The organism is Azotobacter salinestris, assembly GCF_009363155.1.
In the GTDB taxonomy this organism is placed as follows: Bacteria; Pseudomonadota; Gammaproteobacteria; order Pseudomonadales; family Pseudomonadaceae; genus Azotobacter; species Azotobacter salinestris.
On the sequence record NZ_CP045302.1, the window covers coordinates 3098180 to 3321697 of the forward strand.

At 67.8% G+C, this 223518-nt stretch carries 211 protein-coding genes, 1 tRNA gene, 1 other RNA gene and 5 pseudogenes (2 of these 218 only partly in view); 107 read left to right on the forward strand and 111 right to left on the reverse strand.

The window, feature by feature from the left end; genetic code table 11:
• Together GCU53_RS14305 and GCU53_RS14310 are read right to left on the reverse strand one after the other, a co-directional pair.
• Positions 1-509, reverse strand: the 5' portion of a protein-coding gene (locus GCU53_RS14305) for a D-hexose-6-phosphate mutarotase (protein WP_152388208.1). Its footprint begins 406 nt before the window's first position; only the first 509 of its 915 coding nucleotides appear in the window; it begins with the start codon at positions 507-509; the stop codon falls past the left edge of the window.
• Positions 510-612: 103 nt separating this feature from the next.
• Positions 613-1011, reverse strand: coding sequence for an acyl-CoA thioesterase (locus GCU53_RS14310; RefSeq protein WP_152388209.1), 399 nt, complete (start codon positions 1009-1011; stop codon positions 613-615).
• A 260-nt stretch (positions 1012-1271) separates the two neighbouring features.
• Here GCU53_RS14310 and GCU53_RS14315 point away from each other — a divergent pair, with 260 nt between their 5' ends.
• The 6 genes from GCU53_RS14315 (at position 1272) to GCU53_RS14340 (ending at position 9265) form a co-directional block, all read left to right on the forward strand.
• The gene (locus tag GCU53_RS14315) at positions 1272-2240 is read left to right on the forward strand and encodes a PstS family phosphate ABC transporter substrate-binding protein (protein WP_152388210.1); all 969 of its coding nucleotides are present in this window, start codon (positions 1272-1274) and stop codon (positions 2238-2240) included.
• 240 nt (positions 2241-2480) lie between these two features.
• Complete coding sequence (locus GCU53_RS14320; protein ID WP_152389908.1) at positions 2481-4766, forward strand: ABC transporter permease subunit; 2286 nt, start codon at positions 2481-2483, stop codon at positions 4764-4766.
• A gap of 22 nt (positions 4767-4788) precedes the next feature.
• Positions 4789-6459 carry a phosphate ABC transporter permease PstA gene (gene pstA / locus GCU53_RS14325; RefSeq protein WP_152388211.1) on the forward strand — a complete coding sequence of 557 codons (1671 nt, stop codon included), beginning with the start codon at positions 4789-4791 and terminating at the stop codon, positions 6457-6459.
• Positions 6460-6535: 76 nt separating this feature from the next.
• Positions 6536-7369 (forward strand): phosphate ABC transporter ATP-binding protein PstB, encoded by an 834-nt coding sequence (gene pstB, locus GCU53_RS14330; RefSeq protein WP_152388212.1) that lies wholly within the window; start codon positions 6536-6538, stop codon positions 7367-7369.
• 64 nt (positions 7370-7433) lie between these two features.
• On the forward strand, positions 7434-8177 hold the full coding sequence (gene phoU, locus GCU53_RS14335; RefSeq protein ID WP_152388213.1) for a phosphate signaling complex protein PhoU: 744 nt from the start codon (positions 7434-7436) through the stop codon (positions 8175-8177).
• Between the two features lie 131 nt (positions 8178-8308).
• Complete coding sequence (locus GCU53_RS14340; RefSeq protein WP_152388214.1) at positions 8309-9265, forward strand: peptidoglycan DD-metalloendopeptidase family protein; 957 nt, start codon at positions 8309-8311, stop codon at positions 9263-9265.
• A 43-nt stretch (positions 9266-9308) separates the two neighbouring features.
• Here GCU53_RS14340 and GCU53_RS14345 read toward each other — a convergent pair whose 3' ends face one another.
• The 5 genes from GCU53_RS14345 to GCU53_RS14365 all read right to left on the reverse strand — a co-directional run bounded on the left by GCU53_RS14345 (position 9309) and on the right by GCU53_RS14365 (position 14345).
• Positions 9309-10649 carry a hemolysin family protein gene (locus GCU53_RS14345; RefSeq protein ID WP_152388215.1) on the reverse strand — a complete coding sequence of 447 codons (1341 nt, stop codon included), beginning with the start codon at positions 10647-10649 and terminating at the stop codon, positions 9309-9311.
• Positions 10650-10706: 57 nt separating this feature from the next.
• Positions 10707-12029 (reverse strand): phosphate regulon sensor histidine kinase PhoR, encoded by a 1323-nt coding sequence (gene phoR / locus GCU53_RS14350; protein WP_152388216.1) that lies wholly within the window; start codon positions 12027-12029, stop codon positions 10707-10709.
• 40 nt (positions 12030-12069) lie between these two features.
• Positions 12070-12759: a phosphate regulon transcriptional regulator PhoB gene (gene phoB, locus GCU53_RS14355; RefSeq protein WP_152388217.1), complete on the reverse strand. Its 690-nt coding sequence runs from the start codon at positions 12757-12759 to the stop codon at positions 12070-12072.
• A 117-nt stretch (positions 12760-12876) separates the two neighbouring features.
• Positions 12877-13764 carry a 4-hydroxybenzoate octaprenyltransferase gene (gene ubiA / locus GCU53_RS14360; RefSeq protein ID WP_152388218.1) on the reverse strand — a complete coding sequence of 296 codons (888 nt, stop codon included), beginning with the start codon at positions 13762-13764 and terminating at the stop codon, positions 12877-12879.
• Between the two features lie 29 nt (positions 13765-13793).
• The gene (locus GCU53_RS14365; protein WP_152388219.1) at positions 13794-14345 is read right to left on the reverse strand and encodes a chorismate--pyruvate lyase family protein; all 552 of its coding nucleotides are present in this window, start codon (positions 14343-14345) and stop codon (positions 13794-13796) included.
• A gap of 182 nt (positions 14346-14527) precedes the next feature.
• Between GCU53_RS14365 and rd the strand changes: the two genes are divergently transcribed.
• Positions 14528-14695, forward strand: coding sequence for a rubredoxin (gene rd, locus GCU53_RS14370; protein WP_152388220.1), 168 nt, complete (start codon positions 14528-14530; stop codon positions 14693-14695).
• A gap of 243 nt (positions 14696-14938) precedes the next feature.
• The gene (locus tag GCU53_RS14375; RefSeq protein WP_131252852.1) at positions 14939-15211 is read left to right on the forward strand and encodes an HU family DNA-binding protein; all 273 of its coding nucleotides are present in this window, start codon (positions 14939-14941) and stop codon (positions 15209-15211) included.
• 218 nt (positions 15212-15429) lie between these two features.
• Here the strand turns inward: GCU53_RS14375 and GCU53_RS14380 are convergent, their stop codons facing one another.
• The 3 genes from GCU53_RS14380 to GCU53_RS14390 form a co-directional block, all read right to left on the reverse strand.
• The gene (locus GCU53_RS14380; protein WP_152388221.1) at positions 15430-16827 is read right to left on the reverse strand and encodes an HDOD domain-containing protein; all 1398 of its coding nucleotides are present in this window, start codon (positions 16825-16827) and stop codon (positions 15430-15432) included.
• Between the two features lie 78 nt (positions 16828-16905).
• Entirely contained in the window at positions 16906-18981 is a 2076-nt protein-coding gene (recG, locus tag GCU53_RS14385; RefSeq protein WP_152388222.1) for an ATP-dependent DNA helicase RecG, read from the reverse strand.
• The gene (locus GCU53_RS14390; RefSeq protein ID WP_152388223.1) at positions 18978-19913 is read right to left on the reverse strand and encodes a hydrogen peroxide-inducible genes activator; all 936 of its coding nucleotides are present in this window, start codon (positions 19911-19913) and stop codon (positions 18978-18980) included. The genes recG and GCU53_RS14390 overlap by 4 nt, the downstream gene beginning before the upstream one ends.
• Before the next feature lie 88 nt (positions 19914-20001).
• Here GCU53_RS14390 and GCU53_RS14395 point away from each other — a divergent pair, with 88 nt between their 5' ends.
• Positions 20002-20862 (forward strand): SDR family oxidoreductase, encoded by an 861-nt coding sequence (locus GCU53_RS14395; protein ID WP_152388224.1) that lies wholly within the window; start codon positions 20002-20004, stop codon positions 20860-20862.
• A gap of 1 nt (position 20863) precedes the next feature.
• Here GCU53_RS14395 and GCU53_RS14400 read toward each other — a convergent pair whose 3' ends face one another.
• Positions 20864-21415, reverse strand: coding sequence for a DUF6436 domain-containing protein (locus tag GCU53_RS14400; RefSeq protein WP_152388225.1), 552 nt, complete (start codon positions 21413-21415; stop codon positions 20864-20866).
• Between the two features lie 111 nt (positions 21416-21526).
• On the opposite strand from GCU53_RS14400, the gene bipL reads away from it, so the two are divergent.
• Positions 21527-22465 (forward strand): phospholipase BipL, encoded by a 939-nt coding sequence (gene bipL, locus GCU53_RS14405; protein WP_152388226.1) that lies wholly within the window; start codon positions 21527-21529, stop codon positions 22463-22465.
• A 1-nt stretch (position 22466) separates the two neighbouring features.
• On the opposite strand, the gene GCU53_RS14410 is transcribed toward bipL, so the two are convergent.
• Positions 22467-23207: a DUF2059 domain-containing protein gene (locus GCU53_RS14410; protein ID WP_152388227.1), complete on the reverse strand. Its 741-nt coding sequence runs from the start codon at positions 23205-23207 to the stop codon at positions 22467-22469.
• Positions 23208-23564: 357 nt separating this feature from the next.
• On the opposite strand from GCU53_RS14410, the gene GCU53_RS14415 reads away from it, so the two are divergent.
• The 6 genes from GCU53_RS14415 to GCU53_RS14440 all read left to right on the forward strand — a co-directional run bounded on the left by GCU53_RS14415 (position 23565) and on the right by GCU53_RS14440 (position 30744).
• Complete coding sequence (locus GCU53_RS14415; RefSeq protein WP_152389909.1) at positions 23565-26135, forward strand: M10 family metallopeptidase C-terminal domain-containing protein; 2571 nt, start codon at positions 23565-23567, stop codon at positions 26133-26135.
• A 396-nt stretch (positions 26136-26531) separates the two neighbouring features.
• The gene (locus GCU53_RS14420) at positions 26532-27629 is read left to right on the forward strand and encodes an IS630 family transposase (protein WP_152386219.1); all 1098 of its coding nucleotides are present in this window, start codon (positions 26532-26534) and stop codon (positions 27627-27629) included.
• Positions 27630-27643: 14 nt separating this feature from the next.
• Complete coding sequence (locus GCU53_RS14425; protein WP_208845517.1) at positions 27644-28276, forward strand: 2OG-Fe(II) oxygenase; 633 nt, start codon at positions 27644-27646, stop codon at positions 28274-28276.
• 33 nt (positions 28277-28309) lie between these two features.
• The gene (locus GCU53_RS14430; RefSeq protein WP_152388229.1) at positions 28310-28813 is read left to right on the forward strand and encodes a 2-thiouracil desulfurase family protein; all 504 of its coding nucleotides are present in this window, start codon (positions 28310-28312) and stop codon (positions 28811-28813) included.
• 122 nt (positions 28814-28935) lie between these two features.
• Positions 28936-29793, forward strand: coding sequence for an AbrB family transcriptional regulator (locus tag GCU53_RS14435; protein ID WP_152388230.1), 858 nt, complete (start codon positions 28936-28938; stop codon positions 29791-29793).
• Between the two features lie 51 nt (positions 29794-29844).
• Positions 29845-30744 (forward strand): AEC family transporter, encoded by a 900-nt coding sequence (locus GCU53_RS14440; protein WP_152388231.1) that lies wholly within the window; start codon positions 29845-29847, stop codon positions 30742-30744.
• A 70-nt stretch (positions 30745-30814) separates the two neighbouring features.
• On the opposite strand, the gene serA is transcribed toward GCU53_RS14440, so the two are convergent.
• Positions 30815-32044 (reverse strand): phosphoglycerate dehydrogenase, encoded by a 1230-nt coding sequence (gene serA, locus GCU53_RS14445; RefSeq protein ID WP_152388232.1) that lies wholly within the window; start codon positions 32042-32044, stop codon positions 30815-30817.
• A gap of 205 nt (positions 32045-32249) precedes the next feature.
• Between serA and GCU53_RS14450 the strand changes: the two genes are divergently transcribed.
• The 3 genes from GCU53_RS14450 (at position 32250) to GCU53_RS14460 (ending at position 35507) form a co-directional block, all read left to right on the forward strand.
• On the forward strand, positions 32250-33641 hold the full coding sequence (locus GCU53_RS14450) for an FAD-binding oxidoreductase (RefSeq protein ID WP_152388233.1): 1392 nt from the start codon (positions 32250-32252) through the stop codon (positions 33639-33641).
• 184 nt (positions 33642-33825) lie between these two features.
• The gene (locus tag GCU53_RS14455) at positions 33826-34491 is read left to right on the forward strand and encodes a fumarylacetoacetate hydrolase family protein (protein WP_152388234.1); all 666 of its coding nucleotides are present in this window, start codon (positions 33826-33828) and stop codon (positions 34489-34491) included.
• Between the two features lie 107 nt (positions 34492-34598).
• Complete coding sequence (locus GCU53_RS14460; RefSeq protein WP_152388235.1) at positions 34599-35507, forward strand: SdiA-regulated domain-containing protein; 909 nt, start codon at positions 34599-34601, stop codon at positions 35505-35507.
• A 32-nt stretch (positions 35508-35539) separates the two neighbouring features.
• Here GCU53_RS14460 and rpiA read toward each other — a convergent pair whose 3' ends face one another.
• Positions 35540-36220 carry a ribose-5-phosphate isomerase RpiA gene (gene rpiA, locus GCU53_RS14465; protein ID WP_152388236.1) on the reverse strand — a complete coding sequence of 227 codons (681 nt, stop codon included), beginning with the start codon at positions 36218-36220 and terminating at the stop codon, positions 35540-35542.
• Positions 36221-36368: 148 nt separating this feature from the next.
• Between rpiA and ilvA the strand changes: the two genes are divergently transcribed.
• The 4 genes from ilvA to GCU53_RS14485 all read left to right on the forward strand — a co-directional run bounded on the left by ilvA (position 36369) and on the right by GCU53_RS14485 (position 40345).
• A complete protein-coding gene (ilvA, locus tag GCU53_RS14470; protein ID WP_152388237.1) occupies positions 36369-37883 on the forward strand; it encodes a threonine ammonia-lyase, biosynthetic in 1515 nt (504 codons plus the stop codon).
• Between the two features lie 43 nt (positions 37884-37926).
• On the forward strand, positions 37927-38436 hold the full coding sequence (locus GCU53_RS14475) for a DUF2269 family protein (RefSeq protein WP_152388238.1): 510 nt from the start codon (positions 37927-37929) through the stop codon (positions 38434-38436).
• A gap of 179 nt (positions 38437-38615) precedes the next feature.
• A complete protein-coding gene (locus GCU53_RS14480) occupies positions 38616-39881 on the forward strand; it encodes an SDR family oxidoreductase (protein WP_152388239.1) in 1266 nt (421 codons plus the stop codon).
• Complete coding sequence (locus tag GCU53_RS14485; protein ID WP_152388240.1) at positions 39878-40345, forward strand: DUF2269 family protein; 468 nt, start codon at positions 39878-39880, stop codon at positions 40343-40345. Before GCU53_RS14480 ends, GCU53_RS14485 begins: the two co-directional genes overlap by 4 nt.
• Before the next feature lie 57 nt (positions 40346-40402).
• Here GCU53_RS14485 and GCU53_RS14490 read toward each other — a convergent pair whose 3' ends face one another.
• Positions 40403-41056 carry a histidinol-phosphatase gene (locus tag GCU53_RS14490; protein ID WP_152388241.1) on the reverse strand — a complete coding sequence of 218 codons (654 nt, stop codon included), beginning with the start codon at positions 41054-41056 and terminating at the stop codon, positions 40403-40405.
• A gap of 168 nt (positions 41057-41224) precedes the next feature.
• On the opposite strand from GCU53_RS14490, the gene GCU53_RS14495 reads away from it, so the two are divergent.
• The 3 genes from GCU53_RS14495 (at position 41225) to GCU53_RS14505 (ending at position 45103) form a co-directional block, all read left to right on the forward strand.
• Positions 41225-41704: an RNA pyrophosphohydrolase gene (locus GCU53_RS14495; RefSeq protein WP_131338394.1), complete on the forward strand. Its 480-nt coding sequence runs from the start codon at positions 41225-41227 to the stop codon at positions 41702-41704.
• A gap of 23 nt (positions 41705-41727) precedes the next feature.
• Positions 41728-44007, forward strand: coding sequence for a phosphoenolpyruvate--protein phosphotransferase (ptsP, locus tag GCU53_RS14500; protein WP_152388242.1), 2280 nt, complete (start codon positions 41728-41730; stop codon positions 44005-44007).
• A 61-nt stretch (positions 44008-44068) separates the two neighbouring features.
• Complete coding sequence (locus GCU53_RS14505; protein ID WP_152388243.1) at positions 44069-45103, forward strand: GGDEF domain-containing protein; 1035 nt, start codon at positions 44069-44071, stop codon at positions 45101-45103.
• 59 nt (positions 45104-45162) lie between these two features.
• On the opposite strand, the gene GCU53_RS14510 is transcribed toward GCU53_RS14505, so the two are convergent.
• Positions 45163-45912 (reverse strand): NRDE family protein, encoded by a 750-nt coding sequence (locus tag GCU53_RS14510; RefSeq protein WP_152388244.1) that lies wholly within the window; start codon positions 45910-45912, stop codon positions 45163-45165.
• A 126-nt stretch (positions 45913-46038) separates the two neighbouring features.
• Between GCU53_RS14510 and GCU53_RS14515 the strand changes: the two genes are divergently transcribed.
• The 3 genes from GCU53_RS14515 to GCU53_RS14525 all read left to right on the forward strand — a co-directional run bounded on the left by GCU53_RS14515 (position 46039) and on the right by GCU53_RS14525 (position 48566).
• Entirely contained in the window at positions 46039-46821 is a 783-nt protein-coding gene (locus GCU53_RS14515; RefSeq protein WP_152388245.1) for a sulfite exporter TauE/SafE family protein, read from the forward strand.
• An 11-nt stretch (positions 46822-46832) separates the two neighbouring features.
• Complete coding sequence (gene lgt, locus GCU53_RS14520) at positions 46833-47660, forward strand: prolipoprotein diacylglyceryl transferase (RefSeq protein WP_152388246.1); 828 nt, start codon at positions 46833-46835, stop codon at positions 47658-47660.
• 111 nt (positions 47661-47771) lie between these two features.
• The gene (locus tag GCU53_RS14525; RefSeq protein ID WP_152388247.1) at positions 47772-48566 is read left to right on the forward strand and encodes a thymidylate synthase; all 795 of its coding nucleotides are present in this window, start codon (positions 47772-47774) and stop codon (positions 48564-48566) included.
• 321 nt (positions 48567-48887) lie between these two features.
• On the opposite strand, the gene GCU53_RS14535 is transcribed toward GCU53_RS14525, so the two are convergent.
• The 3 genes from GCU53_RS14535 to GCU53_RS14545 all read right to left on the reverse strand — a co-directional run bounded on the left by GCU53_RS14535 (position 48888) and on the right by GCU53_RS14545 (position 52803).
• Complete coding sequence (locus GCU53_RS14535; RefSeq protein WP_167520074.1) at positions 48888-50255, reverse strand: GTPase/DUF3482 domain-containing protein; 1368 nt, start codon at positions 50253-50255, stop codon at positions 48888-48890.
• Positions 50248-51639, reverse strand: coding sequence for a DUF2868 domain-containing protein (locus GCU53_RS14540; protein ID WP_152388248.1), 1392 nt, complete (start codon positions 51637-51639; stop codon positions 50248-50250). The genes GCU53_RS14535 and GCU53_RS14540 overlap by 8 nt, the downstream gene beginning before the upstream one ends.
• Positions 51640-51750: 111 nt before the next feature.
• The gene (locus tag GCU53_RS14545; RefSeq protein ID WP_244307186.1) at positions 51751-52803 is read right to left on the reverse strand and encodes a glycerophosphodiester phosphodiesterase; all 1053 of its coding nucleotides are present in this window, start codon (positions 52801-52803) and stop codon (positions 51751-51753) included.
• Between the two features lie 190 nt (positions 52804-52993).
• Between GCU53_RS14545 and GCU53_RS14550 the strand changes: the two genes are divergently transcribed.
• The gene (locus tag GCU53_RS14550) at positions 52994-53509 is read left to right on the forward strand and encodes a dihydrofolate reductase (protein ID WP_152389911.1); all 516 of its coding nucleotides are present in this window, start codon (positions 52994-52996) and stop codon (positions 53507-53509) included.
• 43 nt (positions 53510-53552) lie between these two features.
• Here the strand turns inward: GCU53_RS14550 and GCU53_RS26155 are convergent, their stop codons facing one another.
• The 3 genes and pseudogenes from GCU53_RS26155 to GCU53_RS14560 all read right to left on the reverse strand — a co-directional run bounded on the left by GCU53_RS26155 (position 53553) and on the right by GCU53_RS14560 (position 55153).
• Positions 53553-54059, reverse strand: a complete 507-nt coding sequence (locus tag GCU53_RS26155; RefSeq protein ID WP_167520115.1) for a GNAT family N-acetyltransferase — start codon at positions 54057-54059, stop codon at positions 53553-53555.
• Positions 54060-54113: 54 nt separating this feature from the next.
• Positions 54114-54521, reverse strand: a pseudogene (locus tag GCU53_RS26160) (SRPBCC family protein); the annotation flags it as partial.
• 71 nt (positions 54522-54592) lie between these two features.
• Positions 54593-55153 (reverse strand): hypothetical protein, encoded by a 561-nt coding sequence (locus tag GCU53_RS14560; protein WP_244306779.1) that lies wholly within the window; start codon positions 55151-55153, stop codon positions 54593-54595.
• A gap of 299 nt (positions 55154-55452) precedes the next feature.
• Between GCU53_RS14560 and GCU53_RS14565 the strand changes: the two genes are divergently transcribed.
• The 4 genes from GCU53_RS14565 (at position 55453) to GCU53_RS14580 (ending at position 61250) form a co-directional block, all read left to right on the forward strand.
• The gene (locus tag GCU53_RS14565; RefSeq protein WP_152388251.1) at positions 55453-56595 is read left to right on the forward strand and encodes an RNA-guided endonuclease InsQ/TnpB family protein; all 1143 of its coding nucleotides are present in this window, start codon (positions 55453-55455) and stop codon (positions 56593-56595) included.
• 154 nt (positions 56596-56749) lie between these two features.
• Positions 56750-59644: a hybrid sensor histidine kinase/response regulator gene (locus GCU53_RS14570; protein ID WP_152388252.1), complete on the forward strand. Its 2895-nt coding sequence runs from the start codon at positions 56750-56752 to the stop codon at positions 59642-59644.
• Entirely contained in the window at positions 59634-60707 is a 1074-nt protein-coding gene (locus tag GCU53_RS14575; RefSeq protein ID WP_152388253.1) for an HD domain-containing phosphohydrolase, read from the forward strand. Before GCU53_RS14570 ends, GCU53_RS14575 begins: the two co-directional genes overlap by 11 nt.
• A gap of 264 nt (positions 60708-60971) precedes the next feature.
• On the forward strand, positions 60972-61250 hold the full coding sequence (locus GCU53_RS14580) for a hypothetical protein (protein ID WP_152388254.1): 279 nt from the start codon (positions 60972-60974) through the stop codon (positions 61248-61250).
• 134 nt (positions 61251-61384) lie between these two features.
• On the opposite strand, the gene GCU53_RS14585 is transcribed toward GCU53_RS14580, so the two are convergent.
• Positions 61385-61840, reverse strand: a complete 456-nt coding sequence (locus GCU53_RS14585; RefSeq protein ID WP_152388255.1) for a metallophosphoesterase family protein — start codon at positions 61838-61840, stop codon at positions 61385-61387.
• A gap of 210 nt (positions 61841-62050) precedes the next feature.
• On the reverse strand, positions 62051-63889 hold the full coding sequence (gene ilvD, locus GCU53_RS14590) for a dihydroxy-acid dehydratase (protein ID WP_152388256.1): 1839 nt from the start codon (positions 63887-63889) through the stop codon (positions 62051-62053).
• 202 nt (positions 63890-64091) lie between these two features.
• Here ilvD and GCU53_RS14595 point away from each other — a divergent pair, with 202 nt between their 5' ends.
• The 3 genes from GCU53_RS14595 (at position 64092) to GCU53_RS14605 (ending at position 67491) form a co-directional block, all read left to right on the forward strand.
• Positions 64092-65528 carry an IS1182 family transposase gene (locus GCU53_RS14595; RefSeq protein ID WP_152388257.1) on the forward strand — a complete coding sequence of 479 codons (1437 nt, stop codon included), beginning with the start codon at positions 64092-64094 and terminating at the stop codon, positions 65526-65528.
• Between the two features lie 413 nt (positions 65529-65941).
• Positions 65942-66265 carry a helix-turn-helix domain-containing protein gene (locus GCU53_RS14600; RefSeq protein ID WP_152388258.1) on the forward strand — a complete coding sequence of 108 codons (324 nt, stop codon included), beginning with the start codon at positions 65942-65944 and terminating at the stop codon, positions 66263-66265.
• On the forward strand, positions 66265-67491 hold the full coding sequence (locus GCU53_RS14605; RefSeq protein ID WP_152388259.1) for a type II toxin-antitoxin system HipA family toxin: 1227 nt from the start codon (positions 66265-66267) through the stop codon (positions 67489-67491). The genes GCU53_RS14600 and GCU53_RS14605 overlap by 1 nt, the downstream gene beginning before the upstream one ends.
• 287 nt (positions 67492-67778) lie before the next feature.
• On the opposite strand, the gene GCU53_RS14610 is transcribed toward GCU53_RS14605, so the two are convergent.
• From GCU53_RS14610 to GCU53_RS14630, 5 genes are all read right to left on the reverse strand, one after another.
• Complete coding sequence (locus GCU53_RS14610; protein ID WP_152388260.1) at positions 67779-68972, reverse strand: class I SAM-dependent rRNA methyltransferase; 1194 nt, start codon at positions 68970-68972, stop codon at positions 67779-67781.
• Between the two features lie 48 nt (positions 68973-69020).
• Entirely contained in the window at positions 69021-69782 is a 762-nt protein-coding gene (locus GCU53_RS14615) for an ABC transporter permease (protein WP_152388261.1), read from the reverse strand.
• Positions 69779-70705 (reverse strand): ABC transporter ATP-binding protein, encoded by a 927-nt coding sequence (locus GCU53_RS14620; RefSeq protein WP_152388262.1) that lies wholly within the window; start codon positions 70703-70705, stop codon positions 69779-69781. The genes GCU53_RS14615 and GCU53_RS14620 overlap by 4 nt, the downstream gene beginning before the upstream one ends.
• A gap of 83 nt (positions 70706-70788) precedes the next feature.
• Positions 70789-72369, reverse strand: coding sequence for a methyl-accepting chemotaxis protein (locus GCU53_RS14625; RefSeq protein WP_152388263.1), 1581 nt, complete (start codon positions 72367-72369; stop codon positions 70789-70791).
• Positions 72370-72556: 187 nt separating this feature from the next.
• Positions 72557-73120, reverse strand: coding sequence for a type 1 glutamine amidotransferase domain-containing protein (locus GCU53_RS14630; protein WP_152388264.1), 564 nt, complete (start codon positions 73118-73120; stop codon positions 72557-72559).
• A 166-nt stretch (positions 73121-73286) separates the two neighbouring features.
• Between GCU53_RS14630 and mutM the strand changes: the two genes are divergently transcribed.
• The 3 genes from mutM (at position 73287) to GCU53_RS14645 (ending at position 76493) form a co-directional block, all read left to right on the forward strand.
• A complete protein-coding gene (mutM, locus tag GCU53_RS14635; RefSeq protein ID WP_152388265.1) occupies positions 73287-74099 on the forward strand; it encodes a bifunctional DNA-formamidopyrimidine glycosylase/DNA-(apurinic or apyrimidinic site) lyase in 813 nt (270 codons plus the stop codon).
• Between the two features lie 108 nt (positions 74100-74207).
• A complete protein-coding gene (locus GCU53_RS14640; RefSeq protein ID WP_152388266.1) occupies positions 74208-74555 on the forward strand; it encodes a multidrug transporter in 348 nt (115 codons plus the stop codon).
• A 108-nt stretch (positions 74556-74663) separates the two neighbouring features.
• The gene (locus GCU53_RS14645; protein ID WP_167520075.1) at positions 74664-76493 is read left to right on the forward strand and encodes a Na/Pi cotransporter family protein; all 1830 of its coding nucleotides are present in this window, start codon (positions 74664-74666) and stop codon (positions 76491-76493) included.
• A 15-nt stretch (positions 76494-76508) separates the two neighbouring features.
• Here GCU53_RS14645 and GCU53_RS14650 read toward each other — a convergent pair whose 3' ends face one another.
• Complete coding sequence (locus GCU53_RS14650; RefSeq protein ID WP_167520116.1) at positions 76509-77618, reverse strand: DUF1615 domain-containing protein; 1110 nt, start codon at positions 77616-77618, stop codon at positions 76509-76511.
• Between the two features lie 302 nt (positions 77619-77920).
• Between GCU53_RS14650 and GCU53_RS14655 the strand changes: the two genes are divergently transcribed.
• A complete protein-coding gene (locus tag GCU53_RS14655; protein WP_152388268.1) occupies positions 77921-79804 on the forward strand; it encodes a 3'-5' exonuclease in 1884 nt (627 codons plus the stop codon).
• Positions 79805-79878: 74 nt separating this feature from the next.
• Here the strand turns inward: GCU53_RS14655 and GCU53_RS14660 are convergent, their stop codons facing one another.
• The 9 genes from GCU53_RS14660 to GCU53_RS14700 form a co-directional block, all read right to left on the reverse strand.
• Entirely contained in the window at positions 79879-80973 is a 1095-nt protein-coding gene (locus GCU53_RS14660) for a hypothetical protein (RefSeq protein WP_244306781.1), read from the reverse strand.
• Positions 80974-81161: 188 nt separating this feature from the next.
• Entirely contained in the window at positions 81162-82517 is a 1356-nt protein-coding gene (locus GCU53_RS14665) for a (Fe-S)-binding protein (RefSeq protein ID WP_152388269.1), read from the reverse strand.
• Between the two features lie 172 nt (positions 82518-82689).
• Positions 82690-84405, reverse strand: a complete 1716-nt coding sequence (ggt, locus tag GCU53_RS14670; RefSeq protein WP_152388270.1) for a gamma-glutamyltransferase — start codon at positions 84403-84405, stop codon at positions 82690-82692.
• A gap of 3 nt (positions 84406-84408) precedes the next feature.
• Entirely contained in the window at positions 84409-84660 is a 252-nt protein-coding gene (locus GCU53_RS14675) for a YfhL family 4Fe-4S dicluster ferredoxin (RefSeq protein ID WP_152388271.1), read from the reverse strand.
• Between the two features lie 112 nt (positions 84661-84772).
• A complete protein-coding gene (gene coaD / locus GCU53_RS14680) occupies positions 84773-85252 on the reverse strand; it encodes a pantetheine-phosphate adenylyltransferase (protein WP_152388272.1) in 480 nt (159 codons plus the stop codon).
• 69 nt (positions 85253-85321) lie between these two features.
• On the reverse strand, positions 85322-86311 hold the full coding sequence (locus tag GCU53_RS14685) for a hydrolase (protein WP_152388273.1): 990 nt from the start codon (positions 86309-86311) through the stop codon (positions 85322-85324).
• A gap of 53 nt (positions 86312-86364) precedes the next feature.
• The gene (rsmD, locus tag GCU53_RS14690; protein WP_152388274.1) at positions 86365-86970 is read right to left on the reverse strand and encodes a 16S rRNA (guanine(966)-N(2))-methyltransferase RsmD; all 606 of its coding nucleotides are present in this window, start codon (positions 86968-86970) and stop codon (positions 86365-86367) included.
• Positions 86971-88449 (reverse strand): M16 family metallopeptidase, encoded by a 1479-nt coding sequence (locus GCU53_RS14695; protein WP_152388275.1) that lies wholly within the window; start codon positions 88447-88449, stop codon positions 86971-86973.
• Positions 88442-89788, reverse strand: a complete 1347-nt coding sequence (locus GCU53_RS14700) for a M16 family metallopeptidase (protein WP_152388276.1) — start codon at positions 89786-89788, stop codon at positions 88442-88444. The genes GCU53_RS14695 and GCU53_RS14700 overlap by 8 nt, the downstream gene beginning before the upstream one ends.
• A 125-nt stretch (positions 89789-89913) precedes the next feature.
• On the opposite strand from GCU53_RS14700, the gene ftsY reads away from it, so the two are divergent.
• The 4 genes from ftsY (at position 89914) to rpoH (ending at position 93904) form a co-directional block, all read left to right on the forward strand.
• The gene (gene ftsY, locus GCU53_RS14705; protein ID WP_152388277.1) at positions 89914-91275 is read left to right on the forward strand and encodes a signal recognition particle-docking protein FtsY; all 1362 of its coding nucleotides are present in this window, start codon (positions 89914-89916) and stop codon (positions 91273-91275) included.
• A complete protein-coding gene (gene ftsE, locus GCU53_RS14710; RefSeq protein WP_152388278.1) occupies positions 91272-91940 on the forward strand; it encodes a cell division ATP-binding protein FtsE in 669 nt (222 codons plus the stop codon). Before ftsY ends, ftsE begins: the two co-directional genes overlap by 4 nt.
• A complete protein-coding gene (gene ftsX, locus GCU53_RS14715; protein WP_152388279.1) occupies positions 91940-92947 on the forward strand; it encodes a permease-like cell division protein FtsX in 1008 nt (335 codons plus the stop codon). Before ftsE ends, ftsX begins: the two co-directional genes overlap by 1 nt.
• Before the next feature lie 102 nt (positions 92948-93049).
• Complete coding sequence (gene rpoH, locus GCU53_RS14720; protein WP_152388280.1) at positions 93050-93904, forward strand: RNA polymerase sigma factor RpoH; 855 nt, start codon at positions 93050-93052, stop codon at positions 93902-93904.
• 104 nt (positions 93905-94008) lie between these two features.
• On the opposite strand, the gene GCU53_RS14725 is transcribed toward rpoH, so the two are convergent.
• A complete protein-coding gene (locus GCU53_RS14725; RefSeq protein ID WP_152388281.1) occupies positions 94009-95586 on the reverse strand; it encodes an ABC transporter substrate-binding protein in 1578 nt (525 codons plus the stop codon).
• Positions 95587-95769: 183 nt separating this feature from the next.
• Between GCU53_RS14725 and GCU53_RS14730 the strand changes: the two genes are divergently transcribed.
• From GCU53_RS14730 to GCU53_RS14750, 5 genes are all read left to right on the forward strand, one after another.
• The gene (locus tag GCU53_RS14730; protein ID WP_208845269.1) at positions 95770-96567 is read left to right on the forward strand and encodes a class II aldolase/adducin family protein; all 798 of its coding nucleotides are present in this window, start codon (positions 95770-95772) and stop codon (positions 96565-96567) included.
• Between the two features lie 346 nt (positions 96568-96913).
• Positions 96914-97150 (forward strand): 50S ribosomal protein L28, encoded by a 237-nt coding sequence (rpmB, locus tag GCU53_RS14735; protein WP_012703271.1) that lies wholly within the window; start codon positions 96914-96916, stop codon positions 97148-97150.
• Positions 97151-97160: 10 nt separating this feature from the next.
• Positions 97161-97316, forward strand: coding sequence for a 50S ribosomal protein L33 (gene rpmG / locus GCU53_RS14740; RefSeq protein WP_003457707.1), 156 nt, complete (start codon positions 97161-97163; stop codon positions 97314-97316).
• A 133-nt stretch (positions 97317-97449) separates the two neighbouring features.
• Entirely contained in the window at positions 97450-98943 is a 1494-nt protein-coding gene (locus GCU53_RS14745; protein ID WP_152388282.1) for an aldehyde dehydrogenase, read from the forward strand.
• 65 nt (positions 98944-99008) lie between these two features.
• Positions 99009-100145, forward strand: coding sequence for an MFS transporter (locus GCU53_RS14750; protein WP_152389915.1), 1137 nt, complete (start codon positions 99009-99011; stop codon positions 100143-100145).
• A gap of 15 nt (positions 100146-100160) precedes the next feature.
• Here GCU53_RS14750 and GCU53_RS14755 read toward each other — a convergent pair whose 3' ends face one another.
• Genes GCU53_RS14755 through GCU53_RS14765 form a run of 3 tightly spaced genes read right to left on the reverse strand, consistent with a single transcriptional unit; the run spans position 100161 to position 103558 of the window.
• Positions 100161-101708, reverse strand: coding sequence for a phospholipase D family protein (locus tag GCU53_RS14755; protein ID WP_425278153.1), 1548 nt, complete (start codon positions 101706-101708; stop codon positions 100161-100163).
• Positions 101709-101742: 34 nt separating this feature from the next.
• Positions 101743-103059: an NAD(P)/FAD-dependent oxidoreductase gene (locus GCU53_RS14760; RefSeq protein WP_152388283.1), complete on the reverse strand. Its 1317-nt coding sequence runs from the start codon at positions 103057-103059 to the stop codon at positions 101743-101745.
• A gap of 10 nt (positions 103060-103069) precedes the next feature.
• Positions 103070-103558 carry an Lrp/AsnC ligand binding domain-containing protein gene (locus tag GCU53_RS14765; RefSeq protein WP_152388284.1) on the reverse strand — a complete coding sequence of 163 codons (489 nt, stop codon included), beginning with the start codon at positions 103556-103558 and terminating at the stop codon, positions 103070-103072.
• A gap of 133 nt (positions 103559-103691) precedes the next feature.
• Here GCU53_RS14765 and dadA point away from each other — a divergent pair, with 133 nt between their 5' ends.
• The 5 genes from dadA to GCU53_RS14790 all read left to right on the forward strand — a co-directional run bounded on the left by dadA (position 103692) and on the right by GCU53_RS14790 (position 107635).
• Positions 103692-104990 carry a D-amino acid dehydrogenase gene (gene dadA, locus GCU53_RS14770; protein WP_152388285.1) on the forward strand — a complete coding sequence of 433 codons (1299 nt, stop codon included), beginning with the start codon at positions 103692-103694 and terminating at the stop codon, positions 104988-104990.
• Positions 104965-105318, forward strand: coding sequence for a RidA family protein (locus GCU53_RS14775; RefSeq protein ID WP_152388286.1), 354 nt, complete (start codon positions 104965-104967; stop codon positions 105316-105318). The genes dadA and GCU53_RS14775 overlap by 26 nt, the downstream gene beginning before the upstream one ends.
• A 33-nt stretch (positions 105319-105351) precedes the next feature.
• Positions 105352-106437: an alanine racemase gene (gene alr / locus GCU53_RS14780; protein ID WP_152388287.1), complete on the forward strand. Its 1086-nt coding sequence runs from the start codon at positions 105352-105354 to the stop codon at positions 106435-106437.
• Between the two features lie 89 nt (positions 106438-106526).
• A complete protein-coding gene (locus GCU53_RS14785) occupies positions 106527-107075 on the forward strand; it encodes a helix-turn-helix domain-containing protein (protein WP_152388288.1) in 549 nt (182 codons plus the stop codon).
• Positions 107076-107197: 122 nt separating this feature from the next.
• Positions 107198-107635 carry a c-type cytochrome gene (locus GCU53_RS14790; protein ID WP_341873500.1) on the forward strand — a complete coding sequence of 146 codons (438 nt, stop codon included), beginning with the start codon at positions 107198-107200 and terminating at the stop codon, positions 107633-107635.
• Positions 107636-107687: 52 nt separating this feature from the next.
• Here GCU53_RS14790 and GCU53_RS14795 read toward each other — a convergent pair whose 3' ends face one another.
• Entirely contained in the window at positions 107688-108260 is a 573-nt protein-coding gene (locus GCU53_RS14795; protein ID WP_152388289.1) for a xanthine phosphoribosyltransferase, read from the reverse strand.
• On the opposite strand from GCU53_RS14795, the gene GCU53_RS14800 reads away from it, so the two are divergent.
• Positions 108259-108660 (forward strand): hypothetical protein, encoded by a 402-nt coding sequence (locus GCU53_RS14800; protein WP_152388290.1) that lies wholly within the window; start codon positions 108259-108261, stop codon positions 108658-108660. The genes GCU53_RS14795 and GCU53_RS14800 overlap by 2 nt on opposite strands.
• A 194-nt stretch (positions 108661-108854) precedes the next feature.
• Here GCU53_RS14800 and GCU53_RS14810 read toward each other — a convergent pair whose 3' ends face one another.
• From GCU53_RS14810 to GCU53_RS14840, 7 genes and pseudogenes are all read right to left on the reverse strand, one after another.
• The gene (locus GCU53_RS14810; protein WP_152388292.1) at positions 108855-109856 is read right to left on the reverse strand and encodes a catalase family peroxidase; all 1002 of its coding nucleotides are present in this window, start codon (positions 109854-109856) and stop codon (positions 108855-108857) included.
• A 92-nt stretch (positions 109857-109948) separates the two neighbouring features.
• Positions 109949-110650, reverse strand: a pseudogene (locus GCU53_RS26680) (formate dehydrogenase accessory protein FdhE).
• A pseudogene (locus GCU53_RS14820) lies at positions 110647-111338 on the reverse strand (formate dehydrogenase subunit gamma). The pseudogenes GCU53_RS26680 and GCU53_RS14820 overlap by 4 nt, the downstream one beginning before the upstream one ends.
• Positions 111335-111665, reverse strand: a pseudogene (locus GCU53_RS14825) (formate dehydrogenase N subunit beta transmembrane domain-containing protein); the annotation flags it as partial. The pseudogenes GCU53_RS14825 and GCU53_RS14820, both read right to left, overlap by 4 nt.
• Positions 111666-111708: 43 nt before the next feature.
• Positions 111709-112773: an SDR family oxidoreductase gene (locus tag GCU53_RS14830; RefSeq protein ID WP_152388294.1), complete on the reverse strand. Its 1065-nt coding sequence runs from the start codon at positions 112771-112773 to the stop codon at positions 111709-111711.
• 315 nt (positions 112774-113088) lie between these two features.
• Positions 113089-114186 carry an IS630 family transposase gene (locus GCU53_RS14835; RefSeq protein ID WP_152386219.1) on the reverse strand — a complete coding sequence of 366 codons (1098 nt, stop codon included), beginning with the start codon at positions 114184-114186 and terminating at the stop codon, positions 113089-113091.
• Positions 114187-114260: 74 nt separating this feature from the next.
• Positions 114261-114482, reverse strand: coding sequence for a hypothetical protein (locus GCU53_RS14840; RefSeq protein WP_208845271.1), 222 nt, complete (start codon positions 114480-114482; stop codon positions 114261-114263).
• Positions 114483-115193: 711 nt separating this feature from the next.
• Between GCU53_RS14840 and GCU53_RS14845 the strand changes: the two genes are divergently transcribed.
• From GCU53_RS14845 to GCU53_RS26170, 3 genes are all read left to right on the forward strand, one after another.
• Positions 115194-115376: a hypothetical protein gene (locus GCU53_RS14845; RefSeq protein WP_152388296.1), complete on the forward strand. Its 183-nt coding sequence runs from the start codon at positions 115194-115196 to the stop codon at positions 115374-115376.
• A 185-nt stretch (positions 115377-115561) separates the two neighbouring features.
• Positions 115562-115843, forward strand: coding sequence for a hypothetical protein (locus GCU53_RS14850; RefSeq protein WP_244306783.1), 282 nt, complete (start codon positions 115562-115564; stop codon positions 115841-115843).
• Positions 115844-116228: 385 nt separating this feature from the next.
• The gene (locus GCU53_RS26170; RefSeq protein ID WP_244306784.1) at positions 116229-116405 is read left to right on the forward strand and encodes a hypothetical protein; all 177 of its coding nucleotides are present in this window, start codon (positions 116229-116231) and stop codon (positions 116403-116405) included.
• 120 nt (positions 116406-116525) lie between these two features.
• Here the strand turns inward: GCU53_RS26170 and GCU53_RS14860 are convergent, their stop codons facing one another.
• From GCU53_RS14860 to GCU53_RS14875, 4 genes are all read right to left on the reverse strand, one after another.
• Positions 116526-117203: a thermonuclease family protein gene (locus GCU53_RS14860; protein ID WP_152388298.1), complete on the reverse strand. Its 678-nt coding sequence runs from the start codon at positions 117201-117203 to the stop codon at positions 116526-116528.
• Between the two features lie 169 nt (positions 117204-117372).
• Positions 117373-119382 carry a DNA helicase Rep gene (gene rep / locus GCU53_RS14865; protein ID WP_152388299.1) on the reverse strand — a complete coding sequence of 670 codons (2010 nt, stop codon included), beginning with the start codon at positions 119380-119382 and terminating at the stop codon, positions 117373-117375.
• 117 nt (positions 119383-119499) lie between these two features.
• Positions 119500-120228: a pirin family protein gene (locus GCU53_RS14870; RefSeq protein WP_152388300.1), complete on the reverse strand. Its 729-nt coding sequence runs from the start codon at positions 120226-120228 to the stop codon at positions 119500-119502.
• 48 nt (positions 120229-120276) lie between these two features.
• Positions 120277-120699 carry a DoxX family protein gene (locus GCU53_RS14875; protein WP_152388301.1) on the reverse strand — a complete coding sequence of 141 codons (423 nt, stop codon included), beginning with the start codon at positions 120697-120699 and terminating at the stop codon, positions 120277-120279.
• 117 nt (positions 120700-120816) lie between these two features.
• Between GCU53_RS14875 and GCU53_RS14880 the strand changes: the two genes are divergently transcribed.
• The 3 genes from GCU53_RS14880 to GCU53_RS14890 all read left to right on the forward strand — a co-directional run bounded on the left by GCU53_RS14880 (position 120817) and on the right by GCU53_RS14890 (position 123138).
• On the forward strand, positions 120817-121698 hold the full coding sequence (locus GCU53_RS14880) for a LysR family transcriptional regulator (protein WP_152388302.1): 882 nt from the start codon (positions 120817-120819) through the stop codon (positions 121696-121698).
• Positions 121699-121808: 110 nt separating this feature from the next.
• Positions 121809-122246: an NfeD family protein gene (locus tag GCU53_RS14885; RefSeq protein ID WP_152388303.1), complete on the forward strand. Its 438-nt coding sequence runs from the start codon at positions 121809-121811 to the stop codon at positions 122244-122246.
• 28 nt (positions 122247-122274) lie between these two features.
• Positions 122275-123138, forward strand: a complete 864-nt coding sequence (locus tag GCU53_RS14890; protein ID WP_152388304.1) for an SPFH domain-containing protein — start codon at positions 122275-122277, stop codon at positions 123136-123138.
• A 66-nt stretch (positions 123139-123204) separates the two neighbouring features.
• Here GCU53_RS14890 and GCU53_RS14895 read toward each other — a convergent pair whose 3' ends face one another.
• On the reverse strand, positions 123205-124698 hold the full coding sequence (locus tag GCU53_RS14895; RefSeq protein WP_152388305.1) for a YifB family Mg chelatase-like AAA ATPase: 1494 nt from the start codon (positions 124696-124698) through the stop codon (positions 123205-123207).
• Between the two features lie 31 nt (positions 124699-124729).
• Positions 124730-125005, reverse strand: coding sequence for an accessory factor UbiK family protein (locus GCU53_RS14900; protein ID WP_152388306.1), 276 nt, complete (start codon positions 125003-125005; stop codon positions 124730-124732).
• 365 nt (positions 125006-125370) lie between these two features.
• Here GCU53_RS14900 and glnK point away from each other — a divergent pair, with 365 nt between their 5' ends.
• The 4 genes from glnK (at position 125371) to sutA (ending at position 128088) form a co-directional block, all read left to right on the forward strand.
• The gene (gene glnK / locus GCU53_RS14905; RefSeq protein WP_012703245.1) at positions 125371-125709 is read left to right on the forward strand and encodes a P-II family nitrogen regulator; all 339 of its coding nucleotides are present in this window, start codon (positions 125371-125373) and stop codon (positions 125707-125709) included.
• 36 nt (positions 125710-125745) lie between these two features.
• Positions 125746-127062, forward strand: coding sequence for an ammonium transporter (locus GCU53_RS14910; protein ID WP_152388307.1), 1317 nt, complete (start codon positions 125746-125748; stop codon positions 127060-127062).
• A gap of 156 nt (positions 127063-127218) precedes the next feature.
• A complete protein-coding gene (locus GCU53_RS14915) occupies positions 127219-127644 on the forward strand; it encodes a secondary thiamine-phosphate synthase enzyme YjbQ (RefSeq protein WP_152388308.1) in 426 nt (141 codons plus the stop codon).
• A 123-nt stretch (positions 127645-127767) separates the two neighbouring features.
• Positions 127768-128088, forward strand: coding sequence for a transcriptional regulator SutA (gene sutA, locus GCU53_RS14920; RefSeq protein ID WP_152388309.1), 321 nt, complete (start codon positions 127768-127770; stop codon positions 128086-128088).
• Between the two features lie 66 nt (positions 128089-128154).
• Here the strand turns inward: sutA and GCU53_RS14925 are convergent, their stop codons facing one another.
• From GCU53_RS14925 to lptM, 7 genes are read right to left on the reverse strand one after another with little or no spacing between them, the layout of a single operon-like run.
• Positions 128155-128967, reverse strand: a complete 813-nt coding sequence (locus tag GCU53_RS14925) for a CPBP family intramembrane glutamic endopeptidase (protein WP_244306786.1) — start codon at positions 128965-128967, stop codon at positions 128155-128157.
• 5 nt (positions 128968-128972) lie between these two features.
• Positions 128973-129674, reverse strand: coding sequence for an HAD family hydrolase (locus GCU53_RS14930; RefSeq protein ID WP_152388310.1), 702 nt, complete (start codon positions 129672-129674; stop codon positions 128973-128975).
• Positions 129671-130570, reverse strand: a complete 900-nt coding sequence (gene xerC, locus GCU53_RS14935) for a tyrosine recombinase XerC (protein WP_152388311.1) — start codon at positions 130568-130570, stop codon at positions 129671-129673. The genes GCU53_RS14930 and xerC overlap by 4 nt, the downstream gene beginning before the upstream one ends.
• Before the next feature lie 3 nt (positions 130571-130573).
• The gene (locus tag GCU53_RS14940; protein ID WP_152388312.1) at positions 130574-131269 is read right to left on the reverse strand and encodes a DUF484 family protein; all 696 of its coding nucleotides are present in this window, start codon (positions 131267-131269) and stop codon (positions 130574-130576) included.
• Positions 131270-131282: 13 nt separating this feature from the next.
• Positions 131283-132113, reverse strand: coding sequence for a diaminopimelate epimerase (gene dapF / locus GCU53_RS14945; RefSeq protein WP_152388313.1), 831 nt, complete (start codon positions 132111-132113; stop codon positions 131283-131285).
• Positions 132114-132126: 13 nt separating this feature from the next.
• Positions 132127-133374: a diaminopimelate decarboxylase gene (gene lysA / locus GCU53_RS14950; protein WP_152388314.1), complete on the reverse strand. Its 1248-nt coding sequence runs from the start codon at positions 133372-133374 to the stop codon at positions 132127-132129.
• A 54-nt stretch (positions 133375-133428) separates the two neighbouring features.
• On the reverse strand, positions 133429-133563 hold the full coding sequence (lptM, locus tag GCU53_RS14955; protein ID WP_012703235.1) for an LPS translocon maturation chaperone LptM: 135 nt from the start codon (positions 133561-133563) through the stop codon (positions 133429-133431).
• Positions 133564-133737: 174 nt separating this feature from the next.
• On the opposite strand from lptM, the gene cyaY reads away from it, so the two are divergent.
• Entirely contained in the window at positions 133738-134070 is a 333-nt protein-coding gene (cyaY, locus tag GCU53_RS14960; protein ID WP_152388315.1) for an iron donor protein CyaY, read from the forward strand.
• A gap of 11 nt (positions 134071-134081) precedes the next feature.
• On the opposite strand, the gene GCU53_RS14965 is transcribed toward cyaY, so the two are convergent.
• Both GCU53_RS14965 and GCU53_RS26175 read right to left on the reverse strand, forming a co-directional pair.
• Complete coding sequence (locus GCU53_RS14965; RefSeq protein WP_152388316.1) at positions 134082-134324, reverse strand: TIGR02647 family protein; 243 nt, start codon at positions 134322-134324, stop codon at positions 134082-134084.
• A gap of 66 nt (positions 134325-134390) precedes the next feature.
• Complete coding sequence (locus tag GCU53_RS26175; RefSeq protein ID WP_244306788.1) at positions 134391-134858, reverse strand: hypothetical protein; 468 nt, start codon at positions 134856-134858, stop codon at positions 134391-134393.
• A gap of 109 nt (positions 134859-134967) precedes the next feature.
• Between GCU53_RS26175 and GCU53_RS14975 the strand changes: the two genes are divergently transcribed.
• Positions 134968-135942: a magnesium transporter CorA family protein gene (locus GCU53_RS14975; RefSeq protein WP_152388317.1), complete on the forward strand. Its 975-nt coding sequence runs from the start codon at positions 134968-134970 to the stop codon at positions 135940-135942.
• Positions 135943-135979: 37 nt separating this feature from the next.
• Here GCU53_RS14975 and argH read toward each other — a convergent pair whose 3' ends face one another.
• Positions 135980-137374 (reverse strand): argininosuccinate lyase, encoded by a 1395-nt coding sequence (gene argH, locus GCU53_RS14980; RefSeq protein ID WP_152388318.1) that lies wholly within the window; start codon positions 137372-137374, stop codon positions 135980-135982.
• A 229-nt stretch (positions 137375-137603) separates the two neighbouring features.
• On the opposite strand from argH, the gene GCU53_RS14985 reads away from it, so the two are divergent.
• The 8 genes from GCU53_RS14985 to GCU53_RS15020 all read left to right on the forward strand — a co-directional run bounded on the left by GCU53_RS14985 (position 137604) and on the right by GCU53_RS15020 (position 144699).
• Entirely contained in the window at positions 137604-138362 is a 759-nt protein-coding gene (locus tag GCU53_RS14985; RefSeq protein ID WP_152388319.1) for a LytR/AlgR family response regulator transcription factor, read from the forward strand.
• Positions 138363-138494: 132 nt separating this feature from the next.
• Positions 138495-139433, forward strand: coding sequence for a hydroxymethylbilane synthase (hemC, locus tag GCU53_RS14990; protein WP_152388320.1), 939 nt, complete (start codon positions 138495-138497; stop codon positions 139431-139433).
• A 14-nt stretch (positions 139434-139447) separates the two neighbouring features.
• Positions 139448-140218, forward strand: a complete 771-nt coding sequence (locus GCU53_RS14995) for a uroporphyrinogen-III synthase (protein WP_208845518.1) — start codon at positions 139448-139450, stop codon at positions 140216-140218.
• Positions 140219-140234: 16 nt separating this feature from the next.
• On the forward strand, positions 140235-141353 hold the full coding sequence (locus tag GCU53_RS15000) for a uroporphyrinogen-III C-methyltransferase (protein WP_244306790.1): 1119 nt from the start codon (positions 140235-140237) through the stop codon (positions 141351-141353).
• A complete protein-coding gene (locus GCU53_RS15005; protein WP_152388322.1) occupies positions 141350-142579 on the forward strand; it encodes a heme biosynthesis HemY N-terminal domain-containing protein in 1230 nt (409 codons plus the stop codon). Before GCU53_RS15000 ends, GCU53_RS15005 begins: the two co-directional genes overlap by 4 nt.
• Before the next feature lie 137 nt (positions 142580-142716).
• Complete coding sequence (locus GCU53_RS15010) at positions 142717-143208, forward strand: disulfide bond formation protein B (RefSeq protein ID WP_152388323.1); 492 nt, start codon at positions 142717-142719, stop codon at positions 143206-143208.
• 204 nt (positions 143209-143412) lie between these two features.
• Positions 143413-143880 carry a sigma D regulator gene (gene rsd, locus GCU53_RS15015; protein WP_152388324.1) on the forward strand — a complete coding sequence of 156 codons (468 nt, stop codon included), beginning with the start codon at positions 143413-143415 and terminating at the stop codon, positions 143878-143880.
• 141 nt (positions 143881-144021) lie between these two features.
• Entirely contained in the window at positions 144022-144699 is a 678-nt protein-coding gene (locus tag GCU53_RS15020) for an AlgP family protein (RefSeq protein WP_152388325.1), read from the forward strand.
• Between the two features lie 11 nt (positions 144700-144710).
• On the opposite strand, the gene GCU53_RS15025 is transcribed toward GCU53_RS15020, so the two are convergent.
• On the reverse strand, positions 144711-145160 hold the full coding sequence (locus GCU53_RS15025) for a TIGR02444 family protein (RefSeq protein ID WP_152388326.1): 450 nt from the start codon (positions 145158-145160) through the stop codon (positions 144711-144713).
• A gap of 50 nt (positions 145161-145210) precedes the next feature.
• Here GCU53_RS15025 and GCU53_RS15030 point away from each other — a divergent pair, with 50 nt between their 5' ends.
• The 5 genes from GCU53_RS15030 (at position 145211) to GCU53_RS15050 (ending at position 150157) form a co-directional block, all read left to right on the forward strand.
• On the forward strand, positions 145211-147121 hold the full coding sequence (locus GCU53_RS15030) for an ATP-binding cassette domain-containing protein (RefSeq protein ID WP_152388327.1): 1911 nt from the start codon (positions 145211-145213) through the stop codon (positions 147119-147121).
• Positions 147122-147250: 129 nt separating this feature from the next.
• Positions 147251-147550 (forward strand): FeoA family protein, encoded by a 300-nt coding sequence (locus GCU53_RS15035; RefSeq protein WP_152388328.1) that lies wholly within the window; start codon positions 147251-147253, stop codon positions 147548-147550.
• A 7-nt stretch (positions 147551-147557) separates the two neighbouring features.
• The gene (feoB, locus tag GCU53_RS15040; RefSeq protein WP_152388329.1) at positions 147558-149405 is read left to right on the forward strand and encodes a ferrous iron transporter B; all 1848 of its coding nucleotides are present in this window, start codon (positions 147558-147560) and stop codon (positions 149403-149405) included.
• Between the two features lie 16 nt (positions 149406-149421).
• Positions 149422-149568 (forward strand): FeoB-associated Cys-rich membrane protein, encoded by a 147-nt coding sequence (locus tag GCU53_RS26180; protein WP_152388330.1) that lies wholly within the window; start codon positions 149422-149424, stop codon positions 149566-149568.
• Positions 149569-149707: 139 nt separating this feature from the next.
• Positions 149708-150157, forward strand: coding sequence for a YaiI/YqxD family protein (locus tag GCU53_RS15050; protein WP_152388331.1), 450 nt, complete (start codon positions 149708-149710; stop codon positions 150155-150157).
• 4 nt (positions 150158-150161) lie between these two features.
• Here the strand turns inward: GCU53_RS15050 and elbB are convergent, their stop codons facing one another.
• Positions 150162-150815: an isoprenoid biosynthesis glyoxalase ElbB gene (gene elbB / locus GCU53_RS15055; protein ID WP_152388332.1), complete on the reverse strand. Its 654-nt coding sequence runs from the start codon at positions 150813-150815 to the stop codon at positions 150162-150164.
• A gap of 358 nt (positions 150816-151173) precedes the next feature.
• Between elbB and hemB the strand changes: the two genes are divergently transcribed.
• Both hemB and ppk1 read left to right on the forward strand, forming a co-directional pair.
• Positions 151174-152187: a porphobilinogen synthase gene (hemB, locus tag GCU53_RS15060; RefSeq protein WP_152388333.1), complete on the forward strand. Its 1014-nt coding sequence runs from the start codon at positions 151174-151176 to the stop codon at positions 152185-152187.
• 18 nt (positions 152188-152205) lie between these two features.
• A complete protein-coding gene (ppk1, locus tag GCU53_RS15065; protein WP_152388334.1) occupies positions 152206-154428 on the forward strand; it encodes a polyphosphate kinase 1 in 2223 nt (740 codons plus the stop codon).
• A 45-nt stretch (positions 154429-154473) separates the two neighbouring features.
• Here ppk1 and ppx read toward each other — a convergent pair whose 3' ends face one another.
• Positions 154474-155979, reverse strand: coding sequence for an exopolyphosphatase (gene ppx, locus GCU53_RS15070; RefSeq protein WP_152388335.1), 1506 nt, complete (start codon positions 155977-155979; stop codon positions 154474-154476).
• Between the two features lie 346 nt (positions 155980-156325).
• Between ppx and trxA the strand changes: the two genes are divergently transcribed.
• The 4 genes from trxA (at position 156326) to GCU53_RS15090 (ending at position 160853) form a co-directional block, all read left to right on the forward strand.
• Positions 156326-156652, forward strand: coding sequence for a thioredoxin TrxA (gene trxA, locus GCU53_RS15075; RefSeq protein ID WP_012703209.1), 327 nt, complete (start codon positions 156326-156328; stop codon positions 156650-156652).
• 331 nt (positions 156653-156983) lie between these two features.
• Positions 156984-158243, forward strand: a complete 1260-nt coding sequence (gene rho, locus GCU53_RS15080; RefSeq protein ID WP_152388336.1) for a transcription termination factor Rho — start codon at positions 156984-156986, stop codon at positions 158241-158243.
• 96 nt (positions 158244-158339) lie between these two features.
• The gene (ubiD, locus tag GCU53_RS15085) at positions 158340-159806 is read left to right on the forward strand and encodes a 4-hydroxy-3-polyprenylbenzoate decarboxylase (protein WP_152388337.1); all 1467 of its coding nucleotides are present in this window, start codon (positions 158340-158342) and stop codon (positions 159804-159806) included.
• A gap of 78 nt (positions 159807-159884) precedes the next feature.
• The gene (locus GCU53_RS15090) at positions 159885-160853 is read left to right on the forward strand and encodes a CDP-6-deoxy-delta-3,4-glucoseen reductase (RefSeq protein WP_152388338.1); all 969 of its coding nucleotides are present in this window, start codon (positions 159885-159887) and stop codon (positions 160851-160853) included.
• A 22-nt stretch (positions 160854-160875) separates the two neighbouring features.
• Here GCU53_RS15090 and GCU53_RS15095 read toward each other — a convergent pair whose 3' ends face one another.
• Positions 160876-161325, reverse strand: coding sequence for an EVE domain-containing protein (locus tag GCU53_RS15095; RefSeq protein ID WP_152388339.1), 450 nt, complete (start codon positions 161323-161325; stop codon positions 160876-160878).
• A 188-nt stretch (positions 161326-161513) separates the two neighbouring features.
• Here GCU53_RS15095 and GCU53_RS26565 point away from each other — a divergent pair, with 188 nt between their 5' ends.
• A complete protein-coding gene (locus tag GCU53_RS26565) occupies positions 161514-161648 on the forward strand; it encodes a hypothetical protein (protein ID WP_280115837.1) in 135 nt (44 codons plus the stop codon).
• Between the two features lies 1 nt (position 161649).
• Here GCU53_RS26565 and GCU53_RS15100 read toward each other — a convergent pair whose 3' ends face one another.
• From GCU53_RS15100 to GCU53_RS15115, 4 genes are all read right to left on the reverse strand, one after another.
• The gene (locus GCU53_RS15100; protein ID WP_152388340.1) at positions 161650-162309 is read right to left on the reverse strand and encodes a 5-formyltetrahydrofolate cyclo-ligase; all 660 of its coding nucleotides are present in this window, start codon (positions 162307-162309) and stop codon (positions 161650-161652) included.
• A gap of 76 nt (positions 162310-162385) precedes the next feature.
• Positions 162386-162563, reverse strand: a non-coding RNA gene (gene ssrS, locus GCU53_RS15105) — 6S RNA.
• Positions 162564-162592: 29 nt separating this feature from the next.
• Positions 162593-162907, reverse strand: coding sequence for a cell division protein ZapA (locus tag GCU53_RS15110; protein ID WP_152388341.1), 315 nt, complete (start codon positions 162905-162907; stop codon positions 162593-162595).
• Positions 162904-163113, reverse strand: coding sequence for a TIGR02449 family protein (locus tag GCU53_RS15115; RefSeq protein ID WP_012703202.1), 210 nt, complete (start codon positions 163111-163113; stop codon positions 162904-162906). Before GCU53_RS15115 ends, GCU53_RS15110 begins: the two co-directional genes overlap by 4 nt.
• A 190-nt stretch (positions 163114-163303) precedes the next feature.
• On the opposite strand from GCU53_RS15115, the gene GCU53_RS15120 reads away from it, so the two are divergent.
• From GCU53_RS15120 to gcvP, 9 genes are all read left to right on the forward strand, one after another.
• Positions 163304-163858, forward strand: a complete 555-nt coding sequence (locus tag GCU53_RS15120) for a YecA/YgfB family protein (protein WP_152388342.1) — start codon at positions 163304-163306, stop codon at positions 163856-163858.
• A 35-nt stretch (positions 163859-163893) separates the two neighbouring features.
• Positions 163894-165228, forward strand: a complete 1335-nt coding sequence (pepP, locus tag GCU53_RS15125) for a Xaa-Pro aminopeptidase (RefSeq protein WP_152388343.1) — start codon at positions 163894-163896, stop codon at positions 165226-165228.
• Positions 165229-165230: 2 nt separating this feature from the next.
• Positions 165231-166418 carry a 2-octaprenyl-6-methoxyphenyl hydroxylase gene (gene ubiH / locus GCU53_RS15130; protein WP_152388344.1) on the forward strand — a complete coding sequence of 396 codons (1188 nt, stop codon included), beginning with the start codon at positions 165231-165233 and terminating at the stop codon, positions 166416-166418.
• A gap of 65 nt (positions 166419-166483) precedes the next feature.
• Complete coding sequence (locus GCU53_RS15135; RefSeq protein ID WP_152388345.1) at positions 166484-167701, forward strand: 2-octaprenyl-3-methyl-6-methoxy-1,4-benzoquinol hydroxylase; 1218 nt, start codon at positions 166484-166486, stop codon at positions 167699-167701.
• A 108-nt stretch (positions 167702-167809) separates the two neighbouring features.
• Positions 167810-168814, forward strand: coding sequence for an extracellular solute-binding protein (locus GCU53_RS15140; RefSeq protein ID WP_152388346.1), 1005 nt, complete (start codon positions 167810-167812; stop codon positions 168812-168814).
• An 84-nt stretch (positions 168815-168898) separates the two neighbouring features.
• On the forward strand, positions 168899-170515 hold the full coding sequence (locus GCU53_RS15145) for an ABC transporter permease (protein ID WP_152388347.1): 1617 nt from the start codon (positions 168899-168901) through the stop codon (positions 170513-170515).
• A gap of 147 nt (positions 170516-170662) precedes the next feature.
• Positions 170663-171745, forward strand: a complete 1083-nt coding sequence (gene gcvT, locus GCU53_RS15150; RefSeq protein ID WP_152388348.1) for a glycine cleavage system aminomethyltransferase GcvT — start codon at positions 170663-170665, stop codon at positions 171743-171745.
• Positions 171746-171789: 44 nt separating this feature from the next.
• Complete coding sequence (gene gcvH / locus GCU53_RS15155; RefSeq protein ID WP_152388349.1) at positions 171790-172179, forward strand: glycine cleavage system protein GcvH; 390 nt, start codon at positions 171790-171792, stop codon at positions 172177-172179.
• A gap of 98 nt (positions 172180-172277) precedes the next feature.
• Positions 172278-175151 carry an aminomethyl-transferring glycine dehydrogenase gene (gcvP, locus tag GCU53_RS15160; protein WP_152388350.1) on the forward strand — a complete coding sequence of 958 codons (2874 nt, stop codon included), beginning with the start codon at positions 172278-172280 and terminating at the stop codon, positions 175149-175151.
• Between the two features lie 21 nt (positions 175152-175172).
• On the opposite strand, the gene GCU53_RS15165 is transcribed toward gcvP, so the two are convergent.
• From GCU53_RS15165 to GCU53_RS15175, 3 genes are all read right to left on the reverse strand, one after another.
• The gene (locus tag GCU53_RS15165; protein ID WP_152388351.1) at positions 175173-175862 is read right to left on the reverse strand and encodes a nitroreductase; all 690 of its coding nucleotides are present in this window, start codon (positions 175860-175862) and stop codon (positions 175173-175175) included.
• 316 nt (positions 175863-176178) lie between these two features.
• A complete protein-coding gene (locus GCU53_RS15170; protein ID WP_208845273.1) occupies positions 176179-176598 on the reverse strand; it encodes a nuclear transport factor 2 family protein in 420 nt (139 codons plus the stop codon).
• 406 nt (positions 176599-177004) lie between these two features.
• Positions 177005-177313: a PepSY domain-containing protein gene (locus tag GCU53_RS15175; protein WP_152388353.1), complete on the reverse strand. Its 309-nt coding sequence runs from the start codon at positions 177311-177313 to the stop codon at positions 177005-177007.
• Between the two features lie 345 nt (positions 177314-177658).
• Between GCU53_RS15175 and GCU53_RS15180 the strand changes: the two genes are divergently transcribed.
• On the forward strand, positions 177659-178471 hold the full coding sequence (locus GCU53_RS15180) for a DUF2780 domain-containing protein (protein ID WP_152388354.1): 813 nt from the start codon (positions 177659-177661) through the stop codon (positions 178469-178471).
• A gap of 45 nt (positions 178472-178516) precedes the next feature.
• Here GCU53_RS15180 and fecA read toward each other — a convergent pair whose 3' ends face one another.
• From fecA to GCU53_RS15195, 3 genes are all read right to left on the reverse strand, one after another.
• Positions 178517-180886: a TonB-dependent Fe(3+) dicitrate receptor FecA gene (fecA, locus tag GCU53_RS15185; protein WP_152388355.1), complete on the reverse strand. Its 2370-nt coding sequence runs from the start codon at positions 180884-180886 to the stop codon at positions 178517-178519.
• 85 nt (positions 180887-180971) lie between these two features.
• A complete protein-coding gene (locus GCU53_RS15190) occupies positions 180972-181907 on the reverse strand; it encodes a FecR domain-containing protein (RefSeq protein WP_152388356.1) in 936 nt (311 codons plus the stop codon).
• A complete protein-coding gene (locus GCU53_RS15195; protein ID WP_152389922.1) occupies positions 181904-182386 on the reverse strand; it encodes a sigma-70 family RNA polymerase sigma factor in 483 nt (160 codons plus the stop codon). Before GCU53_RS15195 ends, GCU53_RS15190 begins: the two co-directional genes overlap by 4 nt.
• 433 nt (positions 182387-182819) lie before the next feature.
• Between GCU53_RS15195 and GCU53_RS15205 the strand changes: the two are divergent.
• Positions 182820-183311, forward strand: a pseudogene (locus GCU53_RS15205) (sigma 54-interacting transcriptional regulator); the annotation flags it as partial.
• A gap of 103 nt (positions 183312-183414) precedes the next feature.
• The gene (locus GCU53_RS15210; protein WP_167520076.1) at positions 183415-185277 is read left to right on the forward strand and encodes a glycoside hydrolase family 15 protein; all 1863 of its coding nucleotides are present in this window, start codon (positions 183415-183417) and stop codon (positions 185275-185277) included.
• A 159-nt stretch (positions 185278-185436) separates the two neighbouring features.
• On the opposite strand, the gene GCU53_RS25530 is transcribed toward GCU53_RS15210, so the two are convergent.
• From GCU53_RS25530 to GCU53_RS15225, 4 genes are all read right to left on the reverse strand, one after another.
• Positions 185437-185613 carry a hypothetical protein gene (locus GCU53_RS25530; protein ID WP_167520077.1) on the reverse strand — a complete coding sequence of 59 codons (177 nt, stop codon included), beginning with the start codon at positions 185611-185613 and terminating at the stop codon, positions 185437-185439.
• A gap of 51 nt (positions 185614-185664) precedes the next feature.
• On the reverse strand, positions 185665-186201 hold the full coding sequence (locus GCU53_RS15215; RefSeq protein WP_167520078.1) for a DUF421 domain-containing protein: 537 nt from the start codon (positions 186199-186201) through the stop codon (positions 185665-185667).
• 28 nt (positions 186202-186229) lie between these two features.
• The gene (locus tag GCU53_RS15220) at positions 186230-187594 is read right to left on the reverse strand and encodes a DUF2254 domain-containing protein (RefSeq protein ID WP_152388359.1); all 1365 of its coding nucleotides are present in this window, start codon (positions 187592-187594) and stop codon (positions 186230-186232) included.
• 144 nt (positions 187595-187738) lie between these two features.
• Complete coding sequence (locus GCU53_RS15225; protein WP_152388360.1) at positions 187739-188737, reverse strand: SDR family oxidoreductase; 999 nt, start codon at positions 188735-188737, stop codon at positions 187739-187741.
• A 427-nt stretch (positions 188738-189164) separates the two neighbouring features.
• On the opposite strand from GCU53_RS15225, the gene GCU53_RS15230 reads away from it, so the two are divergent.
• A complete protein-coding gene (locus GCU53_RS15230; RefSeq protein ID WP_152388361.1) occupies positions 189165-190040 on the forward strand; it encodes a manganese catalase family protein in 876 nt (291 codons plus the stop codon).
• A gap of 156 nt (positions 190041-190196) precedes the next feature.
• The gene (locus tag GCU53_RS15235) at positions 190197-190688 is read left to right on the forward strand and encodes a CinA family protein (RefSeq protein WP_152388362.1); all 492 of its coding nucleotides are present in this window, start codon (positions 190197-190199) and stop codon (positions 190686-190688) included.
• Between the two features lie 49 nt (positions 190689-190737).
• On the opposite strand, the gene GCU53_RS15240 is transcribed toward GCU53_RS15235, so the two are convergent.
• The 10 genes from GCU53_RS15240 to rpsU form a co-directional block, all read right to left on the reverse strand.
• Entirely contained in the window at positions 190738-192060 is a 1323-nt protein-coding gene (locus tag GCU53_RS15240; protein ID WP_152388363.1) for a PQQ-dependent sugar dehydrogenase, read from the reverse strand.
• 124 nt (positions 192061-192184) lie between these two features.
• On the reverse strand, positions 192185-192802 hold the full coding sequence (locus GCU53_RS15245; RefSeq protein ID WP_152388364.1) for a TPM domain-containing protein: 618 nt from the start codon (positions 192800-192802) through the stop codon (positions 192185-192187).
• Between the two features lie 12 nt (positions 192803-192814).
• Positions 192815-193528 carry a TPM domain-containing protein gene (locus tag GCU53_RS15250; protein ID WP_152388365.1) on the reverse strand — a complete coding sequence of 238 codons (714 nt, stop codon included), beginning with the start codon at positions 193526-193528 and terminating at the stop codon, positions 192815-192817.
• Positions 193525-194139 (reverse strand): LemA family protein, encoded by a 615-nt coding sequence (locus GCU53_RS15255; RefSeq protein ID WP_152388366.1) that lies wholly within the window; start codon positions 194137-194139, stop codon positions 193525-193527. The genes GCU53_RS15250 and GCU53_RS15255 overlap by 4 nt, the downstream gene beginning before the upstream one ends.
• A 236-nt stretch (positions 194140-194375) precedes the next feature.
• Positions 194376-194452: transfer RNA gene (locus GCU53_RS15260), tRNA-Ile, on the reverse strand.
• 96 nt (positions 194453-194548) lie between these two features.
• On the reverse strand, positions 194549-194842 hold the full coding sequence (gene cowN, locus GCU53_RS15265) for a N(2)-fixation sustaining protein CowN (protein WP_152388367.1): 294 nt from the start codon (positions 194840-194842) through the stop codon (positions 194549-194551).
• Positions 194843-194918: 76 nt separating this feature from the next.
• Entirely contained in the window at positions 194919-195581 is a 663-nt protein-coding gene (locus GCU53_RS15270) for a Crp/Fnr family transcriptional regulator (protein WP_152388368.1), read from the reverse strand.
• 111 nt (positions 195582-195692) lie between these two features.
• Complete coding sequence (gene rpoD, locus GCU53_RS15275) at positions 195693-197549, reverse strand: RNA polymerase sigma factor RpoD (RefSeq protein ID WP_152388369.1); 1857 nt, start codon at positions 197547-197549, stop codon at positions 195693-195695.
• Between the two features lie 64 nt (positions 197550-197613).
• Positions 197614-199551: a DNA primase gene (gene dnaG, locus GCU53_RS15280; RefSeq protein WP_152388370.1), complete on the reverse strand. Its 1938-nt coding sequence runs from the start codon at positions 199549-199551 to the stop codon at positions 197614-197616.
• Between the two features lie 96 nt (positions 199552-199647).
• Complete coding sequence (gene rpsU, locus GCU53_RS15285) at positions 199648-199863, reverse strand: 30S ribosomal protein S21 (RefSeq protein WP_010795989.1); 216 nt, start codon at positions 199861-199863, stop codon at positions 199648-199650.
• 201 nt (positions 199864-200064) lie between these two features.
• On the opposite strand from rpsU, the gene tsaD reads away from it, so the two are divergent.
• Entirely contained in the window at positions 200065-201090 is a 1026-nt protein-coding gene (gene tsaD / locus GCU53_RS15290; RefSeq protein ID WP_152388371.1) for a tRNA (adenosine(37)-N6)-threonylcarbamoyltransferase complex transferase subunit TsaD, read from the forward strand.
• A 15-nt stretch (positions 201091-201105) separates the two neighbouring features.
• Here the strand turns inward: tsaD and plsY are convergent, their stop codons facing one another.
• On the reverse strand, positions 201106-201675 hold the full coding sequence (gene plsY, locus GCU53_RS15295) for a glycerol-3-phosphate 1-O-acyltransferase PlsY (RefSeq protein WP_152388372.1): 570 nt from the start codon (positions 201673-201675) through the stop codon (positions 201106-201108).
• A 65-nt stretch (positions 201676-201740) separates the two neighbouring features.
• Here plsY and folB point away from each other — a divergent pair, with 65 nt between their 5' ends.
• Both folB and folK read left to right on the forward strand, forming a co-directional pair.
• A complete protein-coding gene (gene folB, locus GCU53_RS15300; RefSeq protein WP_152388373.1) occupies positions 201741-202094 on the forward strand; it encodes a dihydroneopterin aldolase in 354 nt (117 codons plus the stop codon).
• Entirely contained in the window at positions 202085-202633 is a 549-nt protein-coding gene (folK, locus tag GCU53_RS15305) for a 2-amino-4-hydroxy-6-hydroxymethyldihydropteridine diphosphokinase (RefSeq protein WP_152388374.1), read from the forward strand. The genes folB and folK overlap by 10 nt, the downstream gene beginning before the upstream one ends.
• A 12-nt stretch (positions 202634-202645) precedes the next feature.
• On the opposite strand, the gene GCU53_RS15310 is transcribed toward folK, so the two are convergent.
• The 15 genes from GCU53_RS15310 to GCU53_RS15380 form a co-directional block, all read right to left on the reverse strand.
• Positions 202646-203026, reverse strand: coding sequence for a rhodanese-like domain-containing protein (locus GCU53_RS15310; protein WP_152388375.1), 381 nt, complete (start codon positions 203024-203026; stop codon positions 202646-202648).
• Complete coding sequence (locus GCU53_RS15315) at positions 203010-204821, reverse strand: SulP family inorganic anion transporter (RefSeq protein ID WP_152388376.1); 1812 nt, start codon at positions 204819-204821, stop codon at positions 203010-203012. Before GCU53_RS15315 ends, GCU53_RS15310 begins: the two co-directional genes overlap by 17 nt.
• Positions 204821-206563, reverse strand: coding sequence for a bifunctional protein tyrosine phosphatase family protein/NAD(P)/FAD-dependent oxidoreductase (locus tag GCU53_RS15320; RefSeq protein WP_152388377.1), 1743 nt, complete (start codon positions 206561-206563; stop codon positions 204821-204823). The genes GCU53_RS15315 and GCU53_RS15320 overlap by 1 nt, the downstream gene beginning before the upstream one ends.
• Before the next feature lie 21 nt (positions 206564-206584).
• Positions 206585-207451 (reverse strand): MBL fold metallo-hydrolase, encoded by an 867-nt coding sequence (locus tag GCU53_RS15325; RefSeq protein WP_152388378.1) that lies wholly within the window; start codon positions 207449-207451, stop codon positions 206585-206587.
• Positions 207452-207683: 232 nt separating this feature from the next.
• The gene (locus GCU53_RS15330; protein ID WP_152388379.1) at positions 207684-208946 is read right to left on the reverse strand and encodes a multifunctional CCA addition/repair protein; all 1263 of its coding nucleotides are present in this window, start codon (positions 208944-208946) and stop codon (positions 207684-207686) included.
• Positions 208947-209065: 119 nt separating this feature from the next.
• A complete protein-coding gene (locus tag GCU53_RS15335; protein ID WP_152388380.1) occupies positions 209066-210628 on the reverse strand; it encodes a SpoVR family protein in 1563 nt (520 codons plus the stop codon).
• A complete protein-coding gene (locus GCU53_RS15340; protein ID WP_152388381.1) occupies positions 210625-211899 on the reverse strand; it encodes a YeaH/YhbH family protein in 1275 nt (424 codons plus the stop codon). The genes GCU53_RS15335 and GCU53_RS15340 overlap by 4 nt, the downstream gene beginning before the upstream one ends.
• 105 nt (positions 211900-212004) lie before the next feature.
• The gene (locus GCU53_RS15345; protein ID WP_152388382.1) at positions 212005-213927 is read right to left on the reverse strand and encodes a PrkA family serine protein kinase; all 1923 of its coding nucleotides are present in this window, start codon (positions 213925-213927) and stop codon (positions 212005-212007) included.
• Positions 213928-214284: 357 nt separating this feature from the next.
• A complete protein-coding gene (glpE, locus tag GCU53_RS15350) occupies positions 214285-214623 on the reverse strand; it encodes a thiosulfate sulfurtransferase GlpE (protein WP_152388383.1) in 339 nt (112 codons plus the stop codon).
• Between the two features lie 70 nt (positions 214624-214693).
• Positions 214694-215527: a symmetrical bis(5'-nucleosyl)-tetraphosphatase gene (locus tag GCU53_RS15355; RefSeq protein ID WP_152388384.1), complete on the reverse strand. Its 834-nt coding sequence runs from the start codon at positions 215525-215527 to the stop codon at positions 214694-214696.
• A 1-nt stretch (position 215528) separates the two neighbouring features.
• Positions 215529-215909: a Co2+/Mg2+ efflux protein ApaG gene (gene apaG / locus GCU53_RS15360; protein ID WP_152388385.1), complete on the reverse strand. Its 381-nt coding sequence runs from the start codon at positions 215907-215909 to the stop codon at positions 215529-215531.
• Between the two features lie 40 nt (positions 215910-215949).
• Positions 215950-216768, reverse strand: a complete 819-nt coding sequence (rsmA, locus tag GCU53_RS15365) for a 16S rRNA (adenine(1518)-N(6)/adenine(1519)-N(6))-dimethyltransferase RsmA (protein WP_152388386.1) — start codon at positions 216766-216768, stop codon at positions 215950-215952.
• Positions 216769-216904: 136 nt separating this feature from the next.
• Positions 216905-217897: a 4-hydroxythreonine-4-phosphate dehydrogenase PdxA gene (gene pdxA / locus GCU53_RS15370; RefSeq protein WP_208845519.1), complete on the reverse strand. Its 993-nt coding sequence runs from the start codon at positions 217895-217897 to the stop codon at positions 216905-216907.
• A 2-nt stretch (positions 217898-217899) separates the two neighbouring features.
• A complete protein-coding gene (locus tag GCU53_RS15375) occupies positions 217900-219198 on the reverse strand; it encodes a peptidylprolyl isomerase (protein WP_152388388.1) in 1299 nt (432 codons plus the stop codon).
• Positions 219173-221932: an LPS-assembly protein LptD gene (locus GCU53_RS15380; RefSeq protein WP_152388389.1), complete on the reverse strand. Its 2760-nt coding sequence runs from the start codon at positions 221930-221932 to the stop codon at positions 219173-219175. The genes GCU53_RS15375 and GCU53_RS15380 overlap by 26 nt, the downstream gene beginning before the upstream one ends.
• A gap of 132 nt (positions 221933-222064) precedes the next feature.
• Here GCU53_RS15380 and GCU53_RS15385 point away from each other — a divergent pair, with 132 nt between their 5' ends.
• Together GCU53_RS15385 and murU are read left to right on the forward strand one after the other, a co-directional pair.
• On the forward strand, positions 222065-223087 hold the full coding sequence (locus tag GCU53_RS15385) for an aminoglycoside phosphotransferase family protein (protein WP_152388390.1): 1023 nt from the start codon (positions 222065-222067) through the stop codon (positions 223085-223087).
• A protein-coding gene (gene murU, locus GCU53_RS15390; RefSeq protein ID WP_152388391.1) for an N-acetylmuramate alpha-1-phosphate uridylyltransferase MurU crosses the window boundary here: on the forward strand, positions 223084-223518 show its 5' portion. It continues 234 nt past the right edge of the window; the window shows 435 of its 669 coding nt (coding positions 1-435); it begins with the start codon at positions 223084-223086; its stop codon lies beyond the right edge, outside the window. Before GCU53_RS15385 ends, murU begins: the two co-directional genes overlap by 4 nt.

Here is a 223518-nt window from a genome sequence, read left to right on the forward strand (position 1 = left end):
TGGCTCAGGGCGATCCGGTAGTTGCTGCGATTGTGGGTGGTCAGCCTGAGATCGAGGCGCTCGTCGAGGCGGATGGCCAGGCTCAGGTCGAGCGCATGGGGCCAGTCGGGCAGTTCGCCGGAGGCCGACTGCGGCAGGCTGAAGGTCAGGGTCACCGCGCCGTTCTCCTTGGCGATGTCCTGCAGCTGCCAGTCGCGGCCGCGCACCTCGCCGTGGGCTGGCGCCGCGCCATGCCCTTCGCGCATGGCGCGCACGCCGGCCGGATTGCGCGCCAGGTCGCCGAACCAGGGCCAGCACACCGGCACCCCGCCGCGCACCGACTGACCACGGCGAAACTCCGCCTGCTCGCTGAGCCAGATCAGCGGCTGTTCGTCGTTGCGCTGGTAGCTGAGCACCTGGGCGCCCTGTTCGGCGACCAGCAGTTCGGCCGTGTTGGTCCTGATCCGCCAGCAGGGCAGTTCGCCCATCTCGATCCGCTCGACCTGGGGGGCAGTGAAGTGTTCATTCATGACGAGATCCTCGCGAGGCAAATACTTTGTTATTAGAGCCTGCGCGACGGATAAAGCTCCATCGCGCACAAGGGGGGGCGCTCCGGCGAGGAGGACGGGTGGGCTAGCGGCGCGGCACTGCGCGGGTACGGCCACCGCCGTCGATGGCGACGAAGACGAACACCGCCTCGGTCACCTTGCGCCACTCGCTGGACAGCGGGTCGTCGCTCCAGACCTCGACCAGCATCTGGATCGAGCTGCGACCCTGCTGCAGGGGCTTGCTATAGAAGGAGAGCTGGGCGCCGACCGCCACCGGCACCATGAAGGCCATGCGGTCGATCGCCACCGTGGCCACCCGCCCGCCGGCCAGCCGGCTGGCCGTGGCGGTGCCGGCTAGGTCCATCTGGGCGACCAGCCAGCCGCCATAGATGTCGCCGAAGCCGTTGGCGTCGCGGGGCAGCGCGGTGATCTGCAGGGCCAGATCGCCCTGGGGAACCGGGTCGTCCTGTTCGAGTTCAGTCATGGGATGGGATCGTCTGGCGCGGGCTGCGGGAAGGAAGCCCGATTATAGCGGTAAGCTCCGGCGCCAGGCGAGCGGAGCCGGCGCGGGAATGTCAAGCGGCGGCATTGGGTCGCGTGCGGCCGTGTGTCGGGGGCGAGGGAAAAAGTTCCCTCGCAGGGCCTCAAGTCACAAAGTTGTCATCTTCCATTCATAGAGTGGTCACGCGGCCTCTCGATACTTGCCCGCGATCCGACCAACACCGTCCTGCTTGGGAGCAAGGCATGAAATTGAAGCGTTTGATGGCAGCCATGACTTTTGCCGCCGCTGGTGTGGCGACCGCGAGCGCGGTTGCCGCCGTCGACCCGGCTCTGTCGACCTACGAAAAGACCTCCGGCGTCTCCGGCAACCTGTCCAGCGTCGGCTCCGACTCCCTGGCCAATCTCATGACCTTGTGGGGCGAAGAGTTCAAGCGGCAGTATCCGAACGTCAACATCCAGATCCAGGCCGCCGGCTCCTCCACCGCGCCGCCGGCGCTCACCGAGGGCACCTCCAACCTCGGCCCGATGAGCCGCGCCATGAAGGACAACGAGCTGCAGGCCTTCGAAGAGAAGCACGGCTACAAGCCGACCGCCGTGCCGGTGGCCATCGACGCCCTGGCGGTGTTCGTGCACAAGGACAACCCGATCAAGTCCCTGGACATCGCCCAGGTCGACGCGATCTTCTCTAGCACCCGCCTGTGCGGCGGCGACAAGGACATCAAGACCTGGGGCGACCTGGGCCTGACCGGCGAGTGGGCGGCCAAGCCGATCCAGCTGTTCGGCCGCAACTCGGTGTCCGGCACCTACGGCTACTTCAAGGAAGAAGCCCTGTGCAAGGGCGACTTCAAGCCCAACGTCAACGAGCAGCCGGGCTCTGCCTCGGTGGTGCAGTCGGTGTCCAGCACCCTGAACGCCATTGGCTATTCCGGCATCGGCTACAAGACTTCCAGCGTGCGCGCCGTGCCGCTGTCGAAGAAGGGCGGCGAGCCCTTCGAGGCCAGCGAAGCCAACGCCCTGGCCGGCAAGTTCCCGCTGTCGCGCTTCTTCTACGTCTATGTGAACAAGGCGCCGAACAAGCCGCTGAATCCGCTGGAAGCGCAGTTCGTCAAGATGGTCCTGTCCAGGCAGGGACAGGAAGTGGTGGTCAAGGACGGCTACATTCCGTTGCCCAAGCGCGTCGTGGAAAAGACCCTGAAGGAGCTCGGCCTCTAATCCGGGCCTTCCGCCCGGCACGGACGCCGGGGCTTGAGAGCGGGAGCGCCATGCCCGTCACTCGTCTCGAGTGACGGGCCTTGGCGCGTCACCACTCTGTAATCTTTCTGTCATAGATGGCGATTAGAGTGCCGCCGGCCGACGGTCGTTGAAGTGACGGCGAACGCAGGCCACGCCGCCAAGCCGGTGCAGCCGCTCCTCGACGGCCAGCTGAACGCCCATGCAACCGAGCCCCGAACGATGACCGACATGGCCAAAGACCTCTCCGCCGCCGCTCCCCAGACGTCGCGCCTGGATTTCAATACGCCCGCCCTGCAGCGCAAGCGCCGGCGACGCGCCCTGCAGGACCGTCTGGCGCGCTGGTACGTCACCGTGGGCGGGCTGGCGGTGCTGGGCGCCATCACCCTGATCTTCTTCTATCTGGCCCAGGTGGTCCTGCCGATGTTCCAGGGTGCCGAGCTGAGCGCGCGCGGCGAGCCGCAGCGGCCGGCCTGGCTGGCCGAGCAGGGGCCGGCCCTGCTGATGGCGGTCGAGGAGCAGAACCGGGTCGCCATGCGCCTGGACGCCCGCGGCCAGGTGTCGTTCTTCGCAGCGGACGGCGGGCAGCCGCTCGATCGGGTCGGGCTGCCGATTCCCGAGGGCGCCGAGATCGTTTCCCTGGGGCAGGACCAGCCGGGCAGCAACCGTCTGGTGCTGGGCCTTTCCAACGGCCAGGCGCTGGTGTTCAGCCATGCCTATCGGGTGACCTATCCGGACAACCGCAAGACCGTCACCCCGCGCATCGAGTTCCCGTTCGGCGAGGCGCCGATCCAGCTCGATCCGCAGGGCCGCCCGCTGCATCAGGTAGCGATGAACGTCGGCAGCGACGGGCTGCTGCTGGCCGGCTCGACCGGCAATCAGGTGCTGGCCCTGGAGCTGAGCCGCGAGGAAAACCTGCTGACCGGCGAGGTCGCCCTGGACGAGCGGCGCCTCGAACTGCCGCAGCTCGCCGAGCCGGTCAAGGCGCTCTTGATCGATCCGCGCCAGCTGTGGCTGTACGTGATCAGCGGGCGTTCCACCGCCGACGTGTTCGATCTGCGCCGGCAGACGCTGAACGGCCGCTACAAGCTGCTCGCCGATCCCCAGGCGGAAGTGACCGAGGTGGCGGCCCTGCTCGGCGGCCTCTCGCTGATGGTCGGCGATTCCAGGGGCGGCATCCAGCAGTGGTTCATGGCGCGCGGCGAAAGCGGCGCCGAACTGAAGAACGTCCGCGGCTTCCAGCTGGGCGACAGCCCCATCGTGCAGATTCTCCCGGAGGAGCGCCGCAAGGGTTTCCTCGTCCTGGATGCCGCCGGCAACCTGGGCGTGTTCCACAGCACCGCGCACCGTACCCTGCTCGTCGAGCCGGTCGCGAAGGCCGGCGCCCTGGCCGCCCTGTCGCCGCGCGCCGACCAACTGCTGGTCGAGTCTGCCGGCCGGCTGCAGGGCTTCGAACTGGACAACCCGCATCCGGAAGTCTCCTGGAGCGCCCTGTGGGGCAAGGTCTGGTACGAGAGCTATGACGAGCCCAAGTACGTCTGGCAGTCGACCTCCGCCAACTCCGACTTCGAGCCCAAGCTGAGTCTCTCGCCGCTCGCCTTCGGCACGCTCAAGGCGGCCTTCTACGCCATGCTGCTGGCCGCGCCCATGGCCATCTGCGCAGCCATCTACACCGCCTACTTCATGGCCCCGGCGATGCGCACCAAGGTCAAGCCGGTGATCGAGCTGATGGAGGCGCTGCCCACGGTGATCCTCGGCTTCTTCGCCGGCCTGTTCCTCGCCCCCTACGTCGAGGCCCACCTGCCGGGCATCTTCAGCCTGCTGCTGCTGACCCCGCTGGGCATCCTCGCCGCCGCCTACGGCTGGAGCCGCCTGCCGGAAAGCATCCGCCTGCGCGTGCCGGACGGCTGGGAGGCGGCCCTGCTGATCCCGGTGATCCTCGCCGTCGGCGCCCTGGCCCTGGGCATAAGCGGGCACCTGGAGAACTGGTTCTTCGGCGGCGACATGCGCCTGTGGCTGTCCAACGACCTGGGCATCCCGTTCGACCAGCGCAACGCCCTGGTGGTCGGCCTGGCGATGGGCTTCGCGGTGATCCCGAACATCTACTCGATCGCCGAGGATGCCGTGTTCAGCGTGCCCAAGAGCCTCACCCTGGGCTCCCTGGCGCTCGGCGCGACGCCCTGGCAGACCCTGACCCGGGTGGTCATCCTCACCGCCAGCCCGGGGATCTTCTCGGCGCTGATGATCGGCATGGGCCGCGCGGTCGGCGAGACCATGATCGTGCTGATGGCCACCGGCAACACGCCGATCATGGAGGCCAACATCTTCGAGGGCCTGCGCACCCTGGCGGCCAACGTCGCGGTAGAGATGCCCGAGTCGGAGGTCGGCAGCACCCATTACCGCGTGCTGTTCCTCGCCGCGCTGGTGCTGCTGCTGTTCACCTTCGTGATGAACACCGCGGCCGAACTGATCCGTACCCGCCTGCGCAAGAAATATTCGTCGCTCTGAGCTCCGAGAAAGGTAGACGACCGTGAAACAGCAAAATCTGAAGACCTGGTTCAAGAGCGGCTCGCCCTGGGTATGGCTCACCGGCGGCGGCGTATCCATCGCCGTGATCATGACCATCGGCCTGCTGGCGCTGATCGCGGTGCGCGGCCTGGGCCACTTCTGGCCGGCCGACGTGCTGGAGGCCGACTACCGGATTCCCGACCAGCCGGCCCGGGTGCTCGCCGGCGAGGTGGTGGAGGCCGAGGAGGTGCCGCGCGCGCGGCTGGCCGCCAGCGGCCTGCCGGTGGACGCCGACGGCGGCGAGTTCATGACCCGCGAGCTGCTCAAGGTGGGCAACCGCGAGCTGTACGGCGCCGACTTCAGCTGGGTGGTCGGCGAATGGCTGGCCAATCCGCGCTGGCCGGAAAGCCTGATGGTGGTCGAGCGCCGCGAGTGGGGCAATTTCTACGGCTACCTGCTCGGCGTGAAGGAGAGCGGCCGGCTGGTGGCGGAGGGCGAGGGCGCCTGGGAGGCTTTGCAGCAGCGCATCGAGCGGGTCGCCGAGCTGCATGGGCAGCTGGCCCGCCTGGAGAAGAAGGATATCGGCCGCATCAACCACGCCCTCGAGCGACTGCGCCTGAAGACCCGCTCGCTGGAGCTCGACGGCCGGCTGGACGCCGCCGCCCAGGCCGACCTGGCCGCCGAGCGTGCCCAGTGGGATGCCGAATACCGGGAGCTGGAGAGCCGGCTGATCGCCCTGCAGCAGGAGTTCAACCGCGACAGCATGCTGGTGCGCACTGCCGACGGCCGCGAGCAGGAGATCAGCCTGGGCAAGGTGGTGCGCGCCTACCAGCCGAACGCCATGGGCCTCGGCGAGAAGTTCGGCTTCTACTTCGCCAAGCTCTGGGAGTTTGTCAGTGACGAGCCGCGCGAGGCCAACACCGAGGGCGGCATCTTCCCGGCGATCTTCGGCACTGTGCTGATGACCCTGATCATGGCTGCCATCGTCACCCCGTTCGGAGTGATCGCCGCCGTCTATCTGCGCGAATACGCCAGGCAGGGGCCGCTGACCCGGGTGATCCGCATCGCGGTGAACAACCTGGCCGGCGTGCCGGCGATCGTCTACGGCGTGTTCGGTCTCGGTTTCTTCGTCTACGTGCTGGGCGGCTCCATCGACCGCCTGTTCTTCCCCGAGGCCGCGCCGGCGCCGACCTTCGGCACCCCGGGCCTCTTGTGGGCCTCGCTGACCCTGGCGATCCTCACCCTGCCGGTGGTGATCGTCGCCACCGAGGAAGGCCTGGCGCGCATTCCGCGGGCCCTGCGCGAAGGCTCGCTGGCGCTCGGCGCGACCAAGGCGGAAACCCTCTGGAAGGTGGTGATCCCCATGGCAAGCCCGGCGATGATGACCGGCCTGATCCTCGCCGTGGCCCGCGCCGCCGGCGAGGTGGCGCCCTTGATGCTGGTCGGCGTGGTCAAGCTGGCGCCGAGCCTGCCGCTGGACGGCAACTATCCGTACCTGCACCTCGACCAGAAGATCATGCACCTGGGCTTCCACATCTACGACGTCGGCTTCCAGAGCCCCAACGTCGAGGCGGCCCGCCCGCTGGTGTACGCCACCGCGCTGCTGCTGGTGCTGGTGATCGCCCTGCTCAACATGAGTGCGGTGTACATCCGCAACCGCCTGCGCGAGAAGTACAAGGCGCTGGAACACTAAACACCGGCTGGAGGCCGTCCGGCCCGCGACCGACGCGCCGGGCGGCTTCGGGCTCCACGCTTGAACGGAGTGAGTCATGCGACACGAATCCCCCAGCCATGGCATCGACCTCGGTGCCATCGGCCGCAAGAAGCAGACCTTTGACCTCGCCAGCGAGCCGGTGGCCCTCGAGGTGCCCGGCCTCAGCCTGTTCTACGGCGACAAGCAGGCGCTGCACGACGTCCGGCTGAACATCCCGAAGCACCGCGTGACCGCCTTCATTGGTCCGAGCGGCTGCGGCAAGTCGACCCTGCTGCGCTGCTTCAACCGGATGAACGATCTGGTGGACGGCTGCCGGATCGAGGGCGCGATCAATCTCGACGGACAGAACATCTACCGCAAGGGCGTCGACGTCGCCGAGCTGCGCCGGCGGGTCGGCATGGTGTTCCAGAAGCCCAACCCCTTCCCCAAGAGCATCTACGAGAACGTGGTCTACGGCCTGCGCATCCAGGGCATCAACAAGAAGCGCGTGCTCGACGAGGCGGTGGAGTGGGCGCTCAAGGGCGCCGCGCTGTGGGACGAGGTCAAGGACCGCCTGCACGACTCCGCCCTCGGCCTCTCCGGCGGCCAGCAGCAGCGCCTGATCATCGCCCGCACCATCGCGGTCGAGCCGGAAGTGCTGCTGCTCGACGAGCCCTGCTCGGCACTCGACCCGATCTCCACCCTCAAGGTCGAGGAGCTGATCTTCGAGCTGAAGTCCAAGTACACCATCGTCATCGTCACCCACAACATGCAGCAGGCCGCGCGGGTATCCGACTACACCGCGTTCATGTACATGGGCAAGCTGATCGAGTACGGCGACACCGATACCCTGTTCACCAACCCGGCGCAAAAGCAGACCGAGGACTACATCACCGGCCGTTATGGCTAGTGGCCGGCTGACAGAAAACCGGGATTAAGCAGCTTGAGCCTTCAGCTTTCGTGCGGAGCGAACCATGATCGACAAAGACAATATATCCCTGCATATCTCCCAGCAGTTCAACGCCGAGCTGGAGGACGTGCGCAGCCACCTGCTGGCCATGGGCGGCCTGGTCGAGAAGCAGGTCAACGACGCGGTCACCGCCCTGATCGAGGCCGACTCTGGACTCGCCGTCCAGGTGCGCGAGATCGACAGCCAGACCAACCAGATGGAGCGCAGCATCGACGAGGAGTGCATCCGCATCCTCGCCCGCCGCCAGCCGGCGGCCTCCGACCTGCGGCTGATCATCAGCATCTCCAAGTCGGTGATCGACCTCGAGCGGATCGGCGACGAGGCCACCAAGATCGCCAAGCGCGCCATCCTGCTCTGCGAGGAGGGGGAATCGCCGCGCGGCTACGTGGAGATCCGCCACATCGGCGAGCAGGTACGCAGGATGGTCCAGGAGGCGCTCGACGCCTTCGCCCGCTTCGACGCCGATCTGGCGCTGTCGGTGGCGCAGTACGACAAGACCGTCGACCGCGAGTACAAGACCGCCCTGCGCGAGCTGGTCACCTACATGATGGAGGACCCGCGCTCGATCTCCCGGGTGCTGAACGTCATCTGGGTCCTGCGCTCCCTGGAGCGGATCGGCGATCATGCACGCAACATCGCCGAACTGGTGATCTACCTGGTGCGCGGCACCGATGTGCGGCATACCGGGCTGGCCCGCAAGAAGCCGGCCGGGGAGGAGGGCAGCGGCGAAACGCCTGCCCGTGACTGAAGCCGACGAACGGCGTGCCGCTCGTCGGCTCGGCTGCCATCCTCATCACAGCCTTGATCTTGCCGTCTCGCGATAAGCGGGCGGCGCTGGTAGTCTTCGCGCTCCGTCCACCAATCTTGAGCCATGCAACGATGCTGGGACGCCCGCTACTGTTCGCCGCTCTTTTTGCCCTGGCCGCACCGGCGACGGCCGTGACCATCTACAAGCATGTCGACGCCAATGGCATGGTCAGCTATGGCGACCAGGCCCGCCCCGGCGCGCGGGTCGTCCATATCATCCAGCCCGGTCGCGGCCTGCGCGACCTGCGCTCGGTCCCGGCCCGGCTGCCGGGGGCGACGTCGTCGCGCAGCGACGCACCGGATGACCGGGTACGCCTGGATACCCTCAAGCATGCCGGCGGGCACACCCTGCGGGTGCAGAACGACATGTTCGCGCCGGTGGAGGTCGAGCTGACTTTGGACGGGCTCGGCAACGTCAGTGGTGCACCGAATCGGCCGATCCGCTGGATCGTGCCGCCGCGCAGCCAGATCCGCCTGGCTACCCTGGCGCCGCGCGATCCGGACCAGCCGATGCGCTATACCCCCAAGCTGCGTCATGCCCTGGGCGATCCGCGCCTGCGGCCGCTGCCGCATCGCTATCCGCTGCCCTGGCGCGGCGGTCCGTTCCGCCTGACCCAGGGCGCCAACGGCCAGTACAGCCATTACACCCCGAAGGGCCGGCATGCCGTGGACATCGCCATGCCGGTGGGCACGCCGATCGTCGCCGCGCGCGGCGGAATAGTGCTGCAGACCGAGAACGATCAGCGCGGGCGCAGCCCCAATCCGGCCGGCAACCATGTGCGCATCCTCCACGAGGACGGCACCATGGGCGTCTATCTGCACCTGCAGGAGGGATCGGTGCGGGTGAGGGAGGGGCAGCGGGTCCAGGCCGGTACGCCGATCGCCCGCTCCGGCAATACCGGCCGCAGCACCGGGCCGCACCTGCACTTCGTGGTGCAGCGCAACGTCGGCCTGGCAGTGGAGTCGATTCCCTTCCAGTTCAATCAGCCGGTCAACTCCCTGCCGAACTTCGCCGTCGGCGGCGACTGATCGCTCCCCGGGGCGGGCCGGTCTCTTCCGGCACGCCCATTCCTCACGCCAGTCTCAGCACCTTGGCCAGGACGACCTTCGGGCCCTTCATCTTCTTGACGATGATGCGCAGGCCCTGGGTCTCCAGCACCTCGTCCTCTTCCGGCAGGCGCTTGAGGGTCTCGTGGATCAGTCCGGACAGGGTGTCGGCCTCGATGCTCGCCGGCAGGCTGATCTGCAGCAGGCGTTCGACCTTGAACAGCGGGGTGTCGCCGCGCACCAGCAGCTTGCCCGGCTGGTAGGCGACGATGCCGCGCTCGGCCTTGCGGTGCTCGTCCTGGATGTCGCCGACCAGCGCCTCGAGCACGTCCTCCATGGTCAGGTAGCCGACCACCTTGCCGTCGGCCTCCTCGACCAGGGCGAAGTGCGAGCCACCCTGGCGAAAGCGCTCGAGCAGCTCGGTCAGCGGCATGTGCCGGTCGACCCGCTCGATCGGACGGATCAGCTCGTCGAGCTTCAGCGCCGAGGGCAGCATTTCCAGCAGGGACAGGTGCATCAGCAGGTCCTTGATGTGCAGCACGCCGACGAAGCGTCCTGCAGCCTCGTCGTACACCGGGTAGCGGCTGTACTTGTGGCGGCGGAAGGTGCTCATGACCTCGTCCAGCGGCGCGCTGCGCTCCAGGTAGACCAGGTCCTCGCGGGAGTTGGCCCAGTCCACCACCTCCAGCTCGCCCATTTCCACCGCCGAGGCGAGCACGCGCATGTCCTGGTCTCCGGGGTCGTGGGCCCGGCTGGAGTAGAGGATCAGCTTCAGCTCGTCGAAGCTGTACTGGTGCTCGTGGTGGCCGTTCGCGCCGCCCTGGCCGACGATGCGCAGCATGGTGTTGGCGCTGGCGTTGAGCAGCCAGATCGCCGGGTACATCAGCCAGTAGAACAGGTACAGCGGCACCGCGGTCCACAGCGACAGCCGTTCCGGCTGGCGGATCGCCCAGGACTTGGGTGCCAGCTCGCCGACCACGATGTGCAGGTAGGAGATGATGAAGAACGCGGCGAAGAAGGACACCCCATGGACCAGCGCCGGCGCATCGATGCCGAGTTTGGCCATGAGCGGTTCGAGCAGGTGGGCGAAGGCCGGCTCGCCGACCCAGCCGAGCCCCAGCGAGGCGAGGGTGATGCCCAGCTGGCAGGCCGAGAGGTAGGCGTCCAGCTGGCCGTGCACGCGGCGCAGGATCTGTCCGCTCCAGCCGTGCTGGCCGGCGATCAGCTCCACACGGGTGGCGCGCAGCTTGACCATGGCGAATTCGGCGGCGACGAAGAAGCCGTTCAGCAGGACGAGGAGCAGGGCGAAGAGAATGAGGCCGAGGTCGGCGAAATAGGCAAAATCGGTACTAGGGGAGGGGTCCATGAAGTGTTCGCGAAATGACTGACAAGAGGAGGCATATTAGGGCCTCGGAACGCACTTTCAAGAGGCGTTGCCGAGTGCCCGGCGCGCCACCAGCTGGGTCGCCGGGAAATGGCAGGTGAACAGGCTGCCCTTGCCGGGCTCGCTGGCGATCTCCAGGTGGCCGTTGTGGTGGATCAGCGCATGCTTGACGATGGCCAGACCCAGTCCGGTGCCGCCGGTGCTGGCCGAGCGGCTGGCGTCGACCCGGTAGAAGCGTTCGGTCAGCCGGGTCAGGTGCCGGGACTCGATGCCGATGCCGGTATCCTGAACGCTCAGGTGCGCGCCGTCCGGGTCGCTCCACCAGCGGATGCGGATCTCGCCGCCGGCCGGCGTGTATTTCACTGCATTGAACACCAGGTTGGAGAAGGCGCTGCTCAGCTCCGCCTCGTTGCCCTTGAGGACCAGGCCCGGCTCGGCGTCGAGCAGGATGCGGTGGTCGTTCGTGCCGGAGAGGGCCTGGGCGTCCCTCACGATCGTTTGCAGCAGCGGCTCCACCGCTACCGGCTGCCTGACCTGCAGGTTGTCGCTGGCCTCCAGGCGGGCCAGCAGCAGCAGGTCGTCGAGCAGATTCTTCATGCGCTCGGCCTGCTGCTGCATCTGCTGCAGGGGGCGGCGCCAGCGCGGGTTCACCTCGTCGGCATGCTCCAGCAGGGGCTCCAGGTAGCCGGCGATCACCGTCAGCGGGGTGCGCAGCTCGTGGGAGACGTTGGCCACGAAGTCCTTGCGCATCTGCTCCAGCTGGCGCACGTGGGTCGTGTCGCGGACCAGCATCAACTGCTCGCCGTTGCCGTAGCGGGTGATCTGCAGTTGCAGGTGCAGGCGGTCGTTGAGCGGCGAGGGCAGTTCGAGGGCGTCCTTGAAGTCGCTCTGTTCCATGTAGGCCTTGAACTGCGGATGGCGGACCAGGTTGGTGATCGGCTGGCCGCTGTCCTGCGGCGTCTTCAGGCCGAGCAGGGTTTCCGCGGCGCGGTTCCACCACTCCAGATTGCCTTCGGCGTCGAGCATGATCACCGCGTCCTTGAGGGCGGCGGTGGATTCCTGCACACGGTCGATCACCGCCTGCAGGCGGCCGCGCACGCGCTGGTCGCGACGCTGGATGTTGTAGAGGCCGTCGAACACCTCGCCCCACAGGCCGTGGGCGTCCGGCGGCGGCTCGTCGGGCTGGTAGGTCTTCAGCCAGTGGTGCAGGCGGATGAGCTGGTAGAGATTCCAGGCGAGGTGGACGGCCAGTCCGCCGGCCAGCGACCAACCGTAGTCGCCGAGGAACAGACCGAGCAGCAGACCGGCCGCGACGGGCGGCAGCAGGCTGCGCAGCAGCGGACCGAGCCAGTTGTATTTCACGGGGACTTCCTTGACCTGGGGGCCTTGTGCGGCGCCGGGCTCAGCTCTTGGTGGAGAAGCGATAGCCGGTGCCGCGCACCGTCTGCACCAGGTTTTCGTAGGCTTCGCCGAGCGCCTTGCGCAGGCGGCGGATGTGCACGTCGACGGTGCGTTCCTCGACATAGACATTGCCGCCCCAGACCTGGTCGAGCAACTGGCCGCGCGTGTAGGCGCGCTCCTGGTGGGTCATGAAGAACTGCAGCAGGCGGTACTCGGTGGGGCCCATCTCGGCCGGCTTGCCGTCGATGGTCACCCGGTGGCTGATCGGGTCGAGCCGCAGGCCGCCGACCTCGATCGGCATCTCGTTGTCGCTGGGGCCGGTGCGGCGCAGCACGGCCTTCAGGCGGGCGACCAGTTCGCGCGGCGAGAAGGGCTTGGTGATGTAGTCGTCGGCACCGACCTCCAGCCCCTGGATCTTGTTGTCCTCTTCGCCCTTGGCGGTGAGCATGATCAGCGGAATGCCGGCGGTCAGCTCGTCGCGCTTCAGGCGGCGGGCCAGCTCGATGCCGGAGGTGCCGGGCAGCATCCAGTCGAGCAGGATCAGGTCGGGCTTGCGGTCGACGATGATGGCGTGGGCCTGCTGGGTGTTCTCCGCTTCGAGACACTCGTAGCCGGCCATCTCCAGGGCAACGGCGATCATCTCGCGGATGGGGGCCTCGTCGTCGACGATAAGGATTGTCTTGCCAGCCATGGGCAACTGTCCCGTTGTGGTTCCTGTCAGTGCAGCGCATTAGATAACGGAATTATTGCAGCCGTGTGACAGATAGAAGCGTCCGCGGGGCGGTCATGGGCCGCATGAAGCCCCGGGCTAGAGCCTGTAGTCGAGGACCAGGCCGATCAGGACCGCCAGACCGGCCCAATGGTTGTGCAGGAAAGCCCGGAAGCAGGCCTGCGGCTCGCGCCGGCGGGTGGCGGCGAATTCCCAGGCGAAGCACAGGGCGGCCGCCAGCAGGCCGAGGTGGAAATACAGGCCGAACTCCTGGCGCATTCCGACCACCAGCAGCAGGCCGAGGGTCAGGCCCTGCAGGGCGAGGATGATCGTCCGGTCGGCGGCGCCGAAGAGGATGGCGGTGGACTTCACGCCGATCCTCAGATCGTCCTCGCGGTCGGTCATCGCATAGTAGGTGTCGTAGCCCACGGTCCACGCCAGGTTGGCGAGGTAGAGCAGCCAGGCCTCGAGTGGCAGGCGGCCGGTCGCGGCGCTGAAGGCCATCAGGATGCCCCAGGAGTAGGCTGCGCCGAGCACCAGCTGCGGCAGGTGTGTGTAGCGCTTCATGAAGGGGTAGAGCGAGGCCACCGCCAGGGCGCCGAAGGACAGGGCGACGGTGGTCGGGTCGGTCAGCAGCACCAGGCCGAAGCTCAGCGCCACCAGCACGGCGAACAGCGCCCAGGCCTCGCGCGTCCTGATCCGGCCGGTCGCCAGCGGGCGCTGGCGGGTGCGGCTGACGTGGCCGTCGAAGTTGCGGTCGGCGAAGTCGTTGATCACGCAGCCGGCCGAGCGCATGAGAATCACGCCACAGGTGAAGATCAGCACATGCTTGAGGCTGGGCTGGCCGTCGGCGGCGATCCACAGCGCCCCGAGGGTCGGCCAGAGCAGCAGGTAGATGCCGATCGGCCGGTCCAGGCGCATCAGCTGGATGAAGTCCCAGGCGCGGGGGTGCAGGTGGTTCATCGATTGCAGCAGGGCGGTGTACATGGTCGGCTCTCCCGAACGGCTCCGGCGGATTATAAGGCGTCCGGATCGATTCCCTGGTGCCGCCAGAGATCCGGCAGGAAGACCTCCGCCACCAGCACCTTCAGGGTTTTGCGCTGGAAGCAGGAGCGCCGTCCCCAGAGTCCCGGGCGGCGTATACCGATCGGCAGCCAGGCCGCCGGATAACGCGTGGCCTGGAGCGGGCCGCGGGCGAAGGCCGGATCGCTGAACAGCAGCTCGCCAAGGGGGCGCCGCCCCAGCTCGGCGAGCACCGTGGTAAAGCCCTCCAGGGCCACGCGCGCTGCCACGCTGCGGGCGAATACCCAGGGCCGGTCCGCACCGAGCAGGTAGACCTCGCGCACCCAGCCTTCGCTGCCCGGCGTCACGCCGAGGGCGACGCACTCGTCGTCGCGCAGGACCTGCCAGCCTTCGGCCTGCGGCGTCACGGCGAAGCGGCCGGCGGAGAGGGCGGTCAGCCGGCGGGTCAGCGAGTCGGGGTCGAACAGCCAGTCGGCCAGGCAGGCCGGGGGGGCAGGGTGCAACTGGTCGGCGCCGAGCCAGTGAAAAGCGGGAACAGCGGTCACGGGAAGGCATTCCGGCAGAGTGGGCGGGGAAGCGAGTCTAGGGCCTGGCGCCGATTGTTGCCATGCTCGCATGGTGCTGGGCAGGGATCGGCAGGTACGGCCGTTCCAGCTTCTGCGCCGGTCTTGGCGTTGCCGGCGACTTGCAGTAGCGTGGGGCCCATCGCGACAGCGGGAGGTCAGCCATGCGCAAGTGGCAATGCATCGTCTGCGGGTTTGTCTACGACGAGGCCGGCGGTCTGCCGGAGGAGGGCATCGCGCCCGGAACGGCCTGGGAAGACGTGCCGTCCGACTGGCTGTGCCCCGTATGTGGTGCCAGCAAGCAGGATTTCGAGATGATCGAGATCGTTTGACCCATTCTGGCTGATTTTAAACGATTTTCCATGTTGAGTGAACGCCGTGTGCGCGGGCTCCGTTCCCGCCCGGCGACGAGACCGATCGTAGTGCTCCGTCATCCCGCGCCGCTCAAGGACGCGGGATGACTGGCGAAGAGCCGTAGGCCATGCCATTCTCCCAGTATCGGCTGCAGCAAGGAGCCGTTGCAGCCTCGGGAAGAGCGTACGGATACAACAACAAGAAACGTCAAAGAGGTAATCATGCGTAAACCGGAACTCGCTGCTGCCATCGCCGAAAAGACCGATCTCACTCGGGACCAGGCCAATCGGGTACTCAATGCGATGCTCGAGGAAATCACCAGCGCGCTGAACCGCAAGGACAGCGTCACCCTGGTCGGTTTCGGCACCTTCATGCAGCGCCATCGCGGCGCCCGGACCGGAAAGAATCCGCAGACCGGCCAGCCGGTCAAGATCAGGGCCAGCAACACGGTCGCCTTCAAGCCGGGCAAATCGCTCCGGGATGCGGTCAACTGATCGAGTGAGGTCCGTGTCGCCCGAACGGGAGGGGTTCGGGCGATTGCCTCTTGCGGCCGGCGGCAGGCCGCGCCTGTCCGGCGTACCGCGGAACCATCTGCAGTAGCCGATTCCGGCTGCGGCATTCCCTCATCTTCCTGCCTTTTTCGTTCCTGCCAGAAGCTCTGGCCGACCGCTCGAACAGCGCCCGGACGACCGAGGCCGCCCCGACCCACGCCTTATTCCGGATTCGCCAGCAGTGCGCGCAGTGCCGTTTCCGCGGCCAGCACCCGGTCCAGCGCCTCCTCGGCCCTGGCCCTGGTCAACCCCAGGCCGTCGAGCAGCCGCTGTGGAATCTCCTCCTGCGGCGTGCCGCCGATGCCGCGGTTGCGCAGCAGGTTGACCGCCAGGTAGACCAGGTTGGCATAGACCGCATGGCGACCGCGATAGTCGGGATCGTGCTGGTAGCTCAGCGCGACCGACAGCTCCTCGGGCATCCGCCAGTGCTCCATCAGCCAGGCGCCGATCTGCTCGCGGGTGATGCCGAGCAGATGGTGTTCGATCAGGGTGTGCGGCACGTGCGGGTTGATCTGCAGGTGCTGGCTCAGCAGCCTGAAGTAGGAGGGGAAAATGTGCGCGAGGGTCAGGTAGCCGAAGTTGTGCAGCAGTCCGGCCAGGTAGGCCAGGCCCGGCTCCGGCCGTTTGCCGCGCGGCATCGCCCGGCACAGGCCGTCCATCAGGGTGGCGGTGTAGAGGGCCTCCTCCCAGTAGGGGGTCAGGTCCTCATGGGGTGCGGTACGTTCGTCGGGCTTGCCCTCGGACAGGCCGAGCGACAGGTTGAGCACCACATCGGAGCCGAGCACCCGGACGATGGCGTCCTCCACCGAGAGCACGCGCTCCGGTGAAGGATGGTGGGCGGTGCCGGCCAGTCCGGCCCAACTGACCACCTGGGCGGCGAGAGCCGGATCGGTCTCGATCAGGTAGGTGACGTCGTCGTCGCTGCAGGCCCGCGGATTGCCGTGCAACTGGCGGATGCGACGCACGGTGTTCTGGCGCGGCGGAATCTCCACCCGGCGCTCCAGGCGCTGACGGATGCGCCGGGCAGTGAAGCCCTGCACGGCTTCCATCGGATCCTCGGCATGCATCTGCAGGTTGTGGCGCAGCAGGATCAGCGGCACGCCGAAGCGGGCACGGCTGGCATCGACGAGCAGGCCGCAGTAGACCTCGCTGTCGATCTCCAGGAGCACATGGGGCTGGCCGGAGTCGAGCAGCATGCTCGGCCCCTGCAGCAGTCGCTCGTCGTACAGGCAGGGGCTGTCGATCAGAGCTGGCAGGCCGGGGAGCGCGCTCAGCCGCTCGCGCTCGAACAGCTGCCGCAGGCGACCCTCGGCCGGGACGAGGCTGCGGCCGATGGCCGTCTTCAGGCGGTGGAGGTCGAGCAACTGGTCGCGGGGAAACAGCACCAGCAGGCTGCCGATCTCGTCCTCGAGCAGCACGGCCTGTACCCGTGGCTGGGAGGAGCCCGGTCGCTCATGGACGATGCGCACGGGAACGTCGAGCCTGCCCAGCAGATCCCGGAGAATCTGTGGCAACTGGGGTTGCAGCAACTCGGCGGCGTTCGGCATGGTCTCGGGCATTAGGCGTCTGCCGGATGGGGCGAAGTCGGAGCAGTATAACCAGTCGGCCGGGCGTCGCACTGACTTGCGCCAATATGCTCAGACTTGTCCGTATTGCTGGCCATGACGGAGCCAGCGTTCCAATAGCGGGCTGACATGTTGCGGCCAGCGAGCCAGAAGGGTCTGGGCCGCCTCGCGCACCGCCGGCAGCAGATCGGCATCGCGCATCAGGTCGGCGACCTTGAACTGCAGCAGGCCGGTCTGGCGGGTGCCGAGCATCTCGCCGGGACCGCGCAGCTCCAGATCCTTCTCGGCGATGACGAAGCCGTCCGAGGTCTCGCGCATGATCGCCAGGCGCTCGCGGCCGAGTTGCGACAGCGGCGCGTGATAGAGCAGCACGCAGTGGCTGGCCGCGCTGCCGCGGCCGACCCGGCCGCGCAGCTGGTGCAACTGGGCGAGCCCCAGGCGTTCGGGGTTCTCGATGATCATCAGGCTGGCGTTGGGCACGTCCACGCCCACCTCGATCACCGTGGTGGCGACCAGCAGCTGCAGCCGGGCAGCCTTGAACTCTTCCATCACCGCGGCCTTTTCCGCCGGCTTCATGCGCCCGTGGATCAGGCCGACGGCCAGCTCGCCGAGGGCCGCGGAGAGTTCCTCGAAGGTGGTTTCCGCGGCCTGGCAGGTCAGCTCCTCGGATTCCTCGATCAGCGTGCACACCCAATAGGCCTGGCGGCCCTCCAGGCAGGCGGCGCGGACCCGCTCGATCACTTCCAGGCGCCGGCTGTCGGCGATCACCAGGGTGTTCACCGGGGTGCGCCCGGGCGGCAGTTCGTCGAGGATCGAGGTGTCCAGGTCGGCGTAGGCGCTCATCGCCAGGGTGCGCGGGATGGGCGTGGCGGTCATGATCAGCTGGTGCGGGCAGAGGCGGCCGTCGACGCCTTTCTGGCGCAGGGCCAGGCGCTGCTGCACGCCGAAGCGGTGCTGTTCGTCGATGATCGCCAGGGCCAGGTTGCGAAAGCGCACCTCGTCCTGGAACAGCGCATGGGTGCCGACCACCATCGGGCAGCCGCCGGCGATCTTCTCCAGCGCCGCGGCGCGCGCCTTGCCCTTGAGCTTGCCGGCCAGCCAGGCGATGTCGATGCCCAAGGGCTCCAGCCAGCGGCTGAAATTGAGGTAATGCTGCTCGGCGAGGATCTCGGTGGGCGCCATCAGTGCCACCTGATAGCCGGCCTCGATGGCCTGCAGTGCGGCCAGCGCGGCGACCACCGTCTTGCCGGCGCCGACGTCGCCCTGCACCAGGCGCAGCATGGGCTCGCACTGACTCAGGTCGTGGGCGATCTCGAGGCCGACCCGACGCTGGGCGCCGGTGGGGGCGAAGCCGAGGTTGGCGAGGAACAGCCCCGGCAGCCTGCTGGCCGGCGGCAGGGCCGGGGCCTGCTGGCTGCGCAGGTTCTCGCGCAGACGCTGCAGGGACAACTGGTGGGTCAGGAGCTCCTCGAAGGCCAGACGGTGCTGGGCCCAGTGCCGGCCTTCGGCCAGCTCCTCGAGATCGGCGTCCGGCGGCGGCCGGTGCAGATAGCGGATCGCCTCGTCCAGCGCACCGAGCCGGTGGGCGCGGGCCAACTCCGCCGGCAGCCAGTCCGGCAGGCTGTGCGGGCCGAGGCGGGCCAGGGCCTGCCCGGTCAGGGCGCGCAGGCGCTGCTGGGTGAGGCCTTCGGTGGTCGGGTAGATGGGCGTCAGGGTCTGCTCCACAGGTGCCGGCTCGTCGCCATCCTGCGCGCGGTATTCCGGATGATAGATCTCCAGGCCCGAGGCGCCGGGGCGCACCTCGCCGTAGCAGCGCAGCAGGGTGCCGCGCTTGAGCGCATCCTTCTGCGCCGTGCTGAAGTGGTAGAAGCGCAGGCTGAGGGTGCCGCTGCCGTCCTGCAGGCGCACCAGCAGGCTGCGGCGCCGGCCCATGACGACGTCGGCGGCGGCCACCGTGCCCTCGACCACCGCATCCTGGCCCGGGCGCAGGGCGCCGATCGGGGTGATGCGGGTGCGGTCCTGGTAGCGCAGCGGCAGGTGGAACAGCAGATCCTGCAGGGTCTCCAGGCCGACCCGGGCGAGCCTCTCGGCCAGCGCCGTGCCGACGCCCTTGAGCGCGGTGACCGGAACCGCCGCCAGTCCGGTCATACGCTCTGCTGGGCGGGGCCGGCCGGCGAATGGGTCACCGAGCACAGGCGGATGGAGTCGGCCAGCACCTCGATCGCCTTGGGCCGCGGGAAGCTGGCGCGCCAGGCGATGGCCACGGTGCGGAACGGCACCGGTGAGGCCAGCGGACGGACCTCGAGCACGCCGGGAGCATAGTGATGGCTGTTCACCGCGGTGAACGGCAGCACCGAGATGCCGAGCCCGGAAGCGACCATGTGGCGGATGGTTTCCAGCGAGCTGGATTCCACCGTGGTGTGGCGGTGCGCCTCGTCGCTCTTGCGCAGCGACGGGCAGGCTTCCAGCACCTGGTCGCGGAAGCAGTGGCCCTCGCCGAGCAGCAGCAGGCTCTTGTCGTTGAGCATCTCGCTGTCGATGGTGCGCAGCGCGGTCCACGGATGGTCGGCCGGCAGCAGGGCGTAGAAGGGCTCGTCGTAGAGCGGCTTGGTCAGCACATCGGCCTCGTTGAACGGCAGGGCGACGATGATCGCGTCGAGCTCGCCGGTGCGCAGCTTGTCGCGCAGCACGTGGGTGAAGTTCTCCTCGATGTACAGCGGCATCTGCGGCGCCGCCTTGTGCAGCTGCGGGATCAGGTGCGGGAACAGGTAGGGGCCGATGGTGTAGATGGCGCCGACCTTGAGCGGCGCGGCCAGCTGGTTCTTGCCGGCCTGGGCCAGTTCGCGGATGCTTTGCGCCTGCTCCAGCACCTTCTGCGCCTGGGTGACGATGCCCTCGCCGACCGGGGTCAGGCGTACGGCGGTCTTGCTGCGCTCGAAGATCAGCACGCCGAGTTCGTCCTCGAGCTTCTTCACGCCCACCGAGAGGGTCGGCTGGCTGACGTGGCAGCGCTCGGCGGCGCGTCCGAAATGCTGTTCCTGGGCGAGGGTGACGATGTAGCGCAGTTCGGTGAGGGTCATAGCGAATATCCATTAGCTCGCCATCAAGAATAGCCTTTGCGTGGCCGAGAACCAACCATGCCTGCGGACGCCACAAGAGGAGATCTGCATGGGAACCACAGCGCCCGTTCTGCTGATCGCCGGTTGCGGCGACGTCGGCAGCCGCCTCGGCGAGCGGCTGGCCGCCGCCGGCTGGCGCGTGCACGGCCTGCGTCGGCAGGTGGCGGCCCTGCCGCCGTCGATCCTGCCGCTGCATGGCGATCTCGAAAGCGCGCAGTGCCCTGCGCACTGGCCGCCGGGACGGATCGACTACCTGGTCTACAGCGCGGCGGCCAGCCGTCACGACGAGGCCGGCTACCGCGCCGCCTATGTCGACGGCCTGCGTCATGTGCTGGATTGGCTGGCCCAGCACGGCCAGCGGCCGCGGCGGCTGCTGTTCGTCTCCAGTACCGGGGTCTACGGCCAGCAGGACGGCGAGTGGGTCGACGAAAGCTCGCCGACCGAGCCTTCCGGCTTCTCCGGGCAGGTGCTGCTGGAGGCCGAGCGCCTGGCCCTGGGCTGCGGCCTGCCGGCTTGCGTGGTGCGTCTGGCCGGCATCTACGGACCCGGCCGCGAGTGGCTGCTCGGCCAGGTTCGCCGCGGCACCCGAGTCGATCCGACCCCGCCGCTCTATGGCAACCGCATCCACCGCGACGACGCCGCCGGGCTTCTCGCCTTCCTGCTCGAGGCCGATGCCCGCGGCGTTCCGCTGGCCGACTGCTATCTGGGCGTGGACGATGCGCCGGCGCCGCTGCACGAGGTAGTGGCCTGGCTGCGCGGGCGGCTGGGCGTGGTCGGCGAGAGTGCGGAGAGCATAGGCCGGCGCGGCGGCAGCAAGCGCTGCAGCAACGCCCGCGCCCGCGCCCTCGGCTGGGCGCCGCGCTATCCCGACTACCGCGAGGGCTATGCGGCGCTGCTGGGCGAGGCCTGAGTCAGCGCCACTCGCAGAAGCAGCCTTCGGCCAGGGTGCCGCCGGCCCGTACCGGGCGGCCCTCGAGCAGGGCATCGAGGATCGGCTCGACGAAGCTGTTGGCCGAGGTGCAGGTTGCCCCTTCGCTGTAGGGGCCGAAGTAGGCCAGGCGGCCCTGGCGGTCCCAGATCGCCAGCGCCGGGCTGGCCGGCAGCCCCTCGCTGCCGGGGAGTGCCGCCAGCGGCTGCAGCGCGGCCAGTGCCGGCGGCAGGCCGCCGCGGCTGCCCGGTCGCTGCACGGCATGGAAGGTCACGCCCTTGGGGCCGTAGCGCTCGACCAGTTCGGCCAGATGCTGCTGGTTGCCGACGTTGCAGGGGCAGGCCGGGTCGTGGAAATGCACCAGGCGGATCGGCCCGGGACCTGCCAGGCCGGACGGCAGGCGCAGGTCGGCGGCATCGAACAGCACGGTCCTCTGGTAGCGTCCGCGGTACCAGTCGTAGGCGGCAGCGAGGACGGCGAGGCCGAGAATGCCGAGCAGTATGGCGAGCAGGGTCTTGCGCTTCGGGGAGGGCATGGCGTAAAGACGGGAAAAGGGTGCCCAAGCTTGCCATGCCGTGCCCGCCGGATGAAGGGTGCCGGCACGGCGAGCCGTCGGGCGTGGTTTCCTTCGCGGACGAGCCGTGCCATGTCAGAGTCCTTCCAGCCCGATCTCCTGCGGCCCCTGCTGCAGCCCCTGGCCGCAGCCGGCGACGAGTCGCCGCAGATCCGGGCCTACCGCCGCTATTACGGGCTCGACCTGGGCGAGCGGCGGCCGGGTGTACGGGGCCGTCTCGGCTGTTTCAATGTCGGCCCCTACCGGGTCGTCGCCCAGGTCTGGTGGCCGGAGCGGCCGCGCGCGACGCTGCTGCTGCTGCACGGCTACTACGATCATATGGGGCTCTACCGGCACGTGCTCGACTGGGCGCTGGGCATGGGCTTCGCCGTGCTGTCCTGCGACCTGCCGGGGCACGGGCTGTCCAGCGGCGCGCCGGCCAGCATCGACGACTTCGCCGAATACCAGGCGGTGTTCCAGGGCCTGTTGGCCGAAGCCGCCGCGCTCGATCTGCCCAAGCCCTGGCACCTGTTCGGACAGAGCACCGGCGGCGCCATCCTGCTCGACTACCTGCTGACCGGCGCGCCGCGCCCGGAGCTGGGCGAGACCATCCTCTTCGCCCCCCTGGTGCGGCCGCGCAGCTGGGCCCTGTCGAAGCTCAGCTACCAGGCGCTCCGGCCGTTCGTCGCGTCGATTCCGCGGCGCTTCACCGACAACTCCGGCGATCCGGCCTTCCTCGAGTTCATCCAGCGCGATCCGTTGCAGGCGCGCATCCTGCCGACCGCCTGGGTTGGCGCACTGGCGCGCTGGATTCCGCGGATCGAGGGGGCCGAGCGTAGCGAGCGCAGTCCGCTGATCATCCAGGGCGATGCCGACCTGACCGTCGACTGGCGGCACAACCTGAACGTTCTGCAGGGCAAGTTCCGCGATCCGCAGCTCCTGATGCTGCCGAGTGCGCGCCATCATCTGGCCAACGAGCGCGAGGCGCTGCGCGAGCGCTACTTCGACTTCCTGCGCGAGCGGTTGGGTTGACTCACTGCTGGCCGACCGCCAGGCCGGCGCGCAGGGCAGCCAGGGCGGCCTGGTAGTAGGCCTGGCCGGCGGGGGACTGGGCGAAGTCGACGAACTCCTCCAGCTCCGGGTCGGACAGGTCCCGGTAGACATACATCAGGGTGTTGTCGAGATCCTGCTCGATCTCCGTGCGGATGCGCTGGCGCTGGTTGTCGAGCATGCCGAGGGTCTGGCCGCCGCCGAACAGGCCGAAGCCGGGCACCATCTGGCTGAGGCTGTCGGCGGCCACGCCGGCCAGCGCCAGGCTGAGTTCGGCACCAGCCTCGCCGGCCGGGATGGCCTGCGCCAGATGGCGAATCAGCAGGCGCCGGGTGGCGTCGGCCTGCATGCGCGGCAGGCCGTTGGCATGCCTGGCCAACTGGTCGCTGCGGGTGGCGGCCAGTTCGGCGGCGACGATCTTGCGGCCCAGCGGACTCTCGAAGAAGGTCAGCGCCGGCCCCGGCTGGGGCAGGTGGGCGCGCAGCGCCGCCAGGGCGCGACGGTCCATGGCCTGGGGGGAGAAGCGCCGGTTGCTGTTGTCGACCAGGGTCTGGTAGATCGCCGGCGGCAGGTTGGCCCGGTAGCGTTGCTGGGCGGCGGCGAGGGCGGCGTGGAAGTGCTCGCGCTGCTCTGGCCAGCCTCCGCTCCGGTAGAGCTGCAGGTAGTCGTCGGCAAAGCCGGGCAGGCTGAGCAGGGCGAGGACGAGGAAGGCGAGGGCGCGCATGGGGTCTCCGGTCGTTCGAGGCGCTATTGTCGACGGCCCCGCGCGCAAAAGTCGAGGGCCGCACCGGCATGGAGACGGGGGCCGGGAGCCTCCAGAGACTTCGTCATGGCGAACCAATGCCGTTTGGCGCTGCCTGAGCTTGGCAGGTGCGTAGGCTGCCGCTCTGCCGGCGCATCCGCTACGCGCGGTGGGCTCCATCTCGCCTGCCCCGGGCTGGTCCAGGCGCCCGTCGCCCGGGGTCTTGTGCGAAGGCTTCGCCAGAGGCTGCAAACCGCCCGATGACAACAACACGGGACAACCCGAAAGGATCGTTGAATGGAAGCATCGACAGCGAGCACCGGTAAGCTGCTCATGGATATGGTCGGAGGGCACGATTACGGCTATGGCCTGGCTCTGCAATCCGATGGCAGGATTCTGATAGGCGGTCAGGGCTCATCGAACTTCGGCGTGCTCCGGTTGAGCTCCGACGGTATCCTCGACACCGGCTTCAGCGGCGATGGCAAGGCCACCTTCGATATCGCCGGCGACTACGATTACGGCCGAAGCCTGGCCGTGCAGCCCGACGGCAGAATCCTGCTGGCGGGATACAGCTTCAACCCCGGCACTGGCAATCACGATTTCAGCGCGATCCGGCTGAACGCCAACGGCTCCCGCGATACCAGCTTCAGCGGCGACGGCAGGTTTATCTTCGACAGCGGCGACGATTACGGCTATGACCTGGCCGTGCAGGCCGATGGCAGGATCCTGCTGGGCGGCAGCATCGATGGCGACTTCGGCGCGATCCGGCTGAATGCCGACGGCAGCCTCGATACTGGCCTCGGCAGCGCCGGCATGGTTGCCTTCGATATTGCGGGCGACTCCGATTATGTTCATAGCCTGGCCGTGCAGCCGGACGGCAAGATCCTGCTGGGGGGATTCAGCTTCAACCCCGGCAACGGGACTTACGATTTCAGCGTGGTCCGGCTGAACGCCGACGGTACTCTCGACACCGGCTTCGGCAGCGGTGGCACGGCCATCTTCGATGGGGGCGGCAATGGCGACGATCATGCTTATGGCCTGAGCGTGCAGGCCGACGGCAAGATCCTGCTGGGCGGCAGCATCAATGACGACTTCGGCGTGATCCGCCTGAACGCCGACGGCAGCCTCGATACCGGCTTCGGCAGCGGCGGCAAGGCCGTCCTCGATATCGCTGGAAGCGACGACCAAGGCTACAGCCTGAGCGTGCAGCCCGACGGCAGGATCCTGCTGGCGGGATCCAGCTTCAACCCCGCCAACGGGACTTACGATTTCAGCGCGCTCCGGTTGAACGCCGATGGCAGCCTCGACACCGGCTTCGGCAGCGACGGCAAGGTCGTCTTCGATATCGCAGGTAGCTATGACGAGGGCCAAAGTCTGGCCGTGCAGCCCGATGGCAGGATCCTGATCTCGGGCTCCAGCTACAACCTCGATACCCGCAGGTACGACATCGGTGCGATCCGGCTGAACGCCGACGGCTCGCTCGACACGACTTTCGGGGTGCCGGACGAGGAGGCCGTGACTCTCGAGGGCAGCGACGGCGACGACCTGCTGATCGGCAGCGACGGGCGCGACTCGATCCTCGGCAAGGACGGCAACGATGTCCTCGACGGCGGCGCCGGGCGCGACAGCCTGAGCGGCGGCACGGGCGCCGACCTGTTCCGCGTCTCGAGCCGCGATCATAGCTACCGCACCGCCAGCGAGGGCTCAACCGACCGCATCCTCGACTTCGATCCCGGCGAGGACCGCATCGACCTCTCGGCGCTCGGCTTCACCGGGCTGGGCGACGGCCACGACGGCACCCTGGCGGTGCAGGTGAACGACGCCGGCACGCGCACCTACCTCAAGAGCTTCGAGGCGGATGCCGAGGGGCGGCGCTTCGAGATTTCGCTGAAGGGCAATCTTGCCGGCCAGCTCGACAGCGGCAACCTGATCTTCGCGCCGCTCGTCCTCGAAGGCACTGCGGCCGACGACAGACTGACCGGTAGCCCGCTGGCGGAAATTCTCACCGGCGGGGACGGCGACGACCGCCTGCATGGCGCCGGCGGCGACGACCTGCTCGACGGCGGCGCCGGGCGCGACCGGCTGATCGGCGGCAGCGGCGCCGACCTGTTCCGCGTCTCGGCCCGCGAGGACAGTTACCGCACCGACAGCGAGAGCTTCGCCGACCGGATCCTCGACTTCGATCCCGGCGAGGACCAGCTCGACCTCTCGGCGCTGGGCTTCGTCGGGCTGGGCGACGGCCGCGACGGCACCCTGGCCGTGCGGGTGAACGAGGCCGGCACGCGGACCTATCTGAAAAGTTTCGAGGCGGATGCCGAAGGGCGGCGCTTCGAGCTCGTCCTGGAAGGCGACCTCGCCGGCCGGCTCGACAGCGGCAATCTGCTCTTCGTCCCGGTGGCCCTCGCGGGCGGTGCGGCCGGCGACCGCCTGATCGGCCGCGCAGCGGCGGAAAGCCTCGCCGGCGGGGCCGGAGACGACTACCTGCATGGCGGTGCCGGCGGCGACAGCCTCGACGGCGGCCTCGGGCGCGACACCCTGGCCGGCGGCAGCGGTGCCGACCTGTTCCGCTTTTCGAGCCGCGAGGACAGCCACCGCACCGATGGCGCGGGCTCAAGCGACCTGATCCTCGACTTCGAGGCCGGCGAGGACCGCATCGACCTCTCGGCGCTCGGCTTCACCGGCCTGGGCGACGGCCACGGCGGCACCCTGGCGGTGCGGGTGAACGACGCCGGCACGCGCACCTACCTCAAGAGCTTCGAGGCGGATGCCGAGGGACGGCGTTTCGAACTCGTCCTGAAGGGCGACTACGGCGACCGGCTCTCCACCGACGACTTTCTCTTCGCCACAGCAGCCGACCCGACCGGCCAGCTCCTGATCGTCGGCATCCCGCAGATCGAGCCGGCGGGTTGAGAAAACCCGGGGCGCGGCTCGCTGGATGAGAGCCTCGCCCTGCCGGGAGAATCCGGTCCCGGGATAACGCCCGGCCGGCATCTCTGCTTGTACCGCCTTGCCGCCTGCGCACTCGCTGCCTGGCGCTTCATCCGGCAGGCGTTCTCAGTCCATGAGCGCATCGTTTCGATGCCATCCTTGCTCGTCCATGCATTCCGCTCGACGTTTGGGAGGGCGCGACAAGGGCCTGTTCGGCACGGCAGCGTGGCTCGCGCCGAAACGCCAACGGATCCCTGCTTCAGGACATGTCGACGGTCTACTCCAAAATGTCGCCAGAATCTAGTGTGGTGAATCACAACTACTCAGGATAAGACTTGTCTACCGCGGAGCTGGCAGAGTTTTTTCGGAGGGCATGCGATGAAAACAGGCCGCCCAGCCGTTCGGATCGAACTGACCGAACACGAGCATGCCGAACTCACCCGCCGCCGAGCCAGGCACAAGGGGCCTGCCGATATGCAGCTGCGCGCCGAGATCATTCTGTCCTGCGCTCGAGGCGAGTCCGGCTCTTCCATTGCTCGACGGCTCGGCATTACGGCGCAAACCGTTTCGAGGTGGCGCCTTCGCTTCGCCCGTTTGGGCCTGCAAGGCCTCAATGACGAGCCGCGCTCAGGCCGCCCACGCAGCATCAGTGATGAAAAGGTCCAGGAAGTGGTCGACCGGGTGCGGCAGACCCGGCCCGACGATGCCAGCCATTGGAGCTCGCGCCGGATGAGCAAGGCCACCCATATTTCACCGGCGAGCGTACAGCGTATCTGGCGAGCCTTCGGGCTCAAGCCTCACCTGGAGCACACCTTCAAGCTGTCCACCGATCCTGCCTTTGTCGACAAGGTGCAGGATATCGTAGGGCTCTACCTGAATCCGCCGGATAAAGCGCTGGTACTGTGCGTCGATGAGAAAAGCCAGATCCAGGCGCTCAATCGAACACAGCCGGGGCTGCCGCTGGAGCCTGGGTATCCGGCGACCCGTACCCATGATTATCAGCGCCATGGCACGACGTCCTTGTTTGCCGCCCTGGATGTGGCCACCGGCGAGGTGATCGGACGTCTCAAGCGCCGTCACCGCAGCGCAGAATTCCTGGAGTTTCTCAGGGCCATCGAGGAAACGGTCGAGAGCGACAAGGCCATACACCTGATCATGGATAACTATGCCGTGCACAAGACCGACAAGGTGCGTGCCTGGCTTGTCGCACACCCGCGTTATCACGTGCATTTCACCCCGACGTCTGCGTCATGGCTGAATCTGGTGGAGCGCTTTTTCTCGATGCTCACCCAGAAGTGGATAAAGCGCCAGGCCCATACCAGCGTGAAGGATCTCGAGCAGTCCATCGAGTATTACCTGGCGACCTACAACCAGAATCCAAGGCCCTTCCGCTGGCGTAAGGGAGCAGGTGAAATCCTGGCCTCTGTCGGCAGGGCTGCTCGAGCCTTGCAAAGAAATAATGAAGCGAACTTGTGATTCACCACACTAGAATACCCGCCATGCATACCTCTCCCGATCATCCCCTGCTGCTGCGCATCGTCGACGACCTGGCCGGTCCCGGCTGGTCGCAGCAGAGCATCTTCCTGCCTCCGGCGCTGACCGCCGAACTGGCGGCGGAGTGCCGCGCGCGGGCCGCCGCCGGCGAACTGACCCCCGCCGCCATCGGCCGCGGCAGCCAGCAGCTGGTGCAGGAGGGTGTGCGCGGCGACTACACCGCCTGGCTGGAGCCCGGCCAGTGCGCGCCGGGCGATGCCTGGCTGGTGCTGATGGAGTCCCTGCGCCAGAGCCTCAACCGCGAGCTGTTCCTCGGTCTGGAGGAGCTCGAATGCCATTTCGCCCTCTATCCGCCGGGCGCCTTCTACCAGCGTCACCTCGACCGCTTCCGCGACGACGACAGCCGCACGGTGACCGTGGTGCTCTACCTCAACGCGGCCTGGCAGCCCGGCGAGGGGGGCGAACTGCGCCTGTACCTGCCCAATGGCCGGACGCACGACGTGATGCCACAGGGCGGCACCCTGGCCTGTTTCATGTCGGCGGATTTCCCCCACGAAGTGCTGCCGGCGTCCCGCGAACGGCTGTCGCTGACCGGCTGGTTCCGCCGGCGCGCCGACAACCCCCTGTAGGCGCGGTCCGTGCCGGCCCGGCAGAGTGCCGAGATGCAGAGGATCCTGGTCAGCCGCTGCCTGCTCGGCGAGCGGGTCCGCTACGACGGCGGCGCCCACGGCCCCTTCGCCCCGCTCGAGGAGTGGCGGCGCCAGGGCCGCCTGGTGGCGGTCTGTCCGGAGGTCGCCGGCGGCCTGCCGACCCCCCGCCCGCCGGCGGAGATCCCCGGCGGGCAGGGCGCCCGGGTGCTGGATGGCGAGTGCGGCGTGCTGACCGTCGAGGGTGCGGATGTCGGTACAGCCTTTCTCGCCGGCGCCCATGCCGCCCTGCAGCTGGTTCAGGAGCACGGCATCCGCCTCGCCGTGCTCAAGGCGCGCAGCCCCTCCTGCGGCAATCGCGAGAACTACGACGGCAGCTTCGCCGGCCGGCGGGTGCCCGGCGAGGGCGTCACCGCCGCGCTGCTGCGCCGCCATGGCGTGCAGGTGTTCAGCGAGGAGGAGCTGGCGGAGGCCGCCGCCGCCCTGGCAGCGCTGGAGGCGGACGGCGACGCGTCCTGACCATTGGTTGCCACCAATGGCTACCCGGCAGCGGATAGACCTGATCAATTGTGCGGTCAATAATCCTCCCGGACGTACGTTTTCGTACGGATGACACTCATCCTCGCCGTGGAGAATCCGAGGTGTCGCAGTCGCCGCGTTTTTCGCTCCGTACCTGGCCCGCTGCGCTGCAGTGGCTGGCCCTGCTGACCGCTGCCGGGACCGGCGGCTGGCTGCTCGGCCACCTGGGCCTGCCGGCTGCCTGGTTTCTCGGCCCCATGCTGGTGGCCGTGGCCTTCGGCGTCGGCGGCGCGACCATCCACATGCCCAGGCCGGCCTTCAAGCTGGGGCAGGGCTGCGTCGGCATCCTGGTCGCCCAGTCCATGACCCTGTCGGTGCTGCTGGCCCTGGCGCAGTCCTGGCACGTGATGCTGGTGGCGACGGCACTGACCCTGGCCCTCAGCCTGCTGGTGAGCCTGGGGCTGGTCTGGTTCGGCGGCATTTCCGGCAGCACCGCGGCCTGGGGGATGGCGCCGGGAGCGGCGTCGGCGATGGTCGCGATGGCCGAGGAGGACGGCGCCGACGGCCGCGTGGTGGCGACCATGCAGTACGTGCGGGTGGGCGGCGTGCTGCGTCTGGGGCTGCCGGAGTGGCTGCCGCCCTTGGCCTACGGGGCGATCGGATGCTATATCGGACTGCGTTTCGATCTCGCGACGCTGAGCCATGTCTGGCGCCGCCTGCCGGCGATGATCGTCGGCGCGGTGGTGCTGATCGTGCTCTGCGCGCTGTCGGCCTGGCTGATCGCGCTGCTGCTTGGCAAGGACTTCCTCTCGGTCTACCTGGCGACCACCCCCGGCGGGCTGGATGCCATGGCGATCATCGCCGTGGACACCCGCTCGGATGCCGGCCTGGTGCTGGCCATGCAGACCCTGCGCCTGTTCGGGGTGATTCTCACGGGAGCCTTCTTCGCACGGCAGATCATGCGCCTGGCGCAGCGCTAGCGGCCTGCCGGCCGCCGGTCCCCCTTTTCACGCTGCCGGAGTTCTTCTGTCGTGGCCGTCCTGCAAGCAATCCTGCCCATTTTCGCCCTGATCGTGCTGGGCTACGTCCTCGGCCGCCGCCAGTGGCTGGGCAACCAGACCGCCCGGGAACTGGGCAACCTGACCTTCAAGCTGTTCATGCCGATGCTGCTGTTCAGCGGCATCGCCAAAGCCTCGCTGGACGAAGGCTTTTCCCCCGGCCTGCTGGTGGCCTACTTCGTGCCGGCCCTGGGCATCTTCGCCGCGGTGAACCTGATCGGCCACCGGCTGCGTGGACGGCCCACGCCGTTCGGCCTGACCGCCGGCTTCTCCAACAACGTGCTGGTGGGCATCCCGCTGGTCGCCAGCCTGTTCGGCAGCCCAGGACTGGTCTACGTGTTCACCGTGCTGGCCTTCCACAGCCTGCTGCTGTTCTCCTTCCAGAGCCTGTACGGCGCGCTGGCCGCCAGGGAGGCCGTGAATGTCCGCTCCCTGCTGCTGAACCTGGCCAACCCGATGATCGTCGGACTGCTGCTAGGCGTGCTGCTGAACCTTTCCGGCCTGCAGCTGCCCGCGCCCCTCGAGCGCCTGACCCAGTGGCTGGGCCAGGCGGCGCTGCCCTGTGCGCTGATCGTGCTCGGGGTCAATCTCTCCGGCTACCGTCTGCTCCCCAGCCGCGAGGCGCTCGGCATCGTCTTCGCCAAGCTGCTGGTGTTCCCGCTGGCGGTGCTCGCCCTGTGCGCCGGGCTCGGGCTGGGACCGCTGGCCAGCTCGGTGCTGACCGCCATGGCCGCCTGTCCCAGCGGGGTGAACGTGTTCGGCTTCGTCCGCCATCCGGAGGACAGCGGGGTGGTCAGCTCGGCGATCACCCTGTCGACCCTGCTGGCGGCGCTGACCCTGCCGCTGTGGGTGTTCCTCAGCGCGCAGCTGTAGGGCCCGAAAAAGACGAGGCCCGTACCGGGGTACGAGCCTCGTCGTCAGGCGGCCTGCGGCTGCGGACCGATCAGAACAGCACGCGGCTGCGGATGGTGCCGTTGACCTGCTGGAGCTTCTCCAGAGCCATTTCCGAGTACTCGGCGTCGACGTCGATCACCACGTAGCCGACCTTCTCGTTGGTCTGCAGGAACTGGCCGGAGATGTTGATGCCGTTCTCGGCGAAGACCTTGTTGATCTCGCTCATCACGCCCGGGACGTTCTTGTGGATGTGCAGCAGGCGGTGCTTGCCCGGGTGCGAGGGCAGGGCCACTTCAGGGAAGTTGACCGAGGACACCGAGGTGCCGTTGTCGCTGTACTTGACCAGCTTCTCGGCCACTTCCGAACCGATGTTGGCCTGGGCCTCCATGGTCGAGCCGCCGACGTGCGGGGTGAGGATGACGTTGTCGAGGCCGCGCAGCGGGCTGACGAATTCGTCGTTGTTCGAGCGCGGCTCCACCGGGAACACGTCGATGGCCGCGCCGTTGAGGTGCTTGTCCTGGATGGCCGCGGCCAGGGCGTCGATGTCCACCACGGTGCCGCGGGCGGCGTTGAGCAGGATGGCGCCCTTCTTCATGGCGCGGATTTCCTTCTCGCCGATCATCCACTTGGTCGCGGCGGTTTCCGGCACGTGCAGGGTGACGATGTCGGACTGGCCGAGCAAGTCGTAGAGGTTGCCCACCTGGCTGGCGTTGCCCAGCGGCAGCTTGGTCACCACGTCGTAGAACAGCACCTGCATGCCCAGGCTCTCGGCCAGCACGGAGAGCTGGGTGCCGATCGAGCCGTAGCCGATGATGCCGAGCTTCTTGCCGCGGATCTCGTAGGAGTTGCTGGCGCTCTTCAGCCAGCCGCCGCGGTGGCAGACCGCATTCTTCTCGGGAATGCCGCGCAGCAGCAGGATCGCCTCGGCGAGCACCAGCTCGGCCACCGAGCGGGTGTTCGAGAAGGGCGCGTTGAACACCGCGATGCCGCGCTCGCGGGCGGCCTCCAGGTCGACCTGGTTGGTGCCGATGCAGAAGCAGCCGACCGCGACCAGCTTCTTCGCGCAGTCGAAGACCTCCTCGGTCAGCTGGGTGCGCGAGCGGATGCCGATGAAGTGGGCATCGGCGATCTTCTCCTTCAGCTGGTCCTCGGGCAGCGAGCCGGTCAGGTACTCGATGTTGGTGTAGCCGGCAGCCTTGAGCGTATCCAATGCAGTCTGGTGAACGCCTTCCAGCAGAAGGAAGCGGATCTTGCCCTTGTCGAGAGAGGTCTTGCTCATCTACGTAAACCTGTTTTCCTGGAGGTATGTGGCGATGTAGGCGGCAGCGAAGGTAGTGCTGTCCGAAAAAGGCTACAGCCGTTCCGGAAATCGGCGGGAGGCACGACTTACGGGGCGGCTATGCTAGCATATCGAGCTTGCCAAACCGCCATTCCTGGTACTTGAAGGGTACTCAGGACGGCCATGAATCCTTTGAGAGTTGCCCATGACCAATCCTGCCCTGATCGACGAGTTGAAGACCCTGGTGGAGCCCGGCAAGGTGCTCACCGACGCCGATTCCCTCAACGCCTACGGCAAGGACTGGACCAAGCATTTCGCCCCGGCTCCCCTGGCCATCGCATTCCCGAAGAGCATAGAGCAGGTCCAGGCCATCGTCCGCTGGGCCAACGAGCGCAAGGTTGCGCTGGTGCCCTCGGGCGGGCGCACCGGGCTGTCCGCCGCCGCCGTCGCCGCCCATGGCGAAGTGGTGGTGGCCTTCGACTACATGAACCGCATCCTGCAGTTCAACGAGATCGACCGCACCGTGGTCTGCGAGCCGGGCGTGGTGACCAGGCAGCTGCAGGACTTCGCCGCGGACAAGGGACTGTACTACCCGGTCGACTTCGCCTCCGCCGGCTCCAGCCAGATCGGCGGCAACATCGGCACCAATGCCGGCGGGATCAAGGTGATCCGCTACGGCATGACCCGCAACTGGGTGGCCGGCCTCAAGGTGGTCACCGGCAAGGGCGACCTGCTCGAGCTGAACAGGGACCTGATCAAGAACGCCACCGGCTACGACCTGCGCCAGCTGTTCATCGGCGCCGAGGGCACCCTGGGCTTCGTGGTGGAGGCCACCATGCGCCTGGACCGCGCGCCGACCAACCTCACCGCCATGGTCCTCGGCACGCCCGACCTCGACTCCATCATGCCGGTGCTGCACGCCTTCCAGGACAAGATGGACCTGACCGCCTTCGAATTCTTCTCCGACAAGGCGCTGGCCAAGGTGCTGGCCCGCGGCGACGTGCCGGCGCCGTTCGAGACCGACTGCCCCTTCTATGCGCTGCTGGAGTTCGAGGCCACTACCGACGAGCGCGCCGATCAGGCGCTGGCCACCTTCGAGCACTGCGTCGAGCAGGGCTGGGTACTGGACGGAGTGATGAGCCAGAGCGAGCAGCAGCTGCAGAACCTCTGGAAGCTGCGCGAGTACATCTCCGAGACCATCTCCCACTGGACCCCATACAAGAACGACGTCTCGGTCACCATCGGCAAGGTGCCGGCCTTCCTCAAGGAAATCGACACGATCGTCGGCGAGCACTATCCGGACTTCGAGATCGTCTGGTTCGGCCACATCGGCGACGGCAACCTGCACCTGAACATCCTCAAGCCCGATGCCATGGACAAGGACGAGTTCTTCGCCAAGTGCGCCACGGTGAACAAGTGGGTGTTCGAGATCGTGCAGAAGTACAACGGCTCGATCTCCGCCGAGCATGGCGTGGGCATGACCAAGCGCGACTACCTGGGCTACAGTCGCTCGGAGGCCGAGATCGCCTACATGAAGGCGGTCAAGGCGGTGTTCGACCCGAACGGCATCATGAACCCCGGCAAGATCTTCGCCTGATCCGCCTGCAGCCCGGACGCAGGCCCGGACGGCCTGCGCTTCCGTCCTTTCCCGCTCCCGGAACAAGGCCCGTGTCCGCTGCGCTCGTCCGGCGTCCGTACTCGGAAAGGCCTTCGACGCCGTGCGGATTTGCCGTAGAGTCGTCGCCATGGACTTCAGGCCAGAAAGACACGAGGAGCCTTGCATGAGTTACCAGCACCAATACCTCGACGGCACGCGCATCCACTACCCGCTGGGCAAGGTGGTCTGCGTCGGCCGCAACTACGCCGAGCACGCCCGGGAGCTGAACAACCCGGTGCCCAGCGAGCCGTTGCTGTTCATCAAGCCGGGCAGCTGCACGGTGCCGCTGGAGGGCGGCTTCGCCATTCCGCGGGATCGCGGCGAGGTGCACTACGAGGCGGAGATCGCCGTGCTGATCGGCAAGCCGCTGTCGCACCAGCCGAGCGCCGAGGAAGTGCGCGACGCCATCTCCGGCTTCGCCCCGGCCCTCGACCTGACCCTGCGCGAGGTACAGGCCAGGCTCAAGGAAAAGGGCCTGCCCTGGGAACTGGCCAAGGCCTTCGACGGCGCCTACGTGCTGGCGCCCTTCGTGTCCGGCGATGCCGTCGAGGATCTCGCCGACATCGGCATCCGTCTGACCATCAACGGCGAAGTGCGCCAGGACGGCAACAGCCGCGACATGCTCAACCCCATCGTCGCGCTGATCCAGCACATCGCCGGGCACTTCAGCCTGCAGCCGGGCGACGTGGTCTCCACCGGCACGCCGGCCGGCGTCGGTCCGCTCGCCTCCGGCGACCGCCTGGTGCTGGAGCTGAGCGGGCTGTCCCGCTTCGAAAGCCGCGTACTCTAAGGTAGCCGGCCGGGCGCGTCGCGTGCCCGGCCGGCTGGCCAAATTCATCTTCACGTAAGCCGGCCCTGGCACGCTTCCGGGCTGCCTTGTCCTGCGGAAGCCTCTCCATGCCCATTCCCTTCGCCCGCGCGCCCCGCCGGCGCCTGCTGCTCAATCTCGCCCTGCTGCTGCTGGGGCTGGCCGTGCTGGTGATCGGGCGCGAGTGGCGCTGGCTCGACCTGCTCAGGCTGTCCTGGAAGGAATGCCGGACGGCCCCGGCGGCGCGCGCCGCCGGCGTCTGGCTGCCCGGCTACCGGCTGGCACTGGAGGTCGAGCTGAGCGGCCTGGAGGAGGACGAAACCTCCGGCCTGACCTGGAGCCCACAGACCGGCACCCTGTTCACCGTCACCGGCAAGCATCCCCAACTGGTGGAGCTCAGCCCCGAAGGTGCGGTTCTGCGGCGCATCCGCCTGACCGGCTTCAGCGATCCGGAAGGGGTAGAGGCGCTCGGCGACGGGCGTCTGGCCATCGTCGACGAGCGCCGCCGCCTGCTGGCGCTGTTCCGGCTGCCGCCGGGCGCGGACAGCTTCGATCTGAAGGATGCGCAGCGCCACGATCTGGGCTTCGCCGATGCCGGCAACAAGGGCTTCGAGGGACTGGGTTGGGATGCGCGGACGGATCGCCTGCTGCTGGCCATGGAGCGCCCTCCGGCGCTGTTCGGCCTGGCCGTCGCCGAGGGCGGAGTCGCCGGCGACCTGCAGCCGCTACCCGGCGAGGGGCTGCCGGTGCGCGACCTGTCCTCGCTGACCGTCGATCCGCGCAGCGGTCATTTCCTGCTGCTGTCCGACGAGTCGCGTCTGTTGGTGGAGCTCGACCGCGAAGGGCGGCCGTTCAGCTTCGTCAGCCTGCTCGGCGGCCTCAACGGCCTGAATCGCGGCATCCGTCAGGCCGAGGGCGTGGCGATGGACGAGGCGGGCAACCTCTACGTGGTCGGCGAGCCGAACCGCTTCTACGTGTTCCGCAGGGCTGCCCTCTGAGTGCGGACAGGCGTCCGTTCCTGATTCCTGTCTCAGAGACGTGGGCGCTCGATGCGCTCCACGCCGTTGCGGGTTCCGAGCAGCAGCAGGTCAGCCGGGCGCGCGGCGAACAGGCCGTTGCAGACCACCCCGACGATGTTGTTGATGTCCGACTCCAACTGCCGGGGGTTGGTGATCTGCATGTTGTACACGTCGAGGATCACGTTGCCGTTGTCGGTCACCACGCCCTCGCGGTAGACCGGATCGCCGCCCAGCATGACCAGCTGGCGCGCCACATGGCTGCGGGCCATGGGAATCACCTCCACCGGCAGCGGGAAGTCGCCGAGAAAGTCGACCCGCTTGCTCTCGTCGGCGATGCAGATGAAGGTCCTGGCCACCGCGGCGACGATCTTCTCGCGGGTCAGCGCGGCGCCGCCGCCCTTGATCAGCTCCAGGTACTTGTTGCACTCGTCGGCGCCGTCCACGTAGAACTCCAGCTCGGCGACGTTGTTCAGGTCGTACACTTCGATGCCGTGGCCCTTGAGACGGGCAGCAGTGGCCTCGGAGCTGGCCACGGCGCCGTCGAAGTCCATCCGGTAGCGGGCCAGCAGATCGATGAAGTAGTTGGCGGTCGAGCCGGTGCCGACGCCGACGATGCTCTTCTGGGTAATATGCGGGAGGATGTGGTCGAGGGCGGCCTGGGCCACGGCCTGCTTGAGCTGATCCTGGGTCATGCGGGAATCTTCGTCGAGTGGGAGGGACGGACGTGATTATAGCCGCGCCCGGTCCGGCTTGGCGCCCGCCGGCCCGCCCACGGGTGGCCGGCCAGGACGGTGACGGGGTAGACTGGCCCATTCCTTTCCTGCTTCCCGATGTCCGCCGATGCTCGAACAGTACGTCAAGAAGATCCTCACCTCGCGCGTCTACGACGTCGCCGTCGAGACTCCCCTGCAGCCCGCCCGCCAGCTCTCCGAGCGTCTCGGCAACCAGATCCTGCTCAAGCGCGAGGACCTGCAGCCGGTGTTCTCCTTCAAGATCCGCGGTGCCTACAACAAGGTGGCCCAACTGAGCGAGGCCGAGCTGGCGCGCGGCGTGGTCACCGCCTCGGCCGGCAACCATGCCCAGGGCGTGGCCCTGGCGGCCAGGCACCTGGGCATCAAGGCGGTGATCGTGATGCCCAGGACCACCCCGGAGATCAAGGTCCAGGCGGTACGCGCCCGCGGCGCCAAGGTGGTGCTGCACGGCGACGCCTTTCCCGAGGCGCTGGCCTATTCGCTGAAGCTGGTCGAGGAGAAGGGCTACGTCTACATCCATCCCTACGACGATCCCGACGTGATCGCCGGGCAGGGCACCGTGGCCATGGAGATCCTCCGCCAGCAGCCGGGCCGACTGGATGCCGTCTTCGTGCCGGTCGGCGGCGGCGGGCTGGTGGCGGGCATCGCCGCCTACGTGAAGTACCTGCGCCCCGAAGTGAAGGTGATCGGCGTCGAGCCGGAGGACTCCAACTGCCTGCAGGCGGCGTTGGCCGCCGGCGAGCGGGTGGTACTGCCGCAGGTCGGGCTGTTCGCCGACGGCGTGGCGGTGGCGCAGATCGGCGCCTGCACCTTCGACATCTGCCGTCACCACGTGGACGAGGTGGTCACCGTCAGCACCGACGAGATCTGCGCGGCGATCAAGGACATCTACGACGACACCCGCTCGATCACCGAGCCGGCCGGCGCCCTGGCGGTGGCCGGGATCAAGCGCTACGTCGAGCGCGAGGGGGCGGCCGGGCAGACCCTGGTGGCCATCGACTCCGGCGCCAACGTCAACTTCGACCGCCTGCGCCACGTCGCCGAGCGCGCCGAGCTGGGCGAGAAGCGCGAGGCGATCATCGCCGTGACCATCCCCGAGCAGCCGGGCAGCTTCAAGGCGTTCTGTCAGGCCATCGGCAAGCGGCAGATCACCGAATTCAACTACCGCTACAACCGTCCGGACCATGCGCATATCTTCGTCGGCGTGCAGACCCATCCCGAGAACGATCCGCGCGAGCAGCTGGTGGCCAGCCTGCGCGAGCAGGGCTTCCCGGTGCTCGACCTGACCGACGACGAGATGGCCAAGCTGCACATCCGCCACATGGTCGGCGGCCACGCGGCCGGCGTCAGCGACGAGGTGGTGCTGCGCTTCGAATTCCCCGAGCGGCCCGGCGCGCTGTTCAACTTCCTCAGCAAGCTCGGCGGGCGCTGGAACATCTCCATGTTCCACTACCGCAACCACGGCGCCGCCGATGGCCGCGTGGTGGCCGGCCTGCAGGTGCCGGCGGGCGAGCGCCACCTGCTGCCGGCGGCCCTCGACGCCATCGGCTATCCGTACTGGGACGAGACCGACAACCCGGCCTACCGGCTGTTCCTCGGCTGAGTCACGAACGCCTCCCGCCTGACCTCACAAGGACGTGCAAGCGATGGAACACTTCGCGCTGCTCAGGATGCTCCACGGCGTGGCCGGCGTGCTGCTGTTCGTGGCTTTCTTCGCACTCGCCGGATTCTGCTGGCGCGGGCGTTCCCGCCTGATGAGAACGGCGCAGGTGATCGCCGAAACGGAAGCGGGCGTGGAGACGGCGCAGTCGGTGGCGGAAACGCCAGCGGAGGCGGAGGTGGCGGCAACGGCAGAGCCGGAGACGCCCCCGCGTACCTCGGCTTGGCCTGTGCTGTGTGCTGTCCTGCTGCTGCTCTGCCTGATCGGCCTGCCGGTCAGTGGCTGGTGGCTGGCGCACCTGGCCGGCTGGCCGCTGGGGCAACCCTGGCTGCTCGGCAGCTCGCTGCTGTTCCTGCCGGGGGCCATCTGCGGCCTGTGGCTGGCGGCGCGCGTCGCCGGCCGCAGCGCGGGCGCCAGGCTCGGCCTGGGACTGGCACTGGTCGGGGTGTCGTGCTTCGCCGCCATCCTCGGGCTGATGGTGATCAAGCCGGTCTGAGGCTCGGCGCACGCGATCGCCGGCCCTCCAGGTTGTGATGTCGGCCTCATTCGGACACTGGCTGGGCGATCTAGTGGCTACAGGCTATTTCGCCGGCTGCTGGCCGCTTGCAGGGAGGTGATCGCCATGCCCCCTCGACAGAATCCCAGTCGCCGAGCCCGGCTTCGGGCGCCGTGCTGATGCGCATCCTGCTGGTCGGTGCCGGCGGCTTCATCGGCCGCCACCTGCATGCCTCGCTGCGGGCGGTCGGCCATCAGGTGCTGGCCTGCGCGCGGCGGCCCGATCCTGCGGCGCCGGGCGACTGGTGCCGGCTCGATCTGGCCAAGCTGGCCCGCGATCCGCAGGCCTTCGCCTGGCCCGAGGGAGTCGAGCTGGTGATCAATGCTGCGGGCCTGCTGTCGACGGATCGCGCCCAGTTGCAGCAGGTCCAGCATCGCGGCGCCTGCGCACTGTTCGACTTGGCGGCGGCCCATGGCGCGCGGGTGTTGCAGATCTCCGCCCTGGGTGCGGAGGAGGGCGCGGATACCGACTTTCTGGCCAGCAAGGCCGCGGCCGATCACTACCTGCTCGGGCTCGGCATTCCTGCCGTGGTGCTGCGTCCGTCCCTGGTCCTCGGTCCCGGTGCCGCCAGCAGCCGGTGGCTGCAGAGCCTGTCGCCCTGGCCGCTGATTCCGCTGCTGGACAACCGTGCCGGTCTGCAGCCGCTGCATATCGAGGATTTCTGTGCCGCGGTGCTGGCCCTGTTGCAGCGTTGGCCGGAGCGGCCGTGCAGCCTGGCGCTGGTCGGTCCCGAAGCCATGACCCAGGGCCAGCTGCTGGACCGGCTGCGTGCCGCTCAGGGCTGGGGGCCGGGACGCTACTGGGTACTGCCGCGGCCGCTGGCCGTATTCGGTGCAGCACTGGGCGAACGCTTCGGCTGGCGCGCCCTGAACCACCAGACCCTGAAGCTCGCCCGGCGCGACAATCTGGCCTCGTCCGAGCCGCTGGCGGGCGCCTGCGGTTACCGCTGCCTGCCGCTCGAGGCGCGTCTGCACGACTGGCCGTCCGCCGCGGACAGCGTGCGCCTGATCCTGCAGCCGCTGCTGCTGGCGCTGTTGGTGGTGATCTGGCTGGGCACCGCACTGGTCTGTCTCGGCCCCGGCTTCGACTGGGGGCTGCGCATCCTCGCCGAGGCCGGCATTACCGGCTGGCCGGCACGCCTGGCGGTGACTGGCGGCGCCCTGTTCGATGCGCTGCTCGGCCTCGGCCTGCTACTGCCGCGCTGGCGCCGGCGTGCGCTGCAGGCGCAGCTCGTCCTGATGCTGGGCTACACCGCTCTCATCACCTGGCTGTTGCCGCATTACTGGTTCGACCCCTTCCAGGGCGTCGGCAAGAACCTGGTGCTGCTGGCCGTCAGTCTCTGGCTGCTGTGGCTGCAGCCCGTCCACGCACGGAGCTTGCCATGAGCGTCTATCTGCTGCTGAAGGCGCTGCACATCCTGTCTTCCACCCTGCTGTTCGGCACCGGCCTGGGCTCGGCCTACTACGCCTGGCGCGCGTGGAAGAGCGGACAGGTGGCGACCATCGCCACCACCTTCCGCCACCTGGTCACCGCCGACTGGCTGTTCACCACACCCACCGCGTTGCTCCAGCCGCTCAGCGGTGCGGCCATGGTGTATCTGGCCGGCTGGCCGCTGAGCCAGACCTGGCTGCTGGTGACCCTCGGGCTGTACGTGCTGGCCGGGCTGTGCTGGCTGCCGGTGGTCTGGCTGCAGATCCGCGTGCGCGATATGGCCGTGCAGGCCGAGCGCGAAGGGGCGCCGCTGCCCGCCTGTGCCGAACGCTACATGGCCTGGTGGTTCGCCCTCGGCTGGCCGGCGTTCGGCGTCTTCGTGGTGATCTTCTTCCTGATGGTGCTCAAGCCGGTCTGAACTCCCACCCACGAAAACGGCGCCCACAGGCGCCGTTGGACTCGGGCGGTCGTCCGCTCAGCGCAGGGATATCACCGGCCAGCCGCGCCGCTCGGCTTCTTCGCGCAGGGTCGGATCGGGATCGACCGCCACCGGATGACTGACCCACTCGAGCAGCGGCAGGTCGTTGTGGGAGTCGCTGTAGAAGTAGCTGCCTTCCAGCGAATGGCCGGTTTCCGCCAGCCAGCGCTCGAGGCGGTGGACCTTGCCTTCCTTGAAGCAGGGCACATCGGTGGAGCGGCCTGTGTAGCGATCGTCGGCCATTTCGCACTCGGTGGCGAGCAGGGTGTCGACCCCCAGGCGGCGGGCAATCGGCCCGGTGACGAAGCGATTGGTGGCGGTGATGATGATCACCTTGTCGCCCTGGGCATGGTGCCGCTCGATCAGGTCCTGGCCCTTGGCCAGGATGATCGGCTCGATGCGATCACGCATGAATTCCTGGTGCCATGCTTCGAGCAGGGCCATTTCGGTGCGGCCGAGGATCTCCAGGTTGAAGTTCAGGTAATCGGCGATGTTCAGCCGCCCGGCCAGGTAGTCCTGGTAGAAGGCATCGTTGCGTGCCTTGTGGCTTTCGCCGTCGAGGATGCCGCGCTCGCAGAGCCAGTCGCCCCAGGCATGGTCGCTGTCACCGGCCAGCAGGGTGTTGTCGAGATCGAATAGAGCCAGACGCACGCTAGAACCTCGGTCAGGGAAGGGGAATCGGAGTGCGGCGAAGCATAACGGTTCCACGGCAAAAAAAGCAGGAGCGCCGCTGGCGCTCTCCCCCCTTGTCCAGCCCGCTTCTGGCGCGAACCTTTTTGTGGAACAATGCGAGCACATGCGTTTGCAAGGTTCATTGCCGTGATCGACCCCGATGGTTTTCGCCCCAATGTCGGCATCATCCTGACCAATGATATTGGTCAGGTGCTCTGGGCACGGCGGATCAACCAGGATGCCTGGCAATTCCCCCAGGGTGGCATCGATGCACGGGAATCGCCGGAGGAGGCACTGTTCCGCGAGCTCAACGAGGAGGTCGGACTGGAGCAACAGGATGTGCAGATCCTCGCCTGTACCCGTGGCTGGTTGCGCTACCGCCTGCCGCAGCGCCTGGTGCGCTCGCACAGCCAGCCGCTGTGCATCGGCCAGAAGCAGAAGTGGTTCCTCCTGCGCCTGCTTTCCGACGAGCAACGTGTGCGCATGGATCTCACCGGCAAGCCGGAATTCGATGGCTGGCGCTGGGTTAGCTACTGGTACCCGCTGGGCCAGGTGGTCGCCTTCAAGCGCGAGGTCTACCGGCGTGCGCTGAAAGAACTCGCACCGCGCCTGCTGGCACGGGACTGATCAGACGGAGCTCAAGGCGGGCCATGCTCAACACGCTGCGCAAGATCGTCCAGGAAGTGAATGCCGCCAAGGATCTCAAGACGGCACTGGGCATCATCGTGCGTCGCGTCAAGGAGGCCATGGGCAGCCAGGTGTGCTCGGTCTACCTGCTCGACCCGGAGACCAACCGCTTCGTGCTGATGGCCACCGAAGGGCTCAACAAGCGCTCGATCGGCAAGGTCAGCATGGCCTCCAACGAGGGCCTGGTGGGCTTGGTCGGCACCCGCGAGGAGCCGCTCAACCTGGAGAACGCCGCCGCCCACCCGCGTTACCGCTACTTCGCCGAGACCGGCGAGGAACGCTACGCCTCCTTCCTCGGCGCCCCGATTATCCACCACCGCCGGGTGATGGGCGTGCTGGTCGTCCAGCAGAAGGAGCGCCGCGAGTTCGACGAGGGCGAGGAGGCCTTCCTGGTGACCATGAGCGCACAGCTCGCCGGCGTCATCGCCCATGCCGAAGCCACCGGCTCGATCCGCGGCCTCGGCCGGCAGGGCAAGGGCATCCAGGAGGCGCGCTTCGTCGGCGTGCCGGCCGCGCCGGGCGTCGCCGTCGGCAAGGCCGTGGTGGTGCTGCCGCCGGCCGACCTGGAGGTGGTGCCGGACAGGGTGACGGAGGACGTCAAGGCCGAACTGGAACTGTTCCACAGCGCCCTGGAGTCGGTGCGCGCCGACATCCGCGCGCTGTCCGCCAAACTGGCCACCCAGTTGCGCCCGGAAGAGCGCGCGCTGTTCGACGTCTACCTGATGATGCTCGACGATGCCTCCCTGGGCTGCGAGGTGCAGCGGGTGATCAAGACCGGCCAGTGGGCCCAGGGCGCCCTGCGCCAGGTGGTCAACGAGCACATCAAGCGCTTCGAGCTGATGGACGACGCCTACCTGCGCGAGCGCGCCTCCGACGTCAAGGACCTCGGCCGGCGCCTGCTCGCCTACCTGCAGCAGGCCCGCCAGCAGACCATGGTCTATTCGGACAACACCATCCTGGTCAGCGAGGAGCTGAGCCCGGCGATGCTCGGCGAGCTGCCCGAAGGCAAGCTGGTCGGCCTGGTCTCGGTGCAGGGCTCGGGCAACTCCCACGTGGCGATCCTCGCCCGCGCCATGGGCATCCCCACGGTGATGGGAATCGTCGATCTGCCCTATTCGAAGATGGACGGCATCGACCTGATCGTCGACGGCTACCACGGCGAGGTCTACACCAATCCCAGCGAGCTGCTGCGCCAGCAGTTCGCCGAGCTGGTCGAGGAGGAGCGCCAGTTGACCCAGGGCCTCGACGCCCTGCGCGAGCTGCCCTGCGAGACCCTCGACGGTCATCGCCTGCCGCTGTGGGTCAACACCGGCCTGCTGGCCGACGTCGCCCGCGCCCAGGAGCGCGGTGCCGAGGGGGTGGGGCTGTACCGCACCGAAGTGCCGTTCATGAACAACGAGCGCTTCCCCAGCGAGAAGGAGCAGCTGGCGATCTACCGCGACCAGTTGTCCGCCTTCCACCCGCTGCCGGTGACCATGCGCACCCTGGACATCGGCGGCGACAAGTCGCTGTCGTACTTCCCGATCAAGGAAAGCAACCCCTTCCTCGGCTGGCGCGGCATCCGCGTCACCCTCGACCACCCGGAGATCTTCCTGGTGCAGGTGCGCGCCATGCTCAAGGCCAGCGAGGGCCTGAACAACCTGCGCATCCTGTTGCCGATGATCTCCTCGATCCACGAGCTGGACGAGGCGCTGCACCTGATCCACCGCGCCTGGGGCGAGGTCCGCGACGAGGGCACCGACGTGCCGATGCCGCCGGTGGGGGTGATGGTGGAGATACCCGCGGCGGTCTACCAGACCCGCGAGCTGGCGCGCCTGGTGGACTTCCTCTCGGTCGGCTCCAACGACCTGACCCAGTACCTGCTGGCGGTGGACCGCAACAACCCGCGGGTCGCCGACCTCTACGACTACCTGCACCCGGCGGTGCTGCAGGCGCTCCACAAGGTGGTGCAGGACGCCCATGGCGAAGGCAAGCCGGTGAGCATCTGCGGCGAGATGGCCGGCGACCCCTCGGCGGCGGTGCTGCTGATGGCGATGGGCTTCGACAGCCTGTCGATGAACGCCACCAACCTGCCCAAGGTCAAGTGGCTGCTGCGCCAGATCACCCTGGCCAAGGCCCGCGAGCTGCTCGACCAGTTGATGGCCATCGACAACCCGCAGGTCATCCACAGCACCCTGCAACTGGCCCTGCGCAGCCTCGGCCTCGGCCGGGTGATCAACCCGGTGGCGTCGCTGCAGGGCTGAGCGGCAGGCCGGCAGCCGCCTGGCCGACGGTGGAATTGGCGACAAGCCCGGAGTGAGGCTTATGGACAAGCTCGAGGTTGGCGACAGCGTCTACGGTGCGAGCCACGAGGCCGTCGCGCGGACCTTGCGCTTCGCGCTGGAAATCGTCAGCGACGGTATCTGGGACTGGGACATCCGCACCGATCGCGTCAGGCGCAGCCCGGGCTGGTACGCCATGCTCGGCTATGCCGTGGACAGCCTGCCGGAGAACGTCCTGACCTGGCACCAGGTGATCCACCCGGAGGACTTCGAGCGGGTCATGCGCGGCTTTCAGGCCTATCTGGACGGGACGCAGGCGGTCTACGCCGAGGAATACCGCTGCCGCTGTGCCAATGGCGACTACCTGTGGATCAGCGATCACGGCCGCTTCGTCGAGTTCGACGGGCAGGGCCGGCCGACCCGGATGATCGGCGCGCACCGCAACATACACGAACGCAAGCTGGCCGAACTGGCCCTGCAGCAGAAGAACCGGGAGCTGCTGGCGCTCAATCAGGCCCTCGAGGATCTGGTGGCGGCACGCACCGAGGCCTTGCGCCAGGCCAACCAGGCCCTGGCCGAGCAGGCCGCGCAGGCCCTGCGTCTCAGCGAGACCGATCCGCTCACCCAGATCGCCAACCGGCGCTGCCTCGAGAGGCAGCTGCAGGTCGAGTGGCAGCGTCTGCAACGGCATGGCCATCCCTGTGCGCTGCTGATGTTCGACCTCGACCATTTCAAGCGGATCAACGACACCCTCGGCCATCCGGCCGGAGACCGGGTGCTGGTCGCGGTGGCGCAGGCGGTGCGCCAGGACCTGCGGGACGTGGACTGCTTCGCCCGCTGGGGCGGGGAGGAGTTCGTCGTGCTGCTGCCGGACAGCGGGGCGGAGGCGGCCCGGGCACTGGCGGGGCGCCTGCGCCTGAGCCTGCGGCGGACCGATGCCGCCTTGCCGATGCCGCTCACCGCCAGTTTCGCCGTAGCGGCGATGGGCGCGGGGGAGGAGCCGGTCGAGCTGTTCCGCCGCCTGGATGCGGCACTCTACCAGGCTAAGCGGCAACGGGACTGTATCGTGGTCTGCTAGCGCCCGGTTCGCCCGGTCGATCCAGTCTCCGGGGGTGGCCGGCCAATCCACCGCACGCATCACGGGAGGACGAGCCGTACCTCGCCGAGGCGGCTGCCGCCAGGGCCGAAACTGCGCTCGACCAGCTGCCGGGCGCCGCCCGCCGCGACGATCAGTGCGCTGCTCGAGCAGGTGCCATAGTCCGGACTGGCGATGAACACGCTCGAGAGCAGGCGCTCTCGGACCAGGCCGACACCAGTATCCGGCAGCTCCGCGTCCGCCGCCGGCCGCCTGTCCTGCACCGCCGCCAGCAGACAATCCGCCCGCGGCGCTTCCAGGCACCCGGCCAGGGCCGCCTTGGCGCGGCGCAGCTTCGGCCAGGGCGTGTCCAGGCCGGCGTTGGAGATACCATAGAGACCTGCCGGCAGGCAGCGCGGCGCCGTTTCCCGGGCGTGGTAGTACCAGAGCTCCTCGTGCGTGCCGACCAGCAGGTTGAAGCCGGTATAGTCCCGCGCCCGTTCCGCCACCTGCGCCAGGTAGGCCTCGGGCGACAGATCGCCGAGCAGAAAGCCCGCCGGCAGCTCGCCGCGACTGCGCCGGCCGAGCGGCTGGCGCGGATCGCGAATGTTGGTCACTGCGGCGACGCGCCCGCCGGGGCCGACGCCCAGCCAGGTGCCGCCAGCCGTCAGATCGCGTCCGGCATGTACGCCCGGCGCCTCCGGCCAGGCGGCCAGGGGCAGGCTGGGACGGGCGTAGAACTCGTCGCGGTTGGCGGCCAGCAGCAGGGGGGTGGCATGGCCGGGGCGCCAGGCGAAAACGATCAGGCACATGGCATTTCCTGTCGGTGGCGATGGGCGGAGGCTAGCGGCGATACCAGAGCCGGGCAAGGGTGGCAAATCCCTCATCGCCCGGTCAATTCCGGTACCATGCCGCCTTTGCCCAAGAGGGGGAGAGCGATGGAGTTTCTGCTGTATCTGCCGCTGGGAGCAGCGGCCGGCGTGCTGGCCGGCCTGTTCGGCATCGGCGGCGGGCTGATCATAGTGCCGGTGCTGGTGTTCAGCTTCACCGCCCAGGGTTTCGATCCGTCCGTGCTGACCCACCTGGCGGTAGGCACCTCGCTGGCCACCATCGTCTTCACCTCGATCAACTCGGTGCTCGCCCATCACAGCCGGGGCGCGGTGCTCTGGCCGCTCTTCGTCTGGCTGACGGTCGGCATCCTCGTCGGCGCGGTGCTCGGCAGCCTGACCGCCGCGGCGATCCAGGGGCCGATGCTGCAGAAGATCATCGGCGTGTTCGCCATCGCCATGGCCGCCCAGATGGGCCTTGACCTCAAGCCCAAGGCTCGCCGCGAGGTGCCCGGCAAGCGCGGCCTGAGCCTCGCCGGCGTGGTGATCGGCTGGGCCTCGGCGATCTTCGGCATCGGCGGCGGCTCGCTCACCGTGCCCTTCCTGACCTGGCGCAGCGTGCCGATGCCGCAGGCGGTGGCGACCTCGGCGGCCTGCGGCCTGCCGATCGCCCTGTGCAGCGCGCTGAGCTTCATGATCGTCGGCTGGAATGAAGCCCATCTGCCGGCCTGGAGCCTGGGCTTCGTCTACCTGCCGGCAATGCTCGGCATCGCCGCCACCAGCATGTTCTTCGCCCGGCTCGGCGCCCATCTGGCGCATCGTCTGCCGCCGCGCCTGCTCAAGCGCCTGTTCGCCCTGCAGCTGTTCGGCGTCGGCCTGTATTTCCTGTTCTGAGGAGACCCCGGATGCTGCCCTATCCGCAAATCGACCCCGTGGCTGTCGCCATCGGCCCGCTCAAGGTGCACTGGTACGGCCTGATGTACCTGGTCGGCATCGGCGGCGCCTGGTTTCTGGCGGCGCGCCGCCTGGCCGGCTTCGCTCCGGAGTGGAGCCGCGAGAAGCTCTCCGACCTGGTGTTCTGGGTCGCCCTGGGGGTGATCGCCGGCGGCCGCCTCGGCTACGTGCTGTTCTACGATCTGGCAGCCTACCTGAACGATCCGAGCCTGATCCTGCAGGTGTGGCGGGGCGGCATGTCCTTCCACGGCGGGCTGCTCGGCGTGCTCCTGTGCAGCTGGATCTTCGCCCGGCGCAACGGCAAGGGCTTCTTCGAGCTGATGGACTTCATCGCCCCGCTGGTGCCGATCGGCCTGGGCGCCGGGCGGATCGGCAACTTCATCAACGCCGAGCTGTGGGGCAAGGCCACCGACCTGCCCTGGGCGATGATCTTCCCCACCGATCCGGCGCAGCTGCCGCGCCATCCCTCGCAGCTCTACCAGTTCGCCCTGGAGGGCGTGGCGCTGTTCACCATCCTCTGGTTCTACTCGCGCAAGCCACGGCCGACCATGGCGGTATCCGGACTGTTCGCCGTCTGCTACGGCATCTTCCGCTTCATCGTCGAGTTCGTCCGGGTGCCGGATGCCCAGCTCGGCTACCTCGCCTTCGGCTGGCTGACCATGGGTCAGCTGCTTTGCCTGCCGATGATCCTCGGCGGCGCCGGTATGATGGCCTGGGCCTACCGCCGTCACGTACCCGGCAGAGTAGAAAATTCGCGCAGCGATTTTCCACCGCCATAGGCAGTGTCGGAAAAGACCTGCGGTCGTTTTCCACCCTGCGCCATGGGCCCGGCGCTTGAGCCGGGCCGGCTGGCCTCTTACCATGCCCCGTCCCGTGTCCCCGAGCCTCCCATGAAACAGTACCTCGACCTGATGCGCCTGGTGCGCGAGCACGGCACCTTCAAGAGCGACCGCACCGGCACCGGGACCTACTCGGTCTTCGGCCACCAGATGCGCTTCGACCTGGCCGACGGCTTTCCGCTGGTCACCACCAAGAAGTGCCACCTCAAGTCCATCATCCACGAGCTGCTGTGGTTTCTGCAGGGCGACACCAACATCCGTTACCTGAAGGACAACGGCGTGCGCATCTGGGACGAGTGGGCCGACGCGAACGGCGACCTCGGCCCGGTCTACGGCTACCAGTGGCGCAGCTGGCCGGCGCCGGACGGCCGGCATATCGACCAGATCGCCAATGTCGTGGACATGATCCGCAAGAACCCGGACTCGCGCCGGCTGATCGTCTCGGCCTGGAACCCGGCGCTGATCGACGAGATGAAGCTGCCGCCGTGCCATGCGCTGTTCCAGTTCTACGTGGCCGAGGGCCGGCTGTCCTGCCAGCTCTATCAACGCTCGGCGGACATCTTCCTCGGCGTGCCCTTCAACATCGCCAGCTACGCGCTGCTGACCCTGATGGTGGCGCAGGTCACGGGTCTTGCACCTGGCGAGTTCATCTGGACCGGCGGCGACTGCCACCTCTACGCCAACCACCTCGAGCAGGCCGACCTGCAGCTCTCCCGCGAACCGTTGCCGCTGCCGGCCATGCAACTCAACCCCGACGTGAAGGACCTGTTCGCCTTCCGCTTCGAGGACTTCGAGCTGGTCGGCTACCAGTCCCACCCGCACATCAAGGCGCCGGTGGCGGTCTGAGCCCGACCCGCTGGCAGCAGGAGCACCAGGGCCTGTTGACGTTTTGGCGTGAGCCGCGTTGCCGCGCCAAATGCCGCCAGGCCGGGCCGCGTTCGGCAAGGCGCGGGTCGCCGGCAACGGTCATTCCCTTGCCAAGACCCGCAACGCCGCATGGCGGCATTTGCCGCGCAGCCTCGGCGGCCCCACCCGCAGGGACGGGGCCCGTTTGGCGCAGCACGGCGTCGCTCGTCGTTCATTTGGAATGACCAAACTTCTCTCCTCGTTCCTTGTTCTGCGCCAAACGGGCCTCCGTCGCGGCCTACGCCAAAACGTCAACAGGCCCTAACCCAGCTCCGCGGCCAGCGCCCGGATCTGCTCCTGGCGCTCGGGCTGCTCGCGCCGTCGCCCCGGGTTGAGCGACGACCACTCGGGATGGGCACGGGCCTTGCCGAGCGCCTCGGGCAGCCGGCCTTCACGCCAGCCCTTGTCCTCCGGGGTATCCAGCCGGATCGCGTGCTGCGCGGCGTGGCCGCGGGCGGCGAGGGCCTTGAGCAGCTGGCGCTGGCGCAGGGCGAGCAGGCGCAGCACGGCGTCGTCCACGGTCAGCTCGCGCTCGCCGCGCAATTTCCCCATGAGGCGGTTGCCGTAGTGGCGGGCGGTCTGCGCGCCGCCGCCGGCCAGCGCGCCGATCAGTGCGGCGGCACCCAGGGTCAGGCCGCCGACCAGCAGGTCGACCCCGGCGCCGGCCGCCGCGCCCGCGGCCATCCCGCCGCCGATCTTCACGCCGAGCTGGCGCAGGGTTTCCGGGTTGAACAGGTCGTCGCCCCAGCGCCCGTCGAGCAGCGGCAGGTCGGCGGCGGAAGCGTCCTCCGGGCGGAAGGCGTAGAGGCGCAGCAGGGCCTCGACGCAGCGCTGCTCGCGCTGGCGCACGGCCTCGTGCAGCTCGCGGATGGCCTCCTGCTCCAGCTCGGCACGGGCCTCGACGCGACGCCGGCAGGCGGCGACGTCGATCAGGAGCTCGGCGATCAGCCGGTTGCCGCTGTCCAGGCGCGCGGCGGCCTGCGCCTCGTGGGCGCGGACCAGCCGCTCCAGCTGCGGACGGGCCGACTCCAGCAGCAGGGCCAGGCTTTCGTAGAGGCGTCGCTCGCCGTCCTGCGGCGGCGCCACGGTGTCGAAGCGCACCATGGCGTGCAGGCCGAGGCGGGCCAGGGCGGCGCGCCAGGCGTCCTCGCGGGTGCCGGCGCGGCCGACGAAGTTCAGTACCGGCAGCAGCGGCCGGCCGCAGGCGGCGAGCACCTCGAGCTCGTCGCGGTACTTGGCCAGCACCGGTTCGCGGGCGTCGATCACGTAGAGCCCGGCGGCCGAGCCGAGCAGCTGGCGCAGCACCTTGGCCTCCTGCTCGAAGCGCTGGCGCGCCTCGGCGCCGCCGAGGAAGCGGGCGATCCGCGCCGGGCCGTCGAGGCGCTCGCCGGGCCGCTCCAGGCGCTCGATGTGCTCGAGCAGGGCGATGGCGTCTTCCAGGCCGGGGGTGTCGTACAGCTCGAGCAGCGGTTCGCCGTCCACCGACAGGCGGGCGCCCTCGACGTGGCGGGTGGTGCTCGGCCGGTGTGACACCTCGCCGAAGCCGGTGTCGCGGGTCAGGGTACGCAGCAGCGAGGTCTTGCCGACGTTGGTATGGCCGACCACGGCGAGTTTCAACGGCTCAGTCATGTCCGGTCTCCAGCCAGGCCAGCGGGCTGTCGCTGCCGTGGGGCAGACCCAGCTGGTTGAGGGCGATGCGCCAGTCATCCAGGCGCTCCGCGTTCAGTTCCTCGCCGGGCGGCGGCGGCAGCAGCCAGACGCGCGTCTGCCCGGCGCTGCGCGACAGTTCGCCGAGCAGTGCCAGGGTGCCGCGGTCCGGCGAGCGCAGCGGGTCGACGGCCACCGCCAGGCGCGCCGGCGGCTGTTCGGCGAAGCGCTCGAGCAGCCGCCGGCGCTGTTCGCGGCTGTCGAGGATGCCGGCATCGCCGACCGCGCCGGTCAGCACCGGCGGCCAGGGGCGGCTCTCGTCCAGCTCGATCGCTACCAGTTGGGCAGGGGTGCCCTCGACCAGACTGCCTAGGGCGCTGGCCGGGATCCCGGGCATGACCGCGGGCGCGGCGTCGCAGACGCCGATGCGCTCGCTGGACGGCTGCAGGCGCTCGGCGAGCAGGCGATAGCCGGGCAGCGACAGGTCCAGGACCAGACGGGCGCGACCGGAGAGCCAGCAGCCCAGGCAGAGCAGGGCGAGCAGCAGGCGCGGCAGCAGGCCGTAGACCAGCAGCACGCCGAGCAGCCAGCCGGCCCAGGCCTGGCGCGCGGCCTCGGCGCTCAGCGCCTGGTCGGCGCTGGCGCGGATGGTGGCTGCATCCGGCAGGCTGAAGCCGAGCAGCGCCGGCAGGGCGCCGAGGCCCTGGGTCAGGGCGACGAAGGTGTCGCCGTCGAGCAGGGTGGTCTCCCAGTAGAAGCCGTAGCTGCGGGTCGACAGCAGCGCCAGCAGGGTGACCAGCGCGCTGCCCAGGGCGAGCAGCCAGAAGCCGTGGACCAGAAGCCCCAGCCCCCAGAGACCGAGGTGCCGACGCTGCAGCAGGAGCAGCAGCGCCGGGGCCAGCTGCGCCGCCCGGGCGTCGCGGGCGAACTTCTCGCTGAGCCACAGCCACAGGCGGCCGAGCACGCCGCCGCTGTCGCCGGCGAAGAGCAGGCCGAGCAGCCAGCCGCAGAGGGTCAGAAGGTGCAGGCCGAGCAGGCTGCCCAGGGCCCAGAACACGTTGACCGGGCCTTTCTGGTCGGTGCCGAGGGCGGCCAGGGCCATGCCGGCGCCGCCGGCCAGGGCGAAGGCCAGCAGGGCGGCCAGTGCCAGGCCGCCACCTTGGCGCCAGTGGCGCAGGGCGGTGAGCAGGCCGTCGCGTTCGGCCAGCCACAGGGCGCGGGTCTGGATGCGTCGGGTGAGATCGCCCCCGGCGGCGCGGGCGCGGCGGTTGGCCTCGGCGTCCTCCAGCGGGCCGGCGAACTCTTCGCGCAGACGGATGGTTTCGGTCAACCAGAGGCGGTGGAAATCGGTCGATGGAGTACTCACGCGGTCTCTCGATGGCGGTTCGGTTGCTGCCAATGAGGATAACCGTTCAGGCTCGGCCGCGGGCAAGTCGATACGAGCGTACCGGGTGCGCCTGGCGCACCCGGCAGGGGATTACGGCTGCTCGCGCAGGCGCAGGGCGATGTCCGGATGATCGCTGAACAGGCCGTCGATACCGGCATCGAGGAAGGCGCGGATTTCCGCTTCGAGATCGCCGCGCTCGGTGGGGTTGCCGCTGCTGCGCAGCGCGAGCGGCAGGAAGTTGTTCTCCGCGCGGAAGGTGTAGGGATGCACCGCGAGGCCGGCGGCATGGGCGTTGGGCACGAAATCGCTGGGGCTGCCCAGGTTGCCGTTGGCGTCGCGCGGAATGATGTAGCCCTTGTCCGGGCCGACGCCGTCGGCGTAGGCGGCGATGGCCTGCAGCCCGGCCGGGGTGGCCATCTGCGCGTAGCTCAGGGCGCTGCCGATCACTTGCTGGTCGTAGGGCAGGCCGGAGCCGAACAGCTGGACCAGGCGCAGCGGGGTCAGCCGGCGCAGGGTCTTGAGGTTCTCCACCTCGAAGGACTGGATGTACACCGGCGCGTGGCGGCTGTGGTAGCCGTTGCGGCGGAGGATCTCCACCAGCGGCTCCTCCATGGCCAGGCCGAGGTGCTGGAAGTGGGTCGGGTGCTTGGTCTCCGGGTACAGGCCGATGCGCCGTCCCTGGCTCTTCTCCAGGCTCTTCACCAGGTCGATGATCTCCTGCAGGGTGGGCACCTCGAGGGACTTGTCCAGGCGGGCGTTGCCGGGGCGAGTCGCCGGGATGCGCTCGATGACGCGCAGGGTCTTGATCTCCGCCAGGCTGAAGTCCTCGCTGAACCAGCCGGTCAGCTCGACGCCGTCGACGCTCCTGGTGCGCCGGCGCTCGGCGAACTCGGGGTGCGCGGCGACGTCGGTGGTCAGGTCGAGCTGGTTGTCGTGGCGGGCGACCAAGTGGCCATCCCGGGTCATCACCAGGTCCGGCTCGACGTAGTCGGCACCCTGCAGCACCGCCAGCGCGTAGGCGGCCAGGGTGTGCTCAGGCAGGTAGCCGCTGGCGCCGCGGTGGGCGATGACCAGCGGCCCGGGCTCGTCGGCCCGGGGCTGCGCTGCCTGCGGCTCCGAGGCGGCGCAGGCCACGAGGGGCATCAGCAGCAGGGGGCTGGCGGCGAGCCAGCAGCAGGACAGTACGGACGGCATGCGGGACATCGGTTCCTCTCCTTGGGACATGGAGCGCCCAGCCTGCCCGAGCGCGGTGACGCTTCGGCGATGGCCGGATAACGATCCCGTGGCGGTGGCGTGACGGCACGTGAGCCGGAGCTCTGCTATCCTCGCCGCCATGAACACGCCCCGACTCCCCCTCGCCCTGATCGCCGCCGTCGCCGCCAATGGCGTGATCGGCCGCGACAATCGCATGCCCTGGCACCTGCCGGCGGATCTCAGGCATTTCAAGGCCACCACCCTCGGCAAGCCGGTGGTCATGGGCCGCAAGACCTGGGACTCCCTCGGCCGCCCGCTGCCCGGCCGGCTCAACCTGGTGGTCAGCCGCCAGCCGGACCTCGCCCTGGAGGGCGCCGAAACCTTCACCTCGCTCGATGCCGCCCTGGAGCGCGCCGACGCCTGGGCCCGCGCGCAGGGCGCCGGCGAGGTCATGCTGATCGGCGGCGTGCAGCTCTACGCCGAGACCCTGCCGCAGGCTGGACGCCTCTACCTGACCCGCATCGACCTCGCTCCCGAGGGCGACGCCTTCTTCCCCGCCTGGGACCCCGCCGACTGGCGCCTCGCCTCCCGCGAGGAGCACCCGGCCACGACGGATGCGCCGGGGTATGCCTTCGAGGTATGGGAGCGGGGGTAGGGGCGGGACGGCGAAGCGGTATCCCCAGCCTCGCGATGCAGCGTCAGTCCTGGGCGTCGAACGCCTTCTGGTAGGCCACAGTGCCTGTCGGCACCACCGCACCAAAGGCAATGGCCTGAAAATACTCCGGCGGGACACCGGGCAGAACAAGCGCAGGTTCCGCCCTGAAGCCGAAGCGGCCATAGTATTCCGGTTCTTCCAACACGACGCAGCCGGCGGCGCCGAGCCTGCGCAACTCCGTCAGCACGTGCTCCACGAGCCCTGTGCCGATCCCTTGTCCCTGGCATTCCGGCGCCACGGAGAGCGGGCCCAGGCCATACCAGCCGGCGCTGCCATCCGAGATCGCTACCGGCGATACGGCGACATGCCCGACGACCTCGCCCTCGCGCTCGGCCACGAGCGAGAGGGATAGCTGCCCGGCATCGCGCAACGCGTTGACGATGAAGTGCTCGGTATGACTGCCATGGGGAGCATCGAGAAAGGCTGCCGCAGTCAGGGTTTCGATGACTGCAACGTCCGCCTGGGTTTCGCTGCGTATCCTGATCGTCATGCCGAGGGTTCCTTGGGGTGTCCGTGACGATGGGGCGCGCTGCTCGACGTATCCCTTCAGGCTGCCGAGCAGGGCATCCCAGACCCTGTCCATGATGCCGAACATCTCATCCGACCTCAGGTTGTCCTGCTCGAGGTCCAGCCTGGTCCCTTGCCGCTCCGGCGACAGGCGGTAGTCGATGGTCAGATGGTTCTCCGGCGTTCTTTCCGTGCCGTGATTGTCGCTCCAGTAGCCGTATCTGAGTCGGCTGGGGCGCGCGAGGGCCTGAATCACGCCATGATCGGTGAATTGCCTTCCCTCGCTTTCGCCCTCCAGCAGGATCTCGCCGCCTTCTTTCCAGTCGGACGTCACCTTCTGCAGGGGAAAATATTCGACGATGTCGTCCGGGGTCGTAAGCGCAGCGAATACCGCCTCCGGAGCTGCATCGATGTGAAGGGTCTTTTTGAGGGTGAGGCCGCTCATTGATGACTCCTTGAGTGGGGGCCCGCCGGTTCGGTAGCGGAAGACGCCGTTCCACGAGGCATGGGGCGCTGCTAGCCGCTGTGCTGCCGGTCCTTGTGCTTGGGGTGGCGCGGTCCTTTGGCGGAAAAGTGCCAGGCCGGCCAGATGAAGAACGCAAACAGAACGGCCTCGACGAGCAGGACCGTCGGCGTCATTACCCGCGTCAAGTATCCATCGAGGCCGATGGCGAGAAAGCCCGCGCTCGAAACGATCAGGAAGGCGCCGGCGACCAGGCGCACCCTGGGATTCTTCGCGCCAGCCACCAGCCTGGGCAGGCCGATGAGCAACGGCCCCGTGCCGAGGGCCAAACCAATCATCAGGATCGGCGAAAGGAACGTAGCGAAGGCATTGCCCGCATGGGGCTCTCCCAGGCCGGAGGCGAACAGCCGAAGCAGATAGGGCGGAGCGACGGTCAAGGCGCAGCCCAGAAGAAGCGATATCAGTCGAAGCAGTGTGATCATGAGCCAGCGCCAGAGCTCGGCCAGCCGGCAGGGCTGGAGCCCCGTGGGGCGTGGTACGGCAAGTCCAGACCGCCGATGGGCCAGGAGGACGGATTCCTTCGCACAGTATTTCACCCGTACCCCAATGTCCATTTTGCATTCCTTCCTGCTCCGCAAGGCCCTCCGGTCTCATGCGCTGCCCGGCGTGTAGCTTGACGTCGGACCGGCGCTTCCCGCGGGGGCGGGGCAGGCCATGCGGGGCGACGGTTCGACCCGGGCGGCGCGACGATCGGCAGCATGCCGCTGTCATCGTTCCTTCATCTGATTTTGCGCGGGAAACCCCGGACTTCTAGTCCGGGGAGGGATAGCGCGGCGCTCGCAGAGCGCCCCTGTTCCCGCTTTCTCCGTTTCGGTGTGGCCATCTTCACATTGCGGATGGCAACATGTGATGCATGAACCGTGCGTACAAATACCGTTTCTACCCGACACCTGAGCAGGCGCAATTGCTGGCTCAGACGTTCGGCTGTACGCGCTTTGTCTATAACCATGTCCTGCGCTGGCGAACCGATGCATTCTTCCAGCGGCAGGAGAAGGTCGGGTATCTGGAAGCCAATGCGGAACTCACCAGGCTCAAGCGCTCCGGCGAGTTGCCGTGGCTGAACGAGGTGTCGTGCGTCCCGCTGCAGCAGTGTCTTCGCCATCAGCAGACCGCGTTCAGGAACTTCTTTGCGGGCCGCACGAAGTACCCGGCATTCAAAAGCAGGAAGCATCGCCAGTCCGCCGAGTTCACCCGGTCGGCGTTCAGCTACCGGGACGGCAAGCTGTACCTAGCCAAGTCCAGGACGCCGCTGGATATCCGCTGGAGCCGGCCGTTGCCTGGCGAGCCGTCCACCGTCACCGTTTCCAAAGACTCTGCAGGCCGGTACTTCGTGTCCTGCCTGTGCGAGTTCGAACCTGAGGCCCTGCCCGTCACGCCGCAGATGATCGGCATCGACCTGGGCCTGAAAGACCTGTTCGTCACCAGCGAGGGCGAACGCATCGGCAATCCCCGCCATACGGCCAGATACGCCACCCGGTTGGCCCTGGCGCAGCACCGGCTGAGCAGGAAAAAGCTCGGCTCGAAGAACCGCGCCAAGGCCCGGCTGAAGGTGGCCCGTATTCACGCCAGAATCTCCGATTGCCGCATGGACCGCTTGCACAAGCTGTCCCGCAGACTGATCAACGAGAACCAAGTGGTCTGCGTCGAATCCCTCGCCGTGAAGAACCTGATCCGCAACCCGAAGCTGGGCAAAGCCATCGCCGATGCCGGCTGGGGCGAGTTCGTGCGCCAGCTGGAGTACAAGGGTGGCTGGGCTGGGAGGCAGGTGGTCGGCATCGACCGCTGGTATCCCAGCTCAAAGCGTTGCTCGTGTTGCGGGCATATCCTTGAGCGGCTGCCTCTGCCGGTCCGCTCCTGGAGCTGCCCGGAGTGCGGAACCGAACACGACCGCGACGTGAATGCCGCGATCAACATTAAAGCCGCCGGGCTGGCGGTGTTAGCCCTTGGAGAGAATGTAAGTGGCATTGGTCAAGTACCGCTGTCCGGTTCTCGGTGAATTGGGAATCCCCTTCCTTCAGGGAGGGGAGCAGTCAACGTTCCTTCATTGGAAGACAGCAGCGTTTGCGTTACTGTGCCTGCTCGCCAAGCATGACTCTGTTTCTCATTAGCGTAACTGGCTCTTTATCTCCCATGCTCCGGGTGCTGCGCGCATGCCTTCCCCCTTCCGTATCGGACTCCGCCAATGGATCTGGCGAGCATTTGCACGGAGCGCATTGATACCGCTGCTGCTGGTCGAAACGGTACTGATCGCCGTTTATCTGTTCAGCAATGGCGCCATTCGCGACGCGCAGATCGATCATCTGCGTGAGGTCGCCCTGTTCGATCTGCAGACGTCGGCCCGCCAGGAGTCGCGCAACATCGACCAGCAGCTGGCGCAGGTCGGCGCGCTGACCGAGCTGTTCCGCAACCTGACCGCCCGGGCCCTGCTGGAGACGCCGGCGACGCCGCCCGCCCCGCCGGCGCTGGCGACCACTCCGGATGGGGTGCGCTACAGTCCCGAGGACAGGGGCGGCAGCGCGGTCTTCTACGCCAACTCCACGCCGCTGGAGCGCCAGGACCTGGGCAAGGTCGCGCGGATGAGCAGCCTCGATCCGCTGATGAAGGAGCTGCAGCAGCGCAACCCGCTGGTGGCCAGTCTCTACTTCAACAGCTGGGACAACTACAACCACATCTATCCGTGGTTCCTCACCCATGACCAATATCCCCATGACATGGTCATCCCCAACTACAACTTCTATTACCTGGCCGACGCCCGACACAACCCCGGGCGCGGCATGGTCTGGACCGACGTCTATCTCGATCCGGCCGGCCACGGCTGGATGATGTCGGCCATCGCACCGGTCTACCGGGGCGACTTTCTCGAGGGCGTGGTCGGACTGGATATCACCGTCAGCAACCTGCTGGAGCAGATCGGCCGCCTGGAGGTACCGTGGAACGGCTATGCCATGCTGGTCAGCGACGACCTGAACATCATGGCCCTGCCGGCACCGGGCGAGGACGATTTCGGCCTCGACGAGCTGACGACGCACTCCTACGACGAGGCCATCCACAGCGAGCTGTTCAAGCCCGGGGACTTCAACCTGCGCCGGCGCCCCGAGACCGCCGGACTGGCCGCCGCCATCGCCGAGCGTCCCGAGGGCATGCTGACGGTGGAACTCCGCGGCCGGCCCAGCCTGGTGGCCTGGACCACCATTCCGCAGACCGGCTGGCACCTCTTGACCGTGGTCGACGAGGCTTCGGTGTTCGCCGAAACCAACGGTCTCGCCGGGCAATACGAGCGCATCGGCTACCTGATGATCGCCGGCCTGGTGGTGTTCTACCTGGCCTTCTTCGGATACATGTGGCTGCGCGCCCGCCACCTCAGCGAGCGGCTGCTGCGGCCCATCGACGGCATCTCGCGGATGATGGAGGAGATCGGCCGGGGCAACTGGCGCCCGGCCCCTGTCACCTCGCAGGTCGAGGAGCTGGACGCCATGGCCGGCCATGCCGGGCACATGGGCGAGCAGCTCGAGCGGAGCGAGCGGCAGCGGCAGCGGACCCAGGAGCGCCTCGAGCTGGTGCTCGACAGCGCCACGGAAAGCCTCTGGGAGCATGACTGGCGCACCCGGCGGATCAGCCTGCGCGGGCGCTTCTGCGAGCGCTTCGGGCTGCCGTCCGGCCCGCTCGACCATGAGGTCTTCATGTCGCGCATACATCCCGAGGACGTGCCGCGGGTCGAGACGGGCTTCCGGCTCATCGACAGCAGCAGCGGGCTGTGCGAGGCGGAGTTCCGCTTCCGCGACAGCCGCGGCAGCTATCACTGGCTGCTCGGCCGCGGCCGGGTGGTCGAGCGCGACCCGGTCACGGGGCAGGCCGTCCTGCTGGCCGGCACCCACGTGGACATCGACACCCTCAAGCGCACCGAGGCCGACCTGCGCCTGGCCATCGGCGAGGCCCAGGCCGCCAGCCAGGCCAAGTCGCGCTTCATCTCCAGCGTCAGCCACGAGCTGCGCACGCCGCTCAACGCCATCTACGGCTTCGCCCAGCTGCTGCGCCTGGGCCACGACGCCCGTGGCGAGGAGCAGGAGGTGGCCTACCTCGACGAGATCCTGACCGCCAGCCGGCATCTCAGCCAACTGGTCGACGACGTCCTCGACTGGTCCAACATCCAGGCGGAAAAGTTCAGCCTGGAGATGCAACCCGTCGAGGTGGCGGGACTGATGGCCGAGTGCGCCGAGCTGGTTCGCCTGGATGTGGAGGCCCGGGGGCTGTACCTCAACCTGGACCTGCCCGACAGGGGGCTGCTGATCCGTGCCGACCCGCGCCGCCTGCGCCAGGTGCTGCTCAACCTGCTGTCCAATGCGCTCAAGTACAACACTCCGGCCGGACAGATCAGCCTGACCTATCAGGTGGCAGAAGGGCATATCCGGCTGATCGTCGAGGACACCGGCCTGGGCATCGACAAGTCGAAGCAGGCGCAGCTGTTCGAGCCCTTCCAGCGTCTCGGGCAGGAGAACTCGGCGATCCAGGGCACCGGCATCGGCCTGTCGCTGTGCCGGCAGTTCGCCAGCCTGATGGGCGGCAGCATGGGCATGAACAGCAAGCCGGGCATCGGCAGCAGCTTCTGGATCGAGCTGTCGTTCGTGCCGGACGAGAAGGATGCCGGCGTGCCTGTCGAGGCGCCGGAGAGCGCGGCGCGCATCTTCTATGTCGAGGACAATCCCTCCAGCCAGTTCCTGGTGCGCAAGGCGCTGGCCGGTCTGGGCGAGGTCAGCGTGATCGACAATGGCAAGGCCGCCCTGGAGCGCATCCTGGCCAGTCCGCCGGACCTGCTGCTGCTCGACCTGAACCTGCCGGACCTCGGCGGAGAGCGCGTGCTGGAAATCCTGCGCCGGCATCCGGCAACCCGCTCGCTGCCGGTGGTCGTGCTCAGCGCGGTCGCCGATGCCGAGCGTCTGGCCAGGCTGGACTGCCAGGGCCTGCTCGGCAAGCCGCTGGACCTGGACGAACTGCGCGGGCTGGTCGCCGCCCTGCTTTCCCACACGGGTTCCCTGCGTGCTCTCTGAAAACCTGCGCGACTGCACGATCGTGGTGATCGAGGACACTCCGGCCAACCTGCGTCTGGTCGAAGCGACCCTGCGCGCCTTCGGCCTGCGCCAGGTCAAGGGCTTCTCCAGTTCGGCCGAGGGGCTGGCCTGGCTGCAGGAAAACCCCTGGGACCTGCTGCTGCTCGATCTGGACATGCCCAGTCCCGACGGCTTCGAGATTCTCCAGGCGCTCTCCGGGCGCAACCGCAGCAGCCGGCCGGTGCTCATCGTCACCGCCCTGAGCGATGCGCCGAGCCGCCGCCGGGGGCTGGAGCTCGGCGCCAACGACTACCTGTGCAAGCCGGTGGATCTGCCCGAACTGCTGCTGCGGGTCGGCAACAGCCTGCAGCTGAGCCAGGCCAGCCAGGCCCTGCAGCGCGAGCGCGACAACCTCGAACGCAAGGTGCACGAGCGCACCCGGCAACTGCTCGACAGCCATCAGGCGGTGGTGCGCAGCCTGTGCCGGGCCGCGGAGTTCAAGGACAGCGAAACCGGCAACCACATCCTGCGCATCGGCGAGTCGGCCGCCCTGCTGGCCCGCGCCCTGGGCCAGGACGAGGCCTGGGTCGAGAACATCCGCCTGGCCGCGCCCATGCACGACATCGGCAAGATCGGCATTCCCGACCGCATCCTGGGCAGGCCCGGGCAGTTCAGTCCCGAGGAGCGCGACCTGATGAACCGTCACCCGCGCATCGGCCATGAGATCCTGAGCGACCACCATGGCTCCAGCATGATGCAGATGGCGGCCGACATCGCCCTCCACCATCACGAGCGCTGGGACGGCAGCGGCTATCCGGGCGGGCTCGAGGGCGAGGAAATCCCGCTCGCCGCACGCATCGTCGCGCTCTGCGACGTCTACGATGCCCTGCGCAGCGAGCGGCCCTACAAGCCGGCCTGGCCGGTCGCAAAGGTGCAGCGCTTCATCCTGGAAAACGCTGGCCGGCAGTTCGACCCGCAGCTGGTCGAGGTCATGAGCGGACTCTTTCCCGAGCTGGAGAGGCTGCACGCCGAGATGGTCGATGAGCGTCGGGGGGAGCAGTGAGGGCCGGCGCCCCGGCGGTCTGTCCCGCGGCGACATGCCGAGGCGTCCGGGCTCGCCGGGATCGGCGTGCGGCCCAGCCTTTCCGGCAGTTGCCGGACGCATTCCGTGCGGTTGAGTGTCGCAGTTGGCCGCAGGCGTTGAACTTCCGAAATAACCCGTTGATCCATATCAAGTTTAAGGAAGGCCTCAGGCTCGCCCGGCGCCCCCCTGCAGGGGTAGCATTACCACAGCAGGATCAATCAATCTCGGCGGAAGTAGCAGAACATGAAACAACAGATTACCCGTTTGTCCCCCCATCAAAATGGCAAGGTCTGCGGCATTCTGACGGCGGCCACGTCTTTCTTCGTCTTCGTGCCCTTCCTGCTGTTCGTCTCGCTGTTCATGCCCGCGGCAGGCCGTCCGCCGTTCATCACCATTCTGCTGGTGCCGCTGTTCTATCTGGTCATGGGCTATCTCGCCGTTCTGATCGGCTGCGCCCTGTACAACTTCGCGGTCAAGTACATCGGCGGTCTGGAGTTCGACGCCAAGGACGGAAACCAGTAATTCCCTCCCGCAAGGCCGGAGGTCATCCGCGAACGCGGCTCCTCCGGAGCCGATGAACACCGCCGGGCAGACTCGCCGTCTGCCCGGCGGTGTCGTTTCCGGGATCCGATATCCGGCCGCCGAACGTCGTCGCCCTACGACAGCTCGATCAGTTCGACACGCACCTCGGCATTCTCGATATGCAGCAATCCGACCGCCACCGGCAATTTGAAGCGCCGCGGGCCGGCGCTGCCGGGGTTGACCAGCAGCACGCCGTCCTGCTCCTCGATCCGCGGCTTGTGCGAGTGCCCGCAGACCGCCACCTTGACGCCGCGCGCGGACAGATCGGCCGGCAGATGGGCCGGCTGGTGAACGACGAAGAGGCGCAGGCCGCCCAGTTCCAGTTCGAGGCTGTGGGGCAGGGCTTCGGCCCAGTCGCCCCGGTCGTTGTTGCCGCGCACCGCCGTGACCGGCGCCAGCCGGCGCAGGGCGTCGAGGATCTCCGGCGTGCCGATGTCGCCGGCGTGGACGATCCGCTCGCAGCCTTCGAGGGCGGCCAGCGCCTGCGGGCGCAGCAGGCCGTGGGTGTCGGAGATCAGGCCGATTTTCATCGCAGCACCTCCATCCTTCTTCCTGTTGCCCGAGTTTTGCCTGGCGAAAGGGTCAACCTCTGCGAAAAAGCAAACCCCGCAGAGGTTTCCACCAGCATGCGGGGTTCTTCGGATGCGTAGGGTGGGAAACGGCCGCAGGCCTTTCCCACCGATGGCGCTGGCCGGTGGAAAACGCTGGCGCGGTTTTCCATCCTGCGGGCCTGTAGGTCTTCAGTCGTCGAGCAGCGCCTTGTTGCGCACCGCGCCCTTGTCGGCGCTGGTGGCGAGCAGGGCGTAGGCCTTCAGCGCGGTGCTGACCTTGCGCGCGCGCGGCGCGGCCGGCTTCCAGCCCTTGTGGTCCTGGTGCAGGCGGCGGGCCTTCAGCTCCTCGTCGGACACCAGCAGGTTGATGCTGCGGTTGGGGATGTCGATGAGGATCTTGTCGCCGTCCTCGACCAGGCCGATGGCGCCGCCCGCGGCCGCTTCCGGCGAGGCGTGGCCGATGGAGAGGCCCGAGGTGCCGCCGGAGAAGCGGCCGTCGGTGAGCAGGGCGCACTGCTTGCCGAGTCCCTTGGACTTCAGATACGAGGTCGGGTAGAGCATTTCCTGCATGCCCGGGCCGCCTTTCGGGCCTTCGTAGCGGATCACCACCACGTCGCCGGGCTTCACCTCGTCGGCGAGGATGCCCTTCACCGCGGCGTCCTGGCTCTCGAAGATCTTCGCCGTGCCTTCGAACACCAGGATGGATTCGTCCACGCCGGCGGTCTTCACCACGCAGCCGTCCAGGGCGATGTTGCCGTAGAGCACGGCCAGGCCGCCCTCCTGGGAGTAGGCATTCTCGACGCTGCGGATGCAGCCCTCGAAGCGGTCGGTGTCGAGGCTCGGCCAGCGGGTCGACTGGCTGAACGCGACCTGGGACGGGATGCCCGCCGGACCCGCCTTGAAGAAGGTGTGCACGGCCTCGTCCCGGGTCTGGGTGATGTCCCACTGGGCGATGGCGTCGTGCATGCTCGGGCTGTGCACGGTCGGCACGTCGGTGTGCAGCAGGCCGCCGCGGGCCAGTTCGCCGAGGATGGCGAAGATGCCGCCGGCGCGGTGCACGTCTTCCATGTGGTACTTCTGGATGTTCGGCGCGACCTTGCACAGCTGCGGCACGCGGCGCGACAGGTGGTCGATGTCGCGCAGGTCGAAGTCGACCTCGGCCTCCTGGGCGGCGGCCAGCAGGTGCAGGATGGTGTTGGTCGAGCCGCCCATGGCGATGTCCAGGGTCATGGCGTTCTCGAACGCCTTGACGCTGGCGATCGAGCGCGGCAGCACCGATTCGTCGCCTTCGCCGTAGTAGCGCTGGCAGAGTTCGACGATCAGCCGGCCGGCGCGCAGGAACAGCTGCTCGCGGTCGCTGTGGGTGGCCAGGGTGGTGCCGTTGCCCGGCAGCGACAGGCCGAGGGCCTCGGTCAGGCAGTTCATCGAGTTGGCGGTGAACATGCCCGAGCAGCTGCCGCAGGTCGGGCAGGCGCTGCGCTCGTACTCCTCGACCTTCTCGTCGGAGCAGCTGGCGTCGGCGGCGGCGACCATGGCGTCGACCAGGTCGAGGCCGTGGCTGGCCAGCTTGGTCTTGCCGGCTTCCATCGGTCCGCCGGAGACGAACACCACCGGGATATTCAGGCGCAGGGCGGCCATCAGCATGCCGGGGGTGATCTTGTCGCAGTTGGAGATGCACACCAGCGCGTCGGCGCAGTGGGCGTTGACCATGTACTCCACGGAGTCGGCGATGATCTCGCGCGACGGCAGCGAATAGAGCATGCCGTCGTGGCCCATGGCGATGCCGTCGTCCACGGCGATGGTGTCGAATTCCTTGGCCACGCCGCCGGCCTTCTCGATCTCGCGGCAGACCAGTTGGCCGAGGTCCTTCAGGTGCACATGGCCGGGCACGAACTGGGTGAAGGAGTTGGCGACGGCGATGATCGGCTTCTTGAAGTCCTCGTCCTTCATCCCGGTGGCGCGCCACAGCGCGCGGGCGCCGGCCATGTTGCGGCCGAAGGTGGAGGTTTTCGAGCGATAGTCAGGCATGACGGTTCTCGGAAATCAGGCGGATACGGGACTGCGCAGGATAGCGCGATTGGCGGGAGGGCGCATCGGGCGGGCGACGTGGCGGGGAGGGCATAGGGTGAAGGGTTGAGTCTTCCGTTGCTTGTGGCTGAAGTCGACCCAGGCTGTGTGAAAACGTCGTCCTCGCCTAGAGTTGCTGAAGCAACGTCAGCGGGGGCGACGTATGAAGCGATTCATCGAGGAGGCAAGCCGGACGCAGGTCAGTTTGCTGCCCGAATGCCTGGAGGATTTCGTTGCCGAGGACAACCCGATTCGGGTGGTCGAAGCTTTCGTCGAGCAACTCGATCTGGCGACCCTGGAATTCGATGGGGTGGCGCCCGCGGCAACCGGACGGCCGTCCTACCACCCCGCGGTGCTGCTGAAGATCTACCTCTACGGTTACCTCAACCGCATCCACTCCAGCCGGCGCCTGGAGCGCGAATGTCAGCGCAACCTCGAACTGATGTGGCTGACCGGGCGGCTGGCGCCGGACTTCAAAACCATCGCCGACTTCCGCCGCGACAACGGCAAAGCCATCCGCAATGTCTGCCGGCAGTTCGTCGTGCTCTGTCGTCAACTCGACCTGTTCTCGCAGTCGCTGGTGGCCATCGACGGCAGCAAGTTCAAAGCCGTCAACAACCGTGATCGCAACTTCACTCCGGGCAAGATCCGCGCCCGCATGGAGCAGATCGAGAGAAGCATCGAGCGCTATCTAGCGGCGATGGATACCGCCGACCGGACGCAATCCGATGTCGCCGAAGCCAAGGCCAGCCGCCTGCAGGACAAGCTCGAAAAGCTCCAGCAGCAGATGCAGGCACTCAAGGAAATGGAGCAGCAGTTGCGTGAAGCACCGGACGGACAGATCTCTCTGACCGATCCAGATGCGCGCTCCATGGCCACCAGTGGCAGAGGCACCGGCGTAGTCGGCTACAACGTGCAGACGGCCGTCGATACTCAGCATCACCTCATCGTCGCCCATGAGGTCACCAATGTCGGCCATGATCGCTCCGCACTGGCGACAATAGCCGGGCAGGCGCGTAGCGCCATCGGGGTTGAAGACCTTACCGTCGTCGCCGACCGTGGTTATTTCAAGGGCGAAGAAATACTTGCCTGCGACCGATCTGGCATCACCGTCTATGTCCCTAAGCCGCTGACATCCAATAGCAAAGCGGACGGGCGCTTCGGCAAGCAGGATTTTGTGTATGTGCCGGAGAAGAATGAGTACCGCTGCCCCGCGGGGCAGAGCCTGATCTATCGCTACACGAATCTCGAGGCCGGCCTGACGACACATGCGTACTGGAGTTCGAACTGCAAGCAATGTGCAATCCGATCGCAATGCACCAGTGAGCCATTCAGGAGAGTTCGACGCTGGGAGCACGAGGACGTCATCGATGCTATGCAGCGTCGCCTCGATCATCAGCCAGAGATGATGGGCATCCGCCGCCAGACCGTCGAGCACCCGTTTGGCACGCTCAAGCACTGGATGGGCGCGACGCACTTTCTGACTAAAACGATGCCTCGGGTGAGCACGGAGATGAGCCTGCATGTGCTCGCTTACAACCTCAAACGGTTGATGAGCATCTTGGGCATCCGCGGAGCGGTGGCGGCCTTGCAGTCCTGAGGAGGACTTTTTCCACGCCCCTTGCCGTCTCCCGATGCCATCGGAGACCTCCGAGACCTACTACCGAAAGCAGAACGCTATGTCTGCCCAAATCCCATCCCAGCCCTTGCAATGGGCCAGGAGCGATGCAGAACCCGAGTTTTGCTCTTTTCACACAGCCTGGACCCAAAGCTGCCGCTCACCTCTGGCTGCTACCGGCCAGAGGCGGACTCGGGCCGCCTGCCTGCGATGATGGGCCTCAGAGACGATTCCTGGGCGGGGCAGTGCTGATCCTTCCATGCTTAAGATCACACTTAGCTGCACATTATGAGAATTAAGGTATCAACATAAACAACAATATACTTTGTTGTTCATCAATTTATATGCATTTTATGATATCTTATTTTATATAAGACATCTCCTGGCGCTATCTTATGAAAGACTTTTTCCCCGTGCAAAGCGCATCCCTGCTGTACCGCATAGCCCTGCTGGTGAAAGAGGCGCGTCTGCGCATGGGGATACGACAGGTTGACCTGGCAGAGCAAGCCGGGATCTCCCTTCGTGCGGTTCGGCACATCGAGGCCGGGAAAACGGAGGGCGTTTCGTTACGCGATTTCATGCTGGCGCTGTTTACTGTCGGGATTTCTGACCGGGTGTTCCAAGCGCTGATGGATGATCCCGCATTTGATGTCGATTTTCTGGAAACCAACACCAGCAAGCGCGTACGACTACCGCGTAGCGATGCAGAGGACTTCTGATGCCCAGCGCCTACATCTACATGGAATGCCCGATCACGGGGGAGACGGTGACCTTGGGCAAGCTCACCCTGGACGGTGGCGTCGGCACCTTCCGATATGCGCCGGAGGTAGTGGAGGGCAAGTGCTGGGTGCCTGACCCGATTCGTTTCCCGCTGTCCGCTCACCCCATCACCGTGCGCAAGAATGGCGGTGTGCCCGGCTTCATTGACGATGCGATGCCTGACGGCTGGGGGGAGCGGCTATTGCGGCGCACACAGAAGGGCGCGCTCAATCCGATTCAGCTCTTGCTGTTGTCACCGAACGAGGATCGTGCCGGAAACATCATGGCCGGCGAGTACCGTACGCCCAGGCCGGGTATAGGCGAAAAGCCCATGAAAATGCTTGAAGCCAAGGGGCTCGACCATTTCATCGATGTCTGCGCGGCGATCTACGACAGCCAGCTGACCAGCGAACAGCTGGAGGCCCTGAAAATACGGGATCAGCGCTCGGCAGTTGGGGGAGCCAGGCCCAAGCGCACCTACCGTTTCGACCACAAGCTAATTCTGGTCAAGCCGCGCGACAAGTTCGATCACTACGACCTGCCGGCATTCGAACATGCCTGCATGACCTTTGCGGCTGGCAAGGGGATGAGCGTTGCCCGTACTGCCCTACATCGCAGTGAGAAAGGCAACACTCTCCTGGTCGAGCGATTTGACCGGAAGTGGTCTGAGGATCAGAAGAAATTTCGCCGTATTCCGATGATGAGCGGCCTGACCCTGCTTGATGCCGAATGGCATGCGCAAGCCAATAACGGATGGATTTACGCCGCGCTGGCCGATGAGCTGTACCGCAGAGGCGCGCCAGATGCCGATCGGCAGGAACTCTATCGGCGAATGGCCTACAACGCCCTGGTAGGTAACAGTGACGATCATCCGCGCAACCACGCGGCGATCTGGCAGGACGGCGTTTGGCGGCTCTCGCCCATGTACGACGTACTTCCAGTATTGGGTGAGGGCCCAGTGCAGGGGCTTGCGATGGATGTTGGAATCAGAGGCCCCCTATTGAGCCGGGCCAACCTGTTGAGTCACCACCAGCACTTTGCGCTGTCCGAGGAGGATGCGGCGGGTATTCTGGATGAGGTCGCATCCTGGGAGCCGGAGCTGAAGGATCATTATGCGCAGCACCTGGCTGGCGCCGAGCTGGATGCAGCAGTCGACGCAACCAGCGGCAGGAAGCTGCTGACCTAAGGGGCGAGCCAGGCGAACCGGAATGACAGCGCTGCGCAACTTGTGGCGGCTCTTGCGTGGCAATCAGCCCTGATCTGGCCTCGGTTTTCCCTAGGTCTATCTACCTCAGGACAAATAGGCGTCCGTTCTTGGCCGCTCTCTGCCGGCCATGACCGGCCGGTTTGTGGCACTGCCCATGCCCCGCATCCCCGCTCGGCCCAGGATAAAACCCCATTTCCATCCCCCAACCACCGCGCCGACGGTGGAAAATCGCTGCGCGAGTTTTCCACCCTACGATCGAGGAGGCCTCAACTCGGCAGAATCCGGCAGGTCAGGCTCTTGATGTAGCGGGTTTCGGCGATGGCCGGGTGCACCGGATGGTCCGGGCCCTGGCCGCCGCGTTCGAGCAGCTGGATGTGGCGGTCGAGGTGGCGGGCGCTGGAGAGGAGGATATTCTGCAGGTCGTCCTCCGGCAGGTGCATCGAACAGGAGGCGCTGACCAGGATGCCGTCCTTGTTGAGCAGACGCATGGCTGCCTCGTTGAGGCGGCGGTAGGTGGCCTCGCCGTTCTTCAGGTCCTTCTTGCGCTTGATGAACGCCGGCGGGTCGGCGATGACCACGTCGAAGCGTTCCTCGGCGGCCTTCAGCTCCTTCAGGGCTTCGAACACGTCCCCCTCGACGCAGGCCATCTTCTCGGCCACGCCGTTCAGCGCGGCGTTGCGCTCGACGCCGTCCAGCGCCAGCGCCGAGCCGTCCACGCACATCACTTCGGTGGCGCCGAACGCCGCGGCCTGCACGCCCCAGCCGCCGACGTAGCTGAACAGGTCGAGCACCCGCTTGCCCTTGACGTAGGGCGCCAGGCGCGCGCGGTTCAGGCGGTGGTCGTAGAACCAGCCGGTCTTCTGCCCGCCCTGCACCGGGGCCTCGAACTTCACGCCGTTCTCCTCCAGCGAAACCCACTCCGGCACCACGCCGAAAGCGGTCTCGACGTAGCGTTCCAGGCCTTCGGCATCGCGGGCGCTGGAGTCGTTCTTGAACAGGATGCCGGCGGGCCTCAGCACCTGCACCAGGGCCTCGACCACGGCGTCCTTGTGGCGCTCCATGGCGGCGGAGGCGAGCTGCACCACCAGATGGTCGCCGAAGCGGTCCACCACCAGGCCGGGCAGCAGGTCGGAGTCGCCGTAGACCAGGCGGTAGCAGGGCGCGTCGAACAGCCGCTCGCGCAGGGAGAGGGCGACGTTGAGGCGATGCACCAGGAGCGACTTGTCCAGCGGGTGCTTGAGGTCGCGGGAGATCAGCCGCGCGCAGATCAGGTTGTTCGGCGAGAGCGCGACGATGCCGAGGGGTTTGCCGCCGGCCGCTTCGAGGATCGCCTGGTCGCCGGCCTGGAAGGCGGTCAGCGGGGTGGCGAGCACGTCCACCTCGTTGCTGTAGACCCACAGGTGGCCGGCGCGCAGGCGGCGCTCGGCGTTGGCTTTCAGTCGCAGGCTGGGCAGGGACATGGGGCACTCTCGCAAAAAGCGCGGAGTATAGCGAAAGCCGGGGACGGTTCAGGTCTTCAGCCGATAGCCCGTCTTGAAAATCCAGCGCACGCCGGCCAGGCAGAGGACCAGGAAGAGCGCGGTCATGCCCAGGCTGACCGGCAGGCTGACGTCGGCCACGCCGTAGAAGCTCCAGCGGAAGCCGCTGACCAGGTAGACCACCGGGTTGAACAGCGACACCGTCTGCCAGAACGGCGGCAGCATGTCGATGGAGTAGAAGCTGCCGCCGAGGAAGGTCAGCGGCGTGACGATCATCAGCGGGACGATCTGCAGCTTCTCGAAGCCGTCGGCCCAGATGCCGATGATGAAGCCGAGCAGGCTGAAGGTGACCGAGGTCAGCACCAGGAAGGCGACCATCCACAGCGGGTGCTCGATCTGGAAGGGCACGCAGAGCCGCGCCGTGGCCAGCATGATGGCGCCGAGCAGGATGGACTTGCTGGCGGCCGCGCCGACGTAGCCCAGCAGGATCTCGATGTAGGAGATGGGCGCGGAGTGGATCTCGTAGATGGTGCCGGTGAAGCGCGGCATGTAGATGCCGAACGAGGCGTTGGAGATGCTCTGGGTGAGCAGGGCCAGCATGATCATGCCGGGCACGATGAAGGCCCCGTAGCTGACGCCGTCGATGTTCATCATGTGCGAGCCGATGGCCGAGCCGAACACCACGAAGTACAGGGCGGTGGAGATGACCGGCGAGGCCACGCTCTGCATCAGCGTGCGCCGCATGCGGGCCATTTCGAACAGGTAGATCGCGCGTATGCCGTAGAGGTTCATGAGGGCGAGTGCACCAGGCTGACGAAGATTTCCTCCAGGGAGCTTTCCGAGGAGCTGAGGTCCTTGAATTCGATGCCGGCCTCGCCCAGCCGTTGCAGCAGGCGGGCGATGCCGCCGCCATTGGCCTGGTTGTCGTAGGTGTAGACCAGTTGGCCGCCGTCGGCCGACAGCTCCAGGCGGTAGGCCTGCAGCGACTCCGGGATCCGCTCGAGCGGCGCGCTCAGGGTCAGGGTCAGCTGGCGCTTGCCGAGCTTGGCCATCAGCGCGTCCTTCTCTTCCACCAGGATGATCTCGCCCTGGCGGATCACGCCGATGCGGTCGGCCATTTCCTGGGCCTCCTCGATGTAGTGGGTGGTCAGGACGATGGTGACGCCGCTCTCGCGCAGGCGCCGCACCATGTCCCACATGCCGCGGCGCAGCTCCACGTCGACCCCGGCGGTGGGCTCGTCGAGAAAGAGGATCTGCGGCTCGTGGGACAGCGCCTTGGCGATCATCACGCGGCGCTTCATGCCGCCCGACAGGGCCATGATGCGGCTGTCCTTCTTGTCCCACAGGGACAGCTCGCGCAGCAGCTTCTCGATGTAGGCGGGGTTGGCCGGCTTGCCGAACAGGCCGCGGCTGAAGGTGACGGTGCTCCACACGCTCTCGAAGGCGTCGGTGGACAGCTCCTGCGGCACCAGGCCGATCCTGGCGCGCGCCGCGCGGTAGTCGGCGACGATGTCGTGGCCGTCGGCCAGGACCCGGCCTTCGCTGGGATTGACGATGCCGCAGATGATGCTGATCAGCGTGGTCTTGCCCGCGCCGTTGGGACCCAGCAGGGCGAAGATCTCGCCCCGGCGGATTTCCAGGTCCACGTTGCGCAGCGCGGTGAGGCCCGACGCATAGGTCTTGGACAGGCCATGGATGGCGATGGCTGGCTGCACGCGAGTCTCCCTGTTCCCCTTGTGCAGCGATTCTACCCGGCCCGGTCCGCTCCTCGCACGCCTGCGCGAGGGGCCGGCTACGCTCAGGCCAGCGCCGGCGCGTCCTCGGCAGCGGTTTCCCGCGTCCTGAACACGGCCACCCGCTGCTGCATCAGGGCCGCCTGCTCCTCCAGGGCGGCAGCCGCCGCGCGGGACTGCTCCACCAGGGCGGCGTTCTGCTGGGTGGTGCCGTCCAGCTGGCCGATGGCGCCGTTGATCTGGCCGAAGCCGCTGCGCTGCTCGCGGGTGGCGGCGGAGATCTCCTCCATCAGGCTGGCCAGCTGGTGGATGGCGTCCACCGCGTCGCGGATGCTCCGCCCGCTGTACTCGGCCTGGCGGGCGCCTTCGCCGATCTTCTCGCCGATACCCTCGATCAGGCCGCGGATCTCCTGGGCCGAGGTGGCGCTGCGGCTGGCCAGGTTGCGCACTTCGGCGGCCACCACGGCGAAGCCGCGGCCCTGTTCGCCGGCGCGGGCTGCCTCCACCGAGGCGTTGAGGGCGAGGAGGTTGGTCTGGAAGGCGATCGCGTCGATGACCCCGATGATGTCGTTGATCTTCTGCGAGCTGTCGGCCAGCTCGCGCATCAGCAGGATGCTGCGCTCCACGTCCTGGCCGCCGCTCTGCGCGGTGCGCGCGGCGGTCGCGGCGAGCCGGTTGGCCTGCTCGGTGGCCTCGCTGGTCTGCCGGGCGGTGGCGCTGATCTGCTCCATGCTGGCGGCCGTCTGCTGCAGGGCGCTGGCCTGCTCCTCGGTGCGCGCGGCCAGCTCCTGGCTGCCGTGGAAGACTTCCCGGGCGCGGCTGTAGACGCTTTCGCTGCCGCTGTGCAGGGAGCCGACCAGGTCGGACAGCTTGCGGTTGGTTTCGTCCATGGCGTTGAGCAACTGGCCGGTCTCGTCGTGGGCGTGGCCGGCGAGGTCCTGGGTCAGGTCGCCCTCGGCCACCCGGCGGGTCGCCGCCAGCGCCCGCTGCAGGGGGCTGGTGATGCTGCGGGTGATGTACAGGGCCATCAGCACGGCGATCAGCAGGGCCAGGGCGGCGAAGCCGAGCAGGCCGACCTGGGCGTTGCGCAACTGCGCGGCGACCTGCTCCCTGGCCTGGGCCATGTGCTCGGCGGCCTTGCGGTCGATGGCCGCGCCGCTTTCGTCGAGGCGGTAGACCTCGTCCTTGTAGCGGCCCATGGCGCTGTTGGCGGCGGCCGTGTCGGCGAACTCGCCCGCCCGCAGGCGCCGGTGGATGGCGTCGAAGCCGTCGGCATAGCCGTCCAGTGCCGCGGCGGACGCCTCGTAGAGCCCGGCCAGCTCCGCATCGGGGGCCTGGGCCTTGCCGGCCTGCAGGGTATCCTGCAGCTTCTTCAGGGCCGCGTCCCAGCGCGCCTTGTAGGACTGCACCTTTTCCGCATCGCGCAGGTTGATGAAGATGTCCTTCTCGAAGCGGCGTTCCTCCAGGGCCAGCAGGCGCACCTGGGCGGCGTTCTGCGCCAGTTTGGCGTTGCGGTCGAGGGCGTCGGCCGATTCCCGCAGCTCGCTCATGCCGTACAGGGCGACCACGGTGGCCGAGATGAGGAGCAGGACGAGGGTACCGAAGGCGATGCCCAGGCGGGCACCGATGGGACGGCGGGATAGCATCGGGAGGGGCCTCCTGGCATGGGACTGAGAGTCCCCCTTAGATCGGCCGCTATCCCGCGTCCTTGAGAGGTTTTTCGGTAAAATTGCCGGATCTTTTGCCGGCCGATGGCGGCGGGCTGCCGATGGCGCCCACGAAAAGGGCCCCCGGGCGTCTGCCCGGGAGCCCTGGACCGGCACAGGAAGAAGGTCAGGCGGCCGAGACCTGCGCCGCCTTGCCGCCCAGGCTCTCGATCAGCGCCTGGCTGAAGGCCGGGATGTCGTCGGGCTTGCGGCTGGTGATCAGCTGGCCGTCGACCACCACCGGACGGTCCACCCAGGTGGCGCCGGCATTCTGCAGGTCGTCGCGCAGCGACGGCCAACTGGTCAGGGTCTTGCCCTTGACCAGATCGGCGGAGATCAGCAGCCAGCCGCCATGGCAGATCGCGGCGATGGGCTTGTTCTCGCGGGCCGCATCGCGCACCAGCTCCTGGGCCATCTCGTCCAGGCGAATGTTGTCCCCGTTGACCACGCCGCCCGGCAGCACCAGCGCGTCGCAGTCCTCGATGCGCAGGGTGTCGAAGGTGCGCTCGACCGGGAAATGGTCGGCGGGTTTGGTGTGGTTCCAGCCGGTGACCCGGCCCGACTTCGCCGAGACGATCAGGGTCCGGGCACCGGCCTTGTCGAGGGCCTCCCTGGGGCCGGTGAGTTCGACCTGCTCGAACCCGTCGGTCACCAGGAAAGCCACGCGTTTGCCTTTCAGGGATTGCGTCATCGGGGTACCTCCTGAGCGGTGAATGAAGCGCCCGCGGGCGCGGGGTTCACAAGGAATCCGACCATCCCGGCCGGCAAAGTTCTGCCTCCGGTCGGCGCGCGGGATTTTCGCGCCGCGGCCTTCCTGCTATGGTCGGTGCCCGCTTTTTTCAGCCTGTCGTGCCGCCATGCCCGAACTGCCCGAAGTCGAAACCACCCGCCGCGGAATCGCCCCGCACCTGGTCGGCCAGCGCGTCGAGCGGGTCGTCGTCCGTGAACGCCGGCTGCGCTGGCCGGTCCCCGAGGACCTCGACGTGCGCCTGTCCGGCCAGCGCATCGAGGCGGTGGAGCGGCGCGCCAAGTACCTCCTGATCCGCGCCGAGGCGGGTACCCTGATCGGCCATCTGGGCATGTCCGGCAGCCTGCGGCTGGTCGAGGCCGGCTTGCCGGCGGCCAGGCACGAGCACGTGGACATCCTGCTGGAGTCCGGGCTGGCGCTGCGCTACACCGACCCGCGGCGCTTCGGCGCGCTGCTCTGGAGCCTTGATCCCCTGGAGCACGAACTGCTGCGCCGGCTCGGCCCGGAGCCTTTGGGCGAGGACTTCGACGGCGAGCGCCTGTACCGGCTGTCGCGCGGCAAGAGCGTGGCGGTCAAGCCGTTCATCATGGACAACGGGGTGGTGGTCGGGGTGGGCAACATCTACGCCAGCGAGGCGCTGTTCGCCGCCGGCATCGATCCGCGGCGCGCCGCCGGCTCGGTCTCGCGGGCGCGCTACCAGCGGCTGGCGGAGGAGATCCGGCGCATCCTCGCCCAGGCCATCGAGTGCGGCGGCACCACCCTGCGCGACTTCGTCGGCGGCGACGGCAAGCCCGGCTACTTCCAGCAGACCCTGCTGGTCTACGGGCGCGGCGGCGAGTTCTGCAAGGTCTGCGGCGGCACCCTGCACGAGGTGCGCCTCGGCCAGCGCGCCAGCGTCTACTGCGGTCGCTGCCAGCGCTGACGGGGAACTCGGCCCCAATCCTCGCCGATTGATGGCCGTCACGCCGGCGCTGTCGGGGGCGCTGCTATAGTCGCAGCTCTGCCAAAAACACCGATGAAGGACCGCCGCATGCCTCCGCTTCGCCCGCTCGCCCTTGTCCTGGCGCTGACCACTGGCCTTTCGACCCTGCCGGCGCACGGGGCGCACGCCGAGGTCGAGCAATCCAATGTCAGCGGCGATCCCGTCTATTCCGTCGAGGCGCCGCCGGCCTACGCGATGATGGGCGACCTGCTGATCGCCCGGCCGTTTCTGATCGCCGGCACCCTCATCGGTACGGCGGCCTTCGTGGTCAGCCTGCCGTTCACCGCGCTGGGCGGCAACGTCAAGGAGGCCGGCCAGGCGCTGGTCGTCGATCCGGGGCGGGAGGCGTTCGTGCGCTGTCTCGGCTGCACCACCAGCGGCTACCGTCAGGACTGAGCGGGGCGTTCGGCGTTCCGATACTTCCCGGCATCCTGCCGGCAGCGTAGGCTTTGCCCCCCTTGCCCGCGGGGCGAGGCGCTGTCCGGCCACGGGAAGTCCTGATTCTTGAATCGTCGTCTCAACGTTCTCATCGCCTTTCTGGCCGGCCTCGGGCTGGCCTATTCCTTCTGGCTCAGTCCCGGCTGGCTGCAGCTGTGCGCGGGGCTCGCGCTCTTCCTGTTCGGCATGCAGTGCCTGGAGGAAGGGCTCAAGCAGCTCGCCGGCGGTCGGCTGGAGGCGCTGCTCAAGCGCAGCACCGCCACCCCCTTCAAGGGCTTCCTGTTCGGCCTGGCCGGCACCGTCCTGCTGCAGTCCAGCAGCCTGGTGTCCCTGCTGACCGTCGCCTTCATCGGCAGCGGGCTGATCGCCCTGGCCGGCGGCCTGGCCATCGTCTTCGGCACCAACCTGGGCACCACCAGCGGCATCTGGCTGCTGGCCCTGGCCGGGCATAACATCAGCCTCGCGCCGCTGGCCCTGCCATTGCTGGTGTTCGGCGTGCTGATCGGCTTCAACGGACCGAAGAGCCGGGCGGCCGGGCGCATCCTGCTGGGCATCGGCTTCCTGTTCCTCGGCATCGACCAGATCAAGGCGGGCTTCTCCGGCTTCGGCGAGACGCTGGACATGGGCGGCTGGAAGGTCGACGGCCTGCCCGGGGCACTGCTGTTCGTGCTGCTCGGCCTGGCGGTCACCGTGGTCCTGCAGTCCAGCCACGCCTCCCTGATGCTGACCCTCGCGGCCCTGGCCGGCGGTCAGCTCGAGCTGGAGCAGGGGCTGGCTGTCGCCATCGGCTCCAACGTCGGTACTACGGTCAGCACCGCGGTGGCCGCCATCCTCGGCGGCGACCGCGGCGGGCAGCGCCTGGCGCTGGCCCATGTGCTGTTCAACGGCGTCACCGCGCTGGTGGCGCTGGTCCTGCTGACGCCCCTGGCCGCTCTGGTGCAGTGGCTGGCGACGCCGCTGGGGCTGGCGGACAACCGGCTGATCCAGCTGGCGCTGTTCCATACCCTGTTCAACGCCCTTGGCGTGCTGCTGTTCTGGCCCTGGCAGGCGCAGCTGGTGCGCCTGCTGGAGCGCTGGCTGCCGGAGCGCCGCGAGCCTCAGGTGCTGATCACCGAGCTGGCGCCGGCCGCGGTCGAGGCGCCGCGCACCCGCGCCCGCTATCTCGGCGACAGCCTGCTGGGGTCGGCCGACGCCGCCGCCAGCGCGGTGCTGCGCGAGCTGCAGCACCTCGGCCGGCTGAGCCTGGAAGTGATCTGCCACGCGCTCTACCTGCCAGTGGAGCAACTGGCCAGCGACCGGCCGGACGAGGCGCTGCTGCGTGCGCGGCCGGACGGCCACCATCTGGATGCCGAGGCGCTCTACCAGCGGCACGTCAAGGGCGTCTACGGCGACCTGCTGAGCTTCATGGGCCGGGTGGAGGTGCCGCGGGACGAGGCCCGCCAGCAGTTCTGGGTCGCCTGCCAACTGGGCGCACTGCAGCTGGTGGATGCGGTGAAGGACGCCAAACACCTGCAGAAGAACCTCGGCCACTACCTGCGCGGCGAGGACTCGCCGGTCCGCGAGGCCTACGTCGACCTGCGCCGGCATCTGCTGGCGATGCTGCGCGAGGTGCGCGAGCTGGGCCGCCTGGAGGTGCCGGACGAGGCCTGGCACGAACGCCTGCGCCTGCTCGACGAGCGTGCGGCGGACTTCGACGCGCAGTTCCGCGCCCGGCTGTTCGCCGCCACCCGCAACCGGGAGCTGGACGGCCTGCAGACCGGCTCGCTGATGAACGACCTGGGCTACGTCAGCCGCATCGTCCAGAGCCTGCGCAACGTGCTGCAGCTCGGCGACGGCCAGTCCCGCGCGCTGCGCCGGCTGGCGGTCGAGGACGAGCCCTTGATCCAGTTGCGCTGAGCGGCGGCGAGGCCGCTATTTTCTGCCTCCGCCCGCGGCGCGCGCCATGCAGCGGCGGTGGCGTTCGTCGACCCGTTTGGCAAACCAGGCGGTGGTGAGGTTGCGGGTGATCTTCGGGCTCTGCAGCTTGATGCCCGGCAGCACCGCACGCGGCAGCGCCTTGCCCTCCAGGCGCTCGGCCAGCGCGAACACGCGCTTGTAGAGCCTGGTGTCCTCGAAATCGAGTCGGTCGCCCTGTTCCAGGGCGCGGCGGATGGCCGCATCGCCCATGCCCAGCTTCTTGTCCAGCGAGCGCACGGTCAGCTCCGTCGCGCCCGGCGTGAAGGAGCCGTGGCGGATGAGGTCGCCGTCGAGCTCCAGGGGAATGCCCGAGGCCAGGCTGACGGCGTTCTGGAAAGCGGCGTTGCGGCTGGCGTACCAGCCGGCGTTGAAATCGGCGAAGCGGTACAGCGAGCGGGTGTAGCTGGCGGGATAGCCCAGCAGGTGGGCGATGCCGAAGTACATGCCGCCGCGGCGGCTGAATACCTCGTGGCGGATCGAGCCGGCGACCGGATAGGGATAGTCCCGCGCCCGGCTTTCGGCGAAGGCGATGCTGACCTGCATCGGTCCGCCGGTCTGCACCGGATTGAGACGGCCGAACAGCTGACGTCCGAGCGGGACCATGCCGATGAAATCCTCGAAGATCGCGCTCAGCTCCTTCTCGGTGCGCACGGCGCCCAGGCGTTCGCTGTAGCTCTTGCCGCCGGACGATTCGAGCCCCAGGGCGGCCCGCACCAGAAACTCCGGAATGCGCAACTGGGCGGCGCGGCGGTCGATCTCCTTGCGGGCGATCCGGGCCAGGCCGGGCACCGGCGGGTCGACCTGGAAGGTCGACTCCTGCTCGGTCACGGCCAGTACGGCGCACAGGTTCTCGGTGGTGGGGGGGATGTCCTGGGCCGCGAACGCCGCGTAGATATCGGTCGCCCAGCCTTGCCGGTCGGCAATCCTGGCCGGCATCAGCCGCACGATCTGCGCGCGCACCTCGCTCGGGCGCGGCTCCTCGGGGCGCTGCGTGCCGCAGCCGGCCAGCGTCAGCAGCAGGGCGAGGCCCAGCGCGCCGCCGCTTCGGCGCGGCGATCCGCTCATGGCCGGCGGGCTTGCGCTGCGAATGAGAGGTTTCAAAGACATGGTGTTCCGAGTCGTCGTGACGGTTCTGGTTGGGCAATGCAACGGCGGTGGCAGTTGCGGCGGGCGCACGAAAAAGCGCCGGGGCACGCGATTGCCCGACGCCTGCCGCCGCCCGGCGATGGCCAGTCACGGAGGATGGCAGTCGAGGCTATGATGGCTCACTGCTATCATTAGCGGCCGCTCAAGGCCGGGCTGCAGGCCCGCTCCCATCCACGATCTGCCCCGTGCCCCGCGGGCACGCCACGGAAAAGGCAACGCAAATGGCCCAATTCTTCCCCGCCCGCTCCGCCTGCCGCTTCGACACCCCGGGCGAGCGGCGGCTCGCCGAGCGTCTGGAGAAAAAGCTCGAGGACGACTACCTGTGCTGGTTCAACATCCCGGTCGGGCCCAAGGCGCTGCAGCCGGATTTCGTCGTCCTGCATCCGCGGCGCGGGGTATTGGTGCTGGAGGTCAAGGACTGGAAGCTGGAGACCATCCGGAGCATGGATCGCGGCAAGGCGCAGATCCTCGACGGCGGCAAGCTCAAGTCGGTGACCAACCCGATGGCGCAGGTGCGCGTCTACGCCCTGGAAGTGGCGGTGACCCTGCAGAAGGACCCGGCCTTGAAGCAGGCGGCAGGCTCGCCCCATGCGGGCAAGCTGATCATGCCCTACGGCTGGGGCGTGGTGCTGGCCGGGATCACCCGCAGGCAGTTCGAGGCGACCGGTCTGGCCGAGGTGCTGGATCCGCAGCGGGTGATCTTTCAGGACGAGATGACCGAATCGGTCGACCCCGAGGCATTCCAGCAGCAGCTGTGGGACATGTTCCACCAGGTCTTCCCCTGCCGGCTGTCGCTGCCGCAGATCGACCGGGTGCGCTACCACCTCTACCCGGAGGTGCGGGTCAACGCGCAGCCGGGGCAGTTCGGGTTGTTCGCCGAGGAGGACGCGCCGCTGCCGTCGCTGATCAAGGTGATGGACCTGCAGCAGGAACAGCTGGCGCGCTCGCTGGGCGAAGGGCACCGGGTGATCCACGGCCCTGCCGGCAGCGGCAAGACCATGATCCTCGGCTATCGCTGCGCGCACCTGGCCCAGGTGACGAGCAAGCCGGTCCTGGTGCTCTGCTTCAACCGGTCGCTGGCCGGACGCCTGCAGCAGGTGATGGACGAGCGTGGCCTGCGCGGGAAGGTCAGGGTGCGTAGCTTTCACGCCTGGTGCCGCGAACTGCTGGTGGAGCACAAGCTGAAGCTGCCGGCCCAACAGGGCAAGGATGCGTTTGCGGCGAAGCTGGTGGAGTACGCCGTCGACGGCGTGGAACAGGGACGGATTCCGGATGGCCGGTACGCGGCGGTGCTGATCGACGAGGGCCACGACTTTGAACCCGAGTGGTTTCGGCTGGCGGTGCGGATGGTCGACCCGGACACCAATTCGCTGCTGGTGCTCTACGACGACGCGCAATCCATCTATCGCGGCAAGGGCGGCCGGCGCGGCCTGGATTTCAGCTTCGCCAGCGTGGGCATCCAGGCTCCGGGCCGCACCACCGTCCTCAAGCTCAACTACCGCAATACCCTGGAAGTGCTGTCCGTGGCGCGGGCCTTCGCCAGCGACCTGCTGACCGGGCGCGAGGCCGCCGAGGACGGCGTGCCCGTCGTGGCGCCGGAGAGCGCCGGGCGGCGCGGTCCCTTGCCGGAGTTGATCCAGTGCGAATCGGACTGGCACGAGTGGAACTGCGTTGTCGAGCGCCTGCGCGACGAACAGGGCAAGGGCAGGGCGCTGAGCGACATGGCGGTGATCTACCGCAGCAACGCCCAGGCCCGACAGGCCGAGCGGGTGCTGGGCATGGCCGGCCTGCGCTATGCCTCGGGCGCCTCGTCCCATGGCCGCGGCGCGCTGTATGGCGACGAGGACGCGGTCAAGATCGTCAGCATGCACTCGAGCAAGGGGCTGGAGTTCGGGCTGGTGCTGATCCCCGGTCTGGGCGAGATGCCCGCCAAAGGGGAGGCCGAGGCCGACGAGGCGCGCCTGCTCTACGTGGCCATGACCCGCGCCACCGGCCGCCTGATCATGACCTGCCGCGGCGATTCGGCGTTCGGTCGGCGGGTTCGGGAGGCGATCGGGAGTGTGCGGCAGCGGCTGGAGGCAGTGGAGACCTGTGGGGCTGATTGAGCCTGGGCGGGTATTGCGTTGACCCGAAGCCCCGTGAAATGTGGCTGCCGGCCGCACCGGCTCATGCATGCGCGCTACCACGGCGGGTAGGCGACTGCGCCGCCCGCATGCCCGTGCCCGAGGGATTGTCCACCTGGCAGGGAAACCTCTTGCGGCGCCGGCTCGAGCCGGGGAGGCGGCGCAGCGGTGTGGGCGAGGCTTCCCTCGATCCGTCCGGCCAGGTGATGGACCCCCGCCAGCACTCCCGTGTCGGGATTGCGCATCAGCTCGAGCCATTCTTCGTCGAAGGCTTCGTTCAGGCTTCTGCGCAGCTGCGCCTCCATTTTCGGCCGCTCGCTCTCGTGGGTCATGCTGTTGAAGCCTGCCGCGCCCAGGGAGATCGCCATGCCTGCCGCCCGGCCGACCGCTGCCGAGAGGGCGCTGGCGACACCGCTGGTGGCGAGTTCGGCCGTCAGCCTTTCGCTGGTCCGTCTGGCGACCGAGGATATGCCGGCGCTCGAGGTCCGGGCTCTCGCGGCGGTGTCGGCCGAGGCCTGGTGAATGCGAGCGATCAACGCCGCATAGGCCGGCAGCCGGTCGATGGGCCCGGCATGAAGGATCTGATGGAGCGAAGCGCTATGGCTGCCTGGTGGCGCCAGCGCGACGGCGGGGATGTCCTTGAGCCGGCGGTCGAACTGATCCTGGGGGACGCCGTAGCGCTCGGGGATCTTCCGGAGCAGCTCGCCGAGCAGCCAGATGTAGAACTTTGTCGCCTTCTCCATGACCCGGTCGGGATCGATTTCTTTGGCGACCGGTTTCAGCACGCGATCCTGGTATTGCCCCTGCAGGTAGAGGGCCAGGCGATCGACGACCTCTTCCTTTCCCTCGGCGTTCAGCCTGTACCAGGTCACCCTCATGGACAGCGATTGCCGGGTCCAGTAGCTGGAAAACCAGGGGATGAATTCCGCATCGGTGCGCCGGTAGACGAGGTCCATCCACTCGGCCATGAGTTCTTGCGCGTAATTCGAGGTCTGCCTTGTCGCGTCCTGCGACGCGGCGACGATGTCGCTGTCGACCTGCCGCCAGGTGCTTTCCGGGATCACCGGCGGCCGCCCGGAGGTGCGGTCCGATGTGGAGCATCCGGCTAGCACCGCGAGCCAGACGACAATCAGGACGCGAAGGTTCGACATCGCTGGCTCCCTTGGACAGATGCGCCATCGGAAATGTTTCGATCCGCTTCATGCGGCCCGATCACTGTGCGCAATGGCGGTTCTTTTCCTCGCCGTTTCGCCACCCCCTGTCCAATAGGGCTTCCTGCCGGCCCGCACGGGGGCAAGGCTACGCCGTTGTCCGCCCGGCGCAAGCCTTGCCGATGGCTTCAGCCGGCCTTTTCCTCCAGCGCATCCCGCAGCAGCTCGGCCAGGTGCCGTGGCCGCTGGTCGCCGTGGGCGCGCATCTGGTGGCGGCAGGAGAAACCGTTGGCCACTACCCGCGCCGCGGGTTTTTCCCTGAGAGCCGGCATCAGCGCCTGTTCGGCCATCTTCGACGACAGTTCGGCATGTTCGGCTTCGATGCCGAAGGTGCCAGCCATGCCGCAGCAGCCGGATTCGATCAGGCTGAACTCGTGGTCGGGGATCAGCTTGAGCACCCGGCGCATGGACTTCATGGCGCCCACCGCCTTCTGGTGGCAATGGCCGTGGACCAGGGTCTCGCTGCCGGCCAGAGCCTTGAGCGGCAGGTCGAGGCGCTTGGCGGTGGCTTCGCGGGAGAGGAACTCCTCGAACAGCAGGGTGTGCTTGGCCACCTGCTCCACGGCTTCGCCGAGGCCGAGCGCCTGGGCGTCGTCGCGCAGGCCGAGCACGCAGGAGGCTTCCAGGCCGACGACGGTGCGTCCGGCCTGCACGTGGGGCAGCAGCGCCTGGACCAGACGGCGGGCCTCGCTGCGCGCCTGATCGACCATGCCCTGGGCCAGGTAGGTGCGGCCGCAGCACAGGGCGCGCGTCGGCTCGTCGTCGCTGCCTTCCGGCGCGGCGATCAGCACCCGGTAGCCGCCGGCCTCGAGCACGGCGAGCGCCGCCTCGGCGATGCCCGGCTCGAAGTGGCGGGTGAAGGTGTCGACCAGCAGCACCACCTCGGGCAGGCCTTCGGCGGGCGTGGCATCGGTTGGCGCGGCGGCGAAGGGTTTGGCAGCCGGCTCCGGCAGGGCGCGGCCGGCGGCCAGGCCGAACAGGCGCTCGGACAGCCGCGCCAGCAGCGGGCTGGCGTTGCGCAGGCGCACCAGGGGCTTCAGCCAGGGCGCGCGGTGCAGCCAGCGCGGGGTGTGGCCGAACAGCCGGCTACGCCAGCCGAGGCCCTCGCGGGCGACGCGCTGGGCGAGGTATTCGGCCTTGATCAGCGGCATGTCGACGTTGGCCTCGCACTCGCGCTTGCAGCCCTTGCAGGCCACGCAGAGGTCCATGGCTTCGGCCAGGGTAGGATCGGCCAGCGCCTGCTCGGCCAGCTCGCTGTTCAGCGCCGCCTTGAGCAGGCGCACCCGGCCGCCGGTGGAGAGGTGTTCGTTGCCGCTGACGCGGAAGCTCGGGCACATCACCTGCTTGCCCTCGGCCTCGCACTGGCGGCTGTTGATGCACACCGCCACCGCCTTGGCGAAGTCGCCGCCGTGCCTGGGAATGTCGGCATAGGCGTCGCCCATGCCGGCGTCCTTGTAGGCGGACCAGTCGAGGAAGGTTTTCATCGGGCATGCTCCTCGCGGCGAATGGCGGGGAACGGGGGGCGAAGGAACGAGCGGGAGCGACGAATGATCATGGTTCGGGCGGCTACGGGCTGGATACGGATGGTTGCCATGCTAAGCAAGTGCCGGTACGGATGCCAGTACGGGCGTGCCGCAGCGGCCGGGCGGAGGCGATTCAGGGGCGGGCGGGCAGGTAGTGCGGACGCCCCAGGCCGCGCGGATCGCTGGCCGCCTCGACCGCGCCGCTGCGCTTGTCCCAGTGCAGCACCTGCTGGTTGCCGTAGGGCTCGCGCGCCTTCAGCTGATGACCGCGGCGCTGCAATTCATGGATTTGCGTGGCGTCGAAGGCGTCCGGTTCGTGCTCGATGACATCCGGCAGGTACTGGTGGTGGTAGCGCGGCAGCGCCGGCCAGCGCCGGATCGGCTGGCCGTCGAGGTGTTCCAGCACGGCCAGCAGCACCATGCCGGGGATGCGGCTGCCGCCGGGGGTGCCGAAGGCGGCCAGGTCGTCGGCGCTTTCGATGAAGGTGGGGCTCATGCTGGACAGCGGACGCTTGCCGGCGGCGACGGCGTTGGCCGGGCTGGCGGCGAGCCGGTAGGCATTGCTGCCCTGCAGGTCGGCGGCGAAGTCGTCCATCTCGTCGTTGAGCAGCACCCCGGTGCCCGGCACGGTGAAGGCGGCGCCGAACGGCAGGTTGATCGACAGGGTGGCGGCCACCGCGTTGCCTTCGGCGTCCAGCACGGCGAAGTGGGTGGTGTGCTCGCCCTCGCGCCAGGCCGGCGCCGACGCCAGGCTGGCGCTGGGGGTGGCCCGCTGCGGGTCGATGCCGGCGGCCAGTTCGCGCAGGTAGGCGGGGGCGAGCAGGCGCTCGACGGGGTTGGCGACGAAGTCCGGATCGCCGAGCAGGCCGCGGTCGCGGAAGGCACGGCGCAACGCCTCCACCACGTAATGGCTGCGCTGCACGCGGTCGGCCGTCCGCCAGGGCAACTGCTCGAGCATGCCGAGGCTCTGCGCCAGGGCGATGCCGCCGGCCGAGGGCGGCGGCGCGCCGATCAGCTCGCGCCCTTCGTGCAGGGAAAAGCGCAGCGGCTCGCGTGCGGCCACCCGGTAGCGGGCCAGATCCTCGGCGCTCCAGATGCCGCCGGCGGCCCGCACCCCGGCGACCAGCCGCTCGGCGGTGGCGCCGGCATAGAAGCCGTCATGGCCGTGTTCGGCGAGCCGTTCGAGGGTTGCGGCCAGCTCCGGTTGGCGCACCAGGCGGCCTTCGGCGGGAAGCTCGCCGTCGGCGAGGAACAGCCGGGCGCTCTCCGGGTCGTCGCGCAGGGCGCTCAGGCGGAAGCCGGCACGCTGCCGGTAGATGCGGTCGACGGGAAAGCCGTCGCGGGCCTGGCGGATCGCCGGTGCCAGGCTGTCCTTCAGCGGCAGGCGGCCGTGGCGGGCGGCCAGTTCGACCAGCGCCGCCGGCAGGCCGGGAATCGCCGCGGCCAGGGCGCCGTCGCGGGACAGGTGGGGCTGGGCGCGGCCGTCGCGCACGTAGAGTTCGGCATGGGCGGCGAGGGGCGCGCGTTCGCGGGCATCGAGGAACAGGTAGCGGGCCGGGGCGTCACCCTGGTCCTCGCGCAGCAGAAAGAAGCCGCCGCCGCCGAGGCCGGAGCCGTAGGGTTCGACCACCGCCAGGCTGGCGGCGACCGCCACGGCGGCGTCGAAGGCGTTGCCGCCGGCTTCGAGGATTTCCCGGCCGGCGGCGCCGGCCAGAGGGTGGGGCGTGGCGAGGGCGGCACGGACAGGGGCCTGCGCCTGGGCCGTGACCGCGAGGGCCAGCAGCGCGAGGCCGGCGAGGAGCCGGCCGAGGGGCCGTTCATGGCGGGCAGGCGTTCCGTCGCCGGGCACCGGTCAGGCCTTGCCGGTGATGATCAGGTACTTCTGCATCAGCTCGTCGCGGCTCTCGACATGGTTTTCGTCATGGGGGATGCAGTCCACCGGACAGACCTGCTGGCATTGGGGTTCGTCGTAGTGGCCGACGCATTCGGTGCACAGGTTGGGATCGATCACGTAGATCTCTTCCCCCTGGGAGATGGCGCCGTTCGGGCACTCGGGTTCGCAGACGTCGCAGTTGATGCAATCGTCGGTGATCTTCAGGGACATTCTGGACTCCTGCCGCGGACCGGCCGCGACACTGGGGACAACGACAGGGAGCGAATTGTGCCGTATCGGCGTCCGCAGTGCACGTCCGCCGGGCAGCCGGCCGGGTGGTCGATCAAGTGCGGAAGCGCTCGCGCAGGGCGACGGCCACCGCGGGGTGCACGAACTGCTCGATGTTGCCGCCCAGCGCGGCGATTTCCCGGACCAGGGTGGAGGAGATGTAGGAGTACTTCTCCGAGGGGGTGAGGAACAGGCTTTCCACTTCCGGTGCGAGCTGGCGGTTCATGTTGGCCAGCTGGAATTCGTACTCGAAGTCGGACACCGCGCGCAGGCCGCGCAGCAGCACGTTGGCCTTCTGGTCCCGGGCGAACTGCGCGAGCAGGCTGGAGAAGCCCACCACCTCGACGTTGGGCAGGTGGCGGGTGACTTCCCGGACCAGCTCGACGCGTTGCTCGAGGGAAAACAGCGGGTTCTTCTTCGGGCTGGCGGCCACGGCGATGATCACCTGGTCGAACAGCTTGGCGGCGCGCTCGACCAGATCGCCATGTCCCTTGGTGATCGGATCGAAGGTTCCCGGGTAGATTACGCGGTTCATCACGGCGTCCTTGGCGGGTTCATGGAGGCCCGGATGGTAGCTCAGCCGGCCCCCCGGGCCAAGCCGGGCTCAGCGCGGCAGAGCCGCCAGCCAGGCGGGGATGCGCCGCTCCAGGTAGTGGCCGGGCCGCTGCGGCGAGCCTTCGACGAAACCGACGTGGCCACCGCCGGGCTGCAGTTCGAACTCGATGCAGGCCGACAGCTCGTCGGGCTGCGGCAGGCTGTGGGGAAACACGAAGGGGTCGTCGGCGGCCTGGATGAGCAGGGTCGGCACGCGGATGGCGGCGAGGAAGTAGCGGCTGGAGGCGCGCCGGTAGTAGTCGCCGGCATCCCGGAAGCCGTGCAGCGGCGCGGTGATGCGCCCGTCGAACTCCCAGAAGGTGCGCAGGCCCTGCAGCGGGCCGAGGCGCTCCAGGGTGGCGAGGTGCTCGGCCTGGCCGAGGCGGGCGAACAGGCGCTGCTTGTCCTCCACGTAGAGACGCATGGCGCGCATGAAGTGCGCCTGGTAGAGCCGCGAGAAGCCCTGGCCGATGCGGTCGGCGCACTGGTCCAGGCGAAATGGCACCGACACCGCCACGGCCGCCTGCAGGGCGCAGTCCGCGCCGCTCTCGCCGAGGTGCTTGAGCAGCACGTTGCCGCCCAGGGAATAGCCGACCGCATGCAGCGGGGCGTGCGGGCGCAGCCTTCGCAGGTGGGCGATGACCGCGGCGAGGTCGTCGCTGGCGCCGGAGTGGTAGGCCCGCGGCAGTCGGTTGGGCTCGCCGGAGCAGCCGCGCCAGTTCAGCGCCGCGCTGGCCCAGCCGCGCTCCGCCAGGGCCTGCTGCAGGCCGAGCACGTAGAGCGAGCGGGAAGAGCCGGTCAGGCCGTGCAGGACCAGCACCAGGGGCGCTCGCGGAGCGTCCGGGCCGTGCCAGTCGAGGTCGAGGAAATCGCCGTCCGCCAGCCACAGGCGCTCGCGGCGGCGCTCCAGCGGCGGCGGCCTGCGGCACAGCGGTCCCCACAGGGTTTGCAGGTGCGGACCGGGCAGCCACCAGGCGGGGCGGAAGGGAATGTCGTTCATCGGCGAAGTCCGCAGGTTCGTCCACGGCAGCGCCAGAGGCTGTATGGGGCGCTTCAGCCGGTCCTCTGCCACAGCGCGTAATACACCTGGCCGGCCTGCTTTTCCCGGTGCAGGCGCCACTTGTCCGGCAAGCCGAGACTGGAGGGCGGAGCCTCGCTTTCAGTGTAGATCCAGGCGTCTTGGGCCAGCCAGCCGCGCTCCTCGAGCAGCCGGCAGACGGGCGTTAGCAGGTTCCGATGGAACGGTGGGTCGAGAAACACCAGGTCGAAGGGACTCGGCGACTGGTGCTCCAGATAGCGCAGGGCATCGCCCTGCAGCAGCTGGCCGTTGCCGCAGCGCAGGCTGTCGAGGTGGCGGCGCAGGCTGGCGATGACCTCGCCGTTGAGATCCAGCGCCAGGGCCTGGGCGGCGCCGCGCGACAGGGCTTCCAGGTAGAGCGCGCCGCTGCCGGCGAAGGGGTCGAGCACGCGGGCGCCTTCTATATGAGGCGCCAACCAGTTGAACAGGGTTTCGCGGACCCGGTCGGGCGTCGGGCGCAGGCCCGGCGCCTCGGGGAAGGCGAAGCGGCGCGAGCGCCACTCGCCGCCGATGATGCGCAACTGGCCCTGGCCGCCGTGGGGACGGACGGCCGGGCGGAAAGGCCGGGAGGTCTGGCGCATTCAGTGCTCCGGCGTGACGGCGGGGCGCTCGGCGGGCGCGGTCGGCGGCGGCAGCGGCTTCTGCTCGACGGTCGGGCCGGCGCTGACCACGACGAAGCCGTCCGGGTCGATGTGCCGGGCCATGGCGGTCTTCACCTGTTCCACGGTGAGGCCCTGGACCTGCTGCAGGAAGACCTCCAGGTGGTTCAGCGGCAGGTCGTAGAAGCCAATGGCACCGAGCTGGCCGACGATGTCGGCGTTGCTCGCGGTGGACAGCGGGAAGCTGCCGATCAGCTCGCGCTTGGCGTTCTTCAGCTCTTTCTCGGTCGGGCCTTCGGCGATGAACTCGCGGACCAGCTTCTGCACCAGCTCCAGGGTGCCCTGGCTGTAGTCGGCGCGGGTCTGCAGGTTGATCATGAAGGGGCCGCGCACCTGCATGGGGGTGAAGCCCGAGTAGATGCCGTAGGTCAGCCCGCGCTTCTCGCGCACCTCCTCCATCAGCCGGGCGCCGAAGCCGCCGCCGCCGAGGATCTGGTTGCCCAGGTAGAGGGCCGCGTAGTCCGGGTCGTCGCGGGCGATGCCGAGCTGGGCGAGCATCAGGTGGGTCTGCTGAGAGGGGTATTCGATGTGCTGCAGGCCCGGACTGGGCGCTGCCGGCTCGGTCGGCTTGGCCAGCGCAGGTCCCGCCGGCAGCGCGGCGGAGATGGAGGCGGCCATGGCTTCGGCCTCGGCGCGGGACAGGTCGCCGACCAGCGCGATGACCGCGTTGGCGGCGCTGTAGGCGCGGGTGTGGAAGGCCTGCAGCTGCTCGCGGCCGATCGGTGCGATCGACTCGGTGTCGCCGTCGCTCGGGTGGGCGTAGGGATGCGCACCGAACAGCTGGCGGTTGAGCTCGAGGCTGGCCAGCTTGCCGGGGCTCTGCTTGCGCATCTCGAAGCCGGCCAGCAGCTGGTTCTTGATCCGCGCCAAGGCGTCGGCGGGGAATTCCGGCCGGCCGAGCACCTCGCGGAACAGGGCGAGCGCCGGCTCGCGCTTGGCCGGTTCGCTCAGGCTGCGCAGGCTGGCGATGGCCATGTCGCGATAGGCGCCGTTGCCGAACTGGGCGCCGAGGCTCTCGAAGCCCTCGGCGATGGCGGTCGCATCCTTGCCGGGCACCCCTTCGTTGAGCATGGCGTTGGTCAGCAGGGCCAGTCCGGGGGTCTTGCCGTCCTGGCTGCTGCCGGCGGCGAAGGTCAGGCGCAGATCGAACATCGGCAGCTGGCGGGCCTCGACGAAGAGCACCCGGGCGCCTTCGGCGGTACGCCAGCTCTGGATGTCCAGGGCGCGGTGGACCGGCGGCTCGCCGTTCAGGTCGGCCAGCGACTCCAGGCGGGCCGGTCCGGTGGGCGCCGCGTCGGCAGGGGTACGCGGCGGCAGGCTGGCCAGCCAGGCCAGCAGGCCGATCAGAAGCAGCAGGATCAGGCCGATCAGGCCGTAGCCCAGCCGGGTGCGTTCAGTCATGGTTGGCCTCCTCGGGCAGGACGTGCGCGACGGTGAGGCGCGAGCGGGTGAAGTAGCGGCGTGCGGCGGCCTGGATGTCCTGCGGGGTAACCGCCTCCAGGGCGGCCAGCTCCTCGTCGATCAGTTGCCAGGACAGGCCCACGGTTTCCAGCTGGCCGATGGTGGTGGCCTGGCGGGCGATGGAGTCGCGCTCGTAGACCAGGCCGGCGATGACCTGGGCGCGTACGCGCTCCAGTTCCTCGACCGTCGGCGGGGTTTCCTTGAGCTCGTCGAGCAGGCGCCAGAGCCCGGCCTCGACCTCTTCCAGGGTGCGACCCTTCTGCACGTTGGGCGTGGCGTTGAGGACGAACAGGCTGTCGCCGCGCACGTAGGCGTCGTAGCCGGCGCCGGCGCCGGACACCAGCTCCTCGCCGCGCTCCAGGCGGGCCGGGATGCGCGCGCTGTAGCCACCGTCGAGCAGGCCGGCGATCAGGCGCAGCGCATGGGCCTCGCGGGGGCTCTCGGCGGTGGCCAGACCGGGCACGTTGAAACCGTACATGAGGCTCGGCAGCTGCACCTTGAGGTTCAGCCGGAGACGCCGTTCGCCTGGTTCGGCCGGTTCCAGCGGGCGCTTGGCGACCGGCAGCGGACGCGACGGAATGGTGCCGAAGTAGCGCTCGGCAAGCCGCTTCACCTCGTCGCCGGTGACGTCGCCGACTACCACCAGGGTGGCGTTGTTCGGCACGTACCAGGATTGGTACCAGGTGCGCAGGTCGTCGACGCTCATCCGGTCGAGGTCGGCCATCCAGCCGATGGTCGGGGTGCGGTAGCCGCTGGCCGGGTAGGCCATGGCCTTGAAGCGCTCGTAGGCCTGGGCGCTGGGGCGGTCGTCGGTGCGCAGGCGGCGCTCCTCCTTGACCACCTCGATCTCGCGGTCGAACTCTTCCGGCGGCAGGCGCAGGCTGGCCAGGCGGTCGGCCTCCAGCTCGAGGGCCACCGGCAGGCGGTCGCGTGCCAGCACCTGGTAGTAGGCGGTGTAGTCGTCACCGGTGAAGGCGTTCTCCTCGGCGCCCAGCTCGCGCAGGATGCGCGAGGATTCGCCGGGGCCGAGCTTGCGGCTGCCCTTGAACATCATGTGTTCGAGGACGTGGGAAAGGCCGGTCTGGCCGGGCGTTTCGTAGCTGGAGCCGACCTTGTACCACAGCTGCGAGACCACCACCGGAGCGCGGTGGTCCTCGCGGACGATGACCTTGAGGCCGTTGTCCAGGGTGTATTCGTGGGTCGGCTGGGAGGCGGCGGCCAGCGCCGCCAGCGGCATGCCGAGCAGCAGGGCGGCGGCATGGCGAGCGATCACGTTCATTGATGTCGAACCTGTGGGGCGGCCCGCGAGCTTAGCCCGACGGGCGGGGAGGTGCTAGGATAACCATCCGTTTCGCCGGCGGCCAAGCCCGCCGGTCTCATCGCCCCCGTGAGAAAGCCGTCTGCATGTTTGGTTCAAACGACGACAAGAAGCCGGCCGAGGCCGGAGAGAAGAAAGGCCTGTTCGGCTGGTTCCGCAAGAAGGAGCAATCCGCACCGGCGTCCACCCCCGAGGCGGAAGTCCCGGCGGCCGGCAGCGAGCCGTCGGAGGCCGTCGAGGCTCCCCGTCCGGAAGCGGCCGAGCCGCAGCCAGCCGTCCCCGAGGCGCCGCCGGCGACCGAGCCTTCCCGAAGTGACGCGGCGGCGCTGGCCGACGAGGCCGGCCCGGCGGTAGCGCCCGAGGAGGAGGCGGTCTTCTCCAGCCGCTGGCGCGGCGCTGCGCACGGCGCGCTGGCTCCTGCTGTGGAAGCGGCACCGGTGAGCGAGCCCGAGCCGTTGCCGGCCGTCGAGGCCGAGGCGCCGGTCCCGGTCGCCCAGCCCGCGCCGCGGCCGAACAAGTCCGGCTTCTTCGCCCGCCTGCGCCAAGGCTTGGCGAAGACCGGCTCGACTCTCGGCGATGGCATGGCCAGCCTGTTCCTCGGCCAGAAGGCCATCGACGACGAATTGCTGGAGGAACTGGAAACCCGCCTGCTGCTCGCCGACGTCGGCGTCGAGGCGACCGGCGCGATCATCCAGAGCCTGACCCGCCGGGTGGCGCGCAAGGAGCTGGCCGACAGCGAGGCGCTGTACCGCGCCCTGCAGGAGGAACTGACCGCACTGCTCAAGCCGGTCGAACAGCCGCTGGCGCTCGACGCCGCGCAGCCGCCCTACGTGATCCTGGTGGTCGGCGTCAACGGCGTCGGCAAGACCACCACCATCGGCAAGCTGGCCGCGCGTCTGCAGCAGGACGGCAAGAAGGTCATGCTCGCCGCCGGCGACACCTTCCGCGCCGCCGCCGTCGAGCAGCTGCAGGTGTGGGGCGAGCGCAACCGGATTCCGGTGATCGCCCAGCACACCGGCGCGGACTCCGCCTCGGTGATCTTCGATGCCCTGCAGGCCGCCAAGGCGCGCGGCATGGACGTGTTGATCGCCGATACCGCCGGCCGCCTGCACACCAAGGACAATCTCATGGAGGAGCTGAAGAAGGTCCGCCGGGTGCTCGGCAAGCTGGACGATGCGGCGCCCCACGAGGTGCTGCTGGTGCTGGACGCCGGTACCGGGCAGAACGCCATCAGTCAGACCAGGCAGTTCAACCAGGCGGTGGAGATCACCGGCCTGGCGCTGACCAAGCTGGACGGCACCGCCAAGGGCGGGGTGATCTTCGCCCTGGCCAAGCAGTTCGGCCTGCCGATCCGCTATATCGGCGTCGGCGAGGGCGTCGACGACCTGCGCACTTTCGTTGCCGAGGAATTCGTCCGCGCACTGTTCGCGGAGAAGCCGGCGCAATGATCCGCTTCGAACAGGTCGGCAAGCGCTATCCCAACGGCCATGTCGGCCTGCACGAGCTGAGTTTCCACGTGCGGCATGGCGAGTTCCTGTTCGTCACCGGCCATTCCGGCGCCGGCAAGAGCACCCTGCTGCGCCTGCTGCTGGCCATGGAGCGTCCGACCAGCGGCCGGCTGCTGCTGGCCGGGCAGGACCTGGCGGGCATCACCACTGCGCAGATCCCCTTCCTGCGCCGGCAGATCGGCGTAGTGTTCCAGAACCATCAACTGCTGTTCGACCGCAGCGTGTTCGACAACGTGGCCCTGCCGCTGAAGATCCTCGGCCTGCGCAAGGAAGAGATCGCCCGGCGCACCCTGCTCGCCCTGGAGCGGGTCAGTCTCCACGACAAGGCCGAGCAGTTCCCGTCCGACCTGTCCACCGGCCAGCAGCAGCGGGTCGGCATCGCCCGTGCGGTGGTCCACCAGCCGGCCCTGCTGCTGGCCGACGAGCCGACCGGCAACCTCGACCCGCGACTGGCCGCGGAAATCATGAAGGTGTTCGAGGACATCAACCGTCTCGGCACCACGGTACTGATCGCCAGCCACGACCTGGCGCTGATCGCGCGGATGCGCCACCGCCTGCTTACCCTGCAGCGCGGGCGCCTGATCGCCGACGGGGAGGCGGCCTGATGAGCGACTCCAACATGCCCGAGCCGCGTCCCTCCGAACGGGTCGGCGCCCTGCCCAGGCAGGAGGCGTACAGCGACGAGCCGGACTTCTCCACACTGCTGCTGGCCTGGCTGGACAGCCACCGCGCCAGCCTGGCCGACAGCTTGCGCCGGCTCGGCCGGCAGCCTCTGGGCAGCTTTCTCACCTGCCTGGCGATGGCCGTCGCCCTCAGCCTGCCCATGGGGCTGTCGCTGCTGCTCGACGATATCGAGCGGCTCGGCGGCTCCTGGCAGCGCGCCGCGCAGATCTCGCTGTACATGCAGATGGACGTGGGCGATGCGGCGGGCGAGCGCCTGCGGGCGAGAATCGCCGAGCTGCCGGAGGTGGCCGAGGCCGAGTGGATCGGCCGCGAGCAGGGGCTGGAGGAGTTCCAGCGCCAGTCCGGACTCGGCGAGGCGCTCCGCGAACTGCCGGAAAACCCGCTGCCCGGGGTGATCCTGGTCACGCCCCGGGAGATCGACAAGGCCGGCCTGGAAACCCTGCGCGAGCAGCTGGCGGACCTTTCCGGCGTGCAGCTGGCGCAGCTCGACCTGCTCTGGGTCGAGCGCTTGGGCGCGATCCTCGCGCTCGGCGAGCGCTTCGTCTTCGGCCTCACCCTGCTGCTGGTGCTGGCCCTGCTGCTGGTGATCGGCAACACCATCCGCCTGCACATCGAGAACCGCCGCAGCGAGATCGAGGTGATCAAGCTGGTCGGCGGCAGCGACGGCTACGTGCGCCGGCCCTTTCTCTACATGGGCACGCTGTACGGCTGTGGCGCCGGGCTGCTGGCCTGGCTGGTGCTGGTCTACGGGCTCGGCTGGCTGAACACGTCGGTGCTGCGTCTGGCCGGGCTCTACGGCAGCGACTTCGCCCTTGGCGGAGTGCCGCTGGAGGATGGCCTGTCGCTGCTGCTGGGGGCCGTCCTGCTCGGCTATGTCGGCGCCTGGCTGGCGGTGGCACGACACTTGAGCGAGCTGGCGCCGCGCTGATCGGCAGGCGATTCGAACGCTCTGTCACGCAGCTTCGGCGATATCTTGCAGTCAAATGCCTTGGTGCTACACTGCCTATTCCCAGTGAGTCGGAGGATTCGCATGACCAATTCCCTGCAGCCTGTTTCTGCCCTGGTCCCCGGTGCCAACCTGGAGGCCTACGTGCATGCGGTCAACAGCATTCCGCTGCTGACGGCCGAACAGGAGCGCGAACTGGCCGATCGTCTCTACTACCAGCAGGACCTGGATGCCGCGCGGCAGATGGTGCTGGCACACCTGCGCTTCGTTGTCCACATCGCTCGCAGCTACTCCGGTTACGGTCTGGCCCAGTCCGACCTGATCCAGGAGGGCAACGTCGGCCTGATGAAGGCCGTCAAGCGCTTCAACCCGGAAATGGGCGTGCGCCTGGTGTCCTTCGCGGTGCACTGGATCCGCGCCGAGATCCACGAGTTCATCCTGCGCAACTGGCGCATCGTCAAGATCGCCACCACCAAGGCGCAGCGCAAGCTGTTCTTCAACCTGCGCAGTCAGAAGAAGCGCCTGGCCTGGCTGAACAACGACGAGGTCGATGCCGTGGCCGAGAGCCTGGGCGTCGAGCCGCACGAAGTGCGCGAGATGGAAAGCCGCCTGAGCGGCCAGGACATGGCCTTCGACCCGGCCGCCGATGCCGACGACGACAGCGCCTTCCAGGCGCCGGCCCATTACCTGGAGGACCGGCGCTACGACCCGGCCCGCCAGCTGGAGGAGGCCGACTGGAGCGACAGCTCCGCGGCCAACCTGCACGAGGCCCTGGCAGGGCTCGACGAGCGCAGCCGCGACATCCTCCACCAGCGCTGGCTGGCCGAGGAGAAGGCCACGCTGCACGACCTGGCGGCCAAGTACAAGGTTTCCGCCGAGCGCATCCGCCAGCTGGAGAAAAGCGCCCTGAACAAGCTCAAGGGCTCGATTCTGGCTTGATCCCTTCTCTCGCAGGGTTTGTCCCGTAGGGTGGGTTAGGCCACAGGCCGTAACCCACCAACAGGGGCACATCCGCCCCCTCCGCAGGTTTTCCTCTATATCAATCAGCGGTCCAGCCGCACCTTGCTGAAATCCTGGCGACCGAACGGGTTGGCCCGGTAGCCCTCGACCCCCTTGCGAAGCAGCACGGCAGCGGTGGGGTGGGCCAGCGGCACCCAGAGCGCCTGCTCGTGGATCAGCTTCTGTGCTTCCCCGTATAGCCGGCTGCGCTCTGTCCGGTCGTTGCTGCGCCTGCCCGCGGCGATCAGTTGGTCCAGCCGTGCGTCGCAGTAACGGGCGAAGTTGAGTCCCGACTCGACCGAGGCGCAGGCGAATTGCGGCGTGAGGAAGTTGTCGGGGTCGCCGTTGTCGCCGGCCCAGCCCATGAACAACAAGTCGTGCTCGCCGGCCTTGGCGCGGCGGATCAGCTCGCCCCACTCGATCACACGGATCTCTGCCTGGATGCCGACCCTGGCCAGATCGGCCTGCAGCAGCTGGGCGCCGAGCGTGGGGTTGGGGTTGAGCAGGCTGCCGCTCGGGCGCGTCCAGATGGTGGTCTTGAAGCCCTCCGCCAGCCCGGCGCTGGCCAGCAGCTCGCGGGCCCTGGCCGGGTCGTGGGGATAGCCCGGCAGATCGGCGGCGTGGCTCCAGGTGTTCGGCGGATAGGGGCCGTCGGCCGGCTGCGCGCTGCCCTCGAACACCGCCTTCAGGTAGCTGACCTTGTCGAAGGCCAGGTTGATGGCCTGGCGCACCGCGGGCTTGTCCAGTGGCGGATGCTGGCTGTTGAGGGCGACGAAGGCGGTCATGAACGCCGGGGTGGCGGCCACCGCGAGCGTGGGGGCGTCCTGCACCGCGCGCACGTCCTGCGGTTTCGGCGACAGGGCGATCTGGCATTCGCCGCGGCGCAGGCGCTGCAGGCGCACGCTGGCGTCCGGGGTGATGGCCAGGACCAGGTTGTCGATTGCGGGCTTGCCTGCGAAGTGGTCGGGGTGGGCCGTGTAGCGCACCGCGGCATCCTTCTGGTAGCGCTTGAGCACGAAGGGGCCGGTGCCGACCGGCTGGCTGTCCAGCTTCTCCGGTGTGCCGGCGGCCAGCAGCTGGGCGGCGTACTCGGCCGAATAGATGGAGGCGAAACCCATGCTCAGGGTGGCGAGGAAGGTGGCATCGGGGTGGGCGAGGGTGAAGCGTACCTGCTGCGGACCGACGGCCTCGACCGAGCGGATCAGTTCGCCCAGTTGCATCGACTGGGCATGCGGATAGCCGCTCGGTGCGCTCTTGTGCCAAGGATGGGCCGGGTCGAGCATGCGCTGGAAGCTGAACGCCACGTCATCGGCGGTCAGCGTCCGGCTTGGAGTGAACCAGGGCGTGCGGTGAAAGGCCACGCCCTCGCGTAGCTGGAAATCGTAGACCAGACCGTCCGCGGAAACCTGCCAGTCCTGCGCCAGGCCGGGCTGCAGCTGGCCGTTCTCTGGGTCGAACTCGATGAGGCGGCTCATCAGCACGTCGGCGGAGGCGTTGGTGGTGGTCAGCGAGTTATAGCGCACCACATCGAACCCGTCGGGACTGGCCTCGGTGCAGACGACGAGACCGGCGCCCTGGGCCAGCAGCGGGGCGAACAGCAAGGGAAGAAGGGCAAGGCGCATGCGGGGCTCCTGAGCAGTGGCTGGCGGCTGGGTCTACGGCGAAGGGGACTATCCTAGAGCAGTTCTCCCGGGAAATGGCTCGCCTGTTGCCGGCTACCCCCTGCACATTCCGGCAGGCGGGACCAGCCGCCATGCCGCAGGCTATTCTTCGACATTGATCAGAGCGCGCAGGGGGTAGCGGACATGACCGAAACCTCGAAGCCCAAGAGCCTGCTCATGGACCAGGCGCCGCGCCTCGGCGATCGTCTGTTGCCGATCACCGAGGCAGAGCGACAGGCCCGTGTGCGGCTCGCCGCCTGCTATCGTGTCTTCGACTACCTGGGCTGGACCGAGTCCATCTTCAATCACATCACGCTGCGCGTTCCCGGGCCGGAAACGGTCTTTCTGATCAATCCGTTCGGACTGCACTACAGCGACGTGACGGCGTCGAATCTCGTCGCTGTCGACCTCGAAGGCCGGCCCGTCCGGGCAGCCGGGCATCCGGTCAACCTGGCCGGCTTCGTGATCCACGGCGCCATCCACGGACATATCCAGGCCGCCCATTGCGTCATGCACACGCACACGACCACCGGCAGTGCGGTCGCCTGCCTGGAGGACGGGTTGTCCCATGATTCGTTCTACGGGGCGCAGTTGCATGGCCGGGTCGCCTATCACGACTTCGAGGGCGTGACGGTGAACCTCGACGAGCGGGAACGAATGCTCGCGAGCATCGGCGACAAGCGCGTGGTCATCCTGCGCAACCACGGCTTGCTGAGCTGGGGCGAGACGCTCGAGGAAGCCTTCATGTGGCTGTGGCTGCTGCAGCGTGCCTGTGACATCCAGGTCGCTGCTGCCCCGGTCGGACGCATGACGCGTCTGCCGGCAGAGGTGCTGGGCCGGACCCGTCTCCAGGCCGGGGCCCTGCAGCCGGAGCTGTGCACGGCGGTGTTCGATGCCCGGGTGAGGAAGGTCGACACGCTGGATGCTTCCTATCGGGAATGAATACTCCACGAGAGCAGGAGGAGGGTGGACTCATCGGTGCTCTGCCAGTGACTGGGAGGCCTGGGCGAGCCGGCATCGGCGGCATGACCACAGGGTGATGCGAAGGTCTGCCGCCCACCGCCCGAAGCCTTACGATTCTTGCCCCGCAGGGGGCTTTCTGATATAAAGCAGCGCTCTTTTCTAGGGGCCCGCTTCCTGCGTTGCCAGTGACAGCCGGTCAGACCCCGATGAATCGTGGCGCAGCAGGCGTGCGGAGCCTTTCGCACGAACCGCCGGGCGCCGAATGACTGAAAGATAAGCGGCCAACCCATGCCGGGTTGGGCATGTGGTTTTTGAGGGCTGAGGCATGTCGAGAGTCTGTCAAGTGACCGGTAAGGGTCCGGTTACCGGGAACAACATTTCCCACGCTAACAACAAAACCCGTCGTCGTTTCCTGCCGAACCTGCAGCATCACCGCTTCTGGGTCGAGTCCGAGAAGCGCTTCGTGCGTCTGCGCGTTTCCGCCAAGGGCATGCGCATCATCGACAAGCGCGGTATCGACGTAGTGCTGGCCGAGCTGCGCGCTCGCGGCGAAAAGGTTTGAGGAGAGAATCATGCGTGAACTGATCCGTCTGGTGTCCAGCGCCGGTACCGGCCACTTCTACACCACCGACAAGAACAAGCGCACCACCCCCGACAAGATCGAGATCAAGAAATTCGATCCCGTCGTGCGCAAGCATGTGATCTACAAGGAAGCCAAGATCAAGTGATTGATCCGGTTGCCTGACGAAGAAGCCCGCCTTTTGGCGGGCTTCTTCGTTTTCGGGCCCGGCGTTCGTATTGAAAGCCCCGGATGCCGGGGGTAGGGTGTCCTGATCGCTCCACTGACGAGAGGATGCCCCCATGACCACCCCGACGCGCACCGACTGGGAAGAGCGTGCCCGCAGCCTGCCCATCGAGGGCCGCGCCTTCGTCGACGGCCAGTACCTGCCTGCCGCCGACGGCGCGACTTTCGATTGCCTGAGTCCGATCGACGGACGCCTGCTGACACAGGTGGCCAGCTGTGCGGCGGCCGATGCCGAGCTGGCGGTGGCGGCGGCGCGGCGCAGCTTCGAAAGCGGCCGCTGGTCGCGCCTGGCGCCGGCCAGGCGCAAGGCGGTGATGATCCGCCTGGCCGAGCTGCTGGAAGTCCACCGCGAGGAGCTGGCCCTGCTGGAAACCCTGGACATGGGCAAGCCGATCGGCGATGCGCTGAAGATCGACGTGCCGGCTGCGGCGCGGGCGCTGCGCTGGAGCGGCGAGGCGATCGACAAGCTCTACGGCGAAGTGGCGGCGACCCCCGACGACGAGCTGGGCCTGGTCACCCGCGAGCCGGTCGGCGTGGTGGCGGCCATAGTACCGTGGAACTTCCCGCTCCTGATGGCCTGCTGGAAGCTCGGGCCGGCGCTGGCCAGCGGCAACTCGGTGGTGCTCAAGCCCTCGGAGAAGTCGCCGTTGACCGCCATCCGCCTGGCCCGGCTGGCGCTCGAGGCGGGCATCCCGCCCGGCGTGCTCAACGTGCTGCCGGGCTACGGCCACAGCGTGGGCAAGGCGCTGGCGCTGCACATGGACGTCGACTGCCTGGTGTTCACCGGCTCGACCCGGGTCGCCAAGCAACTGATGATCTACGCCGGCGAGTCGAACATGAAGCGCGTCTGGCTGGAGGCCGGCGGCAAGAGCCCGAACATCGTCTTCACCGACGCGCCGGATCTCGAGGCCGCCGCCGAGGCCGCGGCGGGCGCCATCGCCTTCAACCAGGGCGAGGTGTGCACCGCCGGTTCGCGTCTCTTGGTCGAGCGCTCGATCAAGGACCGCTTCCTGCCGCTGCTGCTGGAGGCGCTGAAGGCCTGGCAGCCCGGCCATCCGCTGGACCCGGCGACCAACGTCGGCGCCCTGGTGGACCGCCAGCAGCTGGACACCGTGCTCGGCTACATCGAGGCCGGGCTGGGCGAGGGCGCCAGCCTGCTGACCGGCGGCCGGCGCATCCTCGAGGAAACCGGCGGCACCTACGTCGAGCCGACGGTGTTCGATGGGGTGAGCAACGCCATGAGGATCGCCCGCGAGGAAATCTTTGGCCCGGTGCTCTCGGTGATCGTCTTCGACACCCCGGAGGAGGCCGTGCAGATCGCCAACGACACCAGTTACGGCCTGGCCGCGGCGATCTGGACCCGCGACCTGTCCAAGGCCCACCGCACCGCCCGGGCGCTGCGCGCCGGCAGCGTGTGGATCAACCAGTACGACGGCGGCGACATGACCGCGCCGTTCGGCGGCTTCAAGCAGTCCGGCAACGGCCGCGACAAGTCGCTGCATGCCTTCGACAAGTACACCGAGCTGAAGGCCACCTGGATCAAGCTGTGAAGCTGTGAAGGCGGTTTCCTGACATGGTCCGCCCGGAACGCCTGCCGGCGCCGCTGGCGGCGACCATGCCTTGGGCCAGCTATTTCGCCGTCTGCGCCGCGGTGATCAGTGTCGGGCTGGCCCTCGGCCTGAGCCTGCCGCTGGTTTCCCTGCGCCTGGAGAGCTGGGGCCACGGCACCTTCGCCATCGGCGCGATGGCGGCGATGCCGGGCATCGGCGTGCTGCTCGGCGCCGCCCTGGCCGGGCGCCTGGCGACGGGTTTCGGTACGGCGCGGCTGATGCGCCTGAGCCTGCTGGTCGGGGCGCTGTCGGTGGCACTGCTGGCCCTGCTGCCGAGCTACCCGCTGTGGCTGCTGTTGCGCCTGTGGCTCGGTGTGGCCCTGACCCTGGTGTTCGTCCTCGGCGAGAGCTGGATCAACCAGTTGGCCGTGGAGGCCTGGCGCGGCCGGCTGGTGGCGCTGTACGGCACCGGCTATGCGCTGAGCCAACTGTCCGGCCCGCTGTTGCTGACCTGGCTGGGAACCGCCGGAGACGCCGGCTTCTGGGGGGCAGTGCTACTCATGCTCGGCGGCGCGCTGCTCCTGCTCGGGGCGCACGGCGCGCCGCGGATGGAGATCCGGCAGGGCGTCGGGCGCGGGCTGTTCGGCTTCTGCCGGCATTTGCCGACGGTGGCCTGGGCGGTGGTGCTGTTCGCCGCCTTCGAGACCATGATCCTCACCCTGCTGCCGGTCTACGGCCTGCGTCAGGGGCTGGACCAGACGACCGCGCTGCGTCTGGCCAGCGCTGTGGTGATCGGCGATGCGCTGTTGCAGCTGCCGCTCGGCTGGCTCGCCGACCGGCTGCCGCGCCAGGCCCTGTTCCGCAGCTGCGGTCTGGTCCTGCTGCTGACCAGCCTGGCGATCCCGGCGCTGCTGCAGACCGTCTTCGTCTGGCCACTGCTGATCCTGTTCGGCGCCAGTGCCGGCGGACTGTTCACCCTGGCCCTGATCCTCGTCGGCGAGCGCTTTCGCGATGCGGCGCTGGTCCGCGCCAACGCCCATGTGGCCCAGCTGTGGGGCATCGGCTGCCTGCTCGGACCGCTGGCCACCGGCGCGGCCAGCCAGTGGCTGAGCGGTCATGCACTGCCGCTTCTGATGGCCGCAGGAGCGGCCGGCTTTCTCCTGCTGGAGCTGCGCCGCAGACTGTCCGGCGAGACCGTCTAGCCTGGCGCCGCTGGCTCAGAGCATGTTCTCCAGACCGATCAGTTGCGCCAGCCAGGCATTGAAGTGGCGCCAGAGGGTGCCGGGCTCGGTTTCCAGCACGCGGCGCCGGTCGTTGTCCTCGGCGATCCAGACCAGCCGCCGTTGGCCGTCGCGCTCGCGCAGGCGCACCGCGTAGCTGATCGTCGGCTGCATTCCCTCCAGGGCCAGCTCCCGCATCCGCCCGGCCAGGACGGGGCTGTCCACCAGCACGCCGACCTCGGTGTTCCACAGCAGCGAGCGCGGGTCGAAGTTGAGCGAGCCGATGAACACCTTGCGCCGGTCGAAGATCGCCGCCTTGCTGTGCAGGGCGGAGGCCGAGGTGCCGCTCCAGCTGTAGCGCGAACCGGAGCCGTCGCCCTGGCGGCGCAGCTCGTACAGGCGTACGCCGTGCTCCAGCAGCGGCTTGCGGTAAGGCGCGTAGCCGCCATGCACGATGGGCACGTCGGTGGCCTCCAGGGAGTTGGTCAGCAGGGTGACGCGCACGCCGTCGTCGGCCAGGCTGGTCAGGTAGACGAAGCCGCCGGCGGTCGGCACCAGATAGGCGGAAATCATGATCAACTCGTCGGACACCTGCTGCAGGTCGGACGCCAGTTGCGCGCCGAGCAGCAGGTGCGGCTCGGGTGTGCCATCGCTGAGCACCTTGGCCGGTGCGTCCCAGAGGGCCTGGCTGTGGGCCCAGGTCAGCTGCTCCAGCCAGCCCCGCAGGGGGGCTTCGCGGCGGTAGGCGGTCAGGCGCTCGTGAAGTGCCGGCTGCTCGCTGTTGGCGCGGGCCAGCGAGCGCTGCAGGCGGGCACGCAGCCTTGCCAGGGCCCGGGTCGAGGGCGGGCGGTAGAGGAACTGCTGGATGGGCACGCTCAGGGCGCTGTTCCAGTACTGGTCGAAGCTGTGCGCCAGGTGCGCGGCGACCGGGCCGGCGCCGAGCAGGTCGATGTCGGCGAAGTTCAGCTCCGGCTCGGCGTCGAAGTACTCGTCGCCCAGGTTGCGTCCGCCGACGATGGCCACGCTGCCATCGGTCAGCCACAGTTTGTTGTGCATGCGCCGGTGCTGCCGGGAGAGGTGCAGCAGGCGCCCGAGGGTGCGGGTAAGCCCGTGGGCGCGGCCGAGGTGCAGTGGATTGAACAGGCGGATCTGGATGTTCGGGTGGGCGGCCAGGACGGCGATCTGGTGGTCGCGGCCGTCGCTGGTGGTGTCGTCGAGCAGGATGCGGACGCGCACGCCGCGGTCGGCGGTCTGCAGCAGTTCCCAGGTGAGCAGCCGGGTGCTGAGGCCGTCGTGGGCGATGTAGTACTGCAAGTCGAGGCTGCGCTGGGCGCGGCGGATCAGTTCGGCGCGGGCCGCGAAGGCCTCGCCACCGTCGACCAGCAGGCGGAAGCCGGATTGCCCGGCCGGGTGGCGCCCGGCTTCGGCCTGCACCGTATCGCCGAGCCAGGTGCCCCGGGCCGGCAGGGTTTCGCTGGGTTCCCGCGGGACCAGGCCGGTGCAGCCGGCCAGGACCAGCAGGGCCAGCAAGACGAGAGGGCGCACATCGATCCTCCGGACAAACCGTGACCGCTGCGTTTCAGCATAGCTCCCTGAGCTGGTACCACAGCATGCCCAGGGCCAGCAGCGGCGCACGCAGGCGGGGACCGCCGGGGAAGGTGCGGTGTGGTATCCGGGCGAACAGGTCGAAGCCGTGGCTGTGCCGTTCGACGATGGCCTCGGCGAGCAGCCGGCCGGCGAGGTGGGTGGCGTTCAGCCCATGGCCGGAATAGGCCTGGGCGTAGTAGACGTTGGGTTGTCCGGGCAGGCGACCGATCTGTGGCAGACGGTTGGCACCGATGCCGATCAGCCCGCCCCACTGGTAGTCGATCCGCACCCCGGCCAGCTGCGGGAACACCTTGAGCATCTTCGGCCGCATGTAGGCAGCGATGTCCCGCGGATCGCGCCCGGAGTAGTGGCAGGCGCCGCCGAACATCAGGCGGCGGTCGGCCGACAGGCGGAAGTAGTCGAGCACCACGCGCATGTCGCTGACCGCCAGGTTCTGCGGCAGCAGCTCGGCGGCCAGGGCGGGGGAGAGCGGCTCGGTGGCGATCAGGTAGCTGCCGGCCGGCAGCACCTTGCCGGCCAGCGCCGGCTCGAGGTCGCCGATATGCGCGTTGCAGGCGAGCACCAGACTGGCGGCACGCACCCGGCCGCCGGCAGTGTGCACGCAGACCTCATGACCGTGCTCGATCCGGGTCACCGCCGAGCGCTCGAACAGACGCACGCCAAGCGACTGCGCCACGGCGGCCTCGCCGAGCAGCAGCCTGAGCGGGTGCAGATGGCCCGAGCCTCTGTCCAGCAGGCCGCCGCAGTAGCGCCGCGAGCCGATCACCTCGTGCATCTGGCCGGCCTCCAGCAGGCGCAGCTCGTGGCGGTAGCCGAGGGCCTGTAGTTCCGCGCATTCGGCCTTCAGGTGCTCGACGTGCCGCGCCCGGGTGGCCAATTCGCAGTAGCCCCAGGTCAGGTCGCAGTCGATGGCGTGGCGCGCGATCCGCTGGCGGACGATCTCCAGGGCCTCCAGGCCCATCCGCTGCAGGGCGCGCACGCCATCCGCGCCGAGCCGCGGACGGAAGCGTTCGAGGTCGTGGCCGAGGCCGCGGATCAGCTGTCCGCCGTTGCGCCCGCTGGCGCCCCAGCCGAGCACGCGGCCCTCCAGCAGGACCACCGAGAGACCGCGCTCGGCCAGTTCCAGGGCGGTGTTGATCCCGCTGAAGCCGCCGCCGACCACGCACACGTCGGCCTGCAGCTCGCCTTCCAGCGCGGGAAATTCCGGCCGCTGCCCGGCCGTGGCCACATAGTAGGACGGCGCATGCCCGTCGCCGTCGGCGGGCCTGTCCGGCAATGCTGGGTTCATCGTTGGTTCCTCATTCCGGTACCGGCAGTTCGAGGGTTTCCTTGACCTCCTCCATGACGATGTAGCTCTTCGATTCGCGCACATGGGGAAGCTTGAGCAGGATGTCGCCGAGCAGCTTGCGGTAGGAGGCCATCTCCGAGATGCGCGCCTTGAGCAGGTAGTCGAAGTCGCCGGAGACCAGATGGCATTCCAGCACCTGGGGCAGCTTCAGCACCGCCCGGCGGAACTCCTCGAAGATATCACCGGACTTGTACGCCAGGCTGATCTCCACGAACACCAGCAGGCCGGCCTTCAGGTACTGGGGATTGAGCCGCGCCGCATAGCCGAGGATGAAGCCCTCGCGCTCCAGGCGGCGGACCCGCTCGGTGCAGGGGGTGGTGGACAGGCCGACCCGCTCGCCCAGCTCGGTGAGGGAGATGCGCCCCTCCTGCTGCAGGATGCGCAGGATGTGGCGATCGATCCGGTCGAGTTCGCGGCGGCTCTGGTGCTGGGTTCTCACGATGGATTTTCCACTGAAAGCCTTGATTTCTCGAAAAAAGCCTGAATATGCGCCTTGAAATAGTGAAAGTCGCTGGCTTAGGCTTTTTATACTGCAGACATTCAAGGTTTTCAGCTCGCACGGGGAGTCCGTCATGCGCGTACTGGTACTTGGCAGCGGGGTGATCGGCACCACCACGGCCTACTATCTGGCCCGGTCCGGTTTCGAGGTGGTGGTGGTCGACCGCGCCGCGGCGCCGGCCATGGAGACCAGCTTCGCCAACGCCGGCCAGGTGTCGCCCGGCTACGCCTCGCCCTGGGCGGCTCCCGGCGTGCCGCTCAAGGCGCTCAAGTGGCTGCTCGAGCGTCACGCGCCGCTGGCCATCAGGCCGACCGCCGATTGGCGCCAATACCTCTGGTTGGCGCAGATGCTGCGCAACTGCACCGCCGAACGCTACGCGCTGAACAAGGAGCGCATGGTGCGCCTGTCCGAGTACAGCCGCGACTGCCTCGACGAGCTGCGCGCCGAGACCGGCATCGACTACGAGGGCCGCCAGTTGGGCACCACCCAGCTGTTCCGCACCCGGCAGCAGCTGGACGCCGCGGCCAAGGACATCGCCGTGCTGGAGCGCTCCGGAGTGCCCTACGAGTTGCTCGACCGCGCCGGCATCGCCCGCGTCGAGCCGGCCCTGGCCGGCGTGGCCGACAGGCTCGCCGGCGCCCTGCGTCTGCCCAACGACCAGACCGGCGACTGCCACCTGTTCACCATCCGCCTGGCGGAGCTGGCCGCCGCCCTGGGCGTGGAGTTCCGCTTCGGCCGGCACATCGAGCGTCTGGAGAGCGACGGCGAGCGCATCGCCGGCGTGCGGATCGACGGCCGGCTGGAAACCGCCGACCACTACGTGCTGGCTCTCGGCAGCCATTCGCCGCAGCTGCTCGCGCCGCTGGGCATCCGCGCGCCGATCTACCCACTGAAGGGCTACTCGCTGACCATTCCCATCATCGATCCGGCCATGGCGCCGACCTCGACCATCCTCGACGAGACCTACAAGGTCGCCATCACCCGCTTCGATGCGCGCATCCGTGTCGGCGGCATGGCCGAGCTGGCCGGCTTCGACCTGTCGCTCGATCCGCGCCGGCGCGAGACCCTGGAACTGGTGGTGGGCGACCTCTATCCCCGCGGCGGCGACCTGGCGCGCGCCGAGTTCTGGACCGGCCTGCGCCCGGCCACCCCGGACGGCACGCCGATCGTGGGCGCGACCCGCTACCGCAACCTGTTCCTCAACACCGGGCACGGTACACTGGGCTGGACCATGGCCTGCGGCTCCGGCCGCCTGCTGGCCGACCTGCTGGCGCGCAAGCGCCCGCAGATCAGCGCCGCGGGCCTCGACATTTCCCGCTACGGCAATTCCCAGGAGAACTCCACCCATGTCCATCCGGCGCCTGCGAACTGAAGCGCGCTACAGCGAAATCGTCGTCCACAACGGCACCGTCTACCTGGCCGGGCAACTGGCGGACGACTACGGCGGCGGCATCGAGGAGCAGACCCGGCAGACCCTGGCCAACGTCGACCGCCTGCTCGCCGAGGCCGGCAGCGACAAGTCGCGGCTGCTCTCGGTGACCATCTACCTGAAGGACATGGCCGCCGACTACGCCGGCCTCAACGCGGTGTGGGACGCCTGGCTGCCGGCCGGCTGCGCGCCGGCGCGCGCCTGCGTCGAGGCCAGGCTGTACAGCGACGATGCCCGCGTGGAGATGACGGTCGTCGCCGCGCTGTCCTAGGGCCCACCCTTACCCGTTCGAGAGCAACATCCCATGCGCCCCGCCCGTGCCCTGATCGATCTCGCCGCCTTGCGCCACAACTACCGTATGGCCCGCGAACTGGGCGGCGCCCGCGCCCTGGCGGTGGTCAAGGCCGACGCCTACGGGCATGGCGCGGAGCGCTGCGCCCAGGCCCTGGAGGCGGAGGCCGACGGCTTCGCGGTGGCCTGCATCGAGGAAGCGCTGGAGCTGCGCGAGGCCGGCATCGTCGCGCCGATCCTGCTGCTGGAGGGCTTCTTCGAGGCCGCCGAGCTGGAGCCGATCCAGCGCCACGACCTGTGGTGCGTGGTGCATTCGTCCTGGCAGCTGGAGATCATCGAGCGCACCGCCCTGGCGCGGCCGCTGACCTGCTGGCTGAAGCTCGACTCCGGCATGCACCGGGTCGGCTTCGCGCCGGACGACTACCGGGCGGCCCATGCGCGCCTCGCGGCCAGCGGCAAGACGGCGAGGATTGTCGCCATGAGCCATTTCGCCCGCGCCGACGAACTGGACAGCCCGCGGGTCGCCGAGCAACTGGCGCAGTTCGAGGCGGCGGCCGGCGGCCTTTCCGCGGAGTTCAGCCTGCGCAACTCGCCGGCGCTGCTCGGCTGGCCGCAGCTGTTCCGCTACGGCCATGAGGGCGAATGGCTGCGGCCGGGAATCATGCTCTACGGCGCCACGCCCTTCGAGCAGTACCAGGAACAGGCGGCACGGCTGCAGCCGGTGATGACCCTGGAGTCCAGGATCATCAGCGTGCGCGAGCTGCCGGCCGGCGAGCCGGTGGGCTATGGCGCGCGCTTCGTCAGCCCGCGGCCGACCCGTGTCGGGGTGGTCGCCATGGGCTATGCCGACGGCTACCCGCGGCATGCGCCGAGCGGCGCCCCGGTCGCCGTCGACGGCCGGCCGGCGCAACTGATCGGCCGGGTGTCGATGGACATGCTCACCGTGGACCTCACCGATCTGCCCGAGGCCGGCCTCGGCAGTCGGGTCGAGCTGTGGGGCGCCCAGGTGCCGGCCAGCGAGGTGGCGGCGGCGGCCGGCACCATCGCCTACCAATTGTTCTGCAACGTGCGGCGGGTCGCCCGCGTCTGGCAGGGCTGAACGAAATTTTCGGCATGGCGTTGTAAATACTGAACGCCGTTGCCATCATTAACCGCAACTCGCTCAGGCCCCCCGAGAGGATTCCCGCCTTGGACGTCGGTGTTCGACTGCAATCCATCCGCAAGCTCAAAGGCCTCTCCCAGCGTGAACTCGCCAAGCGCGCGGGCGTCACCAACAGCACTATCTCGATGATCGAGAAGAACAGTGTCAGTCCCTCGATCAGTTCCCTGAAGAAGGTTCTCGGCGGCATTCCCATGTCGCTGATGGAGTTCTTCTCCCTCGACCTGGAAGCCGAGCCCAGCACCCCGGTGGTCTACCGCGCAGCCGAGCAGATCGAGCTGTCGCGCGGGCTGCTGAGCATGCGCTTGGTCGGCAAGGGCCATCCCGACCGCGCGCTCACCTTCCTCTCGGTGGCCTACCCGCCGGGGGCCGACAGTGGCGAGACGCTGCTCGTTCGCGACGGCGAGGAGGCCGGCATCCTCGTCGAGGGGCGCCTGGAACTGCAGGTCGGCGAGCAGCGCTACACCCTCGAGAGCGGCGACAGCTACTACCTGGTCGCCGGCCAGGCGCACCGTTTCTGCAATCCCTTCGAGGTCCCGGCGCGGCTGATCAGTGCCGCCACCCCGGCGCACTTCTAGTGGCGCACCGGTCCCAGGATCCATGTCTGACCTGTATCGGCTTGTTTCAGCCTGCCTTTCATAAGGTTATACTCCCGCCGCTCGCGAAAACCCGTGGCCGCGGGCACACGTAACCAGCCACGATGAGGGGGGTAAGGGTGAGTCTGATCAAGATGTTGGCGGCACCGGTCGCCGTGTTGTCCCTGTGGGCGGCGAGTGTCCAGGCCGCGACCGATGCGGAAATCGCCGAGCGTCTGAAGCCGGTCGGCGAGGTCTGCGTGGCCGGTCAGGAATGCAAGGGCGTCGCTACCGCTGCTGCCGGCGCCGCTGGCGGTGCTGCACGTAGCGGTGACGACGTCGTCGCCAGGTACTGCAACGCCTGCCATGGCACCGGCCTGCTGAACGCGCCGAAGGTTGGCGACAACGCTGCCTGGCAAACCCGGGCCGATGCCAAGGGCGGCCTCGACGGCTTGCTCAAGTCGGCAATCGCCGGTCTCAACGCCATGCCGCCGAAAGGCACCTGCGCCGACTGCTCGGACGACGAGCTGAAGGCCGCCATCGGCAAGATGTCCGGCCTCTGATCGCGACCTGGCCGAAGACGAAGCCGCCTGCGGGCGGCTTCGTCGTTTCTGCTCACTCCAGAAAACTGACCTGACCGCCCGCCAGCGAAGCGATCCGGGCCAGGGATTCGACCCGGTAGCCCTGTTCCTCCAGCGCCCGGCGGCCGGACTGGAAGGACTTCTCGATGACGATGCCGATCCCGGCCAACTGCGCCCCGGCCTGGCGGACAATGGAGGCCAGCCCCAGCGCGGCCTGGCCGTTGGCCAGGAAGTCGTCGACGATCAGCACGCGCTCGCCGGCCGCCAGATGACTGGCGGAAATGGCCACGGTGCTCTCCACCTGCTTGGTGAAGGAATAGACCCGGGCGGTCAGCAGGTTGTCGGTCAGGGTCAGCGAGCGGTGCTTGCGGGCGAAGACCAGCGGCACGCCCAGCTCCAGCGCGGTCATCAGCGCCGGGGCGATGCCCGATGCCTCGAGGGTGACCACCTTGTCGATGCCCTGGTCGCGAAAGCGCCGGGCGAACTCCCGGCCGATCTGCTGCATCAGCAGCGGATCGACCTGATGATTGAGGAAGGCATCCACCTTCAGTACCTGCTCCGAAAGCACGCTGCCGTGCTCGCGGATCTTCCGTTTCAACTGCTCCATGACTCTGCCTCGGGTAAGCCTCGGGCCGCCGCCCGCCGGGAAAAAACCGATCGGCGCACAGTACAGGGCCGCGCGTCATGGCGAAAGGGCAGGCAAAGGACAGGCCGCTCGCCACGCTGGTGTCATCGCCTGCCAGCCGGAACGACAGATCCGGATCAACGCCGGTCTGGAGGCTCAGTACCTGGTTTTGTGCCGCCTCGATGGCTTCGCCGGCGAGGGGAGCGCCCAGGCCGGTCAGCATGTCCAGCAGGGTGGCGATGGAGCTCAGCAGTATGTCGTTGTCGTCTTCGGTGGGGGTGACGTCATTCCCACCGGTCTGTTGTTCTGCACTTTCGTCGATGGTGAGGTCGCCGACATTCGTTTCGAAGATGGTGCCCATGATCAAGCTCCTGCTCGATAAGGTTGTTAGGGCCTGTTGACGTTTGGGCGTAGGCCCCGTCCCTGCGGGTTGCGCGGCAAATGCCGCCATACGGCGTTGCAGGTCTTGGCAAGGGAATGACCATTGCCGGCGACCCGCGCCTTGCCGAACGCGGCCCGGCCTGGCGGCATTTGGCGCGGCAACGCGGCTCGCTCCAAAACATCAACAGACCCTGGTCACTGCCCGGCCTGGCGCTTGGCGAAGGACACCGCGTAGGCGGGGGAGCGGAAGCGCAGGATGGGATCGTCGGTCGGGGCGATGCCCTCGGCCATCACCAGCGGATCGAAGTTGATCTTCTCGCAGGCGGCGCTCTTCTGCGGCATGGCCGCGGTCAGGGTCAGGGTGCCGACCTTCACCTGCTCGCGGTTCTCCGGCCAGGCGACCGTCGGATCGTTCTCCGGGTCGCCGGGCTGGCCGATGCTCACCAGCATGTCCCAGCGCACCGGGCCCTGGGCGGTGCGCTGAATCAGCCGCTCCTCGAGGAAGTTGGCCGGCAGGCTCTTCAGCTCCTCGTCGGAGAGGCTCTTCTCGCCGTCCTCGGGTACGAAGCGCCAGCGCACCAGGGTAGTCTTGCCGGTGGCGTCGATGAACTTGAAGGTGTGGATGCCGAAGTAGCTGCTGTTGGCGAAGCTCGGCGGCGGGTTGTGCTCGGCGAGGAATTGCGCCTGCGCCCGGCTGTCCGGATGGCTGGCCCGGAAGGCCTCGAGCCTGGCCGGATCGGGCTTGCCGGTGGCCGGGTCGGGCTTCAGGGCGACGATCTGGTCGAGGAAGGTCCTGGGATGGGCCGCGCCGAAGACCGGGGTGTTGATCATCGTCATGTGCTGCAGGGCGCCGCCGGGCAGGCGGAATTCCAGGGCCATGCCGCGGACGCTCTTGGCCGTATCGGCGATCCTGGGGTTGCCGCCCGGCAGCGAGAGGCGCGCGACGACCGGCACGGGCTCTCCGGAGAACAGCGCCGAGCGCGACCAGGTGGCAGCAGCGGGCTGGCCGACGAACTCGCCGAGCGCGCAGGTGCCCTTGATGTGGTTGCGCCGCTCGCCCGGCGTCACCCCGAAGGTGTCCTCGAGGGCGGCCACCACCTGCGCCGGGGTCACCTCGTCCTGCGCCGCCATCCCCAAGGGGGCGACCAGTCCCAGCCCGGCGGCCAGCAGCCACCCCGGCAGATCTTTTCTCTGCATCTTCGTTTCCTCGTTGTCTCTGACTGAGAGGCGTCGTGGCGGATAGGTCCGGGCCGGCCGCGCGAAAGCAACTGGAGGCGTGGCGGCGCGGGCTATTCGCCGGCGATCAGCAGGGGATTGTAGCCGCTGCGCTGGTAGTCCCCCTGCTCGGCGAGGGCCACGTCCAGCGCCAGGCTGGCCAGATCGTCGGCCAGCGGCTCGGCGCGGGCGTCGAGCTCGCGCGGCACCAGCTTGAGGTAGTGCCTACAGTCGCCGCAGGCTTCCGCCTAGGCCGGCAGGAAGGGCTTGCCCCGCTCGTCCTCCAGGTCTAGGTAGAGGAGCTTGCCGCCACGACCGCAGACACTGCACTTGACCCGCTCCAGATGCCATTCCGTGGCGCAGAGGCTGCAGTGCAGGTAGCGCACGCCGCTGCGCTGCGGCTCGATGTGGACCACGCTGGCCACCGGCGCCGAGCCGCAGCAGGGGCAGAGCGCCTGGGCCAGACGCACCCAGGCCAGCTGCAGGGCTGCCGCCACCAGCGGCATCAGCCCGCGCGGGGCGGCGAGCAGCGGGCGCTGCCGTTCGCCGGCGTACAGCTCCAGCGCATCGAGCCGGGCGACGAGGTCCGCCTTCCAGGCGACGTTCGGGCGCAGCGCGTGAATGACCAGGGGCGCCATGCCGTGCGCCAGGGCCAGGTCGAAGGCGTCCGGCGCGGGGTGCCAGGCAGCCTCGGCGTCGGGCAGCACCATCGCCAGCGGCTGCATGACGCCCGCCGGCGCGCTGCCGAAGGCGTGCCGGGACGCGGCGCCGTTCATGGGCGGTTCCTTGGCGGCCGGTCGGCCAATGGCTCCCGGATGCCCTCGCCCGGCCGCTCGCCGTGCACGACCTCCTCGTACCAGAGCGAGTGGTGGTGCCAGGCCCAGGCCCGGCTGACCCGCCCCCGGGTCATGGCGCGGATCGAACCCTTGACCCAGATCGCCGAGTAGACGTGGATGATCGGCGTGAGGATGGCGACGAAGGCGGCGTAGGCGTAGATCATCGCCGCCCAGCGCAGCAGCTGGCGCGGCATGTCGTCGGCGAAGTAGGGCCGCCAGATGACGATTCCGCTGACCAGCAACACCGGCATGCTGAACAGGAAGATCCAGTACACCAGCTTCTGCCCGGCGTTGTTCTTGCCGACCGGCGGCAGGCGCTCGTCGCGGTTGCTCAGCACGTCGCGGATCTGCCTGAGCCACAGGATGTCGTGCCGCCTGATCCGGTTGTCGCCGAAGAAGCGCACCGCCTGGATGGCGAAGAACACCACCATGAGCACGCCGATGAAGGGGGCACGATGCGCGTCGGGATGGGGCCGCCGAACAGCCCGGTGAAGCCGAAGAACACCGGGTGGAACAGCGCCAGGCCGCTCAGGGTGAGCAGCACGAAGCAAAGGGCGACGATCCGGTGATTGACCCGCGACCACCAGCCATAGCACAGGGTGCCCCTGTCGACGTTCGAGTGGCTCATGGCCGGTCCTCCCCTCTGCGGTCCTCTTCCCGGGCGGCGGCCCTGACCGGGTCCGGGTCGTCCTCCGGTTTCTCCTTCGGTCCCTTGAACACGTAGTGGAAGAAGCCGGCCAGCACCGAGGCGCCGAGCACCGCGGACATCACCGGCTTGGCGACGCCCTTCCACCGCTCGACCTGCGGGCTGATCTGCGGATCGCGCGGCAGGCCGCTGTAGATCTCCGGCTTGTCGGCGTGCTGCAGCACGTAGACCGCGTGGGTGCCGCCGGCGCCCGGCGTTCTCGAAGCCGCGCTTCTGCAGGTGCTCGACCCGGTGGGCGGCGTGCTCGATCGATCCTGCTACGGATCGACCTTCCGCCGGGGCGTGGAGTTCATCAGGGAATGATCCGCTGGGCCCTGAGCTGGGCGAACAGTTCGAGGAAGGAGGCGCGGCTGTCCTTGTAGCCGAGGAAGCCCAGTTCGCGGCTCTTGTTCATGTCGTTCACGCATTCGATCTCGCGGCCGAGATCGGCGTCGGTGTGCCACCAGGAGGCCAGCTTGTTCACGTCGGCCTCGACCAGGGTGTACTTGGTCGCCATCTCGTCCCAGACGGGGGGAGCCGTGTCCTTCAGGCGCGCCTCGAGCGGCATCGGCTGGTCGGGGTAGGGCGCCGCCTCCAGGCCGAAGAATGCGGCGACCTCGCTCCACATCCAGCGCCAGCGGAACACGTCGCCGTTGACCGCGTTGAACGCCTGGTTGCGTGCCGCGGGCGAGAGCGCCGCCCACTCCAGCTGGCGTCCGAGCAGGCCGGCGTCGGTGACGTCGGTGAGGCCGTCCCACTGCGCCCGCGAGCCGGGAAAGACGAAGGGCTGGCCGGTTTCCCTGCACAGCGAGGCGTACACGGCCAGGGTCACGCCCATGTTCATCGCGTTGCTGCCCTTGGCCGGGCCGATCATGGTGTGGGAGCGGTGCACGCTCCAGCCGAAGCCGTGCTGCTCGGCGGCGGCGAAGAGGAGGTCCTCCAGGGCGTAGTAGAAGTTCTCGCCGGCCTGGCGCGGCTCGCTCTCGCGAAACGGCGTCTCGGCCTTGCCGCTGCCGTAGTTCTCGAAGGAGCCGAGGTAGTGCTTGGTGCCGGTCACCAGGGCCATGTGCTGCAGCGGGGCTCCTGCCAGCGCCGTGCACAGGTTGCGCATCATCGCGCCGTTGGCCTCGATGTTCTCCTTCTCGGTGGCGCGGCGCGTCCAGGTGCAGAAGAACACGTGGGTGATCGGCAGGCCGCGCAGGGCATCCTCCGTGGCGGTGGCGTCGAGCAGGTCGGCCGGCACCGGAATCACCCCCTCCACCGCGGACGGCTGGCGTGCCAGGCCGTAGACGGTCCAGCCGCTGGCGACCAGGACCTTGGCCAGGTTGTATCCGGAGATGCCGGTGACGCCGACGATCAGGGCGGTACCATTTTGCATGACTGATTTCCTCGACAGGCAGGTGGAAAACCAAGGCCCGCCGTGCTGCGACGCGGCCTTCAGACTTGAATGGAGTGCACAGGCGGGAAAGAGTTTTCGGACGGAAGCGGCGGGGCCGGGATTCCCGGGGCCGACTGCGCCGCCGGCCGCCAGCGACAGAGTCGTCGAGGGTGCCCGGGAAGTGGTGCGCTCGGAATCCGGCGGGGGCTCAGGAGGTAAAAGGGGGGAGCCCTTCCCGAGTCCCCTGGGGTCTGTTGACGCTTGGGCCTCCGTCGCGGCCTACGCCCAAACGTCAACAGACCCTAGTGTGGTGAATCACAAGTTCGCTTCATTATTTCTTTGCAAGGCTCGAGCAGCCCTGCCGACAGAGGCCAGGATTTCACCTGCTCCCTTACGCCAGCGGAAGGGCCTTGGATTCTGGTTGTAGGTCGCCAGGTAATACTCGATGGACTGCTCGAGATCCTTCACGCTGGTATGGGCCTGGCGCTTTATCCACTTCTGGGTGAGCATCGAGAAAAAGCGCTCCACCAGATTCAGCCATGACGCAGACGTCGGGGTGAAATGCACGTGATAACGCGGGTGTGCGACAAGCCAGGCACGCACCTTGTCGGTCTTGTGCACGGCATAGTTATCCATGATCAGGTGTATGGCCTTGTCGCTCTCGACCGTTTCCTCGATGGCCCTGAGAAACTCCAGGAATTCTGCGCTGCGGTGACGGCGCTTGAGACGTCCGATCACCTCGCCGGTGGCCACATCCAGGGCGGCAAACAAGGACGTCGTGCCATGGCGCTGATAATCATGGGTACGGGTCGCCGGATACCCAGGCTCCAGCGGCAGCCCCGGCTGTGTTCGATTGAGCGCCTGGATCTGGCTTTTCTCATCGACGCACAGTACCAGCGCTTTATCCGGCGGATTCAGGTAGAGCCCTACGATATCCTGCACCTTGTCGACAAAGGCGGGATCGGTGGACAGCTTGAAGGTGTGCTCCAGGTGAGGCTTGAGCCCGAAGGCTCGCCAGATACGCTGTACGCTCGCCGGTGAAATATGGGTGGCCTTGCTCATCCGGCGCGAGCTCCAATGACTGGCATCGTCGGGCCTGGTCTGCCGCACCCGGTCGACCACTTCCTGGACCTTTTCATCACTGATGCTGCGTGGGCGGCCTGAGCGCGGCTCGTCATTGAGGCCTTGCAGGCCCAAACGGGCGAAGCGAAGGCGCCACCTCGAAACGGTTTGCGCCGTAATGCCGAGCCGTCGAGCAATGGAAGAGCCGGACTCGCCTCGAGCGCAGGACAGAATGATCTCGGCGCGCAGCTGCATATCGGCAGGCCCCTTGTGCCTGGCTCGGCGGCGGGTGAGTTCGGCATGCTCGTGTTCGGTCAGTTCGATCCGAACGGCTGGGCGGCCTGTTTTCATCGCATGCCCTCCGAAAAAACTCTGTCAGCTCCGCGGTAGACAAGTCTTATCCTGAGTAGTTGTGATTCACCACACTAGTAGGCATCCCAATGAACGGGGCAGGCCTGCGTATCTTCGAGTCGCTCGGCCTCGGCCAGGGCCAGGGCTTCCGAGTCCCATACGGCTTCGGAATAGCGCACGACTCTGCTCTCGGCGTCGTGGAAGACAAGGTCGAAGGTCGGGCCGCCGTACTGGGCGGAAATGTCGCGAACCTCGAAGCGGCGGGAAAAAAATGGGGAGGTTATACCGGCTTTCATCATTTTTTATTCTATTGATCGTTTTTCCTGGATCCACGGGCCGGACTGTTCCGAACAGTCGTTCGACCCGGGAATGTTTCAGCGCTCGGCGGCTCGGCATCCGCACGCGCTGGTCGTACGGAGCCGGCAGACGTTCAGGGGGTAGCGGCTACACCGGGCAGGAAACGACATGCGAGGAGCAGCCGTTTCCTTAATTCCCGTTTCCTCCCCCGGCCATCGCGCCGGAGCGCACGCTGGCAGATTTCCTGGCGACCATCCTGGCCGGTCCGCCAACGCGGGGGCGACTGTAGCGTGGCAGCCGCTGCGCATAAAGCCGCAAGGCTCTCAAGCCGTTGTAGGCAATGTCTTACAGTGCGCAGGGGGTGGCGTCCGGCTTTCATGGCGCAGTCCCGGCATGAAATGCTCTCCGGCGCTTCGGTATCTTCCGTCCGGGGCTGTTCCGCCGCGGTTCCCGGACCAGTCGTCCTGCGCTGGTACGGTGGGGGCACAGGCGCCGTTCGTCTCGTTCTCTGTCGCCATCCCAGTAGCTGGCTATGCATTTGCATGCGACCAGGGGGCTGCCGAGGTTTGCACGCCGCGATAGATCCGGAGCTTTGCGGCTCCGGTCATCAACCCCCTATCGAGCGTGGCAGGAAGCTGTGCATGCAGCGGTCATCCTCGATCAATCTGGCCGCCTGAGTGCAGCAGGCGGCTTCGGCTGCGGAGGCAGGCATGACCTCTCTACCAGGCGACGACGCCGAGGCCAAGGCCCGGCAACTGGCCCGACGCGGGCACGAGAACTACCGACTGGCGCACGAGCTGGAGCAGCGGGGGCTGACCCAGATGGCCTCCTATCTGCGCCGCTATGCCGATCTGCAGCTGAAGCAGGCGCGGGAGTTGAGGCGCAAGGAGTGAGCGGCATGGCCCCTCGCACGGGCCGTGCAGCAGCCTTGCCCGAGGCGCTCGGGCGAGGAGCCAGGGCGTGCGAGTCGATCGGTAATCCCCCCCACCCCAGGAATGGCCAATTTCTTGCCTGAACATCATGGCTCCCCGGGAGCTTGAGGATGATGTAGGGACTTTTCCCCGAAGGAGGCACGAGATTGAAGCCGGTAGTGGTTTTTTTCGAGGCCCTGGTCGAGTGGGCCGATGATCCTCGACGCTGGATCAGATTCCTGCGCCAGACAGTGCTCACCCTGAGTGTGATCGGCGTTCCGTACGCCTGTTCGAGCCTCTACCACGACAACGCGCAACGCCATGTGGATGCGGCCCTGGACATGGCCATGGAGGACTGCGCGCTCAACCGCATGGCCGTGGCCGACGCTGATGCGCTGCCCCAATACAAGGCTTGCGTGAAATCTTTGGTGCGCCGTTACGGTCGATGAGCCGGGCTCTCCTTCATGCTGCAGGAGAGGACAACCTGGAGCGGAGGTGTGATCCGGCAGCGGCTGGCACGGCAGGCGCCGTGCCTCCTGGTTGAGAAGGCCGCGAGTGGCGGCAGCGCCACAGGCCCTGTGCCGACAGTCCGGTGTCCTGCCGGCGGGGGATGGCTTGGCTGGGCGCTGCGTGGACAGTGGGGACCGTTGTCTTGCGCCAAATCATCTCCACAGGCTCGGTTGGTTGCTAGGTTGGCTTTTTCAGCCATGCCAGGGAGGGCAGCCAATGATGCTCACTTTTTCGCTCTATGTTTCGCTCGTGTGCGGCGGCCTGTTCGTGGCCGGCCTGTGCGTCGGATGCTGGACAGGCCGGCCATCCCGCGCGAGGGTCGGCGTGAACATGAAGGAGGTGGCCGATGACGCCGGGCTGTTCCACGGCTGGGACGGGCTTCCGGCTGCGGAGCAGAAGCGCCGCCTGGGCCTGTACCGGCAGCGGGTGCTGCTGCAGAGCGCCGAGCGGGACAGGGCCTGGTTGCGGGCGCAACGCAAGGAATACGTGAAAGGATGGTGACCCCGGAGCCCCTGCATCGAGCGGGGCTTCTTCATTGTCGGGCCAGTGGCAGACCGAGGATGGGCTGTGCAGGTCGTGTGCAGGGACTTCATCACCTGCCCGGTCGGGCTCGGTGCCTGCCTACTTGCACAGCGATTCGCAGGGCACGCCGTCACGGTCGCCATCGAGGCTGCGCGGCCCGCAGTTCTCCACGTAGAACTTGGCCTCGTCGCAGCTGTTCATTTCCTTGCAGAAGCGCTTCCCGTCGCAGCGCAGGCCGCTGGCGGCCGGCCCCTTGGCGAGCGCGCCCGGGCTGACTTCGCGCGGAGCCGGGTGCTCGTTCCAGCCCAGGGCGCGCCACTCCCAGGGCGGAACGCGTTCCGCCTCGGCAAGGGCCCACAGGCCGCGCTTGTCCGCCTCGGCCTGACTTTCCAGAAGCGCGAGGCGCCGGTCCGCGTCATGCGGGCGCCGGGCCCAGGCACCGCCCTGGCTGACCATCTCGGCATTGATGTCGCGCGTGCCGACATGGGCCCACGCCACCGAGCGGCCCTGGCGATCGGCCTCCTGCACGTTCAGGGTCACCCTCTGGTCGAGCACCAGGTCGCTCAGCATCCGGCGGGACTGGTCGCCGTGGGGCTGCCTGGCTTCGGGCGCGTCGATTCCCGCCAGCCGGACGTTCAGCGGCTTTCCGGTAGCGGTCAGGCAGGTGAAGGCGTCGCCGTCGACCACCTCGGTCACGCGGCAGGAAATGTCGGTTGCGGAAACGGGCGAGCTGGCGAAGCCGAGCAGCAGCGAGGTTGCGAGCAACCTGGAGCGCATGGTGCCTCCTTGCGAAAGAGGGATGGCTGCGACCTCCAACTTCTCGAGCTGGAGGCGTGCGGGTGCGGGCGATGGCGGCGACCCTCACCCGATCCGACCGCCGAGTGGGGCAAAAGTCCCGGCCGGCGGCGCCGGCTGTCCGTGGTGATCGAGCTGTGAGGGGCGGTCTTCAGCGCTTGAGCATCGCCCGGATATCGGCCAGCGCGCTCTTGCCGCGCGCCGCCTTGGCTTCCACCGGCGCATCCTCCTGGCCTTCCCAGACCAGGTCGTCCTGCGGCAGCTCGGCGAGGAAGCGGCTGGGTGCGCAGTCGATGATCTCGCCGTACTGCTTGCGCTTGGCGGCAAAGGTCAGCACCAGGTTCTGCCGGGCGCGGGTGATGCCGACGTAGGCCAGACGGCGCTCCTCCTCGATGGTGTCGGCCTCGATGCTGGAGCGGTGGGGGAGGATTTCCTCCTCGACGCCGATGATGAACACGTGGGGGAACTCCAGGCCCTTGGAGGCGTGCAGGGTGAGCATCTGCACACCCTCGGCGCCTTCCTCCTCTTCCTGCTGGCGCTCGAGCATGTCGCGCAGCACCAGCTTGCCGATGGCCTCCTCGATGGTCATCTCGCCGTCCTCGTCCTTTTCGAGGGTGTTCTTCAGTGCCTCGACGAGGAACCAGACGTTGCCCATGCGCGCCTCGGCGACCTTGTCGCTGGAGGCGTTCTGGCGGAGCCAGTTCTCGTAGTCGATGTCCATGATCATGCTGCGCAGGGCGGCGATCGGATCGTTCTGCGCGCACTGCCGGCGCACGCCGTCCATCCAGCGGGCGAAGCGCGCCAGGCGCTCGCAGTAGCGGCTGTCCAGATGCTGGGCGAGGCCCAGTTCGCCGGCGGCCTCGTAGAGCGAGAGGTTGCGCTCGCCAGCGTAGTGGCTGAGCTTTTCCAGGGTCGCCGAGCCGATCTCGCGGCGCGGCACGTTGATCACCCGCAGGAAGGCGTTGTCGTCGTCCGGGTTGACCAGCAGGCGGAAGTAGCTCATCAGGTCCTTCACCTCCTGGCGGGCGAAGAAGCTGGTGCCGCCGGAAAGGCGGTAGGGGATCTGGTGGTGCTGCAGCTTGAGTTCCATCAGCCGCGACTGGTAGTTGCCGCGGTAGAGGATGGCGAAGTCGCTGTAGGGCCGGCCGGTCTTCAGGTGCAGGGTGAGGATCTCCATGGCCACCCGCTCGGCCTCGGTTTCCTCGTTGCGGCAGCGGATCACGCGGATCTCGTCGCCGTGGCCCATCTCGCTCCACAGCTGCTTGTCGAACACATGGGGGTTGTTGGCGATCAGCACGTTGGCGCATTTCAGGATGCGGCTGGTCGAGCGGTAGTTCTGCTCGAGCATCACCACCTTCAGCGAGGGGTAGTCCTCCTTCAGCTGCATCAGGTTTTCCGGGCGCGCGCCGCGCCAGGCGTAGATCGACTGGTCGTCGTCGCCGACCACGGTGAACTGGTGGCGCATGCCGACCAAAAGCTTCACCAGCAGGTACTGGCTGGCGTTGGTGTCCTGGTATTCGTCGACCAGGAGGTAGCGGATGCGGTGCTGCCACTTCTCGAGTACCTCGGGCTGGCTCTGGAAGAGCTTCACCGGCAGCAGGATCAGGTCGTCGAAGTCGACCGCGTTGTAGGCCTTGAGAGTGCGCTGGTAGTGCAGGTAGACGACAGCGGCGGTCTGCTCCTTGGGTGTGCGCGCCTTCTCCAGGGCCTCCTCGGGGAGGATCAGGTCGTTCTTCCAGGCGCCGATGTGGTTCTTGATCTCGTCGACACCGTCGTCGCCTGCATATTCCTTCTGCATGATGTCGGTCAGCAGGGACTTGATGTCGCCCTCGTCGAAGATCGAGAAGCCGGGCTTGTAGCCGAGCCGCGCGTGCTCCTTGCGGATGATGTTGAGGCCGAGGTTGTGGAAGGTGGAGACGGTCAGCCCCTTGCCCTCGGCGCCGCGCAGGAGCGTGCCGACGCGCTCCTTCATCTCGCGGGCGGCCTTGTTGGTGAAGGTCATGGCGACGATGTGCCGGGCCTGGATGCCGCACTGCTGGATCAGGTAGGCGATCTTGCGGGTGATCACGCTGGTCTTGCCGGAGCCGGCGCCGGCGAGCACCAGGAGCGGGCCGCCGACGTAGGTCACGGCTTCCTGTTGACGCGGGTTGAGTCGGGACATGGCGGGCCTCGCGGGACGGGACGGCCGGGCATTCTAGCAGTCCCGGCCGGCGCCTTTTCAGCGGGTTCCGCTCCGCCGATCCGGCTGGCCGTCCCGGCGCCCCGTGCCCGCCGCCGTTCACGGCATCCGCGGCAGCTCGTTCGGGCGCAGGTCGAAGACCAGCACCTCGGCCCGTTCGCCATCGGCGAACTCCAGCCGCTCGGCGCGGCGGACGCGCAGGCCATCGCCCGCCTCCAGGCGTTGGCCGTTGACGCTCAGCGCACCGCGCGCCAGATGCACGTAGGCGTGGCGCTGCCCGCCGAGTTCCAGGCTGGCCCGTTCCGCGCCGTCGAACAGCCCGGCGTAGACCCGGGCGTCCTGATGGAGGCGCAGCGAGCCCTGCTCGCCGTCCGGCGAGAGGATCAGCTGCAGCCGGCCGCGCTTGTCCTCGGCGGCGAAGCGCTGCTGTTGATAGCCCGGCGTGGCGCCCCTGACGGCCGGGACGATCCAGATCTGCAGGAAATGCACCGGCTCGCGGGGCGAGGCGTTGTACTCGCTGTGGGCGATGCCGGTGCCGGCGCTCATCAGCTGGATGTCGTCCGGGCGGATCACCGAGCCGTTGCCCAGGCTGTCCTGGTGTTCCAGGGCGCCGTCGAGCACGTAGGAGAGGATTTCCATGTCCCGGTGCGGATGGCGGCCGAAGCCCTGGCCGGCGGCGACGCGGTCGTCGTTGATCACCAGCAGGTCGGAGAAACCGACCTGCTCGGGGTCGTGGTAGGCGGCGAAGGAAAAGCTGTGGCGGGATTGCAGCCAGCCGTGGTCGGCCTGGCCGCGCTCGCTGGAGCGGCGCAGTTCGTGGGTGTTCATCTCGGATTCCTCGGTCGGTGCGACCCGGCCGGAGCCGGGCGGGAAACTTCAGGCGTGGGCGAGGCGGCGGCTGCGGCGGGCATCCAGGCTCAGGGCGCCCGCGCCGAAGGCGGCCACCTGCAGCAGGCCCCCGGCGATCGCCAGGTTCTTCAGGAAGTGGATGAACTGGTTCTGGTCGCCGAACTGGTTGTGGAAGGCCAGGGCGGTCGCCAGGGTGAAGCCGGCCATCACGGTGGCGACCAGGCGGGTGCGGTAGCCGACCAGCAGCGCCGCGGCGAAGCCCAGCTCGATCAGCAGCGCGACCGCCAGGGCCAGCGTGGGGAAAGGCAGGCCGGTGCTGCCGATGTAGCCGAGGGTGGCGGCCGGGGCGGCGGCCTTGCCCAGGCCGCTGACGAGAAACAGCGAGCTCAGCAGGGCGCGGCCGGCAAAGGCGGTGGTGGTGTGGATGGCGGTCGGGGTCGAAAGGGTCATGTCCGTATCTCCTGGTGGGTGGGGGTGCCTTGTCTTGCACCGTGAGTACAGACTAGTGTCTCCTTCCGATTCGATTAAGATGCCGAAAAGCGCAATATCGTCCACTGAGGAGAGACAATGAACCAGCTCGAGGACATGCGCCTGTTCGTCTCCGTGGTGGACGGCGGAAGCTTCACCGCCGCGGCCGAGACGCTGGGGCTGTCCAAGCAGTTCGTCAGCCGCCGGCTGATGGGCCTGGAAGCGCGGCTGGGCGTGCGCCTGCTCAACCGCTCGACCCGCCGGCTCGCCGTCACCCCGCTGGGGCTGCTCTACTGCGAGCGGGCCCGGCAGATCCTCGACGACGTGGAGGCGGCTGAGCAGGCCATCCTGCAACTGCGGGCGACGCCGCGGGGCACGCTGCGCCTGTCGGCACCGATGTCCTTCGGCACCCTGCATCTCGGTCGCCTGCTGCCGGGCTTTCTCGAGCGCTACCCGGAGGTCGCCGTCGAACTGGACCTGAGCGACCGGCGGGTCGACCTGCTCGAGGAGGGCTACGACATGGCGGTGCGCATCGGCGAGCTCGCCGATTCCACGCTGATCGCCCGCGCCCTGGCTCCGCAGCAGATGGTCACCTGCGCCAGCCCCGCCTATCTGGCTCGCCGCGGTGCGCCGCAGACGCCGGCGGAGCTGCGCGAGCACGACTGCCTGCTCTACGGCCACGGCAAGGGGGTGGAGTGGAGCTACTGGCGCGACGGGCGGCCCGAACGCGTCGGAGTGCGTGGCCGCTACCGCGTCAACAACGGCGAGCTGGTGCGCGACGCCGCCCTCGCCGGGCTCGGCCTCGCCTGGCTGCCGACCTTCATCGTCGGCCCGGAGCTGGCCACGGGCGCGCTGCTGCCGGTGCTCGAAGCCTTCCAGGGACCGCCGACGAAGGTCTACGCGGTCTATCCGCAGCATCGCCAGGCCTCGGCGCTGGTTCGCGCCTTCACCGACTACCTGCACGAGGCCCTGAATCGCTGACAGGGGCGCGATCAAGACCGTTCCACAGCGCTGCATCCTGTTGTCGGCAATAATGGCCAGTTAATATCATTGGCCGACATGTAGGCGCCGGGTGCGCAGGAGGAAGGGCAATGGAGTGGTGGCACTGGGTCGTCGGCGGGATCGTGCTGATTCTGCTGGAGCTGGCCATACCGGCGTTCTTCGTGATCTGGTTCGGCCTCGGCGCCCTGCTGGTGGCGGGCGTGCTGCTGCTGGCTGGCGATCTGTCGCTGACCGCGCAACTGTTGGTCTGGACCCTCAGTTCGCTGGCGATGGCCGCGCTGTGGTTCGGCGTGTTCCGGCCCGGCCGGCAGACGACGCGGATCGGCACGGCGACCGGCGAGGCGATCGGCGAGGTGGGGCTGCTGGTCGCTGCCGTCGCGCCCTTCGAGCGGGGCCGGGTGCGTTTCCAGAAGCCGATCCTTGGCGCCGAGGAATGGGCCTGCCTGGCCGAGTCGGCGATCCCCGCGGGGGAGCGGGTGCGGGTGGTGTCGATCGAGGGCAGCTACGTCAAGGTAGCCAGGGCCTGACCTTTCGGAAAAGAACAAGGAGCAAGACATGAGTGCGGGACTGGCAGTGGCGATCGCGGTGCTCGCGTTCGCTCTCATCACCATCGCCAAGGGCGTGCGGCTGGTGGCGCAGGGCGAGGAGTGGGTCGTCGAGCGCCTGGGGCGCTACCACGTCACCCTGCGGCCGGGGCTGAATATCATCATTCCCTTCCTCGACAACGTCGCCTACAAGCTGGTGACCAAGGACATCATCCTCGACGTGCAGCAGCAGGAGGTCATCACCCGCGACAATGCGGTGATCCTCGCCAACGCCATCGCCTTCGTGAAGGTCACCGATCCGGTCAAAGCGGTCTACGGGGTCACCGACTTTTCCGAGGCGATTCGCAACCTGATCATGACCACCCTGCGCTCCATCGTCGGCGAGATGGAGCTGGACGAGGCGCTGTCCTCGCGGGACAAGATCAAGGCGCGGCTGCGCGAGAGCATCGCCGACGAGGCGGTGGACTGGGGGCTGACGGTGAAGTCGGTGGAGATCCAGGACATCAAGCCGTCCGAGTCGATGCAGCGGGCGATGGAGCTGCAGGCCGCCGCCGAGCGCGAGCGCAAGGCCGCGGTGACCAAGGCCGAGGGCGAGAAGCAGGCGGCGATCCTCGAGGCCGAGGCGCGCCTGGAGTCGGCGCGCCGCGATGCCAACGCCCAGGTGCTGCTGGCCGAGGCCTCGTCCGAGTCGATCCGCCGGGTGACCAGCGCGGTCGGCAGCGAACCCGGACCGATGCTGTACCTGCTCGGCGAGAAGTACATCGCTTCGGTGGAAAAGCTCGCCCAGAGCGACAACGCCAAGGTAGTGCTGATGCCCGCCGACCTGCAGGAAACCCTGCGCGGCCTGGTGGGCAAGCTGGGCGGGCGCGGCTGAGGGGGGCTTGGTCCCTTTTCCCATGCGAGCCGGCAGGCCGGCTCGTCGAAGGCATTCCAGGACGCTTCAGGCGCTGCTGGCCCGGTACTGCAGGGCTTCGGCCAGGTGGGCGCGGGCGATGTCCGGCGCCGCCTCCAGATCGGCCAGGGTCCGCGCCACCTTGAGGATGCGGTGAGCGGCACGCAGCGACAGGCCGAGGCGTTCGCAGGCGCGCTCCAGCCACTGGCGGTCTTGGTCATTCAGTGCGCAGTATTGGTGCAAACCGGGCAGGTCGAGGAACGCATTGGGGCAGCCCTGGCGGGCGAGCTGGCGGTTGCGCGCCGCCGCCACCTGGGCCGCGGCGCTAGCGCTATCCGGGCCGTCCAGGCGCGGCACGCCCAGGGCGGTGGCCTCGCGGGCGACGCCGATGTGCAGGTCGATGCGGTCGAGCAGCGGACCGGACAGCTTGGCACGGTAGCGCTGGATCTGCTCCGGGGTGCAGCGGCAGCGGCCGGCGGGGTCGCCTTGGTAGCCGCAGGGGCAGGGGTTCATCGCCGCGACCAGCTGGAAGCGCGCTGGAAAGCGCACCTTGTCGCTGGCCCGGGCGATGACGATCTCGCCGCTTTCCAGGGGCTCGCGCAGCACCTCCAGCACCTTGCGATCGAATTCCGGCAACTCGTCGAGAAACAGTACGCCCTGGTGCGCCAGGGTGATCTCGCCGGGGCGCGGCCGGCTGCCACCGCCGACCAGCGCCGGTCCCGAGGCGCTGTGGTGGGGCTGGCGGAACGGCCGCTGCGGCCAGGCCGCGAGCGGCGCGCTGCCGGCCACCGAATGAATCGCCGCCACCTCCAGCGCCTCGTGTTCGTCCAAGGGCGGCAGCAGGCCCGGCAGGCGGCTGGCCAGGAGGGTCTTGCCGGTTCCGGGAGGCCCGCTCAGAAGCAGATTGTGAGAGCCGGCGGCGGCCACCAGCAGGGCGCGCTTGGCCGCGGCCTGGCCCTGCACTTCGGCGAGGTCGGGATAGGGTGGCGCCTGACGCAGCAGGCCCTGGGCCTGGTAGGGCGCAAGGAGCGTCTGGCCGTTCAGGTGTGCGGCCAGCTCCAGCAGGTGGTCGACTGCCAGCACGGTCAGGCCCGAGGCGAGGCTGGCCTCCTCGGCGTTCGCCTGCGGCACCACAAGTGTGCGTCCGGCAGCGCGGGCAGCCAGCGCGGCGGGCAGTACGCCCCGGACCGGGCGCAGGCTGCCGGAGAGGGCCAGCTCGCCCAGGCATTCCAGGCTGGCCAGGGCCTCGGCGGGCAACTGCTCGCTGGCGGCGAGGATGCCCAGGGCGATGGCCAGGTCGAAGCGGCCGCCGTCCTTGGGCAGGTCGGCGGGCGCCAGATTGAGGGTGATGCGCCGCGCCGGGAAGTCGAAGCCGGAGGTGAGGATGGCGCTGCGCACGCGGTCTTTGCTCTCGCGGACCGCGGTTTCCGGCAGGCCGACCAGGGTCAGCGCCGGCAGGCCGTTGGCCAGGTGCGCCTCCACGGTGACGGCGGGCGCCTCGACGCCCACCTGGGCGCGGCTGTGGACGATGGCCAGGGACACGGATCTCTCCTTGATCGCATTCCCCGCGCGGTCAGGCCGCGGGCGGGGCGGGGGGCTGCTCGCCCAGGCGTGCCTCGAGTTCGGCGACCTTCGCCTCCAGCGCCTCCAGGCGGGCGCGGGTGCGGGCGAGGACGGCCATCTGGCTGTCGAATTCCTCCCGGCTGACCAGATCGAGCTTGCCGAAGGCGCTCTGCAGCAAGGCCTTGAGCTGGGCCTCGAGTTCGCGGGGCGGAAGCGGCGTCTCGCCGCTGAACAGGCGGGAGGCATGGGTGCTGAGGGTATCGAACAGGGCTTTGGGCGGCAGCATGGTGCGTTTCCGGAATCAGTCGGCCGCCAGTGTAACACGGGCCATCGGCAAGGCTGCCGCACAGTGTCGTGCACGGTTTTCGTGCGAGGGCGCAGCCGGTTGCGCACCCGGTGGGTGCGACATCTTTTCGCGGCCTGCCTGGCGAAAGATCCATAACCATGTCGACGATAGGGGTTTTGGCCGTTTGTCGATAGCGGTATGATTTTTGCCTTTGCGAAGACAGGGCACCTTGAGGCGTCGGCCAGACGCCGGATGCCGCCGAGCGGGCCGGCCAGAGGCGGTCACGCGAAAGCCGAACACTGCGCTTAAACTTGAATCGGGATCGTTCATTCCTGGGGCAAGTCCACTACACGGAGATACGTTTCATGAAGCTAGTCACTGCCATCATCAAGCCGTTCAAGCTGGACGACGTACGCGAATCGCTGTCGGAGATTGGGGTGCAGGGCATCACCGTCACCGAGGTCAAGGGGTTCGGTCGGCAGAAGGGCCATACCGAGCTGTATCGGGGGGCGGAGTACGTGGTCGACTTCCTGCCCAAGGTGAAGATCGACGTGGCCATCGAAGACAGCCAGCTCGACCATGTCATCGAGGCCATCACCAAGGCCGCCAACACCGGCAAGATCGGTGACGGCAAGATTTTCGTCGTCAATCTGGAACAAGCCATCCGCATCCGTACCGGTGAAACCGGCACCGACGCGATCTGAGCCCACGATCCCCCCCCTCGCCCCAGGAGATAATCAATGACGCTGCGCAAAAGCGCAGGGCTTGCTGCCCTTTCTTCTCTCTTCCTGCCCGTCATGGCCAGTGCCCAGGAGGCTGCGCTGGATTCGGGCGACACCGCCTGGATGTTGACCGCCACGGCGCTGGTGCTGTTCATGACCATTCCCGGCCTGGCGCTGTTCTACGGCGGCATGGTGCGTGCGAAGAACCTGCTCTCGGTGATGATGCAGTGCTTCGCCATCACCGGCCTGATCAGCGTACTCTGGGTCCTGTTCGGCTATAGCCTGGCCTTCGACACCACCGGCATGGAAGCGGGGGTGCTCAACTTCAGCTCCTTCGTCGGCGGTCTGGACAAGGCCTTCCTCAGCGGCCTGACCACCGACAGCCTGGTCGGCACCTTCCCCGAAAGCGTCTTCATCACCTTCCAGATGACTTTCGCCATCATCACCCCGGCGCTGATCGCCGGTGCCTTCGCCGAGCGCATGAAGTTCTCGTCGATGCTGGTGTTCATGACGGTGTGGTTCCTGCTGGTCTACGCACCGATCGCGCACATGGTCTGGAGCGGCGACGGCGCGCTGATGTGGGACTGGGGCGTGCTCGACTTCGCCGGCGGCACCGTGGTGCACATCAACGCCGGTATCGCCGGCCTGGTCGCCTGCCTAGTGCTGGGCAAGCGCAAGGGCTACCCGGGCGTCGCCATGACCCCGCACAACCTCGGTTACACCCTGGTCGGCGCAGCCATGCTGTGGGTCGGCTGGTTCGGCTTCAACGCCGGTTCGGCGATCGCCGCCAACGGCACCGCCGGCATGGCCATGCTGGTGACCCAGATCGCCACTGCTGCCGCGGCGCTGGCCTGGATGGCCGCCGAGTGGCTGACCCACGGCAAGCCGAGCGCCCTGGGCATCGCCTCCGGCGTGGTCGCCGGCCTGGTCGCCATCACCCCGGCCGCCGGTACCGCCGGCCCGATGGGCGCCCTGGTGATCGGCCTGGCGTCCGGCGCGATCTGCTTCTACAGCGCCACCGCCGTGAAGCGTCGCTTCGGCTATGACGACTCCCTCGATGCCTTCGGCGTGCACGGTGTCGGCGGCATCGTCGGTGCGGTGCTGACCGGCCTGTTCGCGGCCCCGGCCCTGGGCGGCTTCGGCGAAGTGGACAGCATCGCCACCCAGCTGTGGGTCCAGATCAAGGGCGTGCTCTTCACCGTGATCTACACCGGCGTCGCCACCTTCGTGATCCTCAAGGTGATCGAGCGGGTGATGGGACTGCGTGTCACCGAAGAGGAAGAAACCATCGGTCTCGACCTCTCCCTGCACAACGAGCGCAGCTACAACCTCTGAGTGTCGGGACGGCGGCCTGCCTGCTCCGGCCGTCGTTCTCGCCGCGGTTTTGCCGTCATCGATGGCGGCAAGCCGTCAAAAGGGCGCCTTCGGCGCCCTTTGCTTTTTTCTGTGCCGCGCTAGAATTCCCGCGGCACGATCCAGGAGCTGTGGCAGATGTGGCAACAGGCGACCATCACTCTGCGGGCGCGGCCACGCGGTTTTCATCTGGTGACCGACGAGATCCTCGCCGGGCTGCCGGAGCTGGTCTCCTGTCGGATGGGGCTGCTGCACCTCTGGCTGCAGCACACCTCGGCCTCGTTGACTATCAATGAGAATGCCGATGCGGCGGTGCGGCGCGATTTCGAGCGTTTCTTCAACCGTCTGGTCCCTCAGGGCGAAGGCGGCTACGAGCATGACTACGAAGGCCCGGACGATCTGCCGGCGCACTTCAAGTCCAGTTTGCTGGGCTGCCAGCTGCTCCTGCCGGTGACGGCAGGGCGTCTGGCGCTGGGAACCTGGCAGGGAATCTATCTCGGCGAGCACCGCGATCAGGGTGGTGCGCGACGGGTCCTGGCCACGCTGCAGGGCCAAGGGAACTGATTTTTTCGGCGCAGCTCTCAGAGCTGGGATCGCCCATCGATTTGTAGTGTCCGCGGGCCAGGGTCCAGGTGATCGCTGGCGGGACTATAACCAACCTGCTGTACCCAAGTCGTGAGGTCGAACATGAGCGATGAAGAACTGGAACAGGAAGAGCTGGAAGCGGGTGAGGAGGAAGAAGGCGAGGAGCTGTCTGCCGCTGACGAAGCGGTAGGCGAGGAAGATGACGGCAGCGATCGGGTAGCGGTTTCCGGCAAGAAGTCCAAGAATGTTGCGGAAGTCGACGAGATGCCCAGCATCGAGGCCAAGCAGAAGGATCGCGAGGCGCTGGCGAAGGCCATGGAGGAATTCCTGGCGCGCGGCGGCAAGGTGCAGGAAGTCGAGCCGAACGTGGTCGCCGACCCGCCGAAGAAGCCCGACAGCAAGTATGGCAGTCGCCCCATCTGAGCCTTTCCGGCCGGTTGGTGGCGCAAGGGCGGCCCGGGAAAATCCCGGGCCGCCTTTTTTGTGCCTTCAGTTCAGGCGCAGCGGGTAGCTGAGCAGCAGGAAGTGCAGCAGGTTGATCGCCCCGTGCAGCAGCACGGCCGTAGCGAGCCGCCCGGACAGCTGCATGACCCCGCCGTAGCCGAGGCCAGCCACGCCGGCGAGCAGGGCGAACGGCAGGCTGAAGGGCGCATGGGCCAGGCCGAACAGGGTGGCGCTCAGGGTGATCCCCAAGGCCGTGCCGAGGCGCTGCACCAGCACATCCTGGAGCAGGCCGCGGAATAGCAGCTCCTCGGCCAGCACCGTCACCCCGAAGTTCACCGCCAGCCAGACCGGCAGCTCGGCGGGCCATTTCGGCTGCCAGGCCACCAGGCCCATGGCCAGGGCCAGGAGCGGCACGCCGAGCAGCGTCGCCAAGGCGCAGGCCCAAGCCCGGTACGGCCATGCTCGGGCGCGGGCCCGCGTGGTCGTCTCCGTCCACCACCAGCCGAGCAGGGTGGCGCCGAGCAACAGCTTGTCCCACGACAGACGAACGCCGTACGCCGGTGCGTCGGGACTGAGCTGACGGGGTTCGGCGAGCCATAACGGCGTGAAACCGGGCAGCAGATGGGCGGCCAGGGCCAGGCTGGCGAGCAGCGCACCGGCGCGCCAGGGGCCCTCCGCCAGATACGGACGGGCATGGAAAATCCAGGCGACGAACAGGCTGCCGGCGAGCAGGCCGGCGGGCTGGATGCCCCCGGCAAGGCTGCCGGCGAGCAGCACTAGCACTGGCGGCAGCAGGCGGTAGCGGCTGGGCGCCGTCCGGGCGCGGGACAGGTCGGGGGTGGAAAGGTCGCCGGGCACGGCCGTCAGCCGGCCTGCCAGCGGCCGAGCAGTGCCGGCAGCTCGGCCAGGCTGGCGATCTGCGCGTCCGGTGTCCCGGCATGGCTCCAGGGCTTGCCGGTGGGGTTGTACCAGATCGCCCGCAGACCGGCGCGCTGGGCGCCCTGGATGTCGTCGTCGGGATGATCGCCGATGTGCACCGCCTGTTCGGCGGATACCCCGCCGCGCCGCAGGGCCTCGCGGAACGGCTGCGGATCGGGCTTGCCGATGCCCAGATCCTCGGCGCAGAGGGTGAAGCGGAAGTAATCGGCCAGGCCCAGGCGGCGCACATCGGCATTGCCGTTGGTCAGCACGCCGAGAACGTAGCGGTCGGCGAGGATCTCCAGGGTCGGCTGCGTCTCGGGGAAGAACTCGATGCGGTGGCGTGCGGCGAGGAAGGCCTCGAAGGCCTGCCCGGCCAGCTCGCGGGCCTCGGTCGCGGGATAGCCGGCCTCCTCGAGGGCATGCAGCAGCACGCGGCGGCGCAGCTCGCTGATGCGATGCTTGAGCGACGGCTCGCCTTCGACCAGGCGGGCACGGATCGGCCACAGGTGCTCGACCGGCACCGCGCCGAGCAGCGGCGCATGGCGGCCCAGCCAGTCGCGCAGTTCGGCTTCGGCGCTTTCGATGACCGGGGCGACGTTCCACAGGGTATCGTCGAGGTCGAAGGTGATCAGGCGGATGCTCATGAGGTTTCGTCCTTGCGACGGCGCGCCCGCGGGTGGGCCTGGTCGTAGACCGCCGCCAGGTGCTGGAAGTCGAGATGGGTGTAGATCTGGGTGGTGGCGATGTCGGCATGGCCGAGCAGTTCCTGCACGGCGCGCAGGTCCTGGGAGGACTCGAGCAGGTGGCTGGCGAAGCTGTGCCGCAGCATGTGCGGGTGCAGGTGCTGGCCGAGCTCGCGCACGCCGGCCTGGCGCACCCGCAGCTGCACGGCACGTGGGCTCAGGCGGCGGCCCTGGCGGCCGACGAACAGCGCGCCGTCGGCCGGCCGCGCCAGTGCCCGGAATGGCAGCCAGGCCTCCAGTGCCTCGCGCGCCTTGCTGCCGATCGGCAGCTCGCGGACCTTGTTGCCCTTGCCGTGCACCCGCACCAGGCCGCCGGCCAGATCGAGGCGGTCCAGATCCAGGCCGACCAGTTCTGCAAGGCGCAGGCCGGAAGAGTAGAAGAGTTCGAGGATGGCCTGGTCGCGGCGGGCGATGAAGTCATCCTCCATGGCGCCGTCGAGCAACTGCTGGGTGCGGTCGGCATCCAGGGTGCGCGGCAGCCGGCGCTCGCCCTTGGGCGGACTCAGGCCGACGGCGGGATCGTGCTGGCAGCGGCCCTCGCGCAGCAGGTAGCGGTAGAAACCGCGCACCGCCGAGAGCAGGCGCGCCAGACTGGAGCCGGAGAGGCCCTGCAGATGCAGCTTGGCGACCAGCCGGCGCAGGCGGGGGGTGTCCAGTGCGCTCCAGGCGGCCAGGCCCTCCCGCTCGCAGTGGGCGAGAACCTTGGCGAGGTCGCGGTGGTAGCCGTCGAGGGTGTGCTGCGACACCTGGCGCTCGTTGCGCAGGTGGTCGAGGAAGGCATCGAGATCGGCCTGCATGCCCTAACGGACCGGGCGCAGCGGGCTGCTGGCCAGGCGCGGCAGCAGCCGGGCGAGAACGTCGGCGATATAGCCGAGAAAGAGGGTGCCGAGGCTGCTCTTGTAATGCTGGGGATCGGGACTGCCGACCGCCAGCACGCCGTGCAGGCCCTGGTGATCGAGAGCCGCCACCGCGGCCGAGCCGATCTGCGGGCGGCGCTCCTCGCCGAACAGGAAGCCCAGCTCGTGGCTGCGCAGCACGCCGCACAGCGGCTTGCCGCAGGCCAGCAGGCCGCCGATGGCCTGCAGGGCGTCCTCGGTGTCGACCCAACGGCCGGCCGGGCTGGCGTGTTCGCCGAACAGGATCAGTCCGACGAAGGGAATCTGGAACTCGTGGCGCAGGCTGTCCTCGACCAGGCCGACCGCCTCCTCCAGCGTGCTCGCGTCGAGCAGGTCGAGGACCAGGCGGCGGGTCTTCTCGAACAGGCGGTCATTGTCGCGAGCCACGTCCATCAGCTGTCCCAGGCGGCCCCGCAGTTCGTGGTTGCGCTCGCGCAGCAGTCCCAGCTGGCGCTCCACCAGCGATACCGCGGCACCGCTCGGATGGGGGATCTTCATTTCCGCGAGCAGCTCTTCCCGTCCCAGGAAGAACTGCGGATTCCGACGCAGGAACTCCGCAACGGCTGCGGCATCGACGGGCTCTTGGAGCGGCTCACTCATTTTTGCTACATCCTCATAGACGTACCTGGCCTTCGTATACCCGCATCGCAGGACCGGTCATCATGACTGACTGGCCCGGGCCTGCCCAGGCGATGGACAGCCTGCCGCCCGGCAGATCGACCAGCACCGGCGAGTCCATCCACCCCTGACGGATCGCCGCCACCGCCGCCGCGCAGGCTCCGGTGCCGCAGGCCTGGGTTTCGCCGGCGCCACGTTCCCAGACGCGCAGTCTGGCGTGCTGGCGGTCGACGATCTGGAGGAACCCCACATTGACCCGCTGCGGAAAGCGCGGATGATGCTCCAGTTTAGGCCCCAACTCGTGTACCGGTGCGCTTTCGACGTTTTCCACCCTCAGCACCGCATGCGGATTGCCCATGGACAGTGCCGCGAGTTCGACCACGCGGCCGTCGACTTCGACCTGGTAGTTGAGGGCGGCGCTCTCCGCCTGGAAGGGGATATCCTTCGGCTCCAGGCGCGGTGGGCCCATGTCGACGCAGACCTGGCCGTCCGGACGGATGTCCAGTTCGATGATGCCGCTCTTGGTCTCCACGCGGATGCGCTTCTTGACTGTCAGACGCTTGTCGAGCACGAAGCGGGCGAAGCAGCGCGCGCCGTTGCCGCACTGCTCCACCTCCGAGCCGTCGGCATTGAAGATGCGGTAGCGGAAATCCACATCCGGCCGGCTCGGCGGCTCGACGATCAGCAGCTGGTCGAAGCCGATGCCGGTATGGCGGTCGCCCCACTGCTTGGCGTGCTTGGGCTGGATGTGCGCGTGCTGGCTGACCAGGTCGAGGACCATGAAGTCGTTGCCGAGGCCATGCATCTTGGTGAAACGCAGCAGCATGCCTGCCTCCGTGTCAATTGGGCAGCAGGCTTTCGCCGGCGTAGAGTTCCTCGATGGTTTCGCGGCGGCGAACCAGGTGCATCTGCTCGCCGTCCACCAGCACCTCGGCGGCACGGCCGCGGGTGTTGTAGTTGGAGCTCATGACGAAGCCGTAGGCGCCGGCCGAGCGCACGGCCAGCAGGTCGCCCTCGACCAGGGCCATCTCGCGGTCCTTGGCGAGGAAGTCGCCGGTCTCGCAGATTGGTCCGACCAGGTCGTAGCTGCAGACTTCGCCACCGTGGGGAGTGACCGGCACCACGTCCATCCAGGCCTGGTAGAGGGCCGGGCGGATCAGGTCGTTCATCGCCGCGTCGATCACCGCGAAGTCCTTGTGCTCGGTGTGCTTGAGGTATTCCACGCGGGTCAGCAGCACGCCGGCGTTGGCGACGATCGAGCGGCCGGGCTCGAACACCAGGGCCAGGGCGCGGCCGGCAAGGCGCTCGCGCACGGCGGCGATGTAGTCGCCGGGCGCAGGCGGCTGCTCGTCGTGGTAGCGCACGCCAAGGCCGCCGCCGAGATCCAGATGACGGATGACGATGCCGCGCGCGGCCAGGCGGTCGATCAGCAGCAGCAGGCGGTCCAGGGCGTCGAGGAAGGGCGAGAGGGTGGTCAGCTGCGAGCCGATATGGCAGTCGACGCCGAGCACTTCCAGGTTGGGCAGCTCGGCGGCGCGGGCGTAGACCTCCTCGGCCTGCTCGATGTCGATGCCGAATTTGTTTTCCTTGAGGCCGGTGGAAATATAGGGATGAGTCTGGGCGTCCACGTCCGGATTGACGCGCAGCGACACCGGGGCCTTCACGCCGAGCTCGGCGGCGACTTCCTGCAGGCGCTCCAGTTCCACCTCGGACTCGACGTTGAAACAGTGCACGCCGACCTCCAGGGCACGGCGCATGTCCTCGCGGGTCTTGCCGACCCCGGAGAACACCACCCTGGCCGGATTGCCGCCGGCGGCCAGCACGCGCTCCAGTTCGCCGCGGGAGACGATGTCGAAGCCGGCGCCGAGGCGCGCCAGGAGGTTCAGCACGGCGAGGTTGGAGTTGGCCTTGACCGCGAAGCAGACCAGGTGCGGCATGCCGGCCAGGGCGTCGGCATAGGCGCGGTAGCGCTCCTCGATATGGGCGCGGGAGTAGACGTAGGTGGGGGTACCGAAGCGTGCGGCGATGGCGGACAACGCCACGCCTTCCGCGAACAGCGTGCCGTCGCGGTAGATGAAGGGTTCCATGGGGGCCTCCTGGGAAGAAGCTGTCCGGACGCGCTGCGGCGGCCGGGCAGGCTCTTAGAATTCGAAACGGTCTTTGCGGTGGCCGGCTTTCTTGTCGTCAGGAAGGTAGAGCGGGCCCTTCTGGCCACAGCCGGCCAGGGGCGCGGCGAGCACGGCCAGCGCGAGGAGCGGAAGCAGCAGGCGCTTCATGACGGAAATCCTTGTGAACGCATCGAGTGCGCCGCAGTATACCGGCCCCCCGGCGCCTTGCCTATGCGCGAGGGCCGCGTCGGACGGGCCCTGCAGGGCAGCGCCATCCCCGCCGGCGCGCGAATCGGCTATCGTTGCCAGCCTTGAGCGTCATCGTTCTGACCAGGAGCCAGCATGAGCCTTACCGAAGCCCGCTTTCACGCGCTGATCGACGACCTGCAGCAGGGTGTCGAGGACATTTTCGAAGACAGCGATCTGGACGTCGATCTGGAGAATTCCGCAGGTGTCCTGTCCGTCCGCTTCGAGAACGGCAGTCAGCTCATCCTCAGCCGCCAGGAGCCCCTGCGCCAGCTGTGGCTGGCGGCACGCTCCGGCGGTTTCCACTTCGACTACGACGAGGCCCGCGATCGCTGGATCTGCGATGCCAGTGGCGACTCCCTGGGCGAGTTGCTCGCCCGCGTCACCCTCGAGCAGACCGGCGAGGAACTGGCGTTCCCCAAGCTCTGAGCCGCGGACCGTCAGCGCGGGCCGGACAGTATGGTCAGCAGGCTCTGCGCCTGTTCGGCGGCATCCAGACCCAGGCTGGTCAGGTAGCCGCCGTCGGGCCGGCTGATCAGGCCCTTGTCGTGCAGCCGGCGGGCGGCGGCCACGACCTCCGGGGCGGCATCGTGATGGACCTTGATGCCTTCTTCCTGAACATTGCCCAGGTTGAAGAGGGCGAGGATTTCCAGTTCGGCAACCAGCGCTTGGGTGAAGGCCATGGGAGACTCCGCAGGCAGGCCGTCGGCGACGGCGGTTCTCCTCCAGTGTAGCGGCCGTCGCGCTGACTAGCCGGCCGCCTTGGGGAGCTCCGGCAGGGCGCGCAGGGCCTGCTCGTACCAGGCGCCGTCGAAGGGGCGGTCCTCGCGCAGCATGGCGGCGATCTCGTGGGCCAGCACCAGGGCCATCAGGTGAAGAATCTCCTCCCGCTCGTAGCCGACCAGGGTCAGCTTGTTCAGGGTGGCCCTGGCGGCCGGCGGGTCGTCCGCCTCGATCTGGTTCTCGATGGCCTCGATCAGGGTCTGCTCGGCGAAGGCTTCGTCGTCCATCGGTTCTCGTTCGGACTGGCTCATGGGCTCTCCTGCAGCGGCCAAGGTGCCGCTGTCCAACTGGCAGAGACGGCAGCTGCCATCGTCGGCATGGCTGGTCTCGATGTAATGTACGCGCCGCGTGGCCGACTGGCGGTCGGCGGCGATCTTAAAGCGCGGGGCGCCCGAGGCGGTCCTGCGCGTGTCGGTGGTTCGCTCGTCACCCATGGCGATGCCTCCGTGGTGAGGGCCGACTGTCGCATGATAGCGCCTGGCGGCCGGGCGCAGGCCGCGGTCGCCAGGTCACTTTTCATGCCTCGGAACAGGACAGCATTGCATGATCACCTATTACCTGCTTGACGCCGGCGGCCTGCACCGGCTGCCGGCGGAGGATTTCCAGGCGTTGCCGCCGGGCGTTCTGTGGATCGACCTGCTGCAGCCCAGTCGCGAGGAGGAGCTGTTCCTCGAGCGGCTGCTCGGGGTGGATATCCCGACGCGCGAGGAAATGGTGGAGATCGAGGACTCCTCGCGCTTCTACGAGAATGCCGGCACCCTTTACATGACCGCGAGTCTGGTCAGCGGTATCAGCGAGCAGCAGCCCGACATCGCCGAGGTGACCTTCGTCCTCGGCCGCCAGTGGCTGGTGACGGTACGCTACGCCGAACTGTCGGCATTTCGCACCTTCGTCGGCAAGAACCTGCACCGTCCCGGGCTGTACAGCTGCAGCGAGGTGCTGTTCGCAGCGCTGATCGACAGCGTCGTCGACCGCATCGCCGACGTGCTGGAGCTTCTGCAGAGGCAGTTGAACAGCCTGTCGCGGACGATCTTCAGCGAATCGGGCGAGCGTCATCCGGAAAAGACCGACCTGCAGAAGGTCGTCAAGCTGCTCGGGCGGCACAACGGCCTGCAGGCCAAGCTGAGCGAGAGCCTGCTGAGCATCGGCCGGCAGATCAGCTATGTCCGTCAGGCCGGCAACGGCTGGCTGGACGAGTCGGCCCGCGGCTGGCTGAAGGCCGCCGAGCGCGACGTGCATTCGCTCAGCGAATACCAGGCGAAGATGTCGGGGGAGAGCAGCTTCCTGCTCGAGGCCACCTTGGGGCTGATCAACATCGAGCAGAACAGCATCATCAAGGTGTTCTCCATCGCCGCGGTGCTGTTTTTGCCGCCAACCCTGGTCGGCACCGTCTACGGCATGAACTTCCGGCACATGCCGGAGCTCGAGTGGTATTTCGGCTACCCGCTAGCGCTGGGCATGATGGTCGGCTCGGCCGCGCTGTCCTACGCTTGGTTCAAGTTCAAGGGCTGGCTGTAGCGCGGGCGGTCTGGCGCCCACGCTAGCTGCCCGCAGCTCAGCGCGTGGCCAGCAAGGCCTTGCCACGGGCCACGGCGGCGCGCACCTGGGCCGGGGCGGTGCCGCCGATGTGGTCGCGGGCGTTGACCGAGCCTTCCAGGGTCAGCACGGCGAACACGTCCTCGCCGATCTGGTCGCTGAACCGGCGCAACTCGTCCAGACTCATCTCGGCCAGATCCTTGCCGGTCGCAACGCCGTACTTCACCGCATGGCCGACGATCTCGTGGCAGTCGCGGAACGGCAGGCCCTTGCGCACCAGGTAGTCGGCCAGGTCGGTGGCGGTGGAGAAGCCGCGGCGGGCCGCCTCGCGCATCACCTCGACGCGTGGTTTGATCGCCGGGACCATGTCGGCGAAGGCACGCAGCGAGTCGCGCAGGGTGTCGGCGGCGTCGAACAGCGGCTCCTTGTCCTCCTGGTTGTCCTTGTTGTAGGCCAGCGGCTGGCCCTTCATCAGGGTCAGCAGGCCGGTCAGGGCGCCGAACACGCGGCCCGACTTGCCGCGCACCAGCTCGGGGACGTCCGGGTTCTTCTTCTGCGGCATGATCGAGGAGCCGGTGCAGAAGCGGTCGGGCAGCTCGATGAAATTGAACTGGGCGGAGGTCCACAGCACCAGCTCTTCGGAGAAGCGCGACAGGTGCATCATGGCGAGCGAGGCGGCGGCGCAGAATTCGATGGCGAAGTCGCGATCCGACACGCCGTCCAGCGAGTTGCCGCCGACGGCCTCGAAGCCGAGCAGCCGGCAGGTGATCTCGCGCTGGATCGGGTAGGTAGTGCCGGCCAGGGCGGCGGAGCCGAGCGGCATGCGGTTGACGCGCCTGCGGCAGTCGACCAGGCGCTCATGGTCGCGCGAGAGCATCTCGAACCAGGCCAGCAGGTGGTGGCCGAAGGTTACCGGCTGGGCGGTCTGCAGGTGGGTGAAGCCGGGCATGATGACGTCGGCATGGCGCTCGGCCTGCTCCAGCAGGCCCTGCTGCAGTCGGGTGATTTCGCCGAGGATCGCGTCGATTTCGTCGCGTAGCCATAGGCGGATGTCGGTGGCCACCTGGTCGTTGCGGGAGCGGCCGGTGTGCAGTTTCTTGCCGGTGATGCCGATGCGTTCGGTCAGGCGTGCCTCGATGTTCATGTGCACGTCTTCCAGATCGACGCGCCAGTCGAACTGTCCGGCCTCGATTTCGCTCTGGATCTGTTGCAGGCCGTCGATGATCGCGTCGCGTTCGGCGGCGGTGAGCACGCCGGCCTGCTCCAGCATAGTGGCATGGGCGATGGAGCCCATGATGTCGTGGCGGTACAGGCGCTTGTCGAAGTCGACGGAAGCGGTGAAGCGGGCGACGAAGGCGTCGACCGGCTCGCTGAAGCGGCCGCCCCAGGACTGATTGGTTTTCTCGGCGCTCATGGCGTTCTCTCGGCTGCTGCGCAAATGCGGCCGGCCGCGGAGACGGCCGGCAGGGTGGATGGATAAGGGTGCGCGGATGATAGCAGGGTATGCGGGAAAACCCTGCAGGCCCTGCCGGGCGCCTCCGCGGCCGGGCACGGCACAATTCTCCCGGCACGGACCGTGACGGCTGTCACTCCGGCTGTCTACGCTATCTGTTGTCCGGACTGACGCGGGAAGCCGAAGCAACATGAATGTCTTGATCGTCGACGACGACCCTCAGGCCAGGGAGCAGCTCAGCCGTCTGGTGAGTGAGCTCGATGGCTATCGCGTGCTCGAGCCTTCGGCCGGCAACGGCGAGGAGGCGCTGACCCTGATCGACAGCTTGAAGCCGGATATCGTGCTGCTGGATATCCGCATGCCCGGGCTGGACGGCCTGCAGGTGGCCGCCCGGCTGTGCGAGCGCGAGGCCTCGCCGGCTCTGATCTTCTGCGCCGCCGCCGATGAGTTCGCGGTGGCGGCGCTGCAGAACACCGCAGTGGGCTATCTGATGAAGCCGGTGCAACAAGAGCAGCTTCGCGAGGCCCTGCAGCAGGCCCAGCGTCCCACCCGTGCCCAGCTGGCCGCGCTGACCCGCCCGGTGGCGACGGACGGCAACGCGCCACGTACCCATATCAGTGCTCGCACCCGCCGGGGCATCGAGCTGGTGCCGGTGGACAAGGCGATCTTCTTCATCGCCGACCACAAGTACGTGACCTTGCGTCACGAGGGCGGCGAGGTACTGCTGGACGAGCCGCTGAAGGCCTTGGAAGACGAGTTCGGCGACCGCTTCGTGCGTATCCATCGCAATGCGCTGGTTGCCCGCGACCGCATCGAGCGGCTGCAGCGAACGCCGCTCGGGCATTTCCAGCTCTATCTGCGCGGTCTCGGCGATGCTGCGCTGACCGTGAGCCGACGGCATGTCGCCGGGGTGCGCAAGCTGATGCACAACCAGCAGCTGGCCTCCTGAAGTCGGCGCGGACGGCGGGGGGCTTGCCGTCGTGCCCCTGTGAATTGACGGGGCGCCGTCATGGGTGGGACTGCCCAGCTTGTAGCCCGATCCTGCTATCATCCGCGGCAGTCCGTCGTCCTGGAATGCCCCATGCCCCGCGAGATCCGCATTGCCACCCGCAAGAGTGCCCTGGCCCTGTGGCAGGCTGAATATGTCAAGGCGCGTCTGGAACAGGCCCACCCGGGCCTTGTGGTCAGTCTGGTGCCGATGGTCAGTCGTGGCGACAAGCTGCTCGACGCGCCGCTGGCGAAGATTGGCGGCAAGGGGCTGTTCGTCAAGGAGCTGGAAACCGCCCTGCTGAAGGGCGAGGCCGACATTGCCGTGCACTCGATGAAGGACGTGCCGATGGAGTTCCCCGAGGGCCTTGGCCTGTACTGCATCTGCGAACGCGAGGACCCGCGCGACGCCTTTGTCTCCAACGCGTTCGCCAGTCTCGACGAGTTGCCGGCCGGCAGTGTGGTCGGCACCTCCAGCCTGCGTCGCCAGGCCCAGCTGCTGGCGCGCCGCCCGGATCTGAAGATCCAGTTCCTGCGCGGCAACGTGAATACCCGTCTGGCCAAGCTGGATGCCGGCGAGTACGACGCCATCATCCTCGCCGCCGCCGGGCTGATCCGCCTCGGCTTCGCGGCGCGCATCCGCTCCCGGATCGCCATCGCCGACAGCCTGCCGGCCGGCGGCCAGGGTGCTGTGGGCATCGAATGCCGCAGTGCCGACCGCGAGATCCAGGCGCTGCTCGCCCCGCTCAACCATGGGCCGACCGCCCTGCGGGTCATCGCCGAGCGCGCCTTGAACAGGCGTCTCAACGGCGGCTGCCAGGTGCCCATCGCCTGCTATGCCGAGCTGGAGGGCGACCAGCTCTGGCTGCGTGGTCTGGTCGGCCAGCCGGACGGCAGCCTGCTGCTGCGTGCCGAGGCCCGTGCACCCAGTAGCGAGGCCGAGACGCTCGGCATGCAGGTGGCCGATGCGCTGCTGGCCCAGGGCGCACAGCGGATTCTGGCGGCGGTCTATGGCGAGGGCGAGCAGCCATGACCGCACGGCCGGACATCAGCGGCTGGCGCCTGCTGCTCACCCGTCCGGCCGAGGAGTGCGCCGGCCTGGCCAGTCGTCTGGCCGAGGCGGGCATCCACAGCAGCAGCCTGCCATTGCTGGCCATCGAGCCGCAGGCGGAAACCCCCGAGCTGCGCAGCCTCTTTCTCGACCTGGACCGCTACAGCGCGGTGATCGTGGTCAGCAAGCCTGCCGCCCGCCTGGGACTGGAACTGTTCGACCGCTACTGGCCGCAGCCGCCGGCGAACCAGTGTTGGTTCGCGGTCGGCGCGGCGACCGGCGAGATCCTCGCCGAATACGGTCTGGCGGTCGCCTGGCCGACTGCCGGCGAGGACAGCGAGGCGCTGCTGGCACTGCCCGAGCTGGCCGCAGCACTGGCCGCGCCACAGCCTCGGGTGCTGATCCTGCGCGGGGAGGGCGGCCGCGAGCTCATCGCCGAATCGTTGCGCAGCCAGGGGTTGGCCGTCGATCATGTGGAACTCTACCGGCGCATCCTGCCGGACTACCCGCCCGGCACCTTGCTCGAGCGGATCCGTACGGAGCGTCTGAACGGCCTGCAGATCAGCAGCGGGCAGGGATTCGAGCATCTGCGCCAGCTGGCGGCGGCTGACTGGCCGGCACTGCTTCGGATACCCTTGTTCGTGCCGAGCCCGCGGGTCGCCGAACTGGCCCGCGCGGCGGGATCCCAGACTGTCGTGGACTGCCATGGCGCCAGTGCCACGGCCTTGCTGGCCGCGCTCCAGGGCCGCCCAGCGCCGACCTTTTGACCCGAAGGATGTATACGTGAGCGAAGCAGCCCCCCCGAACACTCCCACGAACAACAATGAACAACCGCTCGCCGCGCCCGCCCCGACCACCAAGAGTGGTGGCGGAGTCTCCGGTGCCGTGGCCGTCCTGGCCCTGCTGATCGGCGCCGGCGGCGCGGGTCTCGGTGGCTGGGGCCTCTGGCAGCTGCGCGAGATGCAGGCTGGCGAGCTGGCGCAGAACAGCCGCTTCGAGGCGGCCCTGAGCAGCCAGATGGATGCCCTGAAGCAGAGCGAGCGGAGCATCACCAGCCGCCTGTCGCAGTTTCCGGCGCGTTCCGAGCTGGAGGAGCACAAGCGCACCATGGCCATGCTCGAGAGCGGCCAGGAGAAGCTCGTTCAGCGGCTCGACAAGCTGACCGGCGCCAGCCGCGAGGACTGGCGACTGGCCGAGGCCGAATACCTGCTGCGCCTGGCCAACCTGCGCCTGACGGCCATGCAGGACATCAACAGCGCTCTGCGTCTGCTCGAGGCGGCCGACGGCATTCTGCGCGAGCAGGACGATCCGGCCTCCTTCCCGGTGCGCCAGGTACTGGCGCGCAGCCTCGAAGCCCTGCGCAGCCTGACCCCGCCGGACCGCATCGGCCTCTTCCTGAGCCTCGGCGCACTGCGCGAGCAGGCCGCCCAGCTCAAGCCCCTGGCGCCGATCTACGAGCAGGAGCAGGCGCCGGTCGTCGCCGACCGCTGGCAGCAGTGGTGGGAAAAGATCTCCCGCTTCGTGCGCGTCGATCTGCACGCCGATCAGGACATTCGCCCGCTGTTGAGTGGCCAAAATTTGGCACAGGTCCACCTGACCCTGGCCCTGGCTTTGGAACAGGCCCAGTGGGCGGTGCTGAATGCCTCCCCCGATGTCTATCGGCAGGCGCTGCAGCAGGCTCAGGAAGTGCTGGCCGGCCAGTTCAATACGGACCACCAGCAGAGTGCCACCCTCAGCAAGCGTCTGACCGAACTCTCCAGGCAGCCGGTGGCGCTGCAGATGCCCGACCTGTCGCCGACCGTGAGCGCCCTGCAGAACTATCTGCAACGGCGTCAGGCGCAGCGTGACGAGGCCGAGGCCGCCGCTGCCGCTACGAAGAAGAAGGAGGGCGCCCGTCAATGAGCCGCCTCTATCTGCTCCTGCTGGTGGTCATCGCCGGCGCCGCCCTGCTTGGCATGGCCATCGCCGAGCATCCGGGCTATGTGCTGTTCGCCTATAAGGGTTACCGGTTCGAGTCCAGCTTCTGGTTCTTCCTCGGCCTGCTGCTGGTGCTGGTCATCGCCTTCTTCGTCCTGCGCTGGGTCGTCGGCCTGATCGCCGCCTCGGCCGGCGTGGTGCTGCCCTGGTCGCAGCGCAACCGCAACCGGCGTGCCCGCCAGGCCGCCCTGCACGGCCAGCGCGATCTGGCCGAGGGCAACTGGCAGCAGGCGCTGCGCGAGCTGACCCGGGCCGCGGCCAGCGATCAGCAACCGCTGGTGCATTACCTGGGCGCTGCCCGGGCTGCCAACGAGCTGGGCGAGTACGCCCAGAGCGACGACCTGCTGCGCCAGGCCCGCGAGCGCGAGCCGAAGGCGGAGGTCGCCATCGGCCTGACCCAGGCCCGTCTGCTGATCGAGCGCGGCGAATATCGGCAGGCGCTGGCCGTCCTGCAGCAACTGAACGAGGACCACCCCCAGCATGCCTATACCCTGAGCCTGCTGCAGAAGCTCTACGTCCAACTGCAGGACTGGCCGGCGCTGTGCCAGCTGCTGCCCACGCTGCGCAAGCGCCGGGTGCTGCCTGCCGACAAGCTGGACGAGCTGGAGCACCTGGCCTGGACCGCGGCTCTGGAAAAGATCGGCAAGGGCGAACTGAAGGAGGGCGAAACCACCCGCGGTCTCGTGACCGGCTGCTGGAGTCAGATGCCTTCGTCGCTGCAGCACGATCCCGACCTGCTCTACGCCTACGCCACGCGTCTGCGCGAGCTGGACGCAGAGGACGAGGCCGAGGCGGTCCTGCGTGCGGCGCTCAAACAGCACTATGAGGACCGTCTGGCCTATCTTTACGGCCAGGTGCGCAGCAGCGACCCGGCGCGGCAGCTGAGCCTGGCACAGGGCCTGCTGGAAAAGCATCCGAACGATCCGTTGCTGCTGCTGACCCTGGGGCGCCTGTCCCTGGTCAACGAGCAGTTCGACAAGGCGCGGGAATACCTGGAGGCCAGCCTGGCTCTCAGCCGCAGTGCCGAGACCTGTGCCGAACTGGCGCGCCTGCTGGCCCAACTGGGTGAAACCGAGCACAGCAACCGGTTGTTCCAGGAAGGGCTGAAGCTCGACCGGCTTCCAGCGCTGTCCGAGCCGGCCACCCCCTGAGGCTGGTTGCTTTCCGTCCCTCTCGTGCGAGCGAATGTCAGGCTCGACACGAATCGAGCGCCCCGGAGCTTTCGTGCCTTGAAAGCCCGGGGCGCTTTCCTCTACCGTAGCGCCCTTGTCTTCGTCTCGGAGCAGTCATGAGCCTGGCCAGCCCACGTTCTCTTTTTCTTCTCGCCTTTCTCGGCTGTATTGCGCTGCTCGGCGGTGCGCTCTACCTGGAGCACGGGGTCGGCCTGGAGCCCTGTCCGCTGTGCATCGTGCAGCGCATCTTCGTCATCCTCTTCGGTCTGATCTGCCTGGTCGCCGCCCTGCACGGCCCGGCCTCGACCGGCCAGCGCCTGTATGCCGGCGTCGCCCTGTTCGCCGCGCTGGGCGGCGCGGCCACGGCCGGACGTCAAGTCTGGCTGCAGAACATCCCGCCGGACCAACTGCCGTCCTGTCTGCCCAGTCTGGAATACATGATGGAGGCCTTGCCGTTCCAGGAAATCGTCCGCCAGGTCCTGCACGGCACGGCCGACTGCGCCGAGGTCGGCTGGACGCTGTTCGGCATGAGCCTGCCGGAATGGAGTCTGCTGGCCTTTGTCGCGATGATCCTGTTCACTCTTCTGCAGTTGTTGCGCCAGGCCTGATCCTTTCCGAGGCGCTGGCCTGGTGCCTCGAACAAGCGTATGAACTTTCGTCGGCGCACGGCTTGCCGGTACGACGCGACGGGCATACTCTGCCGCCATGTGTCAGTCGATCCTGTTGTTCGATCGCACTTTTCCAAGCCGGATGCATCGATATAGCGAGCCCGTCCGCGGGCTGAAAACAAAACAACGTAGGGAAGCCAGACCATGCCTGAAATCCGTCAAGATGCCCAAGAACGCTGGGGCGGTGTCCATCTCCTGATCGATCGCTGGCTGGTCGAACGCCGTGAACTGGTCGAAGCCTTCGGCACCATCACTCACCAGCAGCCGGCCCCCGCGGCCAGCGCCGACGGCCTGCAGGTTTTCTGCGAACTGCTGGTCGATTACGTTTCCGCCGGCCATTTCGAGGTCTACGAGCAGCTGATGAGCGAAGCCGAGTCCTTTGGCGATCGCCGTGGGCTCGAGCTGGCCAGGCAGATCTACCCTCGCCTGGAGGCGATCACCCAGGCGGCTCTGGCCTTCAACGACCGCTTCGACAGCGGCGATTGCCTGGATGGCTCCCTGAGTCAGGAGATCGAGACGCTCGGCAGTCTGCTGCGCGAGCGCTTCGAGCTGGAAGACTGCCTGATCGAGGTGCTGCACAACGCGCACCAACAGATCGCCGCCAGCGCCTGAACCTTCCTCCCTCAGCAGGTTGCTGCCGCTTTTGCGCGGCGCCCGGCCTTGGCTGTGGAAATCCCTTGTCTGCTCTGGTTTCGTTGGCGGCGGTGGGGCGGGTGGTTAGTATGATTGGAGTCCCTTCGCTAGGAGCATGTCATGCCGACCAAGAAGCCCCCTGTCACGACCCCTCTGCATCTGCTGCAGCAGCTTTCGCAGAGTCTGCTCGTTCACCTGGAGGAGGCCTGTTCCCAGGCGCTGCAGGATGCCGAAAAGGCGTTGGCCAAGCTGGAGAAACAGCGCGGCAAGGTTCAGGAGAAACTGCACGGGGCACGCGCGAAGCTGCAGGATGCGGCGCTGGCCGGCAAGGCCAAGGCGCAGGTCAGGGCCCGGAAGGCTGTCGACGAACTGGAGCCGCTGCTCGACGAGCTCAAGATGCGCCAGGCGGAAACCCGCGACTACATCGTCCGGCTGCGCCATGACACCCTGCAGGCACTGGAATTGGCGCAGGGGATCGCCCAGGTGAGGGAAGCGGCTGCCCGGGCATTGGTGGCGCCGGCCGATCGCTCAGAGAGCACGCCTGCGCCGAATGCGGCAGCACGCAAGCCGGCCGCCCCCCGTCGTGCTAGGTCCACTGCTGCAGCGCTGGCGGGCGAGGCACCGGCCAAGCGCACGACAGCGCGCACGCCGCGCCCGGCCGCGGCGGCCGAGCAGCCCGCCAAGCCGGCTGCCACCCGCAAGCCGGCAGCCAGGCGGGGCCGCTCCAGCGCGTCGGCTTCGGTCGAGTCTGTCGCGGCGAGCGCCCCATCCGCGGCGGACGAGCCGGGCGCCTCCTGAGCCGCATCCCTTTACCGCGCTGCACGCAGGGTGGCGAGCGCTTCGGCGCCGCCTGCTGCGATGCCCGCCAGGCTCTCCAGCCAGGGCTTCGCGGCGGTGGGCATTGCCGGCCAGTCGCGGCAGGCCGTCTCCAGGCGCTGCAGCAGCGCCCATTCGGCATCCAGCTCCAGAGCTTTCAGCCGCTCGCGCAGCTCGTCCAGAACGAGATCGCCGCGGGCTGCCGGGCGCCAGTCCTGGCGCAGCTGCCGCAGTGGCGCGATCACCTGTCTCTGCCAGGGGTGCGCCAGCCGATGCAGTTCGGCGCAGCGCTCGGCGGTGCAGTCAACGCCGCGTGCCTCCAGCCAGGCGCCGCAGAGCAGCAGGCAGACATCGGCCCCCCCGGCCTGCAGACTCAGGCAGGCGGCCTCGACACCGGGGCGCTGGTACAACTGCAGGGCGAAGGCCCTCAGCTCGAGCGGCATGTCCTGTCTCTCCGCGGCGCGCGGCGAAGCTGATAAACTCCGCCGCCATCATGATCCGAATCCAGCATCTTACCCTGCAACGTGGTCCGCAGCGTCTGCTCGAGGACGCCGAACTGACCCTGCACGCCGGCCAGAAGGTCGGCCTCATCGGTGCCAACGGTGCCGGCAAATCCACCCTGTTCGCCCTGCTGCTCGGCGAGCTCTTGCCCGATGCCGGCGACTGCCAGCTGCCGCCGGACTGGCGCATCGCCCATATGCGTCAGGAGATCGACGACCTCGAGCGCCGGGCGGTCGACTACGTGCTCGACGGCGACGACAACCTGCGGCGCATCCAGCGCGAGCTGGCGGCTACGGAGTCGAGCCACGACGGTGCGGCCATCGCCCGCCTGCATACCGAACTGGACAGCGCCGACGGCTATACGGCCGATGCCCGGGCGCGCAAGCTGCTGGCCGGGCTGGGGTTCGCCGCCGAGCAGATGGAGCGTCGCGTCGGCGATTTCTCCGGTGGTTGGCGGATGCGCCTGAACCTGGCGCAGGCGCTGATGTGCCCCTCCGATCTGCTGCTGCTCGACGAACCGACCAACCACCTCGACCTCGATGCCATCCTCTGGCTGGAGGACTGGCTGAAGGGCTATCCGGGCACCCTGCTGCTGATTTCCCACGACCGCGACTTCCTCGATGCTGTGGTCGATCACGTGGCGCACCTGGACCAGCGCAGGCTGACCCTCTACCGTGGTGGCTACTCGGCCTTCGAGCGCACCCGCGCCGAGCGCCTGGCCCAGCAGCAGCAGGCCTACGAGAAGCAGCAGGCGCAGCGTGCCCACATGGAGAGCTTCATCCGCCGCTTCAAGGCCAAGGCGACCAAGGCACGCCAGGCGCAGAGCCGGATCAAGGCGCTGGAGCGACTGGAGGAGCTGGCACCGGCGCATGTGGACTCGCCCTTCGATTTCCGCTTCCGCGAGGCCGACAAGGTTTCCAGCCCGCTGCTCGACATGGCCGAAGGTCGGCTCGGCTACGGCGACAAGGCTGTGCTGGAGAAGGTCAAGCTGCAACTGGCACCTGGCGCGCGCATCGGTCTGCTCGGTCCCAACGGCGCCGGCAAGTCGACCCTGATCAAGACCCTCGCCGGCGAGCTGCCACCGCTGTCCGGGCGCCTGGTCCGCGGTGAGAACCTGGTGGTCGGCTACTTCGCCCAGCACCAGCTGGATGCCCTGGACGTCAAGGCCAGTCCGCTGCTGCACCTGCAGCGCATCGCCCCCGGCGAGCGCGAGCAGACCCTGCGCGATTTTCTCGGCGGCTTCGATTTCCGCGGCGCACGCTGCGACGAGCCGGTGGGCAATTTCTCCGGTGGCGAGAAGGCCCGTCTGGCCCTGGCGTTGATCGCCTGGGGCAAGCCTAATCTCCTGCTGCTCGACGAGCCGACCAACCACCTCGACCTGGAGATGCGCCTGGCCCTGACCCTGGCCCTGCAGGATTTCGAGGGCGCGGTGCTGGTGGTTTCCCATGACCGTCATTTGCTCAAGAGCACCACCGACGAGTTTCTGCTGGTCGCCGACGGCCGTGTGCAGGCGTTCGACGGCGACCTCGAGGATTATGCCCGCTGGCTGGTGGACTATCGTGCCCGCCAGACGCCGGCCGGCGATCCCGCTGCAAGTGGCGACAAGACCGACAGGCGCGCCCAGCGCCAGGCCGCCGCTGCCCTGCGGCAGCAGCTGGCGCCGCACCGGCGCCAGGCGGAGAAGCTCGAGCAGGAGCTCGGTCGCGTACAGGAAAAGCTCGCCGGCCTGGAGGCCCGGCTCGGCGATGCGGTGCTGTACGAGGCGGCACGCAAGGACGAGCTGCGCGAGCTGCTGGCCGAACAGGCGAAACTCAAGAGTCGCGAGGGGGAGCTGGAGGAGGCCTGGCTGGAGGCGCTGGAAACCCTCGAGGCCCTTCAGGCCCAGCTGGAGGCCGGCGCTTGAGGGTGTCGCCGGGGAAGGCGAGGGCCTGATCTGCGACGGAGCGGGGCCGGTGTGCCGACCCAGAAGCGTGTTGCGCTCGGCTTTCGCATCCGCCACTATTAATAATCACTCTCGATTATGAGACGTAGAATGTCCAGTAAGACCATTGGTGGAGCTGTCTTGCCATCCGTCCATACGCCGCTGTATCGACTCCCCAAGGGCGCCAAGGCCACGGTTGTGGACGTGGTTTCCCACACCGTGTTCGGCGATCTGGACGATCAGGTGACGTTACGGCTGAAGGAGCTGGGTTTCTTGCCCGGAGCCACGCTGGAGGTCATCGGCTTTGGCCTGTTCGGTGCCGACCCGATTGCCGTGCGTATCAATGGCACCAAGTTCGGCCTGCGCCGCGCCGAGGCCGAGAAAGTCCTCGCTATCCTTCACCCCGCGTGACGTCCTTATGTCTCAACCTGTTTTGCACTTTGCTCTGGTGGGCAACCCCAACTGCGGCAAGACCGCGCTCTTCAACTGTCTGACCGGCGCCAAGGCCAAGGTGGCGAACTACGCCGGCGTTACTGTGGAAAAGCGCAGCGGCCCGCTGGCTGGCCTGTCCCGTCCCGCCGAACTGATCGACCTGCCCGGTACCTACAGCCTGTACGTGGCCTCGCCGGACGAGCAGGTGGCGCGCCGCGTCATCCTCGGCGAGATGGCCGGCGAGGTGCGTCCCGACGTGCTGGTGGCGGTCGTCGACGCCACCAATATCAAGCTGGGTCTGCGCCTGGTGCTGGAGCTGAAGGAATTGGGCCTGCCGATGATTCTGGTGCTCAACCTGGCCGACGCAGCACGCGGCCGTGGCATCCAGATCCGTACCGAGCTGTTGGCCGAGCGTCTGGGCATGCCGGTGGTGGAAACCGTCGCCGTGCGCAAGAACGGCGTGGCCGACCTGCAGGCGGCTCTGCGCAGCCTGGCCGCCACGGTGCAGACCCGCACGGGCAGTCTCAGCCTGCCCGCGCGCAGCGAGGCGGTCGAATCCGTGTACGCACGCATCGATGCCCTGTTGGCCGAGTGCGTCGAGGCGTCGGATTTCACCCCGCGCTGGCAGGACAAGCTGGATGCGCTGGTCATGCATCCGATACTGGGACTGGTGATTCTCGCGGCCATCCTGCTGCTGATGTTCCAGGCCGTGTTCGCCTGGGCGGCACCGTTGATGGATGGCATCGAAGCCTTGGCGGGCTGGCTGGGCGAGCAGATTGGCGCACTGCTTCCGGCCGGCATCCTGCACGATTTCGTGGTCGACGGACTGATCGCCGGCATGGGCAGCGTGCTGGTTTTCCTGCCGCAGATCATCATTCTGTTCGCCTTCATTCTGGCGTTGGAGGACTCCGGCTACCTGCCGCGCGCGGCCTTCTTGCTGGATCGCATGATGCGAGGCGTCGGCCTGTCCGGGCGCTCGTTCATTCCGTTGCTGTCCAGCTTTGCCTGCGCGGTGCCCGGTATCATGTCCACGCGCTCCATCCCCAACCCGCGCGAGCGCCTGGTCACCATCATGACGGCGCCCTTGATGACCTGCTCGGCCCGCTTGCCGGTGTATGCGCTGGTGATCGGTGCCTTCGTACCGCAGCGTACCGTCTGGGGCATGTTCAATCTGCAGGGGCTCACCCTGTTCTTCCTGTATGTCGCCGGCATTGTCAGCGCCGCGCTGGTGGCGTGGCTCATGCGTCAGCAACGAGGGGGGGGGAACGCCTTCCCGCTGTTGCTGGAGCTGCCCAACTACCGCTGGCCCAACCTGTATCACTTTCTGCTGGGGCTGAAGGAGCGGGCGTGGATCTTCCTGCGCCGCGTGGGCACCATCATCCTGGCGTTGTCCATCGTGCTGTGGTTCCTGGCGACCTTTCCGCAGGCGCCGGAGAACGCCACGCTGCCGGCCATCGAATACAGCTTTGCAGGTATGCTGGGCAAGTTCATGCAGCCGCTGTTCGAGCCGCTGGGTTTTAACTGGCAGATGTGCATCGCCCTGATTCCGGCCATGGCCGCGCGCGAGGTGGCGGTCAGTGCGTTGGCCACCGTGTACGCGGTCAGCGGCGGCGATGCCGTGCTGGGCAATTCGCTGGCCCACAGCTGGAGCCTGCCGGTGGCATTGGCCTATCTGGCCTGGTTCGTGTATGCGCCGCAGTGCCTGTCGACCATTGCCGTGGTGAGGCGCGAGACCAACTCCGCACGGGCCACGCTGGTGTTTACCGCTTATCTGTTTGCGCTGGCCTACGTCGCGGCGCTGCTGGTGCGGCAACTCTCGGCATTCTGGGCGTGAAAGAGGGAGTGCGATTATGGCGGGTCAATGGATGCAGGGCGTCGTCGTCGGACTGATGGTCGCCTGTGCGGTGCTCTACCTGCTGCGCAAGTATCTGCCATGCAGCCGCAGGGCCAAGGGGCGCGGCGACTGCGCGAACTGCTCCGGCGATGGGTGTCATTGACGACTTGTCTGGCCTGCTCCGCAGGTCGGGGTGGTCCGCAGGGCGTAGCCCCGCGCGACGGTGCCTGCCGGGTGAGCGGTTAGGTTACGCTACGCTAACTGGATCTACAGTAGTTGCCGCGGGGTGGAGGAGCCGAAACATGCGTGTCTGGATCGATGCCGACGCCTGCCCGCGGGCGGCCAAGGATCTGGTGATCAAGTTCGCCCTGAAGCGCAGTTTCGAAGTGCTGCTGGTGGCCGGTCAGAGCCAGGTCAAGCCGGCATTCGCCTGCGTACGGCTGATCGTGGTGCCGAGTGGTCCCGATGCAGCCGACGACTATCTGGTGGAGAACGCCGCGCCGGGGGAGCTGGTGATCTGCAGTGACATCCCGCTCGCCGACCGCCTGTTCAAGAAGGGGGTGGCCGCGCTGGATCCGCGCGGGCACGAATTCGACGAGCGCAACATGGGCGAGCGCCTGGCCCTGCGCAACCTGCTCAGCGACCTACGCGACCAGGGCCAGATGGGCGGTGGCCAGCCGCCCTATGGCGAGCGCGAGCGGCAAGCCTTCGCCAACACGCTGGATCGCCTGCTCGTGCGTCTGAGCCGCTGACCGGTCAGGCCAGTTCGAGAACGCGGTCGACCAGCTTGTTGATGCCGCTGGCGGCTTCGCTGATCGACTTGGCGAGCATGTAGGCCGGGGTGGTGACCAGCTTGCGCTGGGGATCGACGACGATCTCGTCCACCGCGCAGTTCTCGTGCTGGGCGCCCATCCTGGTCAGGGTGGCGGCGGTGTCCGGGTCATTGCCGATGGTGCAGACCACGCCGGGGCCGTAGATCCTGGCCGCCAGCGCCGGTGCGATGCAGATCAGGCCCACCGGCTTGCCGGCCTGAGCGAAGGCCTGGGCGAAGGCCAGCACGTCGGGCTGCACCGTGCAGTCGGCACCGCTGACCGCGAAGTCGGAGAGGTTCTTCGCCGCGCCGAAACCGCCGGGCAGAATCAACGCATCGAAGGCCTCGACCTTGCCTTCGCGGACATCCTTGATGTTGCCGCGGGCCAGGCGTGCTGCTTCCACCAGCACGTTGCGACTCTCCTGGGTTTCTTCGCCGCGGTAGTGGTCGATCACATGCAGTTGCGGAACGTTCGGCGCGAAGCACTGCACCTGGGCGCCGCGCTGGTCGAGGCGCAGCAGGGTGAGCACGCTCTCGTAGATTTCCGAGCCGTCGTAGACGCCGCAGCCCGAGAGGATGACGGCAACCTTCTTGTTCATGGGACCTCCTGAGATGGGCCGGGCTCGCGTGCGTGCGACAGATCCCGGCATAACAGCTGATGAAGAGGGCACTGCCCATCCGCGGGATGAGAGGCCATGGGCCAATCCTAGCCGTTCGCTGCCTGGAGCGACATGCCGGCGATGTGGCCCGGATGGCTTCGAAGCCCTGCGGTGGGCTCGGGAGCGGGCTTTGTGGCGCACTCCCGGGCAAAGTGCTGGCCCTCGGCGACAGGGCTGGCGACAATGGGGCATGGAGCGGCGAGCGGTCAGCACTCGCGTTCCGATCGTCATATTTCGGTCATCTGCTGGGCTTATAACTGTCACACTGCGCCCGCCTGCCCGGGTCCTGGAGTCCGCCGTGAGCTTTACCCCCGCCAATCGCCTGTTCCCTGCCACCCGCCTACGCCGCAACCGCTGCGACGAATTTTCCCGCCGCCTGGTGCGCGAGAGCGTGCTCACCACCAACGATCTGATCCTGCCGGTATTCGTGCTCGACGGCGAGAATCGCCGCGAGGCGGTGCCCTCGATGCCGGGCGTCGAGCGCCTGAGCATCGACCTGCTGCTCGAGGAGGCCGAGGCGTGCGTGGCCCTGGGGATTCCGGCGCTGGCGCTGTTCCCGGTGACCCCGCCCGAGAAGAAATCGCTGGATGCCGCCGAGGCCTGGAATCCCGAGGGCATCGCCCAGCGCGCCACCCGTGCCCTGCGCCAGCGCTTTCCGGAGCTGGGGATCATCACCGACGTGGCCCTGGATCCCTTCACCACCCACGGACAGGATGGCATCCTCGACGAGCATGGCTACGTGCAGAACGACGTCACCGTCGATGCGCTGGTCAGGCAGGCGCTCTCCCATGCTGAGGCCGGCGCCCAGGTGGTGGCGCCCTCGGACATGATGGACGGTCGCATTCAGGCGATCCGCGAGGCCCTGGAGCTGGCCGGACACCCGAACGTGCGCATCATGGCCTACTCGGCCAAGTACGCCAGCGCCTACTACGGTCCGTTCCGCGATGCCGTGGGCTCCGCCGGCAACCTCGGCAAGGGCAGCAAGAACACCTACCAGATGGACCCGGCCAACGGCGACGAGGCCCTGCACGAGGTGGCGCTGGACCTGGCCGAGGGGGCCGACATGGTGATGGTCAAGCCGGGCATGCCCTACCTGGACGTGGTCCGCCGGGTGAAGGACGAATTCCGTGTGCCGACCTTCGCCTACCAGGTCAGCGGCGAGTACGCCATGCACATGGCGGCGATCCAGAACGGCTGGCTGGGCGAGGCGGTGATCCTCGAGTCCCTGGTCGCCTTCAAGCGCGCCGGGGCCGATGGCATCCTCACCTACTTCGCCAGGCGTGCGGCGGAACTGCTAAAACAAGGGCATTGATTTTCCCGGGAAGTGCAGATGAACACTGAAGGTCTCAACGACAACGCCTTGCTCGAAGCCGAACCGGCAGACGAGGCACTCGCCCGGCTCCAGAAGGCGGAGCCCGGCAAGGAAGCGGCGCCCGTCCAGGATGAGCCGGTCCCGGAGGCGCTGTCCGCGCCGGTGCCGAGTCTGGACGACACCAGCCTGTACATCCATCGCGAGCTGTCCCAGCTGCAGTTCAATGCCCGCGTGCTGGCGCAGGCGCTGGACGAGTCTTATCCGCTGCTCGAGCGGCTGAAGTTCCTGTTGATCTTCTCCGGCAATCTCGACGAGTTCTTCCAGATCCGCGTCGCCGGCCTGAAGAAGCAGGTCGCCTTCGCCCGCGAACTGGCCGGCGCCGATGGCCTGCAGCCGCATCAGGCGCTGCCCTGGATCAGCGAGCAGGTGCATGAGCTGGTGGCCCGCCAGTACGCCATCCTCAACGAGGTGCTGCTGCCCGAGTTGGTCCGCCACCAGATCAACTTCATCCGTCGCCGCAACTGGACTGCCAAGGTCAAGGCCTGGGTGCGTCGCTACTTCCGCGAGGAGATCGCACCGATCATCACGCCGATCGGCCTCGATCCGACGCACCCCTTCCCGCTGCTGGTGAACAAGAGCCTGAACTTCATCGTCGAGCTGGAGGGGCTGGATGCCTTCGGTCGCGATTCCGGGCTGGCGATACTGCCGGCGCCGCGCCTGCTGCCGCGAGTGATCCGCATTCCGGAAGAGGTGGGCGGTCCCGGCGACAACTTCGTCTTCCTTTCCTCGATGATCCACGCCCATGCCGACGACCTGTTCCAGGGCATGAAGGTCAAGGGCTGCTACCAGTTCCGCCTGACCCGCAACGCCGACCTGTCGGTGGACGAGGATGTCGAGGACCTGGCCCGCGCCCTGCGCGGCGAGCTGTATTCCCGGCGCTTCGGCGATGCGGTGCGGCTGGAGGTGGTGGACACCTGTCCGCAGCACCTGACCGGCTACCTGCTCAAGCAATTCGGCCTGTCCGAAGCGGAGATGTACCGGGTCGACGGCCCGGTCAACCTGACCCGCCTGTTCAGCATCACCAGCCTGGACAGCCATCCCGAGCTGCAGCATGCCCCCTTCACCCCGGTGATTCCCAAGGCGCTGCAGAACAGCGAGAACATGTTCAGCGTGATCGGCAGGCAGGACATGCTGCTGCTGCATCCCTTCGAGTCCTTCACGCCGGTGGTCGACCTGTTGCGCCAGGCGGCCAAGGACCCTCACGTGCTAGCAATCAAGCAGACGCTGTACCGCTCCGGGGCCAATTCGGAGATCGTCGATGCCCTGGTGGAGGCGGCGCGCAACGGCAAGGAGGTCACCGCGGTGGTCGAGCTGCGCGCGCGCTTCGATGAGGAGTCCAACCTGCAGCTGGCCAGCCGCCTGCAGCAGGCGGGCGCGGTGGTCATCTACGGGGTGGTCGGCTTCAAGACCCACGCCAAGATGATGCTGATCCTGCGCCGCGAGAACGGCGAGCTGCGCCGCTACGCGCACCTCGGAACCGGCAACTACCACACCGCCAACGCCCGCCTGTACACGGACTACAGTCTGCTGACCGCCGACGTGGCGCTGTGCGAGGACGTCTCCAAGCTGTTCAACCAACTGATCGGCATGGGCAAGACCCTGCGCATGAAGAAGCTCTTGCATGCGCCCTTCACCCTGAAGAAGGCCCTGCTCGACATGATCGCCCGCGAGACTCAGCATGCCAGCGAGGGTCGGCCGGCGCACATCATCATCAAGGTCAACGCCCTGACCGATGCGAAGATGATCCGGGCGCTTTACAAGGCCAGCCAGACCGGCGTGCGGGTCGATCTGATCGTGCGCGGCATGTGCTGCCTGCGCCCGGGCATCCTGGGCGTCTCGCACAACATCCAGGTGCGCTCGATCATCGGCCGCTTCCTCGAGCACGCGCGGGTGTTCTACTTCCTCAACGACGGCGAGGAGAAGCTCTACCTGTCCAGCGCCGACTGGATGGAGCGCAATCTCGACCGGCGGGTCGAGACCTGCTTCCCGGTCGAGGGCAAGAAGCTGATGCTGCGGGTGAAGAAGGAACTGGAGGCCTACCTCGGCGACAACACCCACAGCTGGCAGCTGCAGCCCGACGGCAGCTACCTGCGCAACAGCCCGAGCGGCAACCAGAACCCGCGCAGCGTGCAGGCCATGCTGCTGGAGAAGCTGAGCAGCCCCACGCTCGGTACCCGCTGAGGATGCGCGGCGGGGGCGCCGAGTGGCGGCTCCGCCGCCAGTGCTTCAGCGGACCTGGATGCCGTAGCCGACCCGCGCCAGCCATTCGGCCTCCTGGGCGAAGTCGGCCTGGGTCAGCGGGTTGGCGTTCAGCCAGCCCTCGGGGAAGATCAGCTCCAGCGCGCGCTCGCTGGCGCGGAACTGCACCTTGGGCATCTCCTGGGTGCCACGGATGTGGTGGAAGAGGATCGCGACGCGCAGCAGGATGCACAGTCGCACCAGCTTGTCGCCATCGTCGCTGCTGAATTCGCTGAACTTGTCCCGCGGGATGTTGCGCCGGTGGCCGCGGACCAGCAGGGCGAGCATCTGCTGATCCTTGCGCGAGAAGCCGGCCAGGTCGGAATGCTCGATCAGGTAGGCGCCGTGCTTGTGGTAGTGGTAGTGGGCGATATCCAGGCCGATCTCGTGCACCCGCGCCGCCCAACTCAGCAGTTCACGATGGTTCTCATCCTCCAGACCCCAGGCGGCGGCGACCTGCTCCAGCGCCGAGAGTGCCTTGGCCTCGACCCGTGCGGCCTGCTCCACGTCGACGCGATAGCGCTCCATCAGCGAGACGAGGGTGCGCTCGCGGACGTCCTCGTGATGGTGACGGCCGAGCAGGTCGTAGAGCACGCCTTCGCGCAGGGCGCCGTCCGAGTAGGTCATCGTCTGCAGCTGCAGGGCGTCGAATACCGCCTCCAGGATCGCCAGGCCGGCGGGAAAAATGGCCCGACGGTCTGCCTTGATGCCGTCCATGTCCAGCTTTTCCACGTCGCCGAGCTTGAACAGCCTGCGTTTCAGCCAGGCGATGCCCTCGGCGGTCACCTCGCCATTGCTGTGCCCGTCACCCTGAATCGCTAGGCCGACCGCACGGATGGTTCCCGAGGAGCCCACCGCCTCCTGCCAGCCGAGGCGCTGCAGGGCATTCTCGATGGACATCAGCTCCAGGCGTGCCGCGGTATAGGCTTGGGCATAGCGGGCCGGGGTGATCTTGCCGTCGGCGAAATGGGTGCGGGTATAGCTGACGCTGCCCATCTGCAGGCTTTCGCGCAGCAACGGCTCGAAGTTCTCGCCAATGATGAATTCCGTGCTTCCGCCGCCGATATCCACGACCAGTCGCTTGCCGGCAGCGGCCGGCAGGGTGTGGGAGACGCCGAGATAGATCAGGCGTGCCTCCTCGCGACCGGAGATCAGTTCCACCGGGTGCCCGAGTATCTCGTTCGCGCGGCGGATGAATTCGTTGCGATTGCGCGCCTCGCGCAGGGCGTTGGTGGCGACGATGCGCACCGCCCCCTTCGGCATGCCGTTGATCAGTTGGGCGAAGCGGCGCAGGCAGTCGAGCCCGCGCTGCATCGCCTCCTCGCTGAGCTGGTGCTGGTCGTCGAGCCCCGCGCCCAGCTGGACCTTCTCGCCCAGGCGCTCGAGCGGGCGGATCTCGGTCCGGTCGGGCTTGGCCAGTACCATGTGGAAGCTGTTGGAGCCAAGGTCGATGGCGGCAATCAGGGGAAAGCTCTCGGCTTGGGTTTTTGGCATGTCAGGTGTCTCGATGGCAGAACCGCGCCGTTCGGCCACGGGGGAGCAGTTGTACCAGTTTACGGATGAAGGGTCCAAGGCAGCTTGTGCGATAGGCGGCCTATTATAAGACTTGATGCCGGTCGGGGACGATGCGCCCGAATGTCCCTTGGCGGAGGTGCGCAGGGTGACGGGCAGGCGGGCCCGGAGCATGGCCTTGTGCGACCGGGTGCCGACCTGCAGCCGGGCGCCCTTTTTGCACTCCTGGAGCCTGAAGGCGGGGCAGGGCGGCGCGCTCGCCTTCCTGTGCCGACCAATGCGGGCTATCATGTTCGGAAATTTGTGCTTCCGACCACGGAGATTTTCCATGAGCGAACTCATCACCAACGTCAGCGACGCCAGCTTCGAGCAGGATGTGCTTCAGGCCGAGGGGCCGGTGCTTGTCGACTATTGGGCCGAATGGTGCGGGCCGTGCAAGATGATCGCCCCTGTGCTCAACGAAATCGCCAAGGATTACGAAGGCCGGCTGAAGATCTGCAAGCTCAACATCGATGAAAACCAGGGCACTCCGGCGAAGTACGGCGTGCGCGGCATTCCGACCCTGATGCTGTTCAAGGGTGGCAACGTCGAGGCGACCAAGGTGGGCGCCCTGTCCAAGTCGCAGCTGGCCGCCTTTCTCGACAGCAATATCTGAGCTCGCCTGCCAAGCGCATCCTGAGCTCCCGGGCCGGCTGGAAGCATGAAAGCCAGGGCGGGCTCGGTCCCGTGGTCCCGAGCCCGGCGGGTTGTGTGTGGCAAGAAAGGCGGAGAGCGGCCTGTTCGCCGGATCCGGGGTCGCAGTTTTTATCGTGCGAGGCTGGACGCACCTTTTTCGGGGTGTTAGATTCGGCTCTCGCAGCGAATTTAACGCTGTCCTCCGTCAGTCGTCGCCGACGCATCTCTTTAGAACAAGTACAGCGATCCGATCGCCTTCCCTGCGGCGCGGCTTTCCCAAGCTCAACGCTTTCTGCCCCCCTTATCGTCTTATGAATCTGACCGAACTCAAGCAAAAGCCTATTACCGAACTGCTGGAAATGGCCGAACAGATGGGCCTGGAGAACATGGCCCGTTCGCGCAAGCAGGATGTGATTTTCTCCCTGCTGAAGAAGCATGCGAAAAGCGGCGAGGAAATCTCCGGTGATGGCGTGCTGGAGATCCTTCAGGACGGCTTCGGATTCCTGCGCAGCGCGGACTCCTCCTACCTGGCCGGCCCGGACGACATCTACGTCTCGCCGAGCCAGATCCGCCGCTTCAACCTGCGCACCGGCGACACCATCGTCGGCAAGATCCGTCCGCCGAAGGAGGGCGAGCGCTACTTCGCACTGCTCAAGGTCGACTCGATCAACTTCGACCGGCCGGAAAACGCGAAGAACAAGATTCTCTTCGAGAACCTCACCCCGCTGTTCCCCAATGCCCGTCTCACCATGGAGGCCGGCAACGGCTCCACCGAAGACCTCACCGGCCGCGTGATCGACCTCTGCGCGCCGATCGGCAAGGGGCAGCGTGGTCTGATCGTCGCGCCGCCGAAGGCCGGCAAGACGATCATGCTGCAGAACATCGCCAGCAACATCACGCGCAACAACCCGGAAGTGCACCTGATCGTCCTGCTGATCGACGAGCGCCCGGAGGAGGTGACCGAGATGCAGCGCACCGTGCGCGGCGAAGTGGTCGCCTCCACCTTCGACGAGCCGCCGACCCGCCATGTGCAGGTCGCCGAGATGGTCATCGAGAAGGCCAAGCGCCTGGTCGAGCACAAGAAGGACGTGGTGATTCTGCTCGACTCCATCACCCGTCTGGCGCGTGCCTACAACACCGTGATTCCCAGCTCCGGCAAGGTGCTCACCGGCGGTGTCGACGCCCATGCCCTGGAGAAGCCCAAGCGTTTCTTCGGCGCCGCGCGCAACATCGAGGAGGGCGGCAGCCTGACCATCCTCGCCACCGCCCTGGTGGAAACCGGCTCGAAGATGGACGAGGTGATCTACGAGGAGTTCAAGGGCACCGGCAACCTGGAACTGCAGCTCGACCGGCGCATCGCCGAGAAGCGCGTGTTCCCGGCGATCAACATCAACCGTTCCGGTACCCGTCGCGAAGAGCTCCTGACCGGCGAGGAGGAGCTGCAGCGCATGTGGATTCTGCGCAAGATCCTGCATCCCATGGACGAGATCGCCGCCATCGAATTCCTCCTCGACCGTCTGAAGGACACCAAGACCAACGAGGAATTCTTCCAGTCGATGAAGCGGAAGTAATCCGCCGCGACAAGTCGCAAGCCTCGCACTGCAAGGGGGCAGGCTGGCGCCGTCACCCTGCGACATGGGGTTTGCAGCCAGAGGCTCGCAGTTTCCATGAAATACTCCGATCTTCGCGACTTCCTGCGCGCCCTGGAGGCGCGTGGCGAGCTCAAGCGCATCCAGACGCCGGTCTCACCCATACTGGAAATGACCGAAATCTGCGACCGTACCCTGCGTCGCGGCGGGCCCGCGCTGCTGTTCGAGAGGCCGGCGGGCTTCGACATGCCGGTGCTCGGCAACCTGTTCGGCACGCCGCAGCGGGTGGCCTTCGGCATGGGTGCCGAGGATGTCTCCGAGCTGCGCGAGATCGGCCGACTGCTGGCCTTCCTCAAGGAACCGGAGCCGCCCAGGGGCCTCAGAGACGCCTGGGACAAGCTGCCGCTTTTCAAGAGAGTGGTCAGCATGGCGCCCAAGGTGCTGAAGGACGCACCCTGCCAGGAGGTGATCCTCGAAGGCGAGGAGGTCGACCTCGGCAGGCTGCCGGTGCAGCACTGCTGGCCGGGCGATGCCGCGCCGCTGATCACCTGGGGGCTGACCATCACCCGCGGGCCGAACAAGGAGCGGCAGAACCTCGGTATCTACCGGCAGCAGGTGATCGGCCGCAACAAGGTGATCATGCGCTGGCTCAGCCATCGTGGCGGTGCGCTGGACTATCGCGAATGGTGCCAGAAGCATCCGGATCGCCCCTATCCGGTGGCGGTGGCTCTGGGTGCCGACCCGGCAACCATCCTCGGTGCGGTCACGCCGGTGCCGGATACCCTGTCCGAATATGCCTTCGCCGGCCTGCTGCGCGGCCAGCGCACCGAGCTGGTCAAGGCCGTCGGCAGCGATCTGCAGGTGCCGGCCAGTGCGGAAATCGTGCTGGAAGGCCACATCCATCCGGGGGAGATGGCCGACGAGGGGCCCTACGGCGACCATACCGGCTACTACAACGAGATCGACCGCTTCCCGGTATTCACCATTGAGCGCATCACTCGCCGGCGCGACGCCATCTACCACAGCACCTATACCGGACGGCCGCCGGATGAGCCGGCCGTGCTCGGCGTGGCGCTGAACGAAGTGTTCGTGCCGATCCTGCAGAAGCAGTTCCCCGAGATCGTCGATTTCTATCTGCCACCGGAGGGCTGTTCCTACCGCATGGCGGTGGTGACCATCAGGAAGCAGTATCCGGGCCATGCCAAGCGGGTGATGCTGGGGGTCTGGTCATTCCTGCGCCAGTTCATGTATACCAAATTCGTCATCGTCACCGACGACGATATCGATGCCCGCGACTGGAACGACGTGATCTGGGCCATCACCACGCGCATGGATCCCAAGCGCGACACGGTGTTGATCGACAACACGCCCATCGACTACCTCGATTTCGCCTCGCCGATCTCCGGCCTGGGTTCGAAGATGGGGCTGGACGCCACCCACAAGTGGCCGGGCGAGACCAGCCGCGAGTGGGGGCGGGCCATCCGCCAGGATCCTGCGGTGAAGCAGCGCGTCGACGAACTCTGGCCGCTGCTGGGCATCGACTGAGAGGCGCCTGCCATCCCGTTCTTACTTGGATGCGGCCCAGGCCGCTTCCTCGATCCACCCTTGCTGCGACGGAACATCATGAAAGTGACCCTGCAACCCTGTGGCGCCGAGATCGATGTGAATGTTGGCGAGTCCATCCTCGATGCCGCACTGCGTCTCGGCCATGAGTGCCCGCAGAGCTGTCGCAATGGCAACTGCCATGCCTGTGCGGCGCGCCTGATCGAGGGGCGGGTGCGTCAGGGTGGCGAGGTGCTCGCCCAGGGCGAGCTGTTGACCTGCCAGGCCGAGCCGCTGGAGGACTGTGTGCTGCAGTGGGATGGCGTGCTGGCACCGGGCGAGCTGCCGGTACGCGAGCTGAGCTGCCAGCTGATCGACTGCGAAGACCTTGGCGGCGACGTGTTCCGCGTGCGCCTGCGCGTACCGGCGGGCAAGCCGCCGCGCTACCACGCCGGACAGTACCTGCAGCTGCAGCGCGAGGACGGCAGCTTCTCCTCCTTCTCGCTGGCCTCGGCGCCAGACCTGGGGCGCGAGCTGGAGCTGCACGTTCTGGCGCGCGAGACCTCGGCGCGGGAGCTGCTGGCCTTCATCCGCCGTCAGGGCTTTGCCCGTGTGCGCCTGCCGTTCGGTGACGCGCATCTGGCCGAGCTGCCGGATGGCCCTCTGGTGCTGATCGCTGCCGGTACCGGCATGGCGCAGATGCAGAGTCTGGTGGAGCATTGCCGGGCGAAAGGCTTCACTCGGCCGATCCACCTCTACTGGGGGGCGCGGCGACCGGAGGATTTCTACCGGCTGCCTTATGCGGAAGAGTGGCAGCGCCTGCCCAACCTGCATCTGCACCGGGTGGTCAGCGACCTGTGCGATTGGGAGGGGCGCTGCGGCCTGCTGCATGAGGCGGTACGCCAGGACTTCGCCGATCTGCGGGCGCTGCACGTGTATGTCAGCGGCTCGCCGGGCATGGTCTATGCCACTCTGGATGCGCTGGTCGAGGCCGGCATGGAGGCCCGGCAGATGCGCGCCGACGTCTTCGCCTATGCTCCCCGGCCCTGAGGGCCCGCGATAGCCTTCCGGCTCAGTGCAGCGCCAGTATGGCGGTCCATTCGCCGGCGCTCACCGGCATCACCGAAAGCCGGCTGCCCTTTTGCAGCAGCGGCAGTTGCGCCAGCTCCGGCGTGCTGCGCAGGCGCGCCAGCTCGATGATTTCGGTGAAGGCCTCGACGAATTCCACATCGACCGCGACCCACGGATTCCTTTCCGCGCTGGCTCTGGCATCGAAGTAGGGGCTGTGCGGTTCGAGGGCGCTGGGGTCCGGATAGGCACTGGTGACGACCCGGCCTATCCCGGCAATGCCCGGTCGCGGACAGCTGGAGTGGTAGAAGAAAAACAGCTCGTCGGGTTGCATGCTCCGCAGGAAGTTGCGCGCTTGGTAATTGCGTACTCCATCCCAGCGTGCCTGGCGGAGGCGCTGTAGTGTTGTCACGGAGAAGGCGTCGGGTTCGGATTTCATCAGCCAGTGCGGCATGAAAATTGGCTCCGGGTGCCGGTCATCGGAACGCCGAAAAAAGCATCGATCTTATTGATGGCCGGGGTTTGATTGACTGGTCGAGTTGGCGGAGAATGCCGCCGCTTCTTGGGGGGGAGGGTGGCTGTCGCAGTCACCCGTTCATCGCTGTTCATCGTCGTGATATGCCTTGAAGGGGGAGGCAATCGATGAAGCGCAAGCCAGATCTACTGTGGGTTCTTGTCATTCTCTTCGGATTGGGGGTGGTCACCACAGGCTACGCGCAAAGCCATTGGGAACAACAGCAGAGCATTCAGTCGCCGAGCCCGTTCCGCGGTCTTTGAACTATTCGCAGGCACCGCAGGGATTGCGGTGCAACTGCTCCTGTCTCGCCATTCTCCGGCTGGCCGCATACCAGGACCGGTCCGTCACCGTAGCCTCCAATGGCACGTCCCAACTGGCCAGCGCCAGTCGATCGACCTTCTGGCATTCGTGGGCCAGGCCCAGCAGCACGGGTTTGCGACAGTGCCTGTGGCGGGCCCGATAGGCCAGGCTGCGGTCGTAGAAGCCGCCGCCCATGCCCAGTCGTCCGCCCTCGGGGTCGAAGCCGACCAGGGGCATCAGCAGCAGATCCAGCGTCCAGACCTTGCGCTGCCGGGCCCGGTTCGGCCGGGGTTCGCGGATGCGAAAGCGGTTCAGGCGCAGCGGCTCGCCAGGGTGGATGCGCTGGAACACCATGCGTGTCGCCGGCCAGGCGTTGAGTACCGGCAGGTAGGTCGCCTTGCCGCGGCGCTGTGCGGCCTCGAGCAGCAGCCCGGGGTCGATCTCGCCGTCATTGGGCAGGTAGAGCGCCACATGGCGACAGCGGCGGAACAGCGGATGCTGCGCCAGCTGGCGATAGAGCCGACGAGCGGCCTGGCGTTGGCGGCGCGGAGCGAGCGCACGCCGTCGCTCGCGGAGCAGGCGGCGCAGTTGGGCACGGGAAAGGCCGGCGGTTTCGATCATGCCGAATCAGCAAGGGTCAGAGTGGGACTGACAGCCATGCTGAGGGATTCGCCGCAGCGCGGCAAGCAAAGAAAGCGGACTCCCCGAAGTGCCGCTGCCGGCTTGACCCTTGAACCCGAAAGTTCAAGGTGGCGACTGCCGATGACTTTAAGGCTTTCCGTCAGGCGGACATGCACACGGGTCACACGTACAGCCTCCAAGGTTTTGCGTATCGGGAGAGGGACGTGGCCGACTGGCGTACACACCAGGGAGTGATCGCCAGTATACCTGAATCGAATGGGACTCAGGTCGTCAGCTCATCCGGATTGTTGGCGAGGGCGCGATCGACCCGCTCGAGCAGGGTGCGGACCTGCTCGCGGGTCGAGCTGGCCTGCAGGTCCAGACGCTCCTGCTTGTGCAGCAGATCGTGGGTGATGTTGAGGGCGGCCATCACCGCGACGCGCTCGGCACCGATGACCTTCCCGCTCGAGCGGATTTCCCGCATTTTCCCATCCAGGTAGCGGGCGGCACTTTCCAGGTTGGCTCGTTCTTCCGGTGGGCAGACGATGCAGTAGTCCTTGTCGAGAATGTGGACGATGAGGGTGTGCGGCTGGCTCATGAATCCTGCTCCAGGGCTTTCAGACGTGAAATCATCGATTCGACCTTGTGCCTGGCGATTTCGTTCTTTTCGATGAGGTGGGCGCGCTCTTCCCGCCAGGCCTTTTCATTCGCCAGGAGAAACCGGTTGTGGGCCTTGATCTGCTCGAGGCGCTGGATCAGCAGCTCCAACTGGCGGGCAAGGGCTTTCAGGTCGTCGTCTTCCATGGCGCCTCTTTTTCATTTATATGCGAATGAACGGGTACGAGACTCCGGCGGTGCTCAGATGGTCTTGGTGCATCCGCCGATGCTAGGATACGCGATCACATTCTAGTCATTTGCTTCCCGTGGCGCCTACAGGCGTCGGTGCTTTTGCAAGGCGCTGCCTGACCAGGCGCACGAAGAAGGCGAGTCCGATATGTCTACCGATAAATCCCCCTATGCGGCGTTCTCCGCCCTGCTGGCCAGTAGCGGCAGGGACGTGTCCCCGGCGGAGCTGCACGGCCTGCTGCTCGGCCGCAGCTGTGCCGGCGCCGGTTTCGAAGTCGACCGCTGGCTGTCCGATGCCGCCGACCTGCTCGGCAGTCAGATTCCGGACAACGTACGCCAGGCGCTGATCGGCCTGCAGGAGATGGTCAAAAGCGAGCTGACCGGCGGCGAAGTCGCCGTGGTCCTGCTGCTGCCCTCCGACGAGGCGCCGCTGGCCGAGCGCGCCACTGCCCTGGGGCAGTGGTGCCAGGGTTTTCTCGGCGGTTTCGGCCTGGCTGCCGGCGACAAGGCGCTGAGCGCGGAAGCCATGGAAGTGCTGCAGGATCTTGCCGCCATTGCCCAGGTACAGAGCTCGCTGGAAGAGTCCGAGGAGGGCGAGGGGGCCTACATGGAGGTCATGGAATACCTTCGGGTCGCGCCGCTTTTGCTGTTCGCCGAGTGCGCCGGACCGGTCGCGCCGGCGCCCAAGCCGTCCGTGCATTGAGGCGCAGACGCCTTTTCAGTCAACGAGGAGCGTACATGACCTGCATCCCGAAGTCGGAATATGCCCGCCGGCGCAAGGCGCTGATGGCGCAGATGGAGCCCAACAGCATCGCCATCCTGCCGGCGGCGCCGGTGTATATCCGCAACCGCGATGTGGAGCACCAGTACCGCCAGGACAGTGATTTCCAGTACCTGTCGGGCTTCCCCGAGCCGGAGGCGGTGATCGCCCTGATTCCCGGCCGCGAGCATGGCGAGTACGTGCTCTTCTGCCGCGAGCGCGATCCCGAGCGCGAGCTCTGGGACGGCCTGCGCGCCGGCCAGGAGGGGGCGGTGCGCGACTACGGCGCGGATGACGCCTTTCCCATCGCCGACATCGACGATATCCTGCCCGGCCTGATCGAGGGGCGCAGTCGCGTCTACTATGCGATCGGCAGCAACGAAAGCTTCGACCACCGGCTGATGGAGTGGATCAAGACCATCCGCTCCAAGGCCCGTCAGGGGGCCCAGCCGCCGAGCGAGTTCGTCGCCCTCGACCATCTGCTGCACGACATGCGCCTGTGCAAGAGCGCCGCCGAGGTGGCGGTGATGCGCGAGGCGGCAGCCGTCTCCGCCCGCGCCCACGTGCGCGCCATGCAGGCCTGCCGTCCGGGGCTTCACGAGTACCACCTGGAGGCCGAGCTGGAGTACGAATTCCGCAAGGGCGGCGCGCGGATGCCGGCCTACGGGTCGATCGTCGCCGGCGGCCGCAATGCCTGCATCCTGCACTACCGGGAGAACGACCGGCCGCTGCGCGATGGCGATCTGGTGCTGATCGATGCCGGCTGCGAGCTCGACTGCTACGCCAGCGACATCACCCGCACCTTTCCGGTCAATGGCGCCTTCTCGCCCGAGCAGAAGGCGATCTACGAGCTGGTGCTGGCCGCCAACCTGGAGGCGTTCAGGCACATCGCCCCCGGCCGTCGCTGGAACGAGGCCCACGAGGCCACGGTGCGGGTGATCACCGCCGGACTGGTGGAGCTGGGCCTGCTCGCCGGCGATGTCGATGCGCTGATCGCCGCCGAGGCCTACAAGCCCTTCTACATGCACCGTGCCGGCCACTGGCTCGGCATGGACGTGCACGACGTCGGCGACTACAAGATCGATGGCCAGTGGCGCGTGCTCGAGCCGGGCATGGCGATGACCGTCGAGCCGGGCATCTATATCGCTGCCGACAACGACAAGGTCGACCGCAGGTGGCGCGGTATCGGCGTGCGCATCGAGGACGACGTGGTGGTCACCGAGGCTGGCTGCGAGATCCTCACCAGTGGCGTGCCCAAGGGCGTCGCCGAGATCGAGGCACTGATGGCCGCGACGCGCGGTCGGGTGGCCTGAACATGATCCGGGTAGAAGTGGCGATCGTCGGCGGCGGCCTGGTCGGAGCGAGCCTGGCCCTGGCCCTGCAGGAGGGCGCCAAGGCGCGCGGCTGGCGGATCGTGCTGATCGAGCCGCATGCGCCCGGCGAGCCCTATCAGCCGAGCTACGATGCACGCTCCTCGGCGCTGTCCTTCGGTACCCGGCAGATCTACGAGCGCCTGGGTCTGTGGTCGGCCATCGCCCGCCGTGCCGAGCCGATCCTGCAGATCCATGTCTCCGAGCGTGGCCGTTTCGGCGCAGCGCGCCTGCAAGCGGAAGAGGAGGGCGTGCCGGCCCTCGGCTACGTGGTGGAGAACGCCTGGCTCGGCGAGTGCCTGTGGCAGGCGCTGGATCCTGCGGTGGTCACCTGGCGCTGCCCGGCCGAGGTGCTGCGCATGACCCCGCTCGGCGATGGCTACCGGCTGCAGCTGGACGACGACAGACACCTCGATTGTGCCCTGGCGGTGCTCGCCGATGGCGGCCGCTCCGAACTGCGCGAGCAGCTCGGCATCCACGTGAACCACCAGCCCTACGGGCAGACGGCCCTGATCGCCAACCTCACGCCCAGCGAGCAGCACCGTGGCCAGGCCTTCGAGCGCTTCACCCAGGACGGCCCGCTGGCTCTGCTGCCGCTGGCGGAGAACCGCTGCGCGCTGGTCTGGACCCGTCCGACCGGCGATGCCGGACGGTTGCTGGCGCTGGACGAGCGGCAGTTCCTCGCCGAGTTGCAGCAGCAGTTCGGCTATCGCCTCGGCGCCTTCCGCCATGTGGGCGCCCGCCATCTCTACGCGCTGGCGCTGGTCGAGGCCGAGGAGCAGGTGCGCCCGCACCTGGCCCTGCTCGGCAATGCCGCCCACAGCCTGCATCCCATCGCCGGCCAGGGCTACAACCTGTCCCTGCGCGACACTCTGTGCCTGGCCGAGGAACTGCTGGCCAGTCCGGCCGAACCCGGCGACTTCGCCACCCTGATGCGCTACCAGGCCCGCCAGCGCCTTGACCAGCAGTTGACCGTGGGCTTCTCCGACCGGGTCACCCGGCTGTTCACCACGGCTACCCCGCTGCTCGCCGACGGGCGCAGTCTCGGCCTGCTCGGCCTTGATCTGCTGCCACCGGCGAAGCACTGGTTTGCCCGTCAAGCCATGGGGCTCGGCACCCGTGCGCAGCCCTGAGGCCGGCGCACGGTCATCGAAAACGGCGGGCGTGGCTGGACGCCCCTTGCAGAGTTGAGGAAAGCATGCACGCGGATCTGATCATCGTCGGCGCCGGAATGGTCGGCAGCGCCCTGGCGCTGGCCTTGCAGGACAGCGGCCTGGATATTCTCCTGCTGGACCAGGGGCCGCTCGAGGTGGCCCCCTGGAGCCCTGCGGCGCCTTTCGAGCCGCGGGTCAGCGCGCTGTCCGCCGCCAGTCAGCGGGTCCTCGAGCGCCTCGGCGCCTGGAGCGGCATCCGTGCCCGGCGCGCCGCACCCTACGGCGAGATGCTGGTGTGGGACGGCTCCGGCACCGGGCAGATCCACTTCTCGGCGGCCAGCGTGCATGCCGAGGTGCTCGGCCACATCGTCGAGAACCGGGTGGTGCAGGACGCCCTGCTCGAGCGCCTGGCCGGCAGCGGGATCGGCCTGCTGCCCGCCATCCGTCTGGACGGACTGCGCCGCTCCGGCGACGGCTGGCTGGTCGGCCTCGGCGACGGTCGTCAGCTGCGGGCGCCACTCCTGGTCGCTGCCGACGGCGCCAACTCGACGATCCGCCACCTGGCCGGCTGCGCCACCCGCGAGTGGGATTACCTGCACCATGCCATCGTCACCAGCGTGCGCTGCGCCGAGCCGCACCGGCGCACCGCCTGGCAGCGCTTCACCGACGACGGCCCGCTGGCCTTTCTGCCGCTGGAGCGGGACGGCGACCGCCACTGGTGCTCGATCGTCTGGTCGACCACCCCGCAGCAGGCCGAGCGGCTGATGGCCCTGGACGATGCGGCCTTCGCCAGGGCCCTGGGCGCTGCTTTCGAGTGGCGGCTCGGCGAGGTGCTGGAAGTCGATCCGCGCCACTGCATCCCGCTGCGCCAGCGGCATGCCCGGCGCTATGTCGAGCCCGGCCTGGCGCTGATCGGCGATGCCGCCCACGTCATCCACCCGCTGGCCGGGCAGGGCGTCAACCTCGGCTTCCTCGATGCCGCCACCCTGGCCGAGGTGCTGCTGCATGCCCGCTCGCGTGGCGAGCGACTGGCCGACCTGCGCGTGCTCAGCCGTTTCGAACGCCGGCGAATGCCCCACAACCTGGCGATGATGGCGGCGATGGAAGGCTTCGAGCGGCTGTTCCAGGCCGATCCGCTGCCCTTGCGCTGGCTGCGCAACAGCGGACTGAAGTGGATGGACAGCCTGCCCGAGGGCAAGGCGCTGTTCGTCCGTCAGGCCCTCGGGCTGAGCGGAGACCTTCCGGGGCTGGCGCGCGCCTGAGCCCCGAACCCACCCTGTCGGCGACATACCGCGCGACATTTGGCAAGTTGTGAAGCTAAATGCTAGTCACTATTATTTGCCGCACTGAATACACATGAGGTGGGTTCCATGCAGGCAAGCAAGCACATTCTCGCCGTCCTGGCCCTGGGCGCGCTCTCCGGCACCGCCCTGGCCGCCGATGACGAGGTCGTGGTCTATTCGTCGCGGATCGACGAGCTGATCAAGCCGGTCTTCGATGCCTATAACGCCGAAACCGGGGTCAAGGTGAAGTTCATCACCGACAAGGAGGCCCCGCTGCTGGCCCGCCTCAAGGCCGAGGGGAAGAACACCCCGGCCGACCTGCTGATCACCGTGGACGCCGGCAACCTCTGGCAGGCCGAGCAGGAGGGCGTCCTGCAGCCGATCGACTCGGCCACCATCAAGGCCAACATTCCGCCGCAGTACCGCTCCGCCACCGGTGCCTGGAACGGCCTGTCGCTGCGTGCGCGAACCATCTTCTACTCCACCGAGCGGGTCAAGCCGGAAGAGCTCTCCACCTACGAGGCCCTGGCCGACGAGAACTGGGAAGGCCGCCTGTGCCTGCGTACCAGCAAGAAGGTCTACAACCAGTCGCTGACCGCCACCCTGATCGAAGCCCATGGCGCGGAGAAGGCCGAGCAGATCGTCAAGGGCTGGGTGAACAACCTGGCTACCGACGTGTTCGCCGACGACACCGCCCTGCTGCAGGCGATCGATGCCGGCCAGTGCGACGTGGGCATCGCCAACACCTATTACTACGGCCGCCTGCACAAGGAGAAGCCGGGCCTGAAGGTGAAGCCCTTCTGGCCGAACCAGGGCGACCGCGGCGTGCACGTCAACCTTTCCGGCGCTGGGCTGACCAAGTACGCTCCGCATGCGCAGGCGGCGCAGAAGCTGCTCGAGTGGATGACCGCCGAGAAGGCCCAGCGCCTGCTGGCCGACATCAACCAGGAATACCCGGCCAATCCGCAGGTGGCGCCGTCCGCGGAGGTCGCCGCCTGGGGCAGCTTCAAGGCCGACAGCGTGCCGGTCGAGGTCGCCGGCAAGCGCCAGGCCGAGGCGATTCGCCTGATGGATCGCGCCGGCTGGAACTGAGGCGCACGCCGAGGCCGTGAATCCCGGGCTGCAGGCGGAACATTCCGCCTGCAGCCCGCTTTTTTTCCATAGCGGGGAGCTGTCGTGTCCCATTCCGCCCAGCGACGCTGGTATCCCATCGTCTTTTCCATCGCCGCCCTGGTGCTGCTGCCCCTCAGTGTGCTGGCGCTCTCCTGGCACAGCGTGGACGGCGAAATCTGGCGTCATCTGTGGGATACCCAGATGCCGCGCCTGCTCGGCAACACCCTGACCCTGCTGCTGGGCGTCGGCGCCGGCGTCACCCTGCTGGGGGTGAGCCTGGCCTGGCTGACCAGCCTTTGCGAGTTTCCCGGCCGGCGCTGGCTGGACTGGGCGCTGATGCTGCCCTTCGCGATTCCCGCCTATGTGCTCGCCTTCGTCTTCGTCGGCCTGCTGGATTTCTCCGGTCCGGTGCAGACCCTCTTGCGCGAATGGTTCGGCAGCGGCCTGCGGCTGCCGCGGGTGCGCTCCACCGGCGGGGTGATCCTGGTCCTGGTGCTGGTCTTCTACCCCTACGTCTACCTGCTCGCGCGCAGCGCCTTCCTGGCCCAGGGCAAGGGCCTGATGGAGGCCGCGCGGGCTCTGGGCCAGTCGCCCTGGCAGGCCTTCTGGCGCGTGGCCCTGCCGATGGCGCGGCCGGCCATCGGCGCCGGCCTGGCACTGGCGATGATGGAAACCCTGGCCGACTTCGGCGCCGTCTCGGTGTTCAACTACGACACCTTCACCACCGCCATCTACAAGACCTGGTACGGCTTCTACAGTCTGTCTTCCGCCACCCAGCTGGCCAGCCTGCTGCTGCTGGCGGTGATGCTGGTGGTCTACGGCGAGCGCCGCGCCCGCGGCGTGCCGCGGCCGAGCACCGAGCGCCCGCGCGGCCGGGCGCTGTACCGGCTGCAGGGTTTCAAGGCCGCGGCGGCCAGCGCCTGGTGCATGCTGGTGTTCCTCTGCGCCTTCGTCGTGCCGGTCCTGCAACTGCTGGCGTGGTTCTGGAAGCGCGGCCGCTTCGACTTCGACGAGCGCTATACCGGGCTGATCCTGCACACCCTCTATCTCGGCGGCTGCGCCGCGCTGCTCACCGTCGTCTGCGCCATGCTGCTGGCCTTCGCCCGGCGCCTGGTGCCGGGGCGGACCATGGGGGCGGCAGTCGGCCTGGCCAACCTGGGCTACGCCCTGCCGGGCTCGGTGCTGGCGGTGTCCATCATGCTCGCCTTCAGCTATCTCGACCGCGAGCTGGTGATTCCGCTGTCCACCTGGCTCGGCGGCGCCGGCAAGCCGCTGCTGCTGGGCAGCCTGGCGGCCCTGCTGCTGGCCTATCTGGTGCGTTTCCTGGCGGTGGCCTTCGGTCCTCTGGAAAGCAGCCTGGCGCGGATCCGCCCGTCACTGCCGGAAGCGGCGCGCAGCCTGGGCGTCGGCGGTTCGCAGCTGTTCCGGTGGGTCTACCTGCCCCTGCTGCTGCCCGGCACCCTGAGCGCCGCGCTGCTGGTGTTCGTCGATGTGCTCAAGGAGATGCCGGCGACCCTGCTGATGCGCCCGTTCGGCTGGGACACCCTGGCGGTGCGCATCTTCGAGATGACCAGCGAGGGCGAGTGGGCCCGCGCCGCGCTGCCGGCGCTGACCCTGGTGCTGGTCGGACTGCTGCCGGTGATCGGCCTGATCCGTCGCTCGGCGCGCCAGCCGGGCTGACCCGCCGACCGAGTCCGTCCGGCTCTCGGTCCTTCCGGCGCCGTGACCGGGCCCGGCCTTGCGGCTACAATGCGCGCCATTCGCGGCCTGCCCGGGCCTTGCCAGTCCTTTTGCGACGCGATGCGTCGGGCACGGAAGGAGAACCCCATGGGACAGCGCACGCCTCTCTACAACCAGCATCTCGCCCTGGGCGCCAGGATCGTCGACTTCGGCGGCTGGGACATGCCCCTGCACTATGGCTCGCAGGTCGAGGAGCATCATCAGGTCCGGCGCGACTGCGGCGTCTTCGACGTCTCCCACATGACGGTGGTGGATGTCCACGGCTCGGATGCCAAGGCTTGGCTGCAGCGCCTGCTGGCCAACGACGTGGCGCACCTGGAAACCCCCGGCAAGGCCCTCTACAGCGTCATGCTCAACGAGCGCGGCGGGGTGATCGACGATCTCATCGTCTACCTCACCGACTTCGGCTACCGCCTGGTGCTCAATGCCGCCACCCGCGAGCGGGATCTGGCCTGGATGCGTGAGCAGACCGCCGGCTTCACTGTCGAGCTGCGCGAGCGCCGCGATCTGGCCATGCTCGCCATCCAGGGACCGAAGGCGCGGGCGCGCACCGGCGAGCTGCTTTCCGCGCCGCGCGCCGCGCTGATCCACGAGCTCCGCCCGTTCGAAGGCCTGGCCGAGGGCGACTGGTTCATCGCCCGCACCGGCTATACCGGCGAGGACGGCCTGGAAATCCTGCTGCCGGCGGCGCAGGCACAGGACTTCTTCGGCGACCTGGTCGGCGCCGGCATCGCCCCCGGCGGCCTCGGCGCCCGCGACACCCTGCGCCTGGAGGCGGGCCTGAACCTCCATGGCCAGGACATGGACGAGAGCGTCTCGCCGCTGGCGGCGAACCTGGGCTGGACCATCGCCTGGGACCCGACCGGGCGCGACTTCATCGGTCGTGCGGCGGTGGAGGCACAGCGCCGTGCCGGCGGTCAGCCTAAACTGGTGGGATTGCTGCTGGAGGAGCGCGGCGTGCTGCGCGCCCACCAGGTGGTGCGGGTGGACGGTATCGGCGAAGGCGAGATCACCAGCGGCAGCTTCTCGCCGACGCTGGGCAAGTCCATCGCCCTGGCCCGGGTGCCGGCCGTCACCGGCGAGCGCGCCGAGGTGGAAATCCGCGGCCGCTGGCTGCCCGTGCGCGTCGTCCGGCCGAACTTCGTCCGCCACGGCAAGGCCTTGATCTAGATTTTTCCGGGCGAGCCCTTTCGCCCCCAACCCGAGGACACGACATGAGCAATATCCCCGCCGATCTGCGTTACACAGCCAGCCACGAATGGGCCCGACTGGAAGCGGACGGCACCGTCACCGTGGGCATTTCCGACCACGCCCAGGAAGCCCTGGGCGACGTGGTGTTCGTCGAGCTGCCGGAAGTCGGCAAGCAGCTGACCGCCGAACAGGAAGCCGGGGTGGTGGAATCGGTGAAGGCCGCCTCCGATATCTACGCGCCGATCGCCGGCGAAGTCGTCGCGATCAACGAAGCCCTGACCGACAGCCCCGAGCTGGTCAACAGCGATCCCTACGGCAGTTGGTTCTTCAAGCTCAAGCCCAGCGACGCCGGCGATCTGGACAAGCTGCTCGACGCGGCCGGCTACGAAGCCGCCTGCGCCGCCGGGGCCTGATCGCCGCCTGTTTCCGGTGCCTGCGGGCGCCGGAAGCCGAGCCATTCCCTTCTGAAGCCTCGCCCGTCGGGGCTTCGTCCTTTCAGCCGAGAGCCGCCATGTCCCAGACTCCCAGTCTCGCCCAACTCCAGCAGCCCGACGCCTTCCTGCAGCGCCACCTCGGTCCCGACGAGGCCGAGCAGCGCGCCATGCTCGCCAGCCTCGACCTGGCCAGCCGCGACCAGCTGATCGAGCAGACGGTGCCGCCGGCGATCCGCCTGAACCGCGCCCTGGAGCTGCCGGCGGCGCTGGACGAGCCGGGCGCCCTGGCGAAGCTCAAAGGCTATGCCGAACGCAACGAGCTGTGGACCAGCCTGATCGGCATGGGCTACCACGGCACCGTCACCCCGCCGGTGATCCTGCGCAACGTGCTGGAGAACCCCGGCTGGTACACCGCCTACACCCCTTACCAGCCGGAGATCGCCCAGGGCCGGCTGGAGGCGCTGCTGAACTTCCAGCAACTGACCATCGACCTCACCGGCCTCGACCTGGCCAGCGCCTCGCTGCTCGACGAGGCCAGCGCCGCCGCCGAAGCCATGGCCATGGCCCGTCGCGTGGCCAGGAGCAGGAGCAACCGCTTCTTCGTCGACGAGAACTGCCACCCGCAGACCATCTCGGTGGTGCGCACCCGCGCCGCCGGCTTCGGCTTCGAGGTGGTGGTGGATGCCGTGGAGAACCTTTCCGAGCACGCGGTGTTCGGCGCCCTGCTGCAGTATCCCGACACCCACGGCGAGATCCGCGACCTGCGGCCGCTGATCGAGCAACTGCACGCACAGCAGGCGCTGGCCTGCGTCGCCGCCGACCTGCTCGCCCTGCTGGTGCTGACCCCGCCCGGCGAACTGGGCGCCGACGTGGTGCTCGGCTCGGCGCAGCGCTTCGGCGTGCCGATGGGCTACGGCGGCCCGCACGCGGCCTACTTCGCCACCCGCGACGAGTTCAAGCGCGCCATGCCCGGACGGATCATCGGCGTGTCCAGGGACGCCCGCGGCAACACCGCCCTGCGCATGGCCCTGCAGACCCGCGAGCAGCACATCCGCCGCGAGAAGGCCAACTCGAACATCTGCACCTCGCAGGTGCTGCTCGCCAACATGGCCGGCTTCTACGCCGTCTACCACGGCCCCCAGGGGCTCAGGCGCATCGCCGAGCGCGTCCATCGGCTGACCGCTATCCTCGCCGAGGGCCTGGCGCAGCGCGGGATCGAGCGCCTCAACCGGCACTTCTTCGACACCCTGACCCTGGAGGTCGGCGGCGCCCAGACGGCGATCATCGAGAGCGCGAAGGAGGCGCGGATCAACCTGCGCATCCTCGGCCGCGGCCGGCTCGGCGTCAGCCTGGACGAGACCTGCACGGTCGAGACCGTCGAACGGCTGTTGGCGATCTTCCTCGGCGCCGACCACGGTCTCGACCTCGCCGCACTGGACGATGCCGCCGCCTCGGGCATTCCCTCCGCCCTGCAGCGCACCTCGGCCTACCTGCAGCATCCGGTGTTCAACCGCCACCACAGCGAAACCGAGATGCTGCGCTACCTCAAGCAGCTGGAGAACAAGGACCTGGCGCTCAACCAGGCGATGATCCCGCTCGGCTCCTGCACCATGAAGCTCAACGCCACCAGCGAGATGATGCCCGTCACCTGGCCGGAGTTCGCCAGCCTGCATCCCTTCGCCCCGCGCGAGCAGGCCGAGGGCTATCGGCTGATGATCGATGAGCTGGAGGCCTGGCTGTGCGCCATCACCGGCTTCGACGCCATCTGCATGCAGCCCAACTCCGGCGCCCAGGGCGAATACGCCGGCCTTCTGGCGATCCACAGCTACCACCTGAGTCGCGGCGAGGGGCAGCGCAACGTCTGCCTGATCCCGTCCTCGGCTCACGGCACCAACCCGGCCTCGGCGCAGATGGTCGGCATGCAGGTGGTGATCGTCGACTGCGACCGCTCCGGCAACGTCGATCTCGACGACCTCCGGGCCAAGGCCGAGGCGGCCGGCGACAGGCTGTCCTGTCTGATGCTCACCTATCCCTCGACCCACGGCGTCTACGAGGAGGGCGTGCGGGAGCTCTGCGAGGTGATCCACGGCCACGGCGGTCAGGTCTACATGGACGGCGCCAACCTCAACGCCCAGGTCGGCCTGGCGCGGCCGGCGGACATCGGCGCCGACGTCTCGCACATGAACCTGCACAAGACCTTCTGCATCCCCCACGGCGGCGGCGGGCCGGGCATGGGGCCGATCGGCGTCAGGGCGCACCTGGCACCTTTCGTCGCCAATCACCCGGTGGTGCCGCTGGATGGCCCCAACCCGGACAACGGCGCGGTCAGCGCGGCGCCCTGGGGCAGCGCCAGCATCCTGCCGATCAGCTGGATGTACATCGCCATGATGGGCCCTCAGCTGAGGGACGCCACCGAGGTGGCGATCCTCAACGCCAACTACCTGGCGCACCGCCTGGGCGGCGCCTTCCCAGTGCTGTACAGCGGCCGCAACGGCCGGGTCGCCCACGAGTGCATCCTCGACCTGCGTCCGCTCAAGGCGGAAACCGGGATCACCGAGGAGGACGTCGCCAAGCGCCTGATGGACTACGGCTTCCACGCGCCGACCATGTCCTTCCCGGTGCCCGGCACCCTGATGATCGAGCCCACCGAGAGCGAGTCGCTGCACGAGCTGGACCGCTTCGTCGAGGCCATGCTGAGCATCCGCGCGGAGATCGCCAAGGTCCAGGCCGGCGACTGGCCGGCCGAGGACAATCCGCTCAAGCACGCCCCGCACACCCTGGCCGACGTGCTCGGCGACTGGCAGCGTCCCTACAGCCGCGAGGAAGCGGTGACGCCGACCGCCCACACCCGCGCCCACAAGTACTGGCCGACGGTGAACCGGGTGGACAACGTCTACGGCGACCGCAACCTGTTCTGCGCCTGCGTGCCGCTGGACGACTACCGCGAGTGAAGCCGATGGGGCCGGCGGCGCTCAGCTGCCGGTCGGCTCCTCGAAGCCATGGAAGGTGGTGAATTCCGTCACCGGCACCCGCTCGGTGACCAGGCCGTTTTCCGGCGCTTCCGGGTCCTCGTAGCCGAGCGCCACGGCGCAGAGCAGGATCTCTTCCTCGCCGAGCAGCCCCAGCTCGCGCACCACCTGGTGATAGTCGGCGAAGACCCCCTGGGGACAGCTGTGCAGCCCTTCATCGCGGGCCGCCAGCATCAGGTTCTGGATGAACATGCCCATATCGAGGAAGCTGCCGGTGTTCATCCGCCGGTCCATGGAAATCAGCAGGCCGACCGGCGCGTCGAAGAACTGGAAGTTGCGCAGCGCCTGCCGCTCCCGCGCCGCCCGGTCGCCGCGAGCGATGCCGAGCGCGTCGTAGAGGCTGAAGCCCATGGTCCGCCGGCGCTCCAGATAGGGCTCGAACCAGGGATCGGGGTAGTAGCCGTACTCGGCATGATGCCGCTGCGGCTCCCGCTCGGCTGCCGCGCTCACTGCCCGGCACAATGCGTCGCGGGCCGCGCCGGCCAGCGCGCGGACCTTCCACGGCTGGGTGTTGGCGCCGCTCGGCGCCTGCGCCGCCAGCTCCAGGATACGCTCGACCTGGGCGCGGGGAACGGGATCGGGACGGAAACGGCGAGCCGATTTGCGCGAGCGGATGGCGTCTGCGACCTGCATGGGCGAGCTCCTTGGTCTCTGCGGGAATGTGCAGGTATACCCCAGGCGCCGGTGCTTTTCACCCATGGGGCTTTTGTGGGTTCGTCCCCGAAGAGCGTTCCAGTAGCTTCATGAGCCGTTCACCTGCTTGAGCCCGACACGCTACGGCATCGCCCGAGGGGCGGCGCTGGCACATCGCGCGGCAATGCATGCAGGCGGTGAGCGCCTGCGAGGCTGTTCAAGGCATCCTGCGCCGATCATGGGATCGGCAGGCAGCCCGAGGGCACAGGGGAAAACCCCGAAGCCGGGTGTTCGGTGGCTTCCCCCTGGGAGGCGGTTAGAGGGGAACCGCCTGACGGGCCAGCAGTTGCCATTCGCTGCCCTTGTGCTGCCAGATCTGCAGGATTTTCAGACTGACCCTGGCCGGGTCCTTGCCCTTGTTGTGCGTGTCGCCGGTAAGCGTATGGCGGACGATCGCCGTGTCGCCCACGGCCTGCACGCTCTGCTCGCTGATGGCGATGGACAGGAAATCGGAGGTGCCGCTCATCAGGTCGTCGACGAAGCGCTCCTTGGTGTCGATCCTGCCGCTGGAGTGGCCATAGCTCAATTCCGGGGCGATCAGGGCCTCCAGCTTAGCCTTGTCCGGGTCCACCATCAGCGCACGCAACTGCTCCGCTGCCGCCTCGATGGCAGCAGTCTCGTCAGCCGCGCTGGCGGTCGGGATTACAAGCACTACCGAATAGAAAGCGGCTGCCAACAGCATTGTTCTTTTTATCATCTCGCGTCCCTCTTCACGAATTGGAAAAAACGGCTCGGAATCGTACCTTGCTGTAGAGATATGACATACTATCACTTGAGTCGTTCGTATAGAAGTTACGCCCGGCATGCCGGCGCTGCGAAATGTTTTTAAAATTCATGCTTGATTTATAAGGTCTGTACGCCTGGTTTGCAGCGGTGCGGATCACTGCTGTGATTGCTGTTGTACGACCATAAGTCTGCTGCCGGCCGCGGTGGGCAGCTCGGCGAGCGATATCCGTTAGCGGAGGCTGGCCCGCGCGTCCGCTCGAGGCGAGCCCGTGCCCGTCACGCTCAGGCACGCCCCTGGCCGGGCGGCGCTCTTGTCCTGCAGGGACGGGTACGGTTTCAGGCGCTCATCCGGTCACTCAGTCGTCCTGATGATCCTTCAGCACCTGACCGTTGGCGGCGTCCAAGTGCACGTCCCACTTCACGCCCTGGGCGTCGCGCAGCTCGACCTGGTAGATGTGGCGGCCGTATTCCTCCTCCAGCTCGGTCTCGCCGATGCTCGAGCCCGGGTGCCTGGCCTGTGCTGCGGCATTGAGCTTCTCGAACGGCTGGATGGTGCCGGCCTTGAGCAGCTCCATGGCCTTGTCCGGACCGATATCGTCGGCCTGGGCCAGGCCGGCGCCGGCGGCGAGCAGGGCGGTGGCGAAGAGGGCGGTGAGGGTTTTCATGAGGGCTCTCCTGGGGTGTCGGCTGTCGATGGCTTCACTCTAGGTAGCCACGCTTAAACCAGGCTGAATCGGCCGCTGCGCCCGCTCGACGGCGAACTGTTGCAGGCGGGGCGGCAATGGCCGACCATAGGGTCGCCATCGATCCCTCATCCCATCCCGGAGGCTGTGTCCGAGTGGGTTGTCACAGAAATGCCGCCGCAGTGCCTGCAGGCCGTCGCATGCACGACTGACCGCGCCGCCTGCCATGTCCGGCCCACGAACCACCCTGCCCATTTCTGCCACCTGCCCGGCCCTGGTGCGGCCGGGCGGCTGGCGCCTGCATCCCGAGTCGAGAGGTTCCACCCGATGAAAGCGTCCCCCTCCATTGCCCTGGTCGCCCTGCTCAGCGTGGCGAGCGTCCCGGCCTTCGCCTTCGACCTGAACGCCGCCGCCCAGGCGTACTCCGCCCTCAAGGGCGGGCAGAGCGACGAGGCCGCCGCCGACGGCAGGACTTCGCAGGTGCTCGGTCTGGTCCAGGCCCTGAGCGCGCTGCCGATCACGCCGCTGCAGATGCTGGGTGGCACCGGCGCCCTGCTGGCGCTGGCACACAGCCAGCTCAAGGGCAGTGACTATGCGCAGCTGACCGAGTCGGTTCCCGGCATCGAGCACCTCACCGGCAACAACGCGCTGAGCCAGCTTGGCTCCCTCGGCGCTCTGGGCAAGCTGGGCGGTGGACTCGGCGGTCTCGGTGGCGGGCTTGGCGGCAGTCTTGGTGGCCTGCTCGGCAAGTCCGCCGAGCCGACCGCCGAGCAGTCCGCCCAGCTGGAGGAGACCGGCGAGCTGCTGGGCAACGTGCAGAACATGCAGGACGTCAACCAGGCCTTCTCCGCCATGGGCATGGATGCCGGCCTGGCCGGCCAGTTCGCACCCATCCTGCTGCAGTTCCTCGGCAACCAGGGCGTGGCCGGCCCGCTGATGCAGAACCTGGCCGGTGTCTGGGGCGTGAACGGCTTCGCGCCCGGCACTGCTCCCGGCACCGTTACCGGCACTGCGACCGGCAGCGCTGCGGGTGTCGGCGGTACAGGCGCCACGGGCACCGGCTCCGCGAGCGGGACCGGCATCGACAGCGGCAGCGTTCCGGCCAGCGCCACCGACGCAGGTGACGCCGCCGGCTCCTGATTCCTCTCGTCCCCGGCGCCTTCCCGCAAGCGGGCCGGGCGCCGCTCAGAAGCCCATCGAGGTCTGCAGGTATACCGTCCGCGGCTGGCCGAGGTTCTTGCCCTTGTTGTTGTCGTCGTAGGAGCGGGTGAAGTACTCGGTGTCGAACAGGTTCTTCACCCCCAGCGCCACCTTGAGGTCGGAGGCCTGGGGGCCGAAGTCGTAGGCCGCGCGGGCGCTCCAGATGACGTGGCCGGGAATCCGCCCGGTGCTGCCGTCGAGGCTTTCCTCGACGGTGTTTTCGTTGTTGGCGTACTGGCTGGACTGGAAGGTGCTGTCCAGGTCCAGGCGCAGCCCGTTGCGCGAGTAGCCCAGGCCGAAGGTGCCCTTGTGCTTGGAGGAGAAGGGCACGCGGTTGCCCTGGTTGGGCCCGGATTCGCGGATGGTCGCGTCGACGTAGGCGTAGGTGGCGTAGACGTCGAAGCCGGCGAGTGCCGGATGCAGGTCCGCCAGCGTGTAGGCCAGGCTGCCCTCGAAGCCGGTGTGGCGGGTTTCCCCGCGGGCGATGATGTTGTCGTTGGTCTGGTTGCTGTCGTACTGGTTGTCGAAGTCGATCAGGAAGGCGCCCAGCTCGGCCTTCAGCACGCCGTCGTCGTAGCGGGCGCCGACCTCCCAGGTGCGGGCCTTTTCCGGTTCGATCTCGCCCACCTTGGCACGGTTGGGCATCTGGCTGTACTGGATCGAGCCGAAGGACTCCTCGGTGTTGAAGTACAGGTTGAGGCTGTCGGTCAGGCGGTACAGCACGTTCAGCGCCGGCAGCGAGGTATTGTAGTCCGCATCGTATTTCTCCCCGGTGAGCTTGTTGGTCTGCTCCGAGCGGATGCGTTCCAGGCGCAGGCCAGGGGTGATGGTCCAGCGGCCGATGTCGATGCGGTCGTCGATGAAGAAGGCGTTGGCGTGGGTGTAGCCGCGGGTGTCGCGGTCGTTGCGGCTGCCGGTGTCGGGCAGGCCGCTGTCCTGCGCCTCCCGGTAGCGCATCTCGTGGGAGGCCTCGCTGATGAAGCGGTGGCCGATGCCGACCTCGTGCCAGCTCTCGCCCAGGGCGAAGCCCTGGGTGAAGCGGGTTTCGATGCCGCGTACCCAGTAGTAGCGCGGCGACAGGGAAACGAAGCTGCCCTGGTCCAGGTAGCCGCTGCGCAGGGTCCGGGTGAAGAAGCCGTTCACCGAGAACTTGCGGGCACCCTCGCCGTAGTCGTAGCCCAGCCCCACCAGGGTGCGCCGGCCCCAGAACTCGTCGACCGGACGGCTGGACTGGTAGGGGTTGTCGTCGAAATCGGCCTTGCTCAGACCGCCGGGCATCTGTGCCTCGCCGTCGTAGTACTGGACGATGCCGTGCAGGCTGTGGGCGTCGTTCAACTCGTAGCGGGCCTTGAGGATCAGGTCGTCGATGCGGGTGTCGCTGTGTTCCCGGTAGTCGCTGCCGCGCACCCCGGAGTAGAGCAACACGCCACCCAGCCCGTTGTCGCCGGTGCCGCCGAGCAGCAGGTTGCCGGTCCGCTTCCAGGCATCCTGGCTGGAGTCGGGGCTGACTTCGGTCTGGATGCCGCCCTTGAGGCTGAAGTCCTCGGGGATCGCCCGGGTCACGAAGTTGACGATGCCGCCCACGTTCTGCGGACCGTAGCGGACCGCGCCGCCGCCGCGCACCACGTCTACCGCATCCATGTTGCCCATGGACACGGCCGCCATCGACAGTTGCGGCTGACCGTAGGGGGCGAAGGGCACCGGGATGCCGTCCATCAGCACCGTGGAGCGGCTGGCCAGGCGCGGGTTGAGGCCGCGGATGCCGAAGTTCAGCGCCATGTCGTGGCTGCCGGTGCCGTTGTTCTCCGGGGCGTTGACCCCGGGTATGCGGTTCAGCACCTCCCGCGTGCTGCTGGCGCCGAAGCGCTCGAACTGCTCGCGGCGGATCACATCGCGCGCCCCCGGATGGTTGAACACGTCCTGCTCGTCGCCGGCGCCCAGCCAGTCGCCGACCACCATGTCGGCGCCCAGGTCGGAAACGTCCCTGGCGGATGCGGACGGCGTCTCGACCGGCTGAAGGCTGAAGCCTCCGCCTTGGGCGACCGCCTGCAGGCCGCTGCCGGCGAGCAGCCGCTCGAGGCCCTCGCGCGGGCTGTATTCGCCCTGCAGACCCGGACTCCGGCGGCCCTCGGTCAGCTCAGGGGTAAAGACGATCAGCAACCCGGCCTGCTCGCCGAACCGGTTCAGCGCCTCGGCCAGCGGGCCGGCCGGGATGGCGAAGGACTGGCGGGCCGTGACGGCCGGCGCGTCGGTGGCGGACCGGGCCTGGACGGGCAGGGCGGCGCAGGCGATGGCGCCGCCCAGGAGCAGGGCGTGGGGGAGAAGCGGCGAGCGGAGGCGCGAAATGACGGACATCTGGCATTCCTGAAAAGGTGGTCTCTACCTCCCTTGTCACGCGAGACGGCGAAACGGCTCAGCCCGGGCGAAAAATTTTCCGGGCTCAGCCGTGGCGGGGCTGGACGCTGATCCACCAGCGGGTGCGCTGGCTGACCCTGACCGGCAGGGCGACCTCGAGCATGGCGAGGATCGCCAGGCTGTCGCGCAGGGGATAGGTGCCGGACAGGCGCAGGTCGGCGACCTGAGGATCGCAGCCGAGCCAGCCCTGGTGATAGCGGGCGAGTTCGTCGAGAAAGTCCGCCAGGCGCATGTCGTGGGCCACCAGCATGCCGCTGCGCCAGGCGGAGATGGCGGTGTCCAGCGGCTGCGGCCTGCCGAGCCAGAGGCGCTCGAAGCGGATCTGCTGGCCGGCGGCGAGCGTCGCCTGCAGGTCCGGGCGCCCGGCGCAGCGGACCTGCACCGTGCCGTCGAGCACGCCGAGCCGGCAGTGGTCGGCGTACTGGCGCAGGTTGAAGCGGGCCGGCCCGGCGAGCAGCGAGCCTTGGGCGGTGGTGACGGCAAAGGGCGTGGCGCCGGGCGCGACCTCGAGCTGGATCTCGCCGCGCAGCAGTTCGAGCCCGCGCGAGCCCCGGTACAGGTTCACCGCACTGTCGGTGTTCAGGCTCAGCCGGCTGCCGTCGGCCAGGTCGATGTCGCAGCGCTCGCCCACGGCCGTGCGGTAGTCGGCCAGCCAGGTCGGCGTCTGGCGGCCGGCCAGCCAGAGGGCGGGCGCGGCGACCGCGGCCAGGCCGAGCATCCGCAGCACCTGGCGGCGGCCGTGCAGCGGCGCACCTTCCACGGCGGCCCGTGCCGCTGCGGGCGGCAGGCCGCGCAGGCGCCGGTTGACGCTCTCGATGCGCTGCCAGGCGCGCTCGTGCTCGGGGTCGGCTTCGCGCCAGCGCTGCCAGTCGCGGCGCACTTGCTCGTCGGCGCCATCCTGCAGCTCGACCAGCCAGCGCACCGCCTCCTGGGCGACCCGCTCGGAGACCGGCGCCTTCATTCGTACAGCTCGGCGAAGTAGCAGCGCTGCGCCGCCTTGGCGATGTAGCGCTTGACCGTGGCGAGGGAGATGCCGAGGCGCTCGGCGATCTCGGCATGGGGCAGGCCGTCGAGCTGGGCGTAGAGGAATGCCTGGCGGACCGGCCGCGGCAGGTCTTCGAGCAGCCGCGCCAGCTCCAGCAGGGTTTCCATGGCGATGGCGCGGACCTCCTCGCTCGGCTGCTCCGCGGCGGGAAGCGCGGCCAGGGCCTCGAGGTAGGCGCGCTCGATGTCCTGGCGGCGGTAGTGGTTGAACAGCAGCCGCTTGGCGATGGTGGTCAGGAAGGCCCGCGGCTGTTCGAGGCGCAGCAGGTCGCGGGAGCCCATGACCTGCACGAAGGCGTCCTGGGTCAGGTCGTCGGCGCTGTGCCGGCAGCCGAGCCGGTGCCTGAGCCAGCCGTTGAGCCAGAGGCGGTGATCCAGGTAGAGGCTGTGCAGCACGCTGTGACGATCGAGGTTGCCTGTGTCCACGACGAGGATCCGGTTTTCGATACTAATGATAATAATTCTTATTATGTGCAAAGCGTACCGGTTCGTCATCTCCCGCCCGATCAGTTGCACCGCTTGCCCGGCGCCGACTCGATTCCCTCAGATCTCGCCCGGCTGCATGGCCTTCTGTGGACGGCGCCAGTTCCCGAATGTCCTGGGAAAGAGCATGCCGGCGTCGCCGCGCGGGCTGCTGAAGACCGGGCGCAGGCGCCCGTCATGTCTTTCCCCTCGTGGCGCCAGCTCGGGGGCTCCAGCCGTTACACCAGCGGCCGGCCTTTCGTTTGCATCCGCACACCTGGCCTTGGCCGGATCAGCGAGGCTGGCGCGTGGAGCGGAGCTTGCCGTGTCCTTCGCGGATGCCGCCCCGGGAGGCACGACGACTGGCGGCGCCTTCACCGGGGCGGCCAACCAGCGGCGCGGGCGTTTCGAGATGGCCGACGGCGGCACCATCTTTCTCGACGAGGTCGGCGAGCTGTCCCTGGCCATGCAGGCCAAGCTGCTGCGGGTGCTCCAGGAGAAGAGCTTCGAACGGGTCGGCGGTAACCTCACCCACCAGATCGACCTGCGCATCCTCGCCGCCACCAACCACGACCTGCGAGGCATGGTAGAGCAGGGCCGCTTCCGCGAGGATCTCTATTACCGGCTCGACGTCTTCCCCATCACCGTGCCGCCGCTGCGCGAGCGCGGCGCCGACATCGCCGCGCGGGCCCTGAGCATGCTGATGTGCTACCACTGGCCGGGCAACGTGCGCGAACTGGAGAACGTCATCGAGCGGGCGGTGATCCTCTGCGAAGGCAGGATCATCGAGGCCCATCACCTGCCGCCTTCGCTGAGGTCGCCGATGATCTCCAGGCGTGTCCCTCCGCTGCCAGGCGGAACACCGATTGCCGAAAGGACTCGTACTTCATACGCCTTGCATGCAAGCGATGCTTTCGGCGCTGTGTGCCGAAGGGGAACCGGCAATGCGGTGGAGGAAGAGCTTGGCAACCCCAGAAGCGAATGCACCGGAGTCGTCGCCTCCGATCGATCCTGTTGCATCGGCCTTTCCGCCGATCGGCTCCCTGGCTGCGCTGGGGGACGGTCGTTCGCTGGCGCTGCTGGGCCCCGACGGCAATGTCGAGTGGTTCTGCCCCGGGCGTTTCGATGCGCCGCCGCTGGTCTGGCCGCTGCTGGACCGCCAGCAGGGAGGCTGCCTGCGCATCGCCCCGCTGGCAGCCGAGCGTGCTCGGGCGGGCTATCTGGAGGAGACCGCCGTCTTTCGCTATGAGTGGCAAGGGGCGAACGGAGGCGCACGCGCCAGCCTGTGCATGGAGTGGCCGGGGCCGCCCGACCGGCAGTGCCTGCTGTGGCTGGTGGAGGGGCTGTCCGGGGGCATCGAGTTCGAGGTGGCCTTCGTACCCCGGCCAGATTTCGGTCGCGCCTCCTGCCCCGTGAGCGGCTCGGCCGATGCGCTGGAACTGGAAGCCGGCGGCCGGCGCCTGTGGTTCCAGTCCGCCTGCGCCCTGCGCGGGAACGGGCGGGAATGGACCGGGCGCCTGTCCGTGCATGCCGGCGAGCGCGCAGTGTTCTGCCTGGGCACCTGTCTCGCGGGCAGCCTGCCGGCACGGCCATTGTCCGCTTCGTCCATCGTCGCGCGCATCGAGGCCACGACCGCCGCCTGGCGCGCCTGGAGCGCATCGCTGCAGTGGTCCGGGCGCTATCGGCAGGACGTCGTACGCAGCGCCATCACCCTGAAGCTGCTGATCCACGAGCCGACCGGCGCGGTGGTGGCGGCGGGCTCCACTTCGCTTCCCGAGGCCATCGGCGGCGAGCGCAACTGGGATTACCGCTACACCTGGTTCCGCGATGCCGGCATGACCCTGAGTGCCCTGTTCCGCCTGGGCTGCCGGCAGGAAGCGCACCGCTGGGCCGAGTGGATGCAGCAGACCATGCTGCGCCATGGCATGCCCCTGCAGGTGCTGTACGACGTGGAAGGCGGCTTTGCCCGGGAGGAGGAGAACATTCCCGGGATTTCCGGCTACCGGGGTTCGCGTCCGGTCCGTGTCGGCAATGCCGCGCGGAACCAGTTCCAGCTCGACATCTACGGCGAGTTGCTGGAATGCGTGCATATCTGCGACAGCATGGCCGACGATGCGATGCAGGCGCACTGGCTCCATCTGCGCAGCGCCGCGGACTTCATCGCCGCACATTGGCGCGAGCCCGGCCAGGGCATCTGGGAAATGCGCAGCGCGCCGCGGCATTACGTGCATTCCAAGGCCATGGCCTGGGTCGGGCTGCAGCGGGCCTTGTGGCTGCAGCGCCGGCACGACCTGGCCGGCGACGGCGAGCGCTGGAGCCGCGAGAGCGAACGGATCCGGCGGGAGGTGATGCGCCTGGGCATCAGCCGGGATGGCCGACACTTCGTGCAGGCCTACGGCGAAGAAAGGCTGGATGCCAGCCTGCTGCTGCTGGCGCGAAACGGTTTCGTCGAGGGGAACAGCGAGCTGTTCGGCAACACCGTATCGCGCATCCGCCAGAGCCTGGGCGCCGACGCACGAGGCACCTTCGTTCGCCGCTACCAGACCGGCACGGACGACGGACTGGCCAGTGGGGAAGGTGCCTTTGTCATCTGCAGCTTCTGGCTGGTCGAGGCCCTGGTGCAGAACGGGCAGCTGGAGGAGGCCGAGGCGCTCTTCGAGCGGCTGCTCGAGCTGCGGGGCGAGCACGGACTCTATGCCGAGGAAATCGATCCGCACAGCGGCGAGCAGCTCGGCAACGTCCCCCAGGCCTTTTCCCATGTGGGTCTGATCAATGCGGCACTGGCCCTGCGCGACGGCGTGCACTGGAACCGGTTCGCCGTCTAGAGGAGGAGACGGGCGCCCTGATCCGCCGGCTACCGGCACGGCAGCGGCGAGCACGGCAGGGCCTTTCCGAAGCAGAGTCCCAGGCTTTCTGAGCGGGTCGCCGTGCAGGTCGATAGGGAGTTGCCGGAAGTGAGTGCTCGACTGATCCCGGACACCGATTCAGGCGAAAACCCTCTGGACAAGGAGGGCTGCCAGCAGATCGAGGTGGGCGAGCGCATCAGTGTGACCGGTCGGATGGACAAGACCTTCTTCGGCGAGCGGAAGTTCAAGGCCGAAACCATCACCAGCCTTTCTGCGGACGAGACCAGGAAAGCCAAAAGCCAGAAAAGCCAGCAAGACGCACTGCCGCAACGCGGCAGTACGCCAGCGGGCATGGCGTGGCCTCTGTCAGACAGCCCCGTCCTCGGACGGCTGCACCACATTCGCCAGCGTCGAGATGCCGGCCTGCTTGCCTTGCCGGATCACGCTGAACGAGCCATCCGTCTCCAGGACGACGGCCCGGACATCTTCCAGGCCGGACATCCCGGCACCACGCACTGCCGCCAGGATTTCCTCCTCGGTGACCCGGGTGCGCCGCAGGGCGCCCTTCAGGAACTGCCCGTCGTGCAGCAGCAACTGCGGCTCTGCCTTGACGATCCGGCGCACCCAGCGCGCCCTGACGCTGGACCAGGTTATGGCGAACTGCAGTCCTGTCAGCAAGGCGAAGGCCAGGGCTCCCTCGGCCAGTGCGATGCTCCTGTTGAGCAGGACGGTGGCCAGGGTCGAGCCCAGGGCGACCGTCACCACCAGGTCGAAGGCGTTCATCTTGGACAGGGTCCGCTTGCCGGATAGCCGCAACAGGCAGACTAGGGCGATGTAGGCCAGGACTCCGACGATCAGGATGCGCAGCAGTCCGAACCAGTCCTCGAAAAACATCCGCTCCATGGGTGACCTCCTTTGCATGCCGCCATGTTCAAGGGGGCTGCCTGCCGGCGTTCCAGACGCCTGCCGGCTCGCCGAGCAACAGGATCGCCGCCTGGTAACGTGCCTCCACGAGCCGGCGCTCGTCGTTTTCGAGCATGCCCTGGCAAGCGCCGTGGGCGATGCTCTCGGCATGCTGCCGAAGCGTGGCGCGATCCTCCGGGCGGCAGGCGAACTCCGCGATCACGCCGATCGTCTCCAGCAGGCGAACGGTCACCGCGGCGCTGGAGCGGGCATGGTGACGAATCTGGCTGAAAGCCGCGTCCGCGATCTCCGGGAAGGTGACGGCGGATGCAACCACCCGGGGCTGCCCCTTGTCGTCATGACGGTAGGGCGACGGCATTTCGCGCCGAACTACGCGACACAGCGACGAGCCCAGGCGATCCACGCAGGTGATCGCGGTGAACGGGTCGTTTATGCCCGGAGAAAGGGCCCGCACGGCGATCTCGACCAACTGGTCGATGGCGAATTCGATGTCCTGCCCGGGCGTCCGCTGGCTGCCGAGGACGAACGCGGCATCGACCCGCTTCCTGAGCCGGTCGACCGTCCGGTTGCCGGGCCAGACCCGTACTAGGGGCCGGCCCGCGACGACATAGCGTCCTGGCCGCAGCTCCAGCCGCAGCACGATGTCCTCCTCGGTGGCCAGCTCCATCAGAGCGTCCGCATCGATGAACTGGAGGTAGCCGTCCCTGGTCGCGTCGACCGGCCGAGCCTCCCGCTCGAGCGCCTCGAGGAACCGGGCAGCGGGAGGCGCGTGCGGCGTCCGTGGTCCGCCCCGGCCGATCTGGTCCGGAAAGAAGTGGTCGATCTCTTCGCTCAGCTCCGCAGCGATCCGCGCCACGATCTGGTCGGCCTGGATGGAGACGGACACATGGTGGATGAAGTAGATCAGCACCCCCAGGCTCATGATCGCGAACAGTACGCCGAGGGTGACCGACAGGTGCGGGACGAAGGAGGCGTCCTCCACGCGGCGGATGGTGCGCAGGACGAGCAGGCAATACAGGAAGGTGGAGACGAAGGTGCCGAGCACCACCTGGTAGGCGGTGTCGCGCATGAAATTGCGCAGCAGTCGGGGCCCGTACTGCGACGAGGCCAGCGAGAGGGTGACCAGGGTCATCGAGAACACCACGCCGACGATGGTGATCATGGAGCCGGCGAGGGTTCCCAGCACGGCGCTCGCCCCCTCCGCTCCGCCGGTGAAGGTCCAGCCCCAGGCCCGCAGCGACTGGAAGGTTCCCGCCTCGTCGAGGGCGATGGTCAGGGCGGCCAGGGCAGCCGTCCCGCTGGCCATGACGATCGGGAGGAACCAGAAGCTGGAGCGCATGCGCTCCAGCTGCTTGAAGATCTGGGCTCTCATGGCGCAGCACCTCGTCGGCAGCGGCTCGTTGGGCAATTGCCGGACCGCGCCCGAGCCGGTGCGGGCGCGTACAAGGGGGCCGCATTCGGCATTCAGGCGTTCGGATCGGTCTGCCATCCTGTTTCAAGCGCAGGTGACGTCGTTTCAACCGGCCAGCCCGGCGGTGACTGCAATGACGATCAGGGCCAGCGCCGCCACGGTGGCGGCAAGCATGGCCCTGGCCTGTCCCGAACCGACGGCCAGCGCCTCGTCCCGGGCGCGGTCGGCGAAGCGGCCTGCGGTGCGGTGCAGGCCCTCGACCGGCTGGAAGAGGTTGTCCGCGCGGCTCGGATCCTCGTCCTCCGGGGTCAGCTGCCCCTCGTAGGCCTTCCTGGCCAGCATGCGGTCGAGCAGGCCGGGTACGAGCATGTTGCCGAGAATGGCCTGCAGGGTGGCGCGCCCCAGCCAGAGTTCGCGCGGCGCCTCGTCGGCCGCCCGCAGGATGGCGCGTGCGGCCACCTCCGGCCGGTGGATCGGCGGCACCGGCTGCGGGCGCTTGTCCATCTTGTTGCGCGCCCAGTCGAACTGGGGGGTGTTGTGGGCCGGCAGCTGGACCATGGTCAGGCGGATCCGGCTGCCGTCGTGGATGAGTTCGCAGCGCAGGGCGTCGGTGAAGCCGCGGATGGCGAACTTCGCCGCACAGTAGGCCGACTGCAGCGGAATGGCCCGGTAGGCCAGCGCCGAGCCCACCTGGACGATGGTGCCGCGATCGCGCGGTCGCATGTGGCGCAGGGCCGCCAGGGTGCCGTGCACGAAGCCCAGGTAGGTCACCTCGGTGACGCGGCGGAACTCCGCCGCGCTCAGCCGGCTGACCGGGCCGAAGACGGTGGCCATCGCCGAGTTGACCCAGACGTCGATCGCGCCCAGCTCGGCCTCCACCCGGGCGGCCGCCTGCTCGATGGCCTCGGCGTCGGCGACGTCGGCGGCGATCGCCAGGACCTGGGCGCCGGTCGCCTGCAGCTCGGCCTGGGTGTCGGCCAGCCCCCGTTCGCCCCGGGCGATCAGCGCGACCCGGTAGCCGGCCTGGGCAAAGGCCTGGGCAGTAGCGCGGCCGACACCGGCGGTGGCGCCGCAGATCACCACGGTGGGAGGGGTGTCGGCCATGGCAGTCTCCTGTGCAGGGCCGGCGGGGCGCTTGTCTCGCCCGGAGCGGAAAGCCTCCGGCAGCCTCGAAGTACCGACCGGCTTTCGGCCCGGCGAGTTCCGGGGCCGCGGCGAGAGGATATCTGGCGGGCAGGCGGGACCCCTGGATACCGGCTTGCCGAGCCGTCAGGCTGATCCGCACGGAGGGGCGCAAGGCGGCGGGCATGCCCGGCGGCATCCGGATCGAGTCCTTCTGCCGCGGACTGGTCGCCAGAGCTGTGCGCGAACTCGGCGCACCCCTACCACTGGGCATTTTTCCTGAACTATTCGCGGCGGGTGCCCCTCTACCTCCCTGAACGGGGGCATTCGTGCCACTCGCTTCGACGAAACCCCAAGACACCGGGAGCAATGGAACAGGAGATTGCGACCAACCGTGTGAGGAGGATTTATGTTTGTCCACAACAAGCGTCTTCAATACACCGTCCGGGTTGCGGCACCGAATCCTGGTCTTGCGAATCTGCTGCTGGAGCAGTTTGGCGGGCCACAAGGCGAACTCGCGGCGGCGATGCGCTACTTCACCCAGGGCCTGGCCGAAGACGATGCCGGCCGCAAGGATCTGCTGATGGACATCGCGACCGAGGAGCTCAGCCACCTGGAGATCATCGGCTCGATCGTCGGCATGCTGAACAAGGGGGCCAAGGGGCAACTGGCCGAGGGCGTCGAGCAGGAGGCCGAGCTGTACCGCTCGCTGACCGGTGGCGGCAACGACTCCCACATCACCTCCCTGCTGTACGGCGGCGGACCGGCCCTGACCAACTCGGGCGGGGTGCCCTGGAACGCGGCCTACATCGACACCATCGGCGAGCCCACGGCCGACCTGCGCTCGAACATCGCGGCCGAGGCCCGCGCCAAGATCATCTACGAGCGGCTGATCAACGTCACCGACGATCCCGGCATCCAGGATGCGCTCAAGTTCCTGATGACCCGCGAGCTGGCCCACCAGAAGTCGTTCGAGAAGGCACTGCATTCGATGCAGCCCAACTTCCCGCAAGGGAAGCTGGCGGGCATGCCCGAGTTCACCAACACCTACTTCAACATGTCCCAGGGCGCGGACGACGTGCGCGGGCCGTGGAACCAGGGCGCCGAATGGCAGTTCGTCGAGACGCCGCAGCCGGCGGTCGACGGCGGCGACGGCATGGCCACCGTGACCCTTCCCGACAAGGACGTGCAGGTCTGGAAGCAGATGGCTTCGCGCACCATGTCGAACCCCTCCGCCGACCCGCTCACCGGCGCCGACCTCGGCTCCGGCAAGACCCATCACTGAGGGGAGCGGCCGAGGCCGTGCCCCTGGTCCGGCGCATGCCGGGCCAGCGGGCCGGCCCCATGCCGGGCGATTTCCCGCCGCCTCCCGGCACCCTGACGAGCGCTGCGGCGCCGGTGCCGGAGCGGCGTTCTCCGGCATTTCCTGTGGAGGACGAACATGGAAGACATCGGCAAGCTGGTGACCTTTCTCGAGGAGCGCAAGTTGAAGCTGAGCACCGCCGAGTCCTGTACCTGCGGACTCATGGCCTCGCTGCTGGCGAACGAGCCCGGTTGCGGCCAGGTGCTGGACTGCGGCTTCATCGTCTATTCGCCGCAGGCCAAGCACGGGCTGCTCGGTGTCGATTTCGCCACCATCGAGCGCTTTGGCCTGACCAGCGAGGAGGTGGCCACGGAAATGGCGATCGGTGCGCTCAAGGCCAGCCGTGCCGATCTGGCGGTGGCCAATACCGGGGTGGCCGACGATTCCGAGGAGGATCCGGGCGGCACCCAGTGCTATGCCTATGCCCTGATGCGGGGCGAGCAACTGGCCGTGGTCAGCGAAACGGTGCGCTTCGACGGCGACCGGGTCGAGATCCGCAAGCAGGCGGCCCGCCATGGCCTGAGCCAGATTCCGGAAAAGCTCGAAGAGCTGCTGAAAAAACTCGGCTGACCAGGATTTTCCGCCCGGCGCGCTTCCGGCGCCGGGCTCCCGAGCCCGCTCAGGGCGCCGGCGTAATCCGCCACACGACATTCCCCACATCGTCGGCCACCAGCAGCGCGCCCGCCTTGTCGACCGTCACGCCGACCGGCCGGCCGTAGGCCTCGTCCTTCTCCTCGTCGACGAATCCGGTGAGGATGTCTTCCGGCGGCCCGACGGGGCGGCCTTGGTCGTCGAAGGGCACGAAGATCACCTTGTAGCCGCTGCGCGGCTTGCGGTTCCAGGAGCCGTGCTGGCCGACGAAGGCGCCGTTGCGGTAGCGCGGCGGCAGCAGCTCGCCCTCGTAGAAGGTCAGGCCCAGGGAGGCGGTGTGCGCGCCGAGGGCGTAATCCGGCACCAGGGCCTTGGTCACCAGATCCGGGCGCGGCGGCTTGACGCGCTCGTCGACGTGCTGGCCGAAGTAGCTGTAGGGCCAGCCGTAGAAGCCGCCGTCCCGGACCGAGGTCATGTAGTCCGGTACCAGGTCGCTGCCGATCTCGTCGCGCTCGTTGACCGCGACCCAGAGCGCGCCGCTTTGCGGCTGCCAGGCCAGGCCGTTGGGGTTGCGCAGGCCGGAGGCGAACAGGCGGGTGGCGCCGCTGGCCGGATCGACCTCGAGGATGGCGGCGCGGTTCTCCTCCGCTTCCATACCGTGCTCGGCGACGTTGCTGTTGGAGCCCACGGTGACGTAGAGCTTGCTGCCGTCGCGGCTGGCGATCAGGTCCTTGGTCCAGTGATGGTTGCGCGTTCCGGCCGGCAGGTCGGCCACTTTCACTCCGGGAGTGTCGATCTCGGTGGCGCCTTCCCGGTAGGGGAAGCGGACGATGGCGTCGGTGTTGGCGACATAGAGCTGGTCGCCGACCAGCGCCATGCCGAACGGCGAGTTGAGGTTCTCCAGCAGTATCGTGCGGATTTCCGCGAACCCGTCGCCGTCCCCGTCGCGCAGCAGGCTGATGCGGTTGGCGCTGGGCACACCGGCACCGGCGCGGGCCATCGCCTTCTTCATCACCCAGCCGCGGACGCCCTTGTCGTCATCGGGCTTGGGCGGTGTGTTGGTCTCGGCGACCAGCACGTCGCCGTTGGGCAGGGTCAGCAGCGTGCGCGGGTGGTCCAGGCCTCTGGCGAAGGCCTTCACCAGCAAGCCCTCGGCGGCGATGGGCATCTCGTCATGCGGCCAGCCGACCGCCTTGGCGATGTGCACCGTGGGGATCAGGGTCGACTTCGGCTCGGGCAGCTTCGGTTGCGGCCCGTAGCCTTCGCTGACCGGCAACTTGGCGGTGTCGCCGCAGCTGCCGAGGAGGAGCAGGAGAGGGGTACCGATGAGCAGGCGAGTGAGGCGCAGCATGGTCTGTCTCCGCATGGGGCATTGCTGGTTTGACTCGCGGAGCGCGGAAAGTGCGCCTGTTCCGTTCGCTTTGGCCTTTCTGCCTGAAGGTAGCCAGGCGGACAGGCCGGTGCATGGTGCTCTCCTACGACAGGATCACCAGGCGGTTGGGCAGCTCGTTGCGTTCGTGGGTGGCGGGCAGGTGTTCCTTGAGCAGCGCACCGCAGGCCTCGATGCAGGAGAGGAAGCCCTGCAGCGTCTCGCCGCGTCTCACCTGGGCGGTGAAGGTGTCGACGATGGCCTGCCAGGTGGCGTCGTCCAGGCGGCTGGAGATCCCCCGATCGACCAGGATCTCCACATAGCGCTCGGCTTCGGCGACGAAGATCAGCATGCCGCTTTGCGCTTCGGTGTGATGCAGGCCGAGTTCGATGAATTGCCGCCGGGCCAGGTTGCCGGCGCGCCAGTGGCGGATCGACCGCGGGACCAGCCGGGTGGTGATGGCGGGCAGGCGGAACAGCAGGCTGGCCAGGATGAAGGTCGCCCACTGCGCCAGCAGCAGCTGTCCCGCATTGAGCCAGCCGCCGATCAGGTTCAGCGAGCCGGGCAGCAGCAGGGCCAGCAGCCCGGCCCAGAGCAGGGAGATATAGGTGTAGTCGTCGGCCCGTGCCGCCAGCACCGTCACCAGTTCGGCATCCGTTTCCCGCTCGATCCGTTCGATCGCCGCGGCGACCTGCCGCTGCTCGTTTTCGCTCAGCAATGTCATCGATTAGCATCCCTACCAGCCACCGGAGGCGCCGCCGCCGCCGAAGCCGCCGCCGCGCCCGCCAAAGCCGCCACCGCCATGGCGCAGTCCGCCGAGCAGGGCGCCGGCCAACAGGGCGCTGCGCCCGCGCCCGCCGCGAACCAGCAGCAGGATGATCGCCAGCATCACGAGCAGGACTATCGGCGACGGCTCCTCCGCCTGCCGGTCGTCGGGGATCAGCCCCTGTTCGCCCTGCAGGGGCTTGCCACCCAGTACCCAGAGCATCGCCGTCACGCCCTCGGTGACGCCGCGGGCAAAGTCGCCCTGCCGGAAGGCCGGGACGATGATGTTGTGGATGATCAGCGCCGACTGGGCATCGGTCAGGCGCTCTTCCAGCCCGTAGCCGACCTCGATGCGGACCTGCCGCTCGTCGCGCGCGACGATCAGCAGCGCGCCGTTGTCCCTGCCTTTCTGGCCGATGCCCCAGTGGCGGCCCAGCTCGACGCCGAACTCTTCGATATTACTCCCCGCCAGATCCGGCACGGTGACCACCACCAACTGGTCGCCGGTGGCCTGCTCATGGGCGGCCAGCATCTGAGTCAGGCGGCTCTCGGTCGCGGCATCGAGCAACTCGGCACGATCGACCACCCGCCCGGTTAGCACCGGGTAGCCGGCCTCCTGGGCCTGGGTGACCAGGACCCAGGCGCAGAGCAGCAGGCCCTGGAGCAGCCGGTGCGCCGGCCTCATCGAAATTGCACTTGCGGTACCTGTTCCGCGCCCTGGCTGGTGGCCTCGAAGCTTTCGCGCACCGGCATGTCGCGGTAGAGCAGACTGTGCCAGATGCGCCCGGGGAAGGTACGGATCTCGGTGTTGTAGCGCTCCACCGCGGCGATGAAGTCGCGGCGCGCCACCGCGATGCGGTTTTCGGTGCCTTCCAGCTGGGACTGCAGGGCGAGGAAATTCTGGTTGGCCTTCAGCTCGGGATAGCGCTCCGACACCACCATCAGCCGGCTCAGCGCGCCGCTCAACTGGTCCTGTGCCTGCTGGTACTGCTGCAGCTTCTGTGGATCGTCCAGCGTGCCGGCATCCACCTGGATGGAGGTGGCCCTGGCCCGCGCCTCGATCACCGCGGTCAGGGTCTCCCGTTCGTGCTGCGCATAGGCCCTGACCGTTTCCACCAGATTGGGGATCAGATCGGCGCGTCGCTGGTACTGGTTCTCCACCTGCCCCCAGGCCGCCTTCACCTGCTCGTCGTAGGTGGGAATGTCGTTGATGCCGCAGCCCGCCAGGAGCCACGACACGATCAGGAGCGTGGCCAGCCGCCATTGAAGCCAGGAGCCTTGTCTGGAGTGGGTCATCCGCGTGTTCCGCCTTGCCGATTGACTGGATGCCTGCCGGTTGCGCCGGTCGGTCATTGGTAGTCTAGAGGCTCGTGGGCGGGGTGTTTGGAAAGGCGGGTATCGGAGGGCCGCAGTCATCCATGTATCCGGCCTTGGCGAGGGGAGGGATAGGTTCGACGAGCGATCGGGACCGGCGCTGGAGAAGCTGGTCTGGGAAGGCAGGGGTTGGTCGCATACCCGCTGAATAATAGGAGTGGTGGGCCCGCAGGGACTCGAACCCTGGACCAAAGGATTATGAGTCCTCTGCTCTAACCGACTGAGCTACAGGCCCCCAGAAGGCCGGCGGATTATAGCGGCGGCTTTCCGCCCGCGCCAAGCGACGGAGCGGAAAACCCCGCATTCATTGCGAACCGGTTTCGCGGCGCGATCAGCAGCAGTCGTCCTCGACCCGCTCCAGCATGGCCAGGGCCTCCTGGTCGCCGTGGCGGGCGAAGAGTTCGTAGACGACGTTCACCTGGGCGTGCAGCAGCAGGCGGGCGTCGCTCTCGCTGCCGTCACGCGAGCCGATCTTTTCGCGGAAATAGCTGCAGATCGGGCAGTCGCCCTGGTCCTGCTGCAGGTAGTGCTGGATCCGTGCGTAGAGGGTGCGGATGCAGTGGTCGCAGTCGATGTAGGGCAGGGATTCTTCGCCGCAGATGCTGCGATAGGTGGTCGTGGTCATGAGCGCTCCTCCGGCAAGCCGAAGCTGGACAGGTATCTGGAGCGATCATGCTAGAAACTGCACTGGGGGCTGTCTGTCAGCCAGCGGACACCTGGCTGCGGGCGCGCAGGCGTTCGACGTCGTGGATGTCGAAGACGCCGTTGCCGGCACGGCTGAGAATGCCCTCGCGGGCCATCCGGTTGAGCAGGGAGGAGACGGTCTGGCGGGTGGTGCCGAGCAGCCGGGCGATGTCCTCGGTGTTGAGGTCCAACTCCAGGCGCAGGCTGTCCTGATGGGGGCGGCCCTTGCGCGTCAGCATGCCGTCGAGGAAGCGCGCCAGGCGGCCCTCGACGTCGCGAAAGGCCAGGTCCTCGATGATGCGCATGCAGTTGTCGAGGGTGCCGCCGAGCACGCGGATGATCGCCGGCACGGCAGTCGGCAGCGAGCGGAGGGTGGCCGTCATCTGCGCGGTGTCGCCCATCAGCACCTCGCTCGGGCGCACGGCCTGGACATAGGCCTGGCTGTGGGTGCTGTAGATGCCCCCGGCTTCGAGGAAGGTGAGGGTGTATTCCTTGTCCTCGAAGGCGAGGAACACCCGGATGCGCCCGCTGTGCACGATGAACACGCTGTCGCGCTTGCCGTTCGGGCTGCCGAGCAGTTCGCCCTCGACCAACTGGCGCCGGTGGAAACCCTGCAGCAGGGCGGCCTGGGTCAGTGCATCCAGGCTGTCGAGCAGGTTGCTGGCATCGGGTCCGTGCATGGTGTCGTATCGTCGGGAAAGGCGCCGCTGGCGATTCCTGCAGTATAAGGCCGTCCGCTGTGCGGTTGGCAGGTGGAAAGCAAGACCCCCGGCGGGCCGGGGGTCTTGATGTCACTCGTCGAGGAAGGAGCGCAGGTGCTCGCTTCGCGAGGGGTGGCGCAGCTTGCGCAGGGCCTTGGCCTCGATCTGACGGATGCGCTCGCGGGTCACGTCGAACTGCTTGCCGACCTCCTCGAGGGTATGGTCGGTGTTCATGTCGATGCCGAAGCGCATGCGCAGCACCTTGGCCTCCCGGGCGGTGAGGCCGGCGAGGACTTCGCGGGTGGCTTCCTTGAGGCTTTCCACGGTGGCCACCTCGATCGGCGACTGCATGGTGGAGTCCTCGATGAAGTCGCCCAGATGCGAGTCTTCGTCGTCGCCGATCGGCGTTTCCATGGAGATCGGTTCCTTGGCGATCTTCAGCACCTTGCGGATCTTGTCCTCGGGCATTTCCATGCGTTCGCCCAGCTCTTCCGGCGTGGGTTCGCGGCCCATCTCCTGCAGCATCTGGCGGGAGATGCGGTTGAGCTTGTTGATGGTCTCGATCATGTGCACCGGGATGCGGATGGTGCGCGCCTGGTCGGCGATCGAGCGGGTGATCGCCTGGCGGATCCACCAGGTGGCGTAGGTCGAGAACTTGTAGCCGCGGCGGTATTCGAACTTGTCCACCGCCTTCATCAGGCCGATGTTGCCTTCCTGGATCAGGTCGAGGAACTGCAGGCCGCGGTTGGTGTACTTCTTGGCGATGGAGATCACCAGGCGCAGGTTGGCCTCGACCATTTCCTTCTTGGCGCGGCGGGCCTTGGCTTCGCCGATGGACATCTGACGGTTGATGTCCTTGATCTCGGCGATGGTCAGGCCGACTTCCTGCTCGAGGTCGATCAGCTTCTGCTGGCACTGCTTGATGTCGCCGGCCAGCTTGCCGAGAGTCTCGGCGTACTTGGCCTTGCCCTTGGCGAGGAAGTCGACCCAGTCCTGGTCGGTCTCGTTGCCGGGAAACTGGCGCAGGAAGTCGGCACGCGGCATGCGCGCGTCGCGCACGCACAGCTGCATGATCGCGCGCTCCTGGGCGCGCACGCGGGTCAGGGAGTCGCGTACCTGCTCGACCAGGGTGTCGTACTGCTTGGGCACCAGCTTGATCGGCATGAACAGGCTGGCCAGCGCCTGCAGCGCCTCCATGCCCTCGGCGCTGCCGCGGCCGTACTGTCCAAGGGTCTTGCGGGTCCTGTCCAACTGCTCGGCGACAGCGCCGAAGCGCAGGCGGGCGACTTCCGGATCCGGGCCGCCGTCGCCTTCCTCTTCCTCGCTGTCCTCCTCGCCCTCTTCCTCTTCCTCGTCGTCGGACGCCGGCGCCGCGGCGCTCTTGCTCTTGAGGTCGACGGGCACTTCGGCCTCGGCGGGTACCGCCGAGTCGTCGTCGGGATCGATGTAGCCGCTGAGGATGTCAGACAGGCGGCCGCCTTCGCTGGCGACACGCTGGTATTCAGTGAGGATGCTGTCCACGGTGCCCGGGAAGTGGGCGATGGCGCTCATCACTTCGCGGATGCCTTCCTCGATGCGCTTGGCGATCTCGATCTCGCCTTCGCGGGTGAGCAGCTCCACGGTGCCCATTTCGCGCATGTACATGCGCACCGGATCGGTGGTGCGGCCGATGTCGGTTTCCACGGCGGCCAGGGCCGCGGCGGCTTCCTCGGCGGCGGCTTCATCGGTGTCGGCTTCGGCCAACAACAGGGCATCCGTATCCGGGGCGCTTTCGAATACGTTGATCCCCATGTCGTTGATCATGCGGATGATGTCTTCCACCTGCTCCGGATCGGAAATATCCTCCGGCAGGTGGTCGTTGACCTCGGCGTAGGTCAGGTAACCCTGTTCGCGGCCGCGAGCGATCAACTCTTTGATGCGAGACTGCTGTTGAGCTTTTACGGACATGACACCCTATCCACTGAATGTTCTGGCGGGCTGAAAAGCTAAGTATTATAACGGATGCTTGACCTTACACGCCAGTTGAGGTCGGGGGGGCGGGGGATGCGTTACGGCTGAGCAGATCGCGCAATCGAGTCTTCTCTTCCGCGCTCAGCTCGCCCTGGCGGGCCTTGCGAAGCAGTTGCTCGATGCCGCGCTCGCGCTGTCGTGCCGCTAATGTATTTATAGTGTCGAAAAACTGTTGTTCAAGGTTGTCCGTCGAAATTAGCCATTCCTTCTCCGCCAGGGCGCGCAGCAGACGGCCCTGTTCGGTGCCGTGCCAGCGGGCGATCAGTTGCAGGCTGCTGCTGTGCGGGTTCTTCTGCAGGGCCTCGAGCAAGGCGACCAGCAGCTGGGCGTAGGGGTCTTCCTCGCTGGCGAAATGGCTGGCGTCGGCGACTTTCTGGGCCAGCTGCGGATGGTGCAGCAGGGTGCGCAGCGCGCTCAGGTTGGGTGGCTCGACGCTGACGGCGATGCGCGGCCGCGCCGGGAAGTCGCCGCGGCCCTGGCGGTAGCCGCTGCGTCCCTGGCCCTTCCACTGGCCCTTGCCCTGGCCGACGCGCCCGAAGGGGCGCTCGGGCTCGGCAAAGTCGGGGTAGTCGGCATAGCCGGGTTCGGCCTGGTAGTAGGCGTCTTCCGCATGCGACGAGTGTTCCCCCGGGAGCGGGCCGGAGGCGGGCGGGCTCGGAACGCCGCTCAGTCCGGTGATCTCGGCGAGACGCTGGCGCATCAGGGCGCGCAGGTTGGCACCGGGAATCCTCTCGATCAGCGGAGCGGCGAGGGTCGCCAGATGCGCCTTGCCCTCCAGGGTGCGCGGATCGGCTTCCTCGGTCAGTTGCTGGAAGAAGTAGTCGGCCAGTGGCCGAGCCTGCTGTTCCAGTCGGGCAAGGAAGGCCTCGCGGCCTTCGGCGCGCACCAGGCTGTCCGGGTCCTCGCCTTCGGGCAGGAACAGGAAGCGCGCGCGCCGGCCGTCCTGCAGGCTCGGCAGGGTGGCCTCGAGGGCGCGCCAGGCGGCCTTGCGCCCGGCCTGGTCGCCGTCGAAGCAGAACAGCACGCCGGGCACCAGGCGGAACAGGCGCTTGAGGTGCTCCTCGCTGGTGGCGGTGCCGAGGGTGGCCACGGCGTTGCGCAGACCCTGCTGGGCCAGGGCGATGACGTCCATGTAGCCCTCGACCACGATGATCTCGTCGAGGTCGCGGTTGTGCTGGCGCGCCTCGAAGAGGCCGTAGAGCTCCTGGCCCTTGTGGAACACCGGGGTTTCCGGGGAGTTCAGGTACTTGGGCTTGTCGTCGCCGAGCACCCGGCCGCCGAAGGCGATGACCCGGCCGCGACTGTCGCGGATCGGGAAGATCACCCGGTCGCGGAAGCGGTCGTAGCGCTTGCCGGTCTCGGCGTTCTCGATCAAAAGGCCCGCCTCGATCATCGCCTTCTGCTGCAGGGTATCGCCGCCCAGGTGCTTGAGCAGGTTGTCCCAGCCGGGCGGAGCGAAGCCGAGGGCGAAGTCGCGGGCGATGACGCCGGACAACCCGCGGCCTTTCAGGTAGTCGACCGCGGCCTGGCGCGCCGGATGGCTCTTCAGGGCCTGGCGGTAGTAGTCGGCGGCGGCGGCCAGCAGCGGATAGAGCGGCGAGTCGACGCTCTGGCGCGGCTGCCGGTCGCCGCCGCGCTCCTCGCGGGGAACCTCGAGGCCGGCGCGCTTGGCCAGTTCCTCGACCGCCTGGGGGAACTCCAGGTGGTCGTGGTCCATGAGAAAGCCCAGCGCGTTGCCGCCGGCGCCGCAACCGAAGCAGTAGTAGAACTGCTTGTCCGGGCTGACGGTGAAGGAGGGGGTCTTTTCCTGATGGAAGGGGCAGCAGGCGCTGTAGTTCTTGCCGGTCTTCTTCAACTGGACGCGCGAGCCGACCACCTCGACGATGTCGGTGCGGTTCAGCAGGTCGTCGATGAAGCCTTGGGGGATCAGTCCGGCCATGGGGTTTCCGGTTCGGGCGGGTGCCGGGTGGCTCCGGAAATGCAAAAAGCCCGGTTTTCGGCCGGGCTTTCAGGAGCGGCGAAGCGTTGCTGCAGCTTAGTACAGGCGCTCGCGGCGGCGCTGTTCGCGCTGCACTTTCTTGGCGTGGCGCTTGACGGCGGCAGCGGCCTTGCGCTTGCGCTCGGAAGTGGGTTTCTCGTAGAACTCGCGGCTGCGAACTTCGGCCAGTACGCCGGCTTTTTCGCAGGAGCGCTTGAAGCGACGCAGGGCTACGTCGAAGGGTTCGTTCTCTTTAACTTTGACGGCGGGCATCCAGGGCTACCTTAACTATTGACCGGTGGTGAACGCCCTCTCCGGACTCGGCTCGGGAGAACGTCGATTCTCAAGGGCTGCGGATGTTACCTCATTTGCCACATGCAATGCAAAGCCCGCGGCGCGAAAAGCGCTGGTCTGCGGGGTGGTCGCCGATTATCATGCGCCCCTCGATTTTCCAGGCTGATAAAGGTCGAACCCATGCTCGTTCTGGGGCTGGAAACCTCCTGCGACGAAACCGGCGTCGCGCTTTACGACAGCCAGCGCGGCCTCCTGGCCGATGCGCTGTTCAGCCAGATCGATCTGCACCGCGTCTATGGCGGGGTGGTGCCCGAGCTGGCCTCGCGGGATCACGTCAAGCGCATGCTGCCGCTCTTGCGTCAGGTGCTCGACGAGTCCGGCTGCCGTGCCGGGGACATCGACGGCATTGCCTATACCGCAGGGCCCGGCCTGGTCGGCGCGCTCCTGGTCGGCGCTTCCTGCGCCCAGGCGCTGGCGCTGGCCTGGGGGATTCCGGCGCTCGGCGTGCACCACATGGAAGGTCATCTGCTGGCGCCGATGCTGGAAGAACAGCCGCCGCAGTTTCCCTTCGTCGCTCTGCTGGTTTCCGGCGGGCATACCCAACTGGTGCGGGTCGATGGCATCGGTCGCTACCAGGTGCTCGGCGAGTCGCTGGACGACGCCGCTGGCGAGGCCTTCGACAAGACCGCCAAGCTGCTCGGCCTCGGCTATCCCGGCGGCCCGGAGATCGCCCGCCTGGCGCAGGACGGCAGGCCCGGGCGCTTCGTCTTCCCGCGGCCGATGACCGACCGGCCCGGCCTGGAGTTCAGTTTCAGCGGCCTCAAGACCTTCGCTCTGAATACCTGGCAGCACTGCCAGGCGAGCGGCGACGACAGCGAGCAGTCGCGTCGCGACGTCGCTCTGGCCTTTCAGCAGGCGGTGGTGGAGACGCTGACCATCAAGTGCCGGCGGGCGCTGAAGCAGACCGGCCTGAGGCGTCTGGTGATCGCCGGCGGGGTGAGCGCCAACCAGGCGCTGCGCTCGGCGCTGGAGCGGATGCTCGGCGAGCTGGATGGCCAGGTGTTCTACGCGCGGCCGCGCTTCTGCACCGACAACGGAGCGATGATCGCCTATGCTGGCTGCCAGCGTCTGCTGGCCGGCCAGCAGGACGGGCCGGCGATCCAGGTTCATGCGCGCTGGCCGATGGAGACCCTGCCGGCGCTCTGATCCTGCGGCGCAGGGCTAGAAGTGCCTTTCCCGGCCGGCGAAGAGTGCATGCAGATTGCCGCGATGGCGCCAGACGATCATCCCGTAGAGCAGCAGCATCGGCAGCAGCGCCCCGGGCTGCTGCCAGGCCAGCAGCGGCAGGCAGAACGGCGTGGCGGTCAGGGCGGCGAGGGAACTGGTACGGGTGAAGGCGAAGACCAGCAGCCAGACGGCGACGGCCGGCAGTACCGCCGGCGGATAGAGGCCCAGGAGCATTCCGGCGGCAGTGGCTACGCCCTTGCCGCCACGGAAGTTGAAGTACAGGGGATACAGATGGCCGAACACCGCGGCCAGGCCGATCCAGGCCTGCTGGCGGATGTCCAGGCCGGCGTGCTGGGCGATCAGCACCGGCAGCAGGCCTTTGCAGAGGTCGCCGAGCAGGGTGAGCGCCGCCAGGCGCTTGCCGGCGATGCGCAGCATGTTGGTGGTGCCGGGATTGCCCGAGCCACAGGCACGCGGGTCCGGTCCGCCGCTCAGGCGGCTGAGCAGGATGGCGAAGGACAGCGAGCCGAGGAGGTAGGCGAGGATCGCCAGCAGCCAGACCATGGGATCCTTCCGGGGTGAGGGCGCCCCGATTCTAGCGGGGCCCGGCGCCCTTCGTGGAGATGAATTTGGACAAAGTGTTTATCGAGGGCCTGGAGGTCGACACCGTCATCGGCGTGTTCGACTGGGAGCGTGGCATTCGCCAGTGCCTGCGGCTGGATCTGGAGTGCGCCTGGGATGTCCGCGTGCCCGCTGGCGGAGACGAGCTGGCCCATGCACTCGACTACGCGGCGCTGGCGGCGCGCATCCAGGCCTTCGCCGGCGAGGCGCGCTTCCTGCTGGTGGAGACCTTCGCCGAACGTCTGGCCGGCGTGCTGATGGCCGAGTTCGGGATTCCCTGGCTGCGCCTCAGGGTGACCAAGCCGGGCGCCGTTCCCGCGGCCGCCGGCGTCGGCGTGGAGATCGAGCGCGGATGTCGCTGACTCCCGTGCTGCTGGGCCTCGGCAGCAATATCGAGCGTGTCGCCCATCTCACCGCCGGCCTCGAGGCGTTGTCCGGCCTGCTGCGGGACATGCGTTGCTCGCCGGTGTTCGAGAGCCTGCCGGTGGGGATCAGGAGCGGCCCCTTCTACAACCTGGTGGTGGTCGGGCAGACCGACCTGCCGCTCATCGAGCTGGACCGCCGGCTCAAGTTCATCGAGGCGGACAACGGCCGCTATGCGCCGGAGCGCAAGGGATTGCCGCTGGATATCGACGTACTGACCTACGACGAGCAGGTCGGCAACTTCGACGGGCTGGTGCTGCCGCGTCCGGAGATCCTGAAGAACGCCTTCGTGCTCTGGCCGCTGGCGCTGTTGGTGCCGGAGCGGCGCCATCCCGGCGCCGGCCGGACCTTCGTCGAACTGTGGCGGGAGGCGCGCATCGAGCAAGTGCTGTGGCCGGTTTCCTTCCACTGGCGCGGCGTGCAGCTGACGCCGCCGGCGCTGAGCCAGGCCTTTCCCGCGCCGCCGACCGAGTCGTAGGGGCGGCGGGCCCTACTCGAAGGTCGGCAGGCTCGGCGTCGCCACCGCCTTGCCGGCCGCGCTCCAGGCATCGAAGCCGCCGGCGATCGACTGCACGTTCAGGTAGCCCATGTCCTGCAGGGTGCTGGCGGCCAGGGCGGCGCGGCCGCTGGTCTTGCAGTAGAGGACGATGGCGAGACCGCGGGCGGACAACTCCGGCGTGTTGTCGAGCTTGAATTCCAGCAGGCCGCGCGGAACGTTCAGCGCGCCGGGAATGTGGCCGGCATGGAATTCGTCGGCTTCGCGCACGTCGAGCAGCAGGTCGGCGTCGCGGATGGCCGCCTCGGCGGCCTCGAGGTCGACTTCGTGGATGCGGGCCTTGGCTGCGGCCACCAGATCATGGGCGTTTTTCACTGTCGTCTTCCAGCAGGGTCGGTTGAAGGGGAAAGGGAGCGGCAAGGCCCTGGCGGCGCATGCCGAGGGCATTCCGGGTGGTCTGCGGATCGAGTTCGGCCAGGGCCTCGAACTGGCTGATGAATACCCGGCCGCCGAAGTGCTCGAGGAAGTCCGAGTGCCTGAGCCGGTCCATCACCGGTCCCTTGACCTCGGAGAGATGCAGCTGGATGCCGGCGGCGTGCAGGCACGCGCCGATCGCCTCGAGGCTTTCCAGGGCGCTGGCATCGATCAGGTTGACCCCCGGGCACATCAGCACCAGGTGCTCGGCCTGCGGATACTGGCTGACCAGCTCGGCGATGCGGTCCTCCAGATAGCGGGCGTTGGGGAAGTACAGGCTTTCGTCGACGCGGATCGACAGCACCTTCGGGCTCTCCACCACGGCGAAGCGTTTGACGTTGCGAAAGTGCTCGCTGCCCGGCAGTTGGCCGACCACGGCGATGTGCGGCTGGCTGGTACGCCAGAGGAACAGCAGCAGGGACAGGCCGACACCGATGACGATGCCGGCCTCGACGTCGATCAGCAGCACGCCGAGCATGGTCGCCGCCATGGCCGCGGCGTCCTGGCGCGAGTAGCGCCAGGTGCGTCCGAGCGCGCCGAGGTCGACCAGGGTCAGCACCGCGACGATGATGGTGGCCGCCAGCACGGCATGCGGCAGGTTGTGGAACAGCGGGGTGAAGAACAGCACGGTGACGGCGATACCCACGGCGGTCAGGGCACCGGCCATGGGCGTCTGCGCGCCGGCATCGAAGTTCACCACCGAGCGCGACAGGCCACCGGTGACCGGGAAGCCTCCGCTCAGCGCCGCGGCCAGGTTGGCGGCGCCGAGCCCGACCAGCTCCTGATTGGGCTCGATGCGCTGGCGGCGCCTGGCGGCCAGGGTCTGTGCCACCGACACCGATTCGACGAAGCCGATCAGGCTGATCAGGAGCGCCGCCGGCAGCAGCTCGCCGGCCAGCGCCGCATCCAGCGGCGGCAGGTCGAGCGACGGCAGGCCCTGGGGAATCTGCCCGACCACGCGCACCCCGGCGGCGCCCAGGTCGAACAGCCAGACCACCAGCACCGAGACCAGCAGCGCCATTACCGGCCCGGTGCGCGTCAGGGTGTTGGCAAACTTCGCGCCGAGGCCGCGGGCACGCAGCCAGCCGTTCAGCCGCGTGCGGGCCAGATAGAGGAAGAGCAGGCTGCCGGCGCCGATGGTCAGGGTCGGCAGGTTGGTCTGCGGCAGGCCCTGGGCCAGGGCCTGGATCAGTTGGATGGCGTTCTCGCCGTCGGCCCTGATGCCGAGAATGTGCTTGAGCTGGCCGAGGGTGATGAGAATGCCCGAAGCGCTCATGAAGCCGGAAATCACCGGGTGGCTGAGAAAGTTGGCGAGAAAGCCCAGGCGCAGCACCGCCATGGCCAGCAGAAGGATGCCGGAAAGCAGCGCCAGCAGCAGGGCGGCGGCGCTGTACGCGGCGCTGCCGGCGGCGAACAGCGGACCGAGCACGCTGGCGGTGACCAGCGACAGCACGGCTGCCGGGCCGACCGCCAGGGTGCGGCTGGTGCCGAACAGGGTATAGGCCACTAGTGGCAGGATGCTAGCATACAGCCCGGTGACCGGCGGCAGGCCGGCGAGCATGGCGTAGGCCAGGCTCTGCGGGATCAGCATCAGGGTCACGATCGCCGCGGCCAGGCCGTCCTTGCCCGCTGCCTCGCGATCGTACTGGCGTGCCCACTCCAGACACGGCAGGTAGCGGGCCAGCCGCTCTTTCATCAGTTTTTCTCCCGGGTGAAGTCGCAGGCCGCCGGCGATTCCACCGGGCGCGGCTCGAAGTCCAGATGTTTGGGTTCGGCCAGCCACTCATGACCCTTGAGCATCAGGTCGAAGTAGATGCCCGGCATCCACTTGGTCTTCAGCTCCCAGGCCAGGCGGCGCGGCACACGCGGGTCGAAGGGGAAGGTCGGTAGCAGTTTGCCGCCGTAGCCGAACTCGGCGAGGATCACCTTGCCGCGCTCGATGGTCAGCGGGCAGGAGCCGTAGCCGTCGTAGACCGCCCGCGGACCGCGGCCGGCGAGCACGCCGAGGACGTTCTCGGCCACCACCGGCGCCTGCTTGCGCACCGCTGCGGCGGTCTTGGCATTGGGCGCGGCGCACACGTCGCCGAGGCTGAAGATGTTGCCGTAGCGCGGGTGGCGCAGGGTTTCGTGGTCGACCTCGATCCAACCGTCGGCGTTGGCCAGCGGACTCTGACGGACGAACTCGGGGGCGCGCTGCGGCGGCACCAGGTGCAGCAAGTCGAATTCGCGCTCCACGGTGCGGGTGCTGCCGTCGGCGGCGGTGACCCGGAACCAGGCCTTGTGCGCCTCGCCGTCGACCTTGACCAGGGTGTTGTTGAAGTGGAGATGGGCTCCGTAGCGCTCGACGTACTTCATCAGCGGCGGCACGAAGTCGGCGACGCCGAACAGCACCGCGGCGGCCGAGCAGAAATCCACCCGGATATCGCCCAACACGCCCTGCTTCCGCCAGTGGTCGCAGGACAGGTACATGGCTTTCTGCGGCGCCCCGGCGCACTTGATCGGCATCGGCGGCTGGGTGAACAGCGCGCGGCCGTGGCGCAGGGCCTGCACCTGCTGCCAGGTGTAGGGTGCCAGCTCGAACTCGTAGTTGCTGGTCACGCCGTTCTTGCCGAGGGTTTCCCGCGCACCCTCGATGGCGTCCCAGTTGAAGGTCAGGCCCGGGCAGACGATCAGCGCGCGGTAACCGATGCGGCTGCCGTCTTCCAGCACCACCTGCTGCTGGTCGGGCTCGAAGTCGCTGGCGGCGGCGCGGATCCACTGTGCCTTGGCCGGGATGCAGCGGGCCATGTCGCGCTCGGTGCGCGCGCGGTCGAACACCCCGGCGCCGACCAGGGTCCAGCCTGGCTGGTAGTAGTGCTGATCGCGCGGCTCGACGATGGCGATGCGCAGGCCGGGATCGCGCTTGAGCAGGCTGGCAGTCACCGCGCAGCCGGCGGCGCCGCCACCGATCACCAGCACGTCATAGCGCGGGGTATGGGCGAACTGCGCCGGCGCCAGCGGCTGGTTGGGCAGGCTCTGCCAGCGCTGCTCGAGGCGCGGCTGCAGGGCCGTGAGGTCGTAGCCGGCGGCCTTCGCCGTCTGCAACAGGGTATCGGGATCGAGGTGGTGGGCCTCGGCCAGTGCCCACAGGGTGGTGGAGCGGGTGCCGGTGCGGCAGAAGGCCAGGACCGGACCCTTGACCCGGTCCAGCAGTCCGCGGAAGGCGGCAACGTCTTCGTCGCTGATCCTGCCGGAAACCACGGGCAAATGGTGGTACTCGAGCCCGGAGTCTTCGGCAGCGATGCGCAGGGCCTCGCTGCTCGGCTGGCCCTCGCCTTCGTTGTCCGGACGGTTGTTGATCACGCAGCGGTAGCCGCTGGCGGCGAGCAGGCCCATGTCCGCCGGTTCGAGCTGGGCGGCCACGCCGATGAACGGGGTGAGGCGCTTGATCGGTTGCATCCTGGGGTCCTCCTGGCGGAGTCAGAGCACGTCGAGCGGGATCTTCAGGTAGCGGGTGCCGTTGCTCTCGGCCGGCGGCAGTTCCCCGGCACGCATGTTGATCTGCACCGAGGGCAGGATCAGGGTCGGCATGTCGAGGGTGGCGTCGCGCGCCTGACGCATGGCGACGAACTGTTCCTCGCCGATACCTTCATGGATGTGCACGTTTTGCGTGCGTTCGGCGCCGATGGTCGTTTCGTACAGGTGCTCCTCGCGCCCCGGGGCCTTGTAGTCGTGGCACATGAACACGCGGGTCTCGTCCGGCAGGTGGAACAGCTTGTCGTGGATCGAGCGATACAGGGTGCGTGCGTCGCCGCCGGGGAAGTCGCAGCGGGCGGTGCCGTAGTCGGGCATGAACAGGGTGTCGCCGACGAAGGCGGCATCGCCGATCAGGTAGGTCATGCAGGCGGGGGTGTGGCCCGGCGTGTGGAGGGCGCGGGCCTCGATGCCGCCGATGGTGAAATGTTCGCCGTCGTGGAACAGGTGATCGAACTGGCGGCCGTCGGTGGCGAATTCCGCTTCGGCGTTGAACAACTTGCCGAAGGTGTTCTGCACCATCGTGATCCGGTCGCCGATGGCCAACTGGCCGCCGAGCCGCCCCTTGAGGTAGTGGCCGGCGCTGAGGTGATCGGCGTGCACGTGGGTTTCCAGGATCCACTGCACGCGCAGACCCTGCTCGCGGACGTGGGCTATCAGGCGGTCGGCGCTCTGGTGCGAGGTGCGACCGGCGGCGGGGTCGTAGTCCAGCACGGGGTCGACCAGTGCGCACTGGCGGGTTTGCGGATCGCTCACCACATAGCTGTAGGTGGAGGTGGCGGGGTCGAAGAAGGCTTCAACGTGGGCGTTCATAAGGCGATTCTCCCTGCGTGCCCGGGATACCCGGTGGCATTTCGTGGGAATCAGCTTAATAGCTGTTTTTGATATATGCTTATATTTTTATTTCATATACAAAGTTTTTTAAGTATCTCCCGAGGGATTGCACTTCCTCATCGGTCTGCCGAGTGTTCGCTGGCGGGACAGGCGCCACACCTGTGGCGCGGATGGGCGTCCGCGGCAGGAGCAGTATCGATCCCGCCTTTTGTCAGGGCCGGGGATTTTCCGAAGGATCGCCCGGCTTGCCCAGTGCCTCGGCCTTGTAGGTCTCCAGTGCCCGGAGCCGTTCGCGCTTGAGCGCCTCACCCAGGGCAGCGCCCACGAGCCCCTTTTCCAGCAGCGGCTGGACCGTCACTGTCCGGGCCGCGGTGGCGGCACCGCGCAGGTAGTCGGCCTGCGGGTAGTCGCTCCGCTCCAGGCCGAGGCGGCCACGGGCATCCATCTCGCAGGCGGCAATGAACTCCTCGAAGCGCTGCGGGCGGCGGTAGACGTCGAAGCGCTGGAGCAGTTCGAGCAGGGCGGCGGGGCGAAGCTCCAGGGCCCGGTGACCGTGGGTGTGGTATTCGCCGACCAGCAGGGCCAGCTCCTGGCAGTCGCGCGGAGCCTTGCAGCGCGTGTTCACCGCGCGGATCAGCTTCAGGCCCTTGTGTTCGTGGCCGACATGCCGCGGCCACTCCTCGGCAGGCGTCGTCCCCTTGCCCAGGTCGTGAAGGAGGCAGGCCCAGCGCACGACCAGGGGCTGTTCGTGTTCGGCGCACTGGCGCAGCACGGCGAGCAGGTGCTCGCCGGTATCGATTTCCGGGTGGTGGGCTGCCGGCTGTGGCACGCCGAACAGGGCATCGACCTCCGGCAGCAGTTCGCGCAGGGCGCCGCAGTCGCGCAGCGTCCGGATGAAGACGTCCGGACGCGGCTCCATGAGGGCGCGGGAGATTTCCTTCCAGCTGCGTTCGGCGGTGAGCGCCTGCAACTCGCCGGACTCGGCGAGCTGACGCATCAGCGCCCGGGTTTCTGGGGCTACGCGAAACCCCAGTGGCGCATAGCGGGCGGCGAAGCGCGCCACGCGCAGCACCCGCAGGGGGTCTTCGGCGAAGGCGGGGGAGACGTGGCGCAGCCACTTCTCCTCGAGGTCGCGCTGGCCGTGATAGGGGTCGATCAGCTGGCCCTGCTCGTCCTCGGCCATGGCGTTGATGGTCAGATCGCGGCGCAGCAGGTCTTCCTCCAGGGTCACTTCCGGACTGGCGTGGAAGGTGAATCCGCCATAGCCGCGCCCGCTCTTCCGCTCGGTACGGGCGAGGGCGTATTCCTCGCCGCTCTGCGGATGGAGAAAGACCGGGAAATCCGCGCCGACCGGACGGTACCCCCGGGCCAGCAACTCCTCGGCGCTGGCGCCGACCACCACCCAGTCGACCTCGCTGACCGGCCGTCCGAGCAGCCGATCGCGTACCGCACCACCCACTTTGTAGATTCGCATGTCCACCTCCTGGGCAGAGCATACCGGGTGGGCGAAGCGGGGGGAACGACGCGGGCCGGACGTGGGCGGAGGGAGGGAGAGAAGGGCCGCCACCCGGATGATGGTGGCGGCCGGCGTGGTCAGATCGGCGGAATGGCCAGATCCAGGCGCGGGTAGTTTTCCTCGTCGCCATCACCCCGGGGCGGCATGTGATAGCTGTTGACGATCCGCTCGCCCTGCATCGACTCGAGATGGATGTCGAAGCCCCACAGCCGGTGCAGGTGCTTGAGCACGTCCTCGGTGGAGTCGCTGAGCGGCTTGCGGTCGTGCTGCTGGTGGCGCAGGGTCAGCGAGCGGTCGCCGCGCCGGTCGACGCTCCAGATCTGCACGTTCGGTTCGCGGTTGCCCAGGTTGTACTGGGAGGCGAGTAGTTCGCGCACGGTGCGGTAGCCGTCATCGTCATGGATGGCGGACACCAGCAACTCGTCCTTCTGGTCGTCGTCGACGATGCTGAACAGCTTGAGGTCGCGAATCACCTTGGGCGAGAGGAACTGCAGGATGAAGCTCTCGTCCTTGAAGCTCTGCATGGCGAACTTCAGGGTGCTCAGCCAGTCGCTGCCGGCGATGTCGGGGAACCAGCGCTTGTCCTCCTCGGTCGGGTTCTCGCAGATCCGCCGGATGTCGCGGTACATGGAGAAGCCCAGCGCGTAGGGGTTGATGCCGCTGTAGTAGGGGCTGTCGAACGGTGGCTGGTAGACCACGCTGGTGTGCGACTGGAGGAACTCCATCATGAAGCCGTCGGTGACCAGCCCCTCGTCGTAGAGATCGTTGAGCAGGGTGTAGTGCCAGAAGGTCGCCCAGCCTTCGTTCATCACCTGGGTCTGGCGCTGCGGATAGAAGTACTGGGCGATCTTGCGCACGATGCGCACGACCTCGCGCTGCCAGGGTTCGAGCAGCGGCGCGTGCTTCTCGATGAAGTAGAGGATGTTCTCCTGGGGCTCGGCGGGCCAGCGCGAGCGATCCTTTTCGCTGCCTTTTTCGGAGGCGCGGGGAATGGTCCGCCAGAGATCGTTGATCTGCCGCTGCAGGTGCTCCTCGCGATCCTTCTGCCGGCGCCGTTCCTCTTCCGCGGAGATGGGGTAGGGGCGCTTGTAGCGGTCGACGCCGTAGTTCATCAGCGCGTGGCAGGAGTCCAGCAACTCCTCCACCGCGTCGATGCCGTGGCGCTCCTCGCATTGCATGATGTACTGCTTGGCGAACACCAGGTAGTCGACGATCGAGCTGGCGTCCGTCCAGGTGCGGAACAGGTAGTTGCCCTTGAAGAAGCTGTTGTGCCCGTAGCAGGCGTGGGCGATCACCAGTGCCTGCATGCACATGGTGTTCTCTTCCATCAGGTAGGCGATGCACGGATCGGAGTTGATCACGATCTCGTAGGCCAGGCCCATCTGCCCGCGCTTGTAGCCCTTCTCGGTGGCGAGGAAATGCTTGCCGTACGACCAGTGGTGGTAGCCGATGGGCATGCCCACCGAGGCGTAGGCGTCCATCATCTGCTCGGCGGTGATCACCTCGATCTGGTTGGGATAGGTGTCGAGTGCATAGCGTTCGGCGATGCGGCCGATTTCCTTGTCGTAGGCCTGGACCAGCTCGAAGCTCCACTCCGAGCCGGTGGAAATCGGCTGGCCCTTTCTCTCTCTGGGGGTCATGTCGCAAGCCTCCGCTGGAAGAGTTCGCGGAACACCGGATAGATGTCGGCGGCCGACACTATCTGCTGCTGGGCGAAGGAGTCCGGGAACGCCTCGCGGACGCTCTCGTACTCGTACCACAGCGCCTGATGCTCGCGCGGGGTAATCTCGACGTAGCTGTAGTACTGCACGAACGGCATGATCTGCTTCGTCAGGATATCCCGGCAGATCGGCGAGTCGTCGTTCCAGTTGTCGCCGTCCGAAGCCTGGGCGGCGTAGATATTCCATTCGTTGAGCGGGTAGCGCTCGGCCATCACCTCCTGCATCAGCTTGAGGGCGCTGGAGACGATGGTGCCGCCGGTTTCCCGGGAGTAGAAGAATTCCTCTTCATCCACTTCCTTGGCGCTGGTGTGGTGGCGGATGAACACCACGTCGATCTTGTCGTAGCTGCGCTTGAGGAACAGGTAAAGCAGGATGAAGAAGCGCTTGGCGATGTCCTTGGTCGCCTGGGTCATGGACCCGGAGACGTCCATCAGGCAGAACATCACCGCCTTGGAGCTGGGATTGGGCTGCTTGACCAGCAGGTTGTACTTGAGGTCGAAGGTGTCGAGGTAGGGCACCCGCTCGATGCGCAGGCGCAGGCGGGCGATTTCCGCCTCCAGTTTCTGGATGTCGCCGAAGTTGTCCGGCTCCTCGATCTTCAACCGCTCCAATTCGGCCTTGGCCTCGCGCAGCTTGGCGCGGCTGTTGCCGGACAGGGCGATGCGCCGGGCATGGGCCGAGCGCAGGGTGCGGATAATGTTGATCCGCGAGGGGTTGCCTTCGCTGCTGATGCCGGCGCGCACCGTCTTGAAAGTGTCGGCGCCGGTGATGTGGCGCTTGACCAGGTTGGGCAGCTCGAGGTCCTCGAACATGAAGTCGAGGAACTCCTCCTGGGTGATCTGAAAGACGAAGTCGTCCATGCCCTCGCCGCTGTTGCTGGCCTTGCCGGAACCGCTGCCGCCCCCGCCGCCACCGGACGGGCGCGGGATGCGTTCGCCGGCGGTGAATTCCTTGTTGCCCGGGTGGACGATGGTCTGCTTGCCGCCACGGCCATGATGCAGCACGGGCTCGTCGATATCGCGGCCGGGAATGCTGATCTGCTCGCCGTGCTCCATGTCGGTGATGGAGCGGCGGCTGACCGCCTCCTCCACCGCCTTCTTGATGTGATCACGGTAACGCCGCAGGAAACGCTGGCGGTTTACCGTGCTCTTGTTCTTGCCGTTCAGGCGTCGGTCGATCACATAACTCATAGGCCCCTCCGGGGAGCTGCCAACCTCAGGCTGCAAGCTGCAAGCGGAGCCGAGCTCGAGGGCTTGCTTCCGCCTGCAGCTTGAAGCATGGGGTTTGCGGCTGGATTACTGCGACTTCCGGACCCGCAGGTACCACTCGGAGAGCAGCCGGACCTGCTTCTCGGTGTAGCCACGTTCGACCATGCGCTTGACGAAGTCGTTGTGCTTCTGCTGATCTTCCTTGCTTGCCTTGGCGTTGAAGCTGATGACCGGCAGCAGGTCCTCGGTGTTGGAGAACATCTTCTTCTCGATCACCACGCGCAGCTTCTCGTAGCTGAGCCAGCTGGGGTTCTTGCCGTTGTTGTTGGCGCGGGTGCGCAGCACGAAGTTGACGATCTCGTTGCGGAAGTCCTTCGGGTTGCTGATGCCGGCCGGCTTCTCGATCTTCTCCAGCTCCTCGTTGAGGGCCACGCGGTTGAGGATCTCGCCGGTTTCCGGGTCGCGGTATTCCTGGTCCTGGATCCAGAAGTCGGCGTACAGCACGTAGCGGTCGAAGATGTTCTGCCCGTACTCGCTGTAGGACTCGAGGTAGGCGGTCTGGATCTCCTTGCCGATGAAGTCGATGTAGCGCGGCGCCAGGTATTCCTTGAGGTAGCGCAGGTAGCGCTCGCGCACCTCCGGCGGGAACTGTTCCTGCTCGATCTGCTGCTCCAGCACGTAAAGCAGGTGCACCGGGTTGGCGGCGACCTCGTGCGGGTCGAAGTTGAACACCTTGGAGAGGATCTTGAAGGCAAAGCGGGTCGACAGGCCGTTCATGCCCTCGTCCACCCCGGCGTTGTCGCGGTACTCCTGGATCGACTTGGCCTTGGGGTCGGTGTCCTTCAGATTTTCGCCGTCATAGACGCGCATTTTCGAGTAGATATTGGAGTTTTCCGGTTCTTTCAGCCGCGAAAGCACGGAGAACTGGGCCAGCATCTTCAGGGTGTCTGGTGCGCAGTGGGCCTTGGCCAGCGAGCTGTGGGTCAGCAGCTTGTCGTAGATCCTGATCTCGTCGGAGACGCGCAGGCAGTACGGCACCTTGACGATGTAGATGCGGTCGATGAACGCCTCGTTGTTCTTGTTGTTGCGGAAGCTGTGCCACTCGGATTCGTTGGAGTGGGCAAGGATGATGCCGCTGTAGGGGATCGCGCCGAGGCCCTCGGTGCTGTTGTAGTTGCCTTCCTGGGTAGCGGTCAGCAGCGGGTGGAGCACCTTGATCGGCGCCTTGAACATCTCGACGAATTCCATCAGGCCCTGGTTGGCGCGGCACAGCGCGCCGGAGTAGCTGTAGGCGTCGGCGTCGTTCTGCGGGAATTCTTCCAGTTTGCGGATATCGACCTTGCCGACCAGGGCAGAGATGTCCTGGTTGTTCTCGTCACCCGGCTCGGTCTTGGCCACCGCGATCTGGTTGAGGATCGAGGGATACAGCTTGACCACGCGGAACTGGCTGATGTCGCCGCCGAACTCGTTGAGCCGCTTGGTCGCCCAGGGCGACATGATGGTGGAGAGGTAGCGGCGCGGAATGCCGAAATCCTCTTCGAGAATCTCGCCGTCCTCGGCGGCGTTGAACAGCCCCAGGGGCGATTCGAACACCGGCGAGCCCTTGATCGCGTAGAAGGGCACCTTCTCGATCAGCTGCTTGAGCTTCTCGGCCAGGGAGGACTTGCCGCCGCCCACCGGGCCCAGGAGGTAGAGGATCTGCTTCTTCTCTTCCAGGCCCTGTGCCGCATGGCGGAAGTAGGAGACGATCTGCTCGATGCTGTCTTCCATGCCGTGGAAGTCGGCAAAGGCCGGATAACGGCGGATGACCTTGTTGGAGAAGATCCGCGACAGCCGGGAGTCGGTGGAGGTGTCCACCAGTTCCGGTTCGCCGATCGCCATCAGCATCCGTTCGGCTGCGGTGGCATAGGCGCTGCGGTCCTGCTTGCACAGTTCGAGGTACTCCTGGAGGGAGTACTCTTCCTGACGCGTCGTTTCATAGCGTTGTTGAAAGTGGCTGAAGATACTCATGTCGTCACCTCGTTCGATGCCCGGAGCCGGCTTTGGTTTGAAGCTTTTGGGTGTTGGCGGTTCGCTGGCGCAGGCCAGCCGATGAAATCCCCCATGCCCGAAGGTCATTGCCTGGAAGTGTAGTAGCAAGCCGTGTGCCGGCTTTGCCCTGATGTGGATGGCTTAGGAACAAGAATAGTTCGGTATCGACAGTAGCACGGTTGCGCGAGCAAATGGCAAGGGGGGGCGCGATTGCCCGAGGGCCTTGGACGATGGTCCGACGACGCGGGAAAGAGAGGGATTTTTCAGCATGCAGGGAAGTGCCCGGCCCGCTTGGCGGGCTGGGGAAAGCCTGGCCAGGACTGGCTCAGGCGGGGGTCAGGCTGGCTGGTCTGCTGCGCCTTGCGCGACCTCGTCGGGGAAGGTGGTGCGCCACAGCTCGAAGCCGCCATCCAGACTATAGACCTCGGCGAAGCCCTGCTGGGCCAGGTAGGCGGCGGCACCCTGGCTGGAATTGCCGTGATAGCAGGCGACGATCAACGGCTGCTCGAAATCCGCCTGAGCCATGAAGTCGGCGAGGGACTGGTTGTCCAGATGGCGTGCGCCGGCAATGTGGCTCTGGGCGTAGCTCTGCGGGTCGCGGATATCCACCACCACGGCGCCCTGGCTGCGCAGGGCCTGGGCCTGCTGGGGCGGGATACGACGGAATTCGCTCATGGTTGCACCTCGATGGCTGAAGCTGATCGCTCGTCAATGGAGAGAAACTAACCGATCCGGAGCCACCCCACTAGCCGGCATTGCCCTTGGCGCCGTTGCAGGCACAGCGGTGATACTCGCCGGTGTCCACGTTGAAGAGGGTCAGGGTGCCGCCCCAGACACAGCCGGTGTCCAGGGCGATCACCCCGGGCTCGTCGCAGCGGCCCTCCAGCGCGGCCCAGTGGCCGAAGAGGATCTTCTGTTCACGGGTCTTGCGCCGGGGATGGCTGAACCAGGGGGCGAAGCCGTTCGGCGCGCTGCCCAGCCCCTCCTTGCTCTTCAGGTCGAGGGTGCCGTCCGGGCTGCAGAAGCGCATCCGCGTGAAGTAGTTGGTGATCACCCGCAGGCGCGCCGTGCCGCGCAGGCGGCCGTTCCAGCGCAGCGGCTCGTTGCCGTACATGCCGTCGAGAAACTGCGGCAGGCGGCTGTCGTCGCGAAGGACTTCCTCGACCTCGGCAGCCAGGCGCAACGCCTTCTTCAGCGACCATTGCGGCGGAATGCCGGCATGCACCAGGACGATGCCCCGTTCGCCATCGTGGTGCAGCAGTTTCTGCCAGCGCAGCCAGTCGAGCAGCAGGTCGCGGTCGGGCGCCTCGAGGATTTCCCGCAGCGTGTCGCTCTTCTTCAGACGCTCGACGTTGTGCGCCACGGCCAGCAGGTGCAGGTCGTGGTTGCCCAGCACCGTGGTCACCGAGTCGCGCATGCCATGCAGAAAGCGCAGGGTTTCCAGCGAGTGGGGGCCACGGTTGACCAGGTCGCCGGTCAGCCACAGACGATCCCGGCCCGGCTCGAAGGCAACCCTGTCCAGCAGGCATTTGAGGGGCTCCAGGCAGCCCTGCAGATCGCCGATCGCATACACGGCCATATCAGTGCAGGGCTCCGGGCACGGCCAGGCGGAACGGCGGGATCGGCGCGTCGAAGGCGTGCCCGTCCTCGGCGACCATCTGGTAGCTGCCCTGCATGGTGCCGACCTGGGTGGCGAGCAGCGTGCTGCTGTCGTAGTTGTGGCTCTGGCCCGGGCCGAGCAGCGGCTGCATGCCGACCACGCCGGGGCCGCGAACCTCCTGGACGTGGCCGTCGCCATCGGTGATCAGCCAGTGGCGCGACAGCAGCTGGGCTGGCAGCAGGCCGTTGTTGCGGATGGTCACGCTGTAGGCGAAGGCATAGCGGTTCTGCTCCGGCTGCGACTGCTCCGGCAGGTAACGGGTTTCGACGCTGACGTCGATCTGATAACGGGGATCTGACATGCGTTGACTCTGTTGGCGGATAGCTGGATGGGATTTGAGCTCAGGGGAGGGGGGTATGTTCCTTGGCCCGTGCATGCAGGCGGTCGGCCAGGCGGACGAAGGCGGCCAGGTCCAGTTGCTCCGGGCGCAGGCTGCCGTCGACGCCGGCCGCCTCGATGTCCGCGGCATCGAGCAGGCCCTTCAGAGTATTGCGCAGGGTCTTGCGCCGCTGGTTGAAGGCTTCGCGGACGATGCGCTCGAGCAGGGCGGGATCCTGCGCCGGGTGCGGCAGGGTTTCGTGGGGAATCAGGCGGACGATCGCCGAGTCGACCTTCGGCGGCGGGTTGAAGGCGCCCGGACCGACATTGAACAGGTGCTCCACCCGGCAGTGGTACTGGACCATGATCGACAGCCGTCCCCAGTCGCCGCCGCCCGGCTCGGCGGCCAGGCGCTCGACCACTTCCTTCTGCAGCATGAAGTGCATGTCGCGGATCAGGGCGGCATGCCCCAGCAAGTGGAAGATCAGCGGGGTGGAGATGTTGTAGGGGAGGTTGCCGACGATGCGCAGGCTGTGCGGCGTGCTGCACAGCTGGGCGAAGTCGAACTTCATCGCATCACCCTGGTGCAGATGGAAGTGCGGGTCGAGGCCGAACTTCAGCTTGAGCAGGGGGATCAGGTCGAGGTCCAGCTCGATGACGTCGAGCTGTGCGCCACTGCCGAGCAATCCCTCGGTCAGTGCGCCCTGACCCGGACCGATCTCGACCAGACGCTCGCCGGTACGGGGGTGGATGGCGCGCAGGATGCGGTGGATGACGCCGGCATCGTGCAGGAAGTTCTGGCCGAAGCGCTTGCGCGCGCGGTGCTGGTACAGCTCGGACATGGGCGGGCTCCAAGCTTCAAGCCACAAGCTCAAAGCGAATGCAAAAAGATGCAGTTTAGCAGTGAGGTGGTGGCAAGCCTAAATCCGCAGGCGACAGAAACAGAAAGAGTGCCGAAGGCGTGCGGCGGTTCCGGCTTCAGCCGCTCTGCGGCCGGCCGGCGCTCATCTGGTAGGCGGTTTCCAGCGCCACCTGCAGGCTGCCGGTGTCGACCCGGCCGCTGCCGGCCAGATCCAGCGCGGTGCCGTGATCGACCGAGGTGCGCACGATCGGCAGGCCGAGGGTGACGTTGACGGCGGCGCCGAAGCCCTTGTACTTGAGCACCGGCAGGCCTTGGTCGTGGTACATCGCCAGCACCGCGTCGCAGTCTGCGAGATACCTGGGAGTGAACAGGGTGTCGGCCGGCAGCGGGCCGACCAGATCCAGGCCCTCGCCGCGCAGACGCTCGAGGGTGGGCTCGATCACCTCGATTTCCTCGCGGCCCAGGTGCCCGCCCTCGCCGGCGTGCGGATTCAGGCCGCAGACCAGGATGCGCGGGCGGGCGATACCGAACTTGCCGACCAGATCGGCGTGCAGGATGCGCGTCACCCGCTCCAGGCGTTCGGCGGTGATGGCGTCGGCCACCGCACGCAGCGGCAGGTGGGTGGTGGCCAGGGCCACGCGCAGGCCGGCGGTGGCGAGCATCATCACCACCTGTTCGGTACCGGTCAGCTCGGCGAGGAACTCGGTATGCCCGGAGAAGGCAATGCCGGCCTCGTTGATCACCCCCTTGTGCACCGGTGCGGTGATCATGCCGGCGAAGTCGCCGGCGAGACAGCCCTGGCCGGCGCGGTTCAGGGTCTCCAGGACATAGGCGGCATTCGCCGGATCGAGGCGGCCGGCCCGTAAGGCAGCGCGCAGCGGGGTATCCCAGACATACAGGCTGCCGGCCGTGGCCGGTGCGGTCGGCCAGGCGCCCGGCGCGACGGGAACGAGGTCGATGTCGAGACCGAGCAGGGCGGCACGCTCCGCGAGCAGCGTGCGGCTGGCGATGGCGACCAGCACCTGGGGCTGGGTCTGGCGGGCCAGCAGCAGGCACAGGTCGGGACCTATGCCGGCCGGCTCGCCGGGAGTGAGGGCGAAGCGGCGCACGCTCACAGCTTGGTTTCCACGTAGGCCTCGTCGCGGATCTGGCGCAGCCAGGACTGCAGCTCCTCGTCGTACTTGCGGTTGCGCAGTACGTTCATTGCCTGCTGCTCGCGGACCTGGGTGCTGCTGTCGGTGGCGCGACGGCCGAGCACTTCCAGCACGTGCCAGCCGAACGGGCTCTTGAACGGTTGCGACAGTTGACCGGCGGGGGTGTCGGCCATCACCTCGCGGAATTCCGGCACCAGAATGTTCGGGTCGATCCAGTTGAGGTCCCCGCCGTTCAGCGCCGAGCCCGGGTCTTCCGAGAAGCTCTTCGCCAGTTCGGCGAAGTCCTCGCCGGCGAGAATGCGCTCGTGGATGCGCTCGACCAGGCGCCTGGCCTCGGCCTCGCTGCGGATTTCGCTCGGCTTGATCAGGATGTGGCGAACGTGCACCTCGTCGCGGACCTGGGCAGTGCCGCCGCGCTTTTCCAGCAGCTTGATGATGATGTAGCCGCCCGGGGTGCGTACCGGCTCGGTGACGCCGCCGACTGGCAGCTGGCTGACCAGGCCGTCGAACGGCGGGGGCAGCTGGGCCGCCTTGCGCCAGCCGATCTCGCCGCCCTCCAGGGCGGTCTCGCCGGCCGAGCGGGCGATCGCCAGCTGGGCGAAGTCGGTGCCGGCGCGCAACTGGCGGTAGATGTCCAGCACCTGCTGCTCGGCGGCCTGGATCTTCTCGGGCGAGGCGCCGTCGGGCAGCGGAATGGTGATGTTGGCCAGGCGGAACTCCTCCGACAGCTGCAGCTTGCCAAGGTCCGAGGCGAGGAAGTTCTGCACCTCGTGATCGCTGACCTGGATGCGGTCGGCCACCACGCGCTGGCGGACGCGGTTGATGATTATCTCGCGGCGCACCTGCTCGCGGGCATCCTCGAAGGACAGGCCGTCGCGGGCCAGGGCGGCCTGGAACTGCTCGAGGGTCAGGCCGTTGCGCTGGGCGATGGTGGCCATCGCCTGGGCGAGCTCCTCGTCGCCGATGCGGATGCCGGCGCGCGCGCCCATCTGCAGCTGGATGTTCTCCAGAATCAGCCGTTCCAGGACCTGGGCGGTGAGCTGGTCCCGCGGCGGCAGCTGGGCGCCGCGCTTGGCGATGGTCTGCTCGACCTCGCGCAGGCGCTGGTCGAGCTGGCTCTGCATGATCACGTCGTTGTCGACGATGGCGGCGATGCGGTCCAGCGGGCGTACTTCGGCCTGCACCGCGGCGCCGAGCAGCAGGGCCGCCAGCAGCAGCGGGCGCAGGCGCTTAGTTGGCTTTTTGTTGCTCTTCACGTTCACGGTAACCTTCGATGCCTTGGTCGAGGAACGACTCCACCTTGTTGCCCATCACGCCGCCGAGGCCCTTGAACACCACCTGCAGGAAGATGCCCTTGTCGGCCTCGTCGTTCTGATCCGGATTAAGCTCGTTCTCGTCATAGCCGATCCAGTAGCGGTTGATCACCCGCAGCTTCCAGCAGCAACTGTCGTACTCGAAGCCGCCGAAGGCCTCCAGGGTGCGGCTGCGGCTGTAGTCGTACTGCCAGCGGGCGATGGCGCTCCAGTGCGGGGCGAGCGGCCAGATCGTCGAGAAGTCGTGCTGGTCGATCTTGTAGTAATCCTCAATATAGTTCTTGTCGCCCGGCCGGCCGAAGTCGGTGCTGTAGTCCCAGGTGCCGCTGGACTGGTTGTAGCGCATCACGTCGTTGCGATAGCGATAGCCCAGGTTGACGATCTTGTTCGGGTTGTCGGCCGGCTGGTAGTGGAACATCACGTTGCTGGAGCGGGGGTGATGGTCGTCCGGGTCCCAGTTGAGCTCGGAGGTCAGGCGCCAGTCGTGGTTGAAGCGGTACATGTACTCCAGCGCGTAGGGCGAAACCTTGGACTCGGAGTCGTCGCGCTTCTCGTAGTCCACGCGCGGCATCTGCACCCGACGGTCCTTGAAGTAGAAGGTCTGGCCGAAGCTGATGCGCTGGCGCTCGAAACCGTTGGCCTCGATCCAGCGGCTGGTCACGCCGAGCGACAGCTGGTTGGCGTCGCCGATGCGGTCCTTGCCGGTGAAGCGGTTGTCGCGCCACAGCGAGGCGTAGCTGAAGACGTGCTCGCCGGTGTCGAACACCGGGATGTCCTCCTGGTCGCGGTAGGGGACGTAGAGGTAGTACATCCGCGGCTCCAGGGTCTGGCGGAAGCCCTTGCCGAACCAGTTGACCTTGCGGTCGAAGTAGAGACCGCCGTCCAGACTGTAGAGCGGCACGGTACGGTCCGGGCTGTCGTCGAAGCTCTGGTCGCCGAGCGTGGCCTTGCCCTTGGCATCCAGGTCCAGATCGTAGCGGGTATGGGCGAGCTTGACCGAGGGCTTGAGGTAGCCCCAGGTCCACTCCAGCGGCAGGCTGACGCCCGGCTCCAGGTGGGTGCGGTCGCCTTCGGCGCGGTCTAGGCCCGTAATGTATTCGTCATACCAGCGCTCGTCCGCATTGCCGTCCTCGTCAATAAAGAAGCCGCTGCGCAGATCGCGCTCGAACTTCACATATTCAGTGCCGTAGGTGAAGTTCAGGCCGTACGGCTGGTACGGCAGGAAGCCGTCGAGGCTGAGCTGCGGCAGGCGGTCATAGGGCGTGGTGTCGGTGACCGAGGTGCGCTCGAAGGCATGCACGTTGAGGCGCGCGGTATAGGTGTCGCCGCGCCAGGTCAGGGTGCCGCGCTGGTTGAGGAAGTCCGGCTGGTCGATGCCCAGGTCGGTCTGCAGGTCCTGGAAGTAGTAGGGGTCGCTGATGTCGGTGAAGTCGACCTCGGCCAGCAGGCGCGAGTTCAGCCCGCCGGTATGCTGCCAGTTGTACATCCAGCGCTGGTCCTCGTAGTCCGACTGCAGTTCGCGCTCGTCTTCGTCGTCATCCAGGTAGGCCGCACCGACCTGGCCCTCGCTGCTCTTGGTCAGGTAGCGGAATTCGCCCTCCAGCATCAGGCCGCGGTCGGCCATATAGGTCGGGTAGAGCGTGGCGTCGTAGTTCGGCGCCAGGTTGAAGTAGTAGGGCGCCTGCAGGGTGAGGCCGCTGTCGCCCGAGCTGCCGAAGCTCGGCGTCAGGAAGCCGGACTGGCGGCGGTCGTCGATCGGGAACTGGATATACGGGGTGTAGAACACCGGCAAGTCCTTCACCCGCAGCGTCACGTTGGTGGCAGTACCCTGGCCGGTGGCCGGGTTCAGCTTGATGTTCTTGCCCATCAGGGTCCAGGCGTTGCTGCCCGGCTCGCAGGTGGTGTAGGTACCGTCCTTGAGGCGGATGATCGCGGTTTCCTCGCGCTTGGCGGTGAGCGCGCTGCCGCGGACATGACCGCGGTGGATGACGTACTCGGCGTTCTCCACCCGCGCCTCGCCGTTGTCCATCTGGATCTCGGCGCGGTCGCCGACGATCAAGAAGCCCTTGTCGCGCAGCTTGACGTTGCCGAGCACCTCGCCGCGGTTCTCCAGCTGGTGCAGGCGAGCCTCGTCGGCCTCCACCTGCATGCTGCCCTGACGCAGGACCACGTCGCCGGCGATCGAGGCGACCTGCTTCTCCTGGTCGTAGCGCGAGGCCCGGGCGGAAACGTAGGTCGGCGCGTCGCGCATCGGCGTGTCGTCGTCCATGCCCACCCGCGGCGGCTCGACGTAGGCGCCGGCGCAGTAGGGGCCGGTTTCGGCCAGTTGCGCCGGGGTCAGCTTCTCGCGTGGCACCCAGTCCAGGTGGCTGTAATCGGCGCTGCGCGAGGCCAGGGCGTAGCCCTCGGTCTCGGTGACCAGGGTCGCCGGAGCCGCCTCCTTGCCGGGAGCGGGCTGTGCGCCGGGAGCGGCTCCGGCGGTGGCGGCTTCGTGCGGGCGCGGTGGCAGAGGTCTGGCACTGGCCTTGGGCGCGCAGTCCCAGCCGCCCGTGGCGGAGGCCTGGCAATCGAACTGCTCGGCTGCCAGCAGGCGGGCCGAGCCCAGAACCAACAGGCTACCGGTGACCAGAAGAGGAAACTTTCTGCGGAACAACGAGCGGGGAGGAGTGAGGGCCATCTGAGTTTATGTCCGGGCTTCCTGTGCGCCAACAGCCGGTGCGGCACAGCCTGCGATAGGCTGGAGTAAGATCGGCCATAATAAATCAATGCGTCTGGCAACGGCTAGGTCCGTGGGAGTAGGGGGTAATAGATGTCTGTGGATGGTCGATTGGAAAACCTCGAGCGCTGGCTGGAGCGCTGTCTGCCGGCGCTGTTCGCCGAGTACGGCTGGGGGACGCCCGGGCCGGCGAGCCTGACTCCGGCGAGCAGCGATGCCAGCTTTCGCCGCTATTTCCGCTGGGAGGACGGCGAACGCAGCCTGATCGTCATGGATGCACCGCCGCCCCAGGAGGATTGCCGGCCGTTCGTCAAGGTCGCCGGGCTGCTCGCCGCGGCCGGCGTGCACGTGCCGGAGGTGCTCGCCGCCGATCTCGAGCAGGGCTTCCTGCTGCTGACCGATCTCGGCCGGCAGACCTATCTGGAGGTCATCGACGAGCGCAATGCCGATGCGCTGTTCGAGGACGCCCTCCAGGCCCTGCTGGCCTTCCAGGGTCTGCCGCTGGACGCCGGCCTGCCGAGCTACGACGATGCCCTGCTGCGTCGCGAGCTGCAGCTGTTCCCCGACTGGTACCTGCAGCGCCATCTCGGCCTCACCCTGGAGGGCGAGCAACTGGCCACCTGGCAATGCATCTGCGACCTGCTGGTGGACAGCGCTCTGGCCCAGCCGAAGGTGCTGGTGCACCGCGACTACATGCCGCGCAACCTGATGCAGAGCGAGCCCAACCCCGGCGTGCTGGATTTCCAGGACGCGGTCTACGGCCCGGTCACCTACGACGTCACCTGCCTGTTCAAGGACGCCTTCCTCAGCTGGCCGCAGGAGCGTGTCGACGCCTGGCTGGAGCGCTACTGGAGTCTGGCCCGCGAGGCCGGCATTCCGGTCCAGGCGCAGCTCGAGGACTTCCTGCGCGCCAGCGACCTGATGGGCGTGCAGCGCCACCTCAAGGTGATCGGCATCTTCGCGCGCATCTGTCACCGCGACGGCAAACCCAAGTACCTCACCGACGTGCCGCGCTTCTTCCGCTACATCGAGGCGGTGGTGGCGCGGCGGCCGGAGCTGGCCGAACTCGGCACGCTGCTCGCCGGCCTGCCGCAAGCGACGGAGCAATCGGCATGAAGGCGATGATCCTGGCCGCCGGCAAGGGCGAGCGCCTGCGTCCCCTGACCCTGCACACTCCCAAGCCGCTGGTGCGCGCCGGCGGCGTGCCGCTGATCGAGTACCACGTGCGCGCCCTGGCCGCCGCGGGCTTTCGCGAGCTGGTGATCAACCATGCCTGGCTCGGCGTGCAGATCGAGGCCTACCTGGGCGATGGTGCGCGCTTCGGCGTGAGCATCGCCTACTCGGCCGAGGGCGAGCCGTTGGAGACCGGCGGCGGCATCCACCGCGCCCTGCCGCTGCTCGGCGAGGCGCCCTTCCTGCTGGTCAACGGCGACATCTGGACCGACTACGCCTTCGCCGGCCTGCGCCGGCCGCTTGCGGGCCTCGCCCACCTGGTGCTGGTGGACAACCCGGCGCACCACCCCGAGGGCGACTTCCGCCTCGAGGGC

Bases quoted from the DNA above. Each gene is read 5' to 3' on its own strand.
- GCU53_RS14310 (WP_152388209.1), bottom strand. From the start codon at position 1,011: ATGACTGAACTCGAACAGGACGACCCGGTTCCCCAGGGCGATCTGGCC.
- GCU53_RS14315 (WP_152388210.1), top strand. From the start codon at position 1,272: ATGAAATTGAAGCGTTTGATGGCAGCCATGACTTTTGCCGCCGCTGGT.
- GCU53_RS14320 (WP_152389908.1), top strand. From the start codon at position 2,481: ATGACCGACATGGCCAAAGACCTCTCCGCCGCCGCTCCCCAGACGTCG.
- pstB (WP_152388212.1), top strand. From the start codon at position 6,536: ATGCGACACGAATCCCCCAGCCATGGCATCGACCTCGGTGCCATCGGC.
- phoU (WP_152388213.1), top strand. From the start codon at position 7,434: ATGATCGACAAAGACAATATATCCCTGCATATCTCCCAGCAGTTCAAC.
- GCU53_RS14340 (WP_152388214.1), top strand. From the start codon at position 8,309: ATGCTGGGACGCCCGCTACTGTTCGCCGCTCTTTTTGCCCTGGCCGCA.
- GCU53_RS14345 (WP_152388215.1), bottom strand. From the start codon at position 10,649: ATGGACCCCTCCCCTAGTACCGATTTTGCCTATTTCGCCGACCTCGGC.
- phoB (WP_152388217.1), bottom strand. From the start codon at position 12,759: ATGGCTGGCAAGACAATCCTTATCGTCGACGACGAGGCCCCCATCCGC.
- ubiA (WP_152388218.1), bottom strand. From the start codon at position 13,764: ATGTACACCGCCCTGCTGCAATCGATGAACCACCTGCACCCCCGCGCC.
- rd (WP_152388220.1), top strand. From the start codon at position 14,528: ATGCGCAAGTGGCAATGCATCGTCTGCGGGTTTGTCTACGACGAGGCC.
- GCU53_RS14375 (WP_131252852.1), top strand. From the start codon at position 14,939: ATGCGTAAACCGGAACTCGCTGCTGCCATCGCCGAAAAGACCGATCTC.
- GCU53_RS14380 (WP_152388221.1), bottom strand. From the start codon at position 16,827: ATGCCCGAGACCATGCCGAACGCCGCCGAGTTGCTGCAACCCCAGTTG.
- recG (WP_152388222.1), bottom strand. From the start codon at position 18,981: ATGACCGGACTGGCGGCGGTTCCGGTCACCGCGCTCAAGGGCGTCGGC.
- GCU53_RS14390 (WP_152388223.1), bottom strand. From the start codon at position 19,913: ATGACCCTCACCGAACTGCGCTACATCGTCACCCTCGCCCAGGAACAG.
- GCU53_RS14395 (WP_152388224.1), top strand. From the start codon at position 20,002: ATGGGAACCACAGCGCCCGTTCTGCTGATCGCCGGTTGCGGCGACGTC.
- GCU53_RS14400 (WP_152388225.1), bottom strand. From the start codon at position 21,415: ATGCCCTCCCCGAAGCGCAAGACCCTGCTCGCCATACTGCTCGGCATT.
- bipL (WP_152388226.1), top strand. From the start codon at position 21,527: ATGTCAGAGTCCTTCCAGCCCGATCTCCTGCGGCCCCTGCTGCAGCCC.
- GCU53_RS14410 (WP_152388227.1), bottom strand. From the start codon at position 23,207: ATGCGCGCCCTCGCCTTCCTCGTCCTCGCCCTGCTCAGCCTGCCCGGC.
- GCU53_RS14415 (WP_152389909.1), top strand. From the start codon at position 23,565: ATGGTCGGAGGGCACGATTACGGCTATGGCCTGGCTCTGCAATCCGAT.
- GCU53_RS14420 (WP_152386219.1), top strand. From the start codon at position 26,532: ATGAAAACAGGCCGCCCAGCCGTTCGGATCGAACTGACCGAACACGAG.
- GCU53_RS14430 (WP_152388229.1), top strand. From the start codon at position 28,310: ATGCAGAGGATCCTGGTCAGCCGCTGCCTGCTCGGCGAGCGGGTCCGC.
- serA (WP_152388232.1), bottom strand. From the start codon at position 32,044: ATGAGCAAGACCTCTCTCGACAAGGGCAAGATCCGCTTCCTTCTGCTG.
- GCU53_RS14450 (WP_152388233.1), top strand. From the start codon at position 32,250: ATGACCAATCCTGCCCTGATCGACGAGTTGAAGACCCTGGTGGAGCCC.
- GCU53_RS14455 (WP_152388234.1), top strand. From the start codon at position 33,826: ATGAGTTACCAGCACCAATACCTCGACGGCACGCGCATCCACTACCCG.
- GCU53_RS14460 (WP_152388235.1), top strand. From the start codon at position 34,599: ATGCCCATTCCCTTCGCCCGCGCGCCCCGCCGGCGCCTGCTGCTCAAT.
- rpiA (WP_152388236.1), bottom strand. From the start codon at position 36,220: ATGACCCAGGATCAGCTCAAGCAGGCCGTGGCCCAGGCCGCCCTCGAC.
- ilvA (WP_152388237.1), top strand. From the start codon at position 36,369: ATGCTCGAACAGTACGTCAAGAAGATCCTCACCTCGCGCGTCTACGAC.
- GCU53_RS14475 (WP_152388238.1), top strand. From the start codon at position 37,927: ATGGAACACTTCGCGCTGCTCAGGATGCTCCACGGCGTGGCCGGCGTG.
- GCU53_RS14480 (WP_152388239.1), top strand. From the start codon at position 38,616: ATGCGCATCCTGCTGGTCGGTGCCGGCGGCTTCATCGGCCGCCACCTG.
- GCU53_RS14485 (WP_152388240.1), top strand. From the start codon at position 39,878: ATGAGCGTCTATCTGCTGCTGAAGGCGCTGCACATCCTGTCTTCCACC.
- ptsP (WP_152388242.1), top strand. From the start codon at position 41,728: ATGCTCAACACGCTGCGCAAGATCGTCCAGGAAGTGAATGCCGCCAAG.
- GCU53_RS14505 (WP_152388243.1), top strand. From the start codon at position 44,069: ATGGACAAGCTCGAGGTTGGCGACAGCGTCTACGGTGCGAGCCACGAG.
- GCU53_RS14510 (WP_152388244.1), bottom strand. From the start codon at position 45,912: ATGTGCCTGATCGTTTTCGCCTGGCGCCCCGGCCATGCCACCCCCCTG.
- GCU53_RS14515 (WP_152388245.1), top strand. From the start codon at position 46,039: ATGGAGTTTCTGCTGTATCTGCCGCTGGGAGCAGCGGCCGGCGTGCTG.
- lgt (WP_152388246.1), top strand. From the start codon at position 46,833: ATGCTGCCCTATCCGCAAATCGACCCCGTGGCTGTCGCCATCGGCCCG.
- GCU53_RS14525 (WP_152388247.1), top strand. From the start codon at position 47,772: ATGAAACAGTACCTCGACCTGATGCGCCTGGTGCGCGAGCACGGCACC.
- GCU53_RS14535 (WP_167520074.1), bottom strand. From the start codon at position 50,255: ATGACTGAGCCGTTGAAACTCGCCGTGGTCGGCCATACCAACGTCGGC.
- GCU53_RS14545 (WP_244307186.1), bottom strand. From the start codon at position 52,803: ATGCCCCTCGTGGCCTGCGCCGCCTCGGAGCCGCAGGCAGCGCAGCCC.
- GCU53_RS14550 (WP_152389911.1), top strand. From the start codon at position 52,994: ATGAACACGCCCCGACTCCCCCTCGCCCTGATCGCCGCCGTCGCCGCC.
- GCU53_RS26155 (WP_167520115.1), bottom strand. From the start codon at position 54,059: ATGACGATCAGGATACGCAGCGAAACCCAGGCGGACGTTGCAGTCATC.
- GCU53_RS14560 (WP_244306779.1), bottom strand. From the start codon at position 55,153: ATGGACATTGGGGTACGGGTGAAATACTGTGCGAAGGAATCCGTCCTC.
- GCU53_RS14565 (WP_152388251.1), top strand. From the start codon at position 55,453: ATGAACCGTGCGTACAAATACCGTTTCTACCCGACACCTGAGCAGGCG.
- GCU53_RS14570 (WP_152388252.1), top strand. From the start codon at position 56,750: ATGCCTTCCCCCTTCCGTATCGGACTCCGCCAATGGATCTGGCGAGCA.
- GCU53_RS14580 (WP_152388254.1), top strand. From the start codon at position 60,972: ATGAAACAACAGATTACCCGTTTGTCCCCCCATCAAAATGGCAAGGTC.
- GCU53_RS14585 (WP_152388255.1), bottom strand. From the start codon at position 61,840: ATGAAAATCGGCCTGATCTCCGACACCCACGGCCTGCTGCGCCCGCAG.
- ilvD (WP_152388256.1), bottom strand. From the start codon at position 63,889: ATGCCTGACTATCGCTCGAAAACCTCCACCTTCGGCCGCAACATGGCC.
- GCU53_RS14595 (WP_152388257.1), top strand. From the start codon at position 64,092: ATGAAGCGATTCATCGAGGAGGCAAGCCGGACGCAGGTCAGTTTGCTG.
- GCU53_RS14600 (WP_152388258.1), top strand. From the start codon at position 65,942: ATGAAAGACTTTTTCCCCGTGCAAAGCGCATCCCTGCTGTACCGCATA.
- GCU53_RS14605 (WP_152388259.1), top strand. From the start codon at position 66,265: ATGCCCAGCGCCTACATCTACATGGAATGCCCGATCACGGGGGAGACG.
- GCU53_RS14610 (WP_152388260.1), bottom strand. From the start codon at position 68,972: ATGTCCCTGCCCAGCCTGCGACTGAAAGCCAACGCCGAGCGCCGCCTG.
- GCU53_RS14615 (WP_152388261.1), bottom strand. From the start codon at position 69,782: ATGAACCTCTACGGCATACGCGCGATCTACCTGTTCGAAATGGCCCGC.
- GCU53_RS14625 (WP_152388263.1), bottom strand. From the start codon at position 72,369: ATGCTATCCCGCCGTCCCATCGGTGCCCGCCTGGGCATCGCCTTCGGT.
- GCU53_RS14630 (WP_152388264.1), bottom strand. From the start codon at position 73,120: ATGACGCAATCCCTGAAAGGCAAACGCGTGGCTTTCCTGGTGACCGAC.
- mutM (WP_152388265.1), top strand. From the start codon at position 73,287: ATGCCCGAACTGCCCGAAGTCGAAACCACCCGCCGCGGAATCGCCCCG.
- GCU53_RS14640 (WP_152388266.1), top strand. From the start codon at position 74,208: ATGCCTCCGCTTCGCCCGCTCGCCCTTGTCCTGGCGCTGACCACTGGC.
- GCU53_RS14650 (WP_167520116.1), bottom strand. From the start codon at position 77,618: ATGAGCGGATCGCCGCGCCGAAGCGGCGGCGCGCTGGGCCTCGCCCTG.
- GCU53_RS14655 (WP_152388268.1), top strand. From the start codon at position 77,921: ATGGCCCAATTCTTCCCCGCCCGCTCCGCCTGCCGCTTCGACACCCCG.
- GCU53_RS14660 (WP_244306781.1), bottom strand. From the start codon at position 80,973: ATGTCGAACCTTCGCGTCCTGATTGTCGTCTGGCTCGCGGTGCTAGCC.
- GCU53_RS14665 (WP_152388269.1), bottom strand. From the start codon at position 82,517: ATGAAAACCTTCCTCGACTGGTCCGCCTACAAGGACGCCGGCATGGGC.
- GCU53_RS14675 (WP_152388271.1), bottom strand. From the start codon at position 84,660: ATGTCCCTGAAGATCACCGACGATTGCATCAACTGCGACGTCTGCGAA.
- coaD (WP_152388272.1), bottom strand. From the start codon at position 85,252: ATGAACCGCGTAATCTACCCGGGAACCTTCGATCCGATCACCAAGGGA.
- GCU53_RS14685 (WP_152388273.1), bottom strand. From the start codon at position 86,311: ATGAACGACATTCCCTTCCGCCCCGCCTGGTGGCTGCCCGGTCCGCAC.
- rsmD (WP_152388274.1), bottom strand. From the start codon at position 86,970: ATGCGCCAGACCTCCCGGCCTTTCCGCCCGGCCGTCCGTCCCCACGGC.
- GCU53_RS14695 (WP_152388275.1), bottom strand. From the start codon at position 88,449: ATGACTGAACGCACCCGGCTGGGCTACGGCCTGATCGGCCTGATCCTG.
- GCU53_RS14700 (WP_152388276.1), bottom strand. From the start codon at position 89,788: ATGAACGTGATCGCTCGCCATGCCGCCGCCCTGCTGCTCGGCATGCCG.
- ftsY (WP_152388277.1), top strand. From the start codon at position 89,914: ATGTTTGGTTCAAACGACGACAAGAAGCCGGCCGAGGCCGGAGAGAAG.
- ftsE (WP_152388278.1), top strand. From the start codon at position 91,272: ATGATCCGCTTCGAACAGGTCGGCAAGCGCTATCCCAACGGCCATGTC.
- ftsX (WP_152388279.1), top strand. From the start codon at position 91,940: ATGAGCGACTCCAACATGCCCGAGCCGCGTCCCTCCGAACGGGTCGGC.
- rpoH (WP_152388280.1), top strand. From the start codon at position 93,050: ATGACCAATTCCCTGCAGCCTGTTTCTGCCCTGGTCCCCGGTGCCAAC.
- GCU53_RS14725 (WP_152388281.1), bottom strand. From the start codon at position 95,586: ATGCGCCTTGCCCTTCTTCCCTTGCTGTTCGCCCCGCTGCTGGCCCAG.
- GCU53_RS14730 (WP_208845269.1), top strand. From the start codon at position 95,770: ATGACCGAAACCTCGAAGCCCAAGAGCCTGCTCATGGACCAGGCGCCG.
- rpmB (WP_012703271.1), top strand. From the start codon at position 96,914: ATGTCGAGAGTCTGTCAAGTGACCGGTAAGGGTCCGGTTACCGGGAAC.
- rpmG (WP_003457707.1), top strand. From the start codon at position 97,161: ATGCGTGAACTGATCCGTCTGGTGTCCAGCGCCGGTACCGGCCACTTC.
- GCU53_RS14745 (WP_152388282.1), top strand. From the start codon at position 97,450: ATGACCACCCCGACGCGCACCGACTGGGAAGAGCGTGCCCGCAGCCTG.
- GCU53_RS14750 (WP_152389915.1), top strand. From the start codon at position 99,009: ATGCCTTGGGCCAGCTATTTCGCCGTCTGCGCCGCGGTGATCAGTGTC.
- GCU53_RS14760 (WP_152388283.1), bottom strand. From the start codon at position 103,059: ATGAACCCAGCATTGCCGGACAGGCCCGCCGACGGCGACGGGCATGCG.
- dadA (WP_152388285.1), top strand. From the start codon at position 103,692: ATGCGCGTACTGGTACTTGGCAGCGGGGTGATCGGCACCACCACGGCC.
- GCU53_RS14775 (WP_152388286.1), top strand. From the start codon at position 104,965: ATGTCCATCCGGCGCCTGCGAACTGAAGCGCGCTACAGCGAAATCGTC.
- alr (WP_152388287.1), top strand. From the start codon at position 105,352: ATGCGCCCCGCCCGTGCCCTGATCGATCTCGCCGCCTTGCGCCACAAC.
- GCU53_RS14790 (WP_341873500.1), top strand. From the start codon at position 107,198: ATGAGGGGGGTAAGGGTGAGTCTGATCAAGATGTTGGCGGCACCGGTC.
- GCU53_RS14800 (WP_152388290.1), top strand. From the start codon at position 108,259: ATGACTCTGCCTCGGGTAAGCCTCGGGCCGCCGCCCGCCGGGAAAAAA.
- GCU53_RS14795 (WP_152388289.1), bottom strand. From the start codon at position 108,260: ATGGAGCAGTTGAAACGGAAGATCCGCGAGCACGGCAGCGTGCTTTCG.
- GCU53_RS14810 (WP_152388292.1), bottom strand. From the start codon at position 109,856: ATGCAGAGAAAAGATCTGCCGGGGTGGCTGCTGGCCGCCGGGCTGGGA.
- GCU53_RS14830 (WP_152388294.1), bottom strand. From the start codon at position 112,773: ATGCAAAATGGTACCGCCCTGATCGTCGGCGTCACCGGCATCTCCGGA.
- GCU53_RS14835 (WP_152386219.1), bottom strand. From the start codon at position 114,186: ATGAAAACAGGCCGCCCAGCCGTTCGGATCGAACTGACCGAACACGAG.
- GCU53_RS14840 (WP_208845271.1), bottom strand. From the start codon at position 114,482: ATGAAAGCCGGTATAACCTCCCCATTTTTTTCCCGCCGCTTCGAGGTT.
- GCU53_RS14845 (WP_152388296.1), top strand. From the start codon at position 115,194: ATGACCTCTCTACCAGGCGACGACGCCGAGGCCAAGGCCCGGCAACTG.
- GCU53_RS14860 (WP_152388298.1), bottom strand. From the start codon at position 117,203: ATGCGCTCCAGGTTGCTCGCAACCTCGCTGCTGCTCGGCTTCGCCAGC.
- rep (WP_152388299.1), bottom strand. From the start codon at position 119,382: ATGTCCCGACTCAACCCGCGTCAACAGGAAGCCGTGACCTACGTCGGC.
- GCU53_RS14870 (WP_152388300.1), bottom strand. From the start codon at position 120,228: ATGAACACCCACGAACTGCGCCGCTCCAGCGAGCGCGGCCAGGCCGAC.
- GCU53_RS14875 (WP_152388301.1), bottom strand. From the start codon at position 120,699: ATGACCCTTTCGACCCCGACCGCCATCCACACCACCACCGCCTTTGCC.
- GCU53_RS14880 (WP_152388302.1), top strand. From the start codon at position 120,817: ATGAACCAGCTCGAGGACATGCGCCTGTTCGTCTCCGTGGTGGACGGC.
- GCU53_RS14885 (WP_152388303.1), top strand. From the start codon at position 121,809: ATGGAGTGGTGGCACTGGGTCGTCGGCGGGATCGTGCTGATTCTGCTG.
- GCU53_RS14890 (WP_152388304.1), top strand. From the start codon at position 122,275: ATGAGTGCGGGACTGGCAGTGGCGATCGCGGTGCTCGCGTTCGCTCTC.
- GCU53_RS14900 (WP_152388306.1), bottom strand. From the start codon at position 125,005: ATGCTGCCGCCCAAAGCCCTGTTCGATACCCTCAGCACCCATGCCTCC.
- glnK (WP_012703245.1), top strand. From the start codon at position 125,371: ATGAAGCTAGTCACTGCCATCATCAAGCCGTTCAAGCTGGACGACGTA.
- GCU53_RS14910 (WP_152388307.1), top strand. From the start codon at position 125,746: ATGACGCTGCGCAAAAGCGCAGGGCTTGCTGCCCTTTCTTCTCTCTTC.
- GCU53_RS14915 (WP_152388308.1), top strand. From the start codon at position 127,219: ATGTGGCAACAGGCGACCATCACTCTGCGGGCGCGGCCACGCGGTTTT.
- sutA (WP_152388309.1), top strand. From the start codon at position 127,768: ATGAGCGATGAAGAACTGGAACAGGAAGAGCTGGAAGCGGGTGAGGAG.
- GCU53_RS14930 (WP_152388310.1), bottom strand. From the start codon at position 129,674: ATGAGCATCCGCCTGATCACCTTCGACCTCGACGATACCCTGTGGAAC.
- xerC (WP_152388311.1), bottom strand. From the start codon at position 130,570: ATGCAGGCCGATCTCGATGCCTTCCTCGACCACCTGCGCAACGAGCGC.
- GCU53_RS14940 (WP_152388312.1), bottom strand. From the start codon at position 131,269: ATGAGTGAGCCGCTCCAAGAGCCCGTCGATGCCGCAGCCGTTGCGGAG.
- dapF (WP_152388313.1), bottom strand. From the start codon at position 132,113: ATGCTGCTGCGTTTCACCAAGATGCATGGCCTCGGCAACGACTTCATG.
- lysA (WP_152388314.1), bottom strand. From the start codon at position 133,374: ATGGAACCCTTCATCTACCGCGACGGCACGCTGTTCGCGGAAGGCGTG.
- lptM (WP_012703235.1), bottom strand. From the start codon at position 133,563: ATGAAGCGCCTGCTGCTTCCGCTCCTCGCGCTGGCCGTGCTCGCCGCG.
- cyaY (WP_152388315.1), top strand. From the start codon at position 133,738: ATGAGCCTTACCGAAGCCCGCTTTCACGCGCTGATCGACGACCTGCAG.
- GCU53_RS14965 (WP_152388316.1), bottom strand. From the start codon at position 134,324: ATGGCCTTCACCCAAGCGCTGGTTGCCGAACTGGAAATCCTCGCCCTC.
- GCU53_RS26175 (WP_244306788.1), bottom strand. From the start codon at position 134,858: ATGGGTGACGAGCGAACCACCGACACGCGCAGGACCGCCTCGGGCGCC.
- GCU53_RS14975 (WP_152388317.1), top strand. From the start codon at position 134,968: ATGATCACCTATTACCTGCTTGACGCCGGCGGCCTGCACCGGCTGCCG.
- argH (WP_152388318.1), bottom strand. From the start codon at position 137,374: ATGAGCGCCGAGAAAACCAATCAGTCCTGGGGCGGCCGCTTCAGCGAG.
- GCU53_RS14985 (WP_152388319.1), top strand. From the start codon at position 137,604: ATGAATGTCTTGATCGTCGACGACGACCCTCAGGCCAGGGAGCAGCTC.
- hemC (WP_152388320.1), top strand. From the start codon at position 138,495: ATGCCCCGCGAGATCCGCATTGCCACCCGCAAGAGTGCCCTGGCCCTG.
- GCU53_RS15005 (WP_152388322.1), top strand. From the start codon at position 141,350: ATGAGCCGCCTCTATCTGCTCCTGCTGGTGGTCATCGCCGGCGCCGCC.
- GCU53_RS15010 (WP_152388323.1), top strand. From the start codon at position 142,717: ATGAGCCTGGCCAGCCCACGTTCTCTTTTTCTTCTCGCCTTTCTCGGC.
- rsd (WP_152388324.1), top strand. From the start codon at position 143,413: ATGCCTGAAATCCGTCAAGATGCCCAAGAACGCTGGGGCGGTGTCCAT.
- GCU53_RS15020 (WP_152388325.1), top strand. From the start codon at position 144,022: ATGCCGACCAAGAAGCCCCCTGTCACGACCCCTCTGCATCTGCTGCAG.
- GCU53_RS15025 (WP_152388326.1), bottom strand. From the start codon at position 145,160: ATGCCGCTCGAGCTGAGGGCCTTCGCCCTGCAGTTGTACCAGCGCCCC.
- GCU53_RS15030 (WP_152388327.1), top strand. From the start codon at position 145,211: ATGATCCGAATCCAGCATCTTACCCTGCAACGTGGTCCGCAGCGTCTG.
- GCU53_RS15035 (WP_152388328.1), top strand. From the start codon at position 147,251: ATGTCCAGTAAGACCATTGGTGGAGCTGTCTTGCCATCCGTCCATACG.
- feoB (WP_152388329.1), top strand. From the start codon at position 147,558: ATGTCTCAACCTGTTTTGCACTTTGCTCTGGTGGGCAACCCCAACTGC.
- GCU53_RS26180 (WP_152388330.1), top strand. From the start codon at position 149,422: ATGGCGGGTCAATGGATGCAGGGCGTCGTCGTCGGACTGATGGTCGCC.
- GCU53_RS15050 (WP_152388331.1), top strand. From the start codon at position 149,708: ATGCGTGTCTGGATCGATGCCGACGCCTGCCCGCGGGCGGCCAAGGAT.
- elbB (WP_152388332.1), bottom strand. From the start codon at position 150,815: ATGAACAAGAAGGTTGCCGTCATCCTCTCGGGCTGCGGCGTCTACGAC.
- ppk1 (WP_152388334.1), top strand. From the start codon at position 152,206: ATGAACACTGAAGGTCTCAACGACAACGCCTTGCTCGAAGCCGAACCG.
- ppx (WP_152388335.1), bottom strand. From the start codon at position 155,979: ATGCCAAAAACCCAAGCCGAGAGCTTTCCCCTGATTGCCGCCATCGAC.
- trxA (WP_012703209.1), top strand. From the start codon at position 156,326: ATGAGCGAACTCATCACCAACGTCAGCGACGCCAGCTTCGAGCAGGAT.
- rho (WP_152388336.1), top strand. From the start codon at position 156,984: ATGAATCTGACCGAACTCAAGCAAAAGCCTATTACCGAACTGCTGGAA.
- ubiD (WP_152388337.1), top strand. From the start codon at position 158,340: ATGAAATACTCCGATCTTCGCGACTTCCTGCGCGCCCTGGAGGCGCGT.
- GCU53_RS15090 (WP_152388338.1), top strand. From the start codon at position 159,885: ATGAAAGTGACCCTGCAACCCTGTGGCGCCGAGATCGATGTGAATGTT.
- GCU53_RS15095 (WP_152388339.1), bottom strand. From the start codon at position 161,325: ATGCCGCACTGGCTGATGAAATCCGAACCCGACGCCTTCTCCGTGACA.
- GCU53_RS26565 (WP_280115837.1), top strand. From the start codon at position 161,514: ATGAAGCGCAAGCCAGATCTACTGTGGGTTCTTGTCATTCTCTTCGGA.
- GCU53_RS15100 (WP_152388340.1), bottom strand. From the start codon at position 162,309: ATGATCGAAACCGCCGGCCTTTCCCGTGCCCAACTGCGCCGCCTGCTC.
- GCU53_RS15110 (WP_152388341.1), bottom strand. From the start codon at position 162,907: ATGAGCCAGCCGCACACCCTCATCGTCCACATTCTCGACAAGGACTAC.
- GCU53_RS15115 (WP_012703202.1), bottom strand. From the start codon at position 163,113: ATGGAAGACGACGACCTGAAAGCCCTTGCCCGCCAGTTGGAGCTGCTG.
- GCU53_RS15120 (WP_152388342.1), top strand. From the start codon at position 163,304: ATGTCTACCGATAAATCCCCCTATGCGGCGTTCTCCGCCCTGCTGGCC.
- pepP (WP_152388343.1), top strand. From the start codon at position 163,894: ATGACCTGCATCCCGAAGTCGGAATATGCCCGCCGGCGCAAGGCGCTG.
- ubiH (WP_152388344.1), top strand. From the start codon at position 165,231: ATGATCCGGGTAGAAGTGGCGATCGTCGGCGGCGGCCTGGTCGGAGCG.
- GCU53_RS15135 (WP_152388345.1), top strand. From the start codon at position 166,484: ATGCACGCGGATCTGATCATCGTCGGCGCCGGAATGGTCGGCAGCGCC.
- GCU53_RS15140 (WP_152388346.1), top strand. From the start codon at position 167,810: ATGCAGGCAAGCAAGCACATTCTCGCCGTCCTGGCCCTGGGCGCGCTC.
- gcvT (WP_152388348.1), top strand. From the start codon at position 170,663: ATGGGACAGCGCACGCCTCTCTACAACCAGCATCTCGCCCTGGGCGCC.
- gcvH (WP_152388349.1), top strand. From the start codon at position 171,790: ATGAGCAATATCCCCGCCGATCTGCGTTACACAGCCAGCCACGAATGG.
- gcvP (WP_152388350.1), top strand. From the start codon at position 172,278: ATGTCCCAGACTCCCAGTCTCGCCCAACTCCAGCAGCCCGACGCCTTC.
- GCU53_RS15165 (WP_152388351.1), bottom strand. From the start codon at position 175,862: ATGCAGGTCGCAGACGCCATCCGCTCGCGCAAATCGGCTCGCCGTTTC.
- GCU53_RS15175 (WP_152388353.1), bottom strand. From the start codon at position 177,313: ATGAAAACCCTCACCGCCCTCTTCGCCACCGCCCTGCTCGCCGCCGGC.
- GCU53_RS15180 (WP_152388354.1), top strand. From the start codon at position 177,659: ATGAAAGCGTCCCCCTCCATTGCCCTGGTCGCCCTGCTCAGCGTGGCG.
- fecA (WP_152388355.1), bottom strand. From the start codon at position 180,886: ATGTCCGTCATTTCGCGCCTCCGCTCGCCGCTTCTCCCCCACGCCCTG.
- GCU53_RS15190 (WP_152388356.1), bottom strand. From the start codon at position 181,907: ATGAAGGCGCCGGTCTCCGAGCGGGTCGCCCAGGAGGCGGTGCGCTGG.
- GCU53_RS15215 (WP_167520078.1), bottom strand. From the start codon at position 186,201: ATGGAGCGGATGTTTTTCGAGGACTGGTTCGGACTGCTGCGCATCCTG.
- GCU53_RS15220 (WP_152388359.1), bottom strand. From the start codon at position 187,594: ATGAGAGCCCAGATCTTCAAGCAGCTGGAGCGCATGCGCTCCAGCTTC.
- GCU53_RS15225 (WP_152388360.1), bottom strand. From the start codon at position 188,737: ATGGCCGACACCCCTCCCACCGTGGTGATCTGCGGCGCCACCGCCGGT.
- GCU53_RS15230 (WP_152388361.1), top strand. From the start codon at position 189,165: ATGTTTGTCCACAACAAGCGTCTTCAATACACCGTCCGGGTTGCGGCA.
- GCU53_RS15235 (WP_152388362.1), top strand. From the start codon at position 190,197: ATGGAAGACATCGGCAAGCTGGTGACCTTTCTCGAGGAGCGCAAGTTG.
- GCU53_RS15240 (WP_152388363.1), bottom strand. From the start codon at position 192,060: ATGCTGCGCCTCACTCGCCTGCTCATCGGTACCCCTCTCCTGCTCCTC.
- GCU53_RS15245 (WP_152388364.1), bottom strand. From the start codon at position 192,802: ATGACATTGCTGAGCGAAAACGAGCAGCGGCAGGTCGCCGCGGCGATC.
- GCU53_RS15250 (WP_152388365.1), bottom strand. From the start codon at position 193,528: ATGAGGCCGGCGCACCGGCTGCTCCAGGGCCTGCTGCTCTGCGCCTGG.
- GCU53_RS15255 (WP_152388366.1), bottom strand. From the start codon at position 194,139: ATGACCCACTCCAGACAAGGCTCCTGGCTTCAATGGCGGCTGGCCACG.
- cowN (WP_152388367.1), bottom strand. From the start codon at position 194,842: ATGACCACGACCACCTATCGCAGCATCTGCGGCGAAGAATCCCTGCCC.
- GCU53_RS15270 (WP_152388368.1), bottom strand. From the start codon at position 195,581: ATGCACGGACCCGATGCCAGCAACCTGCTCGACAGCCTGGATGCACTG.
- rpoD (WP_152388369.1), bottom strand. From the start codon at position 197,549: ATGTCCGTAAAAGCTCAACAGCAGTCTCGCATCAAAGAGTTGATCGCT.
- dnaG (WP_152388370.1), bottom strand. From the start codon at position 199,551: ATGGCCGGACTGATCCCCCAAGGCTTCATCGACGACCTGCTGAACCGC.
- rpsU (WP_010795989.1), bottom strand. From the start codon at position 199,863: ATGCCCGCCGTCAAAGTTAAAGAGAACGAACCCTTCGACGTAGCCCTG.
- tsaD (WP_152388371.1), top strand. From the start codon at position 200,065: ATGCTCGTTCTGGGGCTGGAAACCTCCTGCGACGAAACCGGCGTCGCG.
- plsY (WP_152388372.1), bottom strand. From the start codon at position 201,675: ATGGTCTGGCTGCTGGCGATCCTCGCCTACCTCCTCGGCTCGCTGTCC.
- folK (WP_152388374.1), top strand. From the start codon at position 202,085: ATGTCGCTGACTCCCGTGCTGCTGGGCCTCGGCAGCAATATCGAGCGT.
- GCU53_RS15315 (WP_152388376.1), bottom strand. From the start codon at position 204,821: ATGAAAGAGCGGCTGGCCCGCTACCTGCCGTGTCTGGAGTGGGCACGC.
- GCU53_RS15320 (WP_152388377.1), bottom strand. From the start codon at position 206,563: ATGCAACCGATCAAGCGCCTCACCCCGTTCATCGGCGTGGCCGCCCAG.
- GCU53_RS15325 (WP_152388378.1), bottom strand. From the start codon at position 207,451: ATGAACGCCCACGTTGAAGCCTTCTTCGACCCCGCCACCTCCACCTAC.
- GCU53_RS15330 (WP_152388379.1), bottom strand. From the start codon at position 208,946: ATGCGAATCTACAAAGTGGGTGGTGCGGTACGCGATCGGCTGCTCGGA.
- GCU53_RS15335 (WP_152388380.1), bottom strand. From the start codon at position 210,628: ATGACCCCCAGAGAGAGAAAGGGCCAGCCGATTTCCACCGGCTCGGAG.
- GCU53_RS15340 (WP_152388381.1), bottom strand. From the start codon at position 211,899: ATGAGTTATGTGATCGACCGACGCCTGAACGGCAAGAACAAGAGCACG.
- GCU53_RS15345 (WP_152388382.1), bottom strand. From the start codon at position 213,927: ATGAGTATCTTCAGCCACTTTCAACAACGCTATGAAACGACGCGTCAG.
- glpE (WP_152388383.1), bottom strand. From the start codon at position 214,623: ATGAGCGAATTCCGTCGTATCCCGCCCCAGCAGGCCCAGGCCCTGCGC.
- GCU53_RS15355 (WP_152388384.1), bottom strand. From the start codon at position 215,527: ATGGCCGTGTATGCGATCGGCGATCTGCAGGGCTGCCTGGAGCCCCTC.
- apaG (WP_152388385.1), bottom strand. From the start codon at position 215,909: ATGTCAGATCCCCGTTATCAGATCGACGTCAGCGTCGAAACCCGTTAC.
- rsmA (WP_152388386.1), bottom strand. From the start codon at position 216,768: ATGTCCGAGCTGTACCAGCACCGCGCGCGCAAGCGCTTCGGCCAGAAC.
- GCU53_RS15380 (WP_152388389.1), bottom strand. From the start codon at position 221,932: ATGGCCCTCACTCCTCCCCGCTCGTTGTTCCGCAGAAAGTTTCCTCTT.
- GCU53_RS15385 (WP_152388390.1), top strand. From the start codon at position 222,065: ATGTCTGTGGATGGTCGATTGGAAAACCTCGAGCGCTGGCTGGAGCGC.